Annotated in this window: 223 protein-coding genes, 1 tRNA gene, 1 other RNA gene and 2 pseudogenes (2 of these 227 running past the window's edge); 104 read left to right on the forward strand and 123 right to left on the reverse strand. The window is 60.7% G+C overall.

The window, feature by feature from the left end; genetic code table 11:
- The 4 genes from rnhB to ypfJ form a co-directional block, all read right to left on the reverse strand.
- Positions 1-444, reverse strand: the 5' portion of a protein-coding gene (gene rnhB / locus AC1RT6_RS11860) for a ribonuclease HII (RefSeq protein WP_079447608.1). 288 nt of this gene lie to the left of the window's left edge; only the first 444 of its 732 coding nucleotides appear in the window; it begins with the start codon at positions 442-444; its stop codon lies beyond the left edge, outside the window.
- Positions 445-570: 126 nt separating this feature from the next.
- Positions 571-1731, reverse strand: coding sequence for a PA0069 family radical SAM protein (locus AC1RT6_RS11865; protein WP_079447609.1), 1161 nt, complete (start codon positions 1729-1731; stop codon positions 571-573).
- A 66-nt stretch (positions 1732-1797) separates the two neighbouring features.
- Positions 1798-2361 (reverse strand): molybdenum cofactor biosynthesis protein B, encoded by a 564-nt coding sequence (gene moaB / locus AC1RT6_RS11870; protein WP_079447610.1) that lies wholly within the window; start codon positions 2359-2361, stop codon positions 1798-1800.
- Between the two features lie 192 nt (positions 2362-2553).
- The gene (gene ypfJ / locus AC1RT6_RS11875; protein WP_079447611.1) at positions 2554-3477 is read right to left on the reverse strand and encodes a KPN_02809 family neutral zinc metallopeptidase; all 924 of its coding nucleotides are present in this window, start codon (positions 3475-3477) and stop codon (positions 2554-2556) included.
- A gap of 539 nt (positions 3478-4016) precedes the next feature.
- Between ypfJ and AC1RT6_RS11880 the strand changes: the two genes are divergently transcribed.
- Both AC1RT6_RS11880 and AC1RT6_RS11885 read left to right on the forward strand, forming a co-directional pair.
- Positions 4017-5150, forward strand: coding sequence for a site-specific DNA-methyltransferase (locus AC1RT6_RS11880; protein WP_079447612.1), 1134 nt, complete (start codon positions 4017-4019; stop codon positions 5148-5150).
- A 153-nt stretch (positions 5151-5303) separates the two neighbouring features.
- Positions 5304-5990, forward strand: coding sequence for a glutathione S-transferase family protein (locus tag AC1RT6_RS11885; protein WP_079447707.1), 687 nt, complete (start codon positions 5304-5306; stop codon positions 5988-5990).
- Positions 5991-6024: 34 nt separating this feature from the next.
- Here the strand turns inward: AC1RT6_RS11885 and AC1RT6_RS11890 are convergent, their stop codons facing one another.
- Positions 6025-7248 carry an A/G-specific adenine glycosylase gene (locus tag AC1RT6_RS11890; protein WP_079447613.1) on the reverse strand — a complete coding sequence of 408 codons (1224 nt, stop codon included), beginning with the start codon at positions 7246-7248 and terminating at the stop codon, positions 6025-6027.
- A 169-nt stretch (positions 7249-7417) separates the two neighbouring features.
- Here AC1RT6_RS11890 and AC1RT6_RS11895 point away from each other — a divergent pair, with 169 nt between their 5' ends.
- The 4 genes from AC1RT6_RS11895 (at position 7418) to AC1RT6_RS11910 (ending at position 13562) form a co-directional block, all read left to right on the forward strand.
- On the forward strand, positions 7418-7897 hold the full coding sequence (locus AC1RT6_RS11895; protein ID WP_079447614.1) for a DUF721 domain-containing protein: 480 nt from the start codon (positions 7418-7420) through the stop codon (positions 7895-7897).
- Between the two features lie 104 nt (positions 7898-8001).
- On the forward strand, positions 8002-8664 hold the full coding sequence (locus AC1RT6_RS11900; RefSeq protein WP_079447615.1) for a DsbA family protein: 663 nt from the start codon (positions 8002-8004) through the stop codon (positions 8662-8664).
- A gap of 305 nt (positions 8665-8969) precedes the next feature.
- Entirely contained in the window at positions 8970-12476 is a 3507-nt protein-coding gene (gene smc, locus AC1RT6_RS11905) for a chromosome segregation protein SMC (RefSeq protein WP_079447616.1), read from the forward strand.
- 42 nt (positions 12477-12518) lie between these two features.
- Positions 12519-13562, forward strand: a complete 1044-nt coding sequence (locus AC1RT6_RS11910; protein ID WP_079447617.1) for a small ribosomal subunit Rsm22 family protein — start codon at positions 12519-12521, stop codon at positions 13560-13562.
- 11 nt (positions 13563-13573) lie between these two features.
- Here AC1RT6_RS11910 and AC1RT6_RS11915 read toward each other — a convergent pair whose 3' ends face one another.
- On the reverse strand, positions 13574-13927 hold the full coding sequence (locus AC1RT6_RS11915; RefSeq protein ID WP_173816017.1) for a YbaN family protein: 354 nt from the start codon (positions 13925-13927) through the stop codon (positions 13574-13576).
- 264 nt (positions 13928-14191) lie between these two features.
- Here AC1RT6_RS11915 and AC1RT6_RS11920 point away from each other — a divergent pair, with 264 nt between their 5' ends.
- From AC1RT6_RS11920 to AC1RT6_RS11935, 4 genes are all read left to right on the forward strand, one after another.
- The gene (locus AC1RT6_RS11920; RefSeq protein WP_079447618.1) at positions 14192-14752 is read left to right on the forward strand and encodes a LemA family protein; all 561 of its coding nucleotides are present in this window, start codon (positions 14192-14194) and stop codon (positions 14750-14752) included.
- Between the two features lie 210 nt (positions 14753-14962).
- Complete coding sequence (locus tag AC1RT6_RS11925) at positions 14963-16075, forward strand: M48 family metallopeptidase (RefSeq protein ID WP_079447619.1); 1113 nt, start codon at positions 14963-14965, stop codon at positions 16073-16075.
- Between the two features lie 315 nt (positions 16076-16390).
- A complete protein-coding gene (locus AC1RT6_RS11930) occupies positions 16391-17149 on the forward strand; it encodes a P-loop NTPase family protein (RefSeq protein WP_079447620.1) in 759 nt (252 codons plus the stop codon).
- A 232-nt stretch (positions 17150-17381) separates the two neighbouring features.
- A complete protein-coding gene (locus AC1RT6_RS11935; RefSeq protein WP_079447621.1) occupies positions 17382-18050 on the forward strand; it encodes a hypothetical protein in 669 nt (222 codons plus the stop codon).
- A 30-nt stretch (positions 18051-18080) separates the two neighbouring features.
- Here AC1RT6_RS11935 and AC1RT6_RS11940 read toward each other — a convergent pair whose 3' ends face one another.
- On the reverse strand, positions 18081-18620 hold the full coding sequence (locus AC1RT6_RS11940; protein ID WP_079447622.1) for an adenine phosphoribosyltransferase: 540 nt from the start codon (positions 18618-18620) through the stop codon (positions 18081-18083).
- 159 nt (positions 18621-18779) lie between these two features.
- Entirely contained in the window at positions 18780-20951 is a 2172-nt protein-coding gene (locus AC1RT6_RS11945; RefSeq protein ID WP_079447623.1) for an anthranilate synthase component I, read from the reverse strand.
- Between the two features lie 312 nt (positions 20952-21263).
- On the opposite strand from AC1RT6_RS11945, the gene AC1RT6_RS11950 reads away from it, so the two are divergent.
- Complete coding sequence (locus tag AC1RT6_RS11950; RefSeq protein WP_079447709.1) at positions 21264-21761, forward strand: YbhB/YbcL family Raf kinase inhibitor-like protein; 498 nt, start codon at positions 21264-21266, stop codon at positions 21759-21761.
- Between the two features lie 101 nt (positions 21762-21862).
- Here the strand turns inward: AC1RT6_RS11950 and AC1RT6_RS11955 are convergent, their stop codons facing one another.
- Entirely contained in the window at positions 21863-23923 is a 2061-nt protein-coding gene (locus AC1RT6_RS11955) for a cytochrome c1 (RefSeq protein WP_079447624.1), read from the reverse strand.
- Positions 23924-23974: 51 nt separating this feature from the next.
- Positions 23975-24502 (reverse strand): ubiquinol-cytochrome c reductase iron-sulfur subunit, encoded by a 528-nt coding sequence (gene petA / locus AC1RT6_RS11960; protein WP_079447625.1) that lies wholly within the window; start codon positions 24500-24502, stop codon positions 23975-23977.
- Positions 24503-24693: 191 nt separating this feature from the next.
- Between petA and AC1RT6_RS11965 the strand changes: the two genes are divergently transcribed.
- The 4 genes from AC1RT6_RS11965 (at position 24694) to hemF (ending at position 27294) form a co-directional block, all read left to right on the forward strand.
- Positions 24694-25164: a tRNA (cytidine(34)-2'-O)-methyltransferase gene (locus AC1RT6_RS11965; protein WP_079447710.1), complete on the forward strand. Its 471-nt coding sequence runs from the start codon at positions 24694-24696 to the stop codon at positions 25162-25164.
- Complete coding sequence (queE, locus tag AC1RT6_RS11970) at positions 25161-25793, forward strand: 7-carboxy-7-deazaguanine synthase (protein WP_079447626.1); 633 nt, start codon at positions 25161-25163, stop codon at positions 25791-25793. The genes AC1RT6_RS11965 and queE overlap by 4 nt, the downstream gene beginning before the upstream one ends.
- Positions 25794-25925: 132 nt before the next feature.
- Positions 25926-26291, forward strand: coding sequence for a 6-carboxytetrahydropterin synthase (locus AC1RT6_RS11975; protein ID WP_079447627.1), 366 nt, complete (start codon positions 25926-25928; stop codon positions 26289-26291).
- Positions 26292-26406: 115 nt separating this feature from the next.
- On the forward strand, positions 26407-27294 hold the full coding sequence (gene hemF / locus AC1RT6_RS11980; protein WP_173816018.1) for an oxygen-dependent coproporphyrinogen oxidase: 888 nt from the start codon (positions 26407-26409) through the stop codon (positions 27292-27294).
- 106 nt (positions 27295-27400) lie between these two features.
- Here hemF and AC1RT6_RS11985 read toward each other — a convergent pair whose 3' ends face one another.
- Genes AC1RT6_RS11985 through AC1RT6_RS12000 form a run of 4 tightly spaced genes read right to left on the reverse strand, consistent with a single transcriptional unit; the run spans position 27401 to position 30193 of the window.
- On the reverse strand, positions 27401-28657 hold the full coding sequence (locus tag AC1RT6_RS11985; RefSeq protein ID WP_079447628.1) for a CCA tRNA nucleotidyltransferase: 1257 nt from the start codon (positions 28655-28657) through the stop codon (positions 27401-27403).
- On the reverse strand, positions 28654-28917 hold the full coding sequence (locus AC1RT6_RS11990; RefSeq protein ID WP_079447629.1) for a DUF6111 family protein: 264 nt from the start codon (positions 28915-28917) through the stop codon (positions 28654-28656). Before AC1RT6_RS11990 ends, AC1RT6_RS11985 begins: the two co-directional genes overlap by 4 nt.
- Positions 28914-29591, reverse strand: coding sequence for a CoA pyrophosphatase (locus AC1RT6_RS11995; protein ID WP_079447630.1), 678 nt, complete (start codon positions 29589-29591; stop codon positions 28914-28916). The genes AC1RT6_RS11990 and AC1RT6_RS11995 overlap by 4 nt, the downstream gene beginning before the upstream one ends.
- The gene (locus tag AC1RT6_RS12000; protein ID WP_079447631.1) at positions 29588-30193 is read right to left on the reverse strand and encodes a DUF1285 domain-containing protein; all 606 of its coding nucleotides are present in this window, start codon (positions 30191-30193) and stop codon (positions 29588-29590) included. The genes AC1RT6_RS11995 and AC1RT6_RS12000 overlap by 4 nt, the downstream gene beginning before the upstream one ends.
- A 566-nt stretch (positions 30194-30759) precedes the next feature.
- Between AC1RT6_RS12000 and AC1RT6_RS12005 the strand changes: the two genes are divergently transcribed.
- The 6 genes from AC1RT6_RS12005 (at position 30760) to AC1RT6_RS12030 (ending at position 40651) form a co-directional block, all read left to right on the forward strand.
- Positions 30760-31764, forward strand: a complete 1005-nt coding sequence (locus AC1RT6_RS12005; RefSeq protein WP_079447632.1) for an AAA family ATPase — start codon at positions 30760-30762, stop codon at positions 31762-31764.
- Complete coding sequence (locus AC1RT6_RS12010; RefSeq protein ID WP_173816007.1) at positions 31764-32705, forward strand: DUF58 domain-containing protein; 942 nt, start codon at positions 31764-31766, stop codon at positions 32703-32705. The genes AC1RT6_RS12005 and AC1RT6_RS12010 overlap by 1 nt, the downstream gene beginning before the upstream one ends.
- The gene (locus AC1RT6_RS12015; RefSeq protein WP_472791534.1) at positions 32705-35518 is read left to right on the forward strand and encodes a DUF4159 domain-containing protein; all 2814 of its coding nucleotides are present in this window, start codon (positions 32705-32707) and stop codon (positions 35516-35518) included. Before AC1RT6_RS12010 ends, AC1RT6_RS12015 begins: the two co-directional genes overlap by 1 nt.
- Positions 35519-35527: 9 nt before the next feature.
- A complete protein-coding gene (locus tag AC1RT6_RS12020; protein ID WP_079447634.1) occupies positions 35528-37591 on the forward strand; it encodes a hypothetical protein in 2064 nt (687 codons plus the stop codon).
- 158 nt (positions 37592-37749) lie between these two features.
- Positions 37750-38196, forward strand: coding sequence for a DUF2946 domain-containing protein (locus tag AC1RT6_RS12025; RefSeq protein WP_079447635.1), 447 nt, complete (start codon positions 37750-37752; stop codon positions 38194-38196).
- Between the two features lie 118 nt (positions 38197-38314).
- On the forward strand, positions 38315-40651 hold the full coding sequence (locus AC1RT6_RS12030) for a TonB-dependent receptor (RefSeq protein ID WP_079447636.1): 2337 nt from the start codon (positions 38315-38317) through the stop codon (positions 40649-40651).
- Positions 40652-40708: 57 nt separating this feature from the next.
- On the opposite strand, the gene AC1RT6_RS12035 is transcribed toward AC1RT6_RS12030, so the two are convergent.
- Positions 40709-41242 carry a GNAT family N-acetyltransferase gene (locus AC1RT6_RS12035; protein WP_079447713.1) on the reverse strand — a complete coding sequence of 178 codons (534 nt, stop codon included), beginning with the start codon at positions 41240-41242 and terminating at the stop codon, positions 40709-40711.
- 66 nt (positions 41243-41308) lie between these two features.
- Positions 41309-41797: an NUDIX domain-containing protein gene (locus AC1RT6_RS12040; protein ID WP_079447714.1), complete on the reverse strand. Its 489-nt coding sequence runs from the start codon at positions 41795-41797 to the stop codon at positions 41309-41311.
- A 236-nt stretch (positions 41798-42033) separates the two neighbouring features.
- Here AC1RT6_RS12040 and AC1RT6_RS12045 point away from each other — a divergent pair, with 236 nt between their 5' ends.
- Positions 42034-42939: a metallophosphoesterase family protein gene (locus tag AC1RT6_RS12045; RefSeq protein WP_079447637.1), complete on the forward strand. Its 906-nt coding sequence runs from the start codon at positions 42034-42036 to the stop codon at positions 42937-42939.
- 120 nt (positions 42940-43059) lie between these two features.
- On the opposite strand, the gene AC1RT6_RS12050 is transcribed toward AC1RT6_RS12045, so the two are convergent.
- The 4 genes from AC1RT6_RS12050 to AC1RT6_RS12065 all read right to left on the reverse strand — a co-directional run bounded on the left by AC1RT6_RS12050 (position 43060) and on the right by AC1RT6_RS12065 (position 44668).
- Positions 43060-43413 (reverse strand): DMT family protein, encoded by a 354-nt coding sequence (locus tag AC1RT6_RS12050; RefSeq protein WP_079447638.1) that lies wholly within the window; start codon positions 43411-43413, stop codon positions 43060-43062.
- Between the two features lie 218 nt (positions 43414-43631).
- On the reverse strand, positions 43632-43889 hold the full coding sequence (locus AC1RT6_RS12055) for a DUF3297 family protein (protein ID WP_079447639.1): 258 nt from the start codon (positions 43887-43889) through the stop codon (positions 43632-43634).
- The gene (locus AC1RT6_RS12060) at positions 43886-44362 is read right to left on the reverse strand and encodes a glutathione peroxidase (protein WP_079447640.1); all 477 of its coding nucleotides are present in this window, start codon (positions 44360-44362) and stop codon (positions 43886-43888) included. Before AC1RT6_RS12060 ends, AC1RT6_RS12055 begins: the two co-directional genes overlap by 4 nt.
- A 48-nt stretch (positions 44363-44410) precedes the next feature.
- Positions 44411-44668, reverse strand: coding sequence for a DUF6894 family protein (locus AC1RT6_RS12065; RefSeq protein WP_309773281.1), 258 nt, complete (start codon positions 44666-44668; stop codon positions 44411-44413).
- A gap of 283 nt (positions 44669-44951) precedes the next feature.
- On the opposite strand from AC1RT6_RS12065, the gene AC1RT6_RS12070 reads away from it, so the two are divergent.
- From AC1RT6_RS12070 to AC1RT6_RS12095, 6 genes are all read left to right on the forward strand, one after another.
- Positions 44952-47804 (forward strand): bifunctional transaldolase/phosoglucose isomerase, encoded by a 2853-nt coding sequence (locus tag AC1RT6_RS12070; RefSeq protein WP_472790571.1) that lies wholly within the window; start codon positions 44952-44954, stop codon positions 47802-47804.
- A 231-nt stretch (positions 47805-48035) separates the two neighbouring features.
- Positions 48036-49049: a phosphogluconate dehydrogenase (NAD(+)-dependent, decarboxylating) gene (gnd, locus tag AC1RT6_RS12075; protein WP_079447642.1), complete on the forward strand. Its 1014-nt coding sequence runs from the start codon at positions 48036-48038 to the stop codon at positions 49047-49049.
- On the forward strand, positions 49049-50563 hold the full coding sequence (gene zwf, locus AC1RT6_RS12080; RefSeq protein WP_079447643.1) for a glucose-6-phosphate dehydrogenase: 1515 nt from the start codon (positions 49049-49051) through the stop codon (positions 50561-50563). Before gnd ends, zwf begins: the two co-directional genes overlap by 1 nt.
- The gene (gene pgl / locus AC1RT6_RS12085) at positions 50560-51303 is read left to right on the forward strand and encodes a 6-phosphogluconolactonase (protein ID WP_079447716.1); all 744 of its coding nucleotides are present in this window, start codon (positions 50560-50562) and stop codon (positions 51301-51303) included. Before zwf ends, pgl begins: the two co-directional genes overlap by 4 nt.
- The gene (locus tag AC1RT6_RS12090; protein WP_079447644.1) at positions 51300-51836 is read left to right on the forward strand and encodes a gluconokinase; all 537 of its coding nucleotides are present in this window, start codon (positions 51300-51302) and stop codon (positions 51834-51836) included. The genes pgl and AC1RT6_RS12090 overlap by 4 nt, the downstream gene beginning before the upstream one ends.
- A complete protein-coding gene (locus AC1RT6_RS12095; protein ID WP_472790573.1) occupies positions 51833-52636 on the forward strand; it encodes a Cof-type HAD-IIB family hydrolase in 804 nt (267 codons plus the stop codon). The genes AC1RT6_RS12090 and AC1RT6_RS12095 overlap by 4 nt, the downstream gene beginning before the upstream one ends.
- Before the next feature lie 3 nt (positions 52637-52639).
- On the opposite strand, the gene AC1RT6_RS12100 is transcribed toward AC1RT6_RS12095, so the two are convergent.
- The 8 genes from AC1RT6_RS12100 to AC1RT6_RS12135 form a co-directional block, all read right to left on the reverse strand.
- Positions 52640-54433, reverse strand: a complete 1794-nt coding sequence (locus tag AC1RT6_RS12100) for a glycoside hydrolase family 15 protein (RefSeq protein WP_472790575.1) — start codon at positions 54431-54433, stop codon at positions 52640-52642.
- A gap of 316 nt (positions 54434-54749) precedes the next feature.
- Positions 54750-56600: a putative bifunctional diguanylate cyclase/phosphodiesterase gene (locus AC1RT6_RS12105; protein ID WP_079447646.1), complete on the reverse strand. Its 1851-nt coding sequence runs from the start codon at positions 56598-56600 to the stop codon at positions 54750-54752.
- A gap of 436 nt (positions 56601-57036) precedes the next feature.
- Positions 57037-57987 carry a multicopper oxidase domain-containing protein gene (locus AC1RT6_RS12110; protein WP_079447647.1) on the reverse strand — a complete coding sequence of 317 codons (951 nt, stop codon included), beginning with the start codon at positions 57985-57987 and terminating at the stop codon, positions 57037-57039.
- Positions 57988-58034: 47 nt separating this feature from the next.
- Positions 58035-58391 carry a c-type cytochrome gene (locus tag AC1RT6_RS12115; protein ID WP_079447648.1) on the reverse strand — a complete coding sequence of 119 codons (357 nt, stop codon included), beginning with the start codon at positions 58389-58391 and terminating at the stop codon, positions 58035-58037.
- Complete coding sequence (locus AC1RT6_RS12120) at positions 58391-59068, reverse strand: c-type cytochrome (protein ID WP_079447649.1); 678 nt, start codon at positions 59066-59068, stop codon at positions 58391-58393. The genes AC1RT6_RS12115 and AC1RT6_RS12120 overlap by 1 nt, the downstream gene beginning before the upstream one ends.
- 23 nt (positions 59069-59091) lie before the next feature.
- Positions 59092-60168 carry a multicopper oxidase domain-containing protein gene (locus AC1RT6_RS12125; RefSeq protein WP_079447650.1) on the reverse strand — a complete coding sequence of 359 codons (1077 nt, stop codon included), beginning with the start codon at positions 60166-60168 and terminating at the stop codon, positions 59092-59094.
- 299 nt (positions 60169-60467) lie between these two features.
- Positions 60468-60938 (reverse strand): tetratricopeptide repeat protein, encoded by a 471-nt coding sequence (locus AC1RT6_RS12130; protein WP_244553519.1) that lies wholly within the window; start codon positions 60936-60938, stop codon positions 60468-60470.
- A gap of 437 nt (positions 60939-61375) precedes the next feature.
- Positions 61376-61804, reverse strand: coding sequence for an RrF2 family transcriptional regulator (locus tag AC1RT6_RS12135; protein ID WP_079447652.1), 429 nt, complete (start codon positions 61802-61804; stop codon positions 61376-61378).
- Between the two features lie 225 nt (positions 61805-62029).
- On the opposite strand from AC1RT6_RS12135, the gene AC1RT6_RS12140 reads away from it, so the two are divergent.
- From AC1RT6_RS12140 to mnhG, 6 genes are read left to right on the forward strand one after another with little or no spacing between them, the layout of a single operon-like run.
- Complete coding sequence (locus tag AC1RT6_RS12140) at positions 62030-64963, forward strand: monovalent cation/H+ antiporter subunit A (protein ID WP_079447653.1); 2934 nt, start codon at positions 62030-62032, stop codon at positions 64961-64963.
- Entirely contained in the window at positions 64963-65301 is a 339-nt protein-coding gene (locus tag AC1RT6_RS12145) for a Na+/H+ antiporter subunit C (protein WP_079447654.1), read from the forward strand. The genes AC1RT6_RS12140 and AC1RT6_RS12145 overlap by 1 nt, the downstream gene beginning before the upstream one ends.
- Before the next feature lie 2 nt (positions 65302-65303).
- Positions 65304-66911 carry a monovalent cation/H+ antiporter subunit D gene (locus AC1RT6_RS12150; protein WP_079447655.1) on the forward strand — a complete coding sequence of 536 codons (1608 nt, stop codon included), beginning with the start codon at positions 65304-65306 and terminating at the stop codon, positions 66909-66911.
- Complete coding sequence (locus AC1RT6_RS12155; protein WP_079447656.1) at positions 66908-67396, forward strand: Na+/H+ antiporter subunit E; 489 nt, start codon at positions 66908-66910, stop codon at positions 67394-67396. The genes AC1RT6_RS12150 and AC1RT6_RS12155 overlap by 4 nt, the downstream gene beginning before the upstream one ends.
- The gene (locus AC1RT6_RS12160; RefSeq protein ID WP_079447657.1) at positions 67393-67671 is read left to right on the forward strand and encodes a K+/H+ antiporter subunit F; all 279 of its coding nucleotides are present in this window, start codon (positions 67393-67395) and stop codon (positions 67669-67671) included. The genes AC1RT6_RS12155 and AC1RT6_RS12160 overlap by 4 nt, the downstream gene beginning before the upstream one ends.
- Complete coding sequence (gene mnhG / locus AC1RT6_RS12165; RefSeq protein WP_079447658.1) at positions 67668-68072, forward strand: monovalent cation/H(+) antiporter subunit G; 405 nt, start codon at positions 67668-67670, stop codon at positions 68070-68072. Before AC1RT6_RS12160 ends, mnhG begins: the two co-directional genes overlap by 4 nt.
- A 37-nt stretch (positions 68073-68109) precedes the next feature.
- On the opposite strand, the gene AC1RT6_RS12170 is transcribed toward mnhG, so the two are convergent.
- The 11 genes and pseudogenes from AC1RT6_RS12170 to AC1RT6_RS12220 all read right to left on the reverse strand — a co-directional run bounded on the left by AC1RT6_RS12170 (position 68110) and on the right by AC1RT6_RS12220 (position 79608).
- Positions 68110-68328: a hypothetical protein gene (locus tag AC1RT6_RS12170; protein WP_079447659.1), complete on the reverse strand. Its 219-nt coding sequence runs from the start codon at positions 68326-68328 to the stop codon at positions 68110-68112.
- 96 nt (positions 68329-68424) lie between these two features.
- Positions 68425-68592: pseudogene (locus AC1RT6_RS12175) on the reverse strand (SDR family oxidoreductase); the annotation flags it as partial.
- Positions 68593-68603: 11 nt separating this feature from the next.
- Positions 68604-69692, reverse strand: coding sequence for a lipocalin-like domain-containing protein (locus AC1RT6_RS12180; RefSeq protein WP_079447660.1), 1089 nt, complete (start codon positions 69690-69692; stop codon positions 68604-68606).
- Positions 69682-72144, reverse strand: a complete 2463-nt coding sequence (locus AC1RT6_RS12185; protein WP_472790585.1) for an FtsX-like permease family protein — start codon at positions 72142-72144, stop codon at positions 69682-69684. Before AC1RT6_RS12185 ends, AC1RT6_RS12180 begins: the two co-directional genes overlap by 11 nt.
- The gene (locus tag AC1RT6_RS12190; protein ID WP_309773333.1) at positions 72141-72794 is read right to left on the reverse strand and encodes an ABC transporter ATP-binding protein; all 654 of its coding nucleotides are present in this window, start codon (positions 72792-72794) and stop codon (positions 72141-72143) included. The genes AC1RT6_RS12185 and AC1RT6_RS12190 overlap by 4 nt, the downstream gene beginning before the upstream one ends.
- A 182-nt stretch (positions 72795-72976) precedes the next feature.
- Positions 72977-73468 (reverse strand): pyridoxamine 5'-phosphate oxidase family protein, encoded by a 492-nt coding sequence (locus AC1RT6_RS12195; RefSeq protein ID WP_079447662.1) that lies wholly within the window; start codon positions 73466-73468, stop codon positions 72977-72979.
- Positions 73469-73752: 284 nt separating this feature from the next.
- The gene (locus AC1RT6_RS12200) at positions 73753-73905 is read right to left on the reverse strand and encodes a hypothetical protein (protein ID WP_158081543.1); all 153 of its coding nucleotides are present in this window, start codon (positions 73903-73905) and stop codon (positions 73753-73755) included.
- Positions 73906-74021: 116 nt separating this feature from the next.
- Positions 74022-75227 (reverse strand): NAD(P)/FAD-dependent oxidoreductase, encoded by a 1206-nt coding sequence (locus AC1RT6_RS12205; protein WP_079447664.1) that lies wholly within the window; start codon positions 75225-75227, stop codon positions 74022-74024.
- A gap of 3 nt (positions 75228-75230) precedes the next feature.
- On the reverse strand, positions 75231-77231 hold the full coding sequence (locus tag AC1RT6_RS12210) for a LodA/GoxA family CTQ-dependent oxidase (protein WP_472790588.1): 2001 nt from the start codon (positions 77229-77231) through the stop codon (positions 75231-75233).
- A 117-nt stretch (positions 77232-77348) separates the two neighbouring features.
- Positions 77349-77639 carry a twin-arginine translocation signal domain-containing protein gene (locus AC1RT6_RS12215; RefSeq protein WP_079448233.1) on the reverse strand — a complete coding sequence of 97 codons (291 nt, stop codon included), beginning with the start codon at positions 77637-77639 and terminating at the stop codon, positions 77349-77351.
- Between the two features lie 715 nt (positions 77640-78354).
- Entirely contained in the window at positions 78355-79608 is a 1254-nt protein-coding gene (locus tag AC1RT6_RS12220; protein WP_079448234.1) for an MFS transporter, read from the reverse strand.
- 455 nt (positions 79609-80063) lie between these two features.
- Between AC1RT6_RS12220 and AC1RT6_RS12225 the strand changes: the two genes are divergently transcribed.
- From AC1RT6_RS12225 to AC1RT6_RS12240, 4 genes and pseudogenes are all read left to right on the forward strand, one after another.
- Positions 80064-80423, forward strand: a complete 360-nt coding sequence (locus AC1RT6_RS12225; RefSeq protein WP_079448235.1) for a PRC-barrel domain-containing protein — start codon at positions 80064-80066, stop codon at positions 80421-80423.
- A 66-nt stretch (positions 80424-80489) separates the two neighbouring features.
- Entirely contained in the window at positions 80490-80678 is a 189-nt protein-coding gene (locus AC1RT6_RS12230; protein WP_139372942.1) for a hypothetical protein, read from the forward strand.
- A 115-nt stretch (positions 80679-80793) separates the two neighbouring features.
- A pseudogene (locus AC1RT6_RS12235) lies at positions 80794-81849 on the forward strand (type III polyketide synthase); the annotation flags it as partial.
- On the forward strand, positions 81846-82349 hold the full coding sequence (locus tag AC1RT6_RS12240; protein WP_079448238.1) for an isoprenylcysteine carboxyl methyltransferase family protein: 504 nt from the start codon (positions 81846-81848) through the stop codon (positions 82347-82349). The pseudogene AC1RT6_RS12235 and the gene AC1RT6_RS12240, both read left to right, overlap by 4 nt.
- A 242-nt stretch (positions 82350-82591) precedes the next feature.
- On the opposite strand, the gene AC1RT6_RS12245 is transcribed toward AC1RT6_RS12240, so the two are convergent.
- The 4 genes from AC1RT6_RS12245 to AC1RT6_RS12260 all read right to left on the reverse strand — a co-directional run bounded on the left by AC1RT6_RS12245 (position 82592) and on the right by AC1RT6_RS12260 (position 84741).
- Positions 82592-83245, reverse strand: coding sequence for a hypothetical protein (locus AC1RT6_RS12245; protein ID WP_244553575.1), 654 nt, complete (start codon positions 83243-83245; stop codon positions 82592-82594).
- A 139-nt stretch (positions 83246-83384) separates the two neighbouring features.
- Positions 83385-83627, reverse strand: coding sequence for a hypothetical protein (locus tag AC1RT6_RS12250; protein ID WP_079448240.1), 243 nt, complete (start codon positions 83625-83627; stop codon positions 83385-83387).
- 212 nt (positions 83628-83839) lie between these two features.
- A complete protein-coding gene (locus AC1RT6_RS12255) occupies positions 83840-84025 on the reverse strand; it encodes a hypothetical protein (RefSeq protein WP_079448241.1) in 186 nt (61 codons plus the stop codon).
- 134 nt (positions 84026-84159) lie between these two features.
- The gene (locus AC1RT6_RS12260) at positions 84160-84741 is read right to left on the reverse strand and encodes a YqaA family protein (RefSeq protein ID WP_079448284.1); all 582 of its coding nucleotides are present in this window, start codon (positions 84739-84741) and stop codon (positions 84160-84162) included.
- Between the two features lie 241 nt (positions 84742-84982).
- Here AC1RT6_RS12260 and AC1RT6_RS12265 point away from each other — a divergent pair, with 241 nt between their 5' ends.
- From AC1RT6_RS12265 to AC1RT6_RS12290, 6 genes are all read left to right on the forward strand, one after another.
- Positions 84983-86041: an ABC transporter substrate-binding protein gene (locus AC1RT6_RS12265; RefSeq protein WP_079448242.1), complete on the forward strand. Its 1059-nt coding sequence runs from the start codon at positions 84983-84985 to the stop codon at positions 86039-86041.
- 114 nt (positions 86042-86155) lie between these two features.
- Positions 86156-87928, forward strand: coding sequence for a glucan ABC transporter ATP-binding protein/ permease (locus AC1RT6_RS12270; protein ID WP_079448243.1), 1773 nt, complete (start codon positions 86156-86158; stop codon positions 87926-87928).
- 301 nt (positions 87929-88229) lie between these two features.
- Positions 88230-89621, forward strand: a complete 1392-nt coding sequence (locus tag AC1RT6_RS12275) for a D-alanyl-D-alanine carboxypeptidase family protein (protein ID WP_079448244.1) — start codon at positions 88230-88232, stop codon at positions 89619-89621.
- 186 nt (positions 89622-89807) lie between these two features.
- Positions 89808-91490 (forward strand): long-chain fatty acid--CoA ligase, encoded by a 1683-nt coding sequence (locus tag AC1RT6_RS12280; RefSeq protein ID WP_472790594.1) that lies wholly within the window; start codon positions 89808-89810, stop codon positions 91488-91490.
- 48 nt (positions 91491-91538) lie between these two features.
- Positions 91539-92093, forward strand: a complete 555-nt coding sequence (locus AC1RT6_RS12285; RefSeq protein ID WP_079448246.1) for a DUF924 family protein — start codon at positions 91539-91541, stop codon at positions 92091-92093.
- A 179-nt stretch (positions 92094-92272) separates the two neighbouring features.
- On the forward strand, positions 92273-92758 hold the full coding sequence (locus tag AC1RT6_RS12290; RefSeq protein WP_079448248.1) for a peroxiredoxin: 486 nt from the start codon (positions 92273-92275) through the stop codon (positions 92756-92758).
- A 132-nt stretch (positions 92759-92890) separates the two neighbouring features.
- Here AC1RT6_RS12290 and rnhA read toward each other — a convergent pair whose 3' ends face one another.
- The 3 genes from rnhA to ispH all read right to left on the reverse strand — a co-directional run bounded on the left by rnhA (position 92891) and on the right by ispH (position 95418).
- Positions 92891-93346, reverse strand: coding sequence for a ribonuclease HI (rnhA, locus tag AC1RT6_RS12295; RefSeq protein ID WP_079448249.1), 456 nt, complete (start codon positions 93344-93346; stop codon positions 92891-92893).
- Entirely contained in the window at positions 93343-94323 is a 981-nt protein-coding gene (locus AC1RT6_RS12300) for a homoserine kinase (RefSeq protein WP_079448250.1), read from the reverse strand. The genes rnhA and AC1RT6_RS12300 overlap by 4 nt, the downstream gene beginning before the upstream one ends.
- A 132-nt stretch (positions 94324-94455) precedes the next feature.
- Entirely contained in the window at positions 94456-95418 is a 963-nt protein-coding gene (gene ispH, locus AC1RT6_RS12305; RefSeq protein ID WP_079448251.1) for a 4-hydroxy-3-methylbut-2-enyl diphosphate reductase, read from the reverse strand.
- Between the two features lie 235 nt (positions 95419-95653).
- On the opposite strand from ispH, the gene AC1RT6_RS12310 reads away from it, so the two are divergent.
- Complete coding sequence (locus AC1RT6_RS12310; RefSeq protein ID WP_079448252.1) at positions 95654-96355, forward strand: DUF1013 domain-containing protein; 702 nt, start codon at positions 95654-95656, stop codon at positions 96353-96355.
- A gap of 491 nt (positions 96356-96846) precedes the next feature.
- Here the strand turns inward: AC1RT6_RS12310 and AC1RT6_RS12315 are convergent, their stop codons facing one another.
- From AC1RT6_RS12315 to AC1RT6_RS12330, 4 genes are all read right to left on the reverse strand, one after another.
- Positions 96847-97098 carry a hypothetical protein gene (locus tag AC1RT6_RS12315; protein ID WP_173816059.1) on the reverse strand — a complete coding sequence of 84 codons (252 nt, stop codon included), beginning with the start codon at positions 97096-97098 and terminating at the stop codon, positions 96847-96849.
- Positions 97099-97613: 515 nt separating this feature from the next.
- Positions 97614-98699: a class II fructose-bisphosphate aldolase gene (gene fba / locus AC1RT6_RS12320; protein ID WP_079448255.1), complete on the reverse strand. Its 1086-nt coding sequence runs from the start codon at positions 98697-98699 to the stop codon at positions 97614-97616.
- A gap of 118 nt (positions 98700-98817) precedes the next feature.
- Positions 98818-99690: a phosphoribulokinase gene (locus AC1RT6_RS12325; protein WP_079448256.1), complete on the reverse strand. Its 873-nt coding sequence runs from the start codon at positions 99688-99690 to the stop codon at positions 98818-98820.
- Positions 99691-99702: 12 nt separating this feature from the next.
- The gene (locus tag AC1RT6_RS12330) at positions 99703-100740 is read right to left on the reverse strand and encodes a class 1 fructose-bisphosphatase (protein ID WP_079448258.1); all 1038 of its coding nucleotides are present in this window, start codon (positions 100738-100740) and stop codon (positions 99703-99705) included.
- Positions 100741-100868: 128 nt separating this feature from the next.
- On the opposite strand from AC1RT6_RS12330, the gene AC1RT6_RS12335 reads away from it, so the two are divergent.
- Positions 100869-101834: a LysR family transcriptional regulator gene (locus AC1RT6_RS12335; RefSeq protein WP_079448259.1), complete on the forward strand. Its 966-nt coding sequence runs from the start codon at positions 100869-100871 to the stop codon at positions 101832-101834.
- Positions 101835-102116: 282 nt separating this feature from the next.
- On the opposite strand, the gene AC1RT6_RS12340 is transcribed toward AC1RT6_RS12335, so the two are convergent.
- Positions 102117-102193: transfer RNA gene (locus AC1RT6_RS12340), tRNA-Pro, on the reverse strand.
- A 67-nt stretch (positions 102194-102260) separates the two neighbouring features.
- On the opposite strand from AC1RT6_RS12340, the gene AC1RT6_RS12345 reads away from it, so the two are divergent.
- Both AC1RT6_RS12345 and AC1RT6_RS12350 read left to right on the forward strand, forming a co-directional pair.
- Complete coding sequence (locus AC1RT6_RS12345) at positions 102261-103247, forward strand: L-threonylcarbamoyladenylate synthase (protein ID WP_079448261.1); 987 nt, start codon at positions 102261-102263, stop codon at positions 103245-103247.
- Positions 103247-104689 carry an FAD-binding oxidoreductase gene (locus AC1RT6_RS12350; RefSeq protein ID WP_087881218.1) on the forward strand — a complete coding sequence of 481 codons (1443 nt, stop codon included), beginning with the start codon at positions 103247-103249 and terminating at the stop codon, positions 104687-104689. Before AC1RT6_RS12345 ends, AC1RT6_RS12350 begins: the two co-directional genes overlap by 1 nt.
- A 61-nt stretch (positions 104690-104750) precedes the next feature.
- Here AC1RT6_RS12350 and AC1RT6_RS12355 read toward each other — a convergent pair whose 3' ends face one another.
- A complete protein-coding gene (locus AC1RT6_RS12355) occupies positions 104751-105518 on the reverse strand; it encodes an SOS response-associated peptidase (RefSeq protein WP_079448262.1) in 768 nt (255 codons plus the stop codon).
- A 63-nt stretch (positions 105519-105581) separates the two neighbouring features.
- Between AC1RT6_RS12355 and AC1RT6_RS12360 the strand changes: the two genes are divergently transcribed.
- The 4 genes from AC1RT6_RS12360 to AC1RT6_RS12375 all read left to right on the forward strand — a co-directional run bounded on the left by AC1RT6_RS12360 (position 105582) and on the right by AC1RT6_RS12375 (position 107375).
- On the forward strand, positions 105582-106094 hold the full coding sequence (locus AC1RT6_RS12360; protein ID WP_079448264.1) for a hypothetical protein: 513 nt from the start codon (positions 105582-105584) through the stop codon (positions 106092-106094).
- The gene (locus AC1RT6_RS12365) at positions 106094-106513 is read left to right on the forward strand and encodes an NUDIX hydrolase (RefSeq protein WP_079448266.1); all 420 of its coding nucleotides are present in this window, start codon (positions 106094-106096) and stop codon (positions 106511-106513) included. Before AC1RT6_RS12360 ends, AC1RT6_RS12365 begins: the two co-directional genes overlap by 1 nt.
- 85 nt (positions 106514-106598) lie before the next feature.
- Positions 106599-106976: a TIGR02301 family protein gene (locus AC1RT6_RS12370; protein ID WP_079448286.1), complete on the forward strand. Its 378-nt coding sequence runs from the start codon at positions 106599-106601 to the stop codon at positions 106974-106976.
- Positions 106977-107111: 135 nt separating this feature from the next.
- On the forward strand, positions 107112-107375 hold the full coding sequence (locus AC1RT6_RS12375) for a hypothetical protein (RefSeq protein ID WP_472790605.1): 264 nt from the start codon (positions 107112-107114) through the stop codon (positions 107373-107375).
- 73 nt (positions 107376-107448) lie between these two features.
- Here the strand turns inward: AC1RT6_RS12375 and AC1RT6_RS12380 are convergent, their stop codons facing one another.
- Positions 107449-108783 carry a dihydroorotase gene (locus AC1RT6_RS12380; RefSeq protein ID WP_079448268.1) on the reverse strand — a complete coding sequence of 445 codons (1335 nt, stop codon included), beginning with the start codon at positions 108781-108783 and terminating at the stop codon, positions 107449-107451.
- 152 nt (positions 108784-108935) lie between these two features.
- Here AC1RT6_RS12380 and ygfZ point away from each other — a divergent pair, with 152 nt between their 5' ends.
- From ygfZ to AC1RT6_RS12400, 4 genes are all read left to right on the forward strand, one after another.
- A complete protein-coding gene (gene ygfZ / locus AC1RT6_RS12385) occupies positions 108936-109817 on the forward strand; it encodes a CAF17-like 4Fe-4S cluster assembly/insertion protein YgfZ (protein WP_079448269.1) in 882 nt (293 codons plus the stop codon).
- Positions 109814-110440 carry a DNA-3-methyladenine glycosylase I gene (locus tag AC1RT6_RS12390; protein ID WP_079448270.1) on the forward strand — a complete coding sequence of 209 codons (627 nt, stop codon included), beginning with the start codon at positions 109814-109816 and terminating at the stop codon, positions 110438-110440. Before ygfZ ends, AC1RT6_RS12390 begins: the two co-directional genes overlap by 4 nt.
- Entirely contained in the window at positions 110437-111045 is a 609-nt protein-coding gene (locus tag AC1RT6_RS12395) for a YfbR-like 5'-deoxynucleotidase (protein ID WP_079448272.1), read from the forward strand. The genes AC1RT6_RS12390 and AC1RT6_RS12395 overlap by 4 nt, the downstream gene beginning before the upstream one ends.
- Before the next feature lie 127 nt (positions 111046-111172).
- Positions 111173-111679, forward strand: a complete 507-nt coding sequence (locus AC1RT6_RS12400; RefSeq protein ID WP_472790608.1) for a tyrosine phosphatase family protein — start codon at positions 111173-111175, stop codon at positions 111677-111679.
- Positions 111680-111743: 64 nt separating this feature from the next.
- On the opposite strand, the gene AC1RT6_RS12405 is transcribed toward AC1RT6_RS12400, so the two are convergent.
- The 7 genes from AC1RT6_RS12405 to ybgF form a co-directional block, all read right to left on the reverse strand.
- The gene (locus tag AC1RT6_RS12405; protein ID WP_079448274.1) at positions 111744-112334 is read right to left on the reverse strand and encodes a hypothetical protein; all 591 of its coding nucleotides are present in this window, start codon (positions 112332-112334) and stop codon (positions 111744-111746) included.
- Positions 112335-112666: 332 nt separating this feature from the next.
- On the reverse strand, positions 112667-114055 hold the full coding sequence (locus tag AC1RT6_RS12410) for a cell wall hydrolase (RefSeq protein ID WP_079448275.1): 1389 nt from the start codon (positions 114053-114055) through the stop codon (positions 112667-112669).
- Between the two features lie 315 nt (positions 114056-114370).
- Complete coding sequence (ppdK, locus tag AC1RT6_RS12415) at positions 114371-117190, reverse strand: pyruvate, phosphate dikinase (RefSeq protein WP_079448276.1); 2820 nt, start codon at positions 117188-117190, stop codon at positions 114371-114373.
- A 200-nt stretch (positions 117191-117390) separates the two neighbouring features.
- Positions 117391-119313, reverse strand: coding sequence for an ATP-dependent zinc metalloprotease FtsH (gene ftsH / locus AC1RT6_RS12420; protein WP_079448277.1), 1923 nt, complete (start codon positions 119311-119313; stop codon positions 117391-117393).
- Between the two features lie 362 nt (positions 119314-119675).
- Positions 119676-120719, reverse strand: a complete 1044-nt coding sequence (gene tilS / locus AC1RT6_RS12425; protein ID WP_079448278.1) for a tRNA lysidine(34) synthetase TilS — start codon at positions 120717-120719, stop codon at positions 119676-119678.
- 16 nt (positions 120720-120735) lie between these two features.
- Positions 120736-121119 (reverse strand): bleomycin resistance protein, encoded by a 384-nt coding sequence (locus AC1RT6_RS12430; RefSeq protein ID WP_079448279.1) that lies wholly within the window; start codon positions 121117-121119, stop codon positions 120736-120738.
- 169 nt (positions 121120-121288) lie between these two features.
- Positions 121289-122212, reverse strand: a complete 924-nt coding sequence (gene ybgF, locus AC1RT6_RS12435; RefSeq protein WP_079448280.1) for a tol-pal system protein YbgF — start codon at positions 122210-122212, stop codon at positions 121289-121291.
- A 102-nt stretch (positions 122213-122314) separates the two neighbouring features.
- Between ybgF and AC1RT6_RS12440 the strand changes: the two genes are divergently transcribed.
- Complete coding sequence (locus tag AC1RT6_RS12440) at positions 122315-122530, forward strand: hypothetical protein (RefSeq protein ID WP_158081557.1); 216 nt, start codon at positions 122315-122317, stop codon at positions 122528-122530.
- A 19-nt stretch (positions 122531-122549) separates the two neighbouring features.
- On the opposite strand, the gene pal is transcribed toward AC1RT6_RS12440, so the two are convergent.
- From pal to ruvC, 19 genes are all read right to left on the reverse strand, one after another.
- Complete coding sequence (gene pal, locus AC1RT6_RS12445) at positions 122550-123047, reverse strand: peptidoglycan-associated lipoprotein Pal (protein WP_079448281.1); 498 nt, start codon at positions 123045-123047, stop codon at positions 122550-122552.
- Between the two features lie 249 nt (positions 123048-123296).
- The gene (locus AC1RT6_RS12450; RefSeq protein WP_079448282.1) at positions 123297-124037 is read right to left on the reverse strand and encodes an N-acyl amino acid synthase FeeM domain-containing protein; all 741 of its coding nucleotides are present in this window, start codon (positions 124035-124037) and stop codon (positions 123297-123299) included.
- Positions 124038-124218: 181 nt separating this feature from the next.
- On the reverse strand, positions 124219-126513 hold the full coding sequence (locus AC1RT6_RS12455; protein WP_309774934.1) for a putative bifunctional diguanylate cyclase/phosphodiesterase: 2295 nt from the start codon (positions 126511-126513) through the stop codon (positions 124219-124221).
- Between the two features lie 184 nt (positions 126514-126697).
- Positions 126698-128023, reverse strand: a complete 1326-nt coding sequence (gene tolB, locus AC1RT6_RS12460) for a Tol-Pal system beta propeller repeat protein TolB (RefSeq protein ID WP_079447991.1) — start codon at positions 128021-128023, stop codon at positions 126698-126700.
- Positions 128024-128082: 59 nt separating this feature from the next.
- Entirely contained in the window at positions 128083-129108 is a 1026-nt protein-coding gene (tolA, locus tag AC1RT6_RS12465; RefSeq protein WP_079448118.1) for a cell envelope integrity protein TolA, read from the reverse strand.
- 8 nt (positions 129109-129116) lie between these two features.
- Positions 129117-129572, reverse strand: coding sequence for a protein TolR (tolR, locus tag AC1RT6_RS12470; protein ID WP_079447992.1), 456 nt, complete (start codon positions 129570-129572; stop codon positions 129117-129119).
- A 31-nt stretch (positions 129573-129603) separates the two neighbouring features.
- On the reverse strand, positions 129604-130317 hold the full coding sequence (gene tolQ / locus AC1RT6_RS12475) for a protein TolQ (RefSeq protein WP_079447993.1): 714 nt from the start codon (positions 130315-130317) through the stop codon (positions 129604-129606).
- A gap of 520 nt (positions 130318-130837) precedes the next feature.
- Positions 130838-131338 carry a DUF2852 domain-containing protein gene (locus AC1RT6_RS12480; protein ID WP_079447994.1) on the reverse strand — a complete coding sequence of 167 codons (501 nt, stop codon included), beginning with the start codon at positions 131336-131338 and terminating at the stop codon, positions 130838-130840.
- Positions 131339-131607: 269 nt separating this feature from the next.
- Entirely contained in the window at positions 131608-132321 is a 714-nt protein-coding gene (locus AC1RT6_RS12485; protein WP_472790621.1) for a TetR/AcrR family transcriptional regulator, read from the reverse strand.
- Positions 132322-132501: 180 nt separating this feature from the next.
- Positions 132502-132918 (reverse strand): YciI family protein, encoded by a 417-nt coding sequence (locus tag AC1RT6_RS12490; RefSeq protein WP_079447996.1) that lies wholly within the window; start codon positions 132916-132918, stop codon positions 132502-132504.
- A gap of 120 nt (positions 132919-133038) precedes the next feature.
- A complete protein-coding gene (locus AC1RT6_RS12495) occupies positions 133039-133692 on the reverse strand; it encodes a glutathione S-transferase family protein (RefSeq protein ID WP_079448119.1) in 654 nt (217 codons plus the stop codon).
- Between the two features lie 539 nt (positions 133693-134231).
- Positions 134232-134768, reverse strand: a complete 537-nt coding sequence (locus AC1RT6_RS12500; RefSeq protein WP_472790624.1) for an SRPBCC family protein — start codon at positions 134766-134768, stop codon at positions 134232-134234.
- A gap of 100 nt (positions 134769-134868) precedes the next feature.
- Positions 134869-136137: an RNA polymerase sigma factor gene (locus AC1RT6_RS12505; RefSeq protein WP_079447998.1), complete on the reverse strand. Its 1269-nt coding sequence runs from the start codon at positions 136135-136137 to the stop codon at positions 134869-134871.
- Positions 136134-136502, reverse strand: a complete 369-nt coding sequence (locus tag AC1RT6_RS12510) for a YciI family protein (protein ID WP_079447999.1) — start codon at positions 136500-136502, stop codon at positions 136134-136136. Before AC1RT6_RS12510 ends, AC1RT6_RS12505 begins: the two co-directional genes overlap by 4 nt.
- Before the next feature lie 211 nt (positions 136503-136713).
- Positions 136714-137187, reverse strand: coding sequence for a VOC family protein (locus tag AC1RT6_RS12515; protein WP_472790627.1), 474 nt, complete (start codon positions 137185-137187; stop codon positions 136714-136716).
- 271 nt (positions 137188-137458) lie between these two features.
- Complete coding sequence (gene ybgC, locus AC1RT6_RS12520; RefSeq protein WP_079448000.1) at positions 137459-137920, reverse strand: tol-pal system-associated acyl-CoA thioesterase; 462 nt, start codon at positions 137918-137920, stop codon at positions 137459-137461.
- Positions 137917-138963 carry a Holliday junction branch migration DNA helicase RuvB gene (gene ruvB / locus AC1RT6_RS12525; protein ID WP_079448001.1) on the reverse strand — a complete coding sequence of 349 codons (1047 nt, stop codon included), beginning with the start codon at positions 138961-138963 and terminating at the stop codon, positions 137917-137919. Before ruvB ends, ybgC begins: the two co-directional genes overlap by 4 nt.
- A complete protein-coding gene (gene ruvA / locus AC1RT6_RS12530; protein WP_079448002.1) occupies positions 138960-139577 on the reverse strand; it encodes a Holliday junction branch migration protein RuvA in 618 nt (205 codons plus the stop codon). The genes ruvB and ruvA overlap by 4 nt, the downstream gene beginning before the upstream one ends.
- The gene (ruvC, locus tag AC1RT6_RS12535; RefSeq protein ID WP_079448003.1) at positions 139574-140089 is read right to left on the reverse strand and encodes a crossover junction endodeoxyribonuclease RuvC; all 516 of its coding nucleotides are present in this window, start codon (positions 140087-140089) and stop codon (positions 139574-139576) included. Before ruvC ends, ruvA begins: the two co-directional genes overlap by 4 nt.
- Before the next feature lie 296 nt (positions 140090-140385).
- Here ruvC and AC1RT6_RS12540 point away from each other — a divergent pair, with 296 nt between their 5' ends.
- Together AC1RT6_RS12540 and AC1RT6_RS12545 are read left to right on the forward strand one after the other, a co-directional pair.
- Positions 140386-140991 (forward strand): hypothetical protein, encoded by a 606-nt coding sequence (locus AC1RT6_RS12540; protein WP_079448004.1) that lies wholly within the window; start codon positions 140386-140388, stop codon positions 140989-140991.
- Positions 140992-141144: 153 nt separating this feature from the next.
- The gene (locus AC1RT6_RS12545) at positions 141145-141558 is read left to right on the forward strand and encodes a hypothetical protein (protein ID WP_079448005.1); all 414 of its coding nucleotides are present in this window, start codon (positions 141145-141147) and stop codon (positions 141556-141558) included.
- Positions 141559-141601: 43 nt separating this feature from the next.
- Here AC1RT6_RS12545 and mgtE read toward each other — a convergent pair whose 3' ends face one another.
- The 8 genes from mgtE to AC1RT6_RS12585 form a co-directional block, all read right to left on the reverse strand.
- Positions 141602-142972, reverse strand: a complete 1371-nt coding sequence (gene mgtE / locus AC1RT6_RS12550; protein ID WP_079448006.1) for a magnesium transporter — start codon at positions 142970-142972, stop codon at positions 141602-141604.
- A gap of 267 nt (positions 142973-143239) precedes the next feature.
- Entirely contained in the window at positions 143240-143710 is a 471-nt protein-coding gene (locus AC1RT6_RS12555) for an NUDIX hydrolase (protein ID WP_472790631.1), read from the reverse strand.
- Positions 143707-144453: a YebC/PmpR family DNA-binding transcriptional regulator gene (locus AC1RT6_RS12560; protein WP_079448007.1), complete on the reverse strand. Its 747-nt coding sequence runs from the start codon at positions 144451-144453 to the stop codon at positions 143707-143709. The genes AC1RT6_RS12555 and AC1RT6_RS12560 overlap by 4 nt, the downstream gene beginning before the upstream one ends.
- A 164-nt stretch (positions 144454-144617) precedes the next feature.
- Positions 144618-145439 (reverse strand): TIGR00282 family metallophosphoesterase, encoded by an 822-nt coding sequence (locus AC1RT6_RS12565; protein WP_079448008.1) that lies wholly within the window; start codon positions 145437-145439, stop codon positions 144618-144620.
- 2 nt (positions 145440-145441) lie between these two features.
- The gene (locus tag AC1RT6_RS12570) at positions 145442-146029 is read right to left on the reverse strand and encodes a 5-formyltetrahydrofolate cyclo-ligase (protein ID WP_079448009.1); all 588 of its coding nucleotides are present in this window, start codon (positions 146027-146029) and stop codon (positions 145442-145444) included.
- Between the two features lie 217 nt (positions 146030-146246).
- Positions 146247-146407, reverse strand: a non-coding RNA gene (gene ssrS / locus AC1RT6_RS12575) — 6S RNA.
- A 254-nt stretch (positions 146408-146661) separates the two neighbouring features.
- On the reverse strand, positions 146662-147045 hold the full coding sequence (locus AC1RT6_RS12580) for a cell division protein ZapA (RefSeq protein ID WP_079448010.1): 384 nt from the start codon (positions 147043-147045) through the stop codon (positions 146662-146664).
- The gene (locus tag AC1RT6_RS12585; RefSeq protein WP_079448011.1) at positions 147042-147374 is read right to left on the reverse strand and encodes a DUF4164 domain-containing protein; all 333 of its coding nucleotides are present in this window, start codon (positions 147372-147374) and stop codon (positions 147042-147044) included. Before AC1RT6_RS12585 ends, AC1RT6_RS12580 begins: the two co-directional genes overlap by 4 nt.
- A 281-nt stretch (positions 147375-147655) precedes the next feature.
- On the opposite strand from AC1RT6_RS12585, the gene tkt reads away from it, so the two are divergent.
- The 7 genes from tkt (at position 147656) to AC1RT6_RS12620 (ending at position 156314) form a co-directional block, all read left to right on the forward strand.
- A complete protein-coding gene (gene tkt, locus AC1RT6_RS12590; RefSeq protein ID WP_079448013.1) occupies positions 147656-149641 on the forward strand; it encodes a transketolase in 1986 nt (661 codons plus the stop codon).
- Between the two features lie 322 nt (positions 149642-149963).
- Positions 149964-150971, forward strand: a complete 1008-nt coding sequence (gene gap / locus AC1RT6_RS12595; RefSeq protein ID WP_079448014.1) for a type I glyceraldehyde-3-phosphate dehydrogenase — start codon at positions 149964-149966, stop codon at positions 150969-150971.
- Positions 150972-151108: 137 nt separating this feature from the next.
- Positions 151109-152305, forward strand: coding sequence for a phosphoglycerate kinase (locus AC1RT6_RS12600; protein WP_079448121.1), 1197 nt, complete (start codon positions 151109-151111; stop codon positions 152303-152305).
- A gap of 118 nt (positions 152306-152423) precedes the next feature.
- On the forward strand, positions 152424-153455 hold the full coding sequence (locus tag AC1RT6_RS12605; RefSeq protein WP_079448122.1) for a class I fructose-bisphosphate aldolase: 1032 nt from the start codon (positions 152424-152426) through the stop codon (positions 153453-153455).
- Between the two features lie 273 nt (positions 153456-153728).
- A complete protein-coding gene (locus AC1RT6_RS12610) occupies positions 153729-154424 on the forward strand; it encodes a thiamine phosphate synthase (RefSeq protein WP_079448015.1) in 696 nt (231 codons plus the stop codon).
- Positions 154421-155461, forward strand: coding sequence for a tetratricopeptide repeat protein (locus AC1RT6_RS12615; RefSeq protein WP_079448016.1), 1041 nt, complete (start codon positions 154421-154423; stop codon positions 155459-155461). Before AC1RT6_RS12610 ends, AC1RT6_RS12615 begins: the two co-directional genes overlap by 4 nt.
- Before the next feature lie 61 nt (positions 155462-155522).
- Positions 155523-156314, forward strand: a complete 792-nt coding sequence (locus tag AC1RT6_RS12620) for an inositol monophosphatase family protein (RefSeq protein ID WP_079448123.1) — start codon at positions 155523-155525, stop codon at positions 156312-156314.
- Between the two features lie 193 nt (positions 156315-156507).
- Here AC1RT6_RS12620 and AC1RT6_RS12625 read toward each other — a convergent pair whose 3' ends face one another.
- A complete protein-coding gene (locus AC1RT6_RS12625) occupies positions 156508-159669 on the reverse strand; it encodes a multidrug efflux RND transporter permease subunit (RefSeq protein ID WP_079448017.1) in 3162 nt (1053 codons plus the stop codon).
- 3 nt (positions 159670-159672) lie between these two features.
- Positions 159673-160881, reverse strand: coding sequence for an efflux RND transporter periplasmic adaptor subunit (locus AC1RT6_RS12630; protein ID WP_173816039.1), 1209 nt, complete (start codon positions 160879-160881; stop codon positions 159673-159675).
- Between the two features lie 596 nt (positions 160882-161477).
- Here AC1RT6_RS12630 and AC1RT6_RS12635 point away from each other — a divergent pair.
- The 3 genes from AC1RT6_RS12635 to AC1RT6_RS12645 are packed head-to-tail and all read left to right on the forward strand — an operon-like array spanning position 161478 to position 164095.
- Positions 161478-162551: a flagellar motor protein MotA gene (locus AC1RT6_RS12635; RefSeq protein WP_079448019.1), complete on the forward strand. Its 1074-nt coding sequence runs from the start codon at positions 161478-161480 to the stop codon at positions 162549-162551.
- A gap of 10 nt (positions 162552-162561) precedes the next feature.
- Positions 162562-163590: a peptidoglycan -binding protein gene (locus AC1RT6_RS12640; RefSeq protein WP_079448020.1), complete on the forward strand. Its 1029-nt coding sequence runs from the start codon at positions 162562-162564 to the stop codon at positions 163588-163590.
- 43 nt (positions 163591-163633) lie between these two features.
- Entirely contained in the window at positions 163634-164095 is a 462-nt protein-coding gene (locus tag AC1RT6_RS12645; protein ID WP_472790639.1) for a GNAT family N-acetyltransferase, read from the forward strand.
- A 45-nt stretch (positions 164096-164140) separates the two neighbouring features.
- On the opposite strand, the gene AC1RT6_RS12650 is transcribed toward AC1RT6_RS12645, so the two are convergent.
- Positions 164141-165925 (reverse strand): ABC transporter transmembrane domain-containing protein, encoded by a 1785-nt coding sequence (locus AC1RT6_RS12650; RefSeq protein ID WP_079448126.1) that lies wholly within the window; start codon positions 165923-165925, stop codon positions 164141-164143.
- A gap of 250 nt (positions 165926-166175) precedes the next feature.
- Between AC1RT6_RS12650 and rpmE the strand changes: the two genes are divergently transcribed.
- Complete coding sequence (rpmE, locus tag AC1RT6_RS12655) at positions 166176-166403, forward strand: 50S ribosomal protein L31 (protein ID WP_079448021.1); 228 nt, start codon at positions 166176-166178, stop codon at positions 166401-166403.
- 235 nt (positions 166404-166638) lie between these two features.
- On the opposite strand, the gene rcdA is transcribed toward rpmE, so the two are convergent.
- Together rcdA and AC1RT6_RS12665 are read right to left on the reverse strand one after the other, a co-directional pair.
- On the reverse strand, positions 166639-167160 hold the full coding sequence (gene rcdA, locus AC1RT6_RS12660) for a protease adaptor protein RcdA (RefSeq protein WP_079448022.1): 522 nt from the start codon (positions 167158-167160) through the stop codon (positions 166639-166641).
- Positions 167161-167681: 521 nt separating this feature from the next.
- Positions 167682-167870 carry a DUF1192 domain-containing protein gene (locus tag AC1RT6_RS12665; RefSeq protein WP_079448023.1) on the reverse strand — a complete coding sequence of 63 codons (189 nt, stop codon included), beginning with the start codon at positions 167868-167870 and terminating at the stop codon, positions 167682-167684.
- Positions 167871-168085: 215 nt separating this feature from the next.
- Here AC1RT6_RS12665 and AC1RT6_RS12670 point away from each other — a divergent pair, with 215 nt between their 5' ends.
- The gene (locus tag AC1RT6_RS12670; protein ID WP_079448024.1) at positions 168086-169084 is read left to right on the forward strand and encodes an NAD(P)H-quinone oxidoreductase; all 999 of its coding nucleotides are present in this window, start codon (positions 168086-168088) and stop codon (positions 169082-169084) included.
- Between the two features lie 218 nt (positions 169085-169302).
- Complete coding sequence (locus AC1RT6_RS12675) at positions 169303-172179, forward strand: EAL domain-containing protein (protein ID WP_079448127.1); 2877 nt, start codon at positions 169303-169305, stop codon at positions 172177-172179.
- Between the two features lie 44 nt (positions 172180-172223).
- Here AC1RT6_RS12675 and AC1RT6_RS12680 read toward each other — a convergent pair whose 3' ends face one another.
- On the reverse strand, positions 172224-172874 hold the full coding sequence (locus AC1RT6_RS12680; protein WP_079448128.1) for a YqgE/AlgH family protein: 651 nt from the start codon (positions 172872-172874) through the stop codon (positions 172224-172226).
- A 139-nt stretch (positions 172875-173013) separates the two neighbouring features.
- On the opposite strand from AC1RT6_RS12680, the gene AC1RT6_RS12685 reads away from it, so the two are divergent.
- A complete protein-coding gene (locus AC1RT6_RS12685) occupies positions 173014-173856 on the forward strand; it encodes a protein-disulfide reductase DsbD domain-containing protein (protein ID WP_079448026.1) in 843 nt (280 codons plus the stop codon).
- Between the two features lie 116 nt (positions 173857-173972).
- Positions 173973-175346 carry a flippase gene (locus AC1RT6_RS12690; RefSeq protein WP_087881213.1) on the forward strand — a complete coding sequence of 458 codons (1374 nt, stop codon included), beginning with the start codon at positions 173973-173975 and terminating at the stop codon, positions 175344-175346.
- Positions 175347-175422: 76 nt separating this feature from the next.
- Here the strand turns inward: AC1RT6_RS12690 and AC1RT6_RS12695 are convergent, their stop codons facing one another.
- From AC1RT6_RS12695 to cysG, 8 genes are all read right to left on the reverse strand, one after another.
- Positions 175423-176211, reverse strand: coding sequence for a 3-hydroxybutyrate dehydrogenase (locus AC1RT6_RS12695; RefSeq protein WP_079448027.1), 789 nt, complete (start codon positions 176209-176211; stop codon positions 175423-175425).
- A 172-nt stretch (positions 176212-176383) separates the two neighbouring features.
- A complete protein-coding gene (locus AC1RT6_RS12700; protein ID WP_079448028.1) occupies positions 176384-176893 on the reverse strand; it encodes a CAP domain-containing protein in 510 nt (169 codons plus the stop codon).
- Positions 176894-177250: 357 nt separating this feature from the next.
- Positions 177251-178300, reverse strand: coding sequence for a sulfate/molybdate ABC transporter ATP-binding protein (locus AC1RT6_RS12705; protein WP_079448029.1), 1050 nt, complete (start codon positions 178298-178300; stop codon positions 177251-177253).
- Positions 178290-179159 carry a sulfate ABC transporter permease subunit CysW gene (gene cysW / locus AC1RT6_RS12710; protein ID WP_079448130.1) on the reverse strand — a complete coding sequence of 290 codons (870 nt, stop codon included), beginning with the start codon at positions 179157-179159 and terminating at the stop codon, positions 178290-178292. Before cysW ends, AC1RT6_RS12705 begins: the two co-directional genes overlap by 11 nt.
- 11 nt (positions 179160-179170) lie before the next feature.
- On the reverse strand, positions 179171-180007 hold the full coding sequence (gene cysT / locus AC1RT6_RS12715) for a sulfate ABC transporter permease subunit CysT (RefSeq protein ID WP_079448030.1): 837 nt from the start codon (positions 180005-180007) through the stop codon (positions 179171-179173).
- Positions 180008-180031: 24 nt separating this feature from the next.
- Positions 180032-181021: a sulfate ABC transporter substrate-binding protein gene (locus AC1RT6_RS12720; RefSeq protein WP_079448131.1), complete on the reverse strand. Its 990-nt coding sequence runs from the start codon at positions 181019-181021 to the stop codon at positions 180032-180034.
- Between the two features lie 128 nt (positions 181022-181149).
- Positions 181150-181914 carry a phosphoadenylyl-sulfate reductase gene (locus AC1RT6_RS12725; protein WP_079448031.1) on the reverse strand — a complete coding sequence of 255 codons (765 nt, stop codon included), beginning with the start codon at positions 181912-181914 and terminating at the stop codon, positions 181150-181152.
- The gene (cysG, locus tag AC1RT6_RS12730) at positions 181911-183347 is read right to left on the reverse strand and encodes a siroheme synthase CysG (protein WP_079448032.1); all 1437 of its coding nucleotides are present in this window, start codon (positions 183345-183347) and stop codon (positions 181911-181913) included. Before cysG ends, AC1RT6_RS12725 begins: the two co-directional genes overlap by 4 nt.
- 253 nt (positions 183348-183600) lie before the next feature.
- On the opposite strand from cysG, the gene cysD reads away from it, so the two are divergent.
- From cysD to AC1RT6_RS12755, 5 genes are all read left to right on the forward strand, one after another.
- A complete protein-coding gene (cysD, locus tag AC1RT6_RS12735) occupies positions 183601-184407 on the forward strand; it encodes a sulfate adenylyltransferase subunit CysD (protein ID WP_079448033.1) in 807 nt (268 codons plus the stop codon).
- A 26-nt stretch (positions 184408-184433) separates the two neighbouring features.
- Positions 184434-186359 (forward strand): adenylyl-sulfate kinase, encoded by a 1926-nt coding sequence (cysC, locus tag AC1RT6_RS12740; RefSeq protein WP_079448034.1) that lies wholly within the window; start codon positions 184434-184436, stop codon positions 186357-186359.
- Positions 186360-186651: 292 nt separating this feature from the next.
- The gene (locus tag AC1RT6_RS12745; RefSeq protein ID WP_079448035.1) at positions 186652-188838 is read left to right on the forward strand and encodes a malate synthase G; all 2187 of its coding nucleotides are present in this window, start codon (positions 186652-186654) and stop codon (positions 188836-188838) included.
- Positions 188839-189088: 250 nt separating this feature from the next.
- Positions 189089-189454, forward strand: coding sequence for an ElaB/YgaM/YqjD family protein (locus AC1RT6_RS12750; RefSeq protein WP_079448036.1), 366 nt, complete (start codon positions 189089-189091; stop codon positions 189452-189454).
- 98 nt (positions 189455-189552) lie between these two features.
- On the forward strand, positions 189553-189990 hold the full coding sequence (locus tag AC1RT6_RS12755; RefSeq protein WP_079448037.1) for a hypothetical protein: 438 nt from the start codon (positions 189553-189555) through the stop codon (positions 189988-189990).
- Between the two features lie 36 nt (positions 189991-190026).
- Here the strand turns inward: AC1RT6_RS12755 and AC1RT6_RS12760 are convergent, their stop codons facing one another.
- Both AC1RT6_RS12760 and AC1RT6_RS12765 read right to left on the reverse strand, forming a co-directional pair.
- A complete protein-coding gene (locus AC1RT6_RS12760; RefSeq protein WP_079448132.1) occupies positions 190027-190413 on the reverse strand; it encodes a hypothetical protein in 387 nt (128 codons plus the stop codon).
- 213 nt (positions 190414-190626) lie between these two features.
- A complete protein-coding gene (locus AC1RT6_RS12765) occupies positions 190627-191433 on the reverse strand; it encodes a response regulator (protein WP_079448038.1) in 807 nt (268 codons plus the stop codon).
- Between the two features lie 238 nt (positions 191434-191671).
- Here AC1RT6_RS12765 and AC1RT6_RS12770 point away from each other — a divergent pair, with 238 nt between their 5' ends.
- Both AC1RT6_RS12770 and AC1RT6_RS12775 read left to right on the forward strand, forming a co-directional pair.
- The gene (locus AC1RT6_RS12770; protein WP_079448133.1) at positions 191672-191890 is read left to right on the forward strand and encodes a NepR family anti-sigma factor; all 219 of its coding nucleotides are present in this window, start codon (positions 191672-191674) and stop codon (positions 191888-191890) included.
- Positions 191890-192435, forward strand: a complete 546-nt coding sequence (locus AC1RT6_RS12775; protein ID WP_079448039.1) for a sigma-70 family RNA polymerase sigma factor — start codon at positions 191890-191892, stop codon at positions 192433-192435. Before AC1RT6_RS12770 ends, AC1RT6_RS12775 begins: the two co-directional genes overlap by 1 nt.
- A 51-nt stretch (positions 192436-192486) precedes the next feature.
- Here AC1RT6_RS12775 and AC1RT6_RS12780 read toward each other — a convergent pair whose 3' ends face one another.
- From AC1RT6_RS12780 to dapF, 3 genes are all read right to left on the reverse strand, one after another.
- On the reverse strand, positions 192487-194151 hold the full coding sequence (locus AC1RT6_RS12780; RefSeq protein ID WP_079448040.1) for a CHASE domain-containing protein: 1665 nt from the start codon (positions 194149-194151) through the stop codon (positions 192487-192489).
- A gap of 280 nt (positions 194152-194431) precedes the next feature.
- Positions 194432-195700 carry a tRNA (N(6)-L-threonylcarbamoyladenosine(37)-C(2))-methylthiotransferase MtaB gene (mtaB, locus tag AC1RT6_RS12785; RefSeq protein ID WP_079448041.1) on the reverse strand — a complete coding sequence of 423 codons (1269 nt, stop codon included), beginning with the start codon at positions 195698-195700 and terminating at the stop codon, positions 194432-194434.
- Complete coding sequence (gene dapF / locus AC1RT6_RS12790) at positions 195700-196572, reverse strand: diaminopimelate epimerase (RefSeq protein WP_079448042.1); 873 nt, start codon at positions 196570-196572, stop codon at positions 195700-195702. Before dapF ends, mtaB begins: the two co-directional genes overlap by 1 nt.
- Before the next feature lie 282 nt (positions 196573-196854).
- On the opposite strand from dapF, the gene AC1RT6_RS12795 reads away from it, so the two are divergent.
- From AC1RT6_RS12795 to rplS, 8 genes are all read left to right on the forward strand, one after another.
- Positions 196855-197583 (forward strand): GyrI-like domain-containing protein, encoded by a 729-nt coding sequence (locus AC1RT6_RS12795; RefSeq protein WP_079448043.1) that lies wholly within the window; start codon positions 196855-196857, stop codon positions 197581-197583.
- The gene (locus tag AC1RT6_RS12800) at positions 197580-198296 is read left to right on the forward strand and encodes an SIMPL domain-containing protein (protein WP_087881208.1); all 717 of its coding nucleotides are present in this window, start codon (positions 197580-197582) and stop codon (positions 198294-198296) included. The genes AC1RT6_RS12795 and AC1RT6_RS12800 overlap by 4 nt, the downstream gene beginning before the upstream one ends.
- 335 nt (positions 198297-198631) lie before the next feature.
- Positions 198632-200167: a signal recognition particle protein gene (gene ffh / locus AC1RT6_RS12805; RefSeq protein ID WP_079448044.1), complete on the forward strand. Its 1536-nt coding sequence runs from the start codon at positions 198632-198634 to the stop codon at positions 200165-200167.
- 78 nt (positions 200168-200245) lie between these two features.
- Complete coding sequence (gene rpsP / locus AC1RT6_RS12810) at positions 200246-200578, forward strand: 30S ribosomal protein S16 (RefSeq protein ID WP_011315978.1); 333 nt, start codon at positions 200246-200248, stop codon at positions 200576-200578.
- A gap of 12 nt (positions 200579-200590) precedes the next feature.
- A complete protein-coding gene (gene rimM, locus AC1RT6_RS12815; protein ID WP_079448045.1) occupies positions 200591-201124 on the forward strand; it encodes a ribosome maturation factor RimM in 534 nt (177 codons plus the stop codon).
- A 14-nt stretch (positions 201125-201138) separates the two neighbouring features.
- Complete coding sequence (locus AC1RT6_RS12820) at positions 201139-201384, forward strand: DUF3658 domain-containing protein (protein WP_158081552.1); 246 nt, start codon at positions 201139-201141, stop codon at positions 201382-201384.
- A gap of 30 nt (positions 201385-201414) precedes the next feature.
- Entirely contained in the window at positions 201415-202134 is a 720-nt protein-coding gene (gene trmD, locus AC1RT6_RS12825; protein ID WP_079448047.1) for a tRNA (guanosine(37)-N1)-methyltransferase TrmD, read from the forward strand.
- Positions 202135-202358: 224 nt separating this feature from the next.
- Positions 202359-202739 (forward strand): 50S ribosomal protein L19, encoded by a 381-nt coding sequence (rplS, locus tag AC1RT6_RS12830; protein WP_079448048.1) that lies wholly within the window; start codon positions 202359-202361, stop codon positions 202737-202739.
- A gap of 150 nt (positions 202740-202889) precedes the next feature.
- On the opposite strand, the gene AC1RT6_RS12835 is transcribed toward rplS, so the two are convergent.
- Positions 202890-203051 carry a hypothetical protein gene (locus tag AC1RT6_RS12835; protein ID WP_173816043.1) on the reverse strand — a complete coding sequence of 54 codons (162 nt, stop codon included), beginning with the start codon at positions 203049-203051 and terminating at the stop codon, positions 202890-202892.
- 23 nt (positions 203052-203074) lie between these two features.
- On the opposite strand from AC1RT6_RS12835, the gene leuC reads away from it, so the two are divergent.
- Positions 203075-204481: a 3-isopropylmalate dehydratase large subunit gene (leuC, locus tag AC1RT6_RS12840; protein ID WP_472790656.1), complete on the forward strand. Its 1407-nt coding sequence runs from the start codon at positions 203075-203077 to the stop codon at positions 204479-204481.
- A 243-nt stretch (positions 204482-204724) separates the two neighbouring features.
- On the opposite strand, the gene AC1RT6_RS12845 is transcribed toward leuC, so the two are convergent.
- Positions 204725-204994, reverse strand: a complete 270-nt coding sequence (locus tag AC1RT6_RS12845) for a hypothetical protein (protein WP_244553561.1) — start codon at positions 204992-204994, stop codon at positions 204725-204727.
- Here AC1RT6_RS12845 and AC1RT6_RS12850 point away from each other — a divergent pair.
- The gene (locus AC1RT6_RS12850; protein WP_244553562.1) at positions 204978-205337 is read left to right on the forward strand and encodes a hypothetical protein; all 360 of its coding nucleotides are present in this window, start codon (positions 204978-204980) and stop codon (positions 205335-205337) included. The genes AC1RT6_RS12845 and AC1RT6_RS12850 overlap by 17 nt on opposite strands.
- 111 nt (positions 205338-205448) lie before the next feature.
- Here the strand turns inward: AC1RT6_RS12850 and AC1RT6_RS12855 are convergent, their stop codons facing one another.
- Positions 205449-205760 carry a hypothetical protein gene (locus AC1RT6_RS12855; RefSeq protein WP_079448052.1) on the reverse strand — a complete coding sequence of 104 codons (312 nt, stop codon included), beginning with the start codon at positions 205758-205760 and terminating at the stop codon, positions 205449-205451.
- Between the two features lie 124 nt (positions 205761-205884).
- Between AC1RT6_RS12855 and AC1RT6_RS12860 the strand changes: the two genes are divergently transcribed.
- Complete coding sequence (locus tag AC1RT6_RS12860) at positions 205885-206085, forward strand: hypothetical protein (protein WP_158081553.1); 201 nt, start codon at positions 205885-205887, stop codon at positions 206083-206085.
- Positions 206086-206453: 368 nt separating this feature from the next.
- Here AC1RT6_RS12860 and AC1RT6_RS12865 read toward each other — a convergent pair whose 3' ends face one another.
- Positions 206454-206786, reverse strand: coding sequence for a hypothetical protein (locus AC1RT6_RS12865; protein ID WP_079448054.1), 333 nt, complete (start codon positions 206784-206786; stop codon positions 206454-206456).
- Positions 206787-206913: 127 nt separating this feature from the next.
- Here AC1RT6_RS12865 and AC1RT6_RS12870 point away from each other — a divergent pair, with 127 nt between their 5' ends.
- Together AC1RT6_RS12870 and leuD are read left to right on the forward strand one after the other, a co-directional pair.
- Positions 206914-207315 carry a metallopeptidase family protein gene (locus tag AC1RT6_RS12870; protein ID WP_079448055.1) on the forward strand — a complete coding sequence of 134 codons (402 nt, stop codon included), beginning with the start codon at positions 206914-206916 and terminating at the stop codon, positions 207313-207315.
- A 192-nt stretch (positions 207316-207507) separates the two neighbouring features.
- Complete coding sequence (gene leuD / locus AC1RT6_RS12875) at positions 207508-208113, forward strand: 3-isopropylmalate dehydratase small subunit (protein ID WP_079448056.1); 606 nt, start codon at positions 207508-207510, stop codon at positions 208111-208113.
- A gap of 128 nt (positions 208114-208241) precedes the next feature.
- Here leuD and AC1RT6_RS12880 read toward each other — a convergent pair whose 3' ends face one another.
- The gene (locus AC1RT6_RS12880; protein WP_079448057.1) at positions 208242-209276 is read right to left on the reverse strand and encodes an aspartate-semialdehyde dehydrogenase; all 1035 of its coding nucleotides are present in this window, start codon (positions 209274-209276) and stop codon (positions 208242-208244) included.
- A gap of 501 nt (positions 209277-209777) precedes the next feature.
- On the opposite strand from AC1RT6_RS12880, the gene AC1RT6_RS12885 reads away from it, so the two are divergent.
- The gene (locus tag AC1RT6_RS12885; RefSeq protein WP_079448135.1) at positions 209778-210158 is read left to right on the forward strand and encodes a hypothetical protein; all 381 of its coding nucleotides are present in this window, start codon (positions 209778-209780) and stop codon (positions 210156-210158) included.
- Positions 210159-210257: 99 nt separating this feature from the next.
- Here the strand turns inward: AC1RT6_RS12885 and leuB are convergent, their stop codons facing one another.
- From leuB to AC1RT6_RS12905, 4 genes are all read right to left on the reverse strand, one after another.
- The gene (gene leuB, locus AC1RT6_RS12890; RefSeq protein WP_079448058.1) at positions 210258-211370 is read right to left on the reverse strand and encodes a 3-isopropylmalate dehydrogenase; all 1113 of its coding nucleotides are present in this window, start codon (positions 211368-211370) and stop codon (positions 210258-210260) included.
- 299 nt (positions 211371-211669) lie between these two features.
- Positions 211670-212179, reverse strand: coding sequence for a superoxide dismutase family protein (locus AC1RT6_RS12895; RefSeq protein WP_079448059.1), 510 nt, complete (start codon positions 212177-212179; stop codon positions 211670-211672).
- 90 nt (positions 212180-212269) lie between these two features.
- Positions 212270-213055 carry a molybdopterin-dependent oxidoreductase gene (locus AC1RT6_RS12900; protein WP_079448060.1) on the reverse strand — a complete coding sequence of 262 codons (786 nt, stop codon included), beginning with the start codon at positions 213053-213055 and terminating at the stop codon, positions 212270-212272.
- Positions 213056-213180: 125 nt separating this feature from the next.
- Complete coding sequence (locus AC1RT6_RS12905; protein WP_079448061.1) at positions 213181-213810, reverse strand: cytochrome b/b6 domain-containing protein; 630 nt, start codon at positions 213808-213810, stop codon at positions 213181-213183.
- Between the two features lie 238 nt (positions 213811-214048).
- On the opposite strand from AC1RT6_RS12905, the gene AC1RT6_RS12910 reads away from it, so the two are divergent.
- The 7 genes from AC1RT6_RS12910 to AC1RT6_RS12940 all read left to right on the forward strand — a co-directional run bounded on the left by AC1RT6_RS12910 (position 214049) and on the right by AC1RT6_RS12940 (position 222090).
- Positions 214049-215566, forward strand: a complete 1518-nt coding sequence (locus AC1RT6_RS12910) for a malonate--CoA ligase (RefSeq protein ID WP_079448062.1) — start codon at positions 214049-214051, stop codon at positions 215564-215566.
- A gap of 203 nt (positions 215567-215769) precedes the next feature.
- Entirely contained in the window at positions 215770-216171 is a 402-nt protein-coding gene (gene sdhC, locus AC1RT6_RS12915; RefSeq protein WP_079448063.1) for a succinate dehydrogenase, cytochrome b556 subunit, read from the forward strand.
- Positions 216172-216200: 29 nt separating this feature from the next.
- Positions 216201-216575 carry a succinate dehydrogenase, hydrophobic membrane anchor protein gene (gene sdhD / locus AC1RT6_RS12920; RefSeq protein ID WP_173816044.1) on the forward strand — a complete coding sequence of 125 codons (375 nt, stop codon included), beginning with the start codon at positions 216201-216203 and terminating at the stop codon, positions 216573-216575.
- 3 nt (positions 216576-216578) lie between these two features.
- Positions 216579-218402: a succinate dehydrogenase flavoprotein subunit gene (gene sdhA / locus AC1RT6_RS12925; RefSeq protein ID WP_079448065.1), complete on the forward strand. Its 1824-nt coding sequence runs from the start codon at positions 216579-216581 to the stop codon at positions 218400-218402.
- A gap of 107 nt (positions 218403-218509) precedes the next feature.
- Entirely contained in the window at positions 218510-219292 is a 783-nt protein-coding gene (locus tag AC1RT6_RS12930) for a succinate dehydrogenase iron-sulfur subunit (protein ID WP_079448066.1), read from the forward strand.
- Positions 219293-220055: 763 nt separating this feature from the next.
- The gene (locus tag AC1RT6_RS12935; RefSeq protein ID WP_472790662.1) at positions 220056-220751 is read left to right on the forward strand and encodes a hypothetical protein; all 696 of its coding nucleotides are present in this window, start codon (positions 220056-220058) and stop codon (positions 220749-220751) included.
- Positions 220752-220920: 169 nt separating this feature from the next.
- On the forward strand, positions 220921-222090 hold the full coding sequence (locus AC1RT6_RS12940) for an OmpA family protein (protein ID WP_338013178.1): 1170 nt from the start codon (positions 220921-220923) through the stop codon (positions 222088-222090).
- 106 nt (positions 222091-222196) lie between these two features.
- Here AC1RT6_RS12940 and AC1RT6_RS12945 read toward each other — a convergent pair whose 3' ends face one another.
- The 7 genes from AC1RT6_RS12945 to AC1RT6_RS12975 all read right to left on the reverse strand — a co-directional run bounded on the left by AC1RT6_RS12945 (position 222197) and on the right by AC1RT6_RS12975 (position 227827).
- Positions 222197-223426 carry an argininosuccinate synthase gene (locus AC1RT6_RS12945; RefSeq protein ID WP_079448068.1) on the reverse strand — a complete coding sequence of 410 codons (1230 nt, stop codon included), beginning with the start codon at positions 223424-223426 and terminating at the stop codon, positions 222197-222199.
- A gap of 79 nt (positions 223427-223505) precedes the next feature.
- On the reverse strand, positions 223506-224294 hold the full coding sequence (locus tag AC1RT6_RS12950) for a phosphatase PAP2 family protein (protein WP_079448069.1): 789 nt from the start codon (positions 224292-224294) through the stop codon (positions 223506-223508).
- A gap of 47 nt (positions 224295-224341) precedes the next feature.
- Positions 224342-224818, reverse strand: a complete 477-nt coding sequence (locus AC1RT6_RS12955; RefSeq protein ID WP_079448070.1) for a hypothetical protein — start codon at positions 224816-224818, stop codon at positions 224342-224344.
- A gap of 68 nt (positions 224819-224886) precedes the next feature.
- Complete coding sequence (gene rlmN, locus AC1RT6_RS12960) at positions 224887-226158, reverse strand: dual-specificity RNA methyltransferase RlmN (RefSeq protein WP_244553567.1); 1272 nt, start codon at positions 226156-226158, stop codon at positions 224887-224889.
- A gap of 63 nt (positions 226159-226221) precedes the next feature.
- Positions 226222-226770 (reverse strand): invasion associated locus B family protein, encoded by a 549-nt coding sequence (locus AC1RT6_RS12965; RefSeq protein WP_079448071.1) that lies wholly within the window; start codon positions 226768-226770, stop codon positions 226222-226224.
- A 259-nt stretch (positions 226771-227029) separates the two neighbouring features.
- Positions 227030-227407 (reverse strand): YkvA family protein, encoded by a 378-nt coding sequence (locus AC1RT6_RS12970; protein ID WP_079448138.1) that lies wholly within the window; start codon positions 227405-227407, stop codon positions 227030-227032.
- Positions 227408-227503: 96 nt separating this feature from the next.
- On the reverse strand, positions 227504-227827 hold the full coding sequence (locus AC1RT6_RS12975) for a 4a-hydroxytetrahydrobiopterin dehydratase (RefSeq protein ID WP_493029503.1): 324 nt from the start codon (positions 227825-227827) through the stop codon (positions 227504-227506).
- Between the two features lie 391 nt (positions 227828-228218).
- Here AC1RT6_RS12975 and fdxA point away from each other — a divergent pair, with 391 nt between their 5' ends.
- Both fdxA and AC1RT6_RS12985 read left to right on the forward strand, forming a co-directional pair.
- Positions 228219-228557, forward strand: coding sequence for a ferredoxin FdxA (gene fdxA, locus AC1RT6_RS12980; protein ID WP_079448139.1), 339 nt, complete (start codon positions 228219-228221; stop codon positions 228555-228557).
- A gap of 6 nt (positions 228558-228563) precedes the next feature.
- Positions 228564-228944, forward strand: coding sequence for a DUF488 domain-containing protein (locus tag AC1RT6_RS12985; RefSeq protein WP_079448073.1), 381 nt, complete (start codon positions 228564-228566; stop codon positions 228942-228944).
- A 133-nt stretch (positions 228945-229077) separates the two neighbouring features.
- Here AC1RT6_RS12985 and htpG read toward each other — a convergent pair whose 3' ends face one another.
- Positions 229078-229090, reverse strand: the 3' end of a protein-coding gene (htpG, locus tag AC1RT6_RS12990; RefSeq protein ID WP_079448074.1) for a molecular chaperone HtpG. Its footprint extends 1901 nt past the window's final position; the window shows 13 of its 1914 coding nt (coding positions 1902-1914); its start codon lies beyond the right edge, outside the window; it ends in the stop codon at positions 229078-229080.

The following is a 229090-nucleotide window of genomic DNA, read 5'->3' on the forward strand; positions in this document are numbered from 1 at the left end:
GTCGCCGCCGATCACCGGCTCGCACTCGCAGGCGATCTCGATTCTGTCGCGACCATCGACGAAGACGTGCTTCGGCGTGTCCGGCAACGCATGGACCGCGCGCGCGAGCGCCCACAACGATGCGCGCAAGATATTGTCGCGGTCGATCCGTGCGATCGGCGCGCAGGCCACCGCGAAAGATGCGGTCGCCACAATTTCCTCGAACAGCTCCTCGCGGCGCGCAGCGGTCAAACGTTTGGAATCATCGATGCCTTTGGGAATACGCTTCGGATCCAGCACGACCGCGGCGGCAACCACCGGTCCTGCCAATGGCCCGCGCCCGACCTCGTCGCAACCCGCGACCGGCCAAACGCCACGCTGCATCAGCCCACGCTCGCGCCGGAAGCTCGGCTGCGCGACGGCCGGCGATTTCCCTGGCTGGTCCCTGGATCGACCCCGAATCATTCGGAGATAGTGCGGGTGGGGAAACCCGGAGACAATGCCGAAACGGATTTATGCCCGCTCTCCTGAAGCGTCTTTCAAGTCAAAATGGCTACCGGTTTGCTCGTCCCGCAACGGCCTCAGCTCTGCTCAGAACAGGCTCAACTGCTGTCCGCTGTTGCATTTCGGCTTGGCGAAATGGTCCATCGTCAGCTTTGAGCGCTTCTTATTGAGCCCAAGTTTCTCGCAAGCGATCTCGAAGCGGCGGCCGATCATCCAAGCGATCGGTCCCGCGCCCTTCATCCGTGTACCCCATTGTGAATCGTAATCGCGGCCATTGCGCATATCGCGGATCAGCGTGAACACATGACGGTAGCGATCCGGATAGCTCGCCATGAGCCATTCGCGGAACAGGTCGCGCACTTCCCGCGGAAGGCGCAGCAGCACATAGTTGGCTTCCCTGACGCCGGCATATGCAGCAGCATCGAGAATCCGCTCGATCTCGCAGTCATTCAGCGCCGGAATTACGGGGGCCACCATCACCGTGGTCGGAATGCCCGCTTCCGACAGTTTGCGCAGTGCTTCCAGTCGCCTCATTGGCGTCGATGCCCGCGGCTCCATCGAGCGCGCGAGCCGGGAATCGAGCGACGTCACGGAAATCGCTACCTTGGCGAGATTGCGCTTCGCCATTCGCGCAAGGATATCGATGTCGCGTGTCACCAACGCCGATTTCGTGACGATACCGACCGGATGCGAGGCGCGCTCGAGCACTTCGAGAATGCCGCGCATGATTTTCCGGTCACGCTCGATCGGCTGATAGGGATCGGTGTTGGTTCCGATCGCGATCATCTTCGGCTCGTAGCCCTCCGCGGCCAGTTCCTTCTCCAGCAATGCCGGTGCGTCCGGCTTCGCGAACAGCTTCGATTCGAAATCCAGCCCCGGCGACAGGCCAAGATAAGCGTGGGTCGGCCTTGCGAAACAATAGACGCAGCCGTGCTCGCAGCCCCGATAAGGGTTGATCGAGCGGTCGAAACTGATGTCAGGCGAGTCGTTGCGGGTGATGACTTTCCGCGCGGCGTCAACAGCAACCGTGGTTTTGAACGGCGGCAGATCGTCGAGGCTCTGCCAGCCATCGTCGAACGCCGTTCGCGCCTCCGTCTCGTATCGACCGCTGACGTTGGATTGCGCGCCGCGCCCCCTCCGCCGCTCATGATCGATTGCGACCTCAATCTCGGCAAAGGGCGAGGCGGCCGCCGATGCGGGGGGCGGCGTGACTGGCGGATACCTGCGGGCGAGAGAGGCGCTGCTCATAATGAGAACATAGCACCAAATCGGAACAAATCAAGAACATAATGTTCTGCCCCAATCAATCAGCTATCAGGCCGACGCTCCTTTCGCCTTCGGCCGGCGAAGATGTTCATCCAGCCGCGGCATGATCTCGACGAAGTTGCAGGGACGGGTGCGGTAATCAAGCTGGTGCGCGAGGATACCGTCCCAGCCGTCCCGGCAGGCGCCCGGGGATCCCGGCAAGCAGAAGATGAAGGTGGAACCTGCGGTGCCGGCGGTTGCGCGGCTCTGGATCGTCGAGGTGCCGATTTTGGCGTGACTCAGCATGTGGAAAGCGATCGAAAAGCCGTCCATCCGCTTGTCGAATAGCGGCTCGACCGCCTCCGGGGTGACGTCGCGCCCCGTGAAGCCGGTGCCGCCGGTGGTGATGATGACGTCGATGCCGGGGTCAGCAATCCATCTTTTCATCAGGGTGCGGATCGCCTCGACATCGTCGATGACGATCTCGCGCGCGCCGAGCTTGTGACCCGCGACGGTCAGCCGCTCGGACAGCGTCGCACCCGACTTGTCCTCTTCAAGCGAGCGCGTGTCAGAGACGGTCAGCACCGCGATGTTAAGGGGGACGAAGGGCTTTGTCTCGTCGATGGACGGCATGGCGGTCCCGTGATCAAGGTTCAGCGCGCTCCCTCTCCCCGCTCGCGGGAAGAGGGTTAGGGTGAGGGGCTGCCGACGTTGCAAAGATCCCCTCACCCGAACTGCTCAGGCGCGCATTTGCGCTACCGAGAAGCTCAACCTCCCCCCGTAACCACGGGGAGAGGTAAAAGGAATTGAGCTTTGCCAACACCATTACAAATCGTCCGTCGCGAAGGTGTTGCACGCTTGCACGCTGCCCTGCTGGTAGCCGATCATGAACCAGCGCTTGCGCTGCGCCGCCGAACCATGCGTGAACGAGTCTGGCACCACGCGGCCAGTCGCCTGACGCTGCAACGTATCGTCGCCGATCGCCGTTGCCGTGGTCAACGCAGCGTCAATATCGCCCGGTTCGAGGAAGTTCGGACGCTTCTTCGCCTCACGATTGACCCAAACGCCGGAAAGGCAATCCGCCTGAAGTTCGACTCTGACCTGCAGTTCGTTCGCCTCTGCCTTGCTGCCGGCCTGCTGCTGCAATCGCGTCACCTTCGGGAGAATGCCGAGCAGGTTCTGAATGTGATGCCCGGCCTCGTGCGCAATGATGTAAGCAGCGGTGAACCTGCAAGCGCTGCCCGAGCAGCCACGGAAGCGCGTTTCCACCTGTTTGAAGAAATTGGTGTCGAGGAAGATCTGCTTGTCCGGCGGGCAATAGAACGGTCCCATCGCGGACTGCGCCATACCGCAGCGACCGCCATTTGTGGCATTGCGGAACAGCACGATACGGGGGCCGGAATAATTTTGCCCGCTGGCCTGAAAGATTTCGTGCCAGCGATCGTCGATCTCACCCAACACGCCGGAGATCATCTTGCCCATATCGTCGGTCGGCGCACCGGACTTGCCAGGTGACGGGCGGTCGTCCGTCTGATAGCTCGGCGACTGGCCGCCGCCGGTCAGGATCTCCGCACCTCCGATGAGGAGGCGCGGATCGATGCCGAATGCATAGCCGACCAGGCCGAGGATGATAATGGTGCCGATGCCGAGGCCGCCGCGTCGACCAAATCCACCGCCTCCTCCGCCGAATCCGCCATCCTCGCGACGGTCGTCGATGTTGTCGCTCTGGCGAAAATCGTCATCACGCATGAGGTCCGTCCTCGTGTCCGATCAATCGCTAACCTAGCCGCAAGTGGCGGCGCCCAATTCAAATTTTCATCTCGTTATTCAATAGCCTGCCCGGCAACAATTGCCTATAGCGTTTTCGAGCGAAGTGACATCCGGTTCGCGTGAAGAAAACGCGTCTAATCAAAAAGATAGTGCCGCTAATTCGAAGTTCGCGACGATAATCTGATGCGAACTTCGGATTCCACGCGGGCACCAATGGCTCTATAATTTAAGCGTGGTTCAGGTTCAGAAAAACTGACCTAGCGGCTTGCAAAATACCACAAACGAAATTCTTTCCATCAGCGCCGACGATGAAACCACGACCCGCCATCGCGGGCGGACCAAATAATGGTTGCGCGCACCAGCTTTTGAAACCCGCGCATCATTGCCAAACTTGCATTTCGCTGAACGAAAGCTCTCTACAATTAAGTCGATTTTTACTTTGGCAAGTCACTGTAGCGCCAGTCGGTTGTTTGGTCCCGCGTCGCCGACAGCGTCGCCTGAGTCAGAGTATTCGAGTCATGGGTGTGTCGCGTCGCGGGGCGTCTGCAAGGGCGCCCCGCACCAAATTTGACTCTCCCGCATCGCGCATCATTGTTGGCGACTGTGTCGCCGAGATGTCGAAGCTTCCATCCGGATCGGTCGATCTGGTATTTGCGGATCCCCCCTACAATCTGCAGCTCAAGGGCGAACTCAAGCGTCCCGACGAATCGCACGTCGATGCAGTGAACAACGACTGGGACAAGTTCTCGTCTTTCGCTGCTTACGACGATTTCACCCGCGCCTGGTTGCTCGCATGCCGCCGCGCCATGAAACCGTCGGCCACCATCTGGGTGATCGGATCATATCACAATATCTTCCGCGTTGGCGCGATCATGCAGGATCTCGGCTTCTGGGTGCTGAACGATATCGTCTGGCGCAAGACCAATCCGATGCCGAATTTCCGCGGCCGCCGCTTCACCAACGCCCATGAAACCATGATCTGGGCTGCGCGCGACGAGAACGCCAAAGGCTACACGTTTAACTACGAGGCGTTGAAAGCCGCCAACGAGGACGTGCAGGCGCGCTCGGATTGGCTGATTCCGCTGTGCACCGGTAACGAGCGATTGAAAGACAAGGACGGCCGCAAGGTTCATCCGACCCAGAAGCCCGAGGGTCTGCTGGCACGAGTGCTGCTCTCGTCGTCGAAGCCTGGCGATCTCGTCATCGATCCGTTCAACGGCACCGGCACCACAGGCGCGGTCGCCAGACGTCTCGGCCGCAACTATATCGGGTTCGAACGCGACCGAACCTACGCGGCCGCCGCCGAGAAACGCATCGCGGCGATCGAACCGCTTCCCGAAGCTACCCTTGCCCCTTTCATGACGGCGCGCGAGGCACCGCGCGTGGCTTTTTCCGAATTGATCGAGCGCGGCATGATCTCGCCCGGCGCAAAACTCGTCGATGCAAAGAAGCGCCACGGCGCGCTGGTACGCGCCGACGGGGCCATCATGCTCGGTAACAAGGTCGGCTCGATTCATCGGATCGGAGCGATGGCGCAAGGCGCAGGCGCGTGCAACGGCTGGACCTTCTGGCACATCGAAACCAGCAAAGGTCTCCGGCTGATCGATGAGCTGCGCGCTGAAATCCGCAATCAGATGATGGCGGCAGGCTGAGGCGTTCCGAACGCGCTCCATCCACGCATCGGATAGCCGCGCGGTAAGCGCCAAATCCCCGGTTGCATTTAATCGAAAAATCCTAGCATGGAATGGCTGCTCGCGGACAGCCAGCCGCGTCCCCAACTCATGCCAAGAACAAAGGGGCTTATGATGCTCAAGTTCTATTTCAATGGCGCGCCGAACCCCAACAAGGTTGCGCTATTTCTGGAAGAAGCCGGCCTCCCTTTCGAACTCGTGCCGATCGACACCCGCAAGGGCGACCAGTTCAAGCCGGAATTCCTGAAAGTGAATCCGAACGGCAAAGTACCGGCGATCGACGACGACGGCGTGGTCGTATTCGACAGCAATGCCATCCTTCTTTACCTCGGCGAAAAGACGGGCAAGTTCATGCCGGACAACACGCCGGCCAATCGCGCGCAACTGCTGTCGTGGATGATGTTCATCGCGAGCGGCCTCGGGCCGTATTCCGGACAGGCCGTGCATTTCAAGGACTACGCGCCGAAGGGCATGGACTATGCGGTCAACCGCTACCTGTTTGAGGCGCATCGTCACTACAAGGTTCTCGACGATCATCTCGCGGGCAGCCGCTACATGGTCGGAAACACATATACGATCGTCGATATGGCGTTCTGGGGCTGGGCGCGCATGGCGCCCCGCATTATCGGCGAGAGCAGCGTCGCCAAATATCCGAACTTCAAGCGGCTGCTCGACGAGGTCTCGGCGCGCCCGGCCGCGGCCAGAGCGAGCGTGCTGAAGGACAAGTTTACCTTCAAGACCGAAAACGACGAGGACGCTTTGGGCTTCCTGTATCGCCACATGAAGACGAAGGTGGCCTGATCCGTCGCTTCATGAGGAATAAAGACCCTTCGGCTCACGCCGGAGGGTCTTTTTGTTGCTTGCGGCGGTTTGCAGCTACACTGATTTCCTTATTCTCACCCAAGCCATGCGCAATGACCTTGCGCATCAGATTGGGCAACGCCTCGTCTTTCAGTCGCGCGATCGGCACCCAGCGCATGCCGTCAGGCATCGCGGTTCGCGCGGTAACGGTTGCGGTATAAACCGCAAGCTCCAGCGGAAAATGCGTGAAAACATGCGTGACCGTGCCAGCCTTGCGCTGCCAGCGCGGAGCGCTTTCAAAGCATGGCGCCTGCTTCAGAGCAGCCACATCATCCTGCGCGGCAAGCCACGTCGATGTCGGAACTTCAGTCATGCCGCCAAGCAGGCCTTTTGCCGGCCGCGTGCGGACCAGCACGTCGTTGCCACGCCTCACAACGAAGGCCGCGCCGCGCCGCAACTCGCCCGCCTTCTTCGGTACCTTACGAGGGAAGGTCTCCTGATCGCCGCGAGCTCGCGCGGCACAATCATCGTTCAGCGGACACAGCACGCAGGCAGGCTTCTTCGGCGTGCAAATGGCGGCGCCAAGATCCATCAGCGCCTGCGCGATATCTCCAGCGCGGCTCTTGCTGTCGCGACCAGCGCGTATTTTCATGTCGCGACCAGCGCAGTTCTTTCCGTCGCGACCGACTCGCGAGGGTCCGAGCAACGTCGCGGCAAGTGTTTGAATGCGCCGCTTCGCCTTCGGCAACGGCTCGTCCACAGCGAACAGCCGTGTCACAACCCGTTCGATATTGCCGTCGACCGGCATGGTGCGGCGATTGAAGGCGATGGCGGCGATCGCCGCCGCGGTATAGGGACCGATCCCCGGCAGCGCCCGTAAGTCCTCTTCCGTATCGGGAAATCGACCGCCGTGATCGCGCAGCACCGCAACAGCGCAGGCATGAAGATTGCGCGCGCGCGAATAGTAACCGAGCCCGGCCCACATCCGTAAGATATCGTCGAGCGACGCGCGTCCCATCGCCTCAACGTCCGGCCAGCGCGCCAGAAACTTCTCGAAATAAGGCCCGACCGCCTTCACGGTCGTCTGCTGCAGCATGATCTCGGACAGCCAGATCCGATAGGGATCGATAGCCTCGCCGGGCAGCGCGCGCCACGGCAGCCGGCGGCGGTTACGGTCGTACCAGGCCAGCAGCCGCGTGGGACGGCCCGTTGGCGCAGGAGCTTCCCTTCGCTCGTTGTTTTCCACGGATAGCGCCATTTACCGACTCGAGGCGTTCGACGACATTCTCTCACCGTCATGCCCGCGCCTGTCGCGGGCATCCACGTCTTTATTCGTTCCGTACGCGGATGGCTGGAACAAGCCTAGCCATGACGGCATATTTTTCAACCGCATCCCAAATGAGAACCAACATGCTATAAAAGCGGTGATGTCCAAGCCCGGCCCGATCTCAGCCAAGCCGTTGTCGGCATTGCTCGGTGATGTCTTCTCCGATGCCTATGCGCGGCAGGGATTCGCCTCACGCGAACTGGTGACCCGCTGGGCGGAAATCGCCGGACCCGAGATCGCCGCACATTCCGAACCGATGAAGATCCAGTGGCCTCGTCCGATCGAGGGGCAGAAGCAGGAACCGGCGACGCTGGTATTGCGGGTCGAAGGTCCTGTCGCACTGGAAATCCAGCATTCCTCCGATGTCATTCTGCAAAGGGTCAATCGGTTCTTCGGCTGGAACGCGGTCGGCCGGCTGGCCTTGCGCCAAGCTCCTTTGTCGCGCAACTCCGTGCGGAATGCCTCACGGCTGCCCGACGCGACGGACGTGGCACAGGTGGCGGAAACGCTGTCCTCTATCGAGGACAACGATCTGCGTACGGCGCTGGCGCGACTCGGCGCCTCGATCAAGCGGAATTGACGCGATGGTGGAGCACACCGACAGCGCGCCATTGCCACAATTCTGGTTTCAAGCTAGCGAACAATTGTCGTCAGGGCGCTTGCGCCGTTTTCGGGAGAAGACCGTTGATCATTACGCGCCGCGCCGTTAATGCCGCCCTCGCATTGGGCGGACTCGCCGCCTTCGTAGGTCTTTCGCCATTGCGCCTGATCGGTGAGGCCATGGCCCAGAGCGCCACCGCCACAGACGTGGCCAAACCCGTTTCGCTGCCGGACATGGCGCTCGGCCCCAAGGACGCCGTCGTCACTATCACCGAATATGCCTCGATGACGTGCCCGCATTGCTCGCGGTTCGCGGAAGATGTGTTTCCGAAGATCAAGACGGACTATATCGACACCAACAAGATTCGCTATGTGTTCCGCGAGTTTCCGCTCGACATCAAGGCCGCCGCCGGCGCGATGCTGGCCCGCTGCATCGCCAAGGACGACGCGGGAAAATATTTCGCCGTGATCGATACGCTGTTCAAGTCACAGGACACATGGACCGGATCAAATACCACGGAATCGCTGAAACTGATCGGCAAGCAGACCGGACTTACGGGAGATGAGGTTGAAAGCTGCCTGAAGGATCAGGCCTTGCTCGACAAGATCGCGGCCGACCAGAAATACGCCAATGAGGTTTTGAAGGTGAATTCGACACCGACGTTCTTCATTAACGGCGACATGGTGAAGGGCGAGATCGCATTCGAGGACTTCAAGAAGAAGATCGATCCCTTGTTGAAAAACTGAGGGTAGCAAACAAACGTTGGCGGACATCGGCTGAGGTTCCAGGGTCTTTCCACTTCTGGGGAATCAGAAGCGGAACTTTATGGTTTGATCTGACGCGTTTTCTGCACGCGAACTGATATCCGCTTCGCTCGAAAACGCTATAACCCCTGCAAAAGCCTTTGGAAAAGCTTGTCTGCGCGGTTGCTCTGGTACGTCGCTATCGCCATTGTCGAACCTCGCGAGGCGCGCGACTCAGGGCTGCTGACAGTACGTGTGGTATTGTGGCTGTGGGCTGATTCGCGTCTTGCAAGCACAGTAGAGTGTCCATGAAACTCACGCGCCTTCGCCTTCACGGCTTCAAGTCGTTCGTTGAACCCACCGATTTCGTGATCGAGCCAGGTCTCACTGGCGTGGTCGGGCCGAACGGTTGCGGCAAGTCCAATCTGGTCGAGGCGCTGCGCTGGGCCATGGGCGAGACCTCGTACAAATCGCTGCGCGCCGCCGACATGGACGCGGTGATCTTCGCAGGCAGCGGCAACCGTCCGGCGCGTAACCACGCCGAGGTGGTGATGTCGATCGACAATTCGGATCACTCTGCGCCCTCCGCCCTCAACGATTCCGAAGCGCTAGAGATTTCGCGCCGGATCGAGCGCGAGGCCGGCTCGGTCTACCGTATCAACGGTAAGGACGTGCGCGCCCGCGACGTGCAGATTCTGTTTGCCGACGCAGCCACCGGCGCGCGCTCTCCGGCGCTGGTGCACCAGGGCAAGATCGGCGAGATCATCCAGGCTAAACCCGAACAGCGCCGCCGCGTGCTGGAAGACGCCGCCGGCGTGGCCGGCTTGCATGCTCGCCGTCACGAGGCCGAGTTGCGGCTGAAGGCCGCCGAAACCAACCTCACTCGCGTCGAGGACGTGATTGGCCAACTCGCCGGCCAGATGGAGGGGCTCAAGAAGCAGGCGCGGCAGGCGATCCGTTATCGGGACGTCGCCGCGAAAGTGCGCAAGGCGGAAGCGATGCTGTTCCACCTGCGCTGGCTCGAAGCTCAGGCCGAGGTGGCGGAAGCCGCCAGAACCCACGACCTCAATGTCCGCGAGTTGGCCGAACGCACCCGCGAGCAGGCCGAAGCCGCCCGCCTCCAGGCGGAACGCGCCGCCGAACTTCCGGCGCTGCGCGAGGCGGAAGCCCGCGCCGCCGCCGGTCTGCAGCGCCTTACCAATGCGCGCGAGACGCTGGACCGCGAAGAGGAACGCGCGAAGGAGCGCGCCGCCGAACTCGATCGGCGGCTGATACAGTTTGCTTCCGATGTCGAGCGCGAGCAGCGACAGTCATCCGACGCCGACGCCGCCTTGCAGCGGCTCGATGTCGAGGACACCGAGCTGAAGGACGAAATCAAATCACGTGTCGAAACGCGCAGTGGCGTCGATGAACGGGCAGCACAGGCGGAAACCACGCTCGCTGCGGCCGAAGCCACGTTTGCTGATTTGACACGGGTACTGGCCGACCTCACCGCCAGGCGCACCCAGCTTGAATCGAACGTGCGGACCCATCGCGATCGCCTCGCTCGCGTCGATCAGCAGATCGCAGACGTGCAGCGCGAGACCGAAGCGCTGGCGCAGCAGACCAGCGGGTTCGGCGATCTCGATGCCCTCACCGCGGCGATCCAGGGCGCGCAGGAAGCGCTGACGCAATCGGAAACCCTGACTCGCGAGCGCGAGGCCGAACATACCGCCGCACGCAGCCAGCTCGAGGTCGCCCGCTCCGGCGTCGAAGCGGCGCGCGGACCGCTGCAGGACGCTGACAAGCGCGCGCAGCGGCTCGAGACCGAAGCCAAGACCATCGCCAAGATTCTCAACGGCGAAAGCAAAAACCTGTGGCCGCCGATCATCGACGGCATCAATGTCGACAAAGGCTACGAGAAGGCGATCGGCGCCGTGCTTGGCGACGACCTCGACGCACCAGTGGATCAGTCCGCGCCGATGCGCTGGACCGGGGTGGCCGTCACGGCGGACGATCCGGCGCTGCCCGAAGGCGTGGAATCGCTTGCGGCCCATGTGCAGGCGCCGCCCGAATTGGCCCGGCGTCTCAAGCAAATCGGCATCGTCGCCAAAGAGCGTGGTGCGGAACTGGTTGCCCATCTGAAGACCGGCCAGCGGCTGGTCTCGCTCGAAGGCGACGTCTGGCGCTGGGACGGCTTCGTGACCGCGGCCCATGCACCGACCGGCGCGGCGCGCCGCCTCGCCGAGCGCGCGCGGCTGGCCGATATCGAGAGCGAGATCGAGCGCGCACGCACCGAGGTCTCCGAACGGCGCCAGGCGCTGGAGACGGCGCAGCAGGCCGTCGCCGCAGCAAGCCAGGCCGTCACCGCCGCCGCATCGGCTGAGAGCGAGGCGCGCAATGCCTGGCGCGCAGCGCAGCGCGAGGTCGATGCCGCGCGCGAACGTCATGCAAGCGCCGAGCGCGAGATCAATCGCCACGCGGCGCGCCGCTCGGCGCTGACCGAAGCGCAAAATCGCCTGACTGCCGACCGCATGGAAGCCGCCGCCGCTCATGAGACGGCGACATCCGCACTCGGCGAATTGCCGCCGAGCCTGGACACCGAGACCAAACTCGGCGAGGTACGGACAGAAATCGACGGCCATCGACGAGCCGCCGCGCAAGTTCGCGCCGAGGCGCAAGCGCTCGCACGCGAAGCCGAACTCGCGGATCGCCGCCTGCAGGCGATATCGGCGGAACGTAACGAATGGCAAACCCGTAAGCAAAGTGCGGCGTCGCAGATCGCGACCATCGAAGCGCGCGTGACCGAGGTCAGAGCCGAGCGCGCGGACCTCGACAACGCGCCGGCGCTGTTTTCAGAGAAGCGTAGCGCGATCATCAGCGAGATCGAGCACGCCCAAAAGGATCGCCGCGACGCGGCCGATACCCTCGCCGCCGCCGAAGCCGTGATGGCAGAAACCGACCGCGCCGCGAAAATCTCGCTTGAGTCGCTGTCAAGCGCACGCGAGGCTACGGCGCGCGCCGAAGAGCGGATGGACGGAAGCAAGCGGCGGCTCGAGGATACCGAACGCGAAATCCGCGACATGCTCGAGGTCGAACCCGACGCGGTGGCTTCACTGGCCGAAATTCAGTCCGGCGTCGACCTGCCGCCGCTGCCGGAGATCGAGGCGGATCTCGAAAAGCTGCGCCGCGACCGCGACCGTCTCGGCGCAGTCAACTTGCGCGCCGAGGAGGAATTGCGCGAGGTCGAAACCCAGCATACCTCGCTCGCTACCGAGCGCGACGACCTCGTCGAGGCCATCAAGAAGCTGCGCACCGGCATCCAGAGCCTCAACCGCGAGGCGCGGGAGCGGCTTCTGACCTCGTTCGAGACCGTCAACACCCATTTCAAGCGGCTGTTCATCGATCTGTTCGGCGGCGGCGAGGCCGCGCTGCACCTGATCGAGAGCGACGATCCCCTTGAGGCCGGCCTCGAGATCATCGCCAAGCCGCCGGGCAAGAAGCCGCAGACGTTGTCGCTGCTCTCGGGTGGTGAACAGGCGCTGACAGCACTGGCGCTGATCTTCGCAGTGTTCCTCACCAATCCGTCACCGATCTGTGTGCTGGACGAAGTCGACGCGCCGCTCGACGACCACAACGTCGAACGGTTCTGCAATCTCCTGCACGAGATGACGTCATCCACGGAGACGCGCTTCATCATCATCACCCACAATCCGATCACCATGGCGCGGATGAACAGGCTGTTCGGCGTCACCATGGCCGAGCGTGGCGTCTCGCAACTGGTGTCGGTCGATCTTGAAAACGCGGTGAAAATTCTCGACCAGAACGTCGCGTGACCTCTTCCTTCTCCCGTCGCGGGAGAGGGAACAAAGACCACCATGATCCCGCCCGATCTTCCTGCCGAACTGAAGGCTGCCTTACAACGGAAAGCGCAGGGCCTGACCCGCAGCGATGCCGCAGCTCGCGCGGCCGCGATATCGCAAACGTATCGGAGCGGCGGCGGTTCAAGCACGATCCGGGACGAAACTGACGCACTAGCCTATGCGCTGGCGCGAATGCCCGCGACCTATGCGGCCGTGGTGGCCAGCCTCAATGCGCTTCGCGAGATACGTCCACAGTTCACACCGATCAGCCTGCTCGATGTCGGAGCCGGCCCCGGAACGGCGACATGGGCTGCTGCGCAGGCATTTGATTCCCTCGACGCATTCTCGGCGATCGACGCCAATCCGGCGCTGCGGTCGCTCGCACTGGACCTCGCTGCCGATGCGGTGCGACTGAACGGCCTCAGCTATGTGCAACACGACGCGTCAGCCGGGCTTCACAATGCAGCCGAGAGCGCCGATCTTGTGCTCGCGAGCTATGTCATCGGCGAACTCAGCGCCGATCGGCAAGCCGCGCTCGCTGATTTGATGTGGGCGGCGACGCGCGACACGCTGCTGGTCGTCGAACCCGGCACGCCCGCCGGCTACCAGCGAATCCTCGATCTGCGGCGCCAGCTGGTCGCGCGCGGCGCGCATGTCATCGCTCCCTGCCCGCATGACGGCGAGTGTCCGCTCATGTTGTTGTCAGGCGAGGCAGGCATTTCGCGTGAAGACAATGCATCAAAACAAAAAGCTGTGGCGGACTGGTGCCATTTCGTGCAGCGGCTACCGCGGTCCCGCGCGCATAAGCAGATCAAGGGCGTGGAGCTTCCTTTCGAGGACGAAAAATTCAGCTATGTCGCGTTGGCCCGAACGCCCGCCCGACAACGTCCGGCACGGGTTCTGGCGCCGCCGCTCGTCACCAAGGCCGCAATGCGGATCAAGCTGTGTCAGCCCGATGGGAGCGCCGGCGTCGCGACATTTCCTCGTCGTGACAAGGCCAGCTATTCCCGTGTGCGCCGCGTCGGCTGGGGCGACGTCGTCAACCTGACCGAGACGTGATTATTTGAAAATTAGGACGGCCGCGAGAAGACGTAGATCAGCCCGCTCAGCATCAGAAGCACCACCGCCGCCGTGAGCCAAGGGCCGGGATGGCTGCCGAACCAGAATCCCGCAAAGCCGATCGCCATGCCGCCAAGCGCCATCAGCTTGGCCTTTACAGGGATTGCGCCGCGCTCGCGCCAGCCACGTAGCAGCGAGCCAAAACGCGGGTGCTGCAACAGCCAGTTTTCAAGGCGGGGAGAAGAGCGGGCGAAACAGGCGGCGGCCAAAATCAGAAACGGCGTCGTCGGCAGCACCGGCAGGAACGCGCCGATAAAGCCGAGCGCGACGAAACAGATACCCAGCACCAGAAAAATGCCGCGCATCATTCGCGACGTGCTAGTGCGCGGATCGACGGCACTAGCCACGCCCGCGCCGAAAGATTGCTCGTCCACGATCATGCGCTCGCCATCCTGATCCACCACATCCACACCCTACATCTGCTTCACACAGAACAAAATACCGAACAACTTGAACTTTTCTAAGAGTTTTCCCGACCAAAGGGCGCCGTCTCCCGGCGGAACCTGCCGTTCGCGCGGAATATCGTCTACGGTGACCGCGTTCGCGTCCTCTCATCAGGAGCTTTTCTCATGTCGACAGGCTTGATTGTTCTCGGCGTCATCGTCGCCGTCGCTGTGTTCGCGCTTGTCGCCTATAACCGGCTGGTCGCACTCAGCCAGCGCGTCAGTCAGGCCTTCGCCGATATCGATGTGCAGCTCAAGCAGCGTCACGACCTGATCCCGAACCTTGTCGAAACCGTGAAAGGCTATGCCGCGCATGAGCGCGGGACACTGGATGACGTCATCAAGGCTCGCAACGTCGCGATGTCGGCGCAGGGGCCGGCGCAGGTCGGCGCCGCCGAAAACCAGTTGAGCGGTGCGCTTGGCCGGCTCATCGCGTTGTCGGAGGCTTATCCGGATCTCAAGGCCAATGCCAATTTCCAACAGCTTGCCGGCGAACTGTCCGACATTGAAAATAAGGTCGCCGCAAGCCGTCGTTTCTTCAACAACGCTGTTCAGGAATACAACACCGCTATCCAGCAACTGCCGGCAGCGTTGTTCGCGGGCACGTTTGGCTTCACGCACAAGGAGTTTTTTGATCTCGGTGCCAGCCGCGCGACCGTAGAACAGACGCCTCAGGTGAAATTCTGAGGCTTTTGCAATGGATCGAAGCGGGCAGAACGGACTCTCCTTTCCGTTCTTCGGAGATGGAGAGGGCTATCCAACCACCGGGATCGATTTTGTCGTTGGCTCGATCCCTTTCCGATTTTGTTGCATCCCCCTCTCCGTCCTTCACCCACTGCCATCCGAGGGAAGGAAACGGATCGTCTGCGCGACAAGCGCTGCAAACGGATTCGCCTAATGGCAGCTTACGGTCTCTACACACACATCGCGTCGAACAAGATTCGTTCGATGTTTTTGCTCGCCGGGCTGTTCGTCCTGATTTATGTAATGGTGTTCGCCGGCGCGCTGATTGCCGAAGTGTTTCGGCGCGGCGCAGACTACCCGGCGGCGTTCTACATCACCATCGCCTGGCATGACCTGATCGCCGTCCTCCCCTGGGCAACAGCAGGTTCGGCGCTGTGGATTGTGATCGCCTATTTCTTCCATCAGTCGATCATTGATGCGGTCACCGGCGGCCATGATGTCACCCGCAAGGAACAACCGCAGCTCTACAACTTGCTGGAAAACCTTTGCATCTCCCGCGGCATCCCGATGCCGAAGCTGAAGGTGATCGATACCGACGCGATCAACGCTTTCGCCACCGGACTCAACCGCCGTCAATATGCGATTACCGTCACCACCGGCCTGATGAACCAGCTTAACGATCGGGAGATGGAAGCGGTGCTCGGTCACGAACTGACCCACATTCGCAACGGCGACGTTCAGTTGATGGTGGTCGCTGTCATCATCGCGGGCGTGGTCGGCTTCGTCGCGGAATTGTGCTTCCGCATCTTCTTCAACAGCGGCGCGCGGATCGGCGGCGGTTCGTCGCGCTCATCCTCCTCCCGCAACGGCGACGGCAAAGGCGGCGGCGCCGTCATCGCCGTGATCCTGGCGATGGTGCTGATCGCGCTCTCCTGGTTTTTATCGCAAGCGATACGGATGGCGTTGTCGCGCTCGCGCGAACTGATGGCTGATGCCGGCTCCGTCGAATTGACCAAGGATCCCGACGCCATGATCTCGGCGTTGCGCAAGATCGAGAACCGTGGCGAACTGCCGGGCGCAACCTCGGCCGTGATGGAAATGTGTGTCGACAACCCGCGCCAAGGTTTCGCCGACCTTTTTGCAACCCATCCTTCCATCGAAACGCGGGTGCGCGCGCTGGTGACATATGCCGGCGGCCACGATCCCGGACCGATGCGGTTGCATACCGAGCGCGCCGCGACCGATCAGAAATTGCCCGGGCTTCCGCCGGGACCCTGGAGCGAGCCGGCACCGCCCGTTCCCGGCCCACCGAGCCATCGCTCCTGACCTTTATTTTGCCGCTTCCTAAGCCTGTTTCAGGCTCGCAGGCATACTCGAGGCTTTCCGCTTCTGATGGAAGCAGAAGTGGGGCTTTTGGATTTGACGCGTTTTCTCCACGCGAACCGGTATCCACTTCGCTCGAAAACGCAAATATAGCCGCCACGAATGCTCAACGGCTCAACGAATTTTGCCAGATTTGACATATCGAATTGAATTCTCCCTCGTTTCTGCCATGGTCCCGCTCCAAGCAACGACTGGGGGGGACAGCTCGGCCGCGCGACCATCCGCGGTCGCCGATTTCAGCTTGCTCAAAGGGGTCTCATGGCGAAGCCGGCAGTGATTGTGGTTGGCGCGGACAAAGGCGGCGTTGGCAAAACGACCGTTTCCCGCACCATTCTCGACTATTTCAGCGCCAACAACGTACCGACCAGGGCCTTCGACACAGAATCGCCTCGTGGCACGCTGAGGCGTTTTCATCCAGATGTCACTGAGATCGTCGACATGACGTCGACCGCGGATCAGATGAAGATCTTCGATACGCTCAACACGGCCAAGGCTAGCGTCACCGTGATTGACGTCCGTGCCGGACTCATGTCTTCGGCTCTGGCCTCGCTTCGCGATATCGGTTTTCTCGACGCGGCGAAAACGGGGCAGATTACCTTCGCGGTATTCCACATTCTTGGCCCCTCCATCGCCTCCCTGGATGAGATCGCGGAAACTGCCAGATTCATGTCCGGCGCCAAATATTTTCTGGTGAAGAACTTCATCAACAACACGAGCTTCTTCGAGTGGGACCAGGCGACCTACAACGCCTACTTCCGCAAGATCAAGGATGCGACCGAAATCACCATCCCGAAGCTCAACGAGATGGCGTACGAGCAGGTCGAGGTGTCATCAGTGCCCTTCCTGAGGTTCGTAGCCAATAAGGGACCGAAGAACGAAGCCGCGAACTACTCGTTCGTTCTGCGCGGCTATGTTCGCCACTGGCTCGCCAATGTGTGGAGCGAATACGACCGCATCAAGCTCACCGACATCGTCGCCTCAAAGGAGAAGAGCGGTTCCCGCGCATCGAACAAGTAACTGATCTTTCCGTCGTTCCGGAACTTATCAGTTGATAAGGACTTGCGTTTACAACGGCAGCGCAGACCTCGGCTGTGCATCTGCACAACGGGTCAACTCGACTGCCGCTTAGCTTGAAAATCCTGATCGCGACCAAGCCGCGTCCTCATTTGCGCAGTGGCGCATCAAGAATGTCGGTGGAGAGTTTGTCGGCGTCCTGCTAGATCGGGATCGTCGCTCCGATGTAGCTCCTATGCCTCGCACTCCTGTCTACATTATCTGTTCGCCACGTCCGCAGGTCGGCAAGACGCTGATAGCGCGGCAGCTCAGCGAGTTTCTTCGTTTGCAGCGAGGCGATGTCCTCGCCTTTGACGTCAACCTGAAGGAGCCGTCTCTGGTCGACTATCTGCCGCGTCTCACAGAGACCGCAGAAATTGATGACACGTTCGGCAAGATGGCGCTGATGGACCAGTTGATCATCAATGACGGTCTCGCCAAGGTGATCGACCTTGGTTACCCCTCCTTCGACGAATTTTTCGGGATGATCGAGGAGATCGGCTTCGTCAAGGAATCCGCGCGGAGCGAGGTGGCGCCGGTTGTCCTATTCATCGCCGATAGCGATCGTGTTTCCGCACGCGGCTATCAGACCCTACGGGCAACGCTGCCGCCCAACGCTATCGTTACGGTCGAAAATGAATTCGTTATGCGCGGAAGGCTGCCCGAAGCTTTCATGCACAATCGGGTGATGCGCATCGCAGAACTTCCCGCGTTTCTCAAGACCTATATCGACCGGCTGACCTTCTCGTTCACCGAATATCTGCGAACGGAGACAGATTCTTCAACCGAGCTCCACCAGTGGATCCGCAACAACTATTTCGGCTTTCGTGAGATCGAACGACAACTGATGCAACAGGGGGGATGAGATTCATTTCCTTCCCCCTCGAAGGAGGGCTCAATGTCCGCCGAACGCCATCAGCGTCCGCACGGGGACATCCATCGCGCGTAACTTGGCCGCGCCGCCGAGATCCGGCAGATCGATGATAAAGCAGGCAGCAACGACGTCAGCGCCGATCTGGCGCAACAGCTTCACCGCGCCCTCGGCTGTGCCGCCGGTGGCGATCAGATCATCCACCAAAATGACGCGCTCGCCGCTGGCAATGGCGTCGACGTGCATTTCCATTTCGTCCATGCCGTATTCGAGCGCATAGGCTATCCGTACGGTCTGGTGCGGCAGCTTGCCCTTCTTGCGGATCGGCACAAAGCCTGCGGACACCTGATGCGCCACCGCGCCACCGAGGATAAAGCCCCGCGCCTCGATGCCGGCGACCTTGTCGATCTTCGATCCGGCCCACGGATGCACGAGCTGATCGACGGCGCGGCGGAACGCGCGCGCATCGCCGAGGAGCGTGGTGATGTCCCGAAACATGACCCCCGGCTTGGGGTAATCCGGAATGGTACGAACGGAGGCCTGCAGATCATCTTCGAAGGTCATCGAATCTCTTTCGCAGAACAAATTTGGAGCGGCGCTTTGCCTTCGTCATTCCTGAGCATAGCCGTTCGAAGAACGGCGTCGCTTCGCTCGCCTATGATCCGGCAATCCATCCTTTTGAGGATGACAGTTGCAGGGGTCAAGCCCGCTCATGGGGCTCTTTCACGTCGTTGCGCTTCGCGCCCTCCCCATCCGGAACGCGTTCTCCACGATCCGCAAGCCAACCTCGCCGCCAAGCGACATCAGCGATTCGGGATGGAATTGCACGCCGCCGACCGGTAGCGATTTGTGCTCGATCGCCATCGGCACCCCGTCGTCGGTGGTCGCCGTCACCTCCAGCACGTCGGGCAAACGGTCGCGTTCGACATAGAGCGAGTGATAACGGCCGATCACGATCTCGTTTGGCAGGTTGCACATCAGCCGTCCGCCACGACTCTGCACGCGCGATGGTCTCCCATGCGCCGGCTGCGCCAGCTGGCCGAGACGGCCGCCAAAATATTCACCAATCCCCTGCAAGCCGAGACAGACGCCGAACACCGGCAGGTTCTTCTCCAGCGCCGTACCGATGGTTCGGGCCATGCCGAAATCCTCAGGCCGGCCGGGTCCGGGTGACAGCACCAGCAGGTCATAGCTTTGCTTGTCGAGCATATCCTGCGCGTGGACATAGCGCACGACGCTGACGCGCGCGCCGACCTGCCGGAAGTAATCCGCCAGCATGTGCACGAAACTGTCGTCGTGGTCGATCAGCAACACGCGTTTTCCGGAGCCGGTTGCGTCCGGCGCCACCGCCGAAAGCGGCTTTGGCGCGTCGCCGCGTAGCGCCTGGAATAGCGCCGCCGCCTTGGTCTGGCACTCGCGGTCTTCAAGCTCCGGCTTGCTGTCGAACAAGCAGGTCGCGCCGACGCGCACTTCCGCGAGGCCGTCTTTCATGCGGATGGTGCGGATGGTCAGGCCGGTGTTGATCGAGCCATCGAAGCCGACGACACCGAATGCGCCGGCGTACCAGCGCCGCGGCGAGCGTTCGTTGTCCTCAACGAACTGGATCGCCCACTTCTTCGGCGCACCCGTCACCGTCACCGCCCATGCGTGGGTGAGGAACCCATCGAGCGCATCGAAGCCGGGCCGCAAAATGCCTTCGACGTGATCGACAGTATGAAACAGCTTTGAATAGGTCTCGATCTGGCGGCGCGCGAGCACCTTGATCGTTCCCGGCATGCAGATGCGCGCCTTGTCGTTGCGATCGACGTCGGTGCACATGTTGAGCTCGAACTCGTCCTTCTCCGAGTTGAGCAACTCGCGGATCTGCTCGGCATCGCCGATGGCATCGGCGCCGCGCGCGATGGTCCCGGAAATCGGGCAGGTCTCGATGCGGCGGCCGTCGCTGCGCACGAACATTTCCGGCGAGGCAGAGACTAGAAACTCACCGTCTCCGAGATTGACCAATCCGCCATAGGGCGACGGGTTGATCCGGCACAGCCGCTGAAACACTTCGGCCGGTGAGCGCTCGCAGGGTTCGGCGAACAACTGTCCGGGCACCGCCTCGAACAGGTCGCCACGCGCAAACGCGGCGCGCGCGGTTTCCACCGTGGCCTGATATTCACCCGGGGCGTGATCGGTAAAACCCTGGCGCGGTGTTCTCGCATAAAGGCTGTCAGGCGTATCGTGCGGATGCTTTTCGGTGGAGCGGCCCTTCCATGCGAAATCGTAGGACAGTACGACGCCGCGGCCAGTGGCGCGATCATAAGCGAGCAGGCGGTCCGGAATAAATAGCACGATGTCGCGCTGATCGCTTTCACGCGCGCGTTTCTGCACCAGATCTTCCATCTGGAACACGAGGTCATAGGCGAACGCGCCGTACAGCCCGAGCATGGGATCTGCTGTCGACGCGAAAGCCGCCACCAGCGCCCGCACCAGCGACATCACGCTTGCACGCCGGGTGCGTTGATCTTCCTCCACAGGAGCATCGCCGCGCACAATATGGCCAGCGATCCGGCAGGCAGTCTTTTCGGTGACGACCGCACAGGGTACGCTCAGTGTTTCACCAAGGAAAGCGATCAGCACCTCGCCGCGAACATTGGTGGCTTCGATGACAAAATTGAATCCTGTGGTTTCGATCTTGAGCGGCGGATCGGCAAAGCCAAGGTCGAAACTCTCATAACGGCCCGGCACCGTCGTACCAGACGACAGCACCACGCCGCGACGGCTATCGAGCAGACCGATCAGGTCGTCGAGCCTGCTGCCGCCGGTAAAGTGTTCGATCGAACGGCTGATCGAGAGACCGCTGGCGGTCAGGTACTCGCTTTGCGCGGGAAGGGAAAAGACGGTCCTGTTCATGCAGTCCTCTTACGAGACTTGCGAAGAGTGCGCCACACAGGACAAACAAAAAAGGCCGTCGCTCTGCATGACGGCCTTCGACGATTAGAATTGAAGCAAAATCGCACCGGCCACCTTCAGAAGGTGGCCCACCAGAGACGGAACGGGCGGATGGCAGGATTCATGCCACGAAATCATCATTCCGGTGGTGCGATGTCAAGAGCGTTCACGGCCGGACTCGGGCCGCATTGCCGCGATCAGGTCCGCCGCCATGGCGGTTGCGCCCCCAACAACGCGCGCTAGATTGGCCTGACTCGACACCGGGAGAACATCATGACGTTCAAAGTCGTGAGCAATAGTTTCAAGGATGGCGACTACCTCGACAAGGATCATATCCTGTCGGCGGATTTCGGTTTCGGCTGCGCGGGCGGCAACCGATCACCGCACCTGCGCTGGAGCGGCGCGCCGGCAGGCACGAAGAGCTTCGCCGTAACCTGCTTTGATCCGGACGCACCAACCGGCAGCGGCTTCTGGCATTGGGTCGTCATCAATATTCCGGCCTCGGTGACGGAGCTTGTGCTCGACGCCGGCAATCCCGGGAGTGGCAAGCTTCCCAATGGCGCGCTACAGACCCGCACCGATTTCGGCACAGCCGGCTACGGCGGCCCTTGCCCGCCTGAAGGCGATCATCCACATCGCTATTTCTTCACCGTGTACGCGGTCGGCGGCAACATCAACGCCAATGCCGACACATCAGCGGCAGTGATCGGTTTCCAGCTTCATTTCAACACACTGGCGAAATCGGCGGTGATGGGTCTGTTCAAGCGGTGAGACGATACAAGCGTTTAATGTCCCGCCGTCACTGCATCGCGGCACCAATCAAAAAGGCTCCCGCGAGGGAGCCTTTTTGATGCGAAGAACCTGCGCATCATTCAATGCGCGTCGGCCCAGACCGCCTTCTTGGTGAAGTAGAGCAGCCCGGCAAGGATGATCATGAAAATCATGACCTGCAGGCCAATCCGCTTGCGCTCCTCGAGCTTCGGCTCGGCGGCCCACATCAGAAAAGCGGACACGTCCTTCGCATACTGATCGACCTTCTGCGGGGTTCCGTCGTCATAGGTCACCTGATCGTCCGCCAGCGGGTTCGGCATCTTCGTGGCATGACCTGGGAAGTACTTGTTGTAGGTCGATCCTTCCGGCAGAGCGAACCCTTCCGGCGGACTACTTTCAAAACCGGTCAGGAGGGCATGGATATAGTTCGGGCCTTTTTCCTGAAACTGCGTGAAGGCATCGAAGATGAACTGAGGAAAGCCCCGTTCATAGCCGCGTGCCTTGGCCATCAGGGAAAGATCGGGCGGAGCCGCGCCGCCATTGGCTGCGCGAGCGGCGTTCTCATTGGGAAACGGCGACGGAAATTTGTCGGCGACCCGGCCTGGTCGCTCGAACATGTCGCCGGCATCGTTGGGGCCGTCCTTCACCTGGATTTCGGAAGCCAGCGCCTCGGCCTGGGCGACGGAGAAGCCCGGACCGCCCGGGTCTGTCAGGTTACGATAGTGCACGAGATTCATGGAGTGGCAGGCCGAGCAGACTTCCTTGTAGACCTTGTAGCCGCGCTGCAACTGGCCTTGGTCGAATTTTCCAAATGGGCCAGCGAACGACCAGCTCAACGACGGCGGAATCGAGCCATGGTCGGCCGCCATCACCTTCGAGCCGCTATCCAGCGCCAGCAGCCCGACAGCGCCGAACACCGCCAAGGCCGAAGCCACGACTTTTTTCTTTCCCAGCACGTCATCGGCGATCGAATTGGGAACGGCGCGCGGCTTTTCGATACGACTCAGGATCGGCAGCACAATCAGGAAATAGGCGAAATAGCACGCCGTCAGGATACGTCCGGCAACCACGTAGACGCCTTCCGGCGGCTTCGCGCCGAGATAACCAAGGCCGAGACAAACACCGACGAAGATCCAGAAGAACTGCTTGGCGAGAGGACGATAACGCACCGAGCGGGTCTTTGCGGAATCGAGCCAGGGCAGAAAGGCCAGGATCAGAATAGCGCTGAACATCGCCACCACGCCTGCGAGCTTGTCCGGGATCGAGCGCAGGATCGCGTAGAACGGCAGATAGTACCATTCCGGCACGATATGCGCGGGCGTCACGCCCGGGTTGGCCGGGATGTAGTTGTCGGGATCGCCGAGATAATTCGGAATGTAGAAGATGAACCAGCAGTAGAACAGGATGAAGCAGGAAAGACCGAACCCGTCCTTGATGGTCGCGTAAGGCGTAAACGGCACCGTATCCTTCGCGGTCTTGGGCTCGACCCCGGCCGGATTGTTCTGACCGGCGACGTGCAGCGCCCAGACGTGCAGCACGACCACCCCGGCGATCACGAAAGGCAGGAGGTAGTGCAGCGAGAAAAAGCGGTTCAGCGTCGGATTGCCGACCGAGTAACCGCCCCATAGCAGCGTCACGATGCTTTCGCCGAAATAGGGAATGGCGGAAAACAGATTGGTGATGACGGTCGCGCCCCAGAAGCTCATCTGACCCCAGGGCAGCACGTAGCCCATGAAGCCGGTCGCCATCATCAGGAGGTAGATGATGACGCCGAGGATCCAGAGGATCTCGCGCGGTTCTTTGTAGGAGCCGTAATACAGGCCGCGAAGCATGTGGATATAAACGGCGATGAAGAACATCGAGGCGCCGTTCGAATGAAGGTAACGCAGCAGCCAGCCGTAGTCGACATCGCGCACAATGGCTTCGACCGAGTTAAAAGCGAGGTCGGCGTGCGGCGTATAGTGCATCGCCAGGATGACGCCGGTGATGATCTGCACCCCGAGCATGAACGAGAGGATGCCGCCGAACGTCCACCAGTAGTTCAGGTTGCGCGGCGTCGGATAGGCGACGAACGAGGAATGGACGAGACCGAAGATCGGCAAACGCCGCTCGATCCACTTGAGGACGGAATTTTGCGGCTGGAAGCTGGATGGTCCGCTCATGATGCGATCCTGAAGAATGAAGCGACGCGTTCGGTTCGGGGCTTTTCGGCCTTATCCGATCTTGATCTTGCTGTCGGAAATAAAGGCGTAAGGCGGAATGGCAAGATTGAGCGGCGCCGGCCCCTGGCGGATACGGCCTGAGGAATCGTACTGCGAACCATGGCACGGACAGAAAAATCCGTCGTAGTTCCCTTCATGCGCAATCGGAATGCAGCCGAGATGGGTGCAGATGCCGATTACGACGAGCCACTGGTCATGGCCTTCCTTGACGCGCGCGGAATCCGGCTGCGGATCAGGCAGGCTCGCGACATTGACGTCGCGGGCTTCCTCGATTTGTTTCTTGGTGCGGTGCATGATGTAGATCGGCTTGCCGCGCCAGAACACCTTGATGTCTTGTCCATCGGCGATCGGAGCGAGATCGACCTCGATAGGGGCGCCGGCGGCGACCGTAGACGCATCCGGGTTAAGCTGGGCCACTAACGGCCAGGCCACGGCCGCCGCGCCGACGGCGGCGACGGCGCCGGTTGCTACGAAAAGGAAATCACGGCGGCTTTGTCCTGCCGAAGACGATGTCGTCACGATTTCAACCCTTTCTTACCCGCTGCCGGTCTTGTTGCTATCGGTGTACCCCACTCCCCAGAGAGATACGTCTTTCGAGCGGCCGTTTTATTGGCACCCTCGCCGGATCAGCGCAAGTGCGCTATCCGTCACTCGTGCAGTGCACAAATCCGCCCATTAGCCACGAAGCCATCTCGGAAAGCATTGAGCTCATGCGGGTCGCGCTCTTCCAACCTGATATACCGCAGAACACCGGGACAATTCTCCGTCTGTGTGCGTGCCTCAACGTCGAAGCCCATATCATCGAACCGGCCGGGTTTCCGGTCTCGGACCGGCATTTCCGTCGTGCGGGCATGGACTACCTCGACGAGGTCACCATTGTGCGCCACGATTCATGGCCAAAATTCAATCAATGGCGCGCCGAAGACGGCGGCCGGTTGGTGTTATTTACGACCAAGGGCGCACGCCCCTATCTGGACTATCGTTTTGCCGATACAGATATTTTGCTATTTGGACGTGAGAGCGCCGGGGTTCCGGATGCTGTTGCGGCGGCCGCGGATGCAACCCTGGTAATACCGGTCAGGCCCGGTCTGCGCTCGCTGAACGTCGCCATGGCAGCGGCTATGGCAGTGGGCGAGGCCTTGCGGCAGACGAGGTCGGCCGCAACGGGAAGGTCTTCGTGAGTTACGCGGTTAAGGAGATTTTTCTGACGCTGCAGGGCGAAGGCGCTCATGCCGGCAGGGCCGCGGTATTCTGTCGCTTCTCTGGCTGCAACCTTTGGAGCGGCCGCGAAAAAGACCGCGCCTCGGCCACCTGCCGATTTTGCGACACTGATTTTGTGGGCACCGACGGAACGCTGGGCGGCCGCTACGATACTGCTGATGCGCTGGCGGAAACCATTGCCGCGCAATGGATCGGACCGGCCGCCCATCGCTACACCGTGTTGACCGGAGGCGAGCCGCTGTTGCAGGTTAACAAGCCATTGGTCGATGCACTGCACGCCCGCGGTTTCGAAATCGGGATCGAGACCAACGGCACCATTGCGCCGCCCGATGGCATCGACTGGCTGTGCGTCAGCCCCAAGGCCGGCGCCGATTTGCTGGTCACCAAAGGCCACGAACTCAAGCTCGTCTATCCACAAACCAATATCCGGCCCGAGGATTTCAAGGATCTCACCTTCGAACGGTTTTCTTTGCAGCCGATGGACGGGCCGGACGTGGCAGGCAACACGGTGCGCGCCATCAACTATTGCCTGCGGCATCCGCAGTGGCGGCTCAGCCTGCAGACACACAAGACGCTGGGGATCAGGTAGGGATGAAATTAACCACACCCTCGTCGTTGCGAGCGCAGCGAAGCAATCCAGAAGCTCCAAGGAAAGAGCTGGATTGCTTCGTCGGCTGCGCCTCCTCGCAATGACGCCTTTAATCGGAAGCAGGTTTGACGAATGTGGGAGTTGACGAAATCATTCCGCTTCGAGGCCGCGCATTCGCTGCCGGCAACGACATTGGGCACCGCGAGCATGGAAATCCACGGCCATTCTTTCCGCGCCGAGGTGAGCGTCCGCGGCAAGCCTGATCCCGCGAGCGGAATGGTGCTCGATCTCGGCCTGCTCGAGCGCGGTATGGGCGAGGTCCGGAGCAAACTCGATCATAAGCTCCTCAACAACGTCGAAGGACTTGGCCCGCCGACGCTGGAAAATCTGGCGCGTTTCATCTGGGATCATGTCCAGCACGCAGGACACGTGACACGCGTCAGCGTACATCGCGATAGTTGCGGCGAAAGCTGCACCTATTTCGGACCCGAAAGTTGAAATTCTCACTTGTCATTTCGAGCGCAGCGAAGCAATCCAGATTTAAAACCAGCGAGATTAGATTGCTTCGTTGCTTAAGCTCCTCGCAATGACAGAGTCTCTCAAGGAATATCCGATGGACGCCTCCCTGCTCGAGACCCGCAAGGCCCGCGCGCGATCCTGGTTCGAGCAGTTGCGCGACAATATCTGCTCGGCTTTTGAAAAGCTGGAAGACGACGCGCCCGCTTCGCTCTATCCCGGTAACATAGGACGCTTCGTCCGCACGCCTTGGGAGCGTACCGACCACACCGGCCAACCCGGGGGCGGCGGCGTCATGTCGATGATGCACGGGCGGCTATTCGAGAAGGTCGGCGTGCACTGCTCGACCGTACATGGCGAATTCGCGCCGGAGTTTCGTGCGCAGATTCCCGGTGCGGCGGATGATCCGAATTTCTGGGCGTCGGGCATCTCGTTGATCGCCCACATGCGCAATCCGCATATTCCCGCCGTTCACATGAACACGCGCTTCGTGGTGACCACGAAAGCATGGTTCGGCGGCGGCGGCGACCTGACGCCGGTGCTGATGCGGCGGCGCACGCAGGAGGATGCCGACAGCCTCGCGTTTCACGCGGCGATGAAGTCCGCCTGCGATGCCCATGCCGACATCGCCGCATACGACAAATACAAGACCTGGTGCGATGAGTATTTCTATCTGCCGCACCGCAAGGAAGCCCGCGGGATCGGCGGTATCTTCTATGATTGGCATGACAGCGGCGACTGGGATGCCGACCTCGCCTTCACGCAGGATGTTGGGCGAGCGCTGCTCAAGGTCTATCCCGAGCTCGTGCGTCGGAACTTCAGCACGCCGTGGACCGCGGCCGATCGCGAGGAACAGTTGATCCGACGCGGACGTTACGCCGAATTCAATCTTCTCTACGACCGCGGCACCATTTTCGGGCTGAAGACCGGAGGCAACGTCGAGTCGATCCTCTCGTCGATGCCTCCCGAGGTGAAATGGCCTTAGATCCGGTTGGACCGAACCAATTCAAAATCACGAACGAGAAGCGGGACGCGGGCGGAAAACCGCTATCCACTTTTCCCCATCCCGCTCTAGCGGAATGTTGCCGCCCTCACAGCCGGTGATCGCGCGTGAACCGCGCGACGGTCTGATCGGCAATCGCCGAAAGTCGCGCGGAATCGAGCGGGAAATCCTCTGCAAGCCAGGCATCTTCCGCGATCGCGAGAACGTGTCCGAGCGCCGGACCTTCCGCGATTCCGCGTCCGACGAAATCCTCGGCCTTCAAAGGGAAGGCCGGCGGCTGCCAGCGCTGCGGCAGGGTTGCGACGTTTAGCCACGGTGCCGGATCGGCGCCGAGGCCAGCCCGCGACCAGGCCTGCATCAGCCGATCGCGGAAGCGCGGCGCCCCAAGTCGGTAGATTCGCCGCCGCGCGGTTGCCTCGTCCATGCTGCCCAGCCGCCACCAGCGATGGCCCATCGAATCCAGTTGTTTCGCCTCGGCATTGGAGAGCCGCAATCGCTGCGCAACCCGCCGCGCGTCTTCGGTAACCGATACCGCAAGCGCCGCGAGCCGGCGGATCGGATCCGGCGCAAGTTCCAGCGCGCGCTCTGCCACGATCATCGCCGCGAGCGGACCGCGATACGCCACGCCGCCGAGAATGGTCAGCAGCAAGCCGCCGTCCTCCATCGCCACCAGCGCCTCCACGGCGCCCTCCGCGACCAGCAGCTTCAGTATCTCCGCCCGCATGCGTTCGGCCGACAGCGTGGTAAGTCCGGCGCGACCGCGGATGCAGGCGAGATGGCTATCCCGATCGGGTTCGCCTCCACCATAGGCGGCATGGATCCGGAAAAAGCGGAGTATGCGCAGGTAATCCTCCGCTATACGCCGATCCGGATCGCCGATAAAGCGCACCCGCTTAGCGGCGATGTCGTCGAGTCCGCCGACATGATCGTGCACTGTGCCGTCGCTCTCAACGGACAGACCGTTGATGGTAAAATCGCGGCGCTTGGCATCGCGCGCCCAATCCCTGCCGAATGCAACCCTGGCCTTGCGACCGAAGGTTTCAATATCCTCGCGCAGCGTCGTGACTTCGAACGGCCGGCCCTCGACCACCAGCGTGACAGTGCCATGCTCAATGCCGGTCGGAATACTCTTGATGCGAGCCGCGGCCGCGCGACGCATGACTTCTTCGGGCAGCGCCGTGGTGGCCACGTCGATCTCGCCCACAGGCAGACCCATCAAGGCGTTGCGAACCGCGCCGCCGACGATCCGCGCTTCCTCGCCGTTTTCACTGAGCAGCGCCAGAACACGCGCCGCCGGACCTGATTTCAGCCAGCCCGCATCGCATAGCGAGCGGGCCGGGTTCACCTCTCGACTCCGGGCACAAGTTTGCCGTTCTCAAGATGCGCCGGAACATAGGTCGAATCCGGCGGCGAGCCCGAGAAATTCGCCAACAGAACGAAGCTGACGACAACCAGCGCCAGCGCCGCTAGCGAAAGTCGCACGACGATGTGCGGCGGCCATGAGGCGGCGATCATGAAGTCCACACGGTGGGCGATCAGATATGCCGCGTAGATCGCGAACGGAATCAGGAAGATTCCGAGTTCCATTAAAACTGGACGGATCATTTCAAATAGACTCGCTCGTACAGTACGCGCAGGATCCCGGCAGTTGCGCCCCAGATATTTCGTTCGGCGAACGGCATCTCGTAGAACGAGCGCGTTGTGCCGCGGAATTGCTTCCGGCCGAGTTTGTGATTGACAGGGTTCATCAGAAACGACAGCGGCACCTCGAATGCGTCGGCCACTTCATCCTTATTGATATAAAGATCAAATCCGGGTCTCACGCGCGCCACCGTCGGCAGGATACGGAACCCGAAACTCGTGCCGTAAAGATCAAGATACCCAATCGGCTCCACAAAGTCGCGGGTCAGCCCGACTTCTTCCCACGCCTCGCGCAGCGCCGCATCGACCGGCGAGGCATCGGTCGCGTCGATCTTGCCGCCGGGAAACGCGATCTGGCCAGCGTGCTCACTCAGATGAGCCGCGCGCTGCGTCAGCAGCACGGTCGGTTGCTCGCGCGCGACCACCGGGATCAGCACCGCCGCCGGCCGGATCGGCTTTTCCTGAGCGATCGTCCGGAGCACGGCATCATTGTCATGGTCACCGGTCAACGGAACGATGCCGGCGTCCGTCAGCCCGGGCGGTATATCGAAACACAACCGTGCCCGTGCGCGGTCGAAAAACGCCTCAGTGCCGACATCGGGGGACGCGACCACTGTCTTCACCATCGGAACGTTCAACCTGCGTCCCTCACCTGCTCCGCATCCGCCATCGCGAAGAACTCACCGCCCGATTCGACTCCGAACATCATTTGACCATCGACCATCCGTTGCTCACCCATGTCAACAAGATCGTAATACAACGCTCTTGTCACTTTGGCCCAGAGACCGGCCCGAACGTGCAAATAAGGCTTCAACCCGCCGCCCTCCGAGCACTCGAAGCGCAGCCGGTGCGCAAAATCGCATGGCACCCAATCGCCGACATTGGTACGGAATCTCAGCAGGCGGCCATTTTCGTCCCGATTCCCGATCATTTCGACGGCCAGAAACGGTGCGTCATCAACGCTGATGCCCACTTTCTCTACCGGAGTCACCAGAAAGTATTTGCCATCCTCGTGTTTCAAGATCGTGGAGAACAGACGCACCAGCGCAGGCCGGCCGATTGGCGTTCCCGTATAATACCATGTGCCGTCGCCGCCGATTCGCATGTCCAGATCGCCGCAAAACGGCGGATTCCACAGATGGACTGGCGGCAAACCGCTGCCGGGCGAGCCCGCGGCATTGCGCGCTGAGGCCGTCAGGCCATCCAGTGTCCGAGTAGCGGGCCGCCCTTGCTTCGCCATGGTTTACCCCGACGCTGATCGCCTCTTCTGCCACAAAGGGGAACATCAACCCACTAGTGGAGTGGATTTGACATTCGCCACCCATCTGCCGCGGGCACCGAAATGCGAATGTCAAATCCAAAACTCCACTAGAAACCTATAGTTGCTAGTGGTCCTGCGATTCTAACGTTCGCAAAAACACCTGCTGAAACGGGATGCGAACGTTGGAATCGGACCACTAGCGTGGTGGTTCAGAAGTTCGCTTCATTCCCCCGGCAAGTCCGTCGAGCGAACTTCTGAACCCAAACCACACTAGAATCATAAGGTTGCTAGTGCCCCTTTGATTTCGAAGTTCGGATTAAATGTCGCTGCGGAACATACGAACTTCGGAATCGAGGCACTAGGCGTGGATCGGGCATCGAAATCGACGCGATCATTCGTCGCTTCGTGATGCCGCTCATAGCTCGAGAGACCAGATATTGTGGGAATAGTTTAGTTCAATGAATACATGCCGTTTTCGTATGTTTAACAGTTCATGGCGCGACGACGCAAATTGCGTAGCCTCGCGCAAGGAGTGATGGATGGCTATGGACTCGGACAAGAGTGTCGAGAAACTCGAAGACGTGATCGTCCGTTCGGCCGAGCAAGTCGCCGGGCAAATTCGCGCGGCGCGGGATGCGATTGCCACCGTCATCTTCGGTCAGGACCGGGTGACCGAAAATACGCTGGTGACCATCCTCTCCGGGGGGCATGCGCTTCTGATCGGCGTTCCCGGCCTTGCCAAGACCAAGCTCGTGGAGACGCTCGGCGTGACGCTCGGACTCGACGCCAAGCGCGTCCAGTTCACGCCGGACCTGATGCCGTCGGACATCCTCGGCGCCGAGGTGCTGGACGAAAGCAGCATCGGCAAGCGTTCGTTCCGCTTCATTGCCGGACCGGTATTCGCACAGCTTTTGATGGCGGACGAAATCAACCGCGCCAGCCCGCGCACGCAATCAGCGCTGTTGCAGGCGATGCAGGAGCAGCACATCACTGTCGCCGGCGCGCGCCACGACCTGCCCAAACCCTTTCATGTGCTGGCGACGCAGAATCCGCTGGAGCAGGAAGGCACCTATCCGCTGCCGGAAGCACAGCTCGACCGTTTCCTGATGGAGATCGATGTCGACTATCCGGATCGCGACGCGGAACGCCGCATCCTGTTCGAGACCACCGGCGCCGAGGAGGCCCTGGCGAAAGCCGCGATGAACGCCGATGTCCTGCTCACAGCGCAACGGCTGGTGCGGCGGCTGCCGGTCGGCGACAGCGTGGTCGAAGCCATCCTGTCGCTGGTGCGCTCGGCGCGCCCCGGACCGGAAAGCGGCGAAATCGGAAAACTGATCGCGTGGGGACCGGGACCGCGCGCCAGTCAGTCGCTGATGCTGGCCGTGCGCGCTCGCGCGCTGCTCGACGGACGTCTTGCGCCGTCGATTGACGACGTGCTCGATCTCGCCGAGCCGGTGCTCAAGCATCGCATGGCGCTGACCTTCACGGCCCGTGCCGAAGGTCGCACGATTTCCGATGTCATTAAACAACTTAAAACGCGGATCGGTTGATGGTCGCAGCAGCCGGGCACGTCAGGCAGGAAATCGAAGCAGTCAGACGCGCCGATGGTGAAAGCCGCACGCTGGCGGCGTCGCTGCCGCGTCTCGTGCTGGAAGCCCGTCGCATCGCCGCCAATGTGATTCACGGCCTGCACGGCCGCCGCCGCGCAGGTTCGGGTGAAAGCTTCTGGCAATACCGCCGTTTCGTCTCTGGCGAGCCGTCGCAGAACGTCGACTGGCGTCGCTCCGCGCGCGATGATCATCTCTACGTCCGCGAGCACGAGTGGGAGGCCGCGCACACCGTGTGGGTGTGGCCTGATCGTTCGGCGTCGATGGCCTTTGCCTCCCGAAATGCGCGCGACAGCAAGCTCGAGCGCGCTTTGATCGTCACCTTCGCACTGGCTGAATTGCTGGTGGCCGGCGGTGAACGCGTCGGCGTTCCCGGGCTGATAAATCCAACCGCGAACCGCAACGTCATCGACAGAATAGCCCAGGCGATGCTCCATGACGATCTCGCGCGCGCCAGTCTGCCGCCCTCGTTCGTGCCATCGGCCCGGTCGGAGATCGTGGTGCTGTCGGACTTCTGGTCACCGATCGCCGATATCCGGACCATGCTGGCCGGATTGTCGGCTTCGGGGGCACATGGCACGCTGCTACAGGTGGTCGACCCCGCCGAGGAGACATTTCCCTATTCGGGGCGCGTCGAATTCGTCGAACCCGAGGACGGGCGGGCCATCACTGCGGGCCGCGCCGAACGATGGGCCGGAGACTACGTCGCGCGCGTGGCACTGCATCGCGACCAGATCCGCTCTGAGACCAGAACGCTCGACTGGCTGTTCTCGACCCACACCACCGACCGGTCCGCGGCGGACCTGCTGTTGTTCCTCCACGGCGGCATGATGGCGAGCAGGGGAAGCGGCGTCATCGCGGCCAAAGCGGGGCCCACCGCATGATGTCGGCGCTTCCGCTGTCATTCCTGCAACCGCTGATGCTGCTCGGCCTGCTCAGCCTGCCGCTTCTATGGTGGCTGCTTCGTGTGATGCCGCCGCGCCCGCGTCGCATCGATTTTCCGCCGACACGACTGCTGTTCGATATCGCACCGAAGGAAGACACGCCTTCGCGCACGCCGTGGTGGCTGACGGCATTGCGGCTTGCGGCGGCGGCGCTGGTGATTCTCGCTGCTGCCGGTCCGGTGTGGAATCCTAATACCGGCGCAGCCCGTAGCGCCGCGCCCTTAACGATCCTGCTCGACGATGGCTGGAGCGCCGCATCGAGCTGGGAGATGCGGATCAAGGCGGCGGATCAACTGATCACTGAGGCCGACAGCAACCGGCGGGGCGTTGCTATCGTGCCCTTGTCGGACCCGGCGCAAGACATCACGCTGATGTCCGCCGGAACCGCGCGCGTCACGCTGCGGCAGCTTGCTCCGAAGCCATTCGCGGTCGACCGCGTCGAAACGCTGCCGGCGCTTAAACGCTTCCTGAACGCGACGGGCGACAGCGATATCGCGTTGCTGACCGATGGCATCGACAGCGGGCGTGGGACGGAATTCGTCGACGGACTTCGCGAGGTGATCGGCGACCGTTCCCTCACCATCGTCGAAGGCGGCACGCTGCCCGCCCGTGCGCTGACCGCGGCAGAAAATGCCGCGGCCCGGATGACCGTGAAGGTGCTACGCGCCAACGCGAACGGCCCGGCCGCCGGGGTTGTCCGTGCGCTCGACCAGAAAGGGGCGCCGATCGGCGAGACGCAATATGTGTTTGCGCCTCAGGATCGCGAAACAGAAGCCGCGTTCGACCTGCCGCTGGAGTTGCGCAACGATATCGCCCGGCTGGAGATCGCGGGGGAGCGATCGGCGGGCGCGGTGCAATTGCTCGACAAGCGCTGGCGCCGACGCGCCATCGGCGTGGTCAGCGGATCGAGCACCGAGAGGGCGCAGCCGTTGCTTGCATCGACTTTCTACCTGAGCCGCGCGCTGGCGCCGTTCGCCGATGTCCGGCTCGGCGACAAGGGAGCCCCGCAGCAGATCATCACCCAATTTCTGGATCAGAAGCTGTCAATGATCGTAATGGCCGACGTTGGAGCGCTGTCCCCGGAACTGCGCCATCGGATCGACGATTGGATCAAACATGGCGGCGTGCTGGTGCGGTTCGCGGGGCCGCGCCTGGCGCAGGCAGACGACGATCTGGTCCCCGTAAAATTGCGGCATGGTGGCCGCAGCCTCGGTGGCAGCATGACCTGGGAAAACCCGCAGCATCTCGCTGCCTTCGCCGCGGACGGACCGTTCGCGGCGCTTCCGGTGCCGAACGACGTGACCGTCAACCGGCAGGTGCTCGCCGAACCGGATGCGAGGCTCGCGGCCAAGAGCTGGGCCTCTCTCGTCGACGGAACGCCGCTGGTGACCGGCGAGCGCCGCGGCAAAGGCCTGCTGGCGCTATTCCACATCAGCGCCGACATGCGCTGGTCCGATCTGCCAATGTCCGGCACTTTCGTCGAGATGCTGCGGCGTATCGTGGATGCTTCCGGCTACACCGCAAACACAGGCAGAACCGCAGACGCCAATGCCAAGGCGGAAACCGTCGCGCCGCTGCGGACGCTCGACGGTTTCGGCGCTTTCGGACCCCCGCCCGCCTCCGTCAAACCCTTGCGGGCCGACTATCGCGGCCGCGGCACCATTGAGCATCCACCGGGGTTCTACGGCCCCGCCGACGGGCCGATTGCTGTCAACACGCTGGCGGCGACCGACCGGATCGTGCCGCTCGACACTTCGAACCTCACGGCGCGACGGGCGAGTTTCACCAACGCCGAACCGCATGATCTGCGAGGTATCCTGCTGTCCTCGGCGCTCGCGCTGTTTCTGGCCGACGCCGTCATCGTGGCGCTGCTTGGCGGCGGCATGGCCATGCTGCTGCGTCGCCGCGCGGCTCAAGCGGCGCTGGTCGTCGCGCTTGCTCTGCCGACGATGGCGATGGCGCCTTCACTTTCGCGCGCCGACAGCGCCAGCGACGAGTTTGCCACGAAGGCCACCTCCCAGACCCGGCTCGCCTATGTCGTGACCGGCAACCCGGAGGTCGACGCCATCGTCAAGGCCGGGATGAGCGGACTTACATTGTTTCTGGCGCAACGCACGGCGCTTGAAGCCGGCGATCCGGTCGGCGTCGATCCGGCACGCGACGAACTGGCATTCTTCCCGCTGATATACTGGCCGGTCGTGCCGGGCGCGCCGAAGCCGCCGCAAAACGCTCTCGATAAGATCGACGCCTACATGAAGCAGGGCGGCACCATTCTGTTCGACACCCGAGATGCGATCGATGCGTTGCCGGGGCCGGATGGCGAATCCCGGACGCCTGGAATGCAACAACTGCGCGTCATCCTGACGTCGCTCGACATCCCCGAGCTCGAACCCGTGCCGCATGAGCATGTGCTGGCCAAGACGTTCTATCTTCTGCACGATTTTCCGGGCCGCTTCACCACCGGCCAGACCTGGGTCGAGGCCCTGCCGCGCAATGAGGATGACGAAGCGGGCTCACGGCCGGCGCGCGGCGGCGACGGCGTTTCGCCGATCATCATCACCTCGAACGATCTCGCGGGCGCCTGGGCCATGCGTCCCGACGGCCAACCGATGCTGCCGCTCTCGCCGGGCGAGCCGCGTCAGCGCGAATTCGCGTTCCGTGCCGGGGTCAACATCGTGATGTATACGCTGACGGGCAACTACAAGGCCGACCAGGTTCATGCTCCCGCGCTGATCGAACGGCTGGGGCAATAGGACCGCAGCATGCAGTACGGCATCGCCTTCACCCCCCTTGTTCCCATGATCGTGCTGTGGAGCGCCTCCGCCGCGATTGTCGTGATCACGGTGCTGCTCCTGGTCGGCCGCGCGCGCGGCGCGGCGGTACGGGTGGCGGCGCTGGCGCTGATCCTGCTCGCGCTCGCCAATCCGTCGTTCACCCGGGAGGAGCGCGAACCGCTGTCCTCGGTGGCCGCCGTCATCGTTGACAAAAGCCCGAGCCAGAATTTCGGCGACCGCACCGATCAGGCCGCGAAGACGCGCGAAGCGCTGGTCGACCGCCTCAAGCAGATCAAGGGACTTGAAGTCCGCGTCGTCGATGCAGGCCAGGCGGATGGCGAGACCGACGGCACCAAGCTGTTTTCGGCGCTTTCCTCGACCCTGTCCGATGTGCCGACCGACCGCGTCGCAGGCGCCTTCCTGATCACCGACGGGCGCGTTCACGACATTCCGGGCAACGTCTCTGCCCTGGGATTTAAGGCGCCGGTCCATGCCCTGATCACCGGCCACACGGACGAACGCGACCGCCGCGTCGCGATCGTTGCCGCGCCGCGTTTCGGTATTGTCGGACAGACCCAGACCGTCACCTATCGACTCGACGACCAGGGCGTCAGCGGCGAGCGCGCGAAAGCAGTGGTGCGCCGCGACGGCGAAGTGATCAGCGAGCGTACCGTTCTGAGCGGGGAAACCGTCAACGTCGATGTCGACATCAAACATGCCGGACAGAACATCGTCGAGATCGAAGTCTCGCCGTTGGAGAACGAACTGACGCCCGTCAACAATCGCGCCGTGGTGCCGATCGACGGCGTCCGCGACAAGCTTAGAGTGCTACTGGTATCGGGCGAGCCGCATTCGGGCGAACGCACATGGCGCAACCTTTTGAAGTCGGACCCCAGCGTCGATCTGGTTCACTTCACGATTCTGCGTCCGCCCGAGAAGCAGGACGGCACGCCCATCCACGAACTGTCGCTGATCGCTTTTCCAACGCGCGAGCTGTTTCAGGAGAAGATCAACGAATTTCAGCTCATCATCTTCGACCGCTACGCGCGCCAGGGCGTGCTGCCGACCGCCTATTTCGACAACATCGCGCGTTACGTGCGCGCGGGGGGCGCGGTGCTGGTTTCGGCCGGCCCCGACTACGCCTCGACCACCAGCATCTGGCGGACGCCGCTGGACACCGTGCTGCCCGCCGAACCGGTCGGCGTCACCGAAAAGCCGTTCCATGCCCGGCTGAGCGACGCCGGCAAGCGTCATCCTGTCACCCGGGGGCTCGAAGGCTCCGCGAGTGATCCGCCGCACTGGAGCCGATTTTTCCGCGAAGTCGACACCCGCAACGTTTCGGTGCCACCAGTTATGACCGGTGCCGACGGCCAGCCCTTGCTATTGCTGTCGCGGTATGACGAAGGCCGGGTGGCGCTGCTCTTGTCGGATCATATCTGGCTGTGGGCACGGGGCTATGAGGGCGGCGGCCCGCATCTCGATCTGCTCCGGCGGATGTCGCACTGGCTGATGAAGCAGCCCGAACTCGAGGAAGAGACGCTGCGACTTAAAGTTCACGGCAAGGATCTCATCGTGCAGCGCCAGACCATGGCCGACACCGTCAATCCGGTCACTGTGACCTCGCCCTCCGGCAAGACTCGCGAACTGTTACTGAAGGCCGCCGAACCCGGCTTGTGGGAGACGGGATTGATGGCGGACGAACTCGGATTATGGCAGGCGACCGACGGCACGCTGAAAGCTCTGGTCAATGTCGGCCCGGCCAATCCGAAGGAATTCTCGGCGGTTACGTCAACCGTGGACGAGATTAAACCGCTCGCGCAGGCCAGCGGTGGTGACGCCCGGCGGATCGCGGACGGCTCGAGCATCGACGTTCCGCGCATCGTTCCGGTGCGCGCCTCAAGCGTGTTTCGCGGCGAGGGCTGGTTGGGCGTGCGGATTCGTGACGCCAGCGTGGTCCGCGGCGTCGGCGTGCTGCCTGTGTTCTCCGGAGTGATCGGCCTGCTGTTGCTGCTGGGCGCCTTTGCCGCAACCTGGCTTCGGGAAGGACGCTGAGCTCCAATCCACTCCTGTGATCCGTTGCACAAACCACACAGTCTCGCACTGGCGACCACGTCTTTGGGCCGTCCCATTAGGTCGCCGTTGACATCCGGCCGGAACCCGGATGTTATATTGTAACGTCTGAGATACCGCGAAGGCGTGGACACGTTGCAATGAAGTGGTTCCGGTCGAACATCAAACACGGATCGCGGCTTGCGCTGTTCGCGCTTGCGATCCAGTTTGTCCTGTCGTTCGGGCATCATCACGGTGCTGCCGCCCTTGAGGCACCGACCTCGGTGCAAACCAACGCATCCGTGCCAGCCAGCGACCCGGCCGCTGCCCGAACCGGTGCGACCGTAGACCCGCAACACGCAGTTCTAACCAATTCCGCCAAAACGTTCGTCACGAGTCCGGCCGGACCGACAGGTGACGATCAGGAACGCGACCGATGCGCCGTTTGCGCCGTCATGGCGCTGGCGGGCACGATGCTGTTCACCGGGCCTCCTGTTTTGCTGTTGCCCGACGCCTGTAATTTCCTTCATCTAGTGATCGAAGCCGAGTTCAATCACCTTGAATCGCGGCCTATCGCCTTCCAACCACGCGCCCCTCCTTCGTCCTGATGTCGATCCGGCAATAGCGCGCTGCGCAACCCATTGCCGAGGAACTTCGCAAGTTTATCGACTTTGACGGCCATACGAACGCCAATGAGCGGAAGCCGGCCGTACCAGGATCCGCAGGATGTCCCTTTCTCCCAGTCGTTTTCTCACACTGGCGCGCCTCAGCGCAGTGTCGCTTCCGGCCCTTGCCGTGGTGTTCTCCGATGACGTTTCCGCCCAAACGGCCCTGCCCGGAATCGTGGTCAACGCGCCCAGTCCGATCGTGCGCCACGCACGGCCGACTCGGACGACACCCGCGCGCACGGCTCGCCGTGGCACGACCAGGGCTCCTACGCCCCGGCAACCCGAGGTAGCCCGCACCGCGCCGCCGGCAACTCCCGCCAATCTGCAGGGCACGTTGCCCATCGTGACCGATCAGTTCGCGACCGTGACCGTCGTCACCAACGAAGAGATTCGGCGCAACGGGGCCGCGACGCTGGGCGACCTGCTCAACAACAAGCCGGGCATCACCGGCTCATCCTTCGCCCCCGGCGCATCGAGCCGGCCCATCATCCGCGGCCTCGACGTCAATCGCGTCGGCATCGTGGAGAACGGTATCGGAAGCAACGGTGCGTCCGATCTCGGCGAGGACCATTTCGTGCCGATTGACCCGCTTTCGACCAATCAGGTCGAGGTCATTCGCGGCCCGGCGGCGCTGCGTTACGGTTCGACGGCCATCGGCGGAATGGTCAGCGCCAGCAACAATCGCATTCCCGAAACCACGCCATGCGCGGCACCGTTGACAACGCAAACCTACGGTTATGCCGTCAAGGCGCCGCAACTGCCGACTCCCCCTGGCTGCGTGAACGTAGAGACACGAGGAGCGGTCTCGAGCGTGAACAACGGTCGTGAAGGCGCGGTTCTGCTCGATGCCGGCGGCAACAACGTGGCGATTCACGCCGACGCCTTCGCACGGCGGACCGAGGACTATGCGATCCCCGGCGGCGTGCAGAAAAACACCGCGACCGACTCCAATGGAGCTTCAGTCGGCGGCTCGTATTTGTTCGACGGCGGATTCGTCGGAGCCGCGATCACGCAGAACAACAGCCTGTACCACATTCCAGGCCAAGAGGGCGAAGAGCTCGGCACCCGGATCAACGCGCATCAGACCAAATTCGCCGCAAAAGGCGAATATCGGCCCGATGCGGCGGCGGTCGATGCCATTCGGTTCTGGGTCGGCGCGACCGACTACAAGCACAATGAACTCGCCCTTGCCGACGCAGCTGATCCGGCCAGCGACGGCGTTCGCCAGACATTCACCAACAAGGAGCAGGAAGGCCGGATGGAAGTGCAGTTCGCTCAGACCAACCTGCGCTTCGCTGCTCTGACAACCGCGATCGGCGTCCAGGGGTCGCACCAGGAACTGACCGCGCCGAGTCCCGACGATCCGTTTAGCCCGCTCAACGGCCTGTGGGATCCGAACAGCAATGGAAGGTTCGCTGGCTATATCTTCAACGAGTTCACGTTCAGCGACACGACCAAGGCACAGGTCGCCGGTCGGATCGAACACGTGAACCTCAATGGCTCAACTCCGAGCACCATGCCCGAACTGTTCGACCTCACCGTCGATCCGGGCGTGATCGGTGCCGCAACGCCGCGGGCCCTGAACTTCACGCCAAAAAGCACCAGTGTCGGTCTGATTCAGAACCTGCCCTGGAATCTGGTGGCGAGCCTGACCGGACAATACGTCGAACGCGCGCCGAAGCCAGCGGAGCTATTCTCCCGCGGCGTGCATGATGCGACGATAACCTATGACATCGGCAATCCGAATCTCGGCATCGAGACCGCGAAGTCGATCGAGGCCGGATTACGCCGAGCGACGGGGCCGCTGCGGTTCGAACTGACCGGCTATTATACGCGGTTCAACGGCTTCATCTACCGGCGCCTGACCGGCAACACCTGCGACGAAACGGCGTGCGTGGCCGGACCGGGTCTGGAATTGAAGCAGGCCATCTACTCCCAGACCGATGCCGTTTTCCGCGGCGGCGAATTCCAGTTTCAATACGACGTTCTGCCGGTGTGGAACGGCCTCTTCGGCATCGAGGGACAGTATGACATTGTCCGCGCGACCTTCACGGACGGCTCCAACGTACCGCGAATTCCGCCGCAGCGTCTGGGAGGAGGTATCTACTACCACGGCGCCAACTGGCTGGCTCGCATCAACCTGCTCCATGCCTTCGCACAGAACGACGTGAGCGGCGTCGAGACGCCTACCCCCGGCTACAACCGGCTGCGAGCCGAGGTCAGCTATACGACCACGCTGCCCAGAAACAACTGGTGGGGCGGGCAGCCGGTGACCATCGGTCTCGCCGGCGACAATCTGCTGAACGAGCAAATTCGCAATGCCGTCGCCTTCAACAAGGACCAGGTGTTGCTGCCGGGACTGAACGTACGGATATTCGCAAACGTGAAGTATTAAGCAGGCTTTCATCATGGCCGGATTGTTCCGGCCATGATGCTTGAATTTGACTTCTGTTCATTGGCTCTGGTCCGCCCCCTCCCACGCGAACCTCCAGTCAGGCCGGATCATGCCCGAGACTCCGTCGAACGCACCAGGAGCCAGCTCGCATACCAACAGGCGGGCCCGGTCCACCGGACCTGGCATGTCGACCTGGCCTTTCGGGATCATCTTGAAACCGACGCGACCGTAATAGGATTCGTCGCCAACAAGCACGATGAGACGGTGCCCTTTCGCTTTCGCGTCGCCGAGCGCGCGCTCGAGCATCGCGCGGCCAATGCCGCGGCCACGGAACGGCGGCTCGACCGTCAGCGGACCGAGGAGCAGCGCCGGCGTGTCGCCGATGCAGACCGGCAACAATCGAACCGAGCCGACCAGCAGAGTGCCGATGTGGGCGGTCAGGGAGAGGTCCAGCAAATGATCAACATGCTCGCGCAGGCGGTAAGCGCTGAGCACGAAACGACCGGGACCGAAGGTGCGTTCGTGCAGACGCTCGATAGCCTGCGCGTCATTGGCGGTTTCGGTCAGGAGAGTGAGGGAGAGATCGGACATGAGGAAGGCGGATAGCATCTGTCACGGGCGCGGTCCATCGCCTGCCGCCGATTGCGGCCGGGCCGATCACCTGCGCCAGGTGAGTACCGGCGGCTCATGATGAAGGACTTCCGCGATTCGGAGCCGCGTGCCGACTGTGGTCTCGGCCGGCAAGGCATCGACGGCGAAAAAACCGCAATCGATGATCTCCCGATTTGGTTCGGGCTTGCGATCCTGCCGGAAGTCCCTGACGACGTAGACAGCGACATGATCGCGCCGCGAAACGTGGCTGTTGAAAAAAATACCGTGCAACGCCGGTTCGCCGTGTATTTCGATTCGCCCTTCTTCAATGAGTTCGCGTTGCAGCGCCATACGTGACGTCTCGCCGACCTCGACGCCGCCGCCGGGCAGATGCCAGCCCGCCACATAGCCATGCTTGACCAGAAAGACCCTGTTGTCGGCGTCGAGCACCACGCCGCGCACGCCGAGCGTCATGCCGCGGGCGAACCGGAAGTACAGGTGAAATAGCCGGCGTAACGCGGGCTCGCAAAAGCACCGCAGACGGTGGAAATTCATGACGCTTAGCCCCCGAATCCGCGACGCGACGACTCGCTCTTGCATGATCGCTTGCATCCTAGCGGTGCTCTTGCCAAAACTTCAGAATATTCCCGGGTACGAGATACCGGGTACGAGGTAAAGGTGAAGCAGCTTCATGACAGGGACAGAGGCTCGCCATCGCGGCGGGCAACATTCAAGATCGCAGGCGGCGGCGCGATGGCACTCCCCGCCGGCGCTTTGATCGGCAGCCCCTGATGACAACCATCACGCTCGCGCACCTGTCCGATCCGCACCTTGGACCGCTGCCTCCGCCGCGACTGCATCAGCTCATAGGCAAGCGCGCGATCGGCTATCTAAACTGGAAACGCGGCCGTCACGCCATCCATCGGCGCGATGTGCTGGACGCTGTGGTCGCCGATATCAAGGCGCAATCGCCCGATCACATCGCGGTCACCGGCGATCTCATCAATCTCGCACTTCCGGACGAGTTCACGCAGGCGCGCGCATGGCTGGGCGACGTCGGCACCCCACACGACGTCACCCTCGTGCCCGGCAATCACGATGCCTACGTTCGCCCGACGAAAAAACAGATTTCCGAATGGAAGGAATATATGCGCGGCGATAGCGTCCGCGAAGGGACGCCGCTTTCCTTTCCGTTCCTGCGACGCAGAGGGCCGCTGACGCTGATCGGCGTGTCTTCGTCGGTACCGACCGGTCCCTTCATGGCCACTGGGCGGCTGGGGTCCGACCAGCTCGATGCGCTGGACCGCGGTCTCTCACAGCTTGAGAGCGATCCGAACTTTCGCGTGCTGCTGATCCACCATCCGCTGTCTTCGAAAGATTCGTACAAACGACTGACGGATGCCGACGCACTTCTGGCTCTTCTGAAGCGGCGCGGCGTGGACCTGATCCTGCACGGCCATGATCATATCCATTCGACCATGTGGTTCGAGGGACCGCACGGCCGGATCCCCGCCATCGGTGTGCCGTCGGCATCCGCGATGCCGCACCGGCATTATCCACCTGCCGCTTACAACCTGTTTTCGATCACGCGCGATGGAAACGCCTGGCGTTGCGAGCAGCGAGTGCGCGGCTTTGCCGATCAAGCAGCGATTGAACGTCAGGAAATCAATGAATTGCAGCGGACAGAGCTAATCTAGAGTCTTTCACCGTTTCATAGAAACGGTGAAAGACTCTATCTTTATGTTTTGACGCGTTTTCTTCACGCGAACTGGCACCCACTTCGCTCGAAAACGCTATATCCGCGCTACAGTACGCAATCACCACTTGTGAAAAATGAAAAATGCGCCGAGGGCAACGAACGCAAAGCCCAGACCGTGATTCCAGCTCAACGGCTGTTTCAGATACAGCACGGAGAAGCCGGCGAACACGACAAGTGTAATTACTTCCTGAATGGTTTTGAGCTCGGCCGCCGAATAGACCGAGCTACCCCAGCGATTGGCTGGCACCGCGAGCCAGTACTCGAAAAACGCGATAGCCCAGCTGGCCAGAATGACCAGAGAAAGCGGACTTTCCTTGAATTTCAGATGCCCATACCAGGCGAAAGTCATGAAAACGTTCGAGCAGAACAGCATCAGGATCGGCAGGAGCCACGACGGAATCGCGATGGGCATGGCTGAACTTTCGGAAACGATCGTAGGAAAGCTAGCGTTTTCGAGCGAAGTGGAATCCGGTTCGCGTGAAGAAAACGCGTCAAATCAAAAAGCTGGAGTCTTTTACCGTTTCCATGAAACGGTGAAAGACTCTAGGCCTGCTTACAGCGTGAACCCACAGCAAGCGAGGTGGAACTGTGCTGCACGTATGCCCAAAGCCGTGCCGATAGAAACAAATCCTACCCCCCAGTCCGGAAGTAGGGTTCAACCGTGCCGCTGAGCTTGATGGTCAACGGATTACCGTGGCGATCCTTGGCACTGCCGGCGGCAACACGTATCCAGCCTTCGCTGACACAATACTCCTCGACGTTGGTTTTTTCGACACCCTTGAAACGGATACCGATATCGCGCGACAGAATCTCAGCATCGTAATAGGCGCTGCGCGGATCGGTCGACAAACGGTCGGGCAGCCGGTCATTCGCGGTCTGGTCGGTCAAAGCAGGGCCTCGATTTCTTCGGTTAGTTTTTTGGGTTTGGTGGTCGGAGCGTGGCGAGCGACCACCCTCCCCTGCCGGTCCACGAGAAACTTTGTGAAATTCCACTTGATTGACTCGCCCAGCAGACCCGGCTTCTCGTTCTTCAGATGCTTGAACAACGGATGCGCGTCCGCCCCGTTGACATCTATCTTTTCAAACATCGGAAAGGTCACGTCATACGTGGTAGCGCAGAACTGCTGGATGTCAGTGGACGACCCCGGTTCCTGCTTGCCGAACTGATTGCAGGGGAAGCCAAGAACGGAAAATCCGCGCGGGTTCATCGCGCGATATAGTTCCTCTAGGTCCTTGTATTGCGGCGTGAAGCCGCAGGCGCTCGCAGTGTTCACGATCAAAAGGACGCGGCCTTCGAACTGTCTCAACGCGCAGGGCTCGCCGGCCAGCGTGTTCGCGCAGAAATCAAAGACGCTGGCCATTCAACAACCTTTCGATCAAGCTACGACTGGCCGACCGTTCCGTGCCGGTCAATGCCGCGTGGAAGACCGGCTGACCTGGTCCAGGATGGCTTCGGTGAACGGAAATTCGAGGACGATTTCACCGGTGGCGTCGGTCACTTCCAGCACTGCATTGAGGATCGCCTTCTGTTCGCCGTCCGACTTGAGAATTTCGCGGATCGTCGTTCGGGCGGCACGCCAGGCTTGGTCGGGATCGCGCAAATCCTCGCCTTCCGGATCCAGAATCAGGTCGCTTCCGATGCGGGTGTTAAAAAAATATCGGGGCATGAACAATCCATAACGGGGTGGGCCTTGAGTCCGCCGTTCTCACAAGTTTTTTATCGAACGACAAGCCTGCACTGCAATAGGCTTTATTTGTCGCAAAATTGCGTCCGTCCCGTTTCAAGCTCCTAGTAATCCATACGCGGATCAATATTCCGCCTCAAACGTTAGCACCGAGTCCCGCTCTTGATCAGGCTATCTTTTCTTCGTCATGTCGACATAACCTGGCTTGCAGCGGGTTATGGGAATTTTCCTAAACGGCGCGCGTCCTCGAACAAAGAAGAACGTCATGAACCCTGTCAGTAAACTCCAGAACCACGGCCAGGCCATCTGGCTCGATTTCCTTGCGCGCGGTTTCATAAACAAGGGTGATTTGAAGCATCTTGTCGAGAACGACGGAATACGCGGGGTTACCTCCAATCCCTCAATTTTCGAGAAGGCAATCGGGAGTTCGGACGAATATGACAGCGCTATAGTCAGCCTGCTCAAAAACGGCGACCGATCGGTCGCCGATCTCTACGAGCGGCTCGCCGTAGAGGACATCCAGCACGCCGCCGATGTGTTGCGGCCGGTCTACGATCGGCTCCATGGCGCCGATGGTTTCGTCAGTCTTGAGGTTTCGCCGTATCTTGCGAACGATACCAAGGCGACGATTGCCGAAGCTAAGAGGCTGTGGAAGGCCGTCGACCGCAAAAACCTGATGATCAAGGTGCCGGCGACGCCGAATGGCTTGCCCGCGATCCGTCACCTGATTTCCGAGGGCATCAGCATCAACATCACGTTGTTGTTCTCCCAAAAGGTCTACGTCGAGGTAGCTGAGGCGTATCAGGCCGGGCTTCGAGAATATGTCCGAAATGGCGGGGATCCCGCACATGTTGCAAGCGTCGCCAGCTTCTTCGTCAGCCGAATCGATAGCGCTGCCGACAAGCAGCTCGACGAAAAGATCGCGCAAGCCAACGATCCTGCGGAGAAAGCGCGTCTTGCCGCGCTCAAGGGCCAGGTCGCGATTGCCAATGCCAAGCTCGCCTATCAGGATTACAAGCGGCTGTTTGCCGGCGAAGACTGGCAAAAGCTGGAAGCCGAAGGCGCCAGACCGCAGCGGCTGCTATGGGCTTCGACCGGGACCAAGAACAAGGACTACCGTGACGTCCTCTACGTTGAGGAGTTGATCGGTTCAGACACTGTCAATACTGTGCCGCCGGCGACCCTTGAGGCCTTCCGCGATCACGGCAAGCTGCGCGATAGCCTCGAGGAAAGTTTGGATGACGCACGGCAAGTGCTCACCGCGCTCGCGGAAGCCGGAATCTCGCTCGATGCGATCACCCGGGACCTCGTGAAAGAGGGCGTGCGGCTGTTCGCGGACGCGGCCGACAAATTGCTCGGCGCCGTCGCCCGGAAGCGGGAAAAGATTCTCGGTTCTGCCATCGACCGACAGACCTTGTCGCTGGACCCCGCCACGGCGAAATCCGTCGAAGCAGAGGCGGATGACTGGCGAGCCGCCGGCACCGTCCGCAAGCTATGGCAGCAGGATAAGTCGGTGTGGACCGGCGCGGACGAAGACAAATGGCTGGCCTGGCTGACGAGTCCTGCCGCCGAGTTTAATCGGGCAGCTGACTACGAGGACTACGCGCAGCGAGTGAAGAAGCAAAAATTCACCGACGCGGTTGTCCTCGGCATGGGCGGATCAAGCCTGGGTCCGGAGGTGCTGGCGAAGACCTTTCCGAAGGCAGCAGGTTTCCCGAAACTACATGTGCTGGACTCAACCGATCCCACCCAGATTCGTTCGCTTGAAGCCGCAATCGACGTCGACAGGACTGTCTTCATCGTGTCCAGCAAGTCCGGCGGAACGACAGAACCAAATGCACTGAAAGACTATTTTCATGCGCGGGTGGCCAAGGCCATCGGCGCCGACAAAGCCGGCCACCGCTTCATCGCGATCACCGATCCGGGGTCCTCGCTTGACGAGGAAGCGGCGAAGCTCGGCTACGCGCGCACCTTCCACGGCGATCCCGCAATCGGCGGCCGCTATTCGATCCTGTCTCCTTTCGGCCTGGTCCCGGCGGCAACAGCGGGAATCGATGTGACAGGATTGCTCGAGAATGCACTCGTCATGGTGCGATCCTGTGGCGCCCAGGTCCCACCGCATGACAATCCTGGCGTTCAGCTCGGATTAGCCATGGGTCTCGCGGGGCGCGAAGGCCGTGACAAGGTCACTATTCTGGCGTCTCCGAAAATCGCTGATTTTGGTGCATGGGCCGAGCAACTGATCGCCGAATCGACCGGCAAGGAGAGCAAGGGCCTTATTCCGATCGACGGCGAACCGCTCGCCGATGCGAACCTTTACGGTAATGACCGCTTCTTCATCGATATCCGCACGGCGGATGAAGAGGATGCCGCTCATGATGAGAAATTGCGCGCGCTCGAAAGCGCTGGACATCCGGTGGTCCGGATCGTGATGAACTCGGTCGATCAGATCGGTCAGGAATTTTTCCGGTTCGAGATGGCCGTCGCAGTCGCCGGCTCGGTTCTCGGCATCAATCCGTTCGATCAGCCTGACGTCGAAGCTGCCAAGGTCAGGACTCGCGAATTGACGTCAGCCTTCGAGAAAACGGGCAGGCTTCCCAAGGAAAAGCCGGCGATTTCCGCCGCCGGCTTCGATCTTTACACCGACGCTGAGAATGCGCGCGCGTTACGCGAGAAGGGCGGCGACGGTGAGCTATCCTCGTGGCTCAAGGCGCATCTCGCGCGCGCAGAGCCCGGCGATTATGTCGCCTTTCTGGCTTACGTCGCGCGCGATGACGAACACATCGGTGATCTACAGCGGATGCGCCTCGCCGTTCGCGACCGGAAGAAAGTCGCCACCTGTGCCGAGTTCGGCCCACGTTTCCTGCATTCGACTGGCCAGGCCTACAAAGGCGGTCCCGACAGCGGCGTTTTTCTCCAGATCACCGCCGACGACCCACGGGATTTGAAGATTCCCGGCCGGAAAACGAGCTTCAGTATTATCAAGGCTGCGCAGGCGCGCGGCGATTTCGATGTGCTCATCCGGCGGGGACGGCGAGCGCTTCGCGTGCATCTCAAGGGAGATCTTCAATCCGGCTTGTCGCGGCTCGACGAGGCGATCAGCCGAGCTCTCATGTGACCATGGCCATGACGCGTCAGGTTGTGACGTTGCGTCAGGAAACAAACGTTCGCCAGCCGCGTCAAGCTGGGATCTTGCTCCTTGCCGTCGTTCATCGCGATCCACATTCGCCAATCTTCCTGAAACACCCGAGGTGTTGGGCCATACCGTGAACCGCACGCATCATTGAACCATCGGACCGCCCGTGGAATGTCCAGACCACGAGGGGCTCCCGGAGGAGGGATCGGACCAATGCAGATAGGTATGATCGGACTGGGGCGAATGGGGGCCAACATCGTTCGCCGCCTGATGAAAAAGGGAGGTCATCAGGCCGTCGTCTATGACATCAGCGACCAGGCCGTCGCCGCGATTGCCGCGGAGGGAGCCTCAGGCGCGATTGATCTCCAAGACTTCGTCCGCAAGCTCGAAAAGCCGCGCGCCATTTGGATCATGCTGCCCGCCGGAGCGATTACGGAGTCCACCATCGCGACGATCGCCGGGCTGCTCGATAAAGATGATGTCATCATCGATGGCGGCAATACCTTCTGGCAGGACGATATCCGGCGCGCGAGAACGCTGCGCGACAAGGGCATCTACTATGTCGATGTAGGCACCAGCGGCGGAGTTTGGGGCTTGGAACGCGGGTATTGCATGATGATCGGCGGCGACAAGGCCGTGGTTGATCGTCTCGACCCGATTTTCGCGTCGCTGGCGCCCGGACGCGGCGGCATTCCGGGAACGCCGAGCCGCGACGGCCGTGATCCGCGCGTCGAGCAAGGCTACCTCCACACGGGGCCCGTTGGCTCCGGCCATTTCGTCAAGATGGTTCATAACGGAATCGAATACGGCCTGATGCAGGCCTTTGCCGAAGGCTTCGACATTCTCAAAAACGCGAACACCAATGCGCTGCCAGAGCATCATCGGTTCAAGCTTGACCTCGCAGATATTGCCGAGGTGTGGCGCCGCGGCAGTGTGATTTCATCCTGGCTGCTCGATCTCACCGCTTCTGCGTTGGCCCGCAGCGAGACTCTCGAGGCTTACTCGGGATTTGTCGCAGATTCCGGCGAGGGTCGCTGGACGGTCAACGCCGCCATTGATGAAGCCGTTCCGGCCGAAGTTCTAACGGCCGCACTGTTCGCGCGCTTTCGCTCGCGTCAGCAACATACGTTCGCAGAGAAAATCCTCTCGGCGATGCGAGAGGGATTCGGGGGGCACAAGGAGCCAGGAGAAACCGATCCATCTACAAAGGGGAGGACCGCGAGTTGATGACGGTCGCAAGCAACAAGCCGCGCAACCCGGAGCCATGCTGCTTCGTCATTTTTGGTGTCACCGGAGATCTCACCCATCGCCTGATCATTCCGGCACTCTACAATCTTGCCGAATCCGGCTTGCTGCCGGAGCAGTTTTGCCTCGTCGGTATCGTCCGCAAGCAGATGTCGGAAGACGATCTTCGGCAAAGCCTGATGGAGGGTTTGAAAAAGCATGCCACGCGGCCGGTCAAAACCGAAATTGCCGACAAGGTGCTTAATTGCCTGACGTGCGTCGAAGCCGACCCCTCCGATCCATCCTCATTCGATACGCTGAGCAAGGCCTGTGAAAGGCTTGAGACAAGAACGGGGACGTGCGGCAATCGCCTGTTCTATCTTGCCGTGCCGCCGACAGCCTTTGCACCGATCGCAGAACAACTTGGCCGCGTCGGTCTACTGCGAGAGACAAACGGCACGTGGCGTCGCCTAGTGGTCGAAAAGCCTTTCGGCACCGATCTTGCGTCTGCCAGAGCGCTCAACGCCAGGCTGCTAAAGATCGCCAACGAACATCAGATCTATCGGATTGACCACTATCTCGGCAAGGAGACCGTCCAGAACATCCTTGTTCTTCGTTTCGCCAACGGCATGTTCGAGCCGATCTGGAATCGCAACCACATCGATCATATCCAGATCACCGTCGACGAAAAGCTGTCGGTCGGACATCGCGGCAGCTTCTACGACGCTACCGGAGCACTGAGAGACATGGTGCCGAACCATCTGTTCCAGTTGCTCTCGCTGGTGACCATGGAGCCACCGAGGCGATTCGAAGCTCACGCGGTGCGTTCAGAGAAGGCGGAAGTGCTGGCCGCAATCCAGACGCAAACGCCGGAGGAGGCGCTGAGAAATTCTGTGCGCGGACAATATTACGCCGGGCAGGTCGGCGACGAGGCGGTCGTCGATTACCGCGACACCCCCGACGTCAAGCCCAACAGCACCACCGAGACCTATGCGGCGCTCAAGCTGACCATCGACAACTGGCGATGGGCCGGCGTTCCATTCTACTTGCGGACCGGCAAGGCTCTCGGCCTCAAGCGCACCGAGGTGGCCATCAAGTTCAAACAGGCGCCGTTCGCGATGTTTCGCTGCACGCCGGTGGACCAGCTGTCGCAAAACTATTTGGTCATCGGCATCGAGCCGGCCGAAGGCATCACGATGCAATTCAATACCAAAGTACCTGGCCCCACGATCTCGATCGACGGCGTCGAGATGAAATTCCGCTACAAGGATTACTTCCACGCTGCACCGAGTACCGGTTACGAAACCCTGATCTACGATTGCATGACCGGCGACAACATCCTGTTTCAGCGCGCTGACGGCGTGGAGGCCGGCTGGCAGGCGGTGCAGCCGTTCCTCGACGCCTGGAAGAAGGCCGGCGCCAACGGGCTGGTGGGCTATAAGGCGGGCAGCGAAGGCCCCCGTGAGGCCGACGAACTGCTGGCGCGGGACGGCAACCAGTGGCGCGAGCTGACATGACATCCGCTAACGCGGCGGACCGCAGGTTTCAGGTGCTCCCAGATGCGGAAGCAGTCGCTACCGAAGCAGCGGAACGAATGATCTCCCGGATTGCGGAAAATGCAACGCGGCCGGCGATTTGCCTGACCGGCGGCTCCGGCCCAAAAGCGCTCTACGCGCTGCTGGGAAGCCCGGACTATCGTTCGCGGATCGCCTGGGACCGCGTTCACTGGTTCATTGGGGACGAGCGTTTCGTGAGCGCGGACGACAAGCGCAACAATATGGCGATGGCCAGGGACCTTTTTCTGAACCGTTGCGCTCCGCCGGGAAATATCCATCCTATGCCGACGGATGCTCACGATCCGGATACGACGGCGCGGCTTTACGAGCGCGAACTCCAACTCTTTTACAACGCGCGTCGTCTCGATGCAGCCAAACCGCTTTTTGATGTCGTTTTGATGGGGCTTGGACCGGACGGTCACACCGCCTCTTTGTTTCCGGAAGATCGAGCGCTCGACGAGACCGAACGATGGGTCGTCGGCGTGGACCACGCGCACGTCGAGCCTTTTGTTCCCCGCGTCACCCTGACGCTCCCGGCGCTGGCCTCCTCACGCGAGATGCTGTTTCTCGTCAGCGGTAAAGCCAAGCAAGGCATCCTCTCGAAAGTTATGGCGGGCGCCGATCTGCCCGGTACACGCGCACATTCCAGCGGCATCACAACGTGGCTGACCGATGCCGCGGCCGCAGGATCGCCGGCATGAATGCGGGCGGAGATGCCGCCTTTTGCGCGCTGATTGTCATGGGCGTGTCGGGATCTGGTAAAAGCACCATTGCGGTTGCGCTAGGACAACGACTGGGATGGATAGTTGAGGATGCCGACCGTTTTCATGCGGAAAGCAATATTGATAAAATGCGCGCCGGCATCGCATTGAACGATGACGACAGGCGGCCGTGGTTACGCGCCATCGCCGCGGAGATCGGCCGCAGACGTGCAAACGGCACGAGCGTGATCATGGCCTGCTCCGCGCTCAAGCGCGCCTATCGCGACATTCTCGTGCAAGGTCATAGCGACACCCGCATCGTCTACCTGCGCGGCGACAGAAGCCTGATCATGAGCCGTCTCAAGGCGAGAGGCGATCATTTCATGCCGCAGGCGTTGCTCGAGAGCCAGCTCGCAACACTGGAGGAGCCTACCGAGGATGAGCGACCGATCGTTGTCGACATCGATGCGAGCGTGGACGAAATTACCGATCGAATCGTCACCATGCTCGACGCGGGCTGGATACTCTCATGAACAGCATTTCCCTCGTGATTTCGGACGTTGACGGAAGTCTGCTAACGCCCGACAAACGTCTGACGGAAGCTGCAATCCAGGCGGTGAAACGACTTGCCGAAAGAGATATCAGCTTCACGATCACCAGCAGCCGCCCTCCCTTGGGTATGCGAATGCTGATCGAGCCGCTCAATATCCAACTGCCGCTCGGCGCATTCAACGGCAGTCTGATGATCGATCCCGCCCTCAAGATGCTTCGAAGGACTGCCATTTCAGCGTCGGCCGCCCGACGAGCGATCGACGCGCTGAAAACTTCCGAAACCGACATTTGGCTGTTCACCGCGGACCGTTGGCTTATCACGCGCGACGATGGCCGCTACGTTCCGCATGAGCAGCACACAATCCGAATGGCTCCGGTTATGGTTTCCGATTTTGAGGAATTCACAGACGACGCCTCCAAGATCGTTGGCGTCAGCGCCGATCCCGAGAAGCTCGCCCGTTGCGAGATGGCGATGCAGGTGGCCCTCGCCGGCCAGGCGAAGGTTGTCCGATCGCAGAGCTATTATCTCGACATCACACCTGCCGGAGAGGACAAGGGCACATTCGTGGAGACGTTAGCGAAGCGCCTCAACATTTCAACGCGCAACATCGCGACCATCGGAGACATGCAGAACGATCTGGCCATGTTTGCCAAAAGCGGCCTGTCATTTGCCATGGGAAATGCCGAAGACAACGTGAAGGCGCAAGCCACTCGTGTCACCGATGGCAATGAAAACGACGGTTTCGCCAAGGCGATCGATCAGATCATGGCCCTCGACTAGCCGCTATGCCCTTGCCCGCTGCATCGCCGGTTTACGTGCCGCGTTGAGATTGTGGATGGTGTTGACCAGCGCAATGTGGGTCAGTGCCTGCGGAAAATTTCCCGTCATGCGACGGGCAACCGTATCATACTCCTCCGACAGCAGGCCAAGGTCGTTCGCCACCCCCGCAACCCGCTTCAGCAGCATCTCGGCCCGCTCGATATCGCCGCTCAGGACATAGGCATCGGCGAGCCAGAGCGTGCAGGCCAGAAAGGCTCCCTCGATCGGCGGCTGTTCGTCTGACACCGCGCGCGGATCGTGCCTGAGCACGAAGCCGTCCGGCATCAGATGCCTCTCCACCGCTGCGAGCGTTCCCACAACACGCGGATCAGACGCCGGCAGGAAGCCGACCGACGGAATGAGAAGCGTGCTGGCATCAAGCAGCTTCGAGCCGTAGGATACGACGAAGGTATTTTGTTCGCGATCAAAACCCTTTTCGCAGACGTCGCAATGGATCGTATCACGCAGTTCACGCCAACGCTCGACCGGCGCTTCGAAACCGAAATGCTCCACGCTCTTGACGCCGCGGTCGAACGCTACCCAGACAAGCACCTTCGACGAGACATAGTGCTTGCCAGGTCCCCTTAGTTCCCAGATACCTGAATCTGTTTCATTCCAAATACGGCCGAGATGCTCGAGTAGCTCGCATTCCAGCGCCCAGGTTGGCTCACTCAGCTTGAGGTTCGCCTCCCTCGACTGGTGAAATACGTCCATCAGTTCGCCGTAGACATCAAGCTGGAGCTGGGCATGCGCCGCATTTCCGATCCTGACCGGCCGCGCGCCCTCATAACCAGGCAGCCAGTCTGCCTCCCATTCCGTCAGGCGACGTTGTCCCAGGATGCCATACATGATCTGCATGTCGGAGGGCGAGCCTGCGACCGATCTCAGCAGCCAGTCGTGCCACTCCGACGCCTCATCGTAATAGCCGCTGTTCATCAGCGCGAGCAGCGTAAAGGTCGCGTCGCGCAGCCAGCAGAACCGGTAATCCCAGTTACGTGCACCGCCAAGCTTTTCGGGAAGCGAGGTTGTCGGAGCCGCGACAATGCCGCCAGAAGGCGCATAGATCATGGCTTTCAGGACAACCAGCGAGCGCATTGCGAGATCACGATACGGACCGTCATAGTCAAACTTTTCGCACCACTCGCTCCAGAACGCCTCCGTGTCCCGCAGCGCTTTCGCAGGATCGATCGGGGGTGGAACGGCGAAATGCGATGCGCCGTACGCCATGACAAACGGAATCGTCTGCCCGGCGCTGACCTCGAAGTCCGCGACGGTGGTCATGTTCTCGCCGTGAGTCTCAACCGGCGTGCGCAACACCAGCATGTCCGGCCCGCAAATGGCGAGCAGCGCCCTGTCCTCCGTGCGGCGGACCCATGGCGCGTTCTTACCGAAGCCGAACCGGATTACCATATCCATGTGCATCTTCACGCGGCCGCGGTCGCCCCGGACGAGGCGAACGATGTCGGACACCGTGCCGCGCGGCGGCATGAAATCAATCAAAGTGACAGCGCCGCCGGCGGTTTCAAACCGGGTTTCGAGGATAAGGCCGTCTCCGCGATATTGATGACTCGATCGCTCGATCTTTTCCGAAGGAGCGATCCGCCAATGGCCGTTACGCTCATCGCCCAGGAGGGCGGCAAAGCAGGCATCGGAATCGAAGCACGGCCAGCAAAGCCAGTCGAGTGACCCCGTCCGGTCGACGAGCGCGACGGTCTCGCCGTCGCCGATGATTCCATAGTCTTCGATGTTGCTGGGCAATTTGCGGAACTCGGCAGGTGAGCTGAAAACAAAATGACGGAACGCCAATATTATTCATCGCCGGGTAGTTGGCCATCCCGCCTGGTGAACTTTCTGGAAAAGAATGTCATGTAAATGGAGAGCGAGCGACTGGATGCGAACGCACGGGTACCCATTGTGATCCACCGCTTAGCGCAGTTGCTCGCCAAATTTTCGGCATAAGGTTCGGCTCATGCCTCGCCTTATGAAGCATCCCCAGCCGCATCATACATGTCCGGCATAGGCGATCATGCTCAAAGGTAAGTCAGAATTTGGTTCTACGGCGTTGAATGAGAACCTAGCGGCTATAGCCGTTGGCGCGGGAATAAACCGAACGGTTTTCCTGCACGGACCGGCTGTCCGAGCTGGTGCCTCGTTTACTCACCGCGGGTTTGCCGGGTTCGATATTTTCGAGAAAGACGGGCTCGGAAAAATAGAAGCCCTGCGCATATTTTATCCGCGTCGCTGCCTGCAAATAAGCGAGCTCCTCGAATTTCTCGACGCCTTCCGCGATCACCGCCATTCCCAAGGCATCGCCGAGAGATTCAATCGCCTTGAGGATACCCTGGCTGCGCGGACGCTTGTGGATATCGACGATGAACGACCGGTCAATCTTGATTTCATCAGCGGTGATATCGGCGAGGGCCGACAGAGACGAATATCCGATCCCGAAATCATCGATGGAGATTTTGACGCCTAGCCTTCGCAGGACTGGCAGAATCTCCGTCTGGAACCGGGTTTTCGCCACGAACGCATCTTCGGTGACCTCGACGATGAATCGCGTTGCGCAACCGGTCTTCTCCAGCGCCCGTGCGAAGGATGTCATGAATACCACGTTGCCAGCCTGCTTGGCGGCGACGTTGATGCTAATGCTAACATCGGTGCCGAACGCATCGTCGATGAGATCGATTGACCTCATGATTTCGGCCAGAACCAGATGCGTTAACTCATCGATCAAGCCGAGTTCAATCGCGAGATCAACGAACGTTCCAGGCGCCTGAATGATACCGTCATCGTTGCGCAGCCGAACCAGCGCCTCAATGCCTTTGATCTGCTCGGTTCTGATGTCCACCTTGGGCTGGAACGCGCAACAGAACCGCTTGTCGAGAATCGCGAGCCGCAACGATTGCTCGATCTTCATTCGGGTCAATGCCTCGTGCTGCATTCCGGAATCAAAGATGGCGGCTCCGCCCTTTGTGTCGTTCTTGATCTGATACATCGCGGTGTCGGCGTTCTGCCGCAGAACCTCATAAGTGTCGCCGTGATCCGGATAGATGCTCACTCCGATCGATGCGGACGCGAACAGTTCCGATCCGTCGATGAAAAATGGCGCCTTAAGCCGCTGCAATAGAAATTCAATGTATTCGGCGAGCTCGGCGTCGCTTTGGACCGGGTTGAGCAGGAGCAGAAACTCGTCGCCGCTGATCCGGGAGAGCATATCGGTGGCACGTAGGCCAAGGTCCAAGCGTCTGGCAACTTCGATCAGAAGCCCGTCACCGGATGCATGGCCGTAGTAGTCGTTGATGTGTTTGAAGTTGTCGATGTCGAGAAACGCCACCGCAAATCTAACGGAATGTTCCCCCTCGCGGATGAGGCTGTTGGCGTGCTGTTCGATGACGCGCCGGGTCGGCAAGCCCGTCAGCTCGTCATAATACGCACAACGAAAAAGCTCTTCCTCAACGGCCTTTTGACGGCTGATATCAACCGAGCTCGACAACACAAGCTTTCTGTTCGAAATCACGACAGGCTCATGCGTCGTCAGAAAGATCTTCGTCGCATGATCCGTTCGAATGTACTCTTCGGATATCCTGCTCCCGCCCGATTGCAGAACCCCGCGAGCGAGATTTATGCGATCATTCAGCTCTTTTGACGGGAGCGGCGCACCTGACACCGTTCCGACGATGTCCCGCGCCGGCACATTGAACTGGGCCACGGCGGCCGCGTTCACGAACACGAAGTTTCCCTGCTCGTCCTGAACCGTCACGGCTGTCGGAAGCGATCTAACAACTTCAATCAGGAAATTCAGTCGCGAGGAATCCCTTATCTCGAGCGGGAAGTCATTTCGGCTGGCCTCCAGTCCATCGGGAGGTCTCGGTCCACTCTCACTGGCGACAACAGAAAATTCGTTTCGCTCAGGCGTACCGGACATGGACTTCCCAACCTTCACCGCGTCTGAAAGGGGAAACTACCGGACTTTCAGGCTCTTGCGGGCAGCAACGGTGGTCGCGGTCAAATACAGCGCATCACCTTCTGCCTTCACAAGAAGGAATACTCCGCCACGTTGTAGGTTTAGTTAAATCCGACGCATAAACACGGCCGCACTTTCCACACCAAATGCAGCGCCGCTCATATCAGCTTCGTTATATTGTTACCAATGCATGAACCGGGGCACTAAATTCTCCGTTCCGAAGACCTAGCTCTGCGCTCGCGATAATTAAGAGAAGAATTGACGCCACGAGCGGGATTTACGGAGCTATTGAACAGATACAGCTCAAACAAATACTTTACCCAGGTCTCGTCTGATTTTGCGTCCTGAAAAACCTTTGGCGTGGAACGCCGATGACGCTCCACGCCAAAGCCAAACATCAGCGCACGAGGATCTTGTCTCCCCGACCCATTGAGGGATCAGCCTTATTGCTGATCATGAGGATCGCGATGCCGCCAGTAAGCGCGGCGCGCATAGAGTGATCCACCAGCGCATACGCGCCTTCCTTCGGTGAAATGAGATCGAAGGTCGCCGCGTCACCCGGCGCCAAGGTATAATTCTGCATCCCAACCATCATATTTTTAGGATTGCCCGAGGGATACACCCTGTCCCAGATGCCAGCGATCGGATGAAATCCGGAAAACTCGTTGGGACCAGCATTAACCATATAGACGCGCACGCGCTCGCCCGGCTTGGCCTCGAGAGTTTGCGTCGCGTGTTCATCATGCACCGGGTCATACTGAAAGGGCACGGCGTTGAAGGCGTTACGCTTCCACTTGTTCGCCATCATGCTGTCGACATCTTCGGGATTCTCGAACATCTGATGCTCGATCAGGACATATTCACGGTCAGCTTTGGGCATCGCATTAGGATCTTTCGGATCGATGATGACCACTCCGAACATGCCCCGGGCGATGTGCTGGATCATCGGATCAGATCCGCAATGATAGAAGAACACACCTGGATGTTCCGGAACGTACGAAAAGGTCTTGGTCTCGCCGGGTTTGATCGATGCAAAATCCGTCAGAACATCCGAGCGCGCGGAGTGCATGTCGATCGAATGCGATTTCTTGTTCGCGGCATCGTTTTTCAAAGTGAACTCGATGGTGTCGCCTTCTGTGGCCCGGATCACCGGACCGGGAACCTGGCCGTTGAAGGTCCAGGCGGCCACGGTGTTGCCCTGGTTATCAAGCGGGACCGTCGTTTCCTTGGCTACCAATTCGATCTTGACGGTCTTGGCCTGCGCCGTGGCGATCGCGGCGCCGAAAAGAACCATGACTGCTGCCATGCTCCCCACGATGGCGCTGTTCTTCAAATGTGCGGTGGTCATTGAAATCGTTCTCCCCTTCATGATTTGGTATGGCTTTCTTGTTGAATCTATTTGCCGCATTTGCAGACCTGCCGCAGATACTTGACTAAGCCTGTGATCTGCTCTTCGGACAGGACGTGACCCCAGGTTGGCATCAGCACCGACTTGTTGACGGCAAGCCCGCCTTCTTTGATGGCTTTGAACAGTTCATCATCTGGTGTGTCACCCATACTTTTTGCATCGGTGTGATCCCGCGGCTTCACGGAAAGAGCGGGCACGTTGATCCCCGTCCCGTTGCGCTGGAGGCCGTGACATTGCACGCAATAGATCCCATAAATCTGCTCGATCGACTGATCGGCATGGCTTGTCGATGACACGAGCAGCAGAACCAGACCGGCCAAAGCCGCCAACGTTTGCGTTTTCATCACTTGTCTCCTTGGCTCAATTGAACCAGGAACGCGGTCAGTCGCTGGATATCCTGATCCTTCAGATTCGACGTCGGCATCCAGATATGCGGATCGAAACGCTGCGGATCTGCGGTATAGGCGGCAATGAAATCCGCTTGCAGTCGTGCGCCGGCATCGGTCAATCGCGGCCCGGAGAGGCCCCCTTCTCCTTTTTCGCCCTGGTGGCAGGCGACGCAGCCGCGAAACTTGACGAACGCAAGCGCACCCATTCGTGCACCTTTCATCTCACCCTTGAAAATGCCTGCCGGAACGAGATCTGCGGGAGCCTTCAAAGCCATCAGTGCTTCCGCGGCAGCCTCGGCATCGGCCTTCTTTAGCTTCGGGTGAGCAATGATCTTGGACGGATCGGGCACATCGTTCTTGTCGCCCTTCTTGACCATGTTGAAATACGGGTAACCGGCGGGACGTATCGGCTTGGGATCCTGCAACCAGGAAACCAGCCATTCCTTCTTGAACTTGCTACCCGCAAACCAAAGGTCGGGACCTTTGCGCATCAGCAACCTGTCAAGCGAAGCATCGCTCGGTTTAACCAGCGCATGACAACCGGAACAGCTCTGATCAAGTTTGTCGGCGGCGCTTGCGCTGCTCAGTAATGCCGCGGTCAAGCCCGCGACGGCGAGCAAAAGCCCTTTCATGTCGACTCTCCTTTCGATTGAATTCAGGGCGCGGGATCGCCTTTGAAGGCAGGGCTCTCGTGCATATCGAGCGGCTTCTTCATCGATTCCTCGTAATAAAAATCGGGCACGAACTCCTTGTTCTTCCATTTGTAGAAAGACTGATCCTTCAACGGGATTTCCTCATACTCGATAGTGGTCATCATGCCGCCCATCGGAGAACTGCCATTCGTGGTGTGCTTGTCGATGTGATCGTGCACCATCCAGATGCCGGGATTGTCGGCGCGCAGAATCAGGTCATAGCGCTCACCCGGACCGAACAGGATCGTGTCGGCGAGGTAGGGATTGGCGAGGGGCCGGCCATCCTTGGCGTAAACCTCGAAGAGATGACCGTGGATGTGAATGGAATGCAGTTCGTCGCCGGCGCCGATCAAGCGGATGCGAACGACGTCACCCTCCTTGATCCGCAACGGTTGAGTGTCCGGGTAAGCCTTGCCGTTGATGGTGAAGAAATCCGGCACATCACCAGGAACGCCGCCATAGCCGGGCTTCTTCGCCCAGGCTGACGCCCAACTGGAAAACATCATGATGTAATCTTTGGTGACTTCTTTCTCGACCGGCGGCGGATCTTTCGGATCGATGATAAAAGGACCCCACATGCCGCGCATGGCAACGTGCTCGTTGACGTTGACGTGACAGTGGTACCACATGGTGCCGGACGGTTCGGCCTTGAAGCGATAGGTGAAAGTCTCGCCCGGAGGAATTGCCGGTTGCGTGACGTCGGGCACGCCGTCGTTCTTCCAGGTGCCGCGCTGATACAGGCCGTGCCAGTGAATCGTATGGGGCAACGTCGTCTGGTTTTCGATCTCGATCTCGACATCGTCGCCTTCCTTCACATGCAAAAGCGGCCCGGGGCTCTGGCCGTTGAACGAGAAGGCGTAGAAGGTCTGCTTGTCGACGAGCTTAAGGATCGTATCCTCGATGACCATCGAGAATTGCCTTGTCTCAGCAAGCGCGGTGCGCGGACTCACGATGCACAACGAGGCACTTGCAGCGAAAATGACTTTCACGAGATGCGCGCGCAGCGAACAGCGTTGCAGGATCATGGGAATAACATGCATTTCATATTGATGTTTTTCGATAAGCCACTACCAAGGCATAGGCGACGCGGAACGCTTATCCATCAGGCGCCCGCTCATGCTGGAGCCGCCGATGCTGAACAGTGCTCATGATCATGACGCGCGAACCCCAACCTCGAACTGACTACAATCGATAATTGCCATCTTCAGCTCCATAAAGCAATATTTAAAATTCATCTTTTAACAGTTCGCCAAGGCTGGGAAAACACACGACGACGATCGCATCCGCGTTGTGTACATTTCACAAAATGCGCGACGACGCCGATTACACTGCACAACGACTACATCCCCGAGGTGCAAAGAGCTTGCAGCGTCAGTTGGCTGATACCGACCTCTTCCGCCGCTCTCGGCATCACCGTCCATAGTCGATCATTCCAGGTCTGATCGTTTCCCACCGTCCGCATCAAGCCTACCCATTTGACCAATGCCGGCTTTGCCTTTCCGTTTTGCAGCAACCACTGCCCGATATAGAATCGTGCGATCAGATCGTTTGGATCGCCTCTGAGCGCGAACTCAAATTCCGACTTGGCTCGATCTGAAATCATGCCACCATCCGCCAGCGCGAGCGCTTCCCCCAATGCAACATGAAGCACGCTGTTGTCAGGATCACTTTCGATCGCGCGCTCAAGCACCGGAATACTGAAACGAGGAAACCCTAGCTGCAGCAATGCACCACCCATGATCGCCCAGGGCTGGCTTGCGTGCTCCGCAGCCAGGAGCTTCGGCAAGTCGAGCAAGCCTTCAAGTGGCATCGGCGACGTCGTGGCCGCACTGTTCAGCGGAACGGTTATGTGGTGTGTGGTGAGAGGTGATTGATGCGTGAGCCAGACCGCGGCAGCTATACCAACCACAGCTCCCGCAGCCGAGGACGCAATGCACAGCTTTAACCAGCCTCTGGAGTACTGCGTTTGATTTGCAGGCGCTTTCCTCATGCCCCGGGCCGCGGATAGATCCAATCTTCTGACTCTCGTGCAATGTGGAATAAACATGCACATATAATGTATGTTTGTATAGTCCCAAAATTCATGTGCAACAGCGACAGACGGTAGCAGGCCGATGCACGGCGATCGGCGGTGTCCGACTTTGCTTCAAATGAGGTGATATCGCTTCAACATTCAGGGCGCGGAGCTGAGCCGTCATGCGGCGGGCTGTTGTCGATATCCCAGGGCAATGATGGATCGCGCGCCGCTCAAGCAGCCGGTGGGGCCCCGAAATCTTTTGGGTTGAGAATGAGATCGGCGAGCGTATAGCGATCGAGCGTCGTGGTGAACGCTGTCAGCGCTTCCCTCAACGGTGCTCGCAACCGGCAGCTCGACGTGATTGGACAGCGGTTATTTGAGGAAAAGCATTCCACAAGCGCGAAATCCGGCTCGGTGGCGCATAGAACGTCGCCGAGCTTGATTCGGTTCGGCCGTTTGGCAAGCATAAGCCCGCCAGATCTGCCACGTACGGCTTTGAGATAGCCCGCGCGCGTGAGTTGATTTGCCACTTTCATGAGATGGGTGCGGGAGATTCCGTAAACGCTTGCGGTCTCTTCAATCGTGACCAGCCGATCACCATGGGTGGCCGCATACATCAGCAGTCGAAGAGTGTAGTCGAAAAAGCTTGTCAATCTCATCGGGGTCTCGCCGGCGGCACATCGCGTGATTTAGCGAAAAAAGATGAACCTGTCCGACGCCTTTCGCAAGTGTCGATACGTTGCATGAGAGCGGCAGGACGGAGCCTCTCGCCAGCCTTGGAGCCCCGCGACTCGACGCCAGCTTGCCTTCCCACCTGCAAATCGACCATATCTTGTCCACGGCCGACATCACTGTCTGGAGTTCTCGTCCCGAAAAGGTCACGAATGACGATGCCATATGAAACGATCCTCATCGTCGTTCTCGTGCTCCCTTTCGCCGGGAGCTGTCTTGCAGCGTTCCTTCAGAGCAACGCGCGCAACGCCGAAGCGTGGCTGGCCGGTGCGATTTCGCTGATCTGTCTGATGCTTCTGGTCGTGAGCTACCCCCATATCGTCAACGGAGGAGTCATCCGACATACCGTTGAATGGGTGCCCGAACTCGGTCTCAATTTCTATCTGAGGATGGACGGTTTCGCCTGGGTGCTCGCCGCACTGATCGCCAGCATCGGGTTCCTGGTGGTACTTTACGCCCGCTACTACTTGTCCCCCCAAGATCCCGTGCCGCGTTTTTTCTCGTTCCTGCTCGCCTTCATGGGGGCGATGCTCGGCATCGTCCTCTCTGGCAACCTGATCCAACTGGTTTTCTTCTGGGAGCTGACCAGCCTCTTTTCCTTTCTGCTGATCGGCTATTGGTACCAGACAGCGCAGGCGCGGGATGGCGCGCGCATGGCTCTGATTGTAACATCGGCCGGCGGATTTTGCCTGTTCGCCGGTATATTGATCCTCGGACATATCGTCGGCAGTTACGATCTCGATCGCGTTCTCGCGTCGGGCGACAAGATCCGCGCGCATTCGTTTTACATCCCGGCGCTCGTCCTCATCCTTCTCGGAGCCTTGACGAAAAGCGCACAGTTCCCGTTCCATTTCTGGCTGCCACAGGCGATGGCGGCACCGACGCCCGTTTCAGCCTATCTTCACTCCGCCACGATGGTCAAAGGTGGGGTATTTCTTCTGGTGCGGCTCTGGCCTGCGCTGGGCGGAACGAACGAGTGGCTGTGGCTCGTGGGTTCGGCGGGACTTATCAGTTTCATACTTGGAGCGTTCATTGCTCTTTTCCAGCAGGATATGAAAGGACTGCTCGCCTACTCGACCATCAGTCATCTCGGGCTCATCACTCTGCTCATCGGTCTCGACTCACCGCTCGCACAGGTCGCCGCCATCTTTCACCTCATGAACCATGCGACGTTCAAGGCGTCGTTATTCATGGCGGCCGGGATCATCGACCACGAAACCGGCACCCGCGACCTGCGCCGCCTGAGCGGCCTGCGGCGCTTCATGCCGATCACGGCAACGCTCGCGATGGTCGCTGCCGCCGCCATGGCTGGCGTCCCGTTGCTGAACGGCTTCTTGTCCAAGGAGATGTTTTTCGCCCAGACAATCGAGACTCACGACAACTCGTTGCTGGATCAGGCATTGCCCTACATCGTCACCATGGCAAGCATGTTCACGGTCGCTTACTCGCTGCGGTTCATAGCCGAAGTATTTTTCGGTCCCCCACCGCGAGAATTGTCACGCACACCGCATGAGCCGCCGTTCCTGATGCGCTTTCCCGTCGGGCTCCTCGTTCTTGCCTGTCTCCTCGTTGGCATTGTGCCCGGCCTTACAATCGGCCCCCTGCTCCGAACCGCGCTCCACGCTGTCCTCGGCGACGCCATTCCCACTTACAGCCTTGCAATCTGGCACGGCTTAACTCCCGAGTTCCTGATGAGCCTGGTCGCGATTTCCGGCGGCGTGGCCATCTATTTGACGTTCAGGTCATATCTGCTCGTTGCTGAAGGACCGCCACTGCTGCGGTATATCCAAGGTCAGCGCATTTTCGACCGCGTGCTCGTCGCCGTCTCGTGGCAGTTCGCAAGACGGTTAGAGGAGTTGCTTGGCACGCGCCGCTTGCAGCCACAGTTGCAGCTGCTGTTCTGCGCGGCTTTGCTGGTCGGCCTGGCGCCGATGTTCGCTCACGGCATCGAGTTTGGGGGAGAGGCGCGAACGTCTTTCAATGTCGCATTCGCGCTGATCTGGGCTATCGGATGCGCCTGCGCGCTGGCCGCGGCTTACCAGGGCAAATTCCATCGCTTTGCGGCTCTCATTTTCGTGGGCGGCGCGGGCCTGGTGACGTGTGTCAGCTTCGTTTGGCTAGCCGCGCCTGATCTCGCACTGACCCAGCTGGTGGTCGAGACCGTCACCACTGTATTGCTCCTTCTCGGGCTGCGTTGGCTGCCGAAACGCATCGAGAAATTTCCCGCGGCCGACCCGCCGGAACGCGATTCCAGTTGGCGCCGCTTCCGGGACATCGGCATCGCGACCGCGTTCGGAGCCGGTTTGGGGGCGCTGGCCTACGCGGTCATGACACGAGCGGAGCCTGACAGCATCGCGCGATTCTTTGTCGAGAACGCATACGCGCTAGGCGGCGGGACCAACATTGTAAATGTCATTCTTGTAGACTTTCGTGCGTTCGACACCTTCGGCGAGATCACCGTGCTCGGCATCGTCGCGCTGACCGTCTATGCATTGCTGCGGCGATTTCGGCCTGCTGCCGAAAGCATTTCCGTGCCGGAGCAGCAGCACAGTCAAGATCTCTACGATGAGGCTCAACCCACTCGAGAGAAGGGTGACACGCTCAGGAGCGCGATGACCATCCCTCGGCTCATGATGGCCCTGCTTTTCCCGGTGATTTGCACGACCGCGATTTTCCTCCTTCTGCGAGGACATGACCTGCCAGGAGGCGGATTTGTCGCGGGCATCACGATGGCCGTGGCATTCATCCTCCAGTACGTCGCTCGCGGAACCACCTGGACGGAGGAACACCTGCGCATTCTGCCTGTGCACTGGATGGGCGCGGGCCTACTCATAACGGCCTGCGTGGGGGCGGCCGCCTGGTTGTTCGAACGGCCTTTCCTGAGTTCGTCGTTCTCATACCTCGAAGTTCCCTGGATCGGCTCGATTCCTCTGGCGAGCGCACTGCTGTTCGACATCGGCGTATTTGCATTGGTCGTCGGCGCCACTGTCCTGATGTTGATCGCGATCGCGCATCAGACCGTGCGCAGTCATCGGACGCCTTCCAGCCGTGCATCCGCCGCCTCTCCAACGGCTGAGGTGGGGTAGTGGAGATCGTACTCGCGATTGGCATCGGCGTGCTTGCGGGGTCGGGCGTGTGGTTGTTGCTTCGGCCGCGCACGTTCCAGGTGATCATCGGCCTGTCATTGCTCTCTTATGCGGTCAATCTTTTCATTATCGCGATGGGGCGGCTTAAAATCGGCGCCGCTCCGATCCTGGGGACGCACGCATCTGATGACATCGCCAGCCTTCCGGATCCGTTACCACAAGCCCTCGTTCTCACGGCCATCGTCATCAGCTTCGCGACCACTGCGCTATTTCTGGTCGTACTGCTCGCATCCCGCGGCCTGACGGGAACCGACCACGTCGACGGACGGGAGCCGTAGTCGTGAACCATCTGATGATCGCACCGATCGTGCTGCCGTTGTTCGCCGCCGCGATCATGCTGGCTCTCGGAGGAGAGCAGCGCCGCAACGTCAGCGCCGCACTTAGTATCGTGACGACGTTCGCGCTGGTGGCGATTTCCATCATACTCCTGCGCGCCGCCGATGTTGCCCCGACGGGCGTCGCGGGCGTCTATCGCCTGGGCGACTGGCCAGCTCCCTTCGCCATCGTACTCGTTGTGGATCGGCTGGCCACGCTCATGCTGCTGCTAACCAGTCTCCTCGCAGCGGCGGCGGCTGTATTCTCTCTGGCGCGCTGGCATCGCGCGGGGGTGCTGTTCCATCCCTTGTTTCAGCTCCTGCTAATGGGAATCAACGGTGCTTTCCTCACTGGCGATCTCTTCAACCTGTTCGTTTTCGTCGAGGTTCTGCTTGCGGCTTCCTACGGTCTGGCGCTGCACGGCTCGGGAACGGCCAGGGTCAAGGCCGGGTTACATTATATCGTTGTCAACCTCGCGGCGTCGCTGCTGTTTCTGATCGGCGTCAGCCTGATCTACGGCGTGACCGGCACGCTCAACATGGCGGATCTGGCCACCCGCATTCCGGCGGTCAGCGCGGCGGACCGCGGACTGCTGGAGGCAGGAGCGGGCATCCTTGGCATTGCGTTTCTCGTCAAGGCCGGAATGTGGCCGCTGTGCTTTTGGCTCCCAAGCACCTATGCGGCCGCGCCACCGCCTGTAGCGGCGATTTTCGCCGTCCTGACGAAGGTCGGCGCCTACGTCGTGCTGCGGCTATCGCTGCTGTTGTTCGGTGATGATGCGGGAGCGTCGGCGCAATTTGGCGATCATTTGCTGCTGCTAGGAGGCATGGCGACCGTGGCGTTCGGTGCGATCGGGAGCCTCGCGTCGCAGGACATGGCGCGACTCGCCGCCTTCTCGGTGCTGGTATCGTCGGGCACAATACTGGCCGCCATCGGTTTGGGACAAGTGGGCGTGACCGGCGCCGCCCTGTTCTACCTCATCAGCTCGACACTCGGTCTGGGTGCTTTTTTTCTCCTGATCGAACTGGTCGAGCGTGGCCGCGAACCGGGTGCTGACGTACTTGCGGTCACCCGGGAACTCTATGGCGATGAGGATGATTCCGAGATTTTGCCGGAAACCGGAATTGCGATCCCGGCGACGATCGGTATCCTTGGTGTGGCTTTCATCGGCTGCGCCGTCGTCATTTCGGGCTTGCCGCCCCTCTCCGGCTTCGTCGCTAAATTCGCGATCCTGACGGCCACCCTCCACTCTCCGATCGGCGCCCTCTCCCCCGCCACATGGATTTTTCTTTTCCTGTTGATCGTTTCAGGACTTGCGGCGCTGATCGCCATGACGCGCGCCGGCATCCGTTCGTTCTGGGTTTCGCCGGAACGCACCATACCACGCGTCCGCCTTATCGAGATGGCGCCTGTTGCGGCCCTCTTGCTGCTTTGCGCAGTTCAGACGGTTAAGGCGGGTCCGGTTATGCGATTCATGCAGGCGACGGCGCAATCGCTGCATGCTCCTCACCACTATGTCCGGGGAGTTCTGGATTCTCCGATCAAGCCCGACGACTCAAGGGGGCCGACATGACCCGCCTGCTGCCGTTTCCCATAGTTAGCGCCAGTCTCCTTGCTTTCTGGCTGCTGCTCAATCAGACGCTTTCGCCGGGGCATTTTCTTTTAGGCAGCGCCGGGGCCCTTATCGGCGGATGGGGGCTCGCAGCATTGCAGCCGCCGAAAGCGTATCCACGGCGACCGGATCGAATCCTCCTTCTCGCTGCTCTCGTCTTCGTCGACATCGTGAAATCCAATATCGCCGTCGCCCGCATCATCCTCGGGACGAAACGAAAAGAAAGGACTGCGGGCTTTGTGGAAATCCCGCTTGAACTTCGCGATCCTTATGGGCTGGCGGCGCTCGCTTGCATCATCACATCGACGCCGGGGACTCTATGGGTGGACTTCAACGAAGCCAGCGGCATCTTGACCATCCATGTCCTTGATCTGGTCAATGAATCCGAATGGGTCGGCCTTATCAAGGAGCGTTACGAACGGCGGCTGATGGAGATCTTCACATGAGCATGATGCTCGCCTGGTCGGTCACCACGGCACAGATCCTGCTCGGCTGCGCGATGGCATGCGCCGCCTTCCGCATCCTCCGGGGACCAAGAGCACAGGATCGCGTCGTCGGCTTCGACAGCCTGTATGTGAATGCAATGCTGCTGCTTCTCACCTTCGGCATAAGAACAGGCAGCACGCTTTACTTCGAAGCAGCCTTGATCATCGCTCTGCTTGGTTTCGTGAGCACTGTGGTCCTTGCCAAATTCCTGCTTCGCGGGGAGGTCATCGAGTGAGTGCAGCAGGCGAACTTTCTGCGCTGCCAGCCGTCCTGACGGCGGTTTTCCTGGTCAGCGGAGCTGCGGTCACGTTGGTCGGCGCGCTCGGCCTGCTACGCCTCCGGACCTTTTACGAACGGGTCCACGCGCCCACCCTGGGAACCACTTTGGGAACAGCCTTCATCGCCATCGCGTCGATGATCTACTTCTCCGCGCTAGGAACGGGTCCGGTCCTGCACGAGCTCCTTATCATTGTTCTCGTCATCACAACGACCCCGATCGGCCTGATGATTCTGGTCAATGCTGCACTTTTTCGGGATAAACTCGAAAACGACGGAGCGCTTCAGCGACATGCAAAAGACGGCATCGCTGATCCGTTGTTGGACAAGGGAGCGCCGCAAGAGCCCCGCGCGGAGTAAGCATAAAAAATTATGCAGGGCATCCCGCGTCGGCAGCCTAGGAGATTTCGGTCGAAAGTTCCCGGTCGGACCTGTGCTCAAGGTCTCCGTTCACCTGCTTGACGTAAAGACCACGCTGCAACACCTGAACTTTCCGGTGATCCGAGACGGGGATATTCGTAATCAGACCTGAGTGCAGCGCTCGCCTCCATGCCTCAAGCTCGGTGGGCGCGGCTGCACCGATGCGTTGATCCTGATAGAATAAAGCGTATGCCATTGTTCTTTCCCTCTCTCCTGCGAACTAACAACGTTGAGGAAGGAAAATCGTCTCCTCCGCACCGGCGCCGCCTCATTCACTTTCAGATGAAAGAGTCTACCCCCGGGTCACCGCCACGGTGGTGCCGGACGTATAGCTCGAGAGCAGATCAGCCAGCATGACATAGGCAGTTGCCAGTTCGGCGGGCTGCCCGGGGCGCTTCATCGGAACCTGCTTGCCAAAGTCGGTCACGATCTCCTCCGGCATGGTCGAGGGAATCAAGGGGACACCTTCGATCAATAACCTGTCATTTCGAGATACCCGACACCATGGTGGGTGCCCGTGAAACTCACCGGGCCTTCCCAGTAGGAAAAACGCGTTCCCATCCAGCTCTTTGGATTCAGCGGGACCGTTTCGATCGTCAGCGCCCGATCGCGAACGACGATACGCCAGCTTGTCGGCAGCATGCGATCCGCGACTTCTGTTGTGACTGTCGGGATCATATCAATGGACCTGGAAGCGAGCGCTACCGACCGTCCATCCAGTCCGGTCCAGTTACCCGTAAGGTAGGGCTGACCTTGGGCTTGTCGCAGGCGATACAGCATCAGTTTTTCGCCGGTCTCAAGGTGCAACGAGAACCAATCCCATCCCGTCTGATCCGAGGCCAGCGGCTGGCTGCTCCATTCGCGGTCCATCCAGGCCTGTCCGGTAACATTGACGGGCTTGCCGTCGATCGTGACGGTCCCGGCCGCCGTGAAATGCGGCTGGCTGTAATAGTAGGACGCCTGCCCACGTTCGGATTTCGCGCTGTAGCCGGCCTCGCCCTGGAGCACGAGAGCTCTGTCTGCCTCAAGCCTCAGCGCATAACTGAACTCTGCACTCGATGCGTTGACCTCAAGCGGCGCGACGTTCATCGCCGACATACGATCGATCCCGCGCATTTGCCATGAATCGATCCAGCCGTGAAAGGGAGCCGCTTCCACGCCGGCCTGGCCCACGCCGCCGCGTGCAAACGCTTCGCTATAGAGATGCGTATCGGCGCGGGTTACGGCGGCATGGCCCATCCAGACTTGCTGGTTCGCCCAACCTTCGCGTTGCGGTCCTGGCTGAATCGCCTGGCGAAACAACGTCCACTGCACGCCGAGCGCCTGGCCGGCGCTGTCTTTGAGATTGGCGGTGAGATACCACCATTCGATGCGGTAATCCGGATGCGGGCCGTGATCGTAGGGAAATTCGAAACTCCTGCCGGGTATCACCGAAGCGAATCCGGAAGCATCACCACCAAGTCCAGCGAAATTCTGAGCCAGCGAGGTTCTTCGTCCGAAACCGAGAACGGCAAGCCCCGTCGCAAACGCACGGCGCGAGATTTTTGCATTAGCGCTCATTGGCAAAGATCTTGATCAGCACCGCCGGGGGCAGCCGCATCAGCCGGACGACCGGAATCAGCGTCGCCAGCAGCGACGCAAACATCGCCACGCCGACAAGCTCGGCGAGATGCAGCGGAAAGACATGGAACGGCAGGCGCCAGCCAAATGCTCTGACGTTGACCACCGCGATCAGGCACCACGCCACCAGCAAGCCGAGCGGCAGCGCCAACATCGCGGTGATGAACGCAATGGACATTGTCTTGAGAAGCTCAATGCCGGCCAGCTGCCGCCTTGTCACCCCAAGCGCCCACAACGGCGCCAGTTGTGGAAGACGGGAACTGCTGAGGGTCAGCAGGCTAGTGAACAACGCAACTCCGGCGACACCCAGCGTAAACATGTTCAGTGCAGCGGTCACCGCGAACGTGCGGTTGAAAATCCCTGTCGATTCCATCTTCAGCGCCGATTGATCGGAGAGGCGGCTTTCGTCGAGATGAAATGCCTTGCGCATATCATCGATCAACGGCCCGATCTTGCCGGGGGTCACGCGCAAGCCGAACCGGGTCCGCGGCAGATCTGGAAATCGGCCTGTGAAGGCGTCGATATTGACGGCGATCTGCCCCTTAGCATTACCGTAATCGGCATAGATAGCTGCGACACGCAGGGACCAGATGCCGGTGGGCGTACTGACGCCGAGTCGGTCACCAAGCCGTAGTTTCAGTCTCCGTGCCAACTGCTCACTCACGAGGGCGCCCTCGCCTGACTTGACGTCATCCCACGCATTCGACCGCGACTCCAACAATGGCCAACGGTCGCGATAGGTGGCGTGATCGGCGAGGCCAAGAACCTCCACCGGCCAGCCCCCGATCTCGATCTCGGCGCGGCCGCTCGGCAGGATGGCAGTGACCTCCGGCCGCGAGCGCAGCCGTGCTTCGATATCGCGAGCTTGGGCATCACTGAAGGCGTTCACATAGACGTCCGCAGCGAGCCGGCCGTCCAGCCATGCGGCGAAGGTTTTACTGAAACTCTCCACCATGGTTCCCACGCCGACGTTAACCGCGAGCACGAGCAGCAAGGCCATCAGTGCTAGCGACAGTCCGGGAAGTTGCTGACGGCTGTCCGCCCAGAACCACATCACAAGCGGCTGCCGCGAGCTTCGCTCGCCGATGCGCAGCACGACTTCGAGCAGCACAGGGAGCGCAAGCGCCGCACCCAGCAGCAGCGCCGCCAGCACCGCGAATCCTGAGATCAGCGAGCCGCCGACTAACAGAACGGTGATTGCCGCAACAAGCATCGCGACGGCCATGACGCCTTGATAGCCCAGCCATCGCCGCTGTGATTGCTGCCATGCATAAGGTTGCGCCATCGCGAGAACCGAAAGACGGACGACTTTCAAGAGGCTTGTCGACGACGCAGCCAATGTACCGACGGCGCTCATTGCCAAGCCTGCGATCCACCATTCGGGTCTGAGAGCCAGCGCCCCGGAAACCCGCGCGCCATACAGCCCGTTCAGACTCGCAGCGACATTGGGCAGTAACGCCGCGGCGATCAGATATCCGCAGACCAATCCGACCAGGCCGCCGGCGATGGCCAGGACCAGCAGCTCGATCAGCACCACACCGTTCAACTTCCGGGACGATACTCCGCAAGCGCGAAGGGTCCGGAGCATCGGCATACGCTGCTCGAAGGCCAAGCCGACCGCCGAATAGACGATAAAGAGTCCAACAAGAAACGATAGCAGCCCGAAGGCCGACAGGTTGAGATGAAAGCTGTCGGTCAGACGTTCAAGATCGGTTTCGGCGTCCGCCGCGACATACCTGAGCATGTCGCCAGTGACAGCCTCAAGCAGCGGCGGCTGGCTGCGCGTGTTGCCAATCAACAGACGCGAGAGCCGACCTTGCATGTGAAGAGTGCTTTGCGCAAATCCGATATCGACGATCACGACACCCGGTGCGAGCTGCGCGTGAACCTTGAGCGGCGGCAGTAGCGCCCCGTCATCCGTGACAAGGACCGTTCCTTCCGTCCCGGTCAGCGCGATCAATGTCTCCGGCGCGACCAAAGTCTCACCGGGAGGCCCGATGAACGATTTCAGATCCGCCGCGCCGATCGCCGGGATCGACCCTGCCTGCGCTGGAAACGTTACCGGCTCGATTCCCAACAGACGCAATGGCCTTCCCTGAATGCGAATTCGTCCTTCGACGACAGGTGAGACTTGCCATCCCGCCCGCCGGAGATCGACGAAAAGCTGCTGAGAAAATGTGGAATCACGCTGCCCGACCAGCATCGCGGGTCGAGAACCGCCAAAGACCGCCGCGGCCCGATCGTAGCTGGTGCGAGCCTGCTGGTTCAATGCCTCTACGCCACTCCACAGTGCCGTCGCGGAGATCAGACCTACCATGAGTGTCGTCAGTTGCAGCGGATGCCGGCGCCAATGGCTAAGCAGAACCGCAAGGATCCAATACCCTTGCTTCACGAAATCAGTCCGGCGCTCAGTCGAACTGTCCGGTCCAGTTTCGCGGCAAGCCGTGTGCTGTGCGTCGCCATGAGAAAAGCGCATCCGGTCCGTTTGACGAGATCAAGCGCGATATCTGTAACATCGTCGGCCGTCGCCTCATCGAGGTTTCCGGTCGGTTCGTCAGCAAGAAGCAGAGGCGGCCTGACCGCAAGCGCGCGCCCGATTGCAACCCGCTGTTGTTGGCCGCCTGAGAGTTGTTCGGGATATCGCTTCAGCAGATTGCCGAGGCCCAACCGATCGACAAGTTCGTTTTGCCATTGGCTGTCATGGCGACCGGCGAGACGCGACTGAAAAGCTAGGTTATCGGCGACGGTTAGAGAAGGGATCAGATTGAACTGCTGAAAAATCAAACCGAGCCGGTCCCGGCGGATTGCTGCACGGCCCTGATCCGCCAGTGCAGTCACCTCCGTGGCATCGAGCCGGATTGAGCCACCGTCCGCCTCATCGAGACCCGCAATCAGGTGCAGCAACGTGCTTTTGCCGCTTCCCGATTCCCCGGTCAGCGCAACGCTCTCACCGGCGCTAACATGCACGCAGACCCCGCGAAGAACGGCGATCTGTTCCTGCGCCGAACGATAGGTTTTGGTCAGGTTCTGGATATCCAGCATTGGTGCTCTTGGAATATCCATCGCCGTCTCGTCCGTCATGGACGAAAGGTCGACCATCGTGAACGCCACTCCCTTTCTAGTCACGTAGGTCTTGACGCTGCCGCTTCGTCCCAACCTAGTTGCATCCGCCGCCCCCTCTTCGGCGACCGGCTTCAAACGGTCCATGCGTTTGCATATCAAACCTACATCTTGACCGTCACCTTCCGGTTCTCGCCCAGGTTCGGTTTCTTGCCGGTCAACCTCGCCTTGGCGAACTCGAATACAGTCGCGACGCTGCTTGCCGGCCCGTCCCATAATTCCACAGTAGAAGGTTCAATCTGCAACAGGCATACGTTAGGATCGCTCGGTCCTCCCGGCCACCATAATTCATCTGTCTTTCGCCACGCCGCCTTCGTCAGGTCGGCATCGTGGATGATGCAGGCGCGCCCGGTGATTGACAGGTAGGCTTTATCACTCGAGTCGATAAACACGAGGCCGACGTCGGGCCGTGCCTCAATCTCTTCTTCCTTCGGGCTGTGGATATCGGTTACGAAGAAAATCAGGCCAGCGTCACGGTCAGGCCTTGCTTCGAGCGGTCGCGCGCGCAGTCCATCAGCAAACTGCGTCGTCAGCATGCAAACGCCAACTTTTTCAATGATGTCCCAGATCCGTTCGATGTCGTTTTTCCTGCTCATGGAAACACCTCTTATAGCGACAAGCCCTCACGCGCTCGACGCTGCCGATTTTTGCCCGTCACGGCCATAGACAGCGGTGCTTTCCACTTTGTCGCTGTGCCGATAAGAGTTTCTCAATCTGCCATCGTGGCCTCTGAATTGAGAAGCTACGGAACATCAACGCCGCCACTAGCGCTCCGTTCCGGAAAGGCAAGGGAAACGCCAGCATATCGGACTGATCAAACGCGTCCTGACTTGCGCCAATGAGCATGACCTACAGTAAAGACGGCAGATCTATAGCCACGTCAATTTCTGTTGCTGGTGCTATCTATCGCCGCCGGATCAACCGCCCCGCGCTCCCCCTTCTGAACCGCCGAAACCAGCGCGTTGACGCTAACCAAAGCTGCAGCGACTAGAATTGCGGCCAATAGCACCTCAATTTTCATCTCGCTTTTCATATCACTCAACCTTCTGACCCAGATGCGGCCACTGCGCATTGCTCCTTCTGATGTGCGCCGCCGTTGCAAGATTTTAAGGTCGGTTCCAAAAGAAAAAAGTCGCCTGGGCACGAGATCTAGCGACCGGCTTCATTCGCCAGCTGCCGCCGACGTCGCCAGAACGGCTGATCGAACCAGCGGGACTGGATGCCATAGTAGAAATCGTGTTGCGACACGTAGGTCTGCCAGAGTTGGCGCTGCTGTTGATCGTATCGATGGATGTAGCTATTGCGACCGTCCAATCCTGCCGCCCCCTGCGGAGAGTCCGTCAGCGCGTAGTGAATCATATGCCCGGCATGGCTCGCCGTCCTGAGCGCCTTGTCGATACCTTGCGACGACAGCGGATCATAGGCTTGTGCCGCATCACCCACCGCCATCCAGGCGTCGCCGCAAAAGTTTCCCAGTCGCTGGCTATTGGCCGGCGCTCCCCGGATGATCCCGCAAGGGTGATACCCTCCGGCTTTGAGCAAAGGCGCAATATGCGTCGAACCGTCCAGCAGTTGATCGAAGCCTTGCCGCGACGCTGCCAGCCTCGCCGCCGGCAAATCCTTATCGGTGTGCAAGACCACCAGCCGCCGGGTTTCATTGTCTTCGGATCCGGGCAAGCGGTTGCTGTACCACCAGCCGTATGGCGCGGCCTCAATGCGGGTATAACGGTCATCATCACCGCCCGAGCAGGAAAACCATTGCGCATAGGCGAACAGCCGATCGCCATGACTCAGTGTCGGGACACCAAGTATGCGAGCCACGACCGCTTGGCGACCCGAACAGTCGACGAGATAACGGGCGCGATCCTGCCGAGTGACGTTGCGCGAGGTGAGCGTCAGTTGCCAATTGAAATTGCCGCCTTCAATCCGCGTGCAGGACTGGAAACAGACATCCTTGAGCAAGGTCGCACCAGCCGCGACCGCTTTCGTACGCAGCGCTTCATCGAACGCTAGCCGCTCGACGCAGAGGCCATGGCCGGCCGACGCGAAGAAAAAATCCGCGATCTCGGTCGGTTCGGTTCCCCATAGCGAGATGTTGCCGGCAGTTCTGAAAAGACCAGGAAGTTGCTGTTCGGGACTTTCAATATCTCCCAGGAAGTGTCTGACCAGCCCCATCGACGTGGGCGGCAGGGACTCGCCAAGCTTGAAGCTGGGCGACGCGCGCTTCTCCACCAGCAGGACGCGCTGCCCGTACTTCGCGAGCGTGATGGCGGTTGCGGCCCCCGCGGGTCCGGAACCAACAATGACGACGTCCCATATTGTCCCGGTCGGGTCGAGCAACGGCGCCGACGCCACTGATCATTTGCTCTTGGCGGGCGGCCGGTTCAGGGCCGGATCACGCTCTTGTTCGGCGAACACGATCTGACCGTTGGCTCTCAGGAAGCTGCCATCCTCATTCTTGACCGGCAGCACCATCCCCAATCTTGACCAGGCATAAGCCATCTGATGGTAACCATCGGCAGACGAGAGCGGTTCACCGTGCTCATCGTATCCGCGGAACCATTCCTTGTAGGTTCGGGTCTGGCTCTTCCTGTCGTATTCGAAAACGATATCCGGCCGCTGCGTCGGCCACCACAACACGTTGCACGACCAGAAGTCGCCTTGCCAAGGGCTCGACATGTAGGCGGAGAGCGATCCAGGCTCGATGCCCTTGTCGACACGGAACGCCTCAGCAAAATTTTCCCGATAGAGAATCAGATACGGGAATTCGATCCCCGGGTGGAAACCGCCGCCGATCGTAGGTTCGAGCGCCGAGCTGTCGAGTGCATGTGGCTGCTCCGCCAGCGGCAAGGTCTCAAGCGCAACGGGTTTTGGTGGAGTGCCAACCTCGAAGTCTCCTTCGGCCCATTCTTTCAGGTGATTGAGCTGCCGATCGGTCAGGCTGAGAAACTGATCGGGCAGGCTCAGTCCCAATTGCTCATTCTGTAACGGCTTGCCTCCGGTGCCCCACAGCCTGGGCATCTTGAAGGGTCCTGCATCGCCCTTGAAGTCGTCGTTCTGCCAGCTGGTTGGACGCGCTGGCGGCGGCGGCATCAGGGAATCAACCAGCCGTCCGCGCTTGCCGGGCGCATGCCGCATCAATTCATAGATCATCTGCCGCGTCGGCTTGCTGTTCTCGCTCGGATCCGTGAAAGCAGTCATGTATTCGGCACTGAGCAGGCTGCCCGGCTGCCCCGGACCGTGAGCGGCGTCCTTGGTGTCAGGTGAAACGCCCCCTGCCGCCGCGTTCACCCAGCTGTAGCTAACTGCCTTGGCGAAGATCGGGAAGACATCTCGGTAGAAGTTCGTCTTCTTCCATACGTGGGGGTAAGACTCAGGAAAAGCCTCGTAAACGCGATCCAGAATAGAGACCACATGATACATGTGAGGTGCAAACTTCGGTGGCGCGGTAACGATCCAGGCTCCCGCACGCGGATTCCGCGTTCCTTCGTCCGTCGCTGATTTCACGTTGTCGCGCGTACTCAGTACAGTTCCGTCCTTCAGCGTGACGGTGACGTCGATTTCACCACAGCACGTGTCGTCCCACCAACCCGGAATGTTGAAGTAGGCGAACTGGTTCGTCAGCGGATTCTTACCGTCCTCCGGACCGTTCGGAGGGCTCATTGTTTCGCTTGGGTTCGACAATACGACCTTGGGCGTGGTGACACATTCGCCCTTTCCGGGCGCGGGAACGAACAGCAGCCGGTCCTTCGAATCCAACCGAAGCTGCCCGAGTTCGATATCCCTGGCGGCCTTGTAAGTGACATCAACTTCTTTCGAAGGATCCTTTGGGGTGAAACCCTCAAACCGCAATTCGCCCGGCAACGTCCCCTTCTCGATGTCTCTGAAAACATCACCTTTCATGATCACCGGCTGGGTCTGCCCCGAGGCGATCGTATGCACCCCCGGGTCGATGATCAGCTTGTCGCGTTCGATCGGCTTCATACCGGGCTGGATGGAAGGGTTTCGCAACTTGTCCGGATCAAACAGATACGCACCCTGAAATGCATAATTCGCCGCTTTCATGTTTCTGACATGAACCCGCCAGCGAACGGAGTGTACGACGTCGGAATGGGAGGTCAGTTCTGCGACGACCTTCTCGTTGGCGTCGTAAGCATAGATGCGGTATCGCTGCGCTTGGCGTTTCAGTCGCGCGTTACTATCGCGGTAGGTTCCACCGTTTGGTCCGGGACCATTGCTCCCGCCGGGATCGACGACAACGCCCGGCGTTTCTGGCCCGATGTAAAACTCGTCACTGGTGCCCAGACGAGCGATGCCGATACCGGGATGAATGCGAATGCTCTTGATCTTCTCGGCCAAAGCTCATTGTCTCCAGAAATCGCTATTGTCGGAAAGAGCATCGGAAACATCAATATCCAAGTATCCTCACCTAAAGGAGGATCAAATAATACTTTTGACGAAAAAAATTCGGGTTGCTTAGAGCGATGCCTTAACGATTTTCCAATCCAGCAGGTCTGCGGAGGCGACTGCATACCGGTTACCGAAATGTTCGATATTGGCGTAAGTCCGTCCGTTTGATTGCGAGTAATTCCGTACAGAGAAACCACCACCGAAGTTGGCCTTGATCGATTTTTCGACCTGCAAGCGGGATGCCGCAGCCGATGCGCGATTCGTGTTTTCACCGCTCGCAGCGCTGGCGATCCCCGGCAGCAACAGGACAGATACAGTTGCGCACCCTTTGACAAAATCTCTACGCTTGATGTCCATGATCTGGACCCCTGCTAAAGGATAATTCGAAATGAGTTGAACGACCTTAAGTGGTCGGTGGGTGTAAAGGCACGACAGAGACACAATACGACAGAGACATAGAGCGGGTTCAGCGTGGAGCGTGCGTGGACTAAAAATCACCCCAAAATATGATCGAGATGGCTGCCTTATGCAAGCTAGGTCATTTCAAGGTATTCGTGTGATCTGCAAACGCACCGCAACCTTAGACAACTGGATCATTGGGATTTGTACGAAATGATGTCGCTGAAGCACATAATCAGCGGCGGAATTCCGCTGAGGCGAAGCGCGCGCAATCTGTTCGCTGCTGAACAGCCTGTATCGAAGGTGGCCGTGTGGCCGTAGAGCCGAACCTTAAAAGGCGCCCGCGGATTTTCCAGAGCAAGTGAGGACTATCACACCGACCGTACTAAAATACCTGACCCGTCGGCATGCGGAATAGCGGATGTGCCAAAAACCTTAGGAACAGACGCTCTGCCTTAGCGTTCTATGCCATTCATCTCGCATCTGGAGATACCGATGGCCGACGCACAACGCAACGATCGCGGGTCCAGGTTGGGAAGCGGTCGCAAATCAACGATGGCTGAGCGCTTCCTCTCCTATGTCAAACGATTCTGTCCGTATTCAAGTTAAAGGCCCGGCGTGTCCAAAGGACAGAGCCGGGCCTCATCACATTTCATCCTTTCCGAACCTCACCTCAGTGAGCGGGCGCGGACTCCGCAATCGCGTGAATAGGTTTGACGTTCTTGAAACCCACGCGCGAGAACGAGACATAGAACGCGGCGATATTCATGAGCGCCCAGATGAAGAAGCCCAAAGTGTAACCGCCCATGAGAAATTTGCTGCCGGCAAGGATCGCGGTCATGGTGAAACCGCATGCTGCGCCGGCAGCCTTGGCCAGTCCGCTAACCGCACCGACGTGCACGAAGTACATCGGGATCAGTTTGATGACTGCCGCCGCGGCTGCACCGGACAGTAACGCAAGCCCGTAAATAGCGAACAGCTCGATGGTCAGCGAGATCTGCAAGGCCAAGAGCACCGCCAGCGCCGACATCAATCCGAACATTATGCTCAAGATGCTGAGAACATCGTAACGGTCGGCGAGCCAGCCCCCCAATGGTCGAGTAATGGCAACGCAGACCACCAGAATCGGCGTATAGACCGCGACCGCAGTCGTTGGATCCACGCGCCAATGATCAACCAGATAAGTCGGCATCGTTGACGCGAAGAAAACCAACGTGCCAAACGCAACCCAATAAAGACCGGGAACGAGCCATACGACGATGCCCGAGCGGTAGACGGCGAAGATCTCGCTCATCGACGTATTCTTGAGCACCCGGTTCGGCGGATCAGACGTAAAGAACATGTAGACCGCCGCCATGAACAACGTGGGAATAGCGAATATCGGGAATATCATCCGCCATCCGTCCGGATCATTTTTGTCAAAAACGTTCGTGATCAAGAACGTGACGGCCATCATGCCGACTGTAATCCCGACATTGCCCATAGCAAAAAGGCCAAGGGCGGTCCCTTGTTTCGATTTAGGGTACCAGGACGACACATGGGCATTGCCGACCACGAAACTCGCGCCGCCAAGCCCGAGCATCGTTCCCAGAAACAGGAAGCCGTAATAGCTCTCGGCGAAGGTTCCCAAAATCAGGACCACGGAGAGAGCCACAAGCAAAAGCGTGAAAACCGTCCGGCCGCCGTACTTGTCAGCCCAGATGCCGAGCGGAATGCTGATAGCGGCCGCAAAAAGCGGCTCCATCGCAGCGAGGATCAGCACCTGGGTGCTTGTAAAATGATACCACTCGATCAGAAAGGGAGCGAGTGCGGAAAACATTCCCCAAATTGCGAAACCGAGGGAGAATGCCAAGGTTGAGATCCACAACACCCTTGGGTTACCTGACGGCTCTGCCGCCTGGTTAGCCCCGACATTTAAATTTTCCACGGTCGCTCCTCATCATAACTTCTGTATCGCCGGCGCGACGCCAACTTACCGGGCGACACCAAATGGGGACTCTTGGCGTCGTTATGTCAACTATTTGACATAGTAACTCGCGGCAAGCTTCGCGTCTATCGATTTTCCGAAAAGGCCCGATCAAGGGTCACGCTGATCGCCTGATCACAATGGCGCATGGCCGATCAGGCAGTTCGGTCAGACGCTCGCGCGACCGATGACGACAGAATCGATGGAATGGTCGCCGGGCCCTGCTCCCGCGAACGGCATCCGCTTCGCTTGAAAAACTGTAGCCCGCAGGGCGGAGACTCCTCAAATGCCTTTGGTCCCGGTCGAAAGCAGGCTCTCTGTCGAGCTACCCGGTTTTGTTTAGTCCTTCCGGAACACGCCGCTCGGGAACTTTTGGTGCGTTCGACGCTTCTGCTTTCTGTCCTGGGAGGATGCCTATGACCTTGGAAGAAAACGAAACCAGCAACTTGATCGGCAGCGACAAAGTCGAAGGGACGGCCGTCTTTGGCCCCGACAACGAAAAGATCGGTTCGATCGAGCGGGTTATGATCGAAAAGACAAGCGGCCGTGTTTCGTATGCCGTCCTGAGTTTTGGCGGATTCCTTGGAATCGGCGACGACCATTATCCTTTGCCTTGGCATACCCTGAAATATGACATTCTACTCGGCGGCTATCGGACCGGCGTAACCATCGAACAACTCCAAAGTGCCCCGAAATATCGGGTTGGGAGCGGCTGGGATTGGGCCGAGCCAGCGCGAACCAAGACGGTCGACGACTACTATGCCGCCAGTTTCTAGAAGGACATAGGAGCCCGCAGCCTCTGTCATCTGCCCGTCCCATCCACAACTTCAAGGGCGATATGAATGAACGAGTCTGAACAATTGCTTGGCCGTGCGGTTTTGCAGCTCTGGCCTGAACTTAAGCGGGATGTTCAGGAACAGATCTTCGAGGCCGCATCAGTTGACCCTGAAGTTCGGCGCCGCCTGGCCGTGCTGCTCCATGATCAACACCCCAAAACAGCGTTCCCGCCTCAACCCCGTTCGCTCGCTTAGGCGGACTGAGACCTGAATTGAAACTTGAACCCATCCGCACGCGCATAGAGACGTTAGCTGCGAAAGCTTTTCGCGGCGGCTGCGTGTATGAGGAGACAATAGGAGCAGGAGCGATGATATGAAACACACGGCCGCTTTGCTTTCAATGGCGACCGGGGTTCCGCCCAATGTGTTTCATCAGTCGCAAATTCTCGACGCGGCGCGTTTCATCTTAGGCTCGCGATATCCGCAATTCGAAACGTTATCCGCTCTTTTCGCCAACACAGGCATCCAGCACCGCTACGGCGTGAAGCCGATTGAATGGTATTGCGAGCCGCGGGGCTGGCCGGAGCGAACTCAAGCCTTTCTGGACGGCGCGGAAGCACTATTCGTCGACGTCGCGCAAAAGGCCATGGAGCGGGCCGATCTTGGCGCAACTGACATCGACACCGTCGTTACGGTGTGTTCGACCGGCATCGCCACCCCGACGCTTGAGGCCCGCGTCGCCGGCAGGCTTGGCTTCCGAACGGATGTGTCGCGCGTGCCGGTGTTTGGGCTCGGCTGCGCCGGCGGCGTCGCGGGACTATCCATTGCATCGCGATTGGCGCAAGCCCGGCCAGGCACCAACGTGCTCCTCGTGGTCCTCGAACTTTGCACGCTTGCCGTTCGCCACGACGAACTGACGAAGGCCAATATCGTTGCCGCCAGCCTGTTCGGCGATGGGGCTGCGGCCGTCGTGCTGCGCGCCGGAGATGGAGGTGCAACACGTATCGAGGCGACCGGCGAGTACCTCTGGCCGAACACGCTCGATATTATGGGATGGCGCGTAGACCCTGAAGGATTCGGCGTGATCTTCCAGCGGACAATTCCGGACTTTGTGCTCGCGCACATGAAGCCGGGCGTCACCGCAGTTCTGTCCGGGCTGGGTCTCTCGATCGGAGACATCGACCGCTTCATTTGCCATCCCGGTGGCGCAAAGGTCATCGTCGCGATCGAGCGTGCTTTCTCCCTCGATCAGGGAACTCTCGATCACGAACGAAGCGTCATTGCCGATTACGGCAACATGTCAGCGGCCACCGTCTTGTTTGTACTCGAACGTGCCCGCGCACAGGGCCTGCCCTCGCGGTCGCTTGTGACCTCGCTGGGCCCGGGCTTCACCGCTAGCTGCGTCACGCTGCGTCACGCCGCGTGACTCTCGCCGCTCTCATTCTCGCGCTGGTTACAGTGCAGCGGCTAGGCGAACTTATCCTGTCCCGTTACAATACCGCGAAACTATTGGCGCGGGGCGCGATCGAGATCGCGCCTGGTCATTATCCGCTGATCGTCGCGACCCATGCCGCCTGGCTGATCGCATTGTGGGCGTGGGGCCGCGATCAGGATGTCAACTTCGTCGCCCTTTCGGTTTTCATTCTGCTCCAGGTGTTTCGCTTGTGGGTACTCGCAACCCTCGGACCACGATGGACCACGCGCATCATCGTCTTACCTGATGCGCCGATGGTGACATCAGGACCTTACAGATACTTGTCGCATCCGAACTATGCGATCGTTGTCGCGGAAATCGCAGTGTTACCGCTCGCGCTTCATCTGTATCTGCTGGCGCTTGTCTTCACTGTCCTGAACGCGCTGGTGCTCAGTATCCGCATTCGCGCCGAAACCCGCGCGCTTGCAACGGTACGCGAACGGCGGCCATGATCTGAGCCTCTCCGCTTGTTTGTCCACCATTTTTGGAGGCTCCAATATGCTGGTGAATGGAAAATGGACATCGGACTGGCAACCGGTCCAGTCCAAGGATCGTCCCGAAGGGTCCGGACCTCAGTGACTTCGGCCTTTAATGTGCGAGACGTTGGTAAGAACGACATAACGGCCGTCGGACGTACGAGTGGTACTCGGCAAGCCAATTCGACGCCGGCTAGGACGTCAAATGGCGAACAGCCTCAGATCAGCGAAGCCACCGCCTCTAGCCCGATGATGCGCGCCAGCGCACGCACCTCCTGCTTCTGGTCCTCTCGCAGCCTGGTCAACAACGGCTGGGCCGCGACCTTGATCTGCTCGATCTCACCGGCTCCGAGCGAGGCGTTCTTGCCCGGCGCCGAACGCCGCTCGTGGATTTTATGGGCGGCATCGCGCAATGCGCTTTCCACGGCTGGCCAGTAGGGCTCTTGCCCGGGCGTCAGTCGCAGCCTTCCTTTCAACGCAGCGATCTGCATATCGCTAAGCAGCGAATAATCCTTCTGAATGGACTGGTTTGCGAGTTTAGGTCGGGGACGTGGCAGCGGCGGGTCCTCGATCGGTGGCGTCGACGGCGCAATCTCGGTGTCGAGGGGAAGCTCGGTCGCAACCGCCGGCCGCAGCGATCCTGACAACGTCAGATCGGCGCCAGCGTCAGGCACAGCAGTCTGGACCGGAAGCTTGTCTGCCTTGCTCTCGCGATTGGCTGCCAACTCCGTCGGTTCTGATTCCACGGACACTGGAGACGGCGTTGCGACAAACCGGACCATCAGAACGTTGCCGCGGCCGAATATCGCCGCCAGCGCCACCCCCGTGACAACGCAGCACGCAAGCGCCAGAATCGTCATCGTCCGCGTCAAAAAAGGCCTCCAGTCCAGTTCACGAGCGGAGCCGATTGATCCTCACAACTCAATATGAATCAAGGCTTGCCTGGGCAAGACCGGGCTGGGCGGCCGATATTCACACGCAATCCGAATCTCGGGACGCGGTGGCCCGCAGTCAGGCTGCCAGAATATAGGCGTCCTGGATGTCGGCGACGAGTTCGGATACTTCCCAGATTGCATTTGGCGGGATGGCATTCATGCTGACCGTCCAGTTGGCGCCTCTGCGGGTCTTCGGCGTGCTGACGATGTCGAACTGCACCTCGCGGCACAATGGATGCCTGCCGAACGCCGCGGTCACTCGCGCCTGTAATTCCTGGATGGTCGCCGGTGTTCTTACCGACGCGATGTCGTGTTCCATCGGCCTTATGCCCGCTCGAACGGTATCTGGCCTCTTTCGGCAGATACATATCGGTCTCGGACAAGGTGTCTGATAGTGGTTAATGAGGTGTTAACAACGGAACCGCCCCCCAAGGAGTCCTCTGGTTCCGCTCAGAGCGGACTTGGAACGAACCGCCGCTGGAACACCCCCCCACGACGAGTTCACGAAGCTGGCGATCCCGTCCGGCACAATTACTTGGTCCGTTTGAGTTCCTCCAGCACCTCATCGATGGTCGCAAGATGCGTTTCCACGGCCTGGCGAACCAGCGTGTAGGGCTTGGGATCATCCGGGTCGTCCGCCCTTCGAACAACAAAGCCACGTTTGAAGGCCATCGCCCTCGCCTGCCTGAATTTTTCCAGGTCATCATTGACCGTCATCTTATGGCCCTCCCTCCTCCGCCGTTAAAAAGCGATCTCGCCCGAACTGCGGCCTCCATCTATTCCAACTCTGCCCTGTTCATCAATGCAAACGCTTCGCGCGCATGCGCCGCCCTTTGGGTCGGGATGATGCTTCAGATCAAGCGGAATGCGATCACGAATCCCAGGACGATAACGGCAGCACCGATGGACACCCAAAGACCGAGCCGCTTTTCGATTTCGTGGCGAATAGCGTCGCCGAAGCGATCGAGCAGGATCGCGACGATGAAGAAGCGGCCCCCCCGGGCGATGATCGAGCACAGGATGAAGAGCCAGACATCGTATCCGGCGAAACCCGATGTGATGGTGACGAGCTTGTAGGGAATCGGCGTCAGGCCCTTGCCGATGATGATCCACGCGCCCCAATGCGCATACGACGCGCGAAACGCTTCGACCTTGTCGCCAAGTCCATACAGATGAATGAGCCATTGGCCGACCGAGTCGTAGAGCAATGCGCCGATGGCATAGCCAAGCACGCCGCCGGCAACCGAAGCGATCGTGCATACGGTCGCGAACAGCCAGGCCCGTTGTGGCCGCGCCAGCGCCATCGGCAGCAACATGACATCAGGCGGCACCGGAAAGAATGAGCTTTCAGCGAAAGCCACTGCGGCCAAAATCCAGAGCGCATAGGGCTTGTCAGCGGCGGCGATGCACCAGTTGTAGGTCCGTCTCAGCATGGCGCGATCAACCATCGCAGAGCCGATTTGTCCATGGCTGATGCGAAGATTCAGCGGTGCTTGCACAGCGAACTGGGGCCGACGGTCGACTCACCCATCGGTTCCCGACGGAGTGTAAAAGACAACCTGAATGCGCGACATATTGCAGCGGTCATCGCGCATTTAAATTGCCTCTGATAGACTGCAACCGAGTTACGGTCGCGCGTTGCGGCCCCACAATCAGTCCGCCGCAGCATCTTCCATGCAAATACGGTCTATACGTCTCTGGTATGTCCTCCTTGTGCTCGTGAGCGCGGTCGGCGTTGCATACCTCGGCGTTGCGGGCGGCCGGGCCGACGCCGGCGCGCCAACCGAGATCAAATTCTCGCTCGACCGCCCGATCGACGCCGCCGTGGCTCCGGTCGTTCTGGCATCGACCAGGGGGCTATTCAGCGCGGAAGGCCTGAATGTCACGACGATGGCCGCCACCGACACGGCGGACGCCATTGCGCGCGTCGCGGTCGGCACGAGCGAACTGGCGCTCGCCGACCTCAACGCCCTGATCCGCTTTCGCGATCAGCCAGGCGTACGGCCAATCAAGGCGGTGTTCGTGCTGTTCGACAAAACGGCTTACGCCTTCATTGCGCGCAAGAGCCGGGGCATCACCACGCTTGCCGACATCGAGGGCAAAACGGTCGGCGTCACCGATGGCGATCTTTCCATCAGACTGTGGCCTGCACTCGCACGGCGGAACGGATTAAAACTCAAGGCCGTGAAGCTGCAGCAGATCGGCCCCGCCGTTCGTGAGCCGATGCTGTCGGCGGGCCAGCTCGACGCCATATCCGGCCTGTCGTACCTGTCGGCGATCGACCTGCGCAATCGCGGAATTCCGGCCGACGATATCGCCGTGCTGCGATTTTCCGACTACGGCTGCGCCGCCTATGGCAAGGCCCTGATCGTCAACCCGGAATTCGCAGCCGACAAGCCGGAAGCGGTGAAGGCATTTGTGCGCGCGGTGATCGCCGGTCTGCGACTTACCATCAGGGAGCCCGCGCAGGCTGTCGATGACGTGCTGGGTCAGATGGCTAGCGGATCACGGGCCGTCGAACTGCAACGCCTGCATGCGGTCCTGAGCGACAACATTCTGACTAGCGAGGTGAGACACAGAGGCATCGGCGGTATCGACCCGGTCCGGTTCGAGACGTTGCTCGACCAGATCGCCGAAAATTTCAAGTTCCGAAATCGTCCGGCGGCCACGGATATTTTTGACAGCAGTTTTTTACCACCCGCCAGCGACCGCAAGATCACGCAGGCCGAGTAGACGGCACGAGGAAGCTGTATTCCGCTGCCGGCCCGGCTATAGCGTTTTCGAGCGAACCGGTATCCACGTCGCTCGAAACCGCTATAGTGTTGCGATCCGCAAGAGCCTCTTCCAATGTCGATGGTCCGCCTTTATACGCGCGTTCTTGAATTGCTTGGCAGAGAAGCGCGGCTTGGCTGGATTTTAGCCGGCGCCAATCTGCTGCTGGCCGGCGCGCAGTTCGCCGAGCCGGTGCTGTTCGGCCGCATCGTCGACGTACTCTCCGGCAATCCCGCCGCGGGTCCTTTCGGGACAACTTCGACCTCGCCGTGGCCGCTGCTGGCGGTTTGGGTGGCCTTCGGCCTCTTCACGATCCTGTGCGGCGTGATCGTGGCCCTGCAGGCCGACCGTCTTTCCCATCGCCAGCGCCAGGCCGTGCTGACGGGCTATTTCGAGCACATCATGCAGTTGCCGCTCACCTACCATGCCGGCACCCATTCGGGACGGCTGATGAAGGTGATGCTGCAAGGCACGGACGCCCTGTGGCGGCTGTGGCTCGGATTCTTCCGCGAGCATTTCGCGGCGATGATGTCGCTCGTGGTGCTGCTGCCGCTATCGCTCTATATCAACTGGCGGCTGGCGATCCTGTTGTTCGCGCTTTGCATCGTATTCACGATGCTGACGACGCTGGTGGTTCGCAGAACCTTCGATATGCAGAACGAGGTGGAGGCGCATTTCAGCGACCTCTCTGCGCGCGCCTCCGACGCCCTCGGTAACGTCGCACTGGTACAGAGCTTTGTGCGCGTCGATGCCGAGGTTCAGGGCCTGCGGTTCGTCGTCGACAAGCTGCTGGCGGCGCAGATGCCGGTGCTGTCGTGGTGGGCCGTCGTCACCGTGATGACGCGCGCCTCGACCACTATCACCATCCTGGCGATCTTCGCCGTCGGCATCGTGCTGAATCAGCGGGGGATGACATCGGTCGGCGAGATCGTGATGTTCGTGAGCTTCGCCACCATGCTGATCCAGAGGCTCGAGCAAGTGGTAGCCTTCATCAACAGCGTGTTCATGGAGGCGCCGCGGCTCAAGGAGTTCTTCAACGTGCTCGACGCCGTTCCGGCGGTGCGCGACCGTCGCGACGCCGTCGACGCCGGGCGATTGCAGGGACTCATCGAATTCCATGACGTGTCGTTCTCCTATGACGGCAAGCGGCCCGCGGTGGAGGATCTGTCGTTCGTCGCGTTGCCCGGCGAGACCATCGCATTGGTCGGCCCGACCGGCGCCGGCAAGTCCACCGCCGCCGCGCTGCTGCATCGCGCGTTCGATCCGCAGTCCGGCAGCATCAAGATCGACGGCATGGACATCCGCAGCCTGACGCTGACCTCGTTGCGACGAAACATCGGTGTGGTGTTTCAGGAGGCACTGCTGTTCGACCGCTCGATCGCGGAGAACCTGCGCGTCGGCAAGCCTGACGCCACCGAGAAGGAGATGCGGTTCGCCGCCGAGCGGGCCCAGGCGCTCGACTTCATCGAACGCGGCGAGAAAAAATTCGACACCCATGCCGGCGAGCGCGGGCGAATGCTGTCCGGCGGCGAGCGGCAGCGGCTATCGATTGCCCGCGCGTTGCTGAAGGACCCGCCGATCTTGATCCTCGACGAGGCAACCAGTGCGCTCGACGCAGTGACCGAGGCCAAGGTCAATGCCGCGCTCGACGAGGTGATGAAGGGACGCACGACATTCGTCATCGCGCACCGGCTGTCCACCATCCGCAACGCCACGCGTATTCTGGTTTTCGAGAACGGGCGTGTGATCGAAAACGGAACCTTTGACGAACTGGTGGCGAACGGCGGCCACTTCGCTCAACTTGCGAAAGCGCAATTCATGACGCAAGAGAGTACCCCAGCAGGCTAGCCATCGTCGCGAACCAGCCCAACCGTCGAAATTCGGCCCCTTTCGTTGGGGAATTAGGCTGCGAGCCATCTGTTCTGGCTTGCCAGGCCGGTATAGATTGGAGCCGCCGCGTCGACGGCGCCTGGACACGCTTGAAACCTAGCGCGTATTCCGCAAAAGTGGATACCGGTTTTGCGATCAGAATACGCGCAGTTACTCATTGAGAGCATTTCTTACGGTTAAGTCGGACTCCCCTTAGCCGGAAAATACTCGAGAAGCAGGCCTCCTTGCCAAAGTGAGGTCTCAAAGGACCGGAACAACCGTGCATTCTTGCTTCGTCCTGTTTCGCAAATGGCTGCCGATCTGGATGGTCCTTGCTGCCGGATTGCTGGTTGCGGTCGCGCCACTGCGCGCAGCTCATGCCACCGAAGCGCATCTGCTGATCGAGGCGGACAGCGGAAAGGTGCTGGAAGCCGAGAATGCCACCTTTCCCTGGTATCCGGCCTCAGTCACCAAGCTCATGACCGCTTACGTCACGTTGATGGCGGTCAAGCACGGACGCATCACACTCGACACGCTGTTTACGGTATCGCCGACCGCCACCGCACAATCGCCTTCGAAGATGGGCTTTCGGCCGGGTACGCAGGTGACCGTCGACAACGCGTTGAAGATGATGCTGGTGAAGTCGGCCAACGACATGGCCGTGGTGCTTGCGGAAGGCGTCGGCGGCTCGATCGACGGTTTCTCGGCCGAAATGAACGCGGCCGCGCAGCGGCTTGGCATGACGCAGACGAGCTATGTCAACCCGAACGGCTTGCCTGCCGACGGCCAGATTTCCTCGGCGCGCGACATGGCTATTCTCGCGCGCGCCATCATTCACGATTTGCCTGAATACGAATATTTCGTGCACATCCCCTCGATACGCTACGGCCGCAGGGTGACGCACAATTTCAACAAGCTGATCGGGCGCTTTCCGGGCGCCGATGGCTTTAAAACCGGGTTCATATGCGCCTCCGGATATAATCTCGTTGCATCCGCTACACAGAACGGCAAACGCCTGATCGCGGTGGTGCTCGGCGCATCGTCGGGCACGATGCGCGCTGTGCGCGCCGCGCAAATGCTGGAGCGCGGCTTCGCCAACAATACGATGTCGTGGCTGCGTCCGGCGCTCGGCACTGTTGACGGGCTGGCGCCGATCGCGGCCGCGCCTCCCAATCTGCGCGATGAAATGTGCGGATCGAAACGCGCGCATCCTGCTAGCGATGAAGATAACGATGTTGTCGCCAACACGTCGACGACAAGCGCCGCCGTGATGTCGTTCTTCGCGACTGGCACGCAACCGCCAGCGCTGCGACCGGTGGACATGATGGCGGCAGCTCCGGCGCCCTCGGATCCAATCGTTGTCTATACCGGGCCGACGCGAACCGGTGCTGCCATCGCCGCAGCAGCAGAAGCCGATGCCGCACGCGATGCTCCGCCAAAAGCCGGTAAGCGCAGCAAGACTGCCCACAGCAAACGCGACGACAATGCCGCGCCGGAAGCCAAAGCTAATGAAAAATCGAAGAACCAGGTCTCGGTAACGATCAACCCCAATTCCACAAAACCTCCAGCCCATACGAAGCCGGCCGCCAGCAAAAAGCCTGATGCGAAGCGTACCGGTGCCCGGCCAGCTTCCGCCAAGCCGAAAACAGCCGAAGGCAAGTCCAAGCCGTAAACCGCCGCCAGGCGCTGGCCACCAACCATCGCGGGCCAACCACGCCAAGACAAGCCCTCGAGCCTGCTACGGCGGCACCCATGCGTCGTTACCGCGCAACTGCTTGCCTTGGACAGCCGCCTTGCCCGATATTCCCTGACCACGACATCTTTCTCTCCCTTTGAACAAGGATCACCGGGGCGTCACATGGATCGCATCTGGCTTGGGCAATATCCCGCAGGCGTGCCCGCTGACATCGACGCGTCGCAGTACGCTTCGTTGATCACGTTGCTGGAGGAGAGCTTTGCCAAGTTCAGCGACCGCAAGGCCTTCATCTGCATGGACAAGGCGATAACCTATCGCGAGCTCGACGAGACGTCGCTTGCCCTCGGCGCTTACCTGCAAGGCCGGGGACTGAAAAAGGGCGCGCGCGTCGCGCTGATGATGCCGAACGTCCTGCAATATCCGATTTCGACAGTGGCCGTGCTGCGCGCCGGCTATGTCGTGGTCAACGTCAACCCGCTCTACACGCCGCACGAGCTTGAACATCAGCTCAAGGATTCCGGTGCGGAAGCGATCATCGTGCTGGAGAACTTCGCGTCGACGGTACAGCAGGTCATCGGTAAAACCGACGTCAGGCACGTCATTGTCGGCAGCATGGGCGATCTGCTCGGCTTCAAGGGCGTGATCGTCAACTTCGTGGTTCGCCACGTCAGAAAGATGGTGCCGCCGTCATCAATCCCGGGCGCGGTCAAGTTCAACGACGCCCTTGCCGCGGGACGCGGTATGACGCTTGCCCGGCCCGAACTCGCAGCTGACGATGTGGCCTTCCTGCAATATACCGGTGGCACAACCGGCGTCTCGAAGGGCGCGACGCTGCTCCATCGCAACATTCTCGCCAACGTGCTGCAGAACGATGCCTGGCTGCAGCCGGCGCTGACGAAGTCGCCGATGATCGATCAGATCTTCATCGTCTGCGCTCTGCCGCTCTATCATATCTTCGCGCTGACCGCGTGCTTCATGCTGGGGATGCGCGCGGGCGGCGTCAATCTGCTGATCCCGAATCCGCGCGACATGCCGGGCCTCGTCAAGGAATTGATGAAGTATCAGATCAACGTCTTCCCGGCGGTGAATACGCTCTACAACGCCCTTCTCAACGCACCCGGCTTCGACCGTGTCGACTTCTCGAAACTCAAGGTGTCGATCGGCGGCGGCATGGCCGTTCAGAAGGTCGTGGCGGAAAGGTGGCTGAAAACGACGGCATGCCCGTTGCTGGAAGGCTACGGCCTTTCGGAAACCTCGCCGACGCTGACCTGCAATCCCGCCGACAGCACCAAATTCTCCGGCTCGATCGGGCTTCCCATGCCCTCAACATACGTCTCCATCCGGGACGATAACGGCCAGGAAGCGCCGCTCGGCGAGCCCGGCGAAATCTGCGTCCACGGTCCACAACTAATGCCCGGCTACTGGAATAGGCCGGACGAGACCGCAAAGGTGATGACGGCGGACGGCTTCTTCCGTACGGGCGACATCGGCATCATGTCCGCGGACGGTTACACCCGGATCGTCGACCGCAAGAAGGACATGATCCTGGTCTCCGGGTTCAATGTCTATCCGAACGAGATTGAGGACGTGATCGCGAGTCATCCGGGCGTGCTGGAATGCGCGGTGGTCGGCGTCAAGGACGAGAAATCGGGTGAGGCGGTGAAGGCTTTCGTGGTGAGGAAGGATCCGAATCTCACATCCGAGGATCTCATCAAGTTCGTGCGGACGCAGCTGACGAGCTACAAGGTGCCGAGGCGAATCGAATTCCGCGACACCCTGCCGAAAACCAATGTCGGCAAGATTCTCCGCCGCGCATTGCGCGACGAAGTCAAAGGCCCGGCTTAGCAATCATCTCTTCCGGAGCACAGGGTTCAGGAAAACGCCTGTTCGATCATGAATGACACAACTCTCCCCTCTCCCGCCGATATCCTCGCCTTCTGGCGAGAGGCCGGCATATCCAAATGGTATATCAAGAACGACGCGTTCGACGCCGAGGTACGCCGTCGCTTTCAAAGGCTTTGGGAAGCCGCTCGGGATGGCGAACTCGCGGGATGGGAGGAGACCGACGATGGCGCACTGGCGCTCGTCATCGTGCTCGACCAGTTTCCGCGCAACATGTTCCGGGGCGACGCCCGGACCTTCTCGACCGACGATCAGGCGCTAGCCGTCGCCGTTCGTGCCATTGCAGGCGGCGCCGACACGCGCATAGAGCTCGACCTTGTCGAGTTCCTTTATATGCCCCTCATGCATTCCGAGCGGCTCGCGGATCAAGACCGCTGCATTGAGCTGTTTCGCGCCCGCGGCCGACCGGACAACCTCAAATTCGCGGAAATCCATGCCGACATCATTTGCCGGTTCGGCCGTTTTCCGCATCGCAATCTTGTGCTCGGGCGCACGACGAGCGCGGAAGAGCAGACGTTTCTCGACGCGGGCGGGTTTGCAGGCTAGCGCGGTTTTGACTTTGATGGATCAAGGCCTGGGCGTTAGCGTTATATTTGAGACGTTTTCGCGATGTAGACCCGAAAGCGCGTTATGGAGGTACGGTGAACGGGTAGCCGTTGCTATTTCGCTGTTGGAATATTGTACCTCCTTCCCTCCCCACGCTGCCATTCCATGGAGATTTGACGATGACCATCAAAGTTGGCGACCGCCTGCCCGATGCGACGTTTCGTATCATGACCGAGGACGGGGTCCAGACCAAAAGCACCGGCGACATCTTCAAAGGAAAGAAAGTAGCGTTGTTCGCGGTGCCCGGTGCCTACACAGGCACCTGTCATAAACAGCATCTGCCGAGTATTTTCGCTAGCGCTCGCGCCATCAAGGACAAGGGCGTGAACGAGATCGCCATTGTCTCGGTCAATGACGTGTTCGTCCTGAGCGCCTGGAAGCGCGATACCGACCAGCGTAACGAGGCGATGTTCCTTGCGGACGGCAACGCCGAGTTCGCGAAGGCGATCGGCCTGGAGTTCGACGGCTCCGAGAAGGGTCTCGGCATCCGCTCGAAGCGCTATTCCATGCTGGTCGAGGACGGGGTGGTGAAGAAACTGAACGTCGAGGACTCGCCTGGCAAGGTCGAGGTCTCCGGCGGAGATACGTTGGTCGAGCAGTTGTAAAAATTGATGTCATGCGCGGGCATAGCCGTTCGAAGAACGGGGTCGCTCCCGCTCGTTATGACCCGCGCATCCATCTTCTTCGTAGGATTTTTGAAATAGATTGCCGGGTCAAGTCCGGCAATGATGAGTGACTTACTTCAACCTCGCCATCGCCACGCCTTCGCGCGCAAGCTGATCGGCGCGCTCGTTCTCGTCATGGCCGGCATGGCCCTTGATCCAGTGCCAACGCACGTCATGAGGCTTCAACGCATCGTCGAGCCGCTGCCAGAGATCGGCGTTCTTCACTGGCTTCTTATCGGCGGTACGCCAGCCGTTCCGCTTCCAGTTGTGAATCCAGCCGGTGATGCCTTGCCGTACGTATTGGCTGTCGGTGGTGAGATCGACAAGCGCCGGACGCTTCAGCGCCTCCAACGCTGAGATCGCCGCCAGCAACTCCATCCGGTTGTTGGTGGTATGCGGTTCGCCACCTTTCAGTTCTTTTTCGATTTCACCGAACCGCAGGATCGCGCCCCAGCCGCCGGGACCCGGGTTGCCTGAGCAGGCGCCGTCCGTGAAAATCGTGACATGCGGAAGCGCGGGCGAATTCACGCCACCAGCCCCGAGAGCGCGACGCCGTAGTCGCGAACGCTGCCGACACGCTGCTGGAAACGCAGCTTGCGGACGTATTCGAGCGGGTCTTTCGGTTTCACCAGCGCGCCGGCGGGCACGTTGAGAAAATCGACCAGCCGCGTCAGCAGAAACCGCAACGCGGCGCCCCGCGCGAGCAAAGGCAACGCCGCCTGTTCGGCCTCCGACAGCGCGCGCTCGCAATTGTAGGCGGCAAGCAGCGCCCGGGCCTTGGTGACGTTGAAGGAATGATCCGGCTCGAAACACCAGGCGTTGAGGCAGATCGCGACGTCATAGGCCAAGAAATCATTGCAAGCGAAATAGAAATCGATCAGCCCCGACAACCTCTCGCCGAGAAACAGCACGTTATCAGGAAACAGGTCGGCATGGATCACGCCAGCCGGCAGCTTCTCCGGCCAGTGTGCTTCAAGGTGGTCGAGTTCAGCCTTGAGAAAATCGTGCAAACCCTGTTGCACGGTATCGATGCAAGCTCCGGCCTGTTCGAACAGCGGCCGCCAACTGGACACCGACAGCGCATTAGCGCGGCTCATGGGGAAATCACCGCCGGCGAGATGCAGCTTCGCCAGCGCAGCGCCAGTCGCGGCGCAATGAGCGACGTTCGGCTTCCGTGGCCACACGCCCTCGAGAAAATCGATGATGGCGGCAGGACGCCCCGCGAGTCGGCCAAGCGTTTCGCCGCCGCGCGCCTTGACCGGCTGCGGACACACAATGCCGTGGGTCGCAAGATGACCCATCAAACCGAGAAAGAACGGCAGGTCGTCGATGGCGACGCGCTTTTCATAGAGCGTCAGGAAAAACGATCCGGAGGTGGTGTGCAGCAGATAGTTAGAGTTCTCGACGCCTTCGGCGATGCCCTTGTAGGACAGTATCTCGCCGATATCGTAGGCTTTCAGAAAATCCGCAAGCTCCTCGGCGGCGACGTCGGTGTAGACCGCCATCTCGTATCCTCGTTCCGGTCCCGGTCGTGCTACAGTGTTTTCGAGCGAAGTGGGTACCGGTTGGCGTGAAGAAAACGCGTCAAATCAGAATCATAGAGCCTCGCTTCTGATTCCATCAGAAGCGGAAAGACCTTAGGCGGCGTCAGGCCGCAGCGAGCGGGGCAGCGGGAAAAACTCGTTTTCTTCCGCAGCCGAAACCGTTTCCACCTCGAGTTCATAGCACGCAGCGAATGCGTCCATGATTTCCTCGACGATGACTTCGGGCGCCGACGCGCCCGCGGTGATCCCAAGGCTTCTGATGCCCTCGAACATGCTCCAGTCGAGATCGCTGGCGCGCTGCGCAAGCACGGATACTTTGCAACCCTCGCGCTCGGCAACTTCGCGCAGCCGCTGCGAATTGGAGGAGTTCGGCGCTCCGACCACGATCAGCGCGTCGACCACCGGCGCGACCTTCTTGACGGCCAACTGGCGGTTGGTGGTGGCGTAGCAGATGTCTTCCTTGTGCGGACCATGGATGTCCGGAAAGCGTTGCTTCAGTACCGCCACGATCTCGGCGGTGTCGTCGATGGACAGCGTGGTTTGAGTCACGAAAGCAAGATTACCGGCATCTTTCGGCGTGAATTTCTCGGCATCCTCAGCGGTTTCGATCAGAGTCACCGCACCCGCCGGCAATTGGCCGACGGTGCCGACCACTTCCGGGTGATGGGAATGCCCGATCAGCAGAATCTCGTGGCCGCGCTTGAAATGGATCGCCGCCTCGCGGTGAACCTTGGTCACGAGAGGACAGGTGGCATCGAGCGAAAAGAAATTACGCCTCTGAGCATCTGCAGGAACCGACTTCGGCACGCCATGGGCGGAAAAAACCACCGGCGCCTTGGTGTCGTCGGGGATCTCCGCCAGTTCCTCGACGAAGATCGCTCCCTTGGCGCGAAGGCTATCGACAACATAGCGATTATGGACGATTTCGTGACGCACATAGACCGGCGCGCCATACAGCGTCAGCGCACGTTCCACGGTATCGATCGCCCTGACCACCCCGGCGCAGAAGCCGCGGGGCGAGCAAAGCACGATTTTAAGTTTTGGTTTAGCATTCATGAGGCGATCCGGGCCGAATCATCCCACACCGGCGGGGCGGGAACGGCCAATACTTAAGAGATGACTTTGGACGGCTTTCGGGCGCTGTCAAGGCAGGTTCCGTAAACCAGGGATCGACAGAGCAAACCATTGCGCGGCCGACCTCCGGCAGCATATATAGACCCCAATTCCCGTCATCGTCGATGACCAAAAGGCTTTGCTCTGAGGGGTGGGCAAAGCGCAAAGGAGATTTGCCATGAGCAATGCACCGCTGATGCCGAAAGCGACTGCCGTGTGGCTCGTCGACAATACCGCGCTGTCGTTCGACCAGGTCGCTGACTTCACCAAGATGCATCCCCTGGAGGTCCGCGCCATCGCTGACGGCGATGCCGCCCAGGGCATCAAGGGCATGGACCCGATCTCCACCGGCCAACTCACCCGCGACGAGATCGAGAAGGGCGAAAAGGACCCGGACTACCGCCTCAGGCTCAGTGAGAGCAAAGTGGTGCTGCCACCGGCAGCCAAGAAAAAGGGCCCCCGCTACACCCCGGTGTCACGCCGCCACGAGCGGCCAAGCGCGATCCTCTGGCTCGTGCGCAATCATCCGGAATTGAAGGACGCTCAAATCATGCGTCTGGTAGGCACGACCAAAACCACGATTGCCGCGGTGCGCGACCGCACCCACTGGAACGCTTCGACTCTGACTCCGATGGATCCGGTGACGCTGGGGCTTTGCTCGCAGATCGAACTCGATTTCGAGGTGCAACGCGCGGCCAAGGAGAAGCCGACCGATCAGCAATATGGCGGCGCTACCTTACTGCCGGCGTCCGAGACCACCCGTCAGGACAGCGAATTCGAACCTACCGAAAAGCAGCAGGACGATCTCAACGTCGATGCCGTATTCGCCAAGCTGAAGACAATCGGCGGCAAGAAGGCCGAGGAGGAGGACGAGCGCTAACGTTTGTCGCCTCAGCCTTGAAAGGTTCGGATCCGGCGATATGATTGCGGACGCAAACGGTTTCAAACACGACTTCAATTCTCGTGAAAGTCCGCGACGCCATCCAAGCGATAGTACCAAGAGCTTTCGGGTCACAAATGAAGCGCAATGGCAAAGCACTGGAGCAACTAAAGCGCCATCGGATTTTTGCGACCGAGGTAACGATTCTGTGTCTCTGGATTTCGCTAGATAATTTCTGGAACGCCCTCAGTCAGGGCAGAATATATTATTCGGGCCGATTTACTTCTGGCCACTGGATCACAGCACACGACCATCCTGTTGCTTTTGTCTACACCCTGGTTGTGACGGCTGCAGTTCTTTCTATCGGACTTTTCACGTTCTATGTTGCATGGATTCTGAAATATCGCGACGAACCACGATCCGAGCCCAGTTCGCAGGACGGGAGTTAAGCCGTGACGTTCGTGAGTCCGCTGGCTTAGAAAATCAGTCGGCTACTGTCCGTTCAGCATCCGCTCGGCAAGATCCCGATGGGTGCGTTCCATCCGATCCGATCGCGTGGCGGCGACGTCACGATTTTTGCGGCAGGCAGTGTAGGCTGCGGATCCCTGCGGTCCGCCCTGCGCCTGGCAATAGCCATCGTCATCGCTCTGGGACAGCGCGTTCGAATTGTGGCGCTCAAGATTAGCGCATCCGCCCAGTGACAGCGCGGCCAGGACGATGGCCGCGTGGCGTGTGGATGTCATTCGTCCTCCCATGATCGTCCCCCGACTGCCAGAGCTTGGAGCATGATCCCGAAGGGTAAGAACCACTTTCGATAAGATCGATAAGATCATGGTCAAATGAAAGTAACGCTTCAGCCTGATACAATGCGATTGAATGAGACTGAAGCGACTGTTTGAACCCGATTGCGGGGATTGTAAGTCCATCGAATATTTCGGCGGTGCTGTGACATCACGCGCCAGAATGCGGCGGCACGGGCGTCCCGATCGGCTTACCCTCGTATTTTCTCCTGGATATTCAGGGCACTTCCGAGAGAAAGGCTCCGTCGCCATGCAAGACGACGGAGCAGTACATCCGGGGCTGGACGATCGGGAGGATGAATCGTCCTAGTTGGAACCGGATGGAGGCATGTCACGAGGTGCTAGACTGGCCCTCGGGACGTGCGGTCACCGCATGGGAGACGGTGGTGTAGCGATGCTGCGGCAATCGGCCTTCCGGCGGTCAAGCCGGAGGCCGGGCTGCGCCAGCCAGGATCGTATCACTCGGCCGCGACGGCTGTTTCACCGATACGCGGATCAAGTTTACCGGTGCGGTAAAGCTTGGCCATTTCAGCCAATGGGATCACCTTGATCTTCGAGGCATTCCCGGCAGTGCCGAACTGCTCGAAACGCTCGCGGCAGAGGTCGCGCATTGCATCCATCGCGGGTTTCAGGAACTTGCGTGGATCGAATTCGCTCTTGTTGCTGGCCGCGACTTTCCGGAATACCGCAGTCATGGCCAGACGGCAGTCGGTGTCGATATTGACCTTGCGAACGCCATGCTTGATGCCGCGAACGATTTCCTCGACCGGCACGCCCCAGGTCTGCGGCATCTCGCCGCCGAACTTGTTGAACTCATCCTGCAGATGCTGCGGCACCGAAGACGAGCCATGCATCACCAGATGGGTATTGGGAAGGCGGCGGTGGATTTCCTCGACCACCTTCATGGCGAGAATGTCGCCGTCCGGCTTGCGCGAGAATTTGTAGGCGCCGTGCGAGGTGCCCATCGCGATCGCCAGAGCGTCGACCTTGGTCGCGCGGACGAAATCGACGGCCTGATCCGGATCGGTCAGCAGTTGATCGTGGCTAACCGGCCCTTCGATGCCGTGCCCGTCTTCCTGCTCGCCGCCACCGTGCTCGAGCGAGCCAAGCACGCCCAGTTCGCCTTCCACCGAGGCGCCGACCCAGTGCGCCAAGTCAACGACGCGGCGGGTGATGTCGACGTTATATTCGTAGTCCGCTGCGGTCTTGGCGTCGGCCTTGAGCGAGCCGTCCATCATGACCGAGGTGAAACCGTACTTGATCGCGGTGGCGCAGGTCGATTCCTCGTTGCCGTGATCCTGATGCATGCACAGCGGAATATGCGGATACATCTGGTCCAACGCGTCGATCATGTTCGCGAGCATGATGTCGTTGGCGTAGGAGCGCGCGCCCCGCGAAGCCTGCATGATGACCGGCGCATCGACGGCGGCCGCAGCCTCCATGATGGCAAGTCCCTGCTCCATATTGTTGATGTTGAACGCCGGCACGCCGTAGCCATGCTCTGCAGCGTGATCCAGCAACTGTCTCAAAGTTATGCGCGCCATGTCGGTTCCCTCCCCATCTGGCTATCGTGAAAAGATGTCGCGTTTAGCGCGATCGTATTGTTGGCCACGCCCCGTCTTGACGCCGCCGGGGCTGGCGATTTCGGACATGCGATTTCACTCATGCGCGTTTCTTTCGCTCGATGAGCTGAAGGATGAGCGGCGTCAGGATCAACTGCATCGCGAGGTCCAGCTTGGATCCGTGGATGACGATAGAGTTGGCGCGCGACATAAAGCTGCTCGGAATCATCGACAGCAGATACGGAAAATCGATCCCGCGCGGATTCTTGAGGCGGATGACGACCATCGACTCGTCGGGCGTCGGTATCCACCGGGAGATGAACGGGTTCGAAGTATCCACCGTCGGCACGCGTTGGAAATTGATGTCCGTCTCAGCGAATTGAGGACAGATATAATTGACGTAATCCGGCATGCGCCGGAGGATGGTGTCGGTGACCGCCTCGGTGGAATAGCCGCGCGCATTCCGGTCGCGGTGCAGCTTCTGGATCCATTCGAGATTGATGACGGGAACGACACCGATCTTGAGATCCGCGTACTGAGCGACATTTACCTTGTCGGTCACAACGGCCCCGTGAAGACCCTCGTAGAACAACAAATCCGAGGCATCCGGCAGAGGCTGCCAGTCCGTAAACGTTCCAGGAGGAACACCGTGCAGCGCCGATTCCGCATCGTCGTGAACATAGTATCGCGTGTTGCCCGTTCCGGTCTCGCCATAGCTACGGAACACACCCTCAAGTTCGGCGAACAAGTTGGTTTCAGGACTGAAATGACTGAAGTGCTTGTTGCCCTTGTCCGATTCCTCGGCCATGCGGGTGCGCATTTCAGCGCGATTGTAACGGTGGAAGGCGTCGCCTTCGATGTAGGCCGCAACGACATTCTCGCGGCGGAAAATCTGCTCGAAGGTTCGCTTGACGGACGTCGTACCGGCGCCCGACGAACCCGTAATTGATATGATGGGATGCTTCCTTGACACGATATAAGCCCCTCAAACGCGAAACAGACCGCGGTTCCCGAACAACGGCGCATTCGCTTCCAGAGCGACGTCGGGGACCGTATGCATATGTTCGAGCCGCTGGACGTTCTTGATCGAACCCATAATCAGCGGCACTCGCTGATGAAGGCTGTCGGGTACGATATCGAGAACCCGCTTTCGTCCGGTCGAAGCGCCGCCGCCCGCCTGCTCGACGATGAAAGCCATCGGGTGCGCCTCGTAAACCAGGCGCAGGCGCCCTTCCTCATAGCCGTCCCGAGCGTCTCCGGGATAGAGGAAAATACCGCCGCGAATAAGAATGCGGAAAGCCTCCGCGACGAGCGAGCCGATCCAGCGCATGTTGAAATTCTTGCCGCAGGGGCCATCGGCTCCCGCAAGGCACTCATCGATATAGGCGCGAACCGGCAGGTCCCAGTGCCGCCTGTTCGATGCATTGATCGCGAACTCGTTTGCGTCCGTCGGGATTTGCACTGACGATCCGGTGAGCTTGAACACCCTGTCGGCTCGGTCAAGCGTGAAGATGTCGACACCCCGCCCGAGCGTGAGAACGAGAGAGGTCTGCGGACCATAGACAACGAAACCGGCCGCAAGCTGCGCACTTCCTGCTTGCCTGAAGGCCGCATTGACATCGGAAGGCGTCGGCATGATTGAAAAAATCGTACCTACCGACATGTTCGTGTTGATGTTCGACGAACCGTCCAACGGATCGAATGCAACGCAGATCGGCGCGCCCGGATTCAAAATATCCAGATCCGCCATTTCCTCCGAGGCAAGCGCTGCGATCGGCAGCTTGCCGAGAGCGTCGCGAATAATTTGATCGGCGCGAACATCGAGATCTTTTTGAACATCACCGTCGGTGTTACGACCTTGTGCCTGTCCGGTGATCCCGGCCAACGCTCCGCGGCAGGTCAGATCGGAAATATCGACCGCAGCCCGCGCAAGCGCAGCTACTGCTTCCTTCACTGCCTGGCGGAGCGGATCCGATCCCGCCTCGCCATCCATCCTTTGCTGCAGTGTCAGCTCTTGGCTCATTCAGACTCCCCCTCGGCCGCAATCTCCAAACAGCCGATTTGCCGCTTTCCAGAGCATCGCGAGAATTGACTCGTTGCATGTAATAAGTACAATTTCAATATCCTTCATCGAGGCAAAAATTTTCTTATATGATCACGAAGCTTCGCGACGTTACAATTCGGCAGCTTCGTGCTTTGGCATCGGTTGCGGTAGGAGGTAGCGTCACTGCCGCCGCCAACAAATTGCATTTGACTCAACCTGCGGTCACGCTGCAATTGCGGAATCTTCAGCAACTCTGCGGACTGCCTCTGCTCCAGCGAACCAGCGATGGCATGGTTCTCACGCCTGCTGGACAGGAGTTGTACACGCTTTTCGAGCGCATCGAAGCTGCGATCGAAAGTTGCGCAACGTCGCTCGACATGATCACCGGTCGAACCGGCGGGCGCATATCGATCGGCGCTGTCAGTACGGCAAAATATTTTGTCCCATTTGCGATTTCCGCGTTTTCGAAGCTTCATCCGGGGATGGACATCAGTCTGACGATCGTCAATCGCCAGGACATACGTCAGGCTCTGCGCAGCTATGCGCTCGATTTTGCCATCATGGGCCACCCGCCTCCCGATATCGAACTGGACCGGCATTTGATCGGCGACCATCCGCATGTCGTCATCGCGCCGACAGGACACCGGCTTGCAAACGCGTCCGGGCTTTCGGCGGTCGATCTGGCGCACGAAAGGTTCGTGTCCCGCAAACCGGGCTCGGGTACACGATTCCTCATGGAACAGTTTTTTGAGAACAGCAATCTCGAGCCCCAGATCGGCATGGAGATGAGCAGCAACGAGACCATCAAGCAGGCGGTCATCGCCGGTCTCGGGATCGCTTTCATCTCGGCGCACACCGTGGCCGTGGAACTTAAGGAAGGCCGGATGATCACGCTCGACATCACCGGGCTTCCTATTATTCGGCAATGGTTCGTCGTCAGGAGAAAAGACAAGGTGTTGCTTCCTCCGGCGCAGGAAATGCTCGATTTCCTGGTCGAAAACGGCCGGCAGTTCCTGCCGCAGGCGCCGCTCGGCCACGGCGGCACTGATCCGGGGCCTACGCCGGCCAGGTGAATCGGCCCGGTAGGTTCGCGCGTGAGCAACCACCGCGCGATCTTGACGCAAAATGCATCGGGTCAACGCTTTTGATCTTTCGCATCGAAAGATCGAAGTCGACGCATAACAGGATACTGAAACGGGAAAATGCATGCCAGACAATCTCGCGGCCGCGTAACAAGCGGTCCGACGTAAACAAGCACTAGCGCCTAGCATACGGCCACCGCACGCATGAGGGGTCAATTCGTCGCGCGCCGCGTTGCGCGGCTGGCGCATCGAAATTATAAGTCATTGAAATGATGGTCGGAGTGGCAGGATTTGAACCTGCGACCCCTGCGTCCCGAACGCAGTGCTCTACCGGGCTGAGCCACACTCCGACAAGACGCGGCTTATAGCCTTGGGTTTCGCGCACCGCAAGAAGCTGAATTGAGAACCGAAACCGCTATGACCGTGGACCTGACAACGCAGATTCGACCGGCCGGGGAGACCGCGACAGCCGCAGCCGCGCGGACGCTGCGCGACGGCGGGCTTGTCGCGTTCCCCACTGAGACGGTTTACGGCCTCGGCGCTGACGCCGCCAACGCGGAGGCGATCACACGGCTCTACCAGGCCAAGGGCAGGCCCGCATTCAATCCGCTAATCGTCCATGTCGGAGACCTTGCGGCCGCGAAACGGACCGCCCGGTTCAATGCCACCGCCCTCGCGCTCGCCGATGCGTTCTGGCCGGGTCCGCTGACGCTGGTGCTGCCGAAGGGCACTCGCTGCCCGGTAGCCGATCTTGCCACCGCGGGCCTCGACACCGTCGCCCTGCGGGTTCCCGCTCATCCAGTGGCGCGCGCTATCCTGCGCGATTTCGGCGGCGCGGTTGTCGCGCCCTCCGCCAACCTGTCGGGCCACGTCTCACCGACGACGGCGGCGCATGTACAAAGCGATCTCGCGGGACGGATCGACCTCATCGTCGACGGCGGACCGGTGGAGGTTGGCATTGAGTCAACCATCATCGGCTGTTTCGATCGGCCGGCGTTGCTGCGTCCCGGCGGAATTCCGCGCGCCGACATCGAGCGCGTGCTGGGCCACACTTTGGCCTCGCCAGATCCCGGCGCGGCCGCTGGACGGCCGCTGGCGTCAGGAATGCTGGACTCGCACTACGCACCACGCGCCCGGATGCGGCTCAATGTAGCGAACCTTACGCGCGGCGAGGCGCTACTGGCTTTCGGTCGGACCGATCTGTCGGGTGTCGACACCGCGGCCGCTGTGATAAATCTGTCCGAATGCGGTGATCTAAAGGAGGCCGCCGCCAATCTTTTCGGCTGTCTTCGCGCCTTAGACACCAGCGGTGCGCGGACCATCGCAGTGATGCCGGTTCCCGACGAGGGGCTCGGGGAAGCCATCAACGACAGGTTGCGCCGCGCCGCCGCCCCGAAAGGCTGATGGACGTGCCGATCGTCAGGCCAGAATTCCTGCAGCCGCCGTTGTCGCCCGATCTGATTGCGCGCCTCACGGCCATCGTCGGCGACAAATATGCGGTAACCGACGCCGAGGAACTGGCGCAATACCTCACGGAGGCGCGCAACCTGTTTCATGGCCGCTCCCCGCTGGTGCTGCGTCCCGCATCGACGGCAGAGGTATCGGCGATCTGCAAGCTCGCGAGTGAACATCGGATCGCGCTGGTCCCGCAGGGCGGCAACACCGGTCTCGTCGGCGGACAGACCCCGCACAGCGGCGAGGTCGTGGTGTCGATGCGGCGGATGGACAGAATCCGCGAAGTCGATACCGCCTCCAACACAATGACGGTCGAGGCCGGCGTTATCCTGCAGACAATCCAGCGGCGCGCCGACGAGGCTGACCGTTTCTTCCCCTTGTCGCTCGGCGCTGAAGGAAGCTGCACCATCGGCGGCAATCTCTCGACCAATGCCGGCGGCACCGGCGCGCTGGCGTATGGCGTGGCTCGCGACATGGCGCTCGGCCTCGAGGTGGTGCTGGCCGACGGGCGCATCCTCAACGGTTTGTCCAAGCTGAAAAAGGACAATACCGGCTACGATCTGCGCAACCTGTTCATCGGCGCCGAAGGCACCCTCGGTATCATCACCGCCGCGGTCGTGAAGCTGTTCTCGAAACCGCGCTCGGTGCAAACCGCTTTCGTTGGCCTGAAATCGCCGGCCGACGCTCTGAAACTGCTGGCCATCTCTCAGGCCGAAGCGGCCGGGAGCCTGACAAGTTTCGAACTGCTTGCAGAGATCTGCGTCGACATCTGCCTCAAGCACGGCACCGACATCCGCGATCCGCTCGCTTACCGCCATCCCTGGTATGTGCTGATGGAAATCTCATCGTCGCGTGACGATGCGGCTGCGACCGTTGAGGCCGTTCTCGATCGGGGCATAAGGAACGGCTTCGTCGGCGATGCGGTTCTTGCGGCCAGCCTTCAGCAGCGAGCGGCGTTCTGGAAGCTGCGCGAGACGATCCCGCCGGCACAGAAACGGGAGGGCGGCTCGATCAAGCACGATATCTCTGTGCCCGTCGCCGCCGTACCTGCCTTCATCGCCGAGGCCAATATCGCCGTGGCAAAGCTCATTCCGGACGCCCGCCCGGTCCCGTTCGGCCACCTTGGAGATGGCAACATTCACTACAATGTCAGCCAACCCGTGAGCGGGATGACGACACAGGAATTTCTCGCCCGGTGGCAGGAGGTCAATGCCGTCGTCTTCAAGATCGCGCTGCGGATGGGCGGCTCGATTTCCGCTGAACACGGTATCGGCGTGCTGAAGCGCGATGATCTGCCCGGCGTGAAGGACAAGACGGCAATCGAAGTGATGCGCGGCATTAAGGCGCTATTCGACCCTCTCGGCATCATGAATCCGGGCAAGGTACTGTAGGGGTTGGAAAACGGCAGCTTTTTTGAAATGGCGCAATGGCCACGAAATGTTGCTTTCCACGTCAGAACAGCGAGCCCTGACCATCGTCGCTTAAGGTTGCGGACGCAGCCTTGCGAGCCGCTGGCTTCTTTGCGGCCTGCTTCGCCTCGCTTTCCAGTTGCTCTGCTGAGATTGGCATAATCAGTTGCTCATCGTCGTGGACGACATGGTTCACGCGCGCCGACACCTCATGCCAGACGAATTCGCCGTTTTCCGGCGCGCGCAGCAACAGCGCAGCCTCTTCGGATTCGATAGCGGCGCCGTCGAGCCAGCGCGCGCGATCCGCAGGAGCGATCGTCACCGGCACGCGCGGATGCAAGGTCGCGAGATCGCCGCGCGCCGCCGTGGTGACGATGGCGACCGTATCAAGCTCTTCGCCGTTCGGCCCGACCCAGGTCTCTGCAAGGCCCGCAAACGCGATCAGCCTGCCATTGCCCGGCCGGATGAAGAACGGCCGCTTTCGTTCTTCCGATTGATGCCATTCGTAGTAGCCGTCGGCCGGAAGCAGGCAGCGGCGCCGTTTCATCGCGTTCTTGAAAGAGGGCTTGTCCAGCACCGTCTCGGCGCGGGCATTAATGAGAAGCGCGAACTGCCGGGGGTCCTTGACCCAGGCCGGAATCAGGCCCCACCGCATGAGACGGAAACGCCGGGCATCATTCTCAAGGATGACGACAGGAGCCGGCTGGGTCGGCGCAATATTGTACCGCGGCGGGAAATTCGGCTGTTCGGCGTACCCAAAAACCTGACGCATCGCCTCCGGCGGCGACAAGATCACGTAGCGCCCGCACATTTCATTGTCCCAACAGATGCGACATTCAATCCGTTTTAATATCGGAGTCCAACACTGGAACGAATGACATCGACGGCCAACGAATCACCCTTCTCTCCAGCAATCGCGACGCAAGCCGACCAGAACGGGGCGGGCAGCGGGGCCGCGCTGGCGGCCGCCAATATCAACCCGCAAAGCGGCCTTGCGACTGACTATCTCAATCACTTCAACGAAGCCATCATGCTGCTCGAAATGATACCAGACATGCCCGATTGCGTGGAGGATTTCCTAAATTGGCGGCCCCTGACCTACCGGGAGCATTTCATGGCCTCGAATTTCAAGGCACGCGAGCAGGCGATCCAGGCTTATGAAAACGCCAACCCCGACATTCGCGCCAAATTCGATAAGCTGACTGCCACCATGACCTCAATCCTGACCGCAGTGGCTTCGGCGATGAAGGAGGTTCGCCAGCACGAGACACGCGCCGCGCTTGCGACACAGGCGGTCGGCTGGATCAAGCCGATGGTCATGCGGGCCGGCGGCATCATCAATGGTCAGGGTGGCGAAACCGATGTCGATTACATTATGAACCACTGATGCCTCCCGCGCGTCAGTTTCCGCAACTCGCCGTCAGCGCCGCGATCTTCCGCGACGGCAAGATTTTGCTGGTGCGCCGCGCCCGGCCGCCCGGCAAGGGCTTGCACTCTCTACCCGGCGGACGAATCGAATTCGGCGAGACCGTCGCTGGCGCGCTACATCGCGAGGTGGCGGAGGAAACCGGGCTCACGATCGAGATTATCGGTCTCGTGGGCTGGCGGGAGGTGATGCCGACTCGGCCCGGCGACGGGCATTACATCGTGATGTCGTTCGCGACCCGTTGGATCGCAGGCGACCCCATCCTGAACGACGAACTCGACGCCTTCAGTTGGGTCGCCCCCGAGTTGCCAGGCGAATTGCGGCTCACCGAAGGTCTGCAAACCATCATCGATTCCGCACGGCGGCTCGTCGGGGTTTGAACCGGGGTTGAAAGCCCTGTGCAGATCGTCCCGCCTTGCTTCCATCGCATTGAAGGGGCATATCACGACGGATCCGGGCCTCTTCATGCGTAAATCGGTTTTAGCGGTTGTTCTGGTGGCTGCGATCTGTGGCGCGATGCCCGCGCGCGCGCAGGACGGGGCCGCGCCCTTTGACGCCGATCTACAACGTCTGGCCGAAATCCTCGGCACGCTGCACTATCTTCGCGACATCTGCGCCGCCAACGACGGCGCGAAATGGCGCAGCGAAATGCAGGCCCTGATCGACGCCGAAACGCCCTCGGGCGAACGCCGTTCCAGGATGATCGCAGCCTTTAACCGCGGCTATAACTGGTTCCAGCAGACTTACCGGGTATGCACGCCAGCCGCGAATGTCGCAATCCGTCGGTATGTCGAGGAAGGCGCGAAAATTTCCCGCGACCTGACCGCCAGATACGCAAACTGATTCTGCCGCCGGGATTGCGCGTCAAATGCGCCAAGGCGCGTTAACCTTTCCTAAAGAACTGGCTGTCCGGCCCCGAATCGCGTGCTAAACCACGGCCATTGAGCGTTCGCCTCGTCAGACGTATTCGGAATTTTCATGCGCCCGCCATTTGCATTCAGCACGGCCCGCGATCTGCCCGATCATGAGCAGAAGCAGGCTGCGCTGAGCTACCTCAATGAAGCGTGGGCCGAGGCGCGGCACGACGGTGTCGATGGCGATTGTCTGGCGCAGGCCAGCCTGTTTGCTGCCTTCGCCGAACTTGTCGGCACCTATGGCGAGGATGCCGTGGCGACGTTCGTCGAAGGTCTTGCGGGCCGCGTTCGCAACGGCGAGTTCTCGATCGCGCTGGCGAAGCAATAAGCCCAGCTCCGGCCATCCTTTTGATTGAGATGATCTTATCCGAAAATCGGTATCCACTTTTCGGAATCATGCTCTAGGGCTTCAGCGTCTCCAGAAAACGCACCGGCTCGCCCGTGGATGCGGTCGTCAGTTCCCCCTGCCACATCACGCGGCGGCCGCGCACGAAAGTGCCGACCGGCCAGCCCGTCACGTCGACACCGTCATAGGGCGTCCAGCCTACGCGCGACGCCACCCATTTGTTCGTAATGGTCTCGGTCCGGCTGAGATCAACCACAGTGAAGTCGGCATCGTAGCCGGCTGCGATCCGTCCCTTGCAAGCGATGTTGAACAGCCGCGCCGGACCGGCGCTGGTGAGATCGACAAAGCGCGCCAGCGACAGGCGGCCCGCATTGACGTGATCCAGCATCAAAGGCACCAGCGTCTGCACGCCGGTCATGCCCGACGGCGATGCCGGATAGGTCTTCTGCTTCTCCTCCAGCGTATGCGGTGCGTGATCGGAGCCGAGCACATCGATGATGCCCTGCTCGATGCCCTTCCATATCCCTGAGCGATGTGCCGCATCGCGCACCGGCGGATTCATCTGCGCCAGCGTGCCAAGCCGCTCATAGCATCCGGGGGCGGCCATGGTCAGGTGATGTGGTGTCGCCTCGCAGGAGGCCACATCCTTGTGGTCGCGCAGATACTCGATCTCTTCCTTGGTCGAAATATGCAGCACATGAATGCGCTTTCCGGTCTCGCGGGCGAGAGTAACGAGCCGCTGCGTCGCCAGTAGCGCGGCGGTCTCGTCGCGCCACACCGGATGCGAGCGCGGATCACCGTCGACGCGCAAATTCTTGCGCTCGTTCAGACGGTATTCGTCCTCGGCGTGAAACGCGGCACGGCGGCGGATCACGTTGAAGATTTTCCGCAGACTGTCGTCATCCTCGACCAGCAGCGCGCCGGTGGACGATCCGACGAACACCTTGACGCCGGCGCAGCCGGGAGCGCGTTCCAGTTCGGGCAGATCCTGCACATTCTCGCGGGTGCCGCCTATGAAGAATGCGAAATCGCAATGCATCCGATGATGCGCCGCCTTCATCTTCGCGGCGAAGGTTTCCGCCGTGACTGTCAGAGGATTGGTGTTCGGCATCTCGAACACCGCAGTCACGCCGCCCATCACCGCGCTGCGCGAGCCGGTTTCGAGGTCTTCCTTGTGCGTCAGTCCCGGCTCGCGGAAATGCACTTGGGTGTCGATCACGCCGGGCAGAATATGCAGCCCCCGGCAGTCGATGACCTCGCCCGCGTCGGCCTGGCCAAATCCGCCGATCGCCGCGATGCGGCCGTTTGAAACGGCGATGTCACCGACCCCCTCGCCGTCCTGATTGACGATGGTGCCGGATCTCAGAATCACGTCAAATGTCTTGGTCATCGTTCCCAAAAGCTTTCCGCGCGGCCGCGCGGACCTTGTTGCCCGCACCTTAGCGGCTTACGTTCCGAAAGCGAAATCCGGCACGCAGGTTTCCCCGGTGGGTACTGCGCGGGAACCGCCAAGAGAGCAACGCCCGAACCAAGAGAAGTGTCATGAAAGCAGCGTTTCTTCCCGACCGGGGCGTGGTGAAGGTCAGCGGCGACGACGCCCGCAATTTTCTCAACGGTCTGGTGACCACGGACGTGACCAAGGTTGAGCCGGGGCTTGGGCGATTTGGCGCGCTGCTGACGCCGCAAGGCAAGATCACCTTCGATTTCCTCATCACCGAAGCGCAGGCCGGTCACGGCGGCGGCTTTCTTATCGATTGCCCGTTGCCGCTAGCTCAGCCGCTCGCGACCAAGCTGGGTTTTTACAAGCTGCGCGCCAAGGTCACGGTCGAAAACCTTTCGGGCAAGCTCGGCGTGCTGGCGGCCTGGGACGGCGAACCCGCCATGCACCCCGACCTGACCTTCGCAGACCCGCGCAGCGACAAGCTCGGCTGGCGCATTCTCGCGCCGGAAGAACTCGCGGCCCGAGCAGCCAATGTGATCGGCGCCGAACTGGTCGAAAGCGCCGACTATGAGGCTCACCGGATCGCCGCGGGCGTGCCGAGCGGCGGACTGGATTTCACGTTCGGCGATGCTTTTCCGCATGAAGCCAATATGGACCGGCTACACGGCGTCGATTTCGACAAAGGCTGCTATGTCGGTCAGGAAGTGGTTTCACGCATGGAGCATCGCGGCACTGCGCGCAGCCGGATTGTGCGAGTGCGCCTGGACAATGGCGCGCCCGAGCCAGGGGCGGCCGTGGTCGCGGGGGAGAAGTCCGTAGGCACCATGGGCTCGTCGGCAGCGGACCAGGGTCTTGCGCTGCTGCGGCTGGATCGCGCCGCCGACGCGATCGAGGCCGGGATTCCGTTGACCGTGGGCGGCGTTCCGATCCATGTCGCCGAACCGGACGATCTGAAGCTATCGGCGAAGAATACTGTCGCATGACGCAATCCGCGCGTATGCATGCCGACGGCCTCGCCCGCTGTCCGTGGCCCGGCGACGACCCGCTCTATCTCGCCTATCACGATACTGAATGGGGCATACCCGAATATGACGACCGCGCGCTGTTCGAAAAGCTGATCCTCGACGGCTTTCAAGCCGGTCTGTCGTGGATCACGATTTTGCGCAAGCGCGACAACTTCCGCCGCGCCTTCGAGGATTTCAACCCTGAGACAATCGCCCGCTACGACGAGAAGAAGGTCCACGCGCTGATGGACGATGCGGGAATCGTACGCAATCGGGCTAAAATCGAGGGGGCCATCACCAGCGCGAAGTCCTACGTGACGATCATGGAGCAGGGTCCGGGCTTTTCCGCGCTGCTGTGGAATTTCATGGACGGCCGGCCGAAGGTCAATCGGTTCAAGACCACCGCGACCGTACCGACCTCGACACCGCTGTCGATCAAAATCTCGAAGGAATTGACATCGCGCGGATTCAAGTTCGTCGGGCCCACGATCGTCTACGCCTTCATGCAGGCGACGGGGATGGTCAACGACCATCTGGTCACATGCCATTGCCATGAGACGTGCGGCAAGCAGGCGCGCAAGCCACGTTCCGCTGCGCAATGACGGGACGGGTTTCGAAGACCGCGACGCGCGCATGGCAGCGAATGCTGTCCGGGCGGCGGCTCGACCTGCTCGATCCCTCGCCGCTCGACATCGAGATCGCGGATATCGCGCATGGCCTCGCCCGCGTCGCGCGATGGAACGGCCAGACCCACGGCGAGCATATTTTCTCGGTCGCGCAGCACACGCTGCTGGTCGAGGCCGTGATGCGCGAGCACACGCCACGCGTCGATATCCGGGTGCGGCTGGCGGCGCTGCTGCATGACGCGCCGGAATATGTCATCGGCGACATGATCTCACCATTCAAGGCGGTGATCGGCGGTTCCTACAAGGCGGTGGAGAAGCGGCTGCTGTCGGCGATCCACATCCGCTTCGGACTGCAACCAGCATTGCCCGCCGACATCGAGCAGCAGATCAAGGATGCCGACATGGGCGCGGCCTATCTCGAAGCGACCCATCTCGCAGGTTTCTCGGAGCCCGAGGCGAAGCGGCTGTTCGGCAGCGATCCGGGCCTTCCGGAGGCGATGATCGAGGATTATCTGACGCCGTGGCCGGCGAGCGAGGCCGAGAACCGGTTCCTGGCGCGATTCCAGAGCCTGTGCGGTTAGAGCGGGATCAGGATAAGTATTTGGCGCCTGCGTCCCGCCCAAAAATATCGGAACCGCATCATCTTCGCGGACCGCCTTTTGTCCCAAGGCGCTCCGGCCTATAATCTCCCGAAAACTCGGGAACGCCATGATCCACGTCTGCTCGCTTGCCGCGCTTGCGCAAACCGTGAAAACCAGCGGTGCCAGCCATGTCCTCACTGTCATGGCGAACGTCGATCAGGTGCGGCGGCCGCACTCGATTCTCGAGGCTAATCATCTGAAGGTGTCGATGGACGACATCAACGAGCCCGTGGATGGTTTCGTCGCGCCGAACGACGATCATATCATGCAGGTTCTGACGTTCATCCGTGGCTGGGATCGCAAGGCGCCGCTGGTGGTGCATTGCTACGCCGGGATCAGCCGGTCGACCGCGAGCGCTTTCACCGCCGCCTGCGCGCTCAACCCGCATCGCGACGAGATCTCCATCGCACGTCAGATCCGAGCGGCCTCGCCAATCGCGCAGCCGAATCGCCTGATCGTAGCGCTGGCAGACAAAGCTCTTGGACGTGGAGGACGAATGCTGCGCGCGGTCGACGAAATGGGTCCCGGCGATATGACGATCGAAGGCCGACCGTTCCGCATCGATCTGGCATAATCGATATTATGCTTTTCGCGGAAAAGCGGCTCGCGACCCAGCGCGATCGGTGTGTCTACCGAACTTAATCGGTGGAACGTCGTAGTTCCAAAGCGCCTTCGACCTTGGCCGGCCTGGCTTCCGGCTTGACGGGCTCAAGCCTGGCGCTCTCGACCCTCGGGGTTTCGACACGCGCGGTCACTTCCGTGTTCGACGCATCGGCCGTGCGCGAAACCCTGCGGCGAGCATACGGGTGTGCAGCAGCGCGCGCCAGCAGCATCTGCCTGCCCCCCTGATGGTCGAAGTCGCAATACGCAAAGCCCATGCCCGATACCGAACCGCGGAAGCTGGCTTCGCTCTTCTTGTCGAGGTTGAAGCACGGTTCGAACGGAAGACCCTTGATCGACGCGCAAACCGCCTGACCGCGCACCTGTAATGTATTGCCCGGCAGCCTCATGTGGCGAACCGGACCTTCGCCGCTGAACTGCACCGCGCCGGCCGCGCCCCCGTCCTCGAACACCCGGCCGGCGCCACGCGTACCGTCGAAGCAGGTGAACGCGAAAACCTTGCCGGATACGAACCGTTTGGCCTCGTTGGCATTCATGAGGTGACCGGCCGTTGCCGGTGCGGCGATCGCACCTGCAACCAGGACTCCTGACACGAAACGCGCGAGCATACTGCAACTCCGACAACTTGATCGCGGGATGGCGCCGATGGCCGACTTTACCCGCTCCTTACCATACTAACCGTGGCAACATTGGAGCAGCTTGGTTGGTAAAGTCTGAATATCCTAGGAAACTTTCACCACGAGGCGCCCGCGAACTTCGCCCGCGAGAATCCTGGTGACGGCTGGATCAACGCTTCCAGACGAATTTCATAAGTTATTTCAGATATTTCTAACAATAGAAATCATTCGCAAGCCGCCAGCCAGTCGCCCTTGATCCGCGCCTTACTCCGCCTAGGATCCAAAATGACAGTGGCCGTCTGTTGGCGATTGCGCCGGCAACTCTACCGCCGGGCAGAGCTACCAAATTCAGCCGAACTGTGAGCTGCCTCGGCGAGTCTGGCGGAGATTTCGGCGGTCTGAGCCGTTGTGCCCCAACTCGGCGCATCCTTGCCGTCGCCCCACGCGCGCGGACGGTAGAAGGTATGAACACCGGTGCGGTACATTTTCTTCATTTCGCGCACCCAGGAAGGATGCACCCAATAGGCGTGATAGTGCGTCGACTTGCCGACTTCCGACAGCCACAGCCGTCCGTCGAGAGTGGCCTTCGCTATCCTGCGGGCGCGATCCCACATGTCCGGCTCGGTGACGACGTCGCGAATGCCGTCGCAGGCAAACGTGAATTGGCAGGCCAAACGACGATTTGCGTTCTGGTAGACTGCGCCGCACACCGTGGTCGGATAGTAACCCGAGAACACGCGGTTCATAACCACTTGAGCAACCGCGATCTGGCCGCGAACCGCTTCGCCGCGCGCTTCGAAATAAACCGCCTCCGCGAGGCATTTTTCCTGCTTGGCGCGCTTCTTGTCATCCAGAAGACCGAGCCGCTCGGCCGGCGTTTTGACCTCGCCCTTGCCGACCACGGTTTCGCCGGCTTTTGCAGAATCCCGCTGCGGCGGCCGGGATGCCTTCATGTCAGGATCCGCTGCCAGGGCCGGCATCACGATCATGGGTTCTTCGCCGGGGCGCCAATGTTCCAAACCTTCACTTGCGACACCTAGTGCCGAACTGCCGAAGTACAGGCTTGCCGTCTTGATGGAAAACTCGTCGGTGGAAGGTTGCGGCCTCTCGACCGCTTTGTCAGCCTCAAGATCGTCTGACGGCTGCACATCGAGCGGAATATCGTATTGCGGCAAAGGAGGTGCGTTCAGGGCTTCCGCCAGTTCGGGATCGAGCCCCGAGGGTTCCCCGTCATGACGGGTCGTCGCCGTCTTTGCCCCGAACACCGACGCATTGGACGTTGAGGGGTCCTGCGGCGCAGCATCCGTCGGCGCAATGGGCGGCGGCTCCGGCGCAACGAGGGCTAAACGGTCGCTCTTCAGCGTCCGATTGACCTTGGGGAAATCCGAAGCGCTATAGCGTGGCGGCGGCCGCGTCAGCCGGGTGCGCGCGGCAGCACCAACGCCATCATCGAGACTCGCAAGCAAGAGTGTGGCCGCGCGCGGTACCGATGTGCCGACCGGACGCCCGAAATTGAAGGTCGCGACCTGAATGGAGCTGACCGCGTTGGCGGAAACACGCCTTTGCCAGCGTTCGGCGACACCCGGCTGCCTCGCAAGCAATGACGCAATATCCTGATATCCGACTTCGTTCGGGATCAATGCGAAGACGCAGAGACCGAAACCGAAGAGCGCAAGATGCGCGCTCTTCGGTTGGTTACGCAACACAGACATCGACACGCTCACGCAACGCCACACACGTGATCGATTTGTACGTTTAGTCCATTTCGATCGATCTCGGTAATATCCAATTAAAGTTGCGAGGGCGTTAATCGGCGATGCAAGTGCACAACAGGCAAGAGGCATCCGAAAGCGCGCGCGAATATCGGGAGCGTTGGTAAACAACGCCTCGAGCGAAATAGTAAAGATACGGTCAACGCTTGATTTGCCGCGGATGACGCGCAGGCGGTTCACCGGCGGAGCATGATCTTATCTGAAAACCTGCTTCTGCTTTCAGGAACTGATTTAGGCGGCCGGCAGGCTTTCCGATCATGACCGTCCATCATCCACTCGGCTCGCGACCATCTTGCCGAGCGCCGCATGAGCGGCGGCAAGACGCGCGATCGGTACGCGGTATGGTGAGCATGACACATAGTTCAATCCGATCTCGTGACAGAATGCCACCGAAACGGGATCGCCGCCGTGTTCACCACAGATGCCCACCTTGAGATTCGGGCGGGTCTTGCGGCCACGCGCGACGCCAATCTTCACCAGTTCTCCGACGCCGCCACGATCTATCGAGATGAATGGATCGATCTCCAAAATTCCCTTCGCGATATAGGCGCCAAGGAAGCTCGCCGCGTCGTCGCGGCTGATGCCAAACGTGGTCTGCGTGAGGTCGTTGGTGCCGAACGAAAAAAACTCCGCCGTTTCGGCGATCTCTCCTGCCGCCAGACAGGCGCGCGGCAATTCGATCATGGTGCCGACCTGGTAAGCCGGCTTGCCGCCGGTTTCGCGTGTCACCGATTGCGCGGTCATATCGATCCGCGTCTTGACCAGATCGAACTCCGCCTTGGTCGCGATGAGCGGCACCATGACTTCAACGGCGACGGCCTTGCCGGTGCGCTTTTCGGCCTCGATCGCCGCCTCGAAGATCGCCCGCGCCTGCATTTCGGCGATCTCAGGATAAACGATGGCAAGGCGGCACCCACGAAAGCCAAGCATTGGATTGAATTCCGCGAGATTGCGAGCACGGTCAGCCAGCTTGCGCGGATCGGTATTCATCGCACGCGCGACTTCCTCGATCTCGGCCTGCGTATGCGGCAAAAATTCATGGAGCGGAGGATCAAGCAATCGGATCGTGACCGGCAGGCCCTTCATGATCTCGAACAACTCGACGAAATCGGCGCGCTGCATCGGTAACAGTTTCGACAGCGCGGCGCGGCGCGCCTGCTCGTCTTCGGCCAGAATCATTTCTCGCACCGTACGGATGCGAGTCTCCTCGAAGAACATGTGCTCGGTGCGGCACAGGCCGATTCCCTCGGCACCAAACCTCACCGCCGTTCGCGCGTCGGCTGACGTGTCGCCGTTGACCCGGATGCCGAGCTTGCGAATCTCGTCGGCCCAGCCCATCAGCGTACCGAACTCACCGGACAGCTCGGGCTCGATCATCGACATCTGTCCCGCCAGCACCTCGCCGAGCGAACCGTCGATGGTGATGACGTCACCGACCTTGAAGGTGCGATCTCCGACTGCCATGGTGCCGCGTCCATAATCGACGCGGATGCTGCCGCAGCCGGAAACGCAGGGCTTGCCCATGCCGCGCGCAACCACCGCCGCGTGCGAGGTCATGCCGCCGCGCGTCGTCAAAATGCCCTCGGCGGCATGCATACCGTGGATGTCTTCCGGACTGGTCTCGATCCGTACCAAGATAACCTTGCGGCCGCCGGCCTGCAGCTTGGTTGCCTCCTCCGAAGAAAACACGATCTCACCCGCAGCCGCGCCGGGCGACGCCGGCAAGCCGGTGGCAACCACGTCGCGCTGTGCGCTGGGATCGATGGTCGGATGCAGCAACTGATCAAGCGAGGCCGGATCGATACGGACCACCGCATCTTTCCTGGAGATCAGGCCCTCATTGGCAAGTTCGACCGCGATGCGCAACGCGGCGCGCGCGGTACGTTTACCGCTTCGGGTCTGGAGCATCCACAGCTTGCCATCCTCGACTGTGAACTCCATGTCCTGCATGTCGCGATAGTGCTTTTCAAGCAACCTGTAGATGCGCGTCAACTCCTTGAAGGATTCGGGCATTGCCGTTTCCATCGACGGCTTGTCGGACCCGGACTCCTTGCGCGCCGCCTCGGTGAGGTCCTGCGGCGTGCGGATGCCTGCCACCACGTCCTCGCCCTGAGCGTTGATGAGAAACTCACCATAGAGCCGGCTTTCGCCGGTGGACGGATTGCGCGTGAACGCCACGCCGGTTGCCGATGTCTCACCCAGATTGCCAAACACCATGGCCTGCACGTTGACGGCGGTGCCCCACGACTCCGGAATATTGTGCAGGCTGCGATAAGTGACCGCCCGCGCATTCATCCAGGACGAGAACACTGCGCCGATCGCGCCCCACAGCTGCTCATAAGGATCTTGCGGAAAATCCTTGCCGGTCTCGCGTGCAACAGCCGTCTTGTACTTGCCCACCACCTCGACCCAGTCGTCGCCGGTCAGGTCCGTGTCAAGCGAATAGCCCCTGCCATCCTTGAACGTATCCAGAATGTCTTCGAAGTGATGATGTGCGAAGCCCAGCACGACATCCGAATACATAGTGATGAAGCGGCGATAGCTATCATAAGCAAATCGCCGATCGCCAGAGAGCGCGGCCATAGCTTCGACGGTCTTGTCATTGAGACCGAGATTGAGCACCGTATCCATCATGCCGGGCATCGAGGCGCGCGCTCCCGATCGCACCGAGACCAAAAGCGGATTGGCCGCGTCACCGAACACCTTGCCGGTTATTTTTGCGACGTACTGCAGTGCTTTTTCGACCTGTGGCTTCAGCTCCTTGGGATAGGATTTGTCATGCGCATAGAAAACCGCGCATACCGAGGTGGTAATCGTGAAGCCGGGAGGCACTGGCAAACCGAGATTTGCCATCTCGGCGAGATTGGCACCCTTGCCGCCGAGCAGCTCCTTCAGTTCTGCTTTGCCCTCCGCCTTGCCGTCTCCAAACGTATAGACCCACTTGCCCCTCGCCGGCGGCGTTGCGTTATTCGTCGCCCTCCCCGTACCGGCGGAATTTCGCTTTTTCGCCCGGGATTTTGTAGATGGTTTTGATTTCGTTGCAGGCTTTTTCGACTTCGAGGCAGCTTTGGCCATGGTTTGAAACCATTCCTCGTAAGGGAAACCGTGCGCGCCTTACACCACGTTTCGACAACGCCGCGCAAGCTACGCGAACGGCCTCGTTCTGAAGTGATATCCACGTACAATTCAAGTTCGGAGCACAACGCAAAACAGCCCGGCTTACGCCGGGCTGTTTTGATTTTAGACGCCGATGGATAGCACCGAACGTTCGGTGCTCAGGCCTGCGGCTGTGGTTCGAGACCTGGATCGGGTTCCGGGCGCGGACGTGTTTTGCCGGCAGGCGGCACCGCCGACGTGCGCGGTGTCGCAGGCTCCAGCACCGATTCCCGGTTCGGCTTCTTGCCGTTGAGCAGATCGGTGATCTCATCGCCGGTCAAGGTTTCGAACTCAAGCAAGCCCTTGGCCAGCGTCTCCAGATCGGCACGCTTCTCGCCAAGAATGCGGGTCGCGTCCTTGTAACCGGTCTCGACCAGACGCCTGACTTCGGAGTCGATCTTCTGGGCGGTCGCCTCGGACACGTTCTGCTGGCGGTTGACCTGCATGCCGAGAAACACCTCGTCATTGTTCTCGCCATAGGACACGGTGCCGAGTTCTTTCGAGAGGCCCCAGCGCGTCACCATCATGCGCGCAAGACGCGTCGCCTGATCGATGTCGGACGCAGCCCCGGACGTCACCTTCTCGTGGCCGAAAATCATTTCCTCTGCCACGCGGCCACCCATCATGATCGCGAGTCGCGAGGTCATCTGTTCCAGCGACATCGACAGCTTGTCGCGTTCGGGAAGTTGCATCACCATGCCCAACGCCCGGCCCCGCGGAATAATGGTCGCCTTGTGAATCGGATCGGTAGCGATGACATTAAGGCCGACGATGGCGTGACCGCCCTCGTGATAGGCCGTCAGCATTTTTTCTTCCTCAGTCATGACGAGCGACTTGCGCTCGGCGCCCATCATCACCTTGTCCTTGGCTTCCTCGAACTCGGCCTGCGTCACCATGCGCTTGTTGCGGCGGGCGGCCGTCAGCGCCGCCTCGTTGACGAGATTCATCAGATCCGCGCCAGAGAAACCGGGCGTACCGCGGGCGACGGTCTTGAGGTTGACATCGGGTGCAAGCGGCACCTTGCGAACGTGAACCTTGAGAATTTGTTCGCGGCCGACGACGTCCGGGTTCGGCACCACGACCTGACGGTCGAAGCGGCCAGGGCGCAGTAGCGCGGGGTCAAGCACGTCGGGGCGGTTGGTCGCCGCAATGAGGATGACGCCCTCATTGGCCTCGAAGCCGTCCATTTCGACCAGCAACTGGTTCAGCGTCTGCTCTCGCTCATCATTGCCGCCGCCGAGACCGGCGCCGCGGTGACGGCCGACCGCATCGATTTCGTCGATGAAGATGATGCAGGGCGCATTCTTCTTGGCCTGCTCGAACATGTCGCGGACGCGGCTGGCGCCCACGCCGACGAACATCTCGACGAAGTCCGAGCCCGAAATGGTGAAGAACGGCACGTTGGCCTCGCCCGCGACAGCGCGCGCGATCAACGTCTTGCCGGTGCCGGGCGGGCCGACCAGAAGCACGCCGCGCGGAATACGCCCGCCGAGGCGTTGGAATTTGCCGGGGTCGCGCAGGAACTCGACGATCTCCTGCAGGTCCTGCTTGGCCTCATCGACGCCCGCGACGTCCTCGAAGGTGACGCGGCCGTGGGCCTCCGTCAGCATCTTGGCGCGAGACTTGCCGAAACCCATCGCCTTGCCGGCGCCGCCCTGCATCTGGCGCGACAGAAAAATCCACACGCCGATGAGCGCGATGAACGGCAGCCACGAGACCAGTAGCGAAACGAACCATGGGACGCTGTCGCCGGGGGGTTTAGCTGTGATCTGCACCTTGGCGTCATAGAGCTTTTTCACCAGCCCCGGATCGGTTGGCGCATAGGTCTGGAAGTTGGAACCGTTGGTGAAGGTGCCGTGAATCTCCTGCCCTTGGATCACGACATCGCGAACATTGTTCTGATCGACTTCCGTCAGCAACTGCGAGAACGAAATATCCTGCGCGGTCGTGTGGTGACCAGGACTCTGGAACAATGTGAACAATGCCAACAGGAGCAAGACAATGATGACCCAGAGGGCGAAGTTGCGCATATTGGCGTTCATCGATCTTCCTTCGAGGCCGCGCGGATCGCAGCCGGATATCCCTGCATCGACTTAATAGATGGGGGTTGCCGAGACGTATACAATCTAGGCGCGGAGGTTGCCCCTGCCAAGGGAACCGGGTGAAACTCTTATTAAATAAAACTATTCGGCCCTGGCAGTTGACACAAGGTTTCGCATTTCCAATATTTCTGCTTATCACCTCTTTGATCCGCTTCATCTTTCAAGCTTACGCCCGGCGGAGTCTGCGGTCGCTTCATATTTTTGAAGCATAGTGGCGCTTGACGGAACTTGACGCGGGGCGGAAATGAGATCCGCCTTGGATTACAGGCTAGGTCCTCTGCGCGGCGATTAACCAAGCCGCATTAGTTGGTCCGACGCCGGGGCGGTGCCGGCTCGACGCTGATCCGCTCGGAGGTAAGCGTCACCAGCGCCCCCGCCAACGTCCTTCTGAGCAAAACGCGTCGGCCGAAACCCGCATGATTTGCGGCGCTTTCGAGTGCCAAGAGCAGAGCCTCAACCTTACCCAATTCAGCCCGTCCCTCGCAGCCGATACGATCGATCACCCGCAACAACAATCGAACCTTGATCTCCTCCGAGAGGACCGCAAACGCCTCCGTTCGAAAGCCCGGATGCTGCGCGTCGTCATCCTGCAGGGCCAGATAACGCTCCGCGCCGTCGACGAGGAGTTCCAGCGCTGTATTAGCTCGCGCCAGACGCGATGCAAGCCGCGTCAGGTTATGGGCATCGCATCCTTCCTCCGCCAGCGCCGGCATCAGAGCACGCAAACGCGGACGCGTGAAATTGAGGTCGCGATTGGTCGGATCCTCCACGTAGTCGATCTTTGCCTTCTTCAGCGTCGCAATCAGCCTCGACTTCGGAACATTCAGAAACGGCCGGGCAAGGATGAACCCGTCACGCATCGTTTCACGTGCCATTGCGGAGAGGCCCGCAATGCCGCTGCCGCGTGATAATCGCATCAGAACGGTTTCCGCCTGATCATCACAGGTGTGAGCGGTGAGGATATGCAATGCGCCGTGGGCACGGGCTGTTCTCGCCAGCAGGCGGTAGCGGGCGTCTCGCGCGGCCGCCGGTAATCCGGATTCCGGTTTGGCGCCGCTCCAGCGCACGATGCGGTGGGTCACGCCGAGCGAGGTTGCGAGCAGCTTGACGTGTCGCGCCTCGCGCGCGGAGCCACGCCGCAGGCCATGATCGATGGTGACAGCAATGAGGTCGGGACCGCCTGTCACGGCGCGCCGCCAACGTGCCGCGAGCCACATCAGCGCCATGGAATCGGGGCCGCCGGATACGGCGAGGACGAGTACGCGGGCCGCTTTCCAGTCCGCGAACAGCGTTTTCGCTTCCGTTGCCGAAATCGGCAAAGCGGGGCCCGTTTTCGGTGGCTTCATCGCTTGTGCGGTCGATCTAGTCCGAACCACCGATGCCCATCCCAAATGTCAGGCGGTTGCCGTCCAGATCGTCGATATCGAAATCACGCATGCCGTAGGGACGATCGCCCGGCGGATGCACTATGGTCGCCCCGCGCGACTTCAGCTCATCGTGCAGCGCGTCGACCTCGGTCACAAACACGTTGACGGCGCCTTGGCCGGATTCGCGTGGCGTCTTGTTCTCGGCCTGGAAATGAATCGTGACGTCGCCCCGCTCGACGCCGCCGTAGAAAACCGGATCACCGTAGGTGAAGCCGACCTTGAAGCCGAGGACGTCGCGATAATGAGCAACGGCTTTGGGGACGTCCTGGACCACGAACAGGGTCGCGGCCGAACAAAATTGCGGGGCATGAGGGCTCATCGGACACGCTCCTTACAGTCGGAGACCCGCCCGAATTTACGCGATCCGGCGCATGTTCTCTAGAGCGCGATCCGCAAAAGTGGTTTCCGGTTTTGCGTCCGATCGCACTCGAATATTGAGAATACGCATGATCTTTCGCCAAACCGCTCACACTGTGGCGGATCATGCGCTAGCATTTTACCCGCCTCTGCTCACGGTCCACGGCCTGTTTCACTCCGGCGGAGGCGCGGGGATATTTGCGCGTGACCTCACCAAGCGCGGCGCAGGCGGCCTCTTTTTCTTTCAGCGCGGCCAGCGATTGTCCGAGCCGAAGCAACGCATCGGCCGCCTTTGCCGAACTGTCGTACTTTGTGGTCACGCCCAGGAAAGACTCAGCAGCCTCGCGATATTTCTGACGCTGAAACAGGCTTTCTCCGAGCCAGTACTGCGCGTCACCCGTCAGAGCATCGGAAGGGTATTTCTGGGTGAAATTGCGCATGGTTTCCTCGGCAAGCGCATAGTCCTTGCGCTGCATGTAGCCAATGCCAAGATCGAATTCGTCCCGCGGCGTCGCCGATGGCGGCAGTGTTGTCAGGCCCCCCGAATTGAGCGGGGCGTTGCCGGTCGTCGGATAGTTCCCCGAAGAGCGTGGACCGACGTTGGCGAGATCGAGCGGAGCGCCGGCTTCGCGGCCGCCGGGCGAACCTACGGCCGTCGCCGGGACCGGCATCTGTCCGCCGCCGAGCGCGCGCGGCGCACCCGGGGCATTAGGGTTCTGACTGGGGTTGAAGGCATCACCCCGATGACCTTGCGCAGGCACGGGCACGACCTGCTCCTGCACGAGGGGTGGCTGACCTCCTCGCTGATCGTAATTCGGCTGAGGCGAACCGGCGTTTGGATTTGCCGGCGCAGTCGCCGCGACGCCAGGTGATGCCGTTCCAGGCTGCAACTGCTGCAGCTGTTGTTCGAGCATCCGATTCCGGTGCTGCAACTCTTCGTTCTGCCCGGTCAGGGTTCGCAGCTGCTGTTCCAGTTGCTGGATGCGGAGTTCGGGATCGACGTCATATTGCGCGGAGACATGTGACGAAAGCACGAGCATCGTGGCAACGGCCATTGCGCGTGCAAACCTCGAAGGTATGGATGACATTTTGGCCTGTCGACTGAATAAACGTCACATCGAAAGCGCACCCATTGAAAACTTCAGTACGCCGAAAATGTGACTTGGTCCAACAACAACAATCACTTTACGACGATCTTGCCGGTCAGTCTTCTCCTTAAATATTTTCGTGGCGTTAAGGGTGAAAACGGCGCCCTCTGGCTTGAGCTGCAGATAACAGCCGGTTTGCATCGTCAAGACAGAAGGCAGAAGCCGGCTTTTATTTCATCGATCGTCCTGGCGCAAAAAAACCGGCGCCCCAAGAGCGCCGGCTGAAAACAAAATAAGGGACGCCTCAGGAACTGGCGTTGAGCACCGTGACAGCGCGACGGTTCTGGGACCAGCAGGAAATGTCGTTGCAGACCGCGACCGGGCGCTCTTTGCCATAGGAAATAGTCCGCATCCGGCCCGGATCGATGCCGCGCGACGCAAGGAAAGAGCGAACCGTCTGCGCGCGGCGGGCGCCGAGCGCAATGTTGTACTCGCGGGTGCCTCGTTCATCCGCATGGCCTTCGACGGTGAAGGAATAGCGATTGTAGGTCTGCAGCCAATGCGCCTGTTTCTCCAGCGTCGTTATCGCCTGTGGCGACAGGCTGGTCTGGTCGCTCTCGAAGAAAACGCGATCGCCGACATTGACCACGAAATCCTGCTGGCTGCCCGGGGTCGCGGCGCCGGCCATCCCGCCGCCCCTCCCGTCCATCGGATTTTTATTAGCGCAAGCACCCATCGACAGCGCCGCCGCAACCACGGCGGCGAGCTTCAATCCCCGGAGGAATCGCTTCTGATTTAACATTCCGGAGCCTCCACGCTCGCGTTTTCCACTGTTATTCGCTCTACAGGGTGATGGTTAAGCGAACGTTCCGTCAACCTTGATGAGAGGTTGCTCGATTGCATCAAATGCCATGTTTGCGAAAGAAGCGCCCGCGATGGTTAATAAGCCGCAAATGTGGCGCGAGGGTGAACCGACAGCGATTTCACAACCGTGCGGTCCGCGGAGTCCGCCCCTGAACCCACATCATACATCACAACAATAGGTCGGATATCAGGACCTCGGGACGATCGAGGGTCGCGCGAACGAAAACGGAGAATCGGTGGGCACCAGAGTTGCGGCGCCAGCTCTGCGCTCGAATAACATTCGACGTTCGAAATAGCTCGAACGGAGATACGGATAGCGGGCAAAGACCTTTTCGCGCGAGGCCGGAAAATCGACCGCCATCAGACAGATCGGCTTGACGAGACCAGGATACCGGCGTGGAGGACTCAACGGCTGGTGATCAAATAAACGCCGGTAGAACGACCGGTGTTCGGCGCGAACGGTGGCCAGACCAAGGTCCGCATTGAAGAAACTGCAGGCGACGAAGCATAGACGGAGCGTGATGTAGGGCAATTCAGGAAATCGGCCCGCGAGCTCCGGATCCGCCACGAAGCGGGTCGGGTCGACCATAACCTTGCCCCGATCGACTTCCGGCTGGAGATAATCGTTAAACACATCCACCGAGGGACTGCGCGGATGCTCCGGCGACGAAATGCTGAGACGAATGGAACTGGCGAGCGCGCCGTCCAGATAGATGCCAAAAATCCAGGAATTCGGCATATCGTCGAAACGATCGAAGATTTTATGGTCGCGGTTGGTCTCGATCGCGCCCTCATTCAGGTAGGCACGATATCGAAGGCGGTAGATGATATCCCTATCTGCCGGCGTTTCCACCAAGCGATAATCAACCCGATCCAGAAGTTCGATACTTCGGTCTACAGGCTTGGCGACTGTTAGAGCCAAACTCATTGGGAGCACCCTCGCCGTCTGATTCCAGCAGACAATCGAAGGTTAACGATTCGTTAATAAAATGAAAAGATAACAAAACATTAATGTTAGTGTATCCTCACATTCTTTCAATGGACCACCCTCGACTCGGAGGTGGTGGCATGCCCTTAGGGAGAAATCTAAGCGATCGACCGGACGACCTTCACACTGCCATCAGACGACGTCCATGAGAGGCGTCGAGCAGCCGACGGATGCCTGCCGCCGAGACCGGTCGGCTGAACAGATAGCCTTGCGCTTCCGTCACCGTGCCATCGACGCTGACGAGATCGAGCTGCTCGTTGGTTTCAATGCCTTCGACGACGACGGCCATGCCGAGATCGGCGCTCAGCCGAGCCACACCACGCAATAGCATCAGGGGCCGGTCCGTATCGATCCCTTCCAGAAACGAGCGATCGATCTTGACCTTCTGGAGCGGGAAATTGTGCAAATAGCTAAGGCTCGAATACCCTGTGCCAAAATCGTCGAGTGAAATCCTCACGCCCGCGGAGCGCAATTGGCTCAGCGCGTCGTGGGTCCACTGCGTGTTGCGCAGTAACGACGATTCTGTAATCTCGATTTCGAGGCGGTGCGCCGGAAGACCGGAAACCTCCAAGGCATAGCGGACTTCGCTCAGGATGTCGCGCTGATGGAATTGCTCCGACGAGAAATTGACGGCGACGCTGACAACCTCCGGCCACGTCATGCATTCCATGCAGGCCTTGCGCAAAATCCAGCGGCCGAGATCGATGATGATCCCCATCTCCTCCGCCACCGGAATGATGTCCATCGGCGACACTGTACCGCGCGAGGGATGATTCCAGCGCAGGAGTGCCTCGCAGGCGGTGATCCGGCCCGACTTCAGATTGACCAGCGGCTGATAGAACAGTTCGAACTCTTCCTTGGCCAGTGCGTTGCGTAGATCGAGTTCGAGGGCGCGGCGCGATTCGACCGTTTCAGCCATCTCGTTGCGGAAGAAGCAGAAGGTTCCCCGGCCATCGGCCTTGGCACGGTAGAGCGCCATGTCGGCGTGCTTCAGAATGTTGTCGGCCGTGATGCCAGGTGATGTCATTGCGATACCGATGCTCGCGCCGATCTCGACAAGATGGCGATCAATTTCATATCGCTCGGTGAGCCGTTCGACGATGCGGCGGGATAGCGCGGCCGCCTCCTCCGCCGACTGGATGTTTTGCTGAAACACCACGAATTCGTCGCCGCCGAATCGCGCGACGAAGTCCTCCGGGCGAAGCATTCCCCGGAGTCTGTCGGCGACAATGCATAACAGGCGATCCCCGCAGGGATGACCCAGCGTATCATTGATCTGCTTGAACTGATCGAGATCGATGAACAGCAGCGCCGATAGCCTCGGCGCACTATTGGAAATCGCCAGCAGGCGTTCGATTTCGTCGCGGAAGCTGAGCCTGTTGGGCAATTCGGTAAGCGGATCGAAGCGAGCGAGATGGTTGATTCTCGCTTCCGCCTTGCGCCGCTCCGTGATGTCCTCGACCAGCACGACCGCGCCGCCGACGGCCATCGGCTGGAACGTCCACGATAACGCCCGCCCCTGCTCCATATCCACGTCGGTGGTCACGATTGCGCCGGCCTGCGAATTCTCGATCTCCGAGATAATCGTCCGCCCGTTTTCGGACGACATCGTTCCGGCGGCCACGCATGCGGCGATGACATCCGCTGCGCCGACGCTGCGATGCACGAAGTCGTCGGCGAGATGCATCATTTCACTGAAACGATAGTTCATCACGCCAAGGCGACCGTCTGCGCCGAACATGCACAGGCCATGCGGCATGTTGTTCAGCGCGGTGTCGAACTGGCCGGCGAGCGCGGCTTCGCGTTCGCGCGCGATCAAGGCGCGGAGAAAAATCTGCTGTAGTCTGGTCGTGATCCTCTCGAGACCAAGGAAATACAGCAGGGTGAGAAGCGCCATCCCAAGGTAGTAAGGACTGCCTTTCAGCGCCATCGCCCCAGCCATCGGCCCGCAGGTCAGCAGAATCTGCAGGTGGAAAATCCATGGGCGTCCGTAGGCGCGGCCGGCGCCGGCCGCCACATAGCCCGTGGTGACCGAGATGCAGATCATGTGCGCGACGGCGTCGTCGGTCATCAGAAGCGCGATGGCGCACCATGCGCCAAGCACAATTGCGTAGAGCACCGCTCCGATCTGATAGCGGGCCTCCCAGCGCGCGGCTTCGCCTACGGTCAGATCCGAACGGCGATTCTTGTATTTCGCCATGTCGAAAGTGCGGAGCATGCCAATCAGGACCAGAAGCACCGCGCATGGCCACAGCAGATGGTTGCCGGTCTTCAATGCGGTCATGACCGCCGCAATCGCAGCGCAGACCGCGCCAGCCAACATCGGCGCCGGATTCTGGAATAGCGAACCCACAAGCGCCGCATATATCGCTGGCGACATCGTATCGGTATCGCGATGGTGGTCGGCCAACTGCATCGACTGCGCGCGCATCCTTTCCGCGCGCACAGTGTTACCGGCCGCTAGTGAAGCCTTTCTGAGCGAACATCGTTAGCGAGACGTTTGAACCAGTCACCTGAAGGCCGAATTTACCCTGTAAAACAGAATGTTATAGGATCAAGGTCCAACCGACGCCGATCCGGTTTCGGCTCGGGGATCCGGCTTATGAGAGCAAGGGCGACCATGCCGGATCGGACGCAAAACCAGGCGTGGGAACTTTCAGTTCGTTGCGGCCGGAGACGTCGATCGTATAAAGCGATGGTCCAGCGTTGCCGCCGGGGTCGCGGAAGAACATCAGGACCCGCCCGTTAGGCGCGAAGGTCGGACCCTCGTTGTGAAATCCCGACGTCAGAATTCGTTCGCCGGAACCGTCCGGCTTGATAATGCCGATGGAAAACTGACCACCGCCTTGCTTCGTGAAGGCGATGTAGTCACCGCGGGGTGACCATACCGGAGTCGAGTAGGAGCCTTCCCCGAACGAGATGCGTTGGGCCCCGCCGCCGGTCGCTCCCATCACATAAATTTGCGGTTTGCCGCCGCGATCCGACTCAAAACAGATGCGGGCGCCGTCCGGCGAATACGAGGGCGACGTGTCGATCGCCGGCGTGTCCGTCAGACGTGTCGTCGACTTCGAGCGAATGTCCATCACGAACAGGTTCGAGTTTCCACCCTGCTGCAGGCTCATGATGATGCGTTGGCCATCCGGCGCGAACCGCGGCGCGAACGACATACCGGGGAAGTTGCCGACGATTTCGCGCTGGCCGGTTTCGATGTTGAACAGATAGACCCGGGGATCGCCCTGCCCGAATTCCATATAGGTGATTTCCTGGGTCGACGGCGAAAAGCGCGGGGTGATCACGAGGTCAGCTCCGCGCGTGAGGTAGCGCACGTTGGCGCCGTCCTGATCCATCAGGGCCAGCCGCTTGACGCGGTGCTGCGCTGTTCCGGACTCATCGACGAACACCACGCGGCTGTCGAAATAGCCTTTCTCGCCGGTCAAACGCTCGTAAATCTGATCCGAGATGATGTGCGCGATCCGCCGCCAATATTCCGGCGATGTAAAATATTGCTGGCCTGCAAGCTGCTGGCCGGTCGCGACATCCCACAAACGAAACTCGGCCTTGAGCCGCCCGTCGCCCTGACGCGTCATACGTCCGGTCACCAGCGCCTGTGCGTTGATGGTCTTCCAGTCGGCGAACTGCGGCGGCACGTCGATATTGGTTATCTTCTGGATATACGCGGCCTGGTCGATTGGCGCGAACAACCCGCTGCGCTTGAGATTGTTGGTGATGACCTTGGCGACGCCGGCACCGACCTCGCTATCCGACGGCGAACCGGCAATGAAATTCGGAATGGCGATCGGGAGCGGCGCGACGTTGCCCTCGGTGATCTGGACCCGCGCCTGGGGGAAGGCTTGCCGGCCGCCCAGCAACACGGCAGCCGATGCCATCCCGGAAATCATGTGTCGGCGGTTCAGACGGAACGGCATTCTCTGCAATCCATTTCTCTCGATCATCGGTCAGACTTTTCATCCGCAACGTTCGTTGCTTACGACTTTCGTTCTGTGAATACGGGCTCGAAAAACTTCCATTCGTCGAAATATGCCGCAGGCAGATTGTACGGCTGGCATTCAATGATCGCGCGCAGCGCGCTTTCCTGATAAACGCGGAAGTAGGGTGTCGACGGGTTGCTGATCGCGGTCGGCGTGGTCTCCAGTGTGCCGTCGCGTTTCAGCTTGATGCTGAACACCGCTTCGGTCATCTGAGCTTCGAGCCCGCCATAGGGCTTTTTCCAGCAGCGCTCGACCTGGGACTTGAACATCGACCCCCAGGTCGCGGAATTGTCCGCGGCCTTGCCATGAGCGAGGCCGAGCGCGGCATTCGGATTCAGCGTGTCTCCGGTGACCGAGCGGCGGGTGGGCTCGCGCTTGTCAAGCAGCGCCGCAATCTTTGATTGGTCGAACACGCGCTCAGCCTTCTTCGCCTCTGCCTGGGCTTTCGCCTCGGCTTCTGCCTTGGCCTTTGCCTCGGCTTTGGCTTTGGCTTCCGCTTTCGCTTTCGCCTCGGCTTTTGCTTTCGCCTGCGCTTCGGCCTTCGCCTTGGCCTTGGCTTGAGCCTCCGCCTTTGCCTCAGCTAAGGCTTCCGCCTCGGCCTTCGCGGCCTCTGCTTTGGCTTTCGCATCCGCCTTGGCCTTTGCGTCGGCTGCTTTGGCTGCCGCCTCGGCCTTCGCTGCTGCTGCGGCAGCCTCGGCAGCGGCCTTGTCATCTGGTTTTGGTTGTTCTTTGGGTGCCACGTCGGTCATGACCGGCGGCTTCTTGTCGTCGATCTTGCCGACAGTGTCCTCCGGCGGAGGTGTGGCCTCGGCGACCTTCTCGACCAGGGGTTTCGGTTTTTCCTTCTTGCCGGTCTTCATTCCCGCCGTGACGTGGGCAAGTTGATCGGCGGAGATGATGTCGACCGGCAAAGATTCCTCTGGCACCGATTCGAAAGCCTTCGACGAAAACGACACCAACCCCCACCCGATCACAAGGACGTGCAGGGCAACCGATGCTGCCAATGTCTTATCGACCTTGATCTTCAACCTTAAGATCCCTGCTCCACTTCGGTGACCAGCGCCAGACGCTTGAACCCGGCGCCCGACAGCCGACCCATCACTCGCGCCACCGTGCCGTAGTCGGCCTTCTTGTCGGCGCGCATGAAGATGCGCTCGTCAAGACCGCCGCGTGCATCGGTGATCGCCGTCAATTTCGGAACCAGCTCCTCCATCGTGACTTCGGTGTCGTTGATGAAAATCCGTCCCTGAGCATCAACCGACAACTGCAAGGGCGTCTTGTCCTGCTCGAGGCTTTTGGCCTGGGTCTGCGGCAAATCGAGCGGAACGCCCACGGTCAAAAGCGGTGCCGACACCATGAAGATGATGAGAAGCACCAGCATGACGTCGACCATGGGCGTGACGTTGATCTCGGCCATCGGCTGTGACCGCCGCCGTCCTCTTCGTCCACCACCGCTGGAGGAAGCCGCTGCCGGATTCATTGCCATGATGGACCGCCCGTTTCCATGCCGCTTGACCTCACGCCCGCTCGTCGATCTGACGTGAGAGGATCGCGGAAAACTCGTCGGCAAAACCCTCAAGGCGCTGGGCCTGACGATTCACTTCCGCAGTGAACTTATTGTAAAAAATAGTCGCGGGGATGGCGGCGATAAGGCCGATTGCCGTTGCAAACAGCGCCTCGGCAATGCCCGGCGCCACCACCGCGAGCGAGGTATTCTTCGATGCGGCGATCGACTGGAAGCTCGACATAATGCCCCACACGGTCCCAAACAGGCCAACGAAAGGACCGGCAGAGCCTACGGTCGCTAACACCAGCAACCGCCGTTCCAGCCGCTCGATCTCCCGCGCGATGGAAACGTTCATCACTTTCTCGATCCGCATCTGAAGCCCGGCAATCGAGCGCGCCTGACTTTCGAAAGAACGTTTCCACTCGCGCATCGCTGCAACGAAACAGGCCGCCATCGATTGTGTCGGCTTGGCCGACAACGCCCGGTACAGGTCCTCAATCGACTCCCCTGACCAGAAGGCTTGCTCGAAACGGTCCATCGCGCGCTTGGTGCGGGCGTAGAGAAAGATCTTGTCGATCGCGATCGCCCACACCCACACCGAGCAGGCTAACAGGCCCAACATGACTGCTTTCACGATCCAGTGAGCGTGAAAAAAAAGCGTAATCAGCGACACGTCGGCCGAAGCTAGGGGCAAGGCTGACTGCGCCACGTCGGCCGGATTCATGAGCAGTTTCCTCTCAACGCAAGATATCCCTTCGACGCGAGGCGCGACCTCAAGCCGCCAGTTTCGCGGCCACGAACTCACGCGGCGTAAAAGCGCCACGTAACAAGCCGGTTGAGTCACTTGGGGGGTCTGTCCAATGCCGGAGCCTGCATCCCCTGCCAACGTGTCAAAACGAGGGCTAACGGCGCGCCTTTACGGCTGTAACCAAACGCTAATCATGGTTAAGACCAGGTTACCAAAGAGGATTGAGGCTCTGAAATCCGCCTTAATATTCCAACCCTTGCTCACCGTGAGCCGTGCCCGGCGGAGAGCGGGTGGAGGTGGCCGACCGTCGATTATTCCCCAGGACGGGAGTTCCGGCTCAATGGGCGTGTGGCGATGATCCGACGCCTGAATCGAGAGAGGCTTCAGACCCGCAGATGAGAAAAAGCCCGCCTGTCGGGACAGGCGGGCTTTCCTATCGGTTGGTGGAAGCCGGGCAGCGTCAAAACCAGCGCCGGTCGCAGCGTCCGATTAGTGACTACTGGTCTTGCGGCCTATCGTTCGGCGGCGTCGGCTGGGTGCGATGCTGGGCCATGAAGGCATCGAACTCTTCCTTGTCCTTGGCGTGACGAAGCCGTTCGAGAAAGTCCTTGAACTCCTTCTGCTCGTCCTCGAGCCGCCGCAGCGTCTCCATGCGATACTCGTCGAAGGCGCGGTTACCGCTGGACGGCGCGCCAAAACCGCGGAAGCCAAAACCGCGGCGCTCCATATGGTCCCGCATCCGGTCCATCTTGTACTGCATCCGTTGCATTTTGCTCTCAAACCGGTCGTTGCTCCAGCAGCCCATTTTCCTGCTCCCTAGAGTGAAAAAGAGAATCGCGAGACCGATCGGCCACCACACCATGAAGCCCAGCACGATCAGGACAATCCGGAACGGATGCCAGGGCGCGTCCGTGAAACAGTGGGAATACGGGGGCTGACCTTGGCCCCGCGCATTGTTGGGGCCATTCCAGCGATCGTAGTCAGCGGTGTGGGCCATAGGCCTTCTCCATGAACGGCGTCATGCCACGTGAATGTAAATAACATTTACATAGGTAGCCCACTAAAGGCTTTTGTCAAGCGTGACTTTGACTGGAAATGCGGGGTTTTGGCGGTGCTACGGTTTCCCGCCGTTGTAAGGTCTCGTCACATTGAAAGCGGCAAATACTGGCGAGCAGATCGGAAAGCCTATCCATAAGAAGCTCTTGGCCGATTGCCGCGACCGCACGATAAAACCCAGTCCCGGTATACGCGCAGCTGAACGGTTGGTCAGGTCGCGGACTTTTGATCCCACGGCCCTCGCGGCGGCTTGGCCGGGGCGTTCGGGTCTTCAGGCGACCTGCGTTCGGTCGGAAAGCCGAGCCCTCGCAGATAAATCAGCACGCCGGCTTCGAGCAGATCTTCGGCGGACATCGGCAGCTTGCGTCGCGCCGCGTCGCCGCGGCCGAACAGGGAGGCTATGCCGTGCGCCAACGACCAGATATGCAGCGCCATCATCAAAGCCGGTGGTCGCGCGACGCCCGGCGGTGTCAGTGCTGCAAGCCGTTCCGCCGCGGCGCGAATGATGCTGAAGGCGCGCTCGCTCGCGGCTGACAGCATCGGATTGACATCGGTCGGCAGCCCGGATTCGAACATCGCCGAGTAATAAGCCGGTTCGTTGCGGGCGAAGGCGAGATAAGCGGGGCCGACGCGCTCGAACGCGCTGACGGTATCCGGGCGTCCGTCATCCCATGCCTTGGTCAACACCGCCTCGAACTGCTCGAAGCCGCGTTGCGCGATGCTCGCCAGCAGTTCATCGCGATCACGGAAGTGCCGGTACGGCGCCGCCGGACTGACGCCTGCGGAACGCGCCGCATCGGCGAAGGTGAAACCCGCCGCGCCTTTCTCGGCGATCAGGCCGAGTGCCGCCTCCAGCAGGGCCTCCTTCAGATTGCCGTGATGGTAGCCCCGCTCCGGGCGGCGATGGTCCTTGCGCCAACTCATGTGAAGAGTTTTTACATGAGCACGCGGGAAACACCACTCGTTTCGTCCTGCTTTCATTCGAGAAGCAGGGCGAAATCCAGCATGAAGAACCGCAACCCGTCGCGGCGAACCCCGACCTCCGGTCAAACGAGGCCGGTTCGCCGGAAGTCGGCCAATGGCTGTGGCGGCCTGATGCGGAGCCTATCGGCGCGCGACCTCTGCGCGCAACCGTTCTTCCTGCTCGCGCAGTTCCGGCGTGAACGCCTCGCCGAAATCCTCCGCGTCGAACACCTGACGCAGTTCGAGTTCATCTCCGGGTGCGAAAGGCGCGCGTTTCATCCACTGGATCGCCTCGTCTTTTGAACCGACCTCGATCAGCCAGAATCCGCAGACGAGATCACTGGTCACCGGGAATGGGCCCTCTGTCACCACAGGTGCAGCGCCTGAATATTTGATGCGCGCGCCTTTCGAGGTCGGATGCAACCCCTCGCCCGCCTGCATCACACCGGCCTTCACCATCTCTTCGTTGAACCGACCCATCGCGGTCAGCATTTCGGTGCTCGGCATCTCGCCCGCTTCGGTTTCCTTCGTCGCCTTCACAATCACCATGAAACGCATCGCGATTCTCCTTCGATCCAGTGATCCAGGCCGTTTCTTGGCGGCCCCGCAATGAAGACGGGCGGACTGCGGCCTCTCCGACATGTCCGGTAGAAATTTTTAGGCGTGTGCGCTGATCCCTCAGTCGCCCTGCGGAAACATGTGGAAATACGGCTCGGCGTCCTTCAGCACGCGGGCATAGGACGGTCGCGCCTTGAGACGTTCCAGATAGGCGGCAAGATGTGGATGGCTGTCAGCATATGGCAGCACCCTGGCGGCATAGAACAACGCCGGCGCGGCTGCGCAATCCGCCATCGAGAAATCGTCGCCGGCTGCCCAGCTGCGCGATGCCATCTCGCGCTCGGCGATGTCATAAGCCGCGCGCATCCGCGTTTTCGCATCCTCAACGCCGTGCGGGTCCTTGCTACCGGCTGGCCGTAGCCGGTCGCCGACCACCTTTTGCATATGGTTGTGAATGTGCAGATCGTAAAAGCGGTCCTTCAGCCGCACCTCGCGCTCCGCGTCGCGATCTTGCGGGATGAACCGCGTCCCGCCCGGATAATACCTGTCGATATACTCAATGATGATGCTGGATTCCGGCACCACCTCGCCGCGGGCGGCATCCTGCAACACCGGAAATTTGCCGACACCCCACAGCTTCAGCAGCACCGCGCGCTCGTCCGGATCGCCGAGATCGACCGACATAGCCGTGAACGGCGTCGCGTTCTCATGGAACGCGATTAGTGCCTTGTGGCAATAGGACGACAGCGGATGCATGTACAGCGTCAGCGGCATGATGTTCTCCCGATAAGCGAGCGCTTTGCAGCACTGCATGTGATGACGCAAGACGAAACCATCACGCGTCGTCAAGCGCACATGAGCGCGTATCGCGCGTTTTCCATCGCAACAAATTCCCGCCGCATTGCTTGATCACGCTTGCATCATTGCTTCGGCCGCGGGGACAAGATGCGGGCGCAGCAATTCCAAGGGGCGTTCCGCGTAAACATCGATTCAATTTTGGCTCGCGCGCAAGCCGTGATGAGTCATGCCCGAACCACACTGGCCAAAACCAAATGGGGGAGGACACCATGACCGATGCCACAAAGCGGACGGCTTCCGGCACGCTCGCCGATATGTTCGCGCATATCATGGCGGTAACGGCGCTGCTGGTGATCGCAGCCTGCGTCTTCTACGTGAAATAGCTCTTCGGCCGCCGTCACGGCATCGCGAACACGACTGCGCGAGAGGAAAAATAAGCGAATCTCTCGCGTGTGTCCTCGAAGGGGACATGGGAATTGATTTTCATCCTGCTCCCCCAAGTATGAGCGGTTAATTCAGCTTTCCACTGCCTTGCGCAGATTGGCGAGACCAGCCTCGAAATCAGTACCGACCATGCGATCCATGTTGATGAACACGTGCATGATCTTGCCGATGAACGGCGTCGGCCCCTGCATCGTCCATGTGACACGGGTGCCATCGCCCTGAGGCTGCAATGTGAATTCGGCGGTGTTGTGCGCCTCGAAGAGTTTCAGGAAATCGAGCTTGATGACGACATTCTGGGAAGCGGGCGCATCGAGGATTTCCATGTGGCCCGTGCCGATATTGCTGTCGCCTTCCCAGGCGTAGGTCGCACCTTTGCCGCGTTCGGCGCCGCCGTAGGTCCGCTTCATCGCGGGATCGCGGGTCTCATAAGGCGACCACCGTCCCCACTGATGGAAGTCGGCAATCAGCGGGAAGACATTCTCCGGCGACGCCTTGATGACGGCCGACCGCTCAACGCGGAACGTATCGGGCTTGGTCGAAGCCAGTATTAGAACAACGGCGAGAGCAATGACGATGATGGCAATGACGGCGGCAAGGACTTTCAACATGGCAATCCCTCAAGTCTGGATAAACAGGACAGCCCAAGGACGAACGGCGAGGCGACATCCCGACAGGGCCGGACACTTTTTTGAATCAGCCCCCAGAACCCTACTCCGCCGCCCTGGTGCGAGGCGCGCCGTCTTTCATCAGCCGATCCAGATGCATGCGGATATGCGCCGCCTCCGCCGAGGTATTGGCGAGCGCGATGGCGCGGTCGAATGCAACGCGGGCTTCCTCGTCGCGGCCGAGTTGCATCAGGTATGCGCCCTTCGCGCCGAAGAAGTGAAAATAGCCTGACAGGCGCTGCTCCAGCGGCGAGATCAGCGCGAGCGCCGCTTCCGGCCCCTTCACCTTGGAGAGAGCCACGCTGCGATTGAGCGTCACCACCGGCGACGGCTGCAATTGCTCCAGCGTCGCGTAAAGAAGATCGATCTGGCGCCAGTCGGTATCCTCCGGCTTTGGCGCGCTCGCATGAAGCGCCGCGATTGCCGCCTGCACCTGATAGGGGCCGGCGCGACGATGGCGCATCGCCTTGTCGATCAGCGCCGTGCCTTCCGTGATCATCTTTCTGTTCCACAGACTGCGGTCCTGATCCTCGAGCAGGATCACTTCGCCGTCGGAATCAAAGCGTGCGGCAGCGCGGGCATGCTGCAATAGCAACAGTGCCGTCAGCCCCATGATCTCCGGCTCGTTCTGAAACAGCCGAAGCAGCAGCCGCGCCAGGCGAATCGCCTCCTCACATAGCGGCGCCCGGACCTCGGAGGTGCCGCCGTTCGCCGAATAACCTTCGTTGAAGACGAGGTAGATCATGGCGGCAACGACGCCGAGCCGCTCGCTGCGCTCGACCGCGCCAGGCGTCTCGAACGCGACGCCGGCTTTCGCAACCGCCGCCTTGGCACGGGTGATGCGCTGCTCCATCGCAGCTTCGCTGACGAGAAATGCACGCGCGATCTGCTTCACCGTCAGACCCGAGACGATACGCAGCGCCAGCGCGATCTGCTGCGTCGCAGGCAGATCAGGATGGCAGCAGATGAACAGCAAACGCAAAATATCGTCGCGGTAGTGCGAGCCGTCGAGCCGCTCGGCGATTTCACTCTCGGCGTCGCCGAGGTCGGAGATCACATCGTCGTCCGGTAATTCCTGCTGCTTGCTCCGCCGCCGCACCTCGTCAAGCGCGGCGTTGCGCCCGACCATGATCAGCCACGCCGCCGGATCGCGCGGCGGCCCGTTTTCCGGCCAGTTCCTCAAGGCCCGCAAGCAGGCGTTCTGGTACGCCTCCTCGGCTGTGTCGAGATTGCGGAAATAGCGCAAGAGCGCGCCGAGCGCCTGGGGTCGCGCCGCCGTCAGGGCCGCATCGATCCAGGCGACGTCGGTCATGTCAGACCCCCTCCGGAATCGAACAGGCCGACGGGACGGATTTCATAGGAGCCACCCGGATTCGCCTCGCCGAGTTCCTGCGCCGCCTCCAGCGCCTCCTCAAGGTTCTTGCAGTCGATCAGGTAGAACCCGAGCAACTGCTCCTTGGTTTCTGCGAACGGACCATCGACGATCAACGGCGGGTTTTCCTTGCGCAAAGTGGTCGCCGCGGTGGTCGGCAGCAGCCGTGCCACCGGTCCAAGCCGGCCCTGCTTCTTCAACTTGTCCTGCACGACCGCGAGCTTTTGCATGACGGCAGCGTCCTGCTCCTTGCTCCAGGAACAGACGACATCCTCGTTATGGTAGCAAAGTAGGGCATAGAGCATGCGCAATGGTCCTTCTTCCTCTCAGGACGAACCAGTATGCCGATAGCCGACACATGACCCAACAAAATTTCCGGGGGGATTTTTTGGGCGACAGCACGCGCAAGGTCCAAACGCCCTTGGATAGCCGACGCGACCATTGAGTTATGGAAACGCGCCTTTTGACTTCCCGGCCCCCAACCAGGATAACGGGTTCGGGTTTGAGAAAAAGAAGCTAACCGTTCGCCGCCGCCTCGATATCGGCAATGACGATCTTCTTCATCTTCAACATCGCCTTCATGGCACGACCGGCTTTGGCTCGATCCGGATCCTGCAACAGGCGCGGCATCATATCGGGTACCACCTGCCACGACACGCCAAACCTGTCCTTGAGCCACCCACACTTAAGGGGCCCGCCGCCATCGGCGGTGAGCTTGTTCCAGTAGTAGTCAACCTCGTCCTGCGACTTACAGTCGATGCTGAACGAGACAGCTTCACTGAACTGGAAATGCGGGCCGCCGTTCAACGCGATGAACCGCCTTCCCTCGAGATCAAAGGCGACGGTCAGCACCGTTCCGGGCGGCTTAGAGCCGCCTTCGCCATAATAGGTCGTTTCGACGATCTTCGAATTGCTGAACACGGTGGTGTAAAATTTCACTGCTTCCTCGGCCTGCGTATCGAACCAAAGGAACGGGGTGATGTTGGGCATCGTGGGCTCCATGATTGCGCGCCCCGGTTGATGCGAGGCAACCCGCCAGCAACCGTCGGGTTCCGCAAGGACGTGGCCCAAGGACGAACGGCCCCGCCGCGATCGACATCACTAAGGGATTTTTATATCAGACATTTTTCCGCCTGGATTCGGCGACGTCCCGCCATTGTCGGCCATGCAAATCATCGTGACCGTCGGGGCATGGTGGTCCGGAATATCGGCGTGAGGCGCGCTCAAATCTTAAGAGGGATCTTCGTGTGATCCCCGGTGATCAGACCTGATCGGCCTTCATCGCGACACGAAGCGCCTTGGGTATCGGCTTCGCCCGCCCTTCGGATATGAACGCCACCTTCACCCTCGCGTCCAGCAGCAGCACGTCGCCACACCGCACCTCCTGATGCAAGGTGATCGAGGCGCCCCGGACTTCCAGTGGCCGCGTCACGATGTCGAGTACGTCGTCCATCCGCGCGGGCTTCAGAAACTCGAGCTGCATCGCGCGCACCACGAAGGCAAAACTGGGCGCCTCGCTTTCGGCCTCCGCGAACAGCGCGCGCTGGTCGGCGCCGAGCAGCCGCAGATAGTTGCTACGTCCACGCTCCATGAAGCGCAGATAATTAGCGTGATAGACGAGGCCGGTAAAATCCGTGTCCTCATAATAGACGCGGACTTGCATGTGATGCCTGCCGTCGCGAATCTCGCCGTCGAGATGGCGGGTCTGCGGCGACGCATTCATTGATCTTCGTCCTGCCCGAACAATCCGAACTGCGCGGGATCGCGCGAGGGCTCAGTCAGGCCGAGATGACGGAACGCGTGTGACGTGAGCAGCCGTCCGCGCGGCGTGCGCTGCAGGTAGCCGCACTGGATCAAAAACGGCTCGATGATGTCCTCGATGGCGTCGCGCGGCTCCGACAGCGCCGCCGCCATGGTCTCTACCCCCACAGGTCCGCCACCATAGTTCAGCGCAATGGTCGTGAGGTAGCGGCGGTCCATCGCATCGAGACCGGCCGCATCGACTTCGAGCGCGCCGAGCGCGTGGTCGGCGATTTTCCGGTCGATCGACGCCGCATCGGCGGCGGACGCGAAATCGCGCACCCGGCGCAGCAGGCGGCCGGCGATGCGCGGGGTGCCGCGGGCGCGGCGGGCGATCTCGTTGGCGCCGTCCGCCGTCATGCCGACATTGAGAACACGGGCGCCACGGCTGACGATCCTCTCCAGCTCATCGACGGTGTAAAAATTCAATCGCACCGGAATCCCGAAGCGGTCGCGCAGCGGATTGGTCAAAAGCCCCGCGCGCGTGGTGGCGCCGACCAGGGTGAACTTCGCAAGCTCGATCTTGACCGAGCGGGCCGCCGGCCCCTCGCCGATGATGAGATCGAGTTGAAAATCCTCCATCGCCGGATAGAGCACCTCCTCCACCGCCGGCGAGAGGCGATGAATTTCATCAATGAACAACACGTCGCGCTCTTCGAGGTTAGTCAGAAGCGCTGCGAGATCGCCGGCCTTGGCGATCACGGGACCGGAGGTGGCGCGAAAGCCGACGCCGAGTTCGCGCGCGACGATTTGCGCCAGCGTGGTCTTGCCAAGGCCCGGAGGGCCGACGAACAGCACGTGGTCGAGCGCCTCTTTTCGTTTACGGGCAGCATCGATGAAGATCTGCAGGTTAGCGCGGGCCTGCGCCTGGCCGACGAACTCGGCCAGCTTCTGCGGCCGCAGCGCGGTGTCGCCGACATCGTCGGCGCGGCGCTCGGGCGTGACGATGCGGGATGGCGTGGTCACTTCGACAGCTCCTTCAAGCCGAGCCGGATCAGTTGCGCGGTCTCCGCATTTTCGCCAGCGCCGCGCGAGGCGGCCGCGATCGCTGCGGTCGCCTGCGGTTGACCGTAACCGAGATTAACCAGTGCGGAGATCGCATCTCGCACCGGGCGCGGCGCATGCTGGTCATCGACGGCGCCTGCGAGATGCACCACCGCCGGATCGACATTGGCGAAGGACGGCGCCTTGTCCTTCAGTTCGGTGACGATGCGTTCGGCCACCTTCGGTCCGACCCCCGGCGTGCGCGCCACCGCAGCCTTGTCGCGGAGCGCAATGGCGTTAGCCAGATCGGCCGGCGACAGCGTGCCCAGCACCGCGAGTGCCACCCTCGCACCGACGCCCTGCACCGTCTGCAACAGACGGAACCACTCGCGCTCGTGGTCGGTGCGGAAACCGAACAGCTTGATCTGGTCCTCGCGCACATACGTCTCGATCGACAGCACCGCCGCCTCGCCCGGCGACGGCAGCGTCTGCAGCGTGCGCGAGGCGCAATGCACCTGATAGCCGACGCCGCCGACATCGAGGATCACGTAGTCCTCGCCGTAGGAGTCGATGATGCCTTTCAGTTTACCGATCATGCGCCCGCCACCTTCATCCGCAGCGCCGCAGCGCCCCGGTGATGCGCGTGGGTAATGGCAATAGCGAGCGCGTCGGCGGCGTCCGCGCTCTTCGGATCGGCTTTCGGCAGCAGGATTTTCAGCATCGCCTGGATCTGGGTCTTGTCGGCGTGTCCCGCGCCAACCACGGTCTTCTTTACTTGGTTGGGCGCGTATTCCGCCACCGCGATGCCGAACATCGCCGGCGCCAGCATCGCAACGCCGCGCGCCTGTCCGAGCTTCAGCGTCGCCACGCCATCCTTGTTGACGAAGGTCTGCTCGATCGCAGCCTCGGCGGGACGGAATCGGTCAAGCACCGCGCCGAGCCCGGCATGGATCGCCAGCAGCCGGCTCGCCAGCGCCATATGTTCGCGCGTCTCGACCGAGCCGCAGCCGACGAAGATCAGCCGGTTGCCCTCGATGTCGAGCACGCCCCAGCCGGTGCGGCGCAGGCCCGGATCAATGCCCAGAATGCGAATCGGTGCGGAGGTCATGGCCCATGTTAGCGCAAAGCATCCCGCTGCGTCCCCCAAGCGGGCTCCGGCTCTATTCGTTTCAACGCAATCGCACGGCCAGGACAGTCTCCCGAGGCGGGGCCATGATAAGCAACGTTGCGGCGAATCCTGGTTTGTCGAACCTTGCCCGTTCCGGTAACGACAAAACCGTATCCGCCATCCGACCGATCGATCCATGTTCGGCTGAACATGGTCCGCTCGGAGACGGGATGGCCACGTCATAAGCGACGGCAGATCCGTCTCCGAGACAGGACCGAAGAGGAATCTCAAGCGTCATGCGGACAGCAGTTGCCGTTTTCTTCATGATGACGATCGTCAGCACCGCTGTTTCGGCCGATTCGCCAACCGCCGCGCAAAGCCGGTTCACGTCCATTGCCAACAAGGACTGCACTTTCGCTCCGATCGGCGACGAGCCGGGCGACGAGGAAGACCAACTCAAGACATGTCCTGGCGTCGGTGGCGCGCAGGTGCTGGTCAACGCCCTGGGAACTCGTCTGCGGATAGGCTTCCGCTGGCCGAAGGGAGCTCACCCGCAAAAGATCATCTGGGCGGTGGAAGCATGGTCCGCCGGATCAGCCGTCGACTGGCGCGGGTCTGGCAAGGGCAAGGAGTTCGAGCCTTATGCCGCGATCGTCAGGATGAAACTCCAGAAACAGGATTTGCCGGTTTCGGGCGACCAGGTACTCGCCGTGATCCGGGTCGCACAGGATACCGCCTGCGTCATGGGCGCTGTTGACACCGGAGCGAACCCGAATGCCAATGAAGCTGCGCATGCACTCGCCGATGCAGCGGCATCGTTCGCATGTGGCAAGGACAAGCCAACGATCGGCGGAATGAGAACCAAGGCCGCAGAAGAGATTGTGCAAGGCATCGCCGAATGATGAACCGGCAGATCAAGCCAACAGGCCGGCAAGCGTAAGCCGCCGGTGCTGGAGCACGGACGGAAAGAGTATTCGCCAAGAGAATTGAGGCGGCCAGTCAGGTCGCGCGTCGAGCTAACCCTTCAACCGCATTCTGCCGGGGTTTTCACCACGATGAGCATACTGTTCAGAATCGTCCTTGCGTCCGTCCTCACGAGCCCTGCGCTTGCACTCGCGCAAACGCCGAAAAAACCCGCCGCGTCTCCTGCCTTGGAGGCGGAATTCAATGCCTTTATCGTCAAGTTCCGAGCGGCTTTGAAAGCGAACGATCCGGCTGCCGTCGCCAGCATGACCAAGCTGCCTTTCATGGGTGACAAGGCGTACGCGGATGCCGCACAGTTTCGGGCGAAGGCTTATCCGGAACTGTTCCCCGCGAAAGATCGTGCGTGCATCCAGCGGAAGAAAGCGGAATACGGTCGAGATGGCGAGAACAACGACAACTACTTTGTCATCTGCGGCGAGAGCATTTTTACCTTCACCAGGACGCCAGCCGGATTCCTTCTGACGGAGGTTGGCGTAAATGATTAGGCATGCGCCATGGCGTTTTCGAGCAAAGTGGAGCGGAAATGCTCTACAGCAGCGTCCCGCTCAGGATCAGCACCGCCACGCTGAAGTAGATCATCAGCCCGGTGACGTCGACCAACGTCGCCACCAGCGGCGCCGAAGCGCTCGCGGGATCGAAGCCGGCGCGTTGCAGCATAAACGGAAGCATCGATCCGGACACCGAGCCGAAAACAACAACGCCGATCAGCGCAGCCGCGACGGTCAGCCCGATCAGCATCCAGTGCTCGCCATAGTCGTAAATGCCGAGCTTCTGCCAGGCCACCACGCGGACCAGTCCGATGACGCCCAGCATGGCGCCGAGGATCAATCCCGTCGGCAGTTCGCGCAGGGCCACGCGCCACCAGTCGCCGAGCTTGACCTCGCGCAGCGCCAGCGCGCGGATCAGGAGCGAGGTCGCCTGCGAGCCGGAGTTGCCGCCCGAACTCATGATCAGCGGGATGAACAGCGTCAGCACGATGGCCTTTTCCAGCTCGCCCTCGAAGTGCTGCATGGCGCTCGCGGTCAATAGCTCGCCGATAAACAGCACGCACAGCCAACCGCCGCGCTTGCGGATCATACCCGGCAGCCCAACCTGCAGATACGGTTCGTCAGTCGCCGCCATGCCGCCGAATTTCTGGGCGTCCTCGGTGTTTTCTTCGATGATGGCGTCGATGATGTCGTCGACCGTGACGATGCCGAGGACATGCCCGGCCTTGTCCACGACAGGCACCGCCAGCATGTCGTGCCGCGAGATCAGCCGCGCGACCTCTTCGCGATCCGTTAGCGGGGAGGTGGTGATCGGGGCGCGCGCCAGATCGGCGATCTGGGCCGAAGGCTCACCGGCGATCAGCCGCCGCAACGACACCGCGCCCACCAGCCTTCGCGTGAAGGCGTCCAGTACATAGATCGCATAGACCGTCTCGCGGGTCCGTTCGACCTGGCGGATATGCTGTAGGGTCTGCTCCACTGTCCAGGTCGCGGTGACGCTGACGAATTCGGTTGTCATCATCGCGCCCGCGGTGTTTTCCGGGTAAGTGAGCAGATTCTCGATAGTGGCCCGCGTGTTTCGGTCGAGCCCCTGCATCAGTTCGCTGCGCGCCGGCTCATCGAGCTGCTGGACGATATCGGCGGCGACGTCCGCCGACATTTCAGTCAATAAGATGATGGCGGTGCGCCGGGGCAGCGAGGCGATGACCTCCGCGCCGTGATATAGTTCCGGCTTGTCGAGAATCTCGACCGAAGTATCGACCGGCAGAAGCACCAGCACCGCCGCGGCGTCCTGCGGTTCGAGCTGGTTGAGAATTTCGACGTTATCGGCGACATGGCCGCCGCTCAGGCGCGAGGCCAGCGCGTACACATCGAGGTCGCCGTCCGTTGTGGCGGTGTGGATATCCGTCATAGCTCACCTTCGTGGTCTGCCGGCAACGGCAGGCCTGGCGAGCCCATCAAGCTCTCAGACCGGCGCCGCTGTCGGCGAGGTACCTGGCAAAGTACCTGGACTGTCGCTTGGCATAATGTCGTGGTTTCCAGTGATGGGCGTGCGACCGAGGCCGCAAGCATCCCGCTTGGCTGACATGATCCTTCAGCCGGACGGCGTCAAGAAAAAAGCGCGATCACTCAGGTTCGGAAATTTGATGTGACCCTGCGCGACGGCAAGGCGCGCGCCTCAAGAAGCCGCCGTCGCAAGCATGTCCAGAATATCCTCCGGGAAGACCTGTTCGGTAGGCCTCGCGAGTTCGGCGCGCGACCACCAGCGATATTCCGCCATCACCTCGCGTTCAAGCTCGGTCCACGCCCCGCTGGACACGGCATGATAGCCGGTTCTCACCAGAAAGAACCGCTCGTCGGCCATTACACGCTCGCCGCCGATGAGTTCGAGAACGAATTGGCGCTGCGCGATTTCCGATCCGACGCTGGCGACACACAGGCCGGTCTCCTCCCATAACTCCCTGATCGCTGCCTGTTCGAAGGTTTCGCCATCGTCGACAGCGCCCCCCGGGGGCGCCCAAAAGCTTCTGTCCGCCGACGCGCTGTCCTTATGGGCGAAACGAAACAGCAGCAAGCGCTCGTCGGGGCCGAGCAACAGCAGCCGCGCCGCGGGGCGCAGACGCAGGGAGCCATGCGAGACCGCGCTCACCCCCCCAGCTTCGCCATCAGAGCGTCCGACACCTCAAAGTTGGCATAGACGTTCTGCACGTCGTCGTGCTCGTTCAGGAGGTCGATCAGCTTGAGCAATTTCTCACCGGTGTCGTCATCGACGGCAACGGTGTTCTGCGGCTTCCAGATCAAGGCGACCTTGCGCGCCTCGCCGAACCTGGCTTCCAGCGCCTTGGCGGCCTCGCGGAAGGTGTCCTGCGAGGCATAGATTTCGTGGCCGCCCTCGCCCGACACCACGTCGTCGGCGCCGGCTTCAATGGCAGCTTCCAGCATGTCGTCGGCCGAGGCCTTGCCCGCGTCGTATTCAATAACGCCAAGCCGGTCGAACATAAACGACACCGAGCCGGTTTCACCGAGATTGCCGCCGGCCTTCGTGAAATACGAACGGATGTCGGAGGCGGCGCGGTTGCGATTGTCTGTCAGCACTTCCATGATAACCGCCACGCCGCCGGGGCCGTAGCCTTCGTAACGCAGTTCGTCATAGCTCTCGGCATCGTTGCCGCTGGCCTTCTTGATGGCGCGCTCGATGTTGTCCTTGGGCATATTTTCTGCCCGCGCCGCGATCATGGCAGCGCGCAGCCGTGCATTCATCGCCGGATCGGGCGCCCCCAGTTTGGCCGCCACCGTGATTTCGCGCGCGAGCTTGCTGAACAGTTTCGACTTTTGGGCATCCTGCCTGCCCTTTCGGTGCATGATGTTCTTGAATTGGGAATGTCCGGCCATCGGCAGGGTCTCTCTCAAATCCGGGGCAGGCCCGGCGGCGGCACCGGGCGGCCTCTGCAAAGGTGGAAGCGGCGCGGCGTTATAAGACGGGTTCGCGCCGAATCAAAGACCCGCTCGGCAATGTGCGGTGCGGCCATGTCATCGAATCAGAATCCTTCAGCGGATCACGTCCAGAACGACGGCTCTGCCTGCTCGAGCCGTCCGCCGAGCCGCACCGGCGCGATTCTGAGCGCGAGCCCCGTCGCGTCGTCGGTCTCGACCGCGACGCCGCTCAAGGTGGCGACGCCGCCCGCCGGCTCGAACCGGGCGCTCGAAATGCCGGTGGTGAAGCGGCGCAGCGGCTCCTCCCTCTGCATCCCGATCACGGAGTCATAATCGCCGGTCATGCCGGCATCGCTCATATAGGCGGTGCCGCCGGAAAGGATGCGATGATCCGCCGTTGGCACATGGGTATGCGTTCCCACCACGAGGCTGACACGGCCGTCGCAGAAGAAACCCATGCTTTGCTTTTCGCTGGTCGCTTCGCCGTGGAAATCCACGACGATCGCGTCCACCGCCTCGCGCAGCGGACAGGCATCTAACTCACGATCGATAGCACGGAAGGGATCGTTGAACGGCTCCATGAAGATGCGCGCCATGGCATTGATGACAAGCGCGCGGCGGCCATCCTTGGTGTCGATCAGCATTGCGCCGCGTCCTGGCGTATGACGCGGGAAATTCAGCGGACGAATGAGCCGCGGCGCCCGCTCGATGAATACCAGCGCCTCTTTCTGATTCCATGCGTGATTGCCGAGGGTGACAGCGTCGGCACCGGCGTCGAGAAATTCCTGGTAGATCGTCTCCGTGATACCGAAACCGCCGGCCGCATTCTCGCCGTTGACGACGACAAGATCGAGCTTCCATGCGGCAATGATCACCGGCAGGTGTTCGTTGACCGCGGTGCGCCCGGTCTTGCCGACGACGTCGCCGATAAAAAGAATCCGCAACCTTATAAACTCCGGAAATCGAACAGATCGGTTTCGGTTAGCACATAATCGAGCCGGACGTCGTGGGGCAGTGCCGGCACCTGCGGTATCTCCTGCACCGTAAAAGCAAGACCGATCGCGACAAGGGTCTTATGTCGCCGCAGAGCCTCAAGCGTGCGGTCGTAATAGCCGGCGCCATAGCCGATACGATGGCCGGCGCGGTCGAACGCGACGAGCGGAACCAGCACGATATCCGGGACGACCTCGGCCGCAGTGGCGGACGGCTCGGAAATCCCGAACGCGCCGGGCACCAGCGCCGCGCCTTGCTTCCACGCGCGGAACGCCAGCGCGGCGTCAGGCCGTGAGATTGCCGGCATCGCAAGCGCCGCGCCCTGCCTGGCGAGGCTCTGCATCAGCGGCACGGGATCAATCTCGCTGCGGATCGGCGCGTAGCCGGCGACGACTGTTGATGACGTTATATCGAGGGGCGGCATCCGTGCCGCCATCGCGACCGCCGCACCGGCGCGCTGCTGTGGATCCAACGCATCGCGACGAGCCAGTGCGGCGGCGCGCAATTCGTTCTTGGGTGGAGCGTCAGAGGAAATCGACATGCAGAATGTTTATAGCGTTTTTTAGCAAAGGGGCCCGGTTCGTTCGACGAAAGCGTCAAGACAAAAATCACGGAGCCTAGCTTCTGGTCCCGTCAGAAGCAGAGCCGCTAACAGTTCAAAGCGAGCGACATGAAACTAGAAACCCGGCAATGCGGACAAATTTACAAAGTCTGCGACTGCTATGGCGGGCATAACAATCGAATAGCGCAAAGGGAAGCGCGAAGCCGCAATCGCCGTTGGAGCGCTCGATCCCGGAGTTCCCTACGAAAGTAGGTGGGCACCATATGTCCGGGTCCACGGACCCGGCCAGGGACAGTTCCCTTAAGGATCGATAAGGCCCCGGGGATGTATGGCTCCTGACGCGCGACGCAGCCTCGCATTGCGGAATGTATCTACGATGAGCAGCGAGCGCCAGTGCGACACGCTATCAGGCACGAACTTTCATGGTTGCTGTAAAAGATCTAGAAACGCGCACACCTCGACCAGATCAGTGTTGAAGCGAGATACTTCCAATATCGCAAACCGATCCAGATTCAGGATAACTCAGGCTCTGCCCACTGCATATGTGCGTGCGCGTTCCATTGGGCAGGCATCTCATAATTGCGATCAATCAAAGCCTGTCATTCGAATACTTACCCGATGGCGATGCCGCCGCCGACGGTGCGGTTTAACATCTGCGTGGTCTTCTCGATGCGGTGGGCCGCCATGTTCAGCGCGGCGACAACCGCTGTCTGCGTAGCGCGTGCGCGCTCGGCGGCCGCAGCGCGCACATCGCGCAATGCCTTGAGCTCTTCCTCCAGCGCCCGGATGCGCTGTTGCGCATCCAGCAGTTCGTCGGAGGTTACCAGCGCTGCCATGACCTCGAGCCGCTGGTCGCCGATCTCGCCGAACTTGCCGCGCAATTGGCCGATACGGCTTTCCAGATCGCCTGCAAGCTTCAGCAACCGGTCTTCCTGGCCATCCTCGCAGGCCATCCGGTACTGGCGGCTATTGATCGTCACGTTGACGTGGCTCATGGCTTCTCTCCCGCCGCCTCGAGCACGGACTTGATAGTGCCGATCGCCGCGTCGAGCTTTTCGGCGATCTCGCGATTGGTGCGCTCGAGCTTGCGGGTGCGCACCAGCGATCCGTCGAGCTCATCCGCAAGGCGCGAACGATCCGCACCCAAAGCCTGAATACGGCTCGCTAGCTCGTCCTCATTGCGGTCGGCATCGCGCCGTCGCTCCACCGCTCTCTCCAGCGCATCAAGCGCGGCCGTCAGTCGCCGGGTTGCAGCGTCGATATCGGTTCCGCCACTATTGGCCGGTTCAGCACTGCCGGAACGATTGGCCGGTTGGTCGTTCATGTTCGTCCTGCGCGCCTTTGGGCCAACTGCCGGCCAGACTACAAAGGTGCGGCTCGGCAAGCCCTTAGGGACCGAAATTTACGTGGCGGACGAGGCCAACGCAACGCCGCTGCAAAACTATGCACCGCAAAACATTCTCGCCCTAAGGAGGGCCTCCCGCCCCTTGGACTCCGCCGACGCAGGTGCTATGCCCCCGGCAAGCTAGTTTTTACCCCCTTGGACACCATCGGATTCCCATGCAAACCGTCAGCCCTCCTCCCTATCAGGATCGGATATCTCCCATGCCGACCGTCGATTCCTCCCGTATGGCAAATGCAATCCGCGCGCTCGCGATGGATGGTGTAGAAAAAGCAAAATCGGGCCATCCCGGCCTGCCGATGGGCATGGCCGACGTCGCCACGGTGCTGTTCACCAAGTTCCTGAAATACGACGCCGCCGATCCGCACTGGCCGGACCGCGACCGCTTCATCCTCTCCGCCGGCCACGGTTCGATGCTGCTTTATGCGTTGTTGTACCTGACGGGCAACAAGGACATGACGCTCGATCAGCTCAAGAATTTCCGGCAGCTCAACTCCAAGACGCCGGGCCATCCCGAGAACTTCATCACCGACGGCGTCGAAACCACCACCGGCCCGCTCGGCCAGGGCGTCGCCACCTCGGTCGGCTTTGCGCTGGCGGAGCGCCTGCTGGCCGCGGAGTTCAGCAGTGAAGTGGTCGACCACTACACCTATGTGCTGTGCTCCGACGGCGATCTGATGGAAGGCATCAGCCATGAGGCGATCGCGCTGGCTGGTCACCTCAAGCTCAACAAGCTGATCTTCCTTTACGATGATAACGGCATCACCATTGACGGCCCGATCTCGCTGGCCGACGACGTCGATCAGGTGGCGCGTTTCAAGGCGTGCGGCTGGGACGCAAAACGGATCGACGGCCACGATCAGAAGGCGATCGCCGCCGCAATCCGCCGGGCGCAAAAATCCGACAAACCGTCGCTGATCGCCTGCAAGACCATTATCGGTTTCGGCGCCCCCACCAGGGCCGGCACGTCCAAGGCGCACGGCGAAGCGCTCGGCGCGGAAGAACTCGCAGGCGCGAAGAAAGCCCTCGGCTGGGATTACGGCCCCTTCGAAATTCCCGACGATGTCCTCAAGGTCTGGCGAAGCGCTGGACGCAAGGGCAAGCGGCACAACAAGGAGTGGCGCGCGCGATTCGCAGCCCGGCCAGAGGCGGAGCGAGACGAATTCAAGCGCCGCGTCATTGACCGCAAGCCGTCTCAAAACCTCGCCGAGGTGATCCGCAAGCTCAAGGACAAACTGGTCGCCGAGCCGCCGACGGTCGCCACCCGCAAAGCCAGCGAATTGGCGCTCGAGGTGCTGGTTCCGGCGGTGCCGGAACTGCTGCTCGGCTCCGCCGACCTCACGCCGTCCAACAACACCCGCACCAAGGGTCTAAAAGAAGTGCAGCCTGGCCACTACGATGGCCGCTACATCCACTACGGCATCCGCGAACTCGGCATGGCCGCGGCCATGAATGGCATCGCCCTGCATGGCGGATATGCCCCGGCCGGCGGCACCTTCATGTGCTTCGCCGACTATGCCCGCCCGGCGATGCGCATTTCGGCGCTGGCGCATATTCCCACGATCTACATCATGACGCACGACTCGATCGGACTTGGCGAGGATGGCCCGACCCATCAGCCGGTCGAGCATCTGGCAAGCTTGCGCGCGATGCCAAACATGCGCGTGTTCCGCCCCGCCGATGCGGTCGAGACCGCCGAGTGTTGGCAGCTCGCTCTGGAGCGGCCAAAGGGACCGACGGTTCTGGCGCTGTCCCGCCAGAACCTCACGCCGGTGCGTAAGACCGCGCATGCGGACAATCGCTGCGCGCACGGTGCCTATGAGCTGGTCGCGGCCAATGGCGAGGCGAAGGTGTCGATTTTCGCGACCGGATCCGAAGTTGAGATCGCCGTCGCCGCACAACAGCAACTGTCCCAGCGCGGCATCGCGTCGCGGGTGGTTTCGGTACCCTCGCTCGAGCTATTGCTCGAGCAGCCCGAGGATCGCCGGCAGGCGATTATTGGCAAGGCGCCTGTCAAGATCGCCGTGGAAGCGGCTGTGCGCTTCGGGTGGGATGCTGTGATCGGGGCGGACGGACTTTTCGTCGGCATGCACAGTTTCGGTCACAGCGCTCCTGCCAAGGACCTCTACAAGCATTTCGGCATTACCGCCGAAGCCGTGGTCAAAGCGGTGGAGACGCGCCTTGGTTGAGGTTGAGATTGCCTCAATATCAAAAAGGCGCTAGCTAAAAACCGTGGAATGGATTTGGCCATTCGCTGCTCGGCCAATCATGGGCCCTGGATGCGAATGGAGAATCCAAAATTCCGCTGGCAACTTACATTTGCTGGCGGTCTCTGTGATTTCAACATTCGGGAAGATGCTCGCTGAAATGGGCATTCGAATGTTAAAATCGGACCGCTAGACATTACCAATGGTCACGGCCTGGCAGAACCGGGCGAAAAGGCGTTGACGCTGCGCGCGCAAAATGTGGTTGCGCGCAGGGAACGTCACCCATTTGAAGGAGAATGAAGATATGGCAGTCCGGGTCGCAATCAACGGGTTTGGCCGCATTGGCCGCAATGTTTTGCGCGCCGTTTACGAGGCCGGCCGCGACGAAATCGAGATCGTCGCCATCAACGATCTCGGCCCGGTGGAAACCAACGCGCACCTGTTGCGCTTCGACTCGGTGCACGGCCGCTTCCCTTTCGAGGTGAAGGTCGAAGGCGACAGCATCGTGATCGGCAAGAAAAAGATCAAGGTGATCGCCGAGCGTGATCCATCGAAACTGCCCTGGAAGGAACTCGGCATCGACATCGCGATGGAGTGCACAGGCCTCTTCACCGCGAAAGAAAAAGCCTCCGCACATCTCACCGCCGGCGCCAAGCGCGTGCTGGTATCGGCTCCGGCCGAAGGCGCCGACATGACCGTGGTCTACGGCGTCAACCACGACAAGCTGACGAAGGACCATCTGGTCGTTTCGAACGGTTCCTGCACCACCAACTGTCTCGCTCCGGTGGCGAAGGTCCTCAACGATCTGGTCGGCATCGAAACCGGGTTCATGACCACGATCCACGCCTATACCGGCGACCAGCCGACGCTCGACACCATGCACAAGGATCTCTATCGCGGCCGCGCCGCGGCTCTCTCGATGGTCCCGACCTCGACCGGCGCCGCGAGGGCGATCGGCCTGGTGTTGCCCGAGTTGAAGGGCAAGCTTGACGGCGTCGCGATCCGCGTACCGACGCCGAACGTCTCGGTGGTCGATCTCAAGGTGATCGCCAAGAAGGAGACCACCACCAACGAAATCAACGAGGCGATGAAGCGGGCTGCATCACAGGAGCTGAAGGGCATCCTCGGCACCACGGACCAGCCCAATGTCTCGAGCGACTTCAACCACGATTCGCACTCCTCGACGCTCCACATCGACCAGACCAAAGTGCAGAACGGCACGCTGGTGCGCGTGTTGTCGTGGTACGATAATGAATGGGGCTTCTCCAACCGCATGACTGACACCGCCGTAGCAATGGCGAAGCTGATCTGAGACCACGTGTCCGGGCGCATCGCGGCGCACGCGCCGCGATGCGGAACCGGCGCCATTCATACCGCAACTTTTCCTGCGTGGCGGTCCCGGTTTGCGGCGCACCGTTGACGCGGCACCATGTTCGGGACATCCAGACCATGACAAAATCCTTCCGCACCCTCGATGACGTTGACGTTAGAGGAAAGCGCGTCCTGCTGCGCGTCGACCTCAACGTCCCCATGGAGCAGGGGCGCGTTACCGACGCCACGCGGTTGGAACGGGTGGCGCCGACGATCACGGAAATAGCGGACAAGGGTGGCAAAGCGATCCTGCTGGCGCATTTCGGCCGGCCCAAGGGTCCCGATCCCAAAAACTCGTTGCGGCCGGTCGCGGCGGAACTTGCCAAAGTACTCGGCAAACCGGTCGCGTTCGCCGACGACTGCGTCGGCGAACCGGCACAACAGGCGATCGCCGCGATGAAGGATGGCGACATCCTGTGCCTGGAAAATACCCGCTTCCACAAGGAAGAGGAAAAGAACGATCCGGAGTTCGTCGCCGAACTCGCCAAGCTCGGCGATATCTGGGTCAACGACGCCTTCTCAGCCGCGCATCGCGCCCACGTCTCGACCGAAGGTCTCGGCCACAAGCTGCCGGGTTATGCCGGACGCACCATGCAGGCCGAGCTTGAAGCGCTCAACAAAGCGCTCGAAGCACCGACCAAACCCGTCATCGCCGTGATCGGCGGCGCAAAGGTCTCGACCAAAATCGACCTCCTGGAAAACCTCGTCAGCAAGGTCGATGCGCTGGTGATCGGCGGCGGCATGGCCAACACCTTCCTGCACGCGCAGGGCATCAACATCGGCAAATCGCTGGCGGAAAAAGATCTCGCGGCGACCGCGCTACGCATTATGGAAAAAGCCGAGGCCGCCAACTGCGCCATCATCCTGCCGGTGGATGCGACCGTGGCATTCCATTTCGCTGCCAACGCGCCGTCCCAAGCCTACGGGCTCGACGCTATTCCTGCGGAGGGGATGATTCTCGATGTTGGACCGCAGTCGGTGGAGCGCGTTCATTCGGCCATCGACGACGCCGCAACGCTGGTCTGGAACGGCCCGCTCGGCGCGTTCGAACTGACCCCTTTCGATCATGGCACCGTCGTCGCGGCAAAACACGCGGCAGCCCGCACCAAGACTGGAAAGCTGGTGTCGGTCGCAGGCGGCGGCGATACAGTCGCGGCGTTGAACCAGGCTGGCGTAGCCGGTGACTTCACCTATGTTTCAACGGCCGGCGGCGCGTTCCTGGAGTGGATGGAAGGCAAGCCGCTGCCCGGCGTTGAGGTGCTAAGGGCAAAATGACGCTGCTCCTCGCGGCAAAATGAGTTGCGGTGTCAGAAAACCGCAACTCTCATGCCTGCATGATCCTCAAGTTCCGACCTTATCGGAAGTCGGATGAGGTATGCAGGAGGAGCCGCTGATGAATCTCGCTGACCTCAACGAAGTGGCGCAGGCCATGGTCGCGCCGGGCAAGGGCATTCTTGCCGCCGACGAATCGTCTCCCACCATCACCAAACGGTTCAACGCCATCGGCGTGACATCCACCGATGAAAGCCGGCGCGACTATCGCGAGATGATGTTCCGCGCCGCCGACGCCATGACGAAATACATCTCCGGCGTTATCCTTTATGACGAAACGATCTGGCAGAACGCGAAGGACGGCACGCCGCTGATCAAACTGATCGAGCAGGCCGGCGCCATTCCCGGCATCAAGGTCGATGAAGGAACGCAACCCTTACCCGCATGTCCCGGCGAACTCGTGACCGTTGGACTGGACCGGCTCGCGGAGCGGCTGAAAAAATACTACGCTCAGGGTGCACGCTTCGCGAAATGGCGCGCGGTGATCGACATCAACACGGCGGGTCGTATCCCGAGCATGACGGCGATCGGCGTCAATGCTCATGCCCTGGGGCGCTACGCCGCGCTGTGCCAGGCTGCCCAAATCGTACCTATCGTCGAACCGGAAGTGTTGATGGACGGCGATCACGACATCGATCGCTGCTTTGAGGTCACGACGCGCGTGCTCAACGTGACGTTCCAGGAATTGCGCAAGCAGCGCGTCGCGCTGGAAGGTATGATTTTGAAGCCAAATATGGCGGTCCCGGGCAAAAAGAGCGGGAAAAATGCATCGGTCGAAGAGGTCGCGGAAAGGACGGTGCGCATGCTGAAGGCCTGCGTGCCGGCCGCCGTCCCCGGTATCGCGTTTCTGTCCGGCGGACAGTCCGACGAGGAGGCCACAGCCCATCTCGATGCCATGAATCGGATAGACAACCTGCCGTGGAGGCTCACCTTCTCCTACGGCCGCGCGTTACAGGCGGCGCCGCAGAAGGCGTGGTCCGGCAAGTCCGAGAACGTCGCAGCCGGGCAACGGGCTCTCATCCACCGGGCGCGGATGAATTCGCTCGCAAGCAAAGGAGAGTGGAGAGCCGACCTCGAGGAGAAAGCTGCGTGAGGGATTACCGCCCAAGCGCCTGTCCATGATTTGCCCTTGCGGTACGACGCCGCAACTGTTTTTGAGGGTCGATGCCTGAATCACGGGCGCGGAGAAGGTGCTGCGCCCTGATATCGCGATGATTTTGGATCAGATCGATCCGAATGATGAACGTGATCTACCAGCAGGTCGAACGCCGCTAAAACTTTCCCCTGCTGCTCACGCTAAATTCGACGAAAATGTCCTGACATTGAGCCGCTCACTTTCACCTGTCCGGCTACCTGAGGCCCTCCGATGCTCGCGAAATCAGCCCCCCTCCGGCCCGCGCCGCGTCTTTATCTGGCGACGCCGGAGATTGACGATCCGGCAAGGATCATGACGCCACTGGCCGACGCGCTGGCGTCCGCGGATGTCGCCGCAGTGCTGATGCGGCTCGCGCCCTCCGATCCACGCACAATGATGTCGCGCATCAAGGTTCTCGCGCCGTTGATCCAGAATAGCGGCGCTGCGCTTTTGCTCGATGGTCACGCCGATCTGGTCGCGCGGTCCGGCGCCGACGGCGCACATTTTACCGGTATCGAGGCGCTGCAGGAGGCAATGCCGCCACTAAAACCCGACCGCATCGTCGGCGTTGGCGGCTTGTCGACACGCCATGACGCCATGGTCGCTGGCGAGACCGGCGCCGACTACGTGCTGTTCGGCGAGCCGGATAAGACCGGTGATCGGCCGTCCGCGGAAGCGATTGCTGATCGGTTGACATGGTGGGCCGAACTGTTCGAGCCGCCCTGCGTCGCCCACGCCGCGAACCTCAATGAAGCACAGGTTTTCGCAGCATCGGGTGCGGATTTCGTGCTGGTCGACGACATCGTCTGGAACGACCCCCGCGGCGCGGCGCTGGCGCTCACGGATGTCGCAACCGCAATCTGCCAAGGTTTCGGATCGCAAGGAAGCGCGCAACGTGCGGACCATCCTAATGGGGACGCCGGATGACCTTCCTGCGTCCTGTTGTCATCGTCGCCAGCATTCTCATGCTCGGGGAAAGCGCCCTGGCGCAGCTCCAGTCAGCGCCGACGGCCGCCCCCCCATCCGCCAGCAAGAACGTGAAGACGAAGACCATCAAGTCGGTCCCGCCAACGCCACCAGCCAGGCCCGAACCGGACAACAAGGCGAGCGCACAAGCCCCTGACGACCCGAATGCGGATCTGGTCTACGGCGCCTATCAGCGCGGTCTCTACAAGACCGCGTTTGATCTCGCATTGAAACAGGCACAGGAAAACAAGGCTCCCGCCGCCATGACCATGCTCGGCGAGCTCTACGCCAATGGGCTCGGGGTCAAGCGCGACTACGGCAAGGCAATCGAGTGGCACCAGCGTGCGGCCGATCTGGGGGATCGCGAAGCAATGTTCGCACTCGCGATGCTTCGCATCAGCGGACGCGGCGGACCGCCCGACAGGGCGAGCGCTGTAAAATGGCTGGCTTCGTCCGCCAAGCTAGGCCAGCCCAAAGCCGCCTACAACCTGGCCCTTCTCTACATGGACGGGCAAACGCTGCCGCAGGACTTCAAGCGCGCCGCCGAACTGCTGCGATCCGCAGCCGACGCCGGCACCCCGGAGGCGCAATATGCGCTGGCGACCTTCTACAAGGAGGGCAACGGCCTCGAAAAGAATCTCTACAAGTCAGTGCGGCTGTTGCAGGCGGCCTCGCTCGCCGGCAACGTCGATGCCGAAGTCGAGTATGCGATCGCGCTGTTCAACGGCAGCGGCACCGAGAAGAACGAGGCCGCCGCGGTATCGCTGCTGCGCAAAGCCGCCAGGCAAAACAGCGCGATCGCTCAAAATCGCCTCGCCCGGGTTCTCGTCACGGACATGGGCGTGCCAACAAACAAGATCGAAGGCCTGAAATGGCACATCGTGGCGAAGACCGCCGGCAAGGGCGATCTGATGCTCGACGAAGCGATGGCGCAGGCAACGCCCGAAGAACGCGCCAAGGCGGAGAGCGCCGCCCGTAAATGGCTTGGAATCCAATGAACCGCTTGACGGGAACCTTCCCGCAGGGCACCCAGACCTCATCATCCACCTGAGCTCAATCATGCTGCAATCCGCTCTCATGAACGTCATGGTCAAGGCTGCGCGCCGCGCCGGCCGGAGCCTGAAACGCGATCTCGGCGAGATCGAGAATCTTCAGGTGTCACTGAAGGGACCTGCGAACTTCGTGAGTCTCGCGGACAAGCGGGCGGAGGACATCCTGTATGAGGAGCTCAGCAAGGCACGTCCCGGCTACGGCTTTTTCGGCGAAGAAGGCGGCAACCGCGAGGGCACGGACAAGAGCCACACCTGGATCGTCGATCCGCTCGACGGCACCACCAACTTCCTGCACGGCATTCCGCATTTCGGAGTCTCGATCGGCCTGCAGCGTGACGGCGTGCTGATTGCCGGCCTCGTTTACAATCCCGCCAATGACGAGCTCTACACCGCGGAGCGCGGCAAGGGTGCCTTTCTCAACGATCAGCGGCTGCGCGTGTCGGGGCGCCGCCAGATGAACGACTGCGTTATCGCCTGCGGCCTGCCGCATATCGGACGCGGTGACCATGAATTGTCGCGACGGGAGATGGCCGCCCTGCAGCCGAAGGTGGCGGGCCTGCGGCGTTTCGGCGCGGCCTCGCTCGATCTCGTCTTTGTCGCGGCGGGACGCATCGACGGCTACTGGGAGCGCAACCTGCAGCCGTGGGATATTGCGGGCGGACAGATCATCGTGCGCGAGGCCGGCGGCATCGTCAGCGGCATCCAGGGCGATGACGATCCGCTCGCGACCGGTGATGTGATCTGCGGCAACGAGTTCGTCCACGCCGAACTCGTAAAAATCCTCAAGCCGCTGGGATAATGGCCCAGGCCAATGAAGGCGTTTGCTCGACGCAAAGCGGTTCTGACGCCTGCGCTACAAAAACTGAGTCAGCGAGGACAATGGTCATGGCTGACGATTGTTAGCGCGACGATGGAAATATCTCACGCATACCGCACCCGCTGGAAGCTTCAGAGTCTTTCACCGCTGTCGTGACGCACGGAAACTCCGCTGGTTATTCCGCTGGATGCAGCGGTGCCGGCGGCCCGTGGATTTCCGGCTCGCCCACCGGCTCCAATCCGCTCTTGTCGCGCCCGAGTATGCGCATCACGACGACGAAAAACACCGGCACCATCAAGAGCGCCAGCACCACCACCGCGATCATGCCGCCCATCACGCTGGTGCCGAGCGCCTGCTGGCTCGCTCCGCCTGCACCGCTTGCAACGACCATCGGCAGCACGCCGGAGACGAATGCAAGGCCGGTCATCAAAATCGGGCGGAAGCGCAGCGCGCACGCCTCCATCGTGGCTTCGATGAGCGGCTTGCCCTGCGCGCGCAAATCCTTGGCGAATTCGACGATAAGGATAGCGTCCTTGGCCGCTAGGCCGATGATGGTGACGAGTCCGACGGTGAAATAGACGTCGTTGGCAAGCCCGCGCGTTGTCGCCGCCAGCACCGCGCCGCAGATCCCGAGCGGCACCGTCAGCAACACTGCGAGCGGAATGGTCCAGCTTTCATAAAGCGCAGCCAGGCAGAGGAACACCACTAGCGCCGAGAGCGCGAGCAGGAACGGCGCCTGTGATCCCGACAACTTTTCCTGCAACGACTGACCGGTCCATTCATAGCCAAAGCCGCGCGGAAGACGATCAGCCAGCCGTTCCATCTCGGCGATCGCATCGCCGGAGGTGAAGCCCGCCCGCGCCTCTCCGGTGATGCGCATTGACGGATAGTAGTTGAAGCCGACGACCTGTGTCGGCCCCTTCGACCATTCGATGGAGGAGAAGGAGGAGAACGGAACCAGCCCCCCACTGCTGTTCTTGACGTTGTAGTTGAGGATGTCTTGCGCCGTGGTGCGGCCGTCGCGATCCGATTGCACGATCACGCGCTGCATCCGCCCGCGGTTGGGGAAGTCGTTGACATAGGTCGAGCCGAGATTGGTCGACATGGTATCGTTGATATCCTCGAACGTAACTCCCAGGGCGCTGGCCTTCTCGCGATCGATCGTGAGATTGACCTGCCCCGCCGACGGCAAACCCTCGACATAGACATTCTGCAGGATCGGACTGGCATTGGCCTCGGCGATCAGCTGAGCGGTCGCCTGCAACAACGCCGGGTAGCCTTTTTGGCCGCGATCCTGCAAACGGAAGCTAAAACCCGAAGAATTGCCGAGGTTGTCGATCGGCGGCGGCTGCAGCGCGGTGATCTTGGCGTCGCGTAGCGACAACAGATCGCGATTGGCATCAGCGACGATATTGGCGGCTGAATCTTTCTCAGGCCGCTCCGACCAGTCCTTCAGGGTAATAAACGCCTGCGCCGTGTTCATGCCCTGCCCCGAATAGGCAAAACCGGTCAGAAAAGTGACATCCTGAATCCCCGGCCGTTTGGCCAGGTATTTTTCGACCGCCTCCACAGCCGTTTCGGTGCGCCCGTGGGACGAATCCGCCGGCGTCTGCACGTCGGTCGTGATGAAGCCCTGATCGTCCACCGGCAGAAAGCCGGCGGGCAATCGAACGAAAGCCCAGACCAGAGCACCGACCAGAACGGCGTAAATCAGCATCAGGCGTCCGGTTCGCCTCAGCGACCAGCCGACCGTCGAGACATAGCGGCCACGCACGCTCTCCAGCGCGCGATTGAACCAGCCGAACAAGCCTCTGCGGGCGTGGGCGTGTCCGGCCTCTACGGGCTTGAGCAGCGTGGCGCACAGCGCCGGCGACAGCGACAGCGCCATCAGAGCAGAGAAGGCGATCGCGGAAACCACTGTGACGGAGAACTGCCTGTAGATGATGCCGACAGAGCCCGGAAAGAACGCCATCGGCACGAACACCGCCATCAGCACCAGCGTGATGCCGATGATGGCGCTCGTGATCTGCGACATCGCCTTACGCGCCGCTTCCTTGGGCGGCAGTCCCTCCTCCGCCATGATGCGCTCGACATTCTCCACCACGACGATGGCGTCGTCGACCAGAATGCCGATCGCCAGCACCATGCCGAACATTGTCAGCATGTTGATGGAATAGCCGGCGATTAGCAGCACCGAACAGGTGCCGAGCAGCGCTACCGGCACCACGATGATCGGGATGATCGTGTAACGGATGTTCTGCAGGAACAGAAACATCACGAGAAACACCAGCACCACCGCCTCGATCAGCGTATGCACGACCTTTTCGATCGAGGCTTCCACCACGGGCGTGATGTTGTAAGGGATACCGTAGGCGATATTCGCCGGAAAGAACTTCGAAAGTTCCTTCATCTTGGCTTCCACCGCGCTCGCGGTGGCAAGCGCGTTGGCGCCCGGCGCGAGCAGCACCGAAAGACCCGCGGTCGGCTTGCCGTTGAGGCGAGTGGTGAATCGGTAATCCATGCCGCCAACCTCGACCCGCGCCACGTCGCGCAGGCGTACGGCGGAGCCGTCGCGGTTGGCGCGCAGCAAAATGGAGCCGAATTCCTCGGGCGTGGTGAGTTGCCCCTTGACCAATACCAGCGCCGCAGTTTTCTGCCCGTCCCGGCTCGGCGGTCCACCGACGCTGCCCGAAGCCACCTGCGCGTTCTGCGCCGCAATCGCCTTGGTAACGTCTTCCGACGTCAGATCGTAGCCAACGAGCTTTTCTGGATCGAGCCAGACTCGCAACGAGCGTTCGGTGGAGAACAGTGTGGCCCGGCCGACGCCAGGGATACGCCGGATTTCCCCGATGATGTTACGGGTCATAAAATCGCCGAGGCCGACCTCATCCAGACTGCCGTCTGTCGAACGCAGCGTGATGATCTGCAACACCGCGCTCGAGGCTTCCTGGACCAGGATGCCTTCCTTCAGCACGGCCGCGGGCAAGCGAGCCTCGATGCGCTTGATGCGATTCTGCACGTCCACCGACGCGAGAGCCGTGGAGGTGCCGGGAACAAAGAACGCGGTGATCTCAACCTGCCCCAGAGAATCACTGGTGGATTCGAAATTGAGGATGCCCGTCGCGCCGTTGAGCTGTTCCTCGATCAGGCGCGTGACGCTGTTATAAAGGTTCTCCGGCGAGGCGCCGGGATACACGGTCGCGACCGAGATCGAAGGCGGCGCGATGATCGGATACTGCGCGATGCCCAGGAATGGAATCGAAATCGTGCCGATCAAACAGATGAACAGCGCGACGACCCACGCGAAGATCGGCCGGTCGATGAAGAAAGCCGGCATGCGTTACCGCCGCGCGGACGCTGTCTCGCCCGCCAGCGCTCCGGTCTCCCGCGAAGCATCGGCTTCCGTCCACATCACGGCGCTGACCTTGTCGCCCGCCGTGAACTTCTGGAAGCCTTCCACCACAACACGGTCGCCCGCCTTCAGCCCGTGGCTCACCATGGAGTGACCGTGTTGGACGGCAGCCGTCCGGATCGGACGCACGATGACGCGACCGTCGTCTCTGACGACATAGACCTCGCTGCCGCCGCTGGCGTCGCGTTGCACCGCCTGTTGCGGAACGGCGATGGCATCGCTGTCGACGCCCTGCTCCAGCAGCACGCGAACGTACATGCCTGGCAGCAACTCGCGCTTCGGATTCGTAAATTCGCCGCGCAGCGTCACCTGACCGGTCGAGGCATCGACCTTAGCTTCAGAAAACAGGAACTTTCCGGGCACCGGGTAGAGCGTTCCATCGTCGAGCACGAGGCGGACCTTTGCAGCGCCCGGTGCGATGCGCTCCAGTTCGCCGGTCTCGAATGCACGACGCAGATTATTTAGCTCCGACACTGACTGGGTGAAGTCGGCATAAATCGTGTCGAGTTGCTGCACGGTCGCGAGGCTTGCCGCATCGTTCTGAATAACAAGCGCACCCTCCGTCACCTGAGCCGCGCCGACCACGCCGTCGATCGGCGCACGAATGGTGGTGTAATCAAGATGGAGCCGTGCTCGCGCCAAGTCCGCCTTGCGGCCAGCGACATCCGCCGCTGCCTGACGCATGTTAGCGATCGCCCTCTCGTTTTCGGCCTCTGAGGTGGCATGGCGGGCGGTCAGTTTCTCGATACGCCTCGCATGATGCGATGCCTGCTCGAATACGGCATTAGCCTTTGCCAGCGACGCCTCCGCGGCCTGCACTTCGACCGCGAACGGCTCCGGATCGATCTGATACAGCGAGGCGCCCGCCTTCACTTCGCTGCCCTGCTGAAACAGCCGCTTGGTAATAATGCCGGAAACCCGTGGGCGTACTTCTGCAACCCGTAACGGCGAGATGCGGCCCGGCAGTTCGCGAACGATCGCATGCGGTTTCGGAACCACCGTGACGACGCTGACTTCGGGGATAACCGCTTTCACCGAAGCTTCGGCCGTAGCGGGCTCATCACAGCCGCCAAGGAGCGGCGACAGTCCGGCGAGCAAAATAGCCACCAACGTCAGACGTGAATTGAATCTTGGCATTGGAACTTGGAAACCTCGTATTCGCAAAGTGAAATACGAATCCGCCGCCCGCGAAGCGCTATGCTTCGCAGCCTGATGCGCGAATCCGTATCAATATCCCCTGAAGCAGGTTAGACGAGAACGACTGCGACGCAATAAGATTCGTTGGCGGCGCAATGTCACATGACACTATCGGTTTGAGATCACTCCGATTTCTCGGATTCAAACAGTCGTGATCAGGTTCCATTCGAATTGAAAGAAAATGGTAACGCGCGTGCGTTCCGAGCGTGTCGTTTGATCGCCACGAGGCGAAGCACAAAGATTGACCAGAGCAGCAATGTCTTTCGGCACGAGACAGACGAGCCGCGAGATAACGAAGGCTATCTCATCGAGTCGGGTCGGTCCGCACAGTTGAAACCGCGACGCGCGTCTAAGCCTCACAGTAGTCTGCACGACGTCTTCGACACAAAAGAAACGCAACGATTGAAAGCTCTTGGTGCTGCAAAACAGCGACGACAAAATAGTTGGAAGAGCTATTTTTTGCCGGCGACACCGTGCCATAATGCGGCTTGTCTCGACTTCCTCGCCTCTCCTTGATGGGTTAAGCAAGTTCGCTCATGGCGCAAGGCACCGCTCCCCGCTCCGCACCGGAGATCGAACCGACCAAGCTAGCGCCGCCCCGGATATTTCTGGTGCGCATGGTCGTGTTCATTGTGCTGTGCGCGCTGGTACTGATCGTTCTTTACAAGCAGACCGTTTCCGCCTTCTTCGCCAACCCCAGTCTCAACGCGCTGATCGTAGGCGTGCTGACGATCGGAATCGTTTTTGCATTCCGGCAGGTGATCCGACTCTATCCGGAAGTCGCATGGGTCAACAATTTCCGCGTCGCCAATCCGGGCCGGGCCACTGACCGGAGGCCGCGACTGCTGGCTCCGATGGCCGCGATTCTCGGCGGCGAACGCACCGGGCGGATGTCGATCTCCCAGCAGACGATGCGGCATCTGCTCGATTCCATCGCCACCCGGCTCGACGAAGCCCGCGACATCTCCCGCTACATGATGGGTCTGTTGGTCTTCCTGGGCCTGCTCGGCACGTTCTGGGGCTTGATCGAAACTGTCGGCTCCGTCGGCAAGGTGATAGACGGCCTGAAGATCGGCGGCGACACCGGGTCCATGTTCGAGACGCTGAAAGAAGGTCTCGCTGCGCCGCTCGGCGGCATGGGCATTTCGTTTTCGTCGTCGCTGTTCGGCCTCGCCGGATCGCTGATTCTCGGCTTTCTCGATCTGCAATCCAGTCAAGCGCAGAACCGCTTCTATACCGACCTTGAGGACTGGCTCGCTACCACCGTTCGCGAATATAGCGGCGAGGCCCGGGCTGATCCGGCCGCCGAAATAAAAGCTGCGATTGAACGGCTTCGCGTCACCGTCGAGAAGACGGGATCCGGCCATGAGACCACCTCCGCAATGGCGAGTCTTGCAGAAGCCATTCAGGGGCTCGTCAGCCATATGCGGACCGAACAGCAGTTGGTTCGCGAATGGGCGGACGAACAGGGCGAGCAAAACCGCGAGATCAAAAAGCTGCTTCAGTACCTCGCACAGCCGCCGGATGACGACCAACTGACCGTCCCGTTTACCCCGACCGCTGCTTCGCGGCCGGCGCCTTCCTCCGCGGAGGGAGGGGCACAATCTTAAGAGAAACATCATGGCCCTAGCACGCGGGCGCCGGAACGAGAGCGGATTCAACTACTGGCCAGGATTCGTTGATGCCCTCTCGACGCTGGTGCTCGCGATCGTTTTCCTGCTGTCTGTGTTTCTGGTGGTGCAGTTCTTCCTGTCGCAGGAAGTCTCGGGCAAGGACAAGGCACTGGAGCAACTCAATGCCAGGATCGCTCAATTGACCGATCTGCTGTCGCTGGAAAAGCTCGGCAAGGTCAGCCTCGGCGACGAGGTCAGCCAGTTGCGTGCGGGTCTCGTATCGGCCGAAGCCGAGCGCGATCGGATCAAGGGACTTTATGAGGGCCTCGCCGGCGCGGGTAACGATGCCGCGGGCCGCAACAGCCAATTGAACAAGGCGCTGGATTCCGAAAAGCAGCTTTCGGCTCGCGCGCTGGCGCAGGTCGAGGTGCTGACACAACAGATCAGCGCGCTGCGCCGACAACTGGCGGCGCTGGAGAACGCACTCGACGTCTCCGAGAAAAAAGACAAAGAGTCGCAGAACCGCATCGCTGATCTCGGCCAACGGCTGAACGTCGCACTGGCAAAGCGAGTGCAGGAGCTGTCTCGCTACCGCTCGGAATTTTTTGGACGCTTGCGCGCCATTCTCGGTAACCGGCCTGATATTCGAATTGTCGGCGACCGTTTTGTTTTCCAGTCAGAGGTCTTTTTCGATACTGCGCAGGCGACGCTTCTGCCGGAAGGAAAATCCGAACTCGATAAGGTTGCCGGCGCGCTGACCGATCTCGACAAACAGATCCCAAGCGAGATCGCCTGGGTGCTGCGCGTGGACGGCCACACCGACGTCAGGCCCATCAATAGCCCGGTCTTCAAGTCGAACTGGGACTTGTCGGCGGCGCGCGCGATCTCGGTGGTGCAGTATCTGGTATCGCTCGGCGTGCCGCCGCAACGCCTGGTCGCTGCGGGCTTCGGCGAGTTCCAGCCGCTCGATCCCGGCGCGACGGAAGACGCCTTCAAGCGCAACCGCCGTATTGAACTGAAGCTCACCGAGCGGTAAGAGTATGATCCCGAAAGGTGGAACTCCGGTTGTCGGGGAAATCATGCCCAAACAAGAAACCGAGTCGTTCAAACTCAGACCCTACGCGCCAGCCGACGAAGACGCCACGATCGCTTTGTGGCAGGCGACGTGGCAACAAACCTACCCCGCGATCGATCTCGCGGCACGCGTGCCGTGGTGGCGCGAACGCTGGCGCAACGAGCTTGTACCCAACGCCGAAATCATTGTTGCCGAACAATCCGGAGAGCTGGCAGGTTTCATCACCATCGATGCGGCGGGCTATCTCGACCAGCTCGTGGTCGCACCCGAGCACTGGGGCGGCGATATTGCAAACGCCCTGATGGACGAGACGAAACGGCTATCGCCGGCGGGAATTACGTTGCTGGTCAACTCCGACAACGGCCGCGCCATCCGCTTCTACGCGCGCAACGGATTCGTCCACGCGGGCGACGATGTCAATCCAACGTCGGGACGGCTGGTCAACCGTATGGAATGGAAACCGTGACGCCCGTATTTGAGTCGCCGTGGCCGGGCATGACGCAGCATTGCGTCACACACCCTCGAACTGCAGCCGCGCCAGGCGCGCATACAGTCCATTGGCGGCGACCAGCGAGGCGTGCGTGCCCTGCTCCACGATCCGTCCCTGATCCATGACCATGATCCGGTCGCATGACAGCACGGTAGCGAGACGATGCGCGATCACCAGCGTGGTGCGGTGCTTCATCAGTTCTTCCAGCGCGGTCTGCACCAAAGTCTCCGATTCGGCGTCGAGCGACGACGTCGCCTCATCCAGCAGCAAGAGAGGCGCGTCGCGCAGGATTGCGCGGGCGATGGCGATACGCTGGCGTTGTCCGCCGGACAGCGTCACGCCGCGTTCGCCGAGCAGCGCCTCGAAGCCACCGGGCAACCGGCAGATGAACTCCGTGGCATGGGCCAGCTCGGCGGCACGCTCGACCTCGGCATCGGACGCATCCGGCCGACCGAAGCGGATATTCTCGCGGGCGGACGCGGCAAAGATCACCGATTCCTGCGGCACCAGCGCGATGCGGGCACGAACCTCGCGTGGATCGGCGGTGCGCAGCGGAACGCCATCGAACGAGATGGTGCCGGCGGCGGGATCGTAGAACCGCAGCAGCAGGTGAAATATTGTACTTTTTCCTGCGCCTGACGGGCCGACGATGGCAACCTTCTCACCGGCCTTCACGGCCAGCGAGACACCGTCCAGCACCTTGACCTGCGGGCGCGACGGATATGCGAAGCTGACGTTGTCCAGCGTGACATCGCCGCGCGCCGGCGCCGGCAGAGCGCGCGGTGATGGCGGCGCCGCGATCACTGGCTTGACGCGAAGCAACTCGAAGAGGCGCTCGGCCGCACCGGAGGCGGCGGCAACCTCGCCCCAGACTTCACTGAGCTGGCCGAGACCGGTCGCGGCGAACGCGGCATACAGCACAAACTGGCCGAGACGGCCCGGCGTCATGTCGCCACTCAGCACGTCGCGCGAACCGATCCAGAGGATCAGGACCACGCTGGTGAAAACGATGAAGATGATGATCGCGGTCAGCACGGCACGGGCGCGCGCCGAATTGCGCGCCGCCAGATAGGCCTGCTCGACTTCGCCGCCGAAACGGACATCGGCGAGCCGCTCGTTGGTATAGGCCTGCACCGTCCTGATTCCGCCGACCAGTTCGGAGGCATAGGCCGTGGCTTCCGCGAGATTATCCTGCGCGCTCCGCGACAGGCGGCGCACCCAGCGTCCGAATGCGACCAGCGGCAGGACGATCAGCGGGATAGCCGCCAGCACCAGGCCGGACAGGCGCGGGCTGGTGATCACCATCATCGAGGCCGCGCCGAGGAACAGCACGACGTTGCGTAACGCGACCGATATCGAGGAACCGACCGCGGACTTGATCTGGGTTGTATCGGCCGTCAGCCGCGAGACCAGTTCGCCGCTGCGGGCGGTGTCGAAAAACACCGGCGACAGCGAGATCAGGTGGGCGAACACGTCGCGCCTCAGATCGGAGACGATGCGCTCGCCGGTGGTGGTCACCAAAAAATAACGCGCCGCGCTGGCGCCGGCGAGGACGGCGACAACACCGATCATCATGGTGAAGTAGCTGTTGATCATCGCGACGCCTTCGGACGTGAAGCCGAAGTCGATGATCCGGCGCACTGCGAGCGGCACGACCAGCGTCGTCAGCGCGGCGACGACCAAGGCGACAAGCGCAAGCAGCGCCCGACCGCGGTAGCGGGCGATATAAGGCAAGAGCGCGAGAAGCGGGCGCAACCGAGTGCCGCCGCGTGCGCCGGCGTCCGGCGGCGAGGCCTGATCCGCCATGACAGGTGCGACCGGCTCGGGTCCGGCCTTTGAGGGACCGTCGAGCGGCAGAGTGACGGCCGCGGATTTCGAGGTATTTTCACGCACTTCTACCGGACTCATCGCCTGACCACGCTATTGCTGATAAGGCAACCTAATATGCCCCCCCGCGCACGCTGGCAAATGCACAGGCGCGCTTGTCCGTCAAACCTTGGTGCGATATAGAGCGGACCAAATCCGCCCAAAACCATCCGCCCTGCAAGGACACGTCATGAAAGCCGAAATTCACCCGGATTATCATACAATTAAGGTCGTGATGACCGACGGAACAGAGTACCTGACCCGTTCCACCTGGGGCAAGGACGGCGATACGCTGAACCTCGACATCGATTCCAAGTCGCATCCAGCATGGACCGGCGGTTCCCAACAGATTCTCGACCGCGGCGGCCGCGTCTCCCGGTTCCAGAAAAAATTCTCGGGCTTCCTCAAGAAGGACTGAGTTTAAAACTCAATCCGAGATCGCGTCATTGCGAGGCGCATCATGCCGGAACAATCCGGACGTTCTGAGGAGACCCGCTTAGCGGGTCTTTTATCGGTTGGCCGGCCCGCCGGCTCGCATGACATCGGAAATGATCGCGTTCCATCAAGAGGTGAAGCGCTCTCGTCGCGCTACGCCTTCAAAAAACATGCGGCACGACGGCCGAGACCATCCCGTTGCGACTTTCTCGGTAGGGTTAGCCGGTCTGGCGCTCGAATGCTTCCCTGAGACGGTCGAGTTGCGACACCAGCGGATTACCGGCCGTCCCATGCTCTACAGGCGGCGCATGGATGGTGGTATCGAGGCGCCGTACCCGCGCCTGCAAATTCATCGACCGCTCGATCAGATCCTGCAACTGCCACGGCAATTTTGCGATCATGTCCTGCGCACCGGGATCCGCCGCCGACAGCTTGACCCTGGTCTTTTCGCGATTGGCCTGTGCCAGCGTCATCTCGCCTTCCTTCACGGCGCGATGCAGCAAGAGCCACGAAGCGAGTTGCATCAACCGAGTGGTCAGCCTCATGCTTTCGGTGGCGTAGGTCAGGCTGACTGAACGTTCGAGCGATTTCGCCTCGGTGCGGCCATCACCATCGAGATAGGCAGCGGTTTCCTCGACCAGATCCATGCCTTCCCGGAACAAGGCGGTGAATACGGAAGAGCCGGCGAGATGTTCGCTGAACTGGACAAGACCGCTGTCGCCTGCCGATGGATCGAACATGGTTCACGCCTCACGCAGTGTCCGCAAGTGAAATCCGGTTACCGTAAGAAAATTCATTAAATCAATAACTTACGTACACCCTGATCGCGACGGCCGGTATCCATTTTTCGAATACACCTTTGGCCGCCTGCCGGCTTCTTCGCGCCGACTTATGATGAACAAATCATTGCGCGCCGCGGAGCGGGAGTCCAGCGCCAGATATCGGCAAGGATTAATAAGGGTTAATATTCAAGGCGACATTGCGAGGATAACGCCAAGCAAAATGACGCAGTAAGATGACGCAGGCAAAAAAAGAGCCGCCGTTTCCGGCGGCCTGAAGTTGATAACAGGGAGGCGTCAAACAGAGTGGACAGGAAGCCACTCGGTGTCCAATGAAGGACATTTCAGTCATAGTCGGGAAAGCTTAATTAATCGTAAACGAACGAATTTCTTCAGCTTTTGTTTGCAGTTTGGGCAGGGCTCTCCCCGGTCATGCAGGCACCGGGGGAACCGGTCGGACCAATCCGGACCGAATACATCTCTCAAGACTTGAAAAAACGGTCAGCCGCATCCTTCGAGGCGCGCTTCTTCACTTCAGCCGCCCGCAGGCGCTGGATCTCGGCCGTCAGCAACGCGATACGGTCCTCGAGTTCGTTCACCGAAAGCAGCGAGAGATCCTGCCCGATGTCATGCGTGATCTTTTTCCTGGGTTCGTCGTCATCGATGGTCATGCGTCCGTCCCGCTGCGGCTCAAGAGCCCGTCGTCACAGGTTTTTCCAGTTCGCGGCCGGCTGTCCAGAGCTTATTCGCTTCTCATGCAATCCGAGGCCCGACCGTGACGAGTTTGTCGGTGACGGGCTTCTCACACGAATTGGTACGCACGTCGCTTGAAAACGCTATAGTCAGCATCGGACCGTCTTTCCCGCGCTTTCCCCGGTGACGACCCATGGATAAGCCACCAGTGCAAATGACCGCCATCGGCATCAGCAAGCCCGGTGGCCCGGAGGTTCTTGTGCCGGAGATTCGTCCGGTTCCCTCACCCGGCACAAACGAAATCCTGATCAAGGTCGCGGTGGCCGGCGTCAACCGGCCGGATATCCTACAGCGCTCCGGCAGCTATCCCCCACCACCCGGCACCAGCGATCTGCCCGGCCTGGAAGTCGCTGGCGAGATAGCTGCGCTTGGCGAAGGCGCGAGCAAGTATCAACTCGGCGACAAAGTGATGTCGCTGGTCTCGGGCGGCGGATACGCACAATACTGCGTCGCGCATGAGTCGATCGCGATGCCGATCCCTCTCGGGTTCTCCATGATTGAAGCCGGCGCTACACCGGAAACCCTGATGACGGTGTGGCACAATGTGTTCGAACGCGGCGCATTGAAAGCAGGCGAGACGTTGCTAATACACGGCGGTTCATCGGGCATCGGCACTATGGCGATTCAACTCGCCAAGGCGTTCGGTGCAAGGACGATCGTGACCGTCGGATCAAAGGAGAAGGCAGACGCCTGTCTTAGCCTTGGTGCCGATCACGCCATCAACTACAAACTCCAGGATTTCGTCGCGGAGGTGAAGGCGATGACGGCCGGCGCAGGCGCCAATCTCATCCTCGATATGGTCGGCGGCGACTACATCGAGAAGAACTATGATGCCGCCGCGCTCGAGGGCCGCATCGTGCAGATCGCATTTCTCAATGGTGCGAAGGCAACCGTTAATTTCGCCAGGCTGATGATGAAGCGGCTGCACCATACCGGTTCGACGCTGCGGCCGCGGTCGGTTGCAGACAAGGCCTTGATGGTCGGCGCCATCGAAGCCAAAGTGCTGCCCTTGATGCACGACGGACGAATCAAGCCGCTGATCGACAGCAGCTTCCCGCTCGACAAGGCAGCGGAAGCTCATCGGCGGATGGAAACCAGCGCGCATGTGGGCAAAATTGTGTTGACAGTTTAGATTCCTGCGAACCTGCGGGAGCCTATAATTCCTTTTGAAATTATGTCATCTATCTCGCGCGGTCGGCTGGTTCGGCGAGAGCAGGTGGCGGGTTTGCACGGGTTCGCTTTCATTTCTGTGACGTCCAGGTCTGTGACATCCAGGATCGTCTCCGCGCGGGTCTCGATCTCCTCCCGCGCAAAAAGGCGGGACTGTATGTTGAACATGAGGAAATGACATTGCGTGCGATCAGGTGGCTTGCGTGTCTTTCGCTGGCCCTCATGATTTTCGTCGTGGCATCGCCGGCACGCGCAGTCGACGCCGTCAGCGTCCGCAGCGACGCGCCCGCCATCGACCTCACCGCCATCCTCGATCATCAGCACAGCGACTCAGACCGCATTCAAGTCTCGACCGCGCCCGGCACCGACGGTATCATTCGCCGCATCGAGGTGCGCGCGCGGGAAGGCGGCCAGCACTGGGTCGTTTTCGCGCTTGCCAACAACACCGACGATCAACTGGATCGTTTGATCGTCGCACCGCATTACCGCCTCGTGTCTTCGGGACTGCTCTGGCCGGATCTCGGACAATCGCGCATCGCGACCATCACGCCATCGACCGGTGATCGTCCGGAGCGGCAGGAGAGCGCCACCGCCGACGTCTTCCGCATCACGCTCGATCCGGGCGCAGTCATTACTTTCGTCATGGAACTGCGCACCGACAAGCTGCCGCAGCTTTATCTCTGGGAGCCCGACGCCTACAAGGACAAGGTCAATTCCTTCACCTTGTATCAGGGCATCGTCATCGGCATCTCCGGGTTGCTGGCGCTGGTGCTGACCATCCTGTTCGTGGTCAAGGGAAGCATCATGTTTCCTGCAGCCGCAGCGCTTGCCTGGGCGGTGCTGGTTTATATCGGCGTCGATTTCGGCTTCTGGGGCAAGGTGCTGGACATGTCGGCCGGTGCTGAACGGGTCTGGCGCGCCTCGGGCGAGGCGATTCTCGCGGCAACGCTGCTCGTATTCCTATTCGCCTATCTCAACCTCAATCGCTGGCACGTCCGCTATTCGCATATCACCCTTGGCTGGCTGGCTTTCCTCGGCTCTCTGGTGGCGCTTGCCCTGTTCGATCCGGCGGTGGCCTCCGGTATCGCGCGGATGTCGCTCGCCCTGATCGCCATATTCGGCTTCGGACTGATCGTCTATCTCGCGGTTCACGGCTTTGATCGCGCCGTATTGCTGATCCCGACCTGGTTCCTGTTGGTGGTTTGGGTCAGCGCCGCCGGAATGGCGATCGAAGGCAAAGTCATCAACGACATCGTCGGCCCCGCCCTGCTCGGCGGCCTCGTGCTGATCGTGATGCTGATCGGATTCACGGTAATGCAGCATGCTTTCGCTGGCGGAGGCAGCACCTCGGGCGTCGTATCCGACGTCGAGCGCCGCGCTCTCGCGTTGACCGGCGCGGGTGATCTGGTTTGGGACTGGGACGTCTCCGCCGACAAGGTCTTCACCAGTCCCGAGACCGAAAGCCTGCTCGGCCTGAAACGCGGAGCGCTCGAGGGTCCGGCGGCGACCTGGCTGGAGGTACTGCATCCGCTCGATCAGGACCGGTTCCGCGCGGCGCTAGACAGCGTACTCGAACAGCGTCGGGGACGGCTAGTGCAGGACTTCCGGCTGCGCATGTCCGACGGCCACTTCATGTGGTTCGCACTGAAAGCGCGCCCGGTGGTCGGGTCCGACGGCGAGGTTTCACGGGTGGTCGGAACTCTCACCGATGTCACCGAGACCAGGAAAGCCGAGGAGCGGATGCTCCACGATTCGGTGCACGACAACCTGACCGGCCTTCCAAATCGCAAGCTTTTCATCGACCGTCTCAACGCGGTCGCGACCTTCGCCAAGACCATGCCGAGCCTGCGGCCGACCCTGATGGTAATCGACCTCGACCGTTTCAAGCAGGTCAACGATTCCGTCGGTATCGCGGTCGGGGATTCGATCCTGCTGACGCTGGCACGGCGGTTGACGCGCATCCTCAAGCCACAGGATACGCTGGCGCGACTTTCCGGCGACCAGTTCGGCCTCATCGTGTTGTCGGAGCAGGACCCGCCCCGCATCACCGCGTTCGCCGAAACCATCCGCAAGACCATCCGCGCTCCGATCACCTTCAATGACCGCGAGATCTTCCTGACCGCGTCAATCGGTCTCGCGCTGAGCGACCCTCAGACGCAATTGACGGAGGAGATCATCAAGGACGCTGAACTTGCGATGTACCATTCCAAACGGATCGGCGGCGATCGGATCGACGTTTACAAACCTGCGATGCGCGCCCGGAAAAACGATCGGCTATCGCTCGAGTCGGAGTTGCGGCGCGCCATCGAACGGCGTGAGATCGCCATCCTGTACCAGCCTATCGTCCGGCTGGAGGACCGCTCGATCGCGGGGTTCGAAGCGCTGGCACGGTGGGATCACCCCAAGCTTGGGCGGATGGCGCCGGACGAATTCATCACTATCGCCGAGGAAGCCGGCCTGATTGTCGATCTCGGGACGTTCGTGATGGACCAGACCACGCGCCAACTCGCGGTCTGGCAGCGCACTATCCGGTCGCAACCACCGATTTTCGCCAGCGTCAACGTCTCTTCGCGCCAATTGCTGCGGCATGATCTGATCCACGACATCCGCTCTGTGCTGTCGCGCTCATCAATCGCGCGCGGCACACTGAAGCTTGAACTGACAGAATCGCTGGTCATGGAAAATCCCGAACATGCAGCTCAGATGCTGCAACGAATTCGCGAACTTGGCGTCGGGCTCTCGCTTGACGATTTCGGTACGGGCTATTCCTCGCTATCGTACCTGCAGCGTTTCCCGCTCGACACTATCAAGATCGACCAATCGTTCGTGCGCACCACAACGCGGGGCACGCGGCCTGTCATTCTCAAGTCGATCATCGCAATGGCGCACGATCTCAGCATGGACGTTGTCGCCGAAGGCGCTGAAACCGACTCTGATGCGGTAGAACTCTATCAGATGGGCTGCGAATACGCGCAAGGCTTCGCATTCGGCGAGCCGATGGACGCCGATGCGACGATGCGGCTCCTGGCCCAGGAGCGGCTTGAGGCGGCAAGCTGAGATCGGCCAATGCGCAACACCCGAAAGGCAAAACCTCGGCTCGCTCAGGCGTGACCGGCTTCGTTCGACAACATGCCCGGATCGATGCCGATCTTGTGCAGCGCGCGAGTATATTTATCCTCGATATCGTGGCCGAAGATCAGGTCCTGATCAGCCGGGCAGTGCAACCATCCGTTGTCCTGGATTTCCGTCTCCAGCTGACCCGGCGCCCAGCCGGCATAACCAAGCGCCAGGATCGCGTGTTTTGGGCCGGTGCCTTTGGCAATAGCTTCCAAAATATCGAGCGTCGCGGTCAGGCAGATGCCCTCGTCAATGGGCAGCGTCGCATCTTCGATGAAGAAATCGCTCGAGTGCAGAACGAAGCCGCGGCCGGTTTCGACCGGGCCGCCTTTCATCACTTTCATCGTCTCGGCGGTTTCCGGCAGCTTGATCTGGTCGGTTCGCTTAATGATGTCGAGTTGCACCAACAAATCAGTGAAGTCGACGCTTCCGGCAGGGCGATTGAGGATAATACCCATCGCTCCCTCGGACGAGTGCGCGCAAACATAGATCACGGATCGTGCGAACCGCTCATCTTCCATCACCGGCATAGCAATCAGCAGCTGGCCGTCGAGATAGTTGCGGTCATCAGTCTCCGTGTCTGCATCGTCGGTGTGACGACGGTCCCTGCCAGGCCCTTTACGCGCTGGATTCATCAGCAAATGACCCTCATGTTGCCCTTCCATCCTGATATTGGGCGTCCATTCTGTCAATCAACCATCCCGCCACGGCTAAACAGCACATCACAAGCAATTCAATAGTTTGGCTTCGGAGCAACCTGTAAAAAGACGCTGCATGATCATCAAAGTTCCTCTTTACGCGGTGCCCTGCGTTGCGGTCGCATTGCTGGGTTGTGCGCTTTCAATTCCTGCGACGGCCCAAGATTCCTCGCCATGGCAGCAAGGCAGCCACGCCGCCGTCCGCCTGCTCGCGGGCTCGCGCAGCGGAGCGGTACTGCTCGGTGGCATCGCGTTTCAGCTCGAGCCGGGTTGGAAAACCTTCTGGCGGACACCGGGCGACTCGGGCGTGCCGCCGCGGTTTGACTTCTCAAGGTCGGACAACGTCGATGCTGTGACTGTGCTGTGGCCCGCGCCATCGAAATTTCCCGACGGCGCGGGCGGTCATGCGCTCGGCTACAAGGAGCAGATCGTGCTGCCGTTGCGGATCGCAGCTACCAATGCCGAGAAACCGATCACGCTGCGCGCAACCGTCAATTTCGCGGTATGCGCCAAGCTGTGCATTCCCGCCGAAGCCACTATGGAGCTTGCTTTCGCCAGCGTCGCCAGCGCAGAGGACAGCGCGCTTGCCGCGGCGCTCGATATGGTGCCAAAGCCGGCCCGGATCGGGGACCCTAATCCCTTGACGATTCGCGACGTCAGGCGCGACGAGAAATCCACGGTGATCGTCGATGTCGCAACCTCAAATCCCAGGGACGAGGTCAACCTGTTCGTCGAAGGCCCGACGCCGGACTGGTCGCTGCCGATCCCGACCCGGCACGAGCACGCGCCGCGCGGGGTGAAACGATTTTCATTCAAGCTCGACGGCCTACCGGCGAACGCGAATGCTGAAGGCGCCGCGTTGAAGCTGACTCTGGTCGGCGACAAGAGCGCCTATGAATTCAATATCAATCTGAATTGATGGCGAACCGTCAGAGGCGATGCAAGCCTATCTGTTTCACCCAACAGAATCTTAAGGAATCGTTGCTTAAGTCCGGATCATGGCGCGCTTCCCGCGCCGAGGATTTCGCCGTGGCCATGACGGACACCCAACCCGCCCCTGCGAAGCGATCGCCCTTACTGACCGGACGATTGCGCGCAATAATGGGAGGTTCGAACGAGGCTTCGCTGACCAAGCGGCTCGCCGGCACGATCTTCATCATCCGGGTCATAAGCGCCGGCCTTGCATACGTGGCGCAAATCCTTCTCGCGCGGTGGATGGGCGGTTCCGACTACGGCGTCTATGTGTATGTCTGGACCTGGGTTCTGCTGCTCGGCAGCATGATGGATTTCGGCATCTCGGCCTCGGCGCAGAAGATCATTCCGGAATATCGCGCGAGCGGCGACGATGCACGGCTGCGCGGATTCCTGAGCGGCAGCCGCTGGATGACATTCATCGTTGCCTCGCTGGTCTCGATATCGCTCGCGGCCCTGGTCAGAGTACTGTCGCCGTGGATCGATGCGGCGACGGTCGTGCCGCTTTATGTCGGCTGCCTGACGCTACCGGCATTCGTGGTCGCCAACACCCAGGACGGCATCGCGCGTTCCCACGATTGGATGCGGCTCGGACTGATGCCCCAGTTCATCGTGCGGCAATCGCTGATTATCGGCTTCACCGCCGGCGCTTTCGCGCTGGGATTTCACCTCAGCGCCACCGTCGCCATGCTGGCCAGCGTAGCGGCGGTCTGGATTGCCATGATCGGCCAGATGATCGTACTCAATCGCAGATTGGGCACGATCGTAGCGTCCGGGCCGAAGGTCCACGATTTTCGCGGCTGGCTCTCGGTCTCGTTGCCGATTTTGCTGGTCGAGAGCTTTTATCTCCTGTTGTCCTACACCGATGTACTCGTGCTGCAGCAGTTTCGCTCGTCGGAGGAGGTCGGCGTTTACTTTGCCGTCGTTAAAACCTTGGCGCTGGTGTCGTTCATTCACTACGCTATGTCGGCGACAACGGCGCACCGCTTCACTGAATATCATGCCGCAGGCGACCGCGAGCGGTTGGCGGCCTACCTCGCCCATGCGATCAAATGGACGTTCTGGCCCTCGCTTGCGGCAACGTTGCTGCTGCTCGCACTCGGCAAACCGATGCTGTGGCTATTCGGTCCGCAATTCGTCACCGGCTACAGCATCATGTTCGTAGCCGCGATCGGGCTCGTGGTCCGTTCCGCCATCGGCCCGGTCGAGCGGCTGCTCAACATGCTTGGCCATCAGCACGCCTGTGCATCCGCTTATGCGCTGGCCTTCGGCATGAACGTCGCGCTGTGCTTCGCGCTCGTCCCGCGCTACGGCGGCCATGGCGCCGCCGCCGCCACTTCAATCTCGCTCGCGTTCGAAACGGTCCTGCTGTTCTGGATCGTCCGCCGAAGACTCGGATTGCATGTGCTGGCGTTTGGAAAGCGGGCCTCTGTATAAAAACGTCACCCCGTCGTGGCCGGATTTATTCCGGGGTATGGACGAAACAAATCCATCGTTCAGCGGAGAAGATTGCCTACGCTGCCGTCCAGCCGCCATCGATCGACAGGTTGCTTCCGGTGATCTGAGCGGCATCGTCGCCGCAGAGATAGAGCGCCAGCGCGGCGACTTGCTCCACGGTGACGAACTGCTTGGTCGGTTGCGCCGCGAGCAGCACGTCGTCCAGAACCTGCTCCCTGGTCAGGTTGCGCGCCTTCATGGTGTCGGGAATTTGTTTCTCGACCAGCGGCGTCCAGACATAGCCGGGGCTAATACAGTTGCAGGTGACTCTGTGCGGCGCGAGCTCAAGCGCCACCGTCTTGGTAAGGCCAGCAATTCCATGCTTGGCGGTCACATAGGCCGACTTGAAGGGCGAGGCCACCAACGAATGCGCCGATGCGGTATTGATGATGCGACCCCAACCGCGTTTCTTCATGCCAGGCACGGCGGCGCGGATGGCATGGAAGGCCGACGACAGATTGATGGCGATGATCGCGTCCCACTTCTCGATGGGAAAGTCCTCGATCGGCGCAACGAACTGGATGCCCGCGTTGTTAACGAGGATATCGACCGAGCCAAAGGTTGTTTCGCCCAGTTCGATCATGCCCGCAATTTCGGCGGGCTTAGTCATGTCGGCAGGCGAGTAGACCGCCTTGACCTTGAACTCCGCCTCGATGCCGGAGCGTTCCTTGTCGATTTCTGCCGCAGTGCCAAGCCCATTGATCACGACATTAGCGCCGGCGCCGGCGAAGGCGCGGGCATAGGCCAGCCCTATGCCGCTGGTTGATCCGGTCACGACCGCGGTCTTGCCTTTCAAGTTCGTCATCGCCTTCTCCTGTCGGAACAGCGGATCATCGACGGCGGTGCTTCTATCAAATCACGGGCTCACAGTATCACCGCTCAAGCCGGCCCGCGGCGCCTCCACGCTAATGCGCCTGAGGCGGCACCGTGACGTCGGTTCGCGCTCGGGTCGCAGGCGACACCGCTCCACGCAGTCGTTATCGCTCGTCGGTGGACGCCAATACCAGCGTCCAGAACACCTTGTATTTGGTATCCGGAGCATAGGTCGCTGCGATGCCCAATTTCGTGACGCCGTTCTTGAGCATGTTGGCCCGATGCGGGGGCGAATCGCGCCAGCCCGAGAATGCCTCGGCGAGGGTATGGTAACCGGCACCGATATTCTCGACCGCCAGCGTTGCCGGATAGTTGGCCGCCGCCAGCCGCTTGGGCAGCGTGCCGGCAATGTCGTGATCCATTTTATTGCGTTTGGCCATCACCATCGATTGGGTTTCGGCGACCTTCATGAGTTCGGGATCGACCGTCACAGGACCCAGGCTGTTATTAGCGCGATAGCCCGAAATCATGGAGGCCGCCACCGCGGCATCCAGCTTGGCTCCGCCATGGGCCATGTCGAGATAGAACGCCGGCTGCTCGTCAGACGGCGGTTTATCCGTAACGCATCCGGCCACGGTCAGCAGGCCAAGAAGCATGGCAAAGGTGCGGATCATCCTCGTATCCCGAATCCGAAGTTCTGCACTGCGCCCTTCGAACTTCGGATTCGAAAGGACGCGAGCAGCTTATACTTGCTAGAGGTCCATCGATCTTAACATTCGCCAAAGACGCGCTGAAAACAGCATGCGAATGTCGGAATCGGGCCACTAGTCCCCAATCAGTTGCAGGTGTTGCACATCAATGGTGGCTGAAAGGTGAATGAAGCCTTAGCGTACCGACACTGGCTTTCGCCTGTCTTGCGGCAATCTTTGATATGAACGCCGGATCAAAGGGACATAAGCGGCCGCACGATTCCAGATTTTGGTTCGCTTGATGGACTCACTGAGACAATGAAGGTCTGAACCAAAACCACGCTAGGCCGGATCCGCGAAAATACGATAACGCCGGGGCCGCAATCCGACGACCTCGCCATCCCGAAGCTCGCGATCACGCGGCGCATCGATCTCGATGATGGTTTCGCCCTGGCCGTCGGACAATGCGACGTCGGCGCGCTGGATCGGACCGAAGGTCCGCACCCGCCGCACGGTGCCCTCGAGGCCACCCCAGCCGGGCGGACTGATCTGCATATCGTGGCGGCGAACGAACAGCTTCGACGGCCCGGATACACCGCACTCCGCTGCGATATTCAGCGGTGTGCCGCCAAGCCGAATCACACCGTCCTGAACATCGACGGGCAAGACAATCGATTCGCCGATAAAGCCATGGACGAAGGCGGTCGCCGGGCTGTCATAAACCTCACCCGGCCTGCCGATCTGCTCGATCCTGCCCTTGTCCATCACCACGACGCGGTTTGCGACTTCGAGCGCTTCCTCCTGATCGTGAGTCACGAACACCGAAGTGACATGAATCTCCTCGTGCAACGAGCGCAGCCAGCGGCGCAACTCCTTCCGCACCTTGGCATCGAGCGCACCGAACGGCTCGTCCAGCAGTAGGATGCGGGGCTGGGTGGCCAGCGCTCGGGCAAGTGCGATGCGTTGACGCTGGCCGCCGGAGAGTTGACTCGGGTAGCGGTCAGCGAGCCAGTCGAGCTGCACCAGATCGAGCAATTCCCTGACTCGCGCGCGGATGCTGGCTTCGTCCTTGCGAACGGCGCGCGGCTGCACCCGCAGCCCGAACGCGACGTTTTCGAATACCGTCATATGGCGGAACAAAGCGTAGTGTTGAAATACGAAGCCCACCTGCCGCTCACCCGCCCCGCGCGCCAGGGCGTTCTCGCCGTCGAATGACACCGAGCCACCGTCCGGCCAGTCGAGCCCGGCGATAATTCGCAGCAGCGTCGTCTTGCCCGAACCCGACGGGCCAAGCAGCGCCAGTAATTCCCCATCCGCGATCGTCAGGTCGACACCACCAAGCGCGGAAAATGCGCCAAATCTCTTGACGATATTTTTTAGCTCAATGCTCACGCGCCTGCCGTCCCTCGTCGAGTTGCCCTTCGAGAATCGTTTTGGCAACCAGCGTGATCAATGCGAGCAACGCCAATAACGATGCTACCGCGAACGCCGCCACGAATTGATACTCGTTATACAGGATTTCAACCAGCAGCGGCATCGTATTGGTTTCACCCCGGATGTGACCGGAAACCACCGAGACCGCACCGAACTCGCCCATGGCGCGCGCGTTGCAGAGCAACACGCCATAGAGCAAGCCCCATTTGATATTCGGAAGCGTAACGCGAAAGAAAGTCTGCAGTCCGGAGGCGCCGAGCGATAGCGCGGCTTCTTCTTCCGCCGTTCCCTGCTCCTGCATCAACGGAATTAGCGCCCGCGACACGAACGGAAAAGTCACGAACGTTGTCGCCAATGCGATGCCAGGCAACGAAAACAGAATCTCGATGTTGTTATCTTGTAGCCAAGGTCCGAGAAAACCCTGTCCGCCGAACAACAGCACGAACACCAGACCGGAAACGACCGGGCTGACCGAGAACGGCAGATCGATCAAAGTGATGAGCAGCGTCTTTCCGGGAAACTCGAACTTGGCGACGGCCCATGCGGCAATCAATCCGAACACCAGATTGAGACCCACCGAGATCGCCGCAACCGTCAACGTCAACCTGATCGCCGATAACGCTTCAGGCTCGACAAGCGCCGCGAGATACACCCGCCCGCCCCTGGATAACGCTTCGACGAACACGATCGTCAGCGGCAACACGATGAACAGCGTGAGAAACAGGATACAAAGGCCGATCAACAGTCCACGCACCCAGCGCGGCTCGGAGCGGGCATCGGTCTGGTCAAGCGGAATCGCGATCGCGGCTTCAGACATCAACGCCACCTCTAGTACGCCTGCTCTTGCGACCGAGCCCAGCGCTGCAAGCGATTGATGACGAAGATCACCAGGAAAGACACCACCAACATGACCACGGCGATCGCGGTCGCGTCGGCGTAGCGGAATTCCGACAGGCGGATCACGATCAGAAGCGGCGCGATTTCCGACACGTTCGGCAGGTTACCGGCGATGAAAATCACTGAGCCGTATTCACCGACCGCGCGTGCGAATGCGAGCGCAAACCCCGTGAGCAGTGCCGGCACAAGGCTTGGAAGAACAACCCGCCACACTGTCTGCCATCGACTGGCGCCAAGACTGGCAGCGGCTTCCTCGATCTCAGGATCGAGATCGATCAGTACCGGCTGCACGGTGCGCACCACGAAAGGAATCCCGATAAACACCATCGCAACAAAAATACCGAGGGGTGTAAACGACACTTCGACGCCCAGCTCGGCCAGCGGTGCACCGAGCCAGCCATTCTGCGCGAACAGCGTCGTCAGCGCAATGCCGGCCACCGCGGTCGGCAACGCAAAGGGAATGTCGACGATCGCATCGAGAATGCGGCGACCCGGAAACCGGTAGCGTACCAGCGCCCAGACGATGACGCTGCCCATCACCAGATTGACCAGCGCGGCAAGGAACGCGAGTCCGAATGAAATCTTGAGCGCGTTCAATGTTCGCCGGCTGGTGATGATATCGAGAAACTGGGCAAAGTTCAGTTCAAATGACTTTAGAAACAATCCCGCAAGAGGGATCAGAACGATGATCGAAAGCCAGGTCAATGTCAGCCCCATGGTGAGGCCGAATCCCGGCAGCGTCCGACGTCGTCCCAATCCTCCTTTCACGTCGTCCCGCTCCGCCCCGTTGAATCAGTCCTGGTAGATCTGATCGAAGATGCCGCCTTCGCTGAAGTGCACCTTCTGCGCCTTGGCCCAACCGCCGAACACGTCGTCGATCTTGAACAGTTCAACCTTGGGGAATGCATCGGCATATTTCTGGATTATTTCCGGGTCAGTCGGACGGTAGTAGTTTCGCCCAGCGATATCCTGGGCGTCCTTCGTATACCAATATTTCAGATACGCCTCGGCAACGGCGCGTGTACCCTTCTTGTCTACCACTTTATCCACGACAGCAACCGGCGGTTCCGCCAGAATGGAGATCGACGGCACCACGATCTCGAATTTATCTTTTCCGAACTCCTTCAGCGCGAGAAAGGCTTCGTTCTCCCATGCCAGCAGCACGTCGCCGACGCCGCGCTCGACGAAGGTGACGGTAGAGCCGCGCGCGCCGGTATCGAGCACCGGAACGTGTTTGTAAATGTCGGCCACAAACTGTTTAGCCTTGTCTTCGCCGCCCAGCTTTTTCAGCGCAAAACCCCATGCTGCGAGATAATTCCAGCGCGCGCCGCCGGAGGTTTTGGGATTCGGCGTAATGACTTTGACACCGGGCTTGATCAGATCGCCCCAATCCTTGATAGCTTTGGGATTGCCGGTACGCACCAGAAAAACGATCGTTGACGTATAGGGAGATGAGTTCTCCGGCAACCGCTTCTGCCAGTCCTTAGCCAACAGACCGTGCTCCGCCGCCGCATCGATGTCATAGGCGAGCGCAAGGGTCACCACATCGGCCTGCAAACCATCGATCACTCCGCGCGCCTGCTTTCCGGAGCCGCCATGAGACTGCTTGATCTCGACGCTCTTGCCGGTTTCCTTTTGATAATGCGCCGCAAACGCCTTGTTGAAATCAGCATAAAGCTCTCGAGTCGGATCGTATGAGACATTCAGCAACGACACGTCGGCCGCGTAGGCAGAACCAGCCCATATCAATCCAGCCAAAACCATAAAGATTCGACGAAGCATTCCCATCTCCATAAGGCCCGCTCACGCGACGACCATTAGCGCCAGAACCCATGAAGAAACTCGTCAAAGGGCAGCTTCAAGTCAACGAAACGACATTTCAATGTTTGCGGCGGTGCAGAGTTATTCCTCTACGAAGTCTTCATCGTGTGGATGCCGCATTCCGTCTTGGCTCTGCCGCGCCAGCGGCCGGCGCGTGCGTCTTCATTCGCGGTCGCGCGCGAGGTGCATGGCATGCAGCCGACGGAGAGGAATCCCGACGCGATAAGCGGGTGCGGCGGCAGTTTCGCCGATGCATAGATCGCCTCGATGTCGGCGCGCGAGGCGTTCGCGAACGGATTGAACTTGAGCCGCGCGCCGTCGTCTTCCACGAATGGAATGTCGGCGCGAAGGCCACCCTGAAACCGCTTGCGACCGTTGATCCAGGCGTCGAACGGCTGAAGTGCGCGCGCAAGCGGCTCCACTTTCCGAATCCGGCAGCAGGCATCCGGATCTGAGTGCCATAACTCGCGATCAGGGTCCTCGCCTTTCAACGCATCCTCTGACGGCGGAATGGAGCGAACATCTGTCAGGCCGAGCGCCGCGATCAATGTGTCACGATAGGTCAGCGTCTCTTCAAACAGCCATCCGGTATCGAGAAAGATGACCGGAATGGCAGGATCGACGTCAGCCATCACCTTGAGCAGCGCAGCGGACTCGGTGCCGAACGACGAGACCAGCGCCAGCCTGTCTCGACCAACCGTGCGAAGCGCCACACTGATCACATCCGCGGGGGAAGCGCTGCGCAAAGACTCGTTTAGCGCGGCCGCAGCAGGCAATGCGGGGATCTCTGCCGCTGGAGCAGATTGCGCTGTCGCACCCGTCGCGGCGCTCTTTCGTTCAAGCAGAGAAGTCATTCTGCGGCCATCTGAAATGTCTGGAGGGAGGAATTCTGGCTCGCATTGCGCCACGGCGCGGAGTGCGAAACGACGTCACCGATCACAAGGATAGCGGGGCCACCCTCGACATCGCGAACCAGCGCCGGAAGGTGATCCAGTATACCGATGACGGATTTGGCATCGGGACGGGTGGCGCGGGCGAACACGCCGACCGGCGTTTCGGGCGAACGCCCGGCCTCCAGCAGCCCGCTGCGGATCGCCGCCGCCGCCGTGATTCCCATATAGACCACGACGGTCATCTTGCGGTCGGTCAGTGCCGACCAGTCGACGTTCGAAGCGTCGTGAGCCTTATGCGCGGTAAGAAAGGTGATGCGCAGCGCCTCTCGGCGGTAGGTGAGCGGCACTTCGAATTCCGCAGCCGCGCCGAGCCCGGCCGTAATTCCAGGTATAACCGAACAGGCGACACCGGCCTCTCGTAGCGCCTCTACCTCTTCGCCGCCGCGGCCGAAAATGAAGGGATCGCCGCCCTTGAGGCGGACGGCCCGCTGACCGGATTTGGCGGCATCGATCAGCAGCCGGTTGATGGCGTCTTGCCCGATGCCGGGTTTGCCGATGCGGCGACCCACCGGCACACGCACCGCGTCGCGGCGCGCGCGATCGAGAATCTCTGGCGTGACCAATTCGTCGTAAAATACGATGTCGGCATCCTGCAGCGCCCGCAGCGCCTTGATGGTGAGCAGATCCGGATCGCCCGGCCCCGCGCCGACCAGCGTGACGCGCCCTTCGATCTCGCCCGGAACAGATGCACCCGCATAAATAGACGGATCGACAATCGCCTTCAGTGAGCCTTCGGCCTCATCGGAACGGCCGGCAAGAATCGCCTCGCCGATCGGGCCGTCGATCACGCGCTCCCAAAAGCGACGACGCAACGGGAGGTCGGGAATGTGGTCATGAATTGACCTGCGCCAGCGCCCAATCATAGCCGCCAGGTCGCCTATACGCGCCGGCAAGGCTGCTTCGATACGTTCGCGCACACGCCGCGCCACCACGGGTGATGCGCCGCCGGTGCCGATCGCCGCCACCACGTCGCCGCGATCCACGATCGCAGGAACGATGAAACTCGAATGCGCAGGATCGTCCATCACATTGACGGGCACACCGGCCGACCGCGCACGCGCAGCGACGTGCTCGCCGATCTCCCCGGCGCTCGCGCAGAACACCGCGACGATGCCGCTAAGATCAACCGTGCGCGGATCGACTTCCCCTCTCTCGATCCGCGAAGCGGCAGCCGCGTCAAGACCGGGAACCGCGAAGTCACCGTCGGTGGCGTGCCAGCGCACATGCGCTCCCGCCGCAAGCAACAGGCGCAACCTGGCCCGAACCAGGTCGCCCGCTCCGACCAAAAGGATCGGACCGGCACTGGGATCGAGAAAGATCGGGAGGAACTTCATCTGGTGTTCTCTACTCCCTGGATAGGGTTGACTGAAATTATTTTCTATTTATGTATCTGACAAGATCACAAAACAGAAAATTATTTCTTCTATGCGAAGACCTAAGTATAGAATTTCCTACTTCAAAACACCACCCGGGCGAGATGCATCTTCTCAGCGTCCGGAATCCGCAATTCTGGCGACCGCTGACTTTGACGATCAGCGGCACAGCCGTCGACTGTGAACGACGAAAAAAGAAGCTAAGGAGCAGGCCATGCAGCCTGGAATGGACCATCTTGATGCGCTTGAAGCGCAGAGTATCTACATTTTCCGGGAAGCGTTTGCCCGGCTGAAAAAGCTCGCGCTGCTGTGGTCGCTGGGCAAGGATTCCAACGTGATGATCTGGCTGGCGCGCAAGGCCTTCTTCGGCCGGGTGCCGTTCCCGGCGTTGCACGTGGACACCGAGAAGAAATTCCCCGAAATGTACGCATTTCGTGATCGCTACTCGAAGGAGTGGGACCTCGACCTCAAGGTTGATTACTGCCCGCCGGTCGAAGCGATCGATCCGACCTTGCCGCCTGCCGCTCGCTCCGCGGCGCGCAAGACCGAGGGGCTGAAACTCGCGCTCAACAAATATGGCTTCGACGGACTGATCGCCGGCATCCGCCGCGATGAGGAAGCGACCCGCGCCAAGGAACGGGTGTTTTCGCCACGCGGCACCGAAGGCGGATGGGATGTACGCGACCAACCGCCCGAATTCTGGGATCAGTTCAATGCCTCGCCGCCTCCCGGCGCGCATTTGCGGATCCATCCGATCCTGCACTGGACCGAGGCGGATATTTGGGCCTACACCAAACGCGAGAACATCCCGATCATTCCGCTCTATCTGGCGAAGGAGGGCAAACGCTATCGTTCGCTCGGCGACGCCGACATCACCTTTCCCGTCCCTTCGACCGCATCGAGCATCGACGAGATTCTGATCGAACTCGAGGGCACCAAGATTCCCGAACGCGCCGGGCGCGCGCTTGACCACGAGACCGAAGACGCTTTCGAACGGCTTCGTGTCGCCGGCTATCTCTGATCTGAATCGAATCGAGCGCTTTTCCAATGAACATGATCGCACCTAACCTCGCGTCGAACGCTGCCCTCTCGACGCCCAACGGCACGACCCGCCCCCAGGTCCGCATCGTCATTGTCGGCCACGTCGATCACGGCAAGTCAACGCTGGTCGGGCGGTTGCTGCACGAGACCGGCAGCCTGCCCGATGGCAAACTTGAGATGCTGAAAGCGGTCAGCACCCGACGCGGTATGCCGTTCGAATGGTCGTTCCTGCTGGACGCCCTGCAAACCGAGCGGGATCAGGGCATCACCATCGATACCACGCAGATCCGTTTCCGTACGCGCTCGCGCGACGTGGTGCTGATCGACGCTCCCGGCCATGCCGAATTTTTGCGTAACATGATCACCGGCGCGGCACAGGCCGACGGCGCAGTGCTCATCATCGACGCGCTGGAAGGCGTGCGCGACCAAACGCGGCGGCACGGCTATTTGCTGCATCTGCTCGGCGTCAAACAGGTCGCTGTCGTCGTCAATAAGATGGACCGAGTCGATTTCAGCACGGAACGCTTTGGCGCCATTCGAGACGAAATTTCGGCACACCTGACCGGCCTCGGCCTCGCGCCGACGGCCGTGATTCCAATATCGGCCCGCGACGGCGACGGCGTGTCCGAGCGGACTGCGAAGATCGGCTGGTACAGCGGTCCCACCGTGGTCGAGGCCATCGATGCACTGCACCCGGCGCGACCGCTCGATGAACTGGCGCTGCGCTTCCCCGTTCAGGCGATCTACAAATTCGATGATCGCCGCATCGTGGCCGGGCGTATCGAGTCGGGCGGCCTGACCGCGGGCGACGAGATCGTGATCATGCCGGCCGGAAAGATCGCAAAGATCCGCAGCGTTGAAGGCTGGCCCTCGAGTCCGAAAAGTGCGCAGGGGGCCGGCCGCTCGGTCGGCATCACGCTCGACCGCGAATTGTTCGTCGAGCGCGGGGATGTCATTGCCCATGTTGGGTCGGCCCCGCGCGATACCCGAAGGATACGGGCACGCATCTTCTGGCTGCACGAGCAACCGCTCGCAGCTGGCGCATCCATTCTGCTGCGGCTCGGCAACAAGGAAACGCGCGCCGTCGTCGTGGCCATCGAGAAAGCCGTCGATCCCGGCGAACTCTCGAGCGCCGAAACCAAGGCGATCGCGCGCAATCATGTCGGTGAAATCGACATTTCGCTATCGCAGCCTCTCGCCGCCGACCCGTATGTCGACAACCCCCGCACCGGCCGCCTCGTGATCGAGGTCAACGGCCGCATCGCCGGCGGCGGGCTGGTGCTCAGCGTCGACGCAGGACAGCGCGCGGCTCCGGTCGACATCGTACCGGTGGAATCCGCGCTGCGGCCCGACGAGCGCTCCGCCCGCTATCGTCACAACGGCGCCGTCGTCTGGCTGACGGGATTGCCGGGCTCCGGTAAATCCACGCTGGCCCGCGCGCTGGAGCGAAAGTTGTTCAGCGACGGCGGCTCGCCGATCCTGCTCGACGGCGACACGCTGCGCGCCGGACTGAACGGCGACCTCGGTTTCTCGCCGCAGGATCGCACTGAGAACATCCGCCGGCTCGCCGAAGTCGCCACGCATCTCGCGCGCAATGGTCACCTCGCGATCGTCGCTGCGGTCTCCCCATCGCGCGAGGATCGCGCCGCGGCGCGGCGCATCGCCGACAGCACCTTCCGCGAAGTCTATGTCGCAACGCCGGCTGACGTTTGCGAGCGCCGCGATCCCAAGGGGCACTATGCGAAGGCGCGCGCGGGTGTGCTGCATGGCTTCACCGGCATCGGAAACGACTATCAGCCCCCGGAGACGGTGGAACTGACGATCGATACCTCGTCCCGCACGGTAAGTGATGCCGCCGATGAGATCGAGCAGATGTTGATCAGAACCGGCGTTCTGTTCGACGAACTGACCGACGTCGCCGCCAACATCTGAGGCTGCGAATACTGGGCCATAGCCGCGGACCCTGCGCGGCTATGTATCGGCTTGTCTCGGTCTATAGCGTTTTCGAGCGATACCAGTTCGCGTGAAGAAAATGTGTCAGATCAAAATCGTAGAGTTCCGCTTCTGGCTCCATCAGAAGCGGAAAGGCCCTAAGACTATTCAACTCGTGTGAAGGGCTTCTCACGGCGCCGGCTTTGGCGCTAAATAACGGTCCAGCGCCCGTAATTGGGCGACGACCCGGCCTTGAAACAGCGCAGCCGTTTCTCGCGAGAAGTCCGTCGACATGACCAGAATTGACGCCCACGGACTGAAGATCGCGCCTGTCCTGTTCGATTTTGTCGCCGAGGAAGCGACGCCGCGGACCGGCGTTACGCCCGATGCGTTCTGGGCCGGACTTGCCGCCATCGTCCGCGATCTCGGACCGAGAAACCGCGAGTTGCTCGCGGTGCGCGATTCACTACAGGCGAAGATCGACGGATGGCATCGCGCCAGTAAAGGCACGCCGTTCGACATGGGCGCCTATACGGCGTTCCTGACGGAGATCGGCTATCTGCAACCAGAGCCGGAGACGCGGCGGGTCGAGACCGCCAATGTCGATGACGAGATCGGAAAAATCTGCGGCCCGCAACTGGTGGTGCCGCTGACCAATGCGCGCTACGCGCTAAACGCCGCAAATGCGCGCTGGGGCAGCCTCTACGATGCGCTGTATGGCACCGACGCCATTGCGCACGAGGCCGACGAGGCCAAAGGCTATGACAGGGCGCGCGGCAGCAAGGTGATTGCGAAGGCAAAGGCTTTCCTCGATTCGGCAGCACCGCTTTCGAATGGCGCTCATGCTGACGTCGCAGGCTACAGCGTGTTCAACGGACAGCTGTCGGTCAAACTCAAAAACGGCGACACGACCGGTCTGATGAGGGAGTCGCAGTTTGCGGGCTACCAGGGCGATGCGCGTACTCCATCCGCGATCCTGCTCGTTAATCACGGTCTGCACATCGATATCCAGGTCGACCGCGTCCACCCCATCGGCAAGGATGATCCCGCCGGCGTCGCCGACGTGATCATCGAGGCTGCCATCAGCACCATTCTCGACATGGAGGATAGCGTCGCCACTGTCGATGCCGACGACAAGGTTCTGGTGTATCGCAACACGCTCGGCCTGATGAACGGCACCCTCACCGACACTTTTGAAAAGGGTCGCAAGACCGTCACCCGCGCCCTCAACGCCGACCGCGTCTACACCGCGCCGGACGGCGGGCAACTCACGCTGCACGGGCGCAGCCTGCTTTTGATCCGCAACGTCGGTCACCACATGTTCACCGACGCGGTGCTCGACCAGAGCGGCGCAGAGATTCCGGAAGGCCTGCTTGACGCAGCGGTGTCAGGGCTGCTCGCAATTCATGATCTCAATGGAGTTTCGAAGACGCGGAACACCCGTAGCGGCTCGGTCTACCTGGTCAAGCCGAAGATGCACGGCCCCGACGAGGTAGCGCTGACCTGCGAATTGTTCGCCCGCGTCGAGACGATGCTCGGATTGCGGGAGAACACGCTCAAGATCGGCATTATGGACGAGGAACGCCGCACCACGGTCAACCTCAAAGCCTGCATCCAGGCCGCATCGAAACGCATCTGCTTCATCAATACAGGTTTTCTCGACCGCACCGGGGACGAGATTCACACCTCGATGGAAGCGGGCCCGGTGATCCGCAAAGGCGAGATGAAGGCGCAGCCATGGATCAAGGCCTATGAGGACTGGAATGTCGACATCGGCCTGATCGATGGCCTGCCCGGCCATGCTCAGATCGGCAAGGGCATGTGGGCAGCGCCCGACAGGATGGCGGACATGCTGGTGCAGAAAATCAGTCACCCGCAAGCGGGCGCCACCACCGCATGGGTACCGTCGCCGACCGCGGCGACGCTGCACGCCTTGCACTACCATCAGATTGACGTGCCAAGGCGCCAGCAGGAACTGGAGGCAAGCGGGAGGCGCGCCAGGCTATCCGATCTCCTCACTATCCCGGTATCTCATTCGAACTGGGCGCCCGAAGACGTGAAGCAGGAAATCGACAATAACTGTCAGGGCATTCTCGGCTATGTGGTGCGCTGGATCGATCAGGGCGTGGGCTGCTCGAAGGTACCGGACATCCACGACGTCGGCCTGATGGAAGATCGCGCCACGCTGCGGATTTCCAGTCAGCATTTGGCGAACTGGCTGCATCATGGCGTCGTCACCAGCGATCAGGTGATGGACTCGCTCAAGCGCATGGCCGTCATCGTTGACGAACAAAACGCAGGCGATCCTCTCTACAAGCCAATGGCTCCGAATTTCGACAGCGTGGCTTTCAAGGCGGCCTGCGATCTGGTGTTCAAGGGCCGCGAGCAGCCAAACGGATATACCGAATACATCCTGACCGAACGGCGGCGCGAGGCCAAGATGGAGCGCGTTGGATTGACTGTACGATCCTGCGAATGACCTGGCGGGTCTCCCGGGGCAGCTCACTGGTCGCGTCAGTTGCACGCCGATATTGGCAGGCCGATCCATACCTTTCGATCCGGTCGTCTGCTCCAACTAAACGAGTCGGCTGGAGTCGGAACGCCGTTAAGGTCAGACCTTCCTAACAAAACCTCGCCCGATCCGTTGCCCATGACCGCCAGCCTCGTCGCGGAACTTTAGCCGCAACAGCACGTTGGGGTTCATATTCCTCAGTTTTCAGGAGCGTTGGATGGCGAGCGATGGCGATGTGATAAAAAACCTGACCGACAAAGCGACCTACGACAGGCTCGAGAAAGACTTATCAGCCGTAAAGAACGAGATCACTGCATTGGCTGATCAAGTCTCGGACGCGCTCAATACGCTGACCGGCTCCGCCAAGAAGCAGGCCCGCCGTGGGTATAGGCAGGCGAGGGCGAATGTCGATTCCGTTCTCTCCGAAGTCTCCGATCGCGGCAATGCAGCCCTTGACGCTGCGCAAAGCGCCGTCACGACCATCGAGGACACCCTGGAAGAGGCCATCCAGCAGCGCCCCCTCGCGACAGTGGGCCTCGCAGTGGGTCTGGGATTTCTGATCGGCGTCACGTGGCGTCGATGACCGTCTAGACGTATCCATCAAATTCTGCCGATCGGCCCGCACCCGGCCGATCGCGCCAATGGTTTCAATAGATAATTTCGTTTCAGATGAGGCGTTGAATGTTTCAGCGGACAATCGATGACTTCAAGGAAAGCGCAGGCAGTGCTATGCGGCTGACGTGCCTGGCCCTGGTGGCTGCGTTTGCGGCCTTTGTCACGATCGTGTTCCTTTGCGCAGCCGCGTTTGTCTTTGTTTATCAAAACTACGGCTTGATCGAAGCGTGTCTGAGCGGGGCAGCGATTTTCTCGCTAATCACTTTGATCGCAGTCGTAACGTTAGTGATTCGACGAAAGGCCGCCAAGAAACGAGCGGCACAGCAAGCTAAAGCCGCGACGCAGAACTTTCTCGCCGACCCGATGGTCGTGGCGGCGGGACTTCAGCTGGCGCGCGCAGTCGGCGTGAAGAAGCTGATTCCGATCCTGGCCGTCGGCGGTCTGGCGCTCGGACTGTTCGCTCGGGGACGTAACCGCGATGACGGGACTGATAACGGGGAGTAGTGTTCGCCCAGGAAACTGAGTTTCTGACGGCAACCCTCATGTCACGCAGCGACCCGGTTGAAGCTGTTTTGCCACGTCCGTCAGCATACTCACCACCGGTTCGCATGCGATCGTTCGCTTGACTTGCATCGCGGGCGCATGATGCGAATCTTGCTTCGTGGTCGTGTGATCGTTCACTTCCCGACCAGGACTTCTCGGAATCCGGAATACGATTGACATACGCGGCAGGCTTTCCATCCTAATGGAAATGGTGCGGCCGATGGCGTGTGGAGATGGGACAATGCCGAGATCGGACTTGACGGCTCGATAGACCGCGGCATTCGCGTCGGGGCTGGCCGCCTGATGGCCTGACTCAAGATGCACCGCGCCCAATGACAGGGTCGCCGCCAGACCGGCGAGAAATCCTGCGGATGTCTGAAACATCGTTGTCGCCTCTTTCCTCAAGCTATCGCGCTCGCGGATCTGAACCGCCAGCAACAACGCCGGTCGGCAGACTTCGTTCACTGATGTTTTGAGAAAAAAGCAGGGGCGGAACGCTTGTCAGCACCCGCGTTGCCTTGACCGCCGATTCTTCGGATCGACCGGCGATACGATGTCGTGATAAATCAGCCGCGTCCTTCCGCGGTTGTTACCATGTCACGACGCAGCGGCACGAGGCTCGCGATTGCGCGAATTACGCTGGAAGAACAGCGCCTGACTGGCTACTGCCGAAACCATGGCGGGTTGAAACGGTTTGGAGATGAGGAACGCCGGTTCGGGCCGCTCGCCGGTCAGAAAGCGTTCGGGATAGGCTGTTATGAAGACAACGGGCACCTCGACCACGCGCAAAAGTTCGTTGACAGCGTCCAATCCCGAACTGCCGTCAGCGAGTTGAATATCGGCCAGAATGAGGCCCGGCTCCTTGGTCTTGGCGAGGGCGATCGCATCGGCGTGGGTACGTGCAACACCGATCACACGGTGTCCTAGATTTTTGACGAGACTTTCCAGATCCATCGCAATAAACGTCTCGTCCTCGATAATGAGGACGTCCGTTGCGATTTCCGCCGCCATTTCGCGGCCGGCGATACCACTCAGCTTGCGGACTTCAGCGACGTCGACCTCCAGAACAAACGCAGCCTCTTCCTCCGAAAAACCTTCCAGCGACAGCAGGAGGAAAGCCTGACGTGGAAGCGGGGTGATATTCGTCAACCGGCGCTCTGTCGGCGCGAGCGTCGGCACCTCGTCGGCGCCTCCGTTGATCGAGACTGAATTCCAGATTCGTGTGAACAGCCGGAACAGGCCGGCGCGCGGCCCGTGCTGTTCGTCAAGCAGCGTCGGATCCTGAAGCAGCGCCTCTAACATGGCGCCGACATAGGCGTCGCCAGACGCCTGGCTTCCTGTCAGGGCGCGTGCATAACGGCGCAAAAGCGGCAAATGTTCAGCAACGACCTGTGATCGAAACATTCCCGTCCATCCTTCTCGAGATAACTCATGCTCGGGACCACAAACCGTCCGGCGTAAGCACTGCAAACGCCGCATCCCGGTCCCCCTCGCGTATTTACTCCCGAGCATCACAAAAGTTCCCCGGACCCGGAACTTTCGCATCATCATTGAATTAGGCTTTCATACGAGGTCCGTGGAAGCGGCGCGAAATACAGGAATTTCCAGTATTTTCAATATCTTGAAACTCGGGCGCGAAGTCATGAAAGATTCAAAGCCATCACCCGCCAAAGACGGCCTCAACGCCGAGATTCAATCCCGAATCGGCCATCAGCTTCGCGCCATGTATGACGACGTCGTGAGGCAGGGTGTTCCCGACCGGTTTGCCGAATTAATTCGAAAGCTCGATGCATCTGAGCCCGGGAAACCACACATAACCCCAACGGGCGATCTCGATGCAAAAAATGACGGGAGGGACTAATGCCTCTCACAGATTCATTACGCGAGGAAATTCTGGCATCGGTGCCGAACTTACGCGCTTTTGCGATTTCGTTAAGCGGAAATGGCGATCGAGCCGACGACCTCGTGCAGGAAACGCTGCTCCGCGCACTTGCTAATATCGATTCATTTCAGCCAGGATCGAACCTTCCGGCATGGCTGTTCACGATCCTTCGCAACCTGTTCCGCTCCGACTATCGCAAGCGGCGGCGGGAGGTCGAGGATTCAGATGGCAACTATGCGAAAACGCTGAAATCGCAGCCAAGCCAGAATGCTCACCTGGAGTTCGAAGAATTTAGGGCGGCGCTAGATAAATTGCCGCAGGACCAGCGAGAGGCTTTGATCCTCGTGGGGGCTTCGGGATTTTCCTACGAGGATGCCGCGAAGATCTGCGGATGCGCAGTCGGCACCATCAAGAGTCGCGTCAACCGCGCGCGATCGAAGCTGAGCGCCCTGCTTTATGTCGAGGGCACGGAGGATTTTGGACCCGACGACACCGTCAGGGCCGTAATCGGCAACGGCCGATAATTCTCGCCGCGCATCCAAATGGCCGAGAGCGGTAGTGGCGGCGGTCGCCGCTCATTCGGAGCTTGTCGAACTTGCTGGGTTCGAAATCTGCATCGTACGATCTCGCTCGGTCAAATCCACGACGGTGTCCATGGGAGCGGCGAGTTCATAGACATAGCTCACCTCGGTAAAGTACCGCTTGGAGACGCCGCCCAGCGCCTCCGGCGCAACGCGATCCAGCAGAATGATGCCAAAATCGCTATCCTCGCGTCTTGTCGCCGCACTGGTGTTGAATTCTTCCCACCGAAAATGAAACAGCGCCTTGTCGGCCTCGCCCTCGATCCCCCAATGCACTACAATATTCGGATGCTTGCCGACCAGCGAGAGTCCCTCGTCGGAATGCGATGCCAGCTCGAAGAACAGCAATGAGAGACTCTGAGCCGCCCGCGCGCTGACCGTGATATCAGGACCATGGATCGCGATGCGGTCGACGTGAGGGATGGCGCGAGCCTCGAACAATCCCCTCAGTTTGACGCCCTGCCACTGGCTCTCGCTAAGCAGCGAAACCACATTGGACATGGCATGGATCCGGCCAATCAGCAATTCTCGGGCGACTTCGATGTCGGACCCGTGCCGCAGCGTACGCGTGACGATCGATTGAATCACTGCGAGAATGTTTTTGACACGGTGATTGAGTTCATCGATGACGGCGGTCAATCGCCGCTCGAAGCCGATCCGAACCTGAATCTCCCGGCTCAACCGCAAATTATTATAGGCGACATATCCGAACAGTCCGCAAATGATGCTTGTCAACGCAAGACCGATCGCGGCCACCACCGCGGCCAGTTTTTGCGCGCGGTGCATGGCATTCACTTTCGGGTAATAGCCAAGCGACCAGTCCCTGCCGCCGAAGGTCACCGTCCGGAGCACCATCGGAACGGGATTAGCCCCCCACCCGAGACGCGAGGTGACATTGCCGCTATCGTCGGCAATCAATTCCGAGCCCGGGTTGCGCGGATCTTTCAGGACGACGGAAAATAGCGACAGCTCATCATTCGTCAGCATCAAGGATGCCAGTTTATAGGAGAACGTAACAAAGCCGGCGGCTGTCTCGCTTTCCTCCTGGAAAACCGGTGTTGCGATGACCAGCCCGATCGGCCCGTTCCGCCCCATCAGATTGAGCGGATCCGATACGACGGAAGTCTTGGTTTGCATTGCTCGGGCGAACATCGGCCCCAAGATCGGATGCTGATCGAGCGAGCGGCCCAAGAAGCCGGTGGTTTGCGCGTCTTGGGGTTCGACATCCATTATTACGTCGATCGGTTTGTCGAGCGACCGCAGATCGCGCGGGGTGTCGTCAAAACTCCGGATTTGGGAATCTGGAAATCCAGCCGCCGCCAGGACATCATGAGCCTGCGGAAATTCGCTCGGCTCAAGACATGCGACCCACCAGGCAATGACAAAATCAGTCTTGAAGGCATAGATCGAAGCACGCAATGGGTGGAGCATGTTGGCCTGCACCGCGGATGGCGACCGGAACAGCCCCGAGGCGACACGCGCCAAAAGCTCTCGTTCGATGAGACGCTCCTGAACCAGACTGGCGTGGACATCGATCGCGCGCGACAGCGCAATGTTGTCGATCGCCAACTCCTGATCATGAGCCCGCCATGCCGCAAGACCGGAAAGAAAAATTCCGATGACGGCGACGAACCCAATGACGAAACCCAGCCGAACCACGCGCCTACCCGGAGATCAGGAAATAACCATTCGCAACATTGGCCGGTCTCACCATTAACAGCAGCGTCCCGCCCTGACGATGCATCACATCAATCGTGCCGCGCCAGCATGGTTCCGCCTCCAGTTGCAAAAGCCGGGAACGATCGTTAACGGAATCCGGCCAGCCGACCGTTCTACTCACTATGATGAAAGGTCCGTTCGCCCTCATTCGTCTGTGGCGATGCGCCTCTCCGGGAGGCGCGAGGCTCAGTGATCCAAATCGTTTTCTGGGGAAACAAGATCAAGGCAGCAGCCGAGTACCATCGTGCCCTGAAAATCTCATCATTTGCACGGTGCCGGGCTCGGCTCCCACAATTGCGACCGGCAGAAAATGCTCGGTACGGCCTTGGATGGCGCTTTCGATCAGCACTCGGCGCGTCGCGCCGACCTCCGCCGCGAGCCGCCGCCGCAGCGCCGCGCTCGCCGCCGCCCGCAACTGCCTGGCGCGATCCCTGATCACCTCGGCCGCGACCGGCGGCATCCGTGCCGCAGGCGTCCCCGGCCGCGACGAATATGGAAACACATGCAGGAAGGTGAGATCACATTCGGCAACGAGGTCCAGCGACCGCGCGAACATGTCGTCGGTCTCAGTCGGAAAGCCGGCGATGATGTCGGCACCGAAGGCGACTTCCGGCCTCAGCCGCCGCACCTGCGCGCAGAAATCGATGGCATCGCGGCGCGAATGCCGCCGCTTCATCCGCTTCAGGATCATGTCGTCTCCGGATTGCAGCGAGAGATGCAAATGCGGCATCAACCGCTCCTCGTTCGCGATGACATCCAGCAAATCGCGATCCGCCTCGATCGAATCGATCGACGAGATTCGGAGCCGCCTGATCTCCGGCACGTGTCGCAGGATCTGTTTTACCAGCCCGCCCAGCCGCGTTCCGCTCGGAAGATCGGCGCCATAACTTGTGAGATCGACACCGGTCAACACGATCTCGGCGTGACCGGCCTCGACGAACGCGCGGACCTGATCGACGACCGCGTCCATCGGCACCGAGCGGGAATTGCCGCGCCCGAAGGGAATGATGCAGAAGGTGCAGCGATGATCGCAGCCGTTCTGTACCTGCACAAAAGCGCGCGGCAGTCCGCCTTGAAAGCCATCGACGAGATGCGGCGCCATCTCGGTCACCGCCATGATATCGGCCACCGCGATTTTCTTCTCGGCCGTGATTTCCACATCAGGCGCGGCTAATGCGACCTGTGCGGCACGCCACGCCTCACTCCGCATTTTGTCATCGTTGCCAATCACGCGATCGACCTCGGCCATCTGCGCGAACATCGCCGGCTCTATCTGCGCGGCGCATCCGGTGACGACGATGCGCGCCGAAGGTCGCTCGCGCCTCAAGCGGCGGATCGATTGCCGTGTTTGCGCCACTGCCTCGTTGGTCACGGCGCAACTGTTGATGATGACGACCTCGTCAAGGCCAGCATCTTCCGCGTTGCGACGGATGACTTCGGATTCAAAGGCGTTGAGCCGGCAGCCGAAGGTAATGACGTCGACTGACATTAGGCCACCGACGCGAACAGCGCCGGATCGAAGGTACCTTCATATTCGAATACGGCCGGACCGGTCATCAGCACATGATCGTCGCGCTCGCGCCATTCGACGGTCAGGCTGCCGCCGGGAAGCGCGACATGGACGATGCGATTGGCCCGCTTGAGCCGCACCGCCGCCACCGCCGTTGCGCAGGCAGCCGAACCGCAAGCCTTCGTCAGGCCCGCGCCCCGCTCCCAGGTCCGCATCGTGATGTGATCGCGATCTACGATATGCGCCAGCGTGATGTTGGCGCGCTCGGGAAAGACCGGATGGTTTTCCAGCAGCGGCCCGAAACGGGCGAGATCGTAGACATCGATGTCGTCGACCCAGAAGATCGCGTGGGGATTACCCATGCTAACCACGGACGGCGAATGAAGCACCGGTGCGTCGATCGGCCCAATTTGTAACTCGATATAGCGGGTATCGCGGAATTCCTCGGCGAGCGGAATGTCCCTCCAGTCGAATTTTGGCGATCCCATGTCGACGGTGTAGAGACCAGGCGCGGAGTCTCGCCAGCAGTTCAAAAGACCGGCGCGCGTTTCGAAGGTCAGCGCGGCCTTACCTGTCGCCTCGAAGATCTGGCGCGCCACACAGCGCATGCCGTTGCCGCACGCATTGGCTTCCGAGCCATCATTATTGTAGATGCGAACGAAGGCCTCGGTGCCCGATGTCCGCGGGGGCTGCAGAACCATCAATTGATCATAGGGAACGCCCGCCGGTGATGCGACAGCACGCGCCTCCTCGGCCGAGACCGCGGCGGAGCTGTCGCGAAGATCGACAACGACGATCTCGTTGCCGATCCCATTCATCTTGCTGAAAGCATGATTTGCGAGCGCGCCCATTGGTTTTCCAGTTTCCGGCGTTCATTTTCCGGCATCCGCCTTCCGCGACTTTATATGGCGAATGCGCGCCGGTTGACCAGTGTCACTCACGACCGCCATCGCTAACGCAAATCCGTGTCGGCGCCCCACACCCGCCACGATGCGGCATGACATATCTGTTTTGTTCTGTCATGGGATGAACGTCAGCGTCGCGTGTTAAGCATCGTAATAAGTCAGCCCGTAACAGCGGCTAAGGACCGGGTCTCGCGGACATCGGCCAGCACGACCAGGGAGACCCTACCAATGAATCGCCCCCGCCCTTTTTGCCGATTCGCGATCGCAATGATCCCAGCGACCTTGATGTTCGGGCTCTCTGCCGTGATGGCCGAGACGCCGTCCGCGACACCTCCCGGCGCGACTGCGCCGGCCGCAGAGGCTCCACCAGCCACACCTACCCCACCCGGAACGACGACACCGGCCACGCCGGTCCCGCCCCCTGCCGAAGTGCAGACGCCGAAAAATCCGACCGCCGAAGCCCCGAAGCCGCCGGTGACCGCGCCCGTGCAGACGGCCGATCCTTTCGGCGAAGAACATACGCTGGCCCCGAAGACCGTCCTGACGTTGCGCAACAACGCCACCTGGGAAAACGCATTCGAGACGCTCATTGATTCGTTCAAGTCGCTGGCCGCCGTTCTCGACAAGCAGGGCATCAAGCCTGCCGGCAACATGATGATCGTCTATACCTCAACGGACGATAACGGCTTCTCGTTTCTGGCGGAAATCCCCCTCGATCAAGAGATCAGGGATCTGCCCAAGAACGTCAGCATGGGTAAATCACCGGAGGGCAAGGCGCTGAAGTTCGTACATCGCGGCTCCTACGACAACATGGACAACACCTATGAGGCGATTACGAATACCCTCGACGACAAGAAGCTTGAGGCCAAGGACACCTTCATCGAGGAGTACAAGACCGATCCATTGAAGACCGAGGAAGACAATCTGATCATTGATGTCTATGTCCCGCTGAAATGAGAACCGTCATGCAGAACCGGATCCAGCTCGCCATCGCCGCTGCTACTATCGCCGCTTTGATCTCGGTGCCCGCGCAAGCCGATGTGCCACCACCAGCAATCTCGGTAACCGGTGAGGCCACAATCTCCGCGCCGCCCGATCTTGCTCAGATCGAGGCAGGGGTCACGACCGACGCCAAGAATGCGCGCGACGCGTTCGAAGCCAACAATGCCGCCATGGGCAAGGTGCTCGCGGCGCTGAAAAGCGCGGGCATCGCCGAAAAAGACTATCAGACCTCGCAGTTGTCGCTGCAGCCACAATTTACCAATCAAAATCGCTCGGGATCCAACGTCCTCTCCGGCTACCGCGCCACCAACCGCGTCACCGTCAAGCTGCGTGACATCAGCAAAATGGCCGGGGTGATCGATGCGGTCACCGCGGCCGGCGCCAACGACATCGGCAGTATCAATTTCATGGTCTCCAACGCATCGAAGCTGCTCGACGACGCGCGGGCCGAGGCGATCGTCGACGCCCGGCGCAAGGCGGAGATCTATGCCAAGGCTGCGGGCGTCTCGCTCGGCGGGCCGATCAGCATTGCGGAGCACGGGAGCGCGGTGCCGGTGATGTACCGCCGTGCTGCGGCGCCGATGGCCGCGGAGGCCGCCATCGCGCCCGGCGAAGAAACGCTCCGCGTGACGGTCGGCGTCTCCTGGGAGATCAAGGGGGCGCCATAAGGCGTGGCCCGCCCGATCAGCTTGACTCGGGCAAGCCGGTGCCTATAAATCCGCCCGAATTCTCGAAAAGACTTCCTTTTCGACCCGCCGACCGGCCGCAGGGGCCGGAGGTCAACGCCCGACAGCGCTGTGCGCCCTCGGGCGTAGTTGTGTTTTGGAATGACTGTTGATTTTGGCGATCGCCAAAAATCAACACGCTATAGCTCTGGGGTGAGCGTTTTCTCCCGCGAATCCCGCGGATGAGTTGAGCGCGGTACCTAGGTCCCCTACCGCCGTGAAGACGCGGCGACCTCTCCCCGCAGAAGAGCAGGGCGAGGTAAAAAGGAAAAGCAGGCATGTTCGACAATCTGTCGGAACGGCTCGGCGGCATTCTCGATCGGCTGACGCGGCGCGGCGCGCTGACGGAAGCCGATGTCGATGCCGCCATGCGCGAGGTGCGCCGGGCCCTGCTGGAGGCCGACGTCTCGCTCGACGTGGTGCGCAGTTTTACCGACAAGGTCCGCGAACAGGCGGTCGGCGCCACCGTCGTTAAGTCGGTGACGCCGGGCCAGATGGTGGTGAAGATCGTTCATGACGAACTGATCGCCACGCTCGGTTCCGATGGCCAGACCATCGATCTCAATGCCGTGCCGCCGATCATCATCATGATGGTCGGCCTGCAAGGCTCGGGCAAGACCACCACAACCGCTAAACTGGCGCGGCGGCTGACCGAGCGGGATAAACGCAAAGTCCTGATGGCCTCGCTCGACATCTATCGTCCGGCGGCGATGGAGCAACTCGCGGTGCTCGGACGCGATCTCGACATCAAGACGCTACCAATCGTCGCAGGGCAAAAACCTGAGCAGATCGCTCGCCGCGCGCTGGAGGCCGGCAAGCTCGGCGGCTACGACGTGGTGCTGCTCGACACCGCCGGCCGCACCACGCTCGATGACGAGATGATGTCGGAGGCGGCGAACATCAAAACCGCCGCCCACCCCCACGAAGTGCTGCTAGTCGCGGATTCGCTGACCGGACAGGATGCGGTCAATCTCGCGCGGTCGTTCGATGAGCGCGTCGGCCTCACCGGCATCGTACTGACCCGCGTCGACGGCGACGGTCGCGGCGGCGCCGCGCTGTCGATGCGTCAAGTCACCGGCAAGCCGATCAAGCTGATCGGCACCGGCGAAAAGACCGACGCGCTGGAGGATTTCCATCCCTCGCGTATCGCCGGCCGCATCCTCGGCATGGGCGACGTGGTCTCGCTGGTCGAAAAGGCTTCCGCCAACATCGATGCCGAAAAGGCCGCGCGCACCACCGAAAGGATGCGCAAGGGCCAGTTCGACCTCAACGACATGCGCGAGCAGTTGCTGCAGATGTCCAAAATGGGCGGCATCTCCGGCCTGATGGGCATGATGCCCGGCGTCTCAAAGATGAAAAACCAGATGGCCGCGGCCGGCCTCGACGACAGGATCATCAAGCGTCAGGTCGCCGTGATCGACTCGATGACACGGCAGGAGCGCAAGCATCCCGAAATCCTCAAAGCCAGCCGCAAGCGGCGCATCGCCGCCGGTGCCGGCCAGAAGGTCGAGGAGATCAACAAGCTCCTCAAGATGCATCGCGGCATGGCCGACATGATGAAGATGATGGGGACCGGCAAGCGCGGCCCCCTCGCCGGCATCGCGCAGGCCATGGGCTTCGGCGGCGGCATGCCGAGTCCCGAGCAGATGAAAGCGCTTGCGGAGAAAATGCCGAAAGGCGCGGACGGCCTGCCGCAATTGCCGAAGGATCTGCCGGCCGGATTGCGCGGTGGCCTGCCAAATCTTCCCGGCCTCACCGGACTGACCGGCAAGCCGACGCTGCCCGGTCTCGGCTTCCCCCGGAAGAAGAAATGAGACGAACGGCTTCACACATTTCGCCAACGCTATAACGACACAACAAACTCACCAGACAGACTTCAAAAGGAGAACCTTATGCCCGTCGTGATCCGCCTCGCCCGTGCCGGCACCAAAAAGCGGCCGGTTTATCATGTCGTCGCCGCGGATTCGCGTTATCCGCGCGATGGCCGTTTCATCGAACGGCTCGGTCATTTCAATCCGTTGATGCCGAAGGACAATGCCGACCGGCTCAAGCTCGACCTCGACAAGGTCAAGGCCTGGCTCGCCAAGGGCGCGCAGCCGTCGGACCGCGTTGCCCGTTTCCTTGATGCTGCCGGCGTCAAGAAGCGCACGCCACGCAACAACCCCGTGAAGGCCGTGCCGCGCAAGGAGCGCAAGGCGCAGGCCGAAGCCGCCGCGAAGTCCTGAGGCTGAAGCGGCATGACGGCGCGCGTGTGCGTCGCCCGGATCGGCGCCGCGCATGGCCTGCGCGGCGAGGTGCGGCTGTGGACCTTCACGGAAGACCCGATGTCGGTGACGCAATACGGCCCGCTCTCGACGAAAGATGGCGCGCGGCAGCTTGAAGTAACGCACGCGCGCGCGGCCAAGGATCACCTCGTTGCAACGCTCACGGACGTGACCACGCGCGAGGAGGCCGAGCGGCTCAACGGCGTCGAACTCTACGTCGCACGCGACAAACTGCCCGATACGGACGAAGGCGAATTTTACCACGCCGATCTCATCGGTCTCGCCGCCTTTGATGCGGCGGGCGCGATGATCGGAACGGTCGCCGCCGTTCACAACTTCGGCGCAGGCGACATCATCGAGATCGCGCGTGCGCACGGTCCGACCCTGATGCTGCCGTTCACCGATGCCGTGGTGCCGACCGTGGACATCGCCGGCGGACGCGTGGTGATCGAGATGCCCGGCGAGATCGATGGCGATGAGCCGGATTCCGGCTCTCCAGGCATTTGATAACGGAGGCAAATTTGCAGCTTGAGCCTCACGACGATCTTAATCGCATAATCCTTTCTTTCGTCAGAAGCGATTGGCGGAAAGTTGCATTCGTCGTTGGAAGTGTTTTGCACTGGTACGAGGATCGCCAAATCAAAATGGACGATCAAGAGATCATGAAGAAAATCCTTGCTTTGATCGATACCAAGAAGATTGAAAGTCAAGGAGATATCTTGGATTGGAAACGCAGCGAAGTCCGCGTCGTACAGTCAGATAGCTAGGATAATTCCTCTGATGCGATCCGCGGACTAATGACTTGGCGCGCGACCGTCCTGACCCTGTTTCCCGAGATGTTTCCGGGGCCGCTCGGCATCAGCCTCGCCGGAAAAGCGCTGACGACCCGCTTATGGGCGCTCGACATTCACGACATCCGCAGTTCCGCCACCGACCGCCACCGCAGCGTCGATGATACCCCGGCCGGCGGCGGCCCGGGTATGGTGCTGCGTGCCGACGTGCTGGCCAAGGCCATCGACTCAGTGGAGACCTCGCCGGACCGACCGCGCCTTCTGATGAGTCCGCGCGGTCGGCCATTGACCCAGTCGTGGGTGATGGAACTCGCGGCCGGTCCCGGGCCGCTGATCGTCTGCGGACGCTTCGAAGGGGTGGACCAGCGGGTCATTGAAGCCCGCGGGCTCGAGGAGGTGTCGATCGGAGATTATGTGCTGTCGGGAGGGGAAATCGCGGCGATGGCGCTGATCGACGCTTGCGTCCGGCTTTTGCCGGGGGTGATGGGCAAGGCGGAATCGGGTGAGGATGAAAGTTTTTCGCACGGGCTTCTGGAATATCCCCAGTACACTCGCCCGCAGGACTTCGAGGGCCGGCCGATCCCGGACGTTCTGCTGTCCGGCGACCATGCCAAGGTGGCCGGTTGGCGGAGGTCGGCGTCGGAAGCTTTGACGGAGGCGCGCCGTCCGGACCTCTGGGCGGCAAGGAACAGGCAAAATCCGCCAAAAAGCAAGACAGACGGGTGACAACGCGCCCGCTTTGCCGTATAGGAGCCCAAATCCGCGCAGCGAGCATTTTCAGGCAAAGTGGAATCCGGTTTGCCTTTAGAAAATGCTCTAGCTCGTTGAGCTGTGCGTATTCTTTTCGCAAAACCGGGTATCCACTTTTGCGAAATGCGCGCCACTGGACAGACGAATTCCGCGCAGCCCCCTCAAACGGCCGGAGGGGCGCGCCGCCGATGGAGATTTCGATGAACATCATTCAGCAGCTCGAAAAAGAGCAGTTCGACAAGCTGTCGGCGACCAAGACCATTCCGGAGTTCGGCCCCGGCGACACCGTGATTGTCAACGTCAAGGTGGTGGAAGGCGAGCGGACCCGCGTGCAGGCCTATGAAGGCGTCTGCATCGGCCGCTCCGGCGGCGGACTCAATGAGAGCTTCACGGTCCGCAAGATTTCCTACGGCGAGGGCGTCGAGCGCGTGTTTCCGGTGATGTCGCCGATGATCGACTCCATCAAGGTGGTGCGCCGCGGCAAGGTGCGTCGCGCCAAGCTGTACTATCTGCGCAAACTGCGCGGCAAGTCGGCCCGCATTGTTGAGAAGAAGACGGACCGCGCGGCCGCGACGAGCTGAGCGCAGGCCGACTCGCTTCCAAGGTTTCCGAAAGCGCGGCGCCGGCCGCGCTTTTTTATTGCCGCGAGCACGACTATCTATCGGGAACGCTGTCGGCCGTTTGATTGTCGCGGCGGCTACCGCCATGGTAAAAGACACAATGAATACGGATCAGATCAGCAGCGACATCGGCCGGTTCACAGCCCGCATCGTGCTCGACGACCGCAGCCGTTTGCCCGGACGCTTCTTCGGACGGTTCGCGACTTCGGCGACCTGAGGCCGCTCACTCGCGTCGGTGATTGTCTCGCGCGCCTCCTCGCGCGACCTGCTCAAAGAATTCCAATAGGTTTACGTCCATGTCCAAACCGACAACCCTGTACGACAAGATCTGGAACGATCATCTGGTGCATGAGGCCGAGGACGGCACCTGTTTGATCTACATCGACCGTCACCTCGTCCATGAAGTGACGTCACCTCAGGCATTTGAAGGCCTGCGCGTAGCCGGACGCAAGGTTCATGCGCCGGAGAAGACGCTCGCGGTGGTTGATCACAACGTACCGACCACCGATCGCTCAAAACCCAATCCCGATCCAGAGAGCGCCGAGCAGATCGCCACGCTGGCACAGAACGCCAGGGATTTCGGCATCGAGTACTACAACGAGTTCGACAAGCGACAGGGCATCGTTCACGTGATCGGCCCCGAGCAGGGCTTCACCCTGCCCGGCACCACCATCGTCTGCGGGGACAGCCACACTTCGACCCACGGCGCGTTCGGTGCACTGGCACACGGCATCGGTACTTCCGAGGTCGAACATGTGCTGGCGACCCAGACGCTGATCCAGAAAAAAGCGAAGAACATGCGCGCAGTGGTCGACGGCAAGCTGCCGGACGGCGTCACCGCCAAGGACATCATCCTCGCCATCATCGGCGAGATCGGCACCGCGGGCGGAACCGGCTACGTACTGGAGTATGCCGGCGAGGCGGTGCGCGCGCTGTCGATGGAAGGCCGCATGACGGTGTGCAACATGTCGATTGAGGGCGGTGCGCGCGCCGGCCTCATAGCGCCGGACGAGAAGGCATACGAATTCCTGAAAGGCCGGCCGAAAACGCCGAAGGGCGCCAATTGGGATGCGGCGATGCGATACTGGGAGACGCTGCGCAGCGACGACGGTGCGCATTTCGATCACGAGATACGGCTCGACGCCGCCAGGCTGCCGCCGATCGTGACCTGGGGCACCAGTCCTGAGGACGTGATCGCGGTAACCGGCAAGGTGCCGAACCCCGCCGACATCGCGGACGAGGCCAAGCGGCTTTCGAAGGAACGTGCGCTGCACTACATGGGCTTGAGCCCTGGCACGAGAATTACCGACATCAAGCTTGACCGCGTCTTCATCGGCTCCTGCACCAACGGTCGCATCGAAGACTTGCGCGCCGCTGCGAAGATCGCGGATGGCCGGACGGTCAACGGCAACGTCAATGCCATGGTCGTACCCGGTTCAGGATTGGTGAAGGAACAGGCGGAGGCAGAAGGCCTCGACAAGATCTTCATCAAGGCTGGTTTCGAATGGCGCGAGCCTGGCTGCTCGATGTGCCTTGCGATGAATCCCGACAAACTGAAGCCGGATGAACGCTGCGCTTCGACCTCGAATCGCAATTTCGAGGGTCGGCAAGGTTTCAAGGGCCGCACACATCTCGTGTCGCCCTCAATGGCGGCAGCGGCTGCAATCGCAGGACATTTCGTCGATATCCGCGAATGGCATTGAGCGTTCTTTCGCTCAGCGGTGTTAAGCCGGCTCCGGACGAGACGACGGAGGGATCGATAACTCGAAAGAAAGTTATTACCGCAGTTCGCGCGATGGTCTTGCACTCGACACCGCAATGAAGCACAACACAGCCGTGTGATCGAGGCGAGCGTGCCGCGTCGCTTTTTGTCGAACGAAACAGGTGTCCGGAAACCCCGTGCACATTCGTCTGGCAAGGCGGGCCTTCCGATCAGTTCCGCTCGATCACCGATCGAACAAGCTATCAACGAGGATGCGACGGCGAATCAAGCTTGCCTCAACTGGTGGGTTGCCTTCGCCGGAAAATTCCGTCAGTCGTAACGACGTCATGAAAACAGCCAAGACCAAAACCCCTGCCCGCAAGGCAGAAAAAATGTCGCGCCCATCCGGCAATACGAAGGCATCGGCAAAGACGCCCACAAGGACGCCTGCCAAGCTGGCGTCCGCAAAAGTCAAAGTCGCGAGGCCGGTGGAGGTCGTGAAGAGCAGCAGCAAGGCCGCGCCGCGTGCGGCTGAGAAGCCGATTGTGACCACGCCGCGCGATGCTCTGACCTTGCCGCTGAAACCGGCTCCCACAATTACCGCGCCGATTCCGGCGCCCACGGCTGTGCCGCCGACGCCTGCCGCTACGACGACCAAACAACCGGTATCCCGTCCGGTCCTGCGTGCCGACGTGCCGCCCGAAGCCGGCTTTACGCTGCAGGTGGATGGGCATTTCAAAAACCAGTTCGAGACGCTGGCCCAGGCGAAGCAGGCCGCGACCGACTTAAAGTCACGTTTTCCGATCCTGCGTATCGAAATCTACGATGCGGCGAAGAAAGCGCGGTTACCGATCTGATCGGCATTGACACCGACTCCGTCGACCTGGCGTCGGATATTTCAGCTTTTTTCCAGCCTACAGAGAAAATATGCGATCCGATTTGGATGAGTTGCGAGAGCAGCCCTCACCTCACCAGGACGGATCGAGGCCGTAGCCGAAGCCGAACGGAAAGAACGGAGCCGGTCCTCGCGGCGCGTAGTAATCTGGCCGTCCATAGTAAGGTCGATAAGGACCACGTACGTACACGCGCGCGCGATGATGCCTGTAGCGATTTTCATGGTGCGGACGATGGGTGCTCCGAGCCGAGCCGACCTCGGTCGGTGTCACCGGCTGCGTGGCGACAGCGCCCAAGCGAGGGGCCGCCTTCGCGCTTTTAACTAATGCGATGCCACACAACGCAACGATTGCTGCAGCGAGACTCACGCCCAGATATCTTTTCATGGCGATTTCTCCGTGGGTCGACGCGTACTGTCGTTATGACACTCTTTCTTAGGAGATCCACGCCGCTTCAAAAAGCAGGCCCGCATAGCGGGCCTGCTCGACCATTTACGAAGCTGGCTTTGCCATGAGCTCCGGTATCATCAGTACCGGTGACCGTTTAGAATGTTACGATCGTTATCATTGTGATGGTTATGGTGGTGATGGTTATGGTGGTTATGGTTATGGTGATGATGGTGGTTATAGTGATGATGATGGTTCCGCCAATGCTGCTGACGATGGCGTAGGTTCCGCCCATGGTGGCTCTGATGGTGGGGCTGCCCGTTGATGTGGTGCACCTTGGTTGTCAGCTTGCCAGCGTCGCTTTGTCCGACGGCGATGCCTGGGCTGACCGGAGTCGCCGCCTGCGCCTGCTGCGCGGGACCCGCGACAATCAGAAGCGCGCCGAGAGCGGCCAATCCTAAAATTTTCTTCAAAAACATTTAGACCTCCGTGGGTGGAACAAGTAACCGCGACGTCAGCAGATCATTCCATCGCCGCCGCGACGCGCGAGCGAGACGCGAGTGACAGGCTATGAGCGGGGAAGTGAACGCGACGTGAATATACCCGCGGCAAACATGCATTGTATGTGCGGTTAGCGTTACCGAATTCCCGCGATTCACGGCCATCCGGCAAAACCGCGCTTGGATCGAAGAGTCAGCCGTGGCGCCAGTAACAGCTCATTCTCGGAACGATCACTGTCCCGCTCGGTCGGAATTCCTGCACGTAATGCGCGGTGCAGTCGCGTACCGCGTCGGAACCCGGATTATAGCTCGGATAAACCCCGCGCTCATCCTCGCGATAGATCCGCACGCGCGGTCGCCGTTTGCGGGCGTGGGCCGACGTGTCAGACGATACGGCACGATCCGTGCTCCGCGCGGTGGTTTGAGCCTGAGCGCTGTACATAAACAGCAACGTCCCCGGCACCAGCAGCAACAGCAGCGTCGCAGCTCCCGTCACAAGCCCCCCCGCTGTCATCCTGACATCCATGGCTGCGCCCCGATCACTCCTGCTCCCCGCGAACGGTCTCCGATTGCCGCGACCGCGTCAACCGCAAGACGGCCCGGACCGCAAAAAACCCTGCTCTCACGGTGAAACGCGAGTTAAACAAAGTGCCATGTGGACCTCCGCCAAAGCCCCCTCGCTGGCTGACATGGAAACCAGGGCGCACGAGGTGTTTGCGCGCCTGCCCGGGCGCTTCCGGCGCCTGTGCGAAGGCCTCATCATCCGCGTCGAGGATTTCCCGACCGACGAGTTGCTGGACGAGATGAAAGCCGACAGTGAATATGATCTGTTGGGATTGTTCCAGGGCACGGGTCTGCCGTTCCAGAGCCAGGATGACGTTGCCAGGCTGCCTAATCTGATCTGGCTCTACCGCCGTCCGATCATCGATTACTGGGCCGAGCACGATGAAACGCTCGACCATATCATCACTCATGTGCTGATTCACGAAATCGGCCATCACTTCGGGCTGTCCGATGCCGACATGGAAGCGATCGAGGCGGAGGCGGCAGGCTAGGATCTGGTCCAACTCGGTTGAGCAAGACTCTGGCCTCATCCTTTTGATTGAGGATGATCTTAACCGAAAACCGGTTTCCACTTTTCGCTGGCGCGGCCCTTCAGGTCGGGATCATGCTTTAGCCCTGCATGATTGGACCTTGGATCGAGGCCGGGATCGGGCTAGAACGGGCTGCTCACGAGGACTCCGGTCATGGACAAGTTCACAACGCTGGAAGGCGTCGCGGCGCCGCTGAAGATCATCAATGTCGATACCGACATGATCATTCCGAAACAGTACCTGAAGACCATCAAGCGTACCGGCCTTGGCAAAGGACTTTTCTCGGAACAGCGCTACAAAGAGAACGGCTCTGAGAATCCGGATTTCGTTCTCAACAAGGCAGCCTATCGCAACGCCAAAATCCTCGTCGCCGGCGACAATTTCGGCTGCGGCTCGTCGCGCGAGCACGCGCCATGGGCGCTGCTCGACTTCGGCATCCGCTGCGTGATCTCCACCTCGTTCGGCGACATCTTCTACAACAACTGCTTCAAGAACGGCATCCTGCCGATCCGTGTGACGCAAGCCGTCCTCGACAAGCTGTTCGATGACGCCGAACGCGGCGCCAACGCGACGCTGACCATCGATCTGGTCAGGCAGGAAATCCGGGGACCGGACGGCGGCACTGCGACATTCGAAATCGACCCGTTCCGCAAGCATTGCCTGCTGAACGGTCTCGACGACATCGGCCTGACGATGGAAAAAAAGCCGGCGATCGACGCCTACGAGAAGAAGGCGAAACGCGAGCGCGCCTGGGCCTGACCGCTTCCGCCGGCAACACGGAGTCGATCACCCGGTTCCACGACACAGCCTCGCTTCGGATTGAATCAGAAGCGAGGAACGTCCGTTCGACAGTCGAAACAACGCTTCGCCGAAAAGCGCCTTAGAAGTCAGGCGGCTTTCTGCTTGGCGCTGATCAGCTTGCGGTTGATCAGGCACTCGGCGATCTGGATGGCGTTGAGCGCCGCGCCCTTGCGCAGGTTGTCTGACACGACCCACATCGACAGACCGTTCTCCACCGTCGCATCCTCGCGGATGCGGCTGATGTAAGTGGCATCTTCTCCCGCCGATTCATACGGCGTGACGTAGCCACCGGGTTCATGCTTGTCGATGACAAGACAACCCGGCGCATTGCGCAGGATGCGGCGCGCCTCGTCCGCGGTGATCGGATTCTCGAACTCGATGCTGACCGCTTCCGAGTGGCCGATGAACACCGGCACGCGAACGCAGGTCGCGGTCAGCCTAATTTTGGGATCAAGAATCTTCTTGGTCTCCGCCATCATCTTCCACTCTTCCTTGGTGTAGCCGTCCTCCATGAACACGTCGATCTCAGGGATGACGTTGAAGGCGATACGCTTCGGGAATTTCTTGGCGACGAGCTCGCTCGCGGTGTAGACCGCCTTGGTCTGCGCGAACAGCTCGTCCATCCCGTCCTTCCCGGCGCCTGAAACCGACTGATAGGTCGCGACCACGACACGCCTGATGACGGCCTTGTCGTGCAAAGGCTTCAGCGCCACTACAAGCTGCGCCGTCGAGCAGTTCGGATTGGCGATGATGTTTTTCTTGGCAAAGCTCGCGACCGCATCCGCGTTGACCTCGGGCACGATCAGCGGCACATCGGGGTCCATCCGCCACGTTGACGAGTTGTCAATCACGACCGCGCCGGCCGCCGCGATCTTGGGCGACCATTCCTTCGACACGGCGCCGCCAGCCGACATCAGGCAAATATCGGTGTCGCCGAAATCGTGATTTTCCAGCGCTTTGACTTTCAGGGTTTTGTCGCCGTAGGAGACTTCGGTGCCGACGCTGCGGCGCGAGGCCAGCGCCACCACCTCGTCCGCGGGGAATTTCCGCTCGTCCAGAATGTTGAGCATTTCACGCCCGACATTGCCGGTCGCTCCGACCAGCGCGACTTTGTAACCCATCGTTCACTCTCCGAAGAAAATCACTCCCTTGTCGCCTCGGCGCGAGACAAGGGAAGACGCTGCGCTTCTAAGCGAGAAACGTCATTAAGACAACGCCGGCCCTCGTTCCGACGTGACCGATTCAACCGCTCATCTGACAAAGTCCACCCGGCTAGCGCGGCTTCCCCGTCCGGGGCGCACGGTTCCGGGGCATCAGCCCACCAATACAGGACGCACCTTGTGGGCGATGGACGAGTGCACGGATACACGCCCGTGCCGAAGCTCGATAGTTCATTGAAAACAGGGATTTAAATCACATCGACCAATCGGGCGGCGATCCACTTCAAGGCAGCGGCGAGTTCTCAAGGCGGACTTCCGAAACTGTTGAACCAGGACCGCACCGGGTTCGAAGCAACATTTCGTCCTGATCGGCATTATTCTCGCAATGTGTGGCCCGATTGGGCTTGTGGCGCGAGGCCGCTGGACGGTAAAAAGGCGATCACACGGATTCATGAGGGCGTGATGACCTTGAAATACTCCACCGCGACCGGGGCTGCGAAAACCATCGCGCTGTTGCTTGCGGCGGCCGCCCTCGTTGGGTTCAGCGCCTTCGGCGCGAGTGCCCAGCCAAGGCACGACCGCGGCGACGCCTACGGCCCGAGCGGCCCCAACGTGTCGTACCAGTCCGGCCCTCGCACTCGTATCTACATTTCCAAACGCTCATGGCTGGATGCGGGCACCGAGGTGTTGCCGGGCGAGCGCAAATACACCGACTATGCCTTTCCGCCTGCCGTCGGCTATCCCTCGTTCGCCCGCGAGAACCTGAACCGGCCGATCGACCGGCAGCCACTCAGTTCGCCGGCCGATCTCGGCGGATATCCGACCAGATTCCCGCTCTACTGATCGTTCTACGCCGCGTGCGGGAGCCATCCCGGCGGCAACGACATGCAAAAATGCCCGGGATAGCCCGGGCGTTTCTTTGTTTAGACATAGCAGCAAGGCTCAGGCATGCAGCGCCTGAAGCTCCTTCACAACCGCTTCCCCCATCTGGGATGTGCTGACCACGGTCAAACCTTCGGACTTCAAATCGGCCGTGCGCAGGCCCTTGGCCAGCACCGCAGCAATCGCGGCGTCGAGCTTGTCAGCCAGTTCCCCCATGTCGAAGGAATAACGCAGCGCCATGCCGAACGAGGCCAGCATCGCAATCGGATTCGCGGCACCCTGACCGGCGATATCGGGCGCGGAACCGTGCACCGGCTCATAGAGTGCGCGGCGCTTTTTGGTTGTCGGGTCGATGTCGCCGAGCGACGCGGACGGCAACATGCCGAGCGAGCCGGTGAGCATCGCCGCGATGTCCGAGAGCATATCGCCGAACAGGTTGTCGGTGACGATCACGTCGAACTGCTTCGGCCAACGCACGAGTTGCATACCACCGGAATCCGCGAGCTGATGCTCCAGCGCGACGTCCTTGTATTCGCGCTGGTGAACCTGCGTCACGACCTCGTGCCATAGCACGCCGGATTTCATGACGTTGCGCTTTTCCATCGAGGTCAGCTTATTGCGGCGCTTGCGCGCGAGATCGAAGGCAACGCGCGCGATACGTTCGATTTCATAGGTGTCGTAGACTTGCGTATCAACGGCACGCTTCTGGCCGTTGCCGAGATCGGTAATGGTCTTCGGCTCGCCAAAATAGACGCCGCCGGTCAGTTCGCGCACGATCATGATGTCGAGACCTTCGACCACCTCGGGCTTCAGGCTCGACGACTCCGCGAGCGCCGGATAGCAGATCGCCGGACGAAGATTGGCATAGAGCGCGAGGTCCTTGCGCAGCCGCAACAGGCCGGCCTCCGGGCGCACCTCGTAGGGCACCGGATCCCACTTCGGACCGCCGACCGCGCCGAACAACACGGCGTCGGCGGCGAGCGCCTTCGCCATGGTGGCATCGGTGATGCTGACCTTGTCGGCATCGTAGGATGCGCCGCCCACCAATCCTTCCTCGGTCTCGAACCTGGCGATACCCTGCGCGTCAAGCCAACCGATCAGCCGTTTCACCTCCCCCATGACCTCGGGGCCGATGCCGTCGCCGGCCAGGAGAAGCAGCTTGTAGGTCGCCATCACAAATCCTCAGAACTTCGTCATGACCGGGAAAGCGAGCGTGTATTGCCGCCGAACCCAGGCTAACCACCTGCCTGCAAGGCAGGACGGCCTGGATGCCCGACGCAAGGCCGATGATGACATCGCATGTTGTGCCGATTGCTAGGACGGTGTTGCGCTGTTGGCAAGACGCCTTTGCACCGTATTGTTCTGCCGTGAGGAGCCGTCACAGTGCGCGCAACATCGCTATGGCCGGCAAGAATCGGAGCCGTCGCGGCGAAACGCCCACGGCCAACAGCGAGTCGCAATCTTTGGCAGTTCTACTCGATGACGCCGCAGGCGATGCGGCCCCCGGCCTCGCCGGTCGGATCGGTCTTGTAGTCGTCGGGTGCCGCGTGAACGACGATGGCCGTGCCGTCCGGCTTCAGAACCGAATTCGGCTTATCCTTGTCCAGTGTGATGGCGGTACTGACCACTTCGAGCTTTAATTCGCCGGAGGCAGGTATGACGATGTTCGGCAGGTCTCCGGCGTGATGGCCATCCGCCGCCATCATGCCGTGCTTCTTGCTATCCGGATTGAAGTGCCCCCCTGCCGACGTGAATGGCGCCTCGCATTTGCCGGCCGCGTGAATGTGGAATGCGTGATCGCCGGGCGGCAGGCCTTTCAGAGTGGCCTTGAGCAGAACACCGTCATTGACCTGCATCAGTTCAACCTTCCCGACGTCGGCGCCTTCGGCGTTTTTCAGCAGAGCCTTGGCCGAATTGGCAGAAACCGCGGTCACGCTCAAGGCAAGAAAAGCTGTCGTCGCGAACAGGGCACGAGCGATCATGGGGAATCTCCGCTGCGGAATCAGAACTTCGGGAAAACGTCGATGCTGTCGCCCTTATATAGCAGCAGCTACCGACGGCGGCCAGTCACATCAAAGACCGCTGAAGGAATTGTAACCCTGATCTTCCCAATAGCCGCCCTTGTAGTCGTTGGTGACTTCCATCGCGATCACATACTTCGGATTCTTAAATCCGAGCTTGGTTGGGACCCTGATCTTCATCGGATAGCCGTACTTGCGCGGCAGGATTTCTCCGTCGAACTTGAAGGCCATTTGGGTCTGCGGATGCAAGGCTGTCGCCATGTCCAGCGGGCTGTTATAGCCGTCGACGTCGGCGCACTGAAACCAGCAATATTTCGCGCTCGTATCAGCGCCGATCAATTTGAGGAAATCGCGCAGCGGCGTCCCGCTCCAGCTTCCGATCGCGCTCCAGCCCTCGACGCAGACGTGCCGCGTAATCTGGGTGGCTTCCGGCAGCTGATAAAGTTCATCGAGCGCCCATGATTTCTTGTTGTCGACAAGGCCACGCACTTCGAATTTGTAGTCCTCGCCGTCGATATCAGGCGCCTCTGCCTCGGGATAGTAGCCGTTGAACGGAAACGGCCGCGTGATGTCGGCCTTCGTATAGGTCGGCGCCAGTGTGTTCGGGTTGAAAATCGCGGCTTGCACCTTGTCGTTGAACTTCGAAATCTGAATCAGCAGGCGTTCCGCCGAGAAACTGTCGGATACTTCACATCCGGTCAGCAACGTCAGTGCACCGAGGCTCGCCCCGCCCGAGATGAAGCGGCGGCGAGCCGGATCTGGCAGCAATTTCGCGGCGTCCTGGACCAGAAGCTGCTTGTCGACGCCCGGGATCAGAAGCGAACGGAAACGGCGCATGGCTCAAATTCTCCTAGAGCATTTTCCGGCTAACGGGACTTCGGGTAGCCGCAAGAAATGCTCTTATTCAATAACTTGCGCGTATTCTGATCGCAAAACCGGGATCCACTTTTGCGGAACACACGCTAACGCCCGATGATCATGGTGCGCAGGCTCTTTGGCACCAGCAGCGCGAGCGCGACATGTACGACGAGAAAGGCCACAATCAGCGCCATGCAGATGAAATGCACATAGCGCGCGAGGTCATAACCGCCGAACACGGCCGTCAGCCATTGAAACTGGACCGGCTTCCAAATCGCAAGACCCGACAGCACCACCACGATCCCGACGACGATGACGAGCACGTACAAGAGCTTCTGCACCTGGTTATACCGCGATAGATCGTCGTGCCGCAGCTTGCCGGTCAGCGCAGCCCTGGCATCCGCGGCCACGCCCGAGGGCGTAATCGGCAGCAGCTTGCGACGAAAGCGTCCGGTGGCAAGACCCAGCACGAGGTAGATGAGGCCGTTGACCATCAACAGCCACATCGCCGCAAAGTGCCACAGCAGTCCGCCCGCGAGCCATCCGCCAAGTGTGACAAAAGGCGAGAAGGTGAAATCGAATAGCGGCGAGGCATTGTAGATCTGCCAGCCCGACAGGATCATCACGATCATCGCCGCGGCATTGATCCAGTGAAAAATACGTACCCACGCCGGCTGGATCGCCTTGGCGGGTTGAGATACGGCCAGGCGATCATCGGCTGAAATTCTCGTCATGGCTCCATCCAGATATTCACTTGCCCCGTCGGGTAAGGAAGCCTGTAGATATTCTACGATAGAACTCGACAGCATTCCCGCACATCATCTCCGGCGTGCGAGATATCCGCTTCACAAAAACGGGAGCCGGGCCGCCTGCCCGCTCATCGGCTGCCTTACAAGGGCAACCTTGTTATCCAAACCTGCCGCCGCCACCGTAATCGCGCCGCGGATGTATGATCGCTAACGGGAAACCGTCATGAACGCCAACCTATTCTCGCGCCTGTTCGACGAACTCGACGACGCGGACCGACTCGCGATCGAAACCCCGGAAGGACGGCGCATTAGCTATGGCGATCTGATCGCATTCTCGGGACGGCTGGCTAACGTCCTGGTGGCCCGTGGCGTCAGGCCGGGTGATCGCGTGGCGGTACAAGTCGAAAAGTCGGTGCCAAATCTCGCGCTCTATCTCGCGACCGTTCGTGCCGGCGCGATCTACCTGCCGCTCAACCCGAGCTACACGCTCAACGAACTCGACTTCTTCATCATCGACGCCGAGCCGGCGCTGGTGGTCTGCGACCCCTCGAATGCGGAGGGCATCCAGGTGATCGCATCGAAGGTGAACGCCACGGTCGAGACGCTGGACGCCAAGGGCAAGGGATCACTGACCGACGCCGCCACGGCAACAAAGCCGGACTTCATCACGGTTGTGCGCGGGGGCGACGACCTTGCAGCGATCCTCTATACGTCAGGCACAACCGGGCGATCCAAAGGGGCGATGCTGACGCACGATAATCTGACATCGAACGCTTTAAGCTTGGCAGATGCGTGGCGCTTCACCGAGAAGGACGTGCTGATCCACGCGCTGCCGATCTATCACACTCACGGATTGTTCGTTGCCAGTAACGTCACGCTGTTTGCACGCGCTTCGATGATTTTTCTTCCGAAGTTCGATCCGGATACTGTCATCAGGATGATGACCAAAGCCACCGTACTGATGGGCGTTCCAACTTTCTACACTCGCCTGCTGCAATATCCGGCAGTGACGAAAGATTCCACTCGGCACATGCGACTGTTTATTTCCGGCTCGGCTCCGCTACTCGCCGACACTCACCGCGAGTGGTCGGCCCGCACCCGTCATGCCGTGCTCGAACGTTACGGCATGACGGAGACCGGCATGAACACATCGAACCCCTATGACGGCGAACGCGTTCCCGGTGCTGTCGGCCCTGCGCTGCGAGGAGTTTCAGTCCGCGTCACCGATCGGGAGACCGGAAAGGAACTGCCGCGCGAGAGCGTCGGCATGATCGAGGTCAAGGGTCCGAACGTGTTCAAGGGCTACTGGCGGATGCCGGAGAAGACCAGGACCGAATTCCGCGACGATGGCTTCTTCATAACGGGCGACATCGGCAAAATCGATCAGAGGGATTATGTGCACATCCTCGGCCGCGGCACGGACCTCGTGATCACCGGAGGCCTCAATGTCTATCCGAAGGAAATCGAAAGCGAAATTGATGCGCTGGCGGGCGTGATCGAGAGCGCCGTCATCGGCGTACCTCACCCGGATTTCGGGGAGGGCGTTACGGCGGTCGTAGTTCGCAGCAAGGACGGAGGTCTCGCGGAGGCACAGGTGCTGGTAGCGCTGAATGGGCGACTGGCGAAGTTTAAGATGCCGAAACGCGTGATCTTTGTCGATGAACTGCCGCGCAACGCCATGGGGAAGGTGCAGAAGAACATCCTGCGTGACGCCTATGCCGGTCTATACAAGCAAAGCTAGGCCGTCACGAGCCAAAGGCCCCTGGCAGCTTTCGGCCGCATGATGTTAATGAAATGTGAAGGCATAGTTCTGAACAGCTATTCGCAAATGGCGATTTTGAGCGTTGCACAGGCTGGCTTAACTCCATAAATATATGAACAGAATTGCTTGTCGCGGATCCCAACCGGGCTTGCGCCGCTTGCCCGCAACCAGCGAAGCCATCGATGACCGTTAGGATCGAACGCCCGCTTTCACCGCACCTTCAGATTTACCGCTGGACCCTGACGATGGCATTGTCCATCGTTCATCGCGCCACCGGTGTGGCGCTCTATTTCGGAACGTTGCTGCTGGTCTGGTGGTTGATGGCCGTGTCATCCGGGCCGGGCGCTTACGCCGCGGTCCAGTCCTTTACGTCGAGTTGGGCGGGACGTCTGATCGCATTCGGGTACACATGGGCGCTGATGCATCACATGCTGAGCGGCGTTCGTCACCTCGTTTGGGATCTCGGTTACGGATTCAAGCCGACCGAACGTGAGTGGCTGACCCGGGCAGCGTTGATCGGCGGCATTCTACTCACGGTACTGCTCTGGATCGCCGCTTATGCGATCGGAGGCGGAGGACGATGACCGTACAGCCGCCACCCGGCGCGAAGTCCATGCGGACGCCGCTGGGGCGGGTTCGTAACCTCGGCTCCGCCCATTCCGGTACAACGGATTTTTGGCGCCAGAGGCTCACTTCGGTCGCCATGATCTTGCTCATCGTACCGATGGTCGTGGTCATGATGATATTGCTCGGCCGCAACCAGGCAGGCGCAGCGCAGATTCTTGGCTCGCCGCCGATTGCCATCATCATGCTGCTATTCGCAGTCGCCAGCATCTGGCATATGAAGATCGGGATGCAGGTGATTATCGAGGACTACGTGCACGACGAGAAGCTGAAACTGGCGTCGATCATGGCGAACAACTTTTTCTCCGCCACCCTGGCGCTGACCGCCGCTTATGCCATCTTCAAACTGTCATCCGGAGTTTAGTTCATGGCCGGAAACGGCAACGCGGCGGCGGCCGTCAACGGCAAGGCCTACCCCATCGAAGACCATACTTATGATGTCGTCGTCGTCGGGGCCGGCGGGGCCGGCCTGCGGGCCGTTGTGGGTTGCGGTCAGGCCGGCCTGCGCACCGCCTGCATCACCAAGGTCTTTCCCACCCGTTCACACACGGTAGCGGCACAGGGCGGTATTTCCGCCTCGCTCGGCAACATGCACAAGGATGACTGGCGCTGGCACATGTACGATACCGTAAAGGGATCGGACTGGCTCGGCGATCAGGATAGCATCGAGTACATGGTGCGTAACGCTCCGGAGGCGGTCTACGAACTCGAGCATTGGGGTGTTCCGTTCTCCCGCACCGAAGACGGCAAGATCTACCAGCGCCCATTCGGCGGCATGACCATCGATTACGGCAAGAGCCAGGCCCAGCGCACCTGCGCCGCCGCCGACCGTACCGGCCACGCCATGCTGCACACAATGTATGGCCAGGCGCTTCGCCGCGATGCCGAATTTTTCATCGAGTTCTTCGCCATCGACCTGATGATGGACGATCAGGGCGCCTGTCGCGGCGTGATCGCGCTGAAGCTCGACGACGGCACGCTACATCGCTTCCGCGCCCAGACCACCATTCTCGCAACCGGCGGCTATGGACGCGCCTATGCTTCCTGCACTTCGGCGCACATCTGCACCGGCGACGGCGGCGGCATGGCGCTGCGCGCCGGCCTGCCGTTGCAGGACATGGAATTCGTCCAGTTCCACCCGACCGGCATCTACGGTTCGGGCTGTCTCGTCACCGAGGGTGCGCGCGGCGAAGGCGGCTACCTTGTCAACGCCGAGGGCGAACGCTTCATGGAGCGCTATGCGCCCTCCGCCAAGGACCTCGCCTCGCGTGACGTCGTATCGCGCGCGATGACGATCGAAATCCGCGAAGGCCGCGGCGTCGGCAAGAAAAAAGACCACATCTTCCTGCACCTCGATCATCTCGACCCGAAAGTGCTGCACGAGCGGCTGCCGGGCATCTCAGAGTCGGTGAAGATCTTCGCCGGCGTCGACGTTACCCGCGAGCCGATACCGATCCTGCCGACCGTTCACTACAACATGGGCGGCATCCCAACCAACTTCCACGGTGAAGTGGTCACCAAGAAGAACGGCGACGACAATGCGGTCGTGCCGGGCCTGATGGCGGTGGGCGAAGCCGCCTGCGTCTCCGTGCACGGCGCTAACCGCCTCGGCTCCAACTCGCTGATCGATCTCGTGGTGTTCGGCCGCGCCGCCGCCCAGCGCTGCGCCGAAAAGCTCACGGCCAAGGACAAGCAACCCGATCTGCCTGCGAATTCCAGCGAGATGGCGCTCGGCCGCCTCGACAAATTTCGTTACGCCAAGGGCGGCACGCCGACCGCCAGGCTGCGCGAGAATATGCAGCGCGTGATGCAGGCCAACTGCGCAGTCTTCCGCACCCGGGATATCCTGACGGAAGGCCAGAAGCTGATTCACGAAGTCTACGAGGGAAGTGCCGACATCGCCGTGTTCGATCGCTCGCTGGTATGGAACACGGACCTGATGGAGACGATGGAATACGACAACCTGATCTCTCAAGCGGTGGTGACAATGGATTCCGCCGCTAACCGGACCGAAAGCCGCGGCGCCCACGCGCGCGAAGACTACCCGGATCGCGACGACCAGAACTGGATGAAACATACGCTGGTCCGGCTCAGCGATCACGGCCTTACCACGATCGACTACCGACCGGTACACGACTACACGATGAGCAACGACGTTCAATACATTCCGCCAAAGGCGCGGGTGTATTGATCCGAAACCAAATGTCATCCGCGCTGACCCGCGCATCTATGACCTTCGCGAGCAGAGGGATTGCCGGATCAAGTTAGCAATGACGGACAGACAGCAAGGACGCACCGATGGTTAAATTCGCGCTTCCGAGAAATTCAAAGCCCACCAGCGGCAAGACCTGGCCGAAGCCGGAAGGCGCGACCGAAACGCGCGAATTCAGGGTCTATCGCTGGAACCCGGACGACGACGAAAATCCAAGAGTCGATATCTTCCATATCGATGTCCATGAGTGCGGCCCGAGGGTGCTCGACGGTCTGATTTGGATCAAGGACCACATCGACCCGACATTGACCTTTCGCCGTTCCTGCCGCGAAGGCGTGTGCGGTTCCTGCGCCATGAACATCAACGGCCAGAATACGCTGGCATGCACCAAGTCAATCCACGACGTTTCCGGCGACGCGGTGAAGATCAATCCGCTGCCACATCAGCCGGTTGTGAAGGACCTCGTCCCCGACCTGACAAATTTTTACGCGCAGTATGCCTCGATCGAGCCGTGGCTGAAGACCGCGACGCCAACTCCGCAGAAGGAATGGCGGCAGAGCCGCGAGGACCGCGAAAAGCTCGACGGTCTTTACGAATGTATTCTGTGCGCCTGCTGCTCGACATCATGTCCGAGTTATTGGTGGAATAGTGATCGCTTTCTCGGTCCTGCCGCGCTGTTGCAGGCGGCACGATGGATCACCGATTCGCGCGACGAGGCCACCGGTCAGCGGCTGGACTATCTTGAGGATCCGTTCCGGCTCTATCGTTGCCACACCATTCTGAACTGCACCAAGGCGTGTCCGAAGAATCTCAATCCGTCGGAAGCCATCGCCATGCTGAAGCTGAAGCTGGTCGAGCGCCAGGTTTGATTCCCGCGCGATGCGGTCCCCGCGGGCAGCGATCTCCATGAGCCAAAAGTACTCATAGCACGATACCGGATTCGTCGCCGGGCGACGCCGCACACGTTGTCTGGGCCGTTTCAGTGCAGGTCAGAAAATCCGCGGTCGGCCGCACGAACGCAGGCGATCCGAATGAAAGCATCGCCATTCACCCTGTGACTGCCAGCCCCACGCTAATCGCCGTGGCCTGCTGCTGTCGCGCGATCCTCATCAAGCACGACTGACAGCCCACGCGTGCAGCGGTAAAGCGCCTGATCTCAACCTTAAGTCGATAGCATGTTCGCAATCCTTCATACCAACGCTCCCTGTAAGTTTCATGACCAGCACTTGCGACTGCAATACGCGGCCTCGGAACATCACACCGCGGAAGTTGTTAGCTACTTGGACAATGAGCGCGAATGGAGAGCTTGATGGGTGATGAACCGACGGAAGTGCCGCACCCGAAACCGGGCCGTCCGACGGAGCCGCCTCGCGAAGACCCGCCCGGAAGTCCCCAGCCAGGTCCAGACATTCCGCCGCCGAGGCAAGAACCGGACACTCCCGCGCCTCCGCAGGAATTACCCGGTCAGCAGCCGGACGAATTGCCGCCGCGGAGTCCTCCGACGCCGCCAGCGCAACCTCCCGCCACGATGTAATCGCCGAACAAACGTGAATGCGATGGAGATTCGATCCATATGGGCCGATGATGTCGCGTGCACTTGATCCGTAGGCATGAATAAATCGAGCGTTGCTCATGATGGCTGCCACATTGCAGCCTTATCGCTATCGGTTGATCGCGTTCCTGCCACTGGCAGCAGGCTTGAGTCTGTTGCCAAAACTTCTCTTGGAAAAAAGTTGTCATGACGAATTTTCGCTTGGTCCTGCTCGCCACATCGGCTCTCACTGTCTCCTCGCTGATGACGACGCCTTCACAGGCGCAATCCGGACCGGTCCAGTTCGCGCAGGCGGCGCCATCGGCCGAGAGTGGAGACAAGGAAAAGCGGAAAGAGCCGCCGAAAGCTGCACCTGCTCGTCCGATCCCGCCGCCCGGCGCACCTGCGCGACCCGCGGCTCCCCCGCCCCATGCAGCGCCGCCCCCAGCGCCACCACCGCCAGCTACCGTACGGCCGACCGCGCCGCCGCCACCGCATGTGACGCCGCCGACGGCTGCGCCGTCGCGGCCGGCGACACCACCTCAACACGCAACGCCTCCCGCTCCTCCGCCCGCGCCGAAAGCTGCGCCGACGGCGCAGCCGGCTACACCTCCGGCAGCTCCGAAGCCACCGGTGCCCCCAGCCGCCGCACCGCCATCTCAGTCAAAGAGCGCGCCGCCTCCGGCCGCGACAAAATCCGCACCGACGACCCCTGCTTCGACCGCGCAGCCCTCGATGCCGCCTGCCGGCGCGGAGCCGAATACGATGCGTCGCGACGAACGAGGCCGTGGTGGTAGGTCCGGCCGCGATCCAGGCGGACCTGAAGCTTCCGGTGACCGCCAAAAGGGCGTAGCGCCCGCGCAGACAACCTCGACACCCGGCACGACTCCCGTAGCGCCAAGCGCTGCCCCAACGTCGCCTCGCGCGGCACCGGCTTCGCCGCCATCCGCACCGGCGACTCCACCCGTGGCCGCTCCGGCAGTCCCTGCCACCACCACCAGCCCGAACGGGACCAAGGCCGGATCCGAGCCTTCCACCCCCGGCAGCCGGACCGCAAGGCCTACAGGCGTGCCCGACTCCCGTCAGGCACCGCCAACCGTCGCGGCGCCTTTGCCGCCGCCGCCGCCGGTCGCCGACAAGGTCGTTGCGCCCGGAGCGTCGTCACAGGGGCCACGCCGCATCGAGGATTTCCGGTCTGCGCGGCGGGAGACCCAGCAGGATGGCCGCACCATCATCACCGAGCCAGGCCGCGTCATCGTGCGCGATCCGAGCGGGCGTTCGTTCATCCAGCACAACGAAAGTGATCGTTTCCGTCGCGGCGCGCGGGATTTCCGGCAGGAGCGTATCGGCAACGACACTCGCAACATTGTGGTGCGACCAGACGGCACGCAGATCATCACCGTCAACGATCGCGATGGGCGGATGCTGCGACGAATCCGCCGTGACCAGCGCGGCCAGGAAGTGGTTATCATCGACAATGGACGTCGCGGCTACGGCGGCGGAGGCGGTTCGCTCGCTGCAGGCGTCGCCGCCGGCATGGTGGCAGGTGCGATCGGCGGCTACTTCGTATCGCTGCCTCCGCCTCAAATTGGAATTCCGCAGGATCGTTACATTGTCGAGGCGGAAGGTGCGCCGCCCGAGGTGATCTACGACACCTTGATGGCGCCGCCCGTGGAATCGATCGAGCGTCCTTATACGCTCGACGAAGTCCGCTACAGCCCGATGGTGCGCGCGCGGATGCCGAGCATCGATCTCGACACCATCAATTTCGAGACCGGATCGTGGGATATCCCGGACGATCAGGCCGCGAAACTGCAGGTGATTGCCGACGGCATCAATCGTGCGATCGCGCGCAATCCGAGCGAGGTGTTCCTGATCGAAGGCCACACCGATGCGGTGGGCAACGACGTGGACAACCTGTCGCTATCGGATCGCCGAGCGCAATCGGCTGCGGAATTGTTGACGCAGCAATTCCAGGTGCCGGCGGAGAACCTGGTAACGCAGGGCTATGGCGAGCAGAACCTGAAGGTGCAGACTGACGGTCCCTCTCGGGAGAACCGGCGCGTCACGGCGCGGCGCATCACGCCGCTGTTGAACGGCGGGCAGGCCTCGGCGTCCCCGCCGCCGCACGACTGATCGATGACAATATTAAAATGAAAATGGCCGGGAACAGTCCCGGCCATTTTTTCATGATACAACCCGCCAGCGGGCTCAGCTATACAGTTGGCGGGCAAGCCTATTGCTACAGCCCCAGCTTCTTCCGGCGCTGGCCGAGCGTGCGCAGCCGCAGTGCATTGAGCTTGATGAAACCGGCCGCGTCGCGGTGATCGTAAGCCACAGCACCTTCCTCGAAGGTGACGAGGTCCTGATCGTACAGTGAATATTCGCTGTCGCGGCCGACAAGAATGACGTTGCCCTTGTAGAGTTTCAGCCGCACCTGACCGGTGACGTATCGCTGACTCTGGTCGATAGCAGCCTGCAGCATCTCGCGCTCCGGCGAGAACCAGAAGCCGTTGTAGATCAGCTCGGCGTATTTCGGCATCAATTCGTCCTTCAGATGCGCCGCGCCACGATCCAGCGTGATCTGCTCGATGCCGCGATGGGCGACGAGAAGGATGGTTCCGCCCGGCGTCTCATACATGCCGCGCGATTTCATTCCGACGAAACGGTTCTCGACCAGATCGAGCCGGCCAATGCCGTTGGCGCGACCGAGTTCGTTCAGCTTCGCGAGCAAGGTGGCGGGAGACATCTTCATGCCGTCGATGGCAACAGCATCCCCCTTTTCGAAATCGATCGTGATGTAGGTCGGCTGATTCGGCGCGGCCTCCGGGTCGATGGTGCGCGAATACACATAATCCGGCACCTCCTGCGCCGGATCTTCCAGCACCTTACCCTCGCTGGAAGCGTGCAGAAGATTGGCATCGACGGAAAAAGGCGCTTCGCCGCGCTTGTCCTTGGCGATCGGAATTTGATGCTGTTCGGCGAATGCGATCAGTTGCTCGCGCGAGCGCAAGTCCCACTCGCGCCAAGGCGCGATGATGGTGATGTCAGGCTTCAGCGCATAATAGCCGAGTTCGAATCGGACCTGATCGTTGCCCTTGCCAGTCGCGCCATGAGACACTGCGTCAGCGCCGACCTTCTCGGCGATTTCGATCTGCTTCTTCGCAATCAGTGGCCGCGCGATCGAGGTGCCGAGCAGATATTGGCCCTCATAGACCGCATTGGCGCGGAACATCGGGAATACATAATCGCGAACGAATTCCTCACGCAGATCCTCAATGAAGATATTCTCGTCCTTGATTCCGAGCAACTGCGCCTTCTTGCGAGCGGGCTCCAGTTCCTCGCCCTGACCGAGATCGGCAGTGAAGGTCACAACCTCGGCGCCGTAGGTGGTCTGCAACCATTTCAGGATAATCGAAGTGTCGAGCCCGCCCGAATAGGCGAGCACCACCTTCTTCACATTCTTATTCATGAAAACCCTATGGATTTCTGTAACTACAAAATTCGGCGGGACTATAGGCGGAACCGGACCCCGTGCAAGGTCCGAACACTCATACCGGCTTCTCCGGCGCGGGTACGGGGCCGACATCACGGCCTCGCCATCGCTGCCGCGCCCGATAGCCGGGCCAGGCGAAGCGGGTCAACGCGGCATCGATCTCTGCGTCGCTCTTGCGAGTCGATGGCCAGCGGTAGATGTAGCCATGAACCAGCCAGATCACCAGAAATGCCACCAGACCCGCCGTCGCCACGTCGGTGAAGAAATGACCGCCGAAGGCCATCCGCAGCACACTGGTAACTGCGCCGAACGTGATCGCACCCGCATAGGCCAGCGGTCGCCAGACGGGTGGCGTCAGCGCCGCCGGCGCCAAGGTCCAGAACGCGGTCGCACCCTCGCCGGAAAAGAAGGAACAGTTTCTGCCGCATTCGCCGCGTGGGTCCCACCATGGCATGAATTTCCAGGGGCCATTGAATTCCGTCACCATCACCGGCCGCGGCCGCCCCCAGTAGCTCTTGAACGTCAGGTTAGTCAGGATTCCTGCGCTGAGCAGCATCGTGATGAGTAGAAATGCAACGGCCCGACCAGACATCATCAGCGGACGATCCGGGCGGAACATCTTGACGACCAGCGCGATGATCGCAGGGACCGCGAACCCCCACGCCACCCACATCGCGGCATTGCGCGCGAACGAGGCGAGCGCATCTGACTTGAGCGGAAAAGTCTTGGTCGCGGAATCATAAAACAGCGCCGCGAGGTGAAGGTCGTATTCGGGATGGATCCCGAACGCGACCCCGATCACGAGCGCAAGTCCAAGCGCAATGATTAATCCGGCGCGGTTCATGAGCGCGGTTTAGCCGACGGCAACAGGCATGAAAAGGCCAAGGCGGCTCAGGTCCGCAACGGCAAATCCGGAGGCCGCGGATCGCGTGGAGCTTTCCGCCACACGCCGGCATTCCGCCCCGCGATCAGCCAATAAATGAAGCCGGCGATGACCCCCGCTCCGGTCATGATTTCGAGATGGCGGCGCACGATGCCTTCAAAATGCATGGTCCCAGGATCGAACGGAATCAGGCCAAGGTAACAGGCCGCACCACAAATCGCACCACCAACGGCGTAGGCCAGTATGCCCCGGATAGAGAAGGCTTCGGTGAGGAGGACCACGATCATCGCCGGCAGCAACGCAAAGCCGCTGGCGAAGATGAATCCGAATCCGAGAATGATGTCCAGCGTATCCGGGTTGGGCGGTGCGACATCGAGATTGCTGAACTCGGGATACAGCAACGCCACCACAATGATGGTGCCCGCAACGAGGCACGCCGCGAGGAGTCCGAACAGAATCGCGAACAGCCGGCCTATCAGGGACAAGAGAAACTCAATCGGTTTTTGGGCATGATCTTATCCGAAAATCGGTTCCCACGTTCCGGGATCATGCCTCAATCCGTCATCGCCATGGCACGAAGCGCCTGACGCTCACGAGCCGACAACTTCTCGGTTTCGGACTTGAGTTGCCCGCAGGCGGCCAGAATGTCGCGGCCACGCGGCGTACGCACCGGGGAGGAATACCCGGCATTGAACACGTATTCGGAAAATTTCTCGATCTGATCCCAGTCCGAGCATTCGTAACGCGTGCCCGGCCACGGATTGAAGGGAATCAGGTTGATCTTGGCGTGGATACCCTTGAGCAGCTTCACCAGCCGCTTGGCGTCGTCGAGCGAATCGTTGACACCCTTCAGCATCACATATTCGAACGTGATCCGCTTGGCGTTGGAGGCCGCCGGATAATCACGGCACGCCTGCATCAGTTCGGCGATCGGATATTTGCGGTTCAACGGCACCAGTTCATTGCGCAGCTCGTCGCGCACCGCATGCAGCGAGATCGCCAGCATGACGCCGATCTCCTCGCCGGCGCGAACGATGTTCGGCACCACACCGGACGTCGACAAAGTGATACGACGCTTCGAGATGCCAATGCCTTCATTGTCGGCGACAATCAAAAGCCCATCGCGAACCGCGTCGAAATTATAAAGCGGTTCGCCCATTCCCATCATCACGATGTTGGTGACAAGACGATTGCCGTGCGGCGTCTCGCGGTCGGCCCAGTCGTTCAAACGATCGCGTGCAACCATGATCTGGCCAACGATCTCACCCGCCGTCAGATTGCGCACCAGGCGCTGGGTTCCGGTGTGGCAAAAGGAACAGTTCAGCGTGCAGCCGACCTGCGACGATACGCACAGCGTGCCGCGGTCGGTCTCAGGAATGTAGACGCATTCGACTTCATGCGGCTTCTCGAGATCATGACCGCTCGGCAGCCGCAGCAGCCATTTGCGTGTTCCATCGCTCGAAATCTGTTCGGCAACCACTTCGGGCCGATCGACCGTGACGTGTTTTTCCAATTCGGCGCGCAGGTCTTTCGACACACTGGTCATTTCGGCGAAAGTTTGGACGCCGCGGACATACATCCAGTGCCAGAGCTGCTGCACCCGCATCCTTTGTTGCTCCCGCGGGATGCCGATGGTGGCGAGCCGTTCGGAAATCTCCGCGCGCGTGAGGCCGATCAGTGACGGCTTCGCGGGCGGCACGTAGGTTTCAAGCGCGACTTTCTCCAAAGGAGCGCCACCGGTCGCCGTTTCGGGCGCAACCGGTTTGCTCGCGGCGATGGCGATCTCAGTCGACACAGTGCTCAGGTTGCCGGGCGTCTCATTCATGCGCATGACATAAGCTTTCCAGGCCCCGCTGAAAAGCCGACAAATGCTGCAATGGTAACGGCGCTAGTGCTTGCAATCCTGCACGATTTTGTCCAGCGCCTGAGACAGCCCCTTGAGGGAAAAGACGTCCGTGGTTTGCGTTCCCTTGGAAGACACGCCCTTGACGGTCGCGTCCGTGCCCTTGCGCATGGCATCGATCAGCCGGTCTTCATCGGCGGCGTTCTTGATCCAAATGCCGTCGCCCTGGGCGTACATTGCGTAGCTCGCACCGGCGACCTCGAGCGTGGCTTCCGAACCCGGTTTGAGTGTATAGCCCATCGTGACCGACACTTCGTTCGTCACTTTCTCGGCCGGCCGGGTCGAAACGAAGGCGTAGGCCGGATCGCGCGGCCGATTGGGCGGATTGGTCTTTGAGGATGTCGGTTTGGCGAGAGCGAAGCACACCTTCTTGCCACTAGACGACGCGGTATACGCACCCCACGCGCCGAACTGTCCGAGCAGCGTTGGCTCCGAACTGCCGGCTGTCGGTGCGCTGAATGCGGGAGCAAGGCCGAGCCCACCTGCGAGCAGACTTCCCACCAGAACTGTCAGCAATTGCCGCATAGACATCATCAAATCTCGTCCTTCATCATTTGTGACTGGAAGATGGCTTGACGTGCGCGGTTCACACGTCATCGGGAATAACTGGAAACGCCTGATTTGTGAAGGCGGTCCATCCTTGCGGCTTGCGTCACGATTCGCAAGCTCTCTGCCTCGCCTCGTTGGGCTGCAACAATAAAGTCGCGCACGGTCGCGTGAGGGAATCACGCATCCATAGCGACCGCGACGAAAGCGTCGCCTTCGCAATGAAGCGCAGCATTGTTCAAGGCGGTTACGCCACTTCGTTCTTTATTCCGCGCTTCAATGCCGCGCGCGCGGCCTCACGATGCTCTGGCGTGATATGCGCAGCCACAATCCTGATCGCCGTCGCAAGCACCGCGGCATCGTCGGTGAAGCCGAGCACCGGCAACATGTCGGGAACAAAATCAAGCGGCAGGACGAAGTAAGCGATGGCGCCGAGCAGGGACGCCTGCACATGACGCGGCGTCTGCTTGTCGAACGCGCAATAGTAGGCGGCCAACAGGTCTTCGGCGAACGGCACATGAGCCACGACGCGCTTCAGCTTGCTCCAGAACCGCCGGCGCACGCTGTCGCGATCCTGCGCCAGCCGATCGGCTGGCTCAAATCCCACACTGTGTTTCGATGCCATCATCCGGGTTCCTGAAACATCATGGCGCGGTTCGCCAAAATCGTCTTTACCACGTGGGAACTCTGTTTCTCCGTTGCAAGATCGGCATTGGCCCGTTCACGTCCCCAGGGGCTGTTTTGCGATCGCGTTCATCGCATCGGCGAGCTTGATGTCGCGCTCGGTGACGCCGCCGGCGTCGTGGGTCGCGAGCACGACCTCCACCGTCTTGTAGACATTACGCCACTCCGGATGGTGATCGCTCTTTTCGGCAACCAGCGCGACACGCGTCATGAAGCCGAAAGCCTCGTTGAAATCCCGGAACGTGAAAGTACGCGTAATGGCCTCGCGGCCCGCGACCCGCGACCAACCCGACAGCTCATTGAGCGCTGTTCTTTGTTCTTCCTCCGACAGCCGCTTGGCCATTTTTGTCTCCTTCTTGATTGGAACATTCGCTCGCTTCGTATTGACCCGTTTTTCGGGCGAAGCGGTACCCGCCACGCGCAAAAACTACATGAAATGTTGCTTCCTGGCTGAATCGAGCATATAAGGGCTATTCACAATGTATCTTATAAGAAGAGCGTGCTGGATTACGGCCTCGCCGGAAATCTTGCCCTGGAACAACCGGAAGGCATTGGATCCGGTCCTATATCGTCGTAATCCCGCACCGGGTCGGCCAGCGTTCCTGCTGGCAGGGTGACATGATCATCTTGGCTGCGGTCTTTGTTTAGGTATACGACCTATATCGGGCATGGGTATTCGCGGAAATCGCGCTTACGTCAGGTTTCCGCCGATGCCCGTCGCGCTTCTATCCTGCCTTCGCGGAGTCTTGGAGATGACCTTCGTTGTCACCGAAAATTGTATCAAATGCAAATACATGGATTGTGTAGAGGTATGTCCGGTCGACTGCTTCTACGAAGGCGACAATATGCTCGTCATCAATCCTGATGAGTGCATCGACTGCGGCGTGTGCGAGCCTGAATGTCCGGCCGAAGCCATCAAGCCTGACTCCGAGCCGGACCTTGAAAACTGGCTCAAGCTGAACGCCGAATATGCCGCGGTCTGGCCGAACATTACGATCAAGCGCGATGCTCCCGCCGACGCGAAATCTTTCGACGGCGTTGCGGACAAGCTGGAACAATACTTTTCGGCAAATCCCGGTCAGGGCGACTGAGCGAAGGTGCTTGCGGTCAAGAACATCAACGTGAAGCGAGCCTATGAGGCTCCCGATACGGATGATGGCACGCGGATACTGGTTGATCGCTTATGGCCCAGGGGTCTCCGAAAGACGGACGCCGCTATCGATCGGTGGATAAAAGGCATCGCGCCCAGCACCGATCTGCGCAAATGGTTCGGGCATGATCCCGCCCGCTGGCAGGAATTTCGGCAGCGATACGCGGATGAGATACAGGAACACCCGGAAGAGCTCGACGAACTGCGCGCCTGCGCACGAGCCGGCCGGATAACGCTTGTCTTTGCGGCTCACGATGAAACACGCAACAATGCGGTGGTCTTGAGAGACGTTCTTCTCGGCCGTATCAGTTCGAGCCTTTCCTCTTGATGGAATCTGACGCGTTTTTTCACGCGAACCGTTCCATCCTCGGGTCAGCCTAAGGACATGCTTCGCTCGAAACGCCATAGCCATGCCCGCCGCACAATCATTTACAGGTTTGATCGCTCACATCGAGCATCCATCAATCGCTACCC

The sequence above is a fragment of the Nitrobacter sp. MLSD-S21 genome, from assembly GCF_058809865.1.

Excerpts from the sequence above, each read along its gene's own strand:
- leuB (WP_079448058.1), bottom strand. The coding sequence starts at position 211,370 with ATGGCGACCTACAAGCTGCTTCTCCTGGCCGGCGACGGCATCGGCCCC.
- AC1RT6_RS12545 (WP_079448005.1), top strand. The coding sequence starts at position 141,145 with ATGAGCATACTGTTCAGAATCGTCCTTGCGTCCGTCCTCACGAGCCCT.
- AC1RT6_RS12680 (WP_079448128.1), bottom strand. The coding sequence starts at position 172,874 with ATGAATCCAGCGCGTAAAGGGCCTGGCAGGGACCGTCGTCACACCGAC.
- tolR (WP_079447992.1), bottom strand. The coding sequence starts at position 129,572 with ATGGCAATGAATCCGGCAGCGGCTTCCTCCAGCGGTGGTGGACGAAGA.
- tolQ (WP_079447993.1), bottom strand. The coding sequence starts at position 130,317 with ATGAATCCGGCCGACGTGGCGCAGTCAGCCTTGCCCCTAGCTTCGGCC.
- AC1RT6_RS12455 (WP_309774934.1), bottom strand. The coding sequence starts at position 126,513 with ATGCAGTTGGCCGACCACCATCGCGATACCGATACGATGTCGCCAGCG.
- cysG (WP_079448032.1), bottom strand. The coding sequence starts at position 183,347 with ATGAAGTTCCTCCCGATCTTTCTCGATCCCAGTGCCGGTCCGATCCTT.
- AC1RT6_RS12350 (WP_087881218.1), top strand. The coding sequence starts at position 103,247 with ATGGACGTGCCGATCGTCAGGCCAGAATTCCTGCAGCCGCCGTTGTCG.
- gap (WP_079448014.1), top strand. The coding sequence starts at position 149,964 with ATGGCAGTCCGGGTCGCAATCAACGGGTTTGGCCGCATTGGCCGCAAT.
- AC1RT6_RS12645 (WP_472790639.1), top strand. The coding sequence starts at position 163,634 with ATGCCCAAACAAGAAACCGAGTCGTTCAAACTCAGACCCTACGCGCCA.
- rcdA (WP_079448022.1), bottom strand. The coding sequence starts at position 167,160 with ATGTTCGATCCATCGGCAGGCGACAGCGGTCTTGTCCAGTTCAGCGAA.
- AC1RT6_RS12880 (WP_079448057.1), bottom strand. The coding sequence starts at position 209,276 with ATGGGTTACAAAGTCGCGCTGGTCGGAGCGACCGGCAATGTCGGGCGT.
- leuD (WP_079448056.1), top strand. The coding sequence starts at position 207,508 with ATGGACAAGTTCACAACGCTGGAAGGCGTCGCGGCGCCGCTGAAGATC.
- mgtE (WP_079448006.1), bottom strand. The coding sequence starts at position 142,972 with ATGACGGATATCCACACCGCCACAACGGACGGCGACCTCGATGTGTAC.
- moaB (WP_079447610.1), bottom strand. The coding sequence starts at position 2,361 with ATGCCGTCCATCGACGAGACAAAGCCCTTCGTCCCCCTTAACATCGCG.
- AC1RT6_RS12760 (WP_079448132.1), bottom strand. The coding sequence starts at position 190,413 with ATGTTTCAGACATCCGCAGGATTTCTCGCCGGTCTGGCGGCGACCCTG.
- AC1RT6_RS12330 (WP_079448258.1), bottom strand. The coding sequence starts at position 100,740 with ATGAGCCAAGAGCTGACACTGCAGCAAAGGATGGATGGCGAGGCGGGA.
- AC1RT6_RS12375 (WP_472790605.1), top strand. The coding sequence starts at position 107,112 with ATGCGCCCGCCATTTGCATTCAGCACGGCCCGCGATCTGCCCGATCAT.
- AC1RT6_RS12405 (WP_079448274.1), bottom strand. The coding sequence starts at position 112,334 with ATGCTCGCGCGTTTCGTGTCAGGAGTCCTGGTTGCAGGTGCGATCGCC.
- AC1RT6_RS11865 (WP_079447609.1), bottom strand. The coding sequence starts at position 1,731 with ATGAGCAGCGCCTCTCTCGCCCGCAGGTATCCGCCAGTCACGCCGCCC.
- AC1RT6_RS12630 (WP_173816039.1), bottom strand. The coding sequence starts at position 160,881 with ATGCCAAGATTCAATTCACGTCTGACGTTGGTGGCTATTTTGCTCGCC.
- AC1RT6_RS12625 (WP_079448017.1), bottom strand. The coding sequence starts at position 159,669 with ATGCCGGCTTTCTTCATCGACCGGCCGATCTTCGCGTGGGTCGTCGCG.
- AC1RT6_RS12935 (WP_472790662.1), top strand. The coding sequence starts at position 220,056 with ATGATGGCTGCCACATTGCAGCCTTATCGCTATCGGTTGATCGCGTTC.
- AC1RT6_RS12950 (WP_079448069.1), bottom strand. The coding sequence starts at position 224,294 with ATGAACCGCGCCGGATTAATCATTGCGCTTGGACTTGCGCTCGTGATC.
- AC1RT6_RS12615 (WP_079448016.1), top strand. The coding sequence starts at position 154,421 with ATGACCTTCCTGCGTCCTGTTGTCATCGTCGCCAGCATTCTCATGCTC.
- AC1RT6_RS12025 (WP_079447635.1), top strand. The coding sequence starts at position 37,750 with ATGAAGTGGTTCCGGTCGAACATCAAACACGGATCGCGGCTTGCGCTG.
- mtaB (WP_079448041.1), bottom strand. The coding sequence starts at position 195,700 with ATGTCAGTCGACGTCATTACCTTCGGCTGCCGGCTCAACGCCTTTGAA.
- AC1RT6_RS12860 (WP_158081553.1), top strand. The coding sequence starts at position 205,885 with ATGAGCTCCGGTATCATCAGTACCGGTGACCGTTTAGAATGTTACGAT.
- AC1RT6_RS12190 (WP_309773333.1), bottom strand. The coding sequence starts at position 72,794 with ATGCTGGATATCCAGAACCTGACCAAAACCTATCGTTCGGCGCAGGAA.
- AC1RT6_RS12865 (WP_079448054.1), bottom strand. The coding sequence starts at position 206,786 with ATGGATGTCAGGATGACAGCGGGGGGGCTTGTGACGGGAGCTGCGACG.
- AC1RT6_RS12430 (WP_079448279.1), bottom strand. The coding sequence starts at position 121,119 with ATGAGCCCTCATGCCCCGCAATTTTGTTCGGCCGCGACCCTGTTCGTG.
- ygfZ (WP_079448269.1), top strand. The coding sequence starts at position 108,936 with ATGAAAGCAGCGTTTCTTCCCGACCGGGGCGTGGTGAAGGTCAGCGGC.
- AC1RT6_RS12015 (WP_472791534.1), top strand. The coding sequence starts at position 32,705 with ATGTCGGCGCTTCCGCTGTCATTCCTGCAACCGCTGATGCTGCTCGGC.
- trmD (WP_079448047.1), top strand. The coding sequence starts at position 201,415 with ATGACTTGGCGCGCGACCGTCCTGACCCTGTTTCCCGAGATGTTTCCG.
- AC1RT6_RS12515 (WP_472790627.1), bottom strand. The coding sequence starts at position 137,187 with ATGCCCAACATCACCCCGTTCCTTTGGTTCGATACGCAGGCCGAGGAA.
- AC1RT6_RS12030 (WP_079447636.1), top strand. The coding sequence starts at position 38,315 with ATGTCCCTTTCTCCCAGTCGTTTTCTCACACTGGCGCGCCTCAGCGCA.
- AC1RT6_RS12500 (WP_472790624.1), bottom strand. The coding sequence starts at position 134,768 with ATGTTGAAAGTCCTTGCCGCCGTCATTGCCATCATCGTCATTGCTCTC.
- AC1RT6_RS12315 (WP_173816059.1), bottom strand. The coding sequence starts at position 97,098 with ATGACATCCACACGCCACGCGGCCATCGTCCTGGCCGCGCTGTCACTG.
- ybgC (WP_079448000.1), bottom strand. The coding sequence starts at position 137,920 with ATGAATGCGTCGCCGCAGACCCGCCATCTCGACGGCGAGATTCGCGAC.
- AC1RT6_RS12775 (WP_079448039.1), top strand. The coding sequence starts at position 191,890 with ATGCCTCTCACAGATTCATTACGCGAGGAAATTCTGGCATCGGTGCCG.
- AC1RT6_RS12585 (WP_079448011.1), bottom strand. The coding sequence starts at position 147,374 with ATGAACGACCAACCGGCCAATCGTTCCGGCAGTGCTGAACCGGCCAAT.
- AC1RT6_RS12510 (WP_079447999.1), bottom strand. The coding sequence starts at position 136,502 with ATGCTCTATGCCCTACTTTGCTACCATAACGAGGATGTCGTCTGTTCC.
- AC1RT6_RS12700 (WP_079448028.1), bottom strand. The coding sequence starts at position 176,893 with ATGATCCGCACCTTTGCCATGCTTCTTGGCCTGCTGACCGTGGCCGGA.
- AC1RT6_RS12200 (WP_158081543.1), bottom strand. The coding sequence starts at position 73,905 with ATGAAAAGCGAGATGAAAATTGAGGTGCTATTGGCCGCAATTCTAGTC.
- AC1RT6_RS12750 (WP_079448036.1), top strand. The coding sequence starts at position 189,089 with ATGGCGAGCGATGGCGATGTGATAAAAAACCTGACCGACAAAGCGACC.
- AC1RT6_RS12335 (WP_079448259.1), top strand. The coding sequence starts at position 100,869 with ATGATCACGAAGCTTCGCGACGTTACAATTCGGCAGCTTCGTGCTTTG.
- AC1RT6_RS12900 (WP_079448060.1), bottom strand. The coding sequence starts at position 213,055 with ATGCGCCGTTTCCGTTCGCTTCTGATCCCGGGCGTCGACAAGCAGCTT.
- AC1RT6_RS11885 (WP_079447707.1), top strand. The coding sequence starts at position 5,304 with ATGCTCAAGTTCTATTTCAATGGCGCGCCGAACCCCAACAAGGTTGCG.
- cysD (WP_079448033.1), top strand. The coding sequence starts at position 183,601 with ATGCAGCCTGGAATGGACCATCTTGATGCGCTTGAAGCGCAGAGTATC.
- AC1RT6_RS12110 (WP_079447647.1), bottom strand. The coding sequence starts at position 57,987 with ATGACCACCGCACATTTGAAGAACAGCGCCATCGTGGGGAGCATGGCA.
- AC1RT6_RS12230 (WP_139372942.1), top strand. The coding sequence starts at position 80,490 with ATGAACGAGTCTGAACAATTGCTTGGCCGTGCGGTTTTGCAGCTCTGG.
- AC1RT6_RS12155 (WP_079447656.1), top strand. The coding sequence starts at position 66,908 with ATGACCCGCCTGCTGCCGTTTCCCATAGTTAGCGCCAGTCTCCTTGCT.
- AC1RT6_RS12005 (WP_079447632.1), top strand. The coding sequence starts at position 30,760 with ATGGACTCGGACAAGAGTGTCGAGAAACTCGAAGACGTGATCGTCCGT.
- AC1RT6_RS12605 (WP_079448122.1), top strand. The coding sequence starts at position 152,424 with ATGAATCTCGCTGACCTCAACGAAGTGGCGCAGGCCATGGTCGCGCCG.
- AC1RT6_RS12965 (WP_079448071.1), bottom strand. The coding sequence starts at position 226,770 with ATGATGTCTATGCGGCAATTGCTGACAGTTCTGGTGGGAAGTCTGCTC.
- rpmE (WP_079448021.1), top strand. The coding sequence starts at position 166,176 with ATGAAAGCCGAAATTCACCCGGATTATCATACAATTAAGGTCGTGATG.
- cysC (WP_079448034.1), top strand. The coding sequence starts at position 184,434 with ATGAACATGATCGCACCTAACCTCGCGTCGAACGCTGCCCTCTCGACG.
- AC1RT6_RS12505 (WP_079447998.1), bottom strand. The coding sequence starts at position 136,137 with ATGACCGACGTCGCCTGGATCGATGCGGCCCTGACGGCGGCGCGACCC.
- AC1RT6_RS12610 (WP_079448015.1), top strand. The coding sequence starts at position 153,729 with ATGCTCGCGAAATCAGCCCCCCTCCGGCCCGCGCCGCGTCTTTATCTG.
- pgl (WP_079447716.1), top strand. The coding sequence starts at position 50,560 with ATGACATCCGCTAACGCGGCGGACCGCAGGTTTCAGGTGCTCCCAGAT.
- AC1RT6_RS12250 (WP_079448240.1), bottom strand. The coding sequence starts at position 83,627 with ATGGAACACGACATCGCGTCGGTAAGAACACCGGCGACCATCCAGGAA.
- AC1RT6_RS12480 (WP_079447994.1), bottom strand. The coding sequence starts at position 131,338 with ATGGCCCACACCGCTGACTACGATCGCTGGAATGGCCCCAACAATGCG.
- AC1RT6_RS12620 (WP_079448123.1), top strand. The coding sequence starts at position 155,523 with ATGCTGCAATCCGCTCTCATGAACGTCATGGTCAAGGCTGCGCGCCGC.
- AC1RT6_RS12390 (WP_079448270.1), top strand. The coding sequence starts at position 109,814 with ATGACGCAATCCGCGCGTATGCATGCCGACGGCCTCGCCCGCTGTCCG.
- ypfJ (WP_079447611.1), bottom strand. The coding sequence starts at position 3,477 with ATGCGTGATGACGATTTTCGCCAGAGCGACAACATCGACGACCGTCGC.
- AC1RT6_RS12125 (WP_079447650.1), bottom strand. The coding sequence starts at position 60,168 with ATGCATGTTATTCCCATGATCCTGCAACGCTGTTCGCTGCGCGCGCAT.
- AC1RT6_RS12695 (WP_079448027.1), bottom strand. The coding sequence starts at position 176,211 with ATGACGAACTTGAAAGGCAAGACCGCGGTCGTGACCGGATCAACCAGC.
- AC1RT6_RS12945 (WP_079448068.1), bottom strand. The coding sequence starts at position 223,426 with ATGAATAAGAATGTGAAGAAGGTGGTGCTCGCCTATTCGGGCGGGCTC.
- AC1RT6_RS12115 (WP_079447648.1), bottom strand. The coding sequence starts at position 58,391 with ATGAAAACGCAAACGTTGGCGGCTTTGGCCGGTCTGGTTCTGCTGCTC.
- AC1RT6_RS11940 (WP_079447622.1), bottom strand. The coding sequence starts at position 18,620 with ATGACCTTCGAAGATGATCTGCAGGCCTCCGTTCGTACCATTCCGGAT.
- ruvC (WP_079448003.1), bottom strand. The coding sequence starts at position 140,089 with ATGACCTCCGCACCGATTCGCATTCTGGGCATTGATCCGGGCCTGCGC.
- AC1RT6_RS12050 (WP_079447638.1), bottom strand. The coding sequence starts at position 43,413 with ATGCCCATCGCGATTCCGTCGTGGCTCCTGCCGATCCTGATGCTGTTC.
- AC1RT6_RS12045 (WP_079447637.1), top strand. The coding sequence starts at position 42,034 with ATGACAACCATCACGCTCGCGCACCTGTCCGATCCGCACCTTGGACCG.
- AC1RT6_RS12580 (WP_079448010.1), bottom strand. The coding sequence starts at position 147,045 with ATGAGCCACGTCAACGTGACGATCAATAGCCGCCAGTACCGGATGGCC.
- AC1RT6_RS11965 (WP_079447710.1), top strand. The coding sequence starts at position 24,694 with ATGCGGGTCGCGCTCTTCCAACCTGATATACCGCAGAACACCGGGACA.
- AC1RT6_RS12685 (WP_079448026.1), top strand. The coding sequence starts at position 173,014 with ATGATCATCAAAGTTCCTCTTTACGCGGTGCCCTGCGTTGCGGTCGCA.
- AC1RT6_RS12225 (WP_079448235.1), top strand. The coding sequence starts at position 80,064 with ATGACCTTGGAAGAAAACGAAACCAGCAACTTGATCGGCAGCGACAAA.
- AC1RT6_RS11920 (WP_079447618.1), top strand. The coding sequence starts at position 14,192 with ATGTCGACAGGCTTGATTGTTCTCGGCGTCATCGTCGCCGTCGCTGTG.
- AC1RT6_RS12370 (WP_079448286.1), top strand. The coding sequence starts at position 106,599 with ATGCGTAAATCGGTTTTAGCGGTTGTTCTGGTGGCTGCGATCTGTGGC.
- AC1RT6_RS11925 (WP_079447619.1), top strand. The coding sequence starts at position 14,963 with ATGGCAGCTTACGGTCTCTACACACACATCGCGTCGAACAAGATTCGT.
- AC1RT6_RS12215 (WP_079448233.1), bottom strand. The coding sequence starts at position 77,639 with ATGGACATCAAGCGTAGAGATTTTGTCAAAGGGTGCGCAACTGTATCT.
- AC1RT6_RS12160 (WP_079447657.1), top strand. The coding sequence starts at position 67,393 with ATGAGCATGATGCTCGCCTGGTCGGTCACCACGGCACAGATCCTGCTC.
- AC1RT6_RS12255 (WP_079448241.1), bottom strand. The coding sequence starts at position 84,025 with ATGACGGTCAATGATGACCTGGAAAAATTCAGGCAGGCGAGGGCGATG.
- AC1RT6_RS12930 (WP_079448066.1), top strand. The coding sequence starts at position 218,510 with ATGGTTAAATTCGCGCTTCCGAGAAATTCAAAGCCCACCAGCGGCAAG.
- AC1RT6_RS12260 (WP_079448284.1), bottom strand. The coding sequence starts at position 84,741 with ATGCTGAGACGGACCTACAACTGGTGCATCGCCGCCGCTGACAAGCCC.
- leuC (WP_472790656.1), top strand. The coding sequence starts at position 203,075 with ATGTCCAAACCGACAACCCTGTACGACAAGATCTGGAACGATCATCTG.
- AC1RT6_RS12640 (WP_079448020.1), top strand. The coding sequence starts at position 162,562 with ATGGCCCTAGCACGCGGGCGCCGGAACGAGAGCGGATTCAACTACTGG.
- AC1RT6_RS12270 (WP_079448243.1), top strand. The coding sequence starts at position 86,156 with ATGTCGATGGTCCGCCTTTATACGCGCGTTCTTGAATTGCTTGGCAGA.
- AC1RT6_RS12070 (WP_472790571.1), top strand. The coding sequence starts at position 44,952 with ATGAACCCTGTCAGTAAACTCCAGAACCACGGCCAGGCCATCTGGCTC.
- AC1RT6_RS12395 (WP_079448272.1), top strand. The coding sequence starts at position 110,437 with ATGACGGGACGGGTTTCGAAGACCGCGACGCGCGCATGGCAGCGAATG.
- hemF (WP_173816018.1), top strand. The coding sequence starts at position 26,407 with ATGGACGCCTCCCTGCTCGAGACCCGCAAGGCCCGCGCGCGATCCTGG.
- AC1RT6_RS11990 (WP_079447629.1), bottom strand. The coding sequence starts at position 28,917 with ATGATCCGTCCAGTTTTAATGGAACTCGGAATCTTCCTGATTCCGTTC.
- AC1RT6_RS12065 (WP_309773281.1), bottom strand. The coding sequence starts at position 44,668 with ATGCCCCGATATTTTTTTAACACCCGCATCGGAAGCGACCTGATTCTG.
- AC1RT6_RS12310 (WP_079448252.1), top strand. The coding sequence starts at position 95,654 with ATGAGCAATGCACCGCTGATGCCGAAAGCGACTGCCGTGTGGCTCGTC.
- tilS (WP_079448278.1), bottom strand. The coding sequence starts at position 120,719 with ATGAAGCCACCGAAAACGGGCCCCGCTTTGCCGATTTCGGCAACGGAA.
- pal (WP_079448281.1), bottom strand. The coding sequence starts at position 123,047 with ATGTTAAATCAGAAGCGATTCCTCCGGGGATTGAAGCTCGCCGCCGTG.
- AC1RT6_RS12285 (WP_079448246.1), top strand. The coding sequence starts at position 91,539 with ATGAATGACACAACTCTCCCCTCTCCCGCCGATATCCTCGCCTTCTGG.
- AC1RT6_RS12870 (WP_079448055.1), top strand. The coding sequence starts at position 206,914 with ATGTGGACCTCCGCCAAAGCCCCCTCGCTGGCTGACATGGAAACCAGG.
- AC1RT6_RS12355 (WP_079448262.1), bottom strand. The coding sequence starts at position 105,518 with ATGTGCGGGCGCTACGTGATCTTGTCGCCGCCGGAGGCGATGCGTCAG.
- sdhD (WP_173816044.1), top strand. The coding sequence starts at position 216,201 with ATGCGGACGCCGCTGGGGCGGGTTCGTAACCTCGGCTCCGCCCATTCC.
- smc (WP_079447616.1), top strand. The coding sequence starts at position 8,970 with ATGAAACTCACGCGCCTTCGCCTTCACGGCTTCAAGTCGTTCGTTGAA.
- AC1RT6_RS11935 (WP_079447621.1), top strand. The coding sequence starts at position 17,382 with ATGCCTCGCACTCCTGTCTACATTATCTGTTCGCCACGTCCGCAGGTC.
- AC1RT6_RS12135 (WP_079447652.1), bottom strand. The coding sequence starts at position 61,804 with ATGAGATTGACAAGCTTTTTCGACTACACTCTTCGACTGCTGATGTAT.
- AC1RT6_RS12120 (WP_079447649.1), bottom strand. The coding sequence starts at position 59,068 with ATGAAAGGGCTTTTGCTCGCCGTCGCGGGCTTGACCGCGGCATTACTG.
- ftsH (WP_079448277.1), bottom strand. The coding sequence starts at position 119,313 with ATGAACGCCAATATGCGCAACTTCGCCCTCTGGGTCATCATTGTCTTG.
- AC1RT6_RS12485 (WP_472790621.1), bottom strand. The coding sequence starts at position 132,321 with ATGAGTTGGCGCAAGGACCATCGCCGCCCGGAGCGGGGCTACCATCAC.
- fba (WP_079448255.1), bottom strand. The coding sequence starts at position 98,699 with ATGGCGCGCATAACTTTGAGACAGTTGCTGGATCACGCTGCAGAGCAT.
- AC1RT6_RS12380 (WP_079448268.1), bottom strand. The coding sequence starts at position 108,783 with ATGACCAAGACATTTGACGTGATTCTGAGATCCGGCACCATCGTCAAT.
- AC1RT6_RS12910 (WP_079448062.1), top strand. The coding sequence starts at position 214,049 with ATGAACGCCAACCTATTCTCGCGCCTGTTCGACGAACTCGACGACGCG.
- cysW (WP_079448130.1), bottom strand. The coding sequence starts at position 179,159 with ATGTCTGAAGCCGCGATCGCGATTCCGCTTGACCAGACCGATGCCCGC.
- AC1RT6_RS11890 (WP_079447613.1), bottom strand. The coding sequence starts at position 7,248 with ATGGCGCTATCCGTGGAAAACAACGAGCGAAGGGAAGCTCCTGCGCCA.
- AC1RT6_RS12130 (WP_244553519.1), bottom strand. The coding sequence starts at position 60,938 with ATGCCACTTGAAGGCTTGCTCGACTTGCCGAAGCTCCTGGCTGCGGAG.
- rplS (WP_079448048.1), top strand. The coding sequence starts at position 202,359 with ATGAACATCATTCAGCAGCTCGAAAAAGAGCAGTTCGACAAGCTGTCG.
- AC1RT6_RS12650 (WP_079448126.1), bottom strand. The coding sequence starts at position 165,925 with ATGGCGGATCAGGCCTCGCCGCCGGACGCCGGCGCACGCGGCGGCACT.
- dapF (WP_079448042.1), bottom strand. The coding sequence starts at position 196,572 with ATGGGCGCGCTCGCAAATCATGCTTTCAGCAAGATGAATGGGATCGGC.
- AC1RT6_RS12095 (WP_472790573.1), top strand. The coding sequence starts at position 51,833 with ATGAACAGCATTTCCCTCGTGATTTCGGACGTTGACGGAAGTCTGCTA.
- sdhA (WP_079448065.1), top strand. The coding sequence starts at position 216,579 with ATGGCCGGAAACGGCAACGCGGCGGCGGCCGTCAACGGCAAGGCCTAC.
- zwf (WP_079447643.1), top strand. The coding sequence starts at position 49,049 with ATGACGGTCGCAAGCAACAAGCCGCGCAACCCGGAGCCATGCTGCTTC.
- AC1RT6_RS12770 (WP_079448133.1), top strand. The coding sequence starts at position 191,672 with ATGAAAGATTCAAAGCCATCACCCGCCAAAGACGGCCTCAACGCCGAG.
- AC1RT6_RS12400 (WP_472790608.1), top strand. The coding sequence starts at position 111,173 with ATGATCCACGTCTGCTCGCTTGCCGCGCTTGCGCAAACCGTGAAAACC.
- ffh (WP_079448044.1), top strand. The coding sequence starts at position 198,632 with ATGTTCGACAATCTGTCGGAACGGCTCGGCGGCATTCTCGATCGGCTG.
- AC1RT6_RS12280 (WP_472790594.1), top strand. The coding sequence starts at position 89,808 with ATGGATCGCATCTGGCTTGGGCAATATCCCGCAGGCGTGCCCGCTGAC.
- AC1RT6_RS12040 (WP_079447714.1), bottom strand. The coding sequence starts at position 41,797 with ATGAATTTCCACCGTCTGCGGTGCTTTTGCGAGCCCGCGTTACGCCGG.
- fdxA (WP_079448139.1), top strand. The coding sequence starts at position 228,219 with ATGACCTTCGTTGTCACCGAAAATTGTATCAAATGCAAATACATGGAT.
- AC1RT6_RS11955 (WP_079447624.1), bottom strand. The coding sequence starts at position 23,923 with ATGAGCGGACCATCCAGCTTCCAGCCGCAAAATTCCGTCCTCAAGTGG.
- AC1RT6_RS12795 (WP_079448043.1), top strand. The coding sequence starts at position 196,855 with ATGAATCGCCCCCGCCCTTTTTGCCGATTCGCGATCGCAATGATCCCA.
- AC1RT6_RS12490 (WP_079447996.1), bottom strand. The coding sequence starts at position 132,918 with ATGCGTTTCATGGTGATTGTGAAGGCGACGAAGGAAACCGAAGCGGGC.
- AC1RT6_RS12690 (WP_087881213.1), top strand. The coding sequence starts at position 173,973 with ATGACGGACACCCAACCCGCCCCTGCGAAGCGATCGCCCTTACTGACC.
- AC1RT6_RS12600 (WP_079448121.1), top strand. The coding sequence starts at position 151,109 with ATGACAAAATCCTTCCGCACCCTCGATGACGTTGACGTTAGAGGAAAG.
- AC1RT6_RS11950 (WP_079447709.1), top strand. The coding sequence starts at position 21,264 with ATGACGTTCAAAGTCGTGAGCAATAGTTTCAAGGATGGCGACTACCTC.
- AC1RT6_RS12410 (WP_079448275.1), bottom strand. The coding sequence starts at position 114,055 with ATGTCTGTGTTGCGTAACCAACCGAAGAGCGCGCATCTTGCGCTCTTC.
- AC1RT6_RS11915 (WP_173816017.1), bottom strand. The coding sequence starts at position 13,927 with ATGCGCGGCATTTTTCTGGTGCTGGGTATCTGTTTCGTCGCGCTCGGC.
- tkt (WP_079448013.1), top strand. The coding sequence starts at position 147,656 with ATGCCGACCGTCGATTCCTCCCGTATGGCAAATGCAATCCGCGCGCTC.
- AC1RT6_RS12195 (WP_079447662.1), bottom strand. The coding sequence starts at position 73,468 with ATGAGCAGGAAAAACGACATCGAACGGATCTGGGACATCATTGAAAAA.
- gnd (WP_079447642.1), top strand. The coding sequence starts at position 48,036 with ATGCAGATAGGTATGATCGGACTGGGGCGAATGGGGGCCAACATCGTT.
- AC1RT6_RS12635 (WP_079448019.1), top strand. The coding sequence starts at position 161,478 with ATGGCGCAAGGCACCGCTCCCCGCTCCGCACCGGAGATCGAACCGACC.
- rimM (WP_079448045.1), top strand. The coding sequence starts at position 200,591 with ATGACGGCGCGCGTGTGCGTCGCCCGGATCGGCGCCGCGCATGGCCTG.
- AC1RT6_RS12725 (WP_079448031.1), bottom strand. The coding sequence starts at position 181,914 with ATGACTTCTCTGCTTGAACGAAAGAGCGCCGCGACGGGTGCGACAGCG.
- AC1RT6_RS12800 (WP_087881208.1), top strand. The coding sequence starts at position 197,580 with ATGAGAACCGTCATGCAGAACCGGATCCAGCTCGCCATCGCCGCTGCT.
- AC1RT6_RS12300 (WP_079448250.1), bottom strand. The coding sequence starts at position 94,323 with ATGGCGGTCTACACCGACGTCGCCGCCGAGGAGCTTGCGGATTTTCTG.
- AC1RT6_RS12450 (WP_079448282.1), bottom strand. The coding sequence starts at position 124,037 with ATGAGTTTGGCTCTAACAGTCGCCAAGCCTGTAGACCGAAGTATCGAA.
- AC1RT6_RS12140 (WP_079447653.1), top strand. The coding sequence starts at position 62,030 with ATGACGATGCCATATGAAACGATCCTCATCGTCGTTCTCGTGCTCCCT.
- AC1RT6_RS12665 (WP_079448023.1), bottom strand. The coding sequence starts at position 167,870 with ATGACCATCGATGACGACGAACCCAGGAAAAAGATCACGCATGACATC.
- rpsP (WP_011315978.1), top strand. The coding sequence starts at position 200,246 with ATGCCCGTCGTGATCCGCCTCGCCCGTGCCGGCACCAAAAAGCGGCCG.
- AC1RT6_RS12105 (WP_079447646.1), bottom strand. The coding sequence starts at position 56,600 with ATGTCCGGTACGCCTGAGCGAAACGAATTTTCTGTTGTCGCCAGTGAG.
- AC1RT6_RS11880 (WP_079447612.1), top strand. The coding sequence starts at position 4,017 with ATGGGTGTGTCGCGTCGCGGGGCGTCTGCAAGGGCGCCCCGCACCAAA.
- AC1RT6_RS11910 (WP_079447617.1), top strand. The coding sequence starts at position 12,519 with ATGATCCCGCCCGATCTTCCTGCCGAACTGAAGGCTGCCTTACAACGG.
- AC1RT6_RS11945 (WP_079447623.1), bottom strand. The coding sequence starts at position 20,951 with ATGAACAGGACCGTCTTTTCCCTTCCCGCGCAAAGCGAGTACCTGACC.
- AC1RT6_RS12020 (WP_079447634.1), top strand. The coding sequence starts at position 35,528 with ATGCAGTACGGCATCGCCTTCACCCCCCTTGTTCCCATGATCGTGCTG.
- ruvA (WP_079448002.1), bottom strand. The coding sequence starts at position 139,577 with ATGATCGGTAAACTGAAAGGCATCATCGACTCCTACGGCGAGGACTAC.
- sdhC (WP_079448063.1), top strand. The coding sequence starts at position 215,770 with ATGACCGTTAGGATCGAACGCCCGCTTTCACCGCACCTTCAGATTTAC.
- AC1RT6_RS12360 (WP_079448264.1), top strand. The coding sequence starts at position 105,582 with ATGACATCGACGGCCAACGAATCACCCTTCTCTCCAGCAATCGCGACG.
- AC1RT6_RS12755 (WP_079448037.1), top strand. The coding sequence starts at position 189,553 with ATGTTTCAGCGGACAATCGATGACTTCAAGGAAAGCGCAGGCAGTGCT.
- AC1RT6_RS12290 (WP_079448248.1), top strand. The coding sequence starts at position 92,273 with ATGACCATCAAAGTTGGCGACCGCCTGCCCGATGCGACGTTTCGTATC.
- AC1RT6_RS12495 (WP_079448119.1), bottom strand. The coding sequence starts at position 133,692 with ATGCCGCTGACGCTGTACATGCATCCGCTGTCGTCCTATTGCCACAAG.
- AC1RT6_RS12745 (WP_079448035.1), top strand. The coding sequence starts at position 186,652 with ATGACCAGAATTGACGCCCACGGACTGAAGATCGCGCCTGTCCTGTTC.
- AC1RT6_RS11975 (WP_079447627.1), top strand. The coding sequence starts at position 25,926 with ATGTGGGAGTTGACGAAATCATTCCGCTTCGAGGCCGCGCATTCGCTG.
- AC1RT6_RS12765 (WP_079448038.1), bottom strand. The coding sequence starts at position 191,433 with ATGTTTCGATCACAGGTCGTTGCTGAACATTTGCCGCTTTTGCGCCGT.
- AC1RT6_RS12035 (WP_079447713.1), bottom strand. The coding sequence starts at position 41,242 with ATGTCCGATCTCTCCCTCACTCTCCTGACCGAAACCGCCAATGACGCG.
- tolB (WP_079447991.1), bottom strand. The coding sequence starts at position 128,023 with ATGCCGTTCCGTCTGAACCGCCGACACATGATTTCCGGGATGGCATCG.
- AC1RT6_RS11895 (WP_079447614.1), top strand. The coding sequence starts at position 7,418 with ATGTCCAAGCCCGGCCCGATCTCAGCCAAGCCGTTGTCGGCATTGCTC.
- AC1RT6_RS12170 (WP_079447659.1), bottom strand. The coding sequence starts at position 68,328 with ATGGCATACGCTTTATTCTATCAGGATCAACGCATCGGTGCAGCCGCG.
- AC1RT6_RS12060 (WP_079447640.1), bottom strand. The coding sequence starts at position 44,362 with ATGGCCAGCGTCTTTGATTTCTGCGCGAACACGCTGGCCGGCGAGCCC.
- AC1RT6_RS12720 (WP_079448131.1), bottom strand. The coding sequence starts at position 181,021 with ATGCTTCGTCGAATCTTTATGGTTTTGGCTGGATTGATATGGGCTGGT.
- AC1RT6_RS12570 (WP_079448009.1), bottom strand. The coding sequence starts at position 146,029 with ATGTCGATTTCCTCTGACGCTCCACCCAAGAACGAATTGCGCGCCGCC.
- AC1RT6_RS11930 (WP_079447620.1), top strand. The coding sequence starts at position 16,391 with ATGGCGAAGCCGGCAGTGATTGTGGTTGGCGCGGACAAAGGCGGCGTT.
- AC1RT6_RS12560 (WP_079448007.1), bottom strand. The coding sequence starts at position 144,453 with ATGGCCGGACATTCCCAATTCAAGAACATCATGCACCGAAAGGGCAGG.
- AC1RT6_RS12365 (WP_079448266.1), top strand. The coding sequence starts at position 106,094 with ATGCCTCCCGCGCGTCAGTTTCCGCAACTCGCCGTCAGCGCCGCGATC.
- AC1RT6_RS12905 (WP_079448061.1), bottom strand. The coding sequence starts at position 213,810 with ATGACGAGAATTTCAGCCGATGATCGCCTGGCCGTATCTCAACCCGCC.
- ppdK (WP_079448276.1), bottom strand. The coding sequence starts at position 117,190 with ATGGCCAAAGCTGCCTCGAAGTCGAAAAAGCCTGCAACGAAATCAAAA.
- ispH (WP_079448251.1), bottom strand. The coding sequence starts at position 95,418 with ATGAATGCTAAACCAAAACTTAAAATCGTGCTTTGCTCGCCCCGCGGC.
- AC1RT6_RS12265 (WP_079448242.1), top strand. The coding sequence starts at position 84,983 with ATGCAAATACGGTCTATACGTCTCTGGTATGTCCTCCTTGTGCTCGTG.
- ybgF (WP_079448280.1), bottom strand. The coding sequence starts at position 122,212 with ATGGCCGTTGCCACGATGCTCGTGCTTTCGTCACATGTCTCCGCGCAA.
- AC1RT6_RS12885 (WP_079448135.1), top strand. The coding sequence starts at position 209,778 with ATGACCTTGAAATACTCCACCGCGACCGGGGCTGCGAAAACCATCGCG.
- AC1RT6_RS12345 (WP_079448261.1), top strand. The coding sequence starts at position 102,261 with ATGACCGTGGACCTGACAACGCAGATTCGACCGGCCGGGGAGACCGCG.
- AC1RT6_RS12180 (WP_079447660.1), bottom strand. The coding sequence starts at position 69,692 with ATGAGCGCTAATGCAAAAATCTCGCGCCGTGCGTTTGCGACGGGGCTT.
- AC1RT6_RS12000 (WP_079447631.1), bottom strand. The coding sequence starts at position 30,193 with ATGGCGAAGCAAGGGCGGCCCGCTACTCGGACACTGGATGGCCTGACG.
- AC1RT6_RS12090 (WP_079447644.1), top strand. The coding sequence starts at position 51,300 with ATGAATGCGGGCGGAGATGCCGCCTTTTGCGCGCTGATTGTCATGGGC.
- AC1RT6_RS12895 (WP_079448059.1), bottom strand. The coding sequence starts at position 212,179 with ATGATCGCTCGTGCCCTGTTCGCGACGACAGCTTTTCTTGCCTTGAGC.
- AC1RT6_RS12010 (WP_173816007.1), top strand. The coding sequence starts at position 31,764 with ATGGTCGCAGCAGCCGGGCACGTCAGGCAGGAAATCGAAGCAGTCAGA.
- AC1RT6_RS12670 (WP_079448024.1), top strand. The coding sequence starts at position 168,086 with ATGGATAAGCCACCAGTGCAAATGACCGCCATCGGCATCAGCAAGCCC.
- AC1RT6_RS12540 (WP_079448004.1), top strand. The coding sequence starts at position 140,386 with ATGCGGACAGCAGTTGCCGTTTTCTTCATGATGACGATCGTCAGCACC.
- rlmN (WP_244553567.1), bottom strand. The coding sequence starts at position 226,158 with ATGAATGAGACGCCCGGCAACCTGAGCACTGTGTCGACTGAGATCGCC.
- AC1RT6_RS12970 (WP_079448138.1), bottom strand. The coding sequence starts at position 227,407 with ATGGCATCGAAACACAGTGTGGGATTTGAGCCAGCCGATCGGCTGGCG.
- AC1RT6_RS12855 (WP_079448052.1), bottom strand. The coding sequence starts at position 205,760 with ATGAAAAGATATCTGGGCGTGAGTCTCGCTGCAGCAATCGTTGCGTTG.